Genomic DNA, 230,686 nt, shown 5'->3' on the forward strand with positions numbered 1-230,686 from the left:
ACTCAGAAATACGAAGTCCAGTCTTAAACAAAATAAACATTCCATTATAGTATTTTGAGTAATGGTCATCATTTCGGATAAACTCCAGAAATAACTCTTCCTGTTCTTTTGTAATTGCCTGTCTTGTAACACTGTCATTTACGACAACTGTACATAATTGAAATTCAAAAGGATTCTTGCGCAGTAAATCATCTTCAACTGCCATCTGAAATGCAGGTCTTACAATTCCACGCACACTGTGAATGGAACTGTATCCTCTTCCATCTGCTTGCAGCTTAATAAACCATGCTTTTGCATCCGACAATTTTATTTTATCTATTCTTCTGGTTCCGAATTCTTCTTTTTTTATTATATTGATCACAAAATCATAGTTCGCCTGAGTATTATGACGAACCCCCTTTTTTTGTCCAATATATTTTTGAACCAAATCCAAAACTGTTAAATTTCCTCCGTAAGGTACTATACCATCATGTAAATCTCTTTGGATATTTTTTTCTTTTTCCCTTAGAGCTAAGCATGGTCTGCATCCAGTTGGCAGAGAATCTGTTGGCTCTAATTTCCAACTATACAAAAACTTCTGCTTTCCATAACAATCTGTATATACAAACGCATATCTTCCATCTTTTCTCTGACTTTCTCCGTTTCGTAAAATTCGACCTTTTTTATCTCGTCGTTTTTGGTCACGTTTTGTTTTACCCAAACGTCTTCGCCCCTTTCTACGAAGAAGCCCTAGCACGATATAGGTATTATATCATACCAGGGCTAACATTTCCACTTTAAAGTGCTAAATTGTTCGTATATTTTTTACAAAGACGTAGTCTGATCCAGAAAGGCCTCAAATTTCTTACGGTTAATCAATGACTTACACCCCACCTGGACTGTAAAGCAACATTCTGAATTTAGATGTTCCGAAATAAGCATCCTTATTTTCTTTTCACCTATTCCGAAATATTGCACTGCTTCATCCACCGTAAGCATATATTTTTCCCAAATTGGAATCTTACCTTTTTCAATTTTAATCGCCACTCTTCTCTCCTCCTTTTCTCTTTGGACAAAACATTTTTATCTGCCCATGACAATTTACAATTTTATACACTGTCATCGGCAGATAAAATTACAATACAGGTGGCAGTTCAGTACTCTGCCCACATCGGTTTTGCACCGTCATTAAATATGACCAGATTTTTTCTGGAAGTATCATTATCACAGATATGCTTCGTCGCCCTGTGCAGCTGCTACACATTTTGTCAAATTCTTCTCGCTCCATACCTTTACTTCAATGTTATATTTCAGCATTTCCTCGTATTTACTCCATTAACAGAGCAGATATATCATGGCGGATTTACCTAGTGGCTCTACATATCTTCACGTCCTGTATGTAAAACAATATACAATTTTCAAGGTACAAAAATTCCTGAAGGGGAAAAGGAATCTATATTAAATACTCCCTTTACTGATTACTTTTCCTTACATATGATTTCGTATCAAATCCCAAGGTCTTAGTAATCAGTTTTGCTTCCAGGCGTTGACGCAGAGTTTCATCTACACAGTAATGCACCTGTCCAAATTCGTCAAACATTTTTCTGGTAGCCAAAACTGTTATGTACCCTTCATAATGCTTCAACACTGCCTGGATTGCCTCAGTATCACCAGTTGATGCTGCCTCAATAACATGGAATGGCAGCAAATCAAATGCGCATTTCTGTTTTTTACTTTTTTTCATTTGCAGATTCCTCCATATTTTTTCTCATCAGTTCCAGTGATCGTCTACGATGCTCATTAATTGTGCTGCGTACAAGATTCATTTCTCTGGCAATGTCTGCATCACTCATATCCATAAAATATGATAATAACACAACATTCCTTTTCTTTTCAGTAAGTGTCTGCAGTGCTTCAGCAATCAATGCATCTTTGACTTCTATGTCGTAACCCAGGACCTGAAAACGATGTGTTTCCATTTCATGCTCATCCATTATAAAAAGTCTGCTCAACTCCTTTTCTGATAATTCTGACAACATCACTTCATACTTCTGGCGATATGCCATATGCTTTTCATAATTAATAACTTCACTTTTCAATGCCAGCTTGCACAGAGAATCAAACTGATGTCTGACTGTCTGCTCATCTTGAAAAGAGGATTGCTCCATAAGAGTTCACCTCCTTCCCCGCCGGTAGGCAATAAGCAAAGTTCTTGCTTCCCCTTCACACATATCCCAAACGGATGAGTGCATTTGTCGGGGTGTGGGAAGAAATTTTTAAAAAATTTCTTAATAAATACGAGAAAATTGTTTTTCCTGTATTTTGAGGTATATAAAAAACGTCCTAATGGGTAGTTTTAGCCCATCGGACGCTATTTATATCAAAAGATAATATTTTGCCATCATTTTTTGTGGCATATAATTCACTTTTTGAGGTAAAGAAATTTATTTGCTTTTTTGAACTATTTATCTATTTCATCCGTCACGTAATGACGGATATGATACCAGACAATAAAATTCTTAATCTTTCCTATACCTCCGGATCTGTTTTACGGAAATTCAGAATTTTATATGTCTTTTAAAAAGTGAAATATCACCCCCTTTTTTAGTGAAATATTAGTTCATTTTCTTTCAAGAAAGGGAACTATACACTAAACATGGAGGTGTATCATATGCCAAAACAAACAGATAAAGAACTGGGATTGTTTTTTAAGAACGCCCGACACGAGCAAAAATTGACTTATGAAGAATTAGCTGAAAAAGCAGAAATGTCCAGCCGATATTTAAAGGAAATTGAAAATGGGGGCCGAGTTCCGAGTTTTCATAAAATCAGAAAACTGGTACGCGCTTTAAATGTTCCTCCTGAACCATTGTTTTATCCAAACAATCATACAGATAATCTTGATTATCAACGCCTGCTCATGTACCTGTCAAAATGCAACGATGAGCAAATTACCGCTATCCTTGCCATCGTAGAAGCATACCTGCGCACATACAAAATTCCTACAGACCACGATAAACAAGATCCCTGAAATTCATTTGAATTCTATCTGAATTATTCTGAAGAAGCGGTATGGTTTCCCATACCGCCACTCTTAACGTGCATATTTTTCTATCATTCTCTTAACATTCGTGGATTTCTTTATTGCCCCTATATTAATAAGAAACTCAACTACATCCATCATTCCCTGGTAATAAGCCCGCTGCTCCTCTTCATAATGGAAATGTTCTAACTGATCCAGATATTTATTCCAGAAATTCTGCTCACGCTCTGGGATTTTTTCCAGATGTAGTGGCAGCTTCTTTTGTATTTGTTTCAAATTCTTCTCTGCTTCTTTCCATTCTTCCGGCTGTACTGTATATTCTCTTTCTCCGGAGTCACAGCGCAATTCCTCAAATAAATTCGATACTGCTTCATAAAATTCATTCATCTTCTTTCCACCTCTCATTAGAATTATTTCTCATTACAGGCAGCATTATCATTTTCTTATTTCAAAAATCAAATAAACTTTCCAAAAACTTCATCTTTAGAAGTATAGTAACAATATTTTTCCTTAAAATCAATAATAATACTTCATCTTTAGAAACTTTTGAGGATCAGAATGATTATTTATTGGGATAAAAAAACGAACAGTAAAAACAGAATAGGACAACGGGTAAAAGAATTACGAAAGGCTCATAATCTTACTCAGAAAACACTCGCTGCCAAATTACAACTTGCAGGATATGATTTTAATGATCTGGCAATCCTACGAATTGAACAAGGCACACGTTTCGTTCCCGACTACGAAGTTGTCGCACTGGCCGAAGTATTTAATGTTTCCTGCGAATATCTTCTTGGTCTGACGGACGCTCCTGCAAAATAATTCAATTGTATTGCTGCCCATTCTATGCTAAACTATGGATAGATACTTCTGAACAACATACACTATTTATAAACCGTATGATTGGAGTGATTTCATGGAATTAACAAAAAAAGTCCCTACAACCGATAAAAGCCAGGAAAACAATCATCTTCTCCGCATGTTAGACCGGGGAATTGATGATATGGAAGCTGGTCGTGAATTGCCACTGGAAGATGCTTTTCGCAAAATCACAGAATTAAGGGATGCACGAAGAAATGCAAGAATATAGAATTATTTTAACCTGGGAAGCAATTTACGATGTCACAGACATTGCAGATTATATTGAAGAAGAATTCGGCCAGCAACATGCTGACCGTTTTCAATCTGATTTGAAAGAACAAATGCAGAATTTAAGTCAGTTCAGTACTGCCTTTCCCCGAACTCAAATTCTGTACAGAGGATATTCCATACATAAAAGATCTTTTCCGCCATCTATTATTTTTTATATTATAATGGAAGAAACAAAAGAGATTCATATTCTCCGAGTGCTGCGCCATGAACGAGATTGGGAAAATATCCTATTGCAAAGATCAACTTATACATATCCAGAATAAATACCTGGGAGCCGATCAGAGATTTTTCTGAAAGGCTTCCTTTTTAATTTTAATTACTTCCCACTGTCAATTAAATCATAACTCATATCCAGAAAATCCAGTGTCTTAGCTTCACTGACAGAATCATCCAGAAGAATCGTAATCCAGTGCCGCTTATTCATATGATACCCCGGTAAAAATCCATACGTTTGAATAATCATCCCAACCAGATCAGGATCACATTTTACATCTAGGATATTAATTTTTCCATCTTCTTCTAATCCCAGTGTTTTCTTTTCCACTGCCATAATTATAGCATACCATTTTCCATTTTTATGTCGAAGCACCGCAGAATCAGGATCTTTTTTCCATAAATATTCCGGTTCCGTTCCATATTGCTCTTTCACATATTGAAAAATTTCTTCACGTTCCAAATTTATCCCTCACTTACGATTTCTTGCTCTGATTATACGCTATCAGGATTATATTCTCAACCACTTCTCACAGTTCTATTTATGTTTTATAGCTTTTGCATAGCCTGCTTTGCAGGCTACACCCCAAAAGAAGCAAGCACTGCCAGTGTCATGACACCTGGCTCATTTTACAAAATTTCCCCTTCGGTTTATTTTGTAAAAATGTATCAGGGAGTATCCCTGGCCCTCTCATATTTTATAATTTCTTAATTTGACGCTTCTGCCTACTCCTGTTAAAATAAACTGTAGACACATCTGTCCAAAACATCATACAGCCAAGTAATATAACTGTCATAGCCGAACTGGTTAGACAGTTTTTTTGTACTCTTTTTTATAGAAAAAAACGAATTGGAGGATTTCAATGAGCAAACGTACCAGAATTCATCCCGTACAATTTTATTTGAATGATGACGAACAATACATTTTAGAAGAAAAATATCGTCTTTCCAGGATGAAAAGCAAATCTGCCTTTCTACGGAAAATGATCTTATATGGATTTGTATATGAAGTAGACTACTCTCATATCCGAAAAATGAATACCCTGCTGGGCAATATCAGCAGCAATTTGAATCAGATCACCCATCGTATAAACAGTAGCAATACAGTTTACCAAAAGGACCTGGACGATATAAAGGAGTTAATGGAAAAAATATGGCAGTTACAAAAATCCATGGTATCAAAACAACCGTTGATAAAGCAATAGAATACATCTGCAATCCAGATAAAACTGACCAGAATCTATATATTTCTTCCTTTGCCTGCTCTCCCGAAACAGCCGCTCTTGACTTTAAATACACTTTGGATCATACACATGACTGCAGAGATCCGCACAATACAAATAAGGCATTTCATCTGATTCAGGCATTTTCCCCTGGTGAAGTTTCCTATGAAGAAGCCCATCAAATCGGCAGAGAACTTGCGGATCGCTTGCTGGAGGGAAAATACTCCTATGTTCTGACAACACACACTGATAAAGGTCATGTACATAACCATTTAATTTTCTGTTCTGCAGATAACATCACTTTTTCTCATTACCATGACTGTAAAAAGAATTACTGGAAAATACGAAATCTCAGCGACACTTTATGCCAGGAACATAACCTGTCCACAATTATGCCAAATGGTAAAAAGGGAATGAAATACAATGAATGGGCTGCAAATAAATCTGAATCCAGTAAAAAAACGCAGCTGCGAAAAGATATAAACCAGACAATCCGAATCGTTTCCACTTATTCAGAATTTCTTACATTTATGGAAGCTAAAGGATATGAAATAAAAAACGCAGAATTTGGCGAAAACAGCAGAAAATACATTACCTTTCGTTCTCCCGATATGTCCCGTCCAGTGCGTGGAAGTGCTAAATCTTTAGGAAAAAACTTTACTAAGGAACGTATCAAAGAACGCATTAATAATAAGCTTCACAGAACTACTGTTCCTTCTGTTCGTAATAAGTTAATAGACACCAACACTCCCAATATAGCAGGAAACATTGGACTTCAGAAATGGGCAAATAAGGAAAATTTAAAAATTGTCTCTGCTGAATATAACAAGATGCTCACACATAATCTACATAATTTTTCAGAACTTGAAGACCGCATAGCCTTGTTACATATGCAGCAAAAAGAGGTAAATACCTCTGTTGTTTCTCTCGAGTCTCAGATACGTCATCTTCGAGAAATGCTAAAATATGCCAAACAATATCAGAAAAATAAAATTTACGATGACCATTATAAAAGTTCCAAAGATCCGGATCGTTATTTCCGTAAATATGAATCTCAAATTATTCTTTTCGCTGGTGCTGAACATATTTTACAGGAAAATGGCATGGACCTGAAGCATCTTAATACCAATAAGTTACAGGAGCAACTTTCAGATCTTATTTCCCAAAAAAAATCACTAAATACTCAATATGTTTCTTTTAAGCAAGAAATAAAAGAGTTGGAATTGATACATCAAAATCTGTCCAAATATCTCAAACAGGATGCTCCTGAAATACAAAGATCTTCTCATAACAAACTCCCTTCTTTGTAAAACCATAATAACAGGCAGCGATTTCACTTGCTGCCTAAATTCCCGTTAAACCGATATCCTACACCTCGTACTGTTTGTATATATAATGGTTGTCCAGGATCATCTTCTATTTTTTCTCTGATATTGCAGATATGTCGCATAACCACATTATAATCACCGGAATAAGGTTCATTCCATACCAGATCATAAACCATTTCTTTTCCAAATATTCTACCTGGACTTTTCGCTAAAAGAAGTAAAATATCATATTCATATTTTGAAAGATGAACATCACTATCATTCTTTTTAACAATTTGTTCCTGTAGATATATTTTTAATTCTCCAAACCTTATAATTTCCGGTATGAATTGGTTTTTATGTTCCCAGCTAGTCAATATGTTTTCACTTATGCTTCCATTAGCATCTGTGATTCTCTCAATAATTTCTATCTTTTTCACCTTTATTGCCTCTACATTATTAATTTTATATTCTATATATCATCTGCCATTTGACTTTTTTCTTCTACAAGTAATATAATATATTTATTACATATGTAGGATTTAGCAGGAGGATTTTATTATGTCACTACCCCAGATTTCAGAAGCCGAATTTGAAGTTATGAAAATTGTATGGAAATATGCTCCCATCAATACAAATGAAATTACAGAAAAACTTACTCTAACTACCAGCTGGAGTCCAAAAACAATTCAAACTCTTATCAAGAGACTTGTTTCCAAAAAAGCTCTTTCCTGCGAAAAACAAAGCCGGGTATTTGTCTATACTCCATTAGTCCAAGAAGATGAATATATACGCCAGGAAAGCAATTCTTTTTTAAAGCGATATTATAATGGAAATCTTTCTTCTATGCTGGCTTCTTACCTTGAAGACGATAAGCTCTCTTCAACAGAAATTGATAACTTACGCCATTTATTATCAAAACATCAGAAATAGGAGGTTTTGAATGAGCAACTGGATCATCCACTTTTTAATCAGTAATATCTTCATATGTATTTTTACACTTGTAATAATCGGAACAAAAAAACTTCTGAAAAAATATTTATCTGCGACTACACAGTACCATCTCTGTTTTCTTTTATTTTTATTACTTGCCGTGCCATTTTTTCCTGTACAGATTCATGGCTCACAACTTTTTTCATGGTTACATTTTTTTCAAACTGACTCAGGACTTAACTCTGGTACCGACACGCTATCCGAACTTACCAGTAATACACAAAATATTTTGTTAAACCAGGTGAATGATTTTTCAGTTTCCATCAGTAGTCAATTTTCTGGAGGCTTGAATACCATACTCTTTCTAATATGGATAACGGGTGTTATGATTATGTCAGTCCTCACCCTTCATTCATTAAACTATGTACGTTCCATAAAAAGATCTGCTCTCCCGCTTCAAAATCAGCAGGTAAAAACTATTTATTACAATTGTTTAAAGGAACTTAAAATCTCTCACCCAGTATCAGTCTACAGTACTGCATTTTTAAAATCACCAGTTTTAATCGGAATAATACATCCCAGAATTTACATTCCCATCCATTTAATTTCCGAACTGAATCCTGATGATATGCGTTTTATGCTGCTACACGAATTACAGCATTACCGTCACAAAGATACATTTATTGGCTTCCTCATGGTCATAAGTAATATACTCTACTGGTTTAACCCTTTTGTTTGGTACACTTTAAAAGAAATTCTCTGTGACCGTGAAATAGCCTGTGATTCTGCTGTATTGCAGATGATTTCTGCTGATGAATACCAAGCTTATGGAACTACACTGATTAATTTTGCAGAAAAAATATCCTCTTTTTCCTCTCCACTGGCAGTTGGAATGTCCGGAAATTTCAGGCAGATGAAACGACGTATTCTCAACATCGCCGTTTTTAGGAAAGAAACTCTTTATCAAAAAATGAGAGCATTGATAATTTATCTGGTCATTAGTGCTGTTTTTATTGGATGTACACCCATTTTATCCATTGATGCCTCTACTCAAAACGTATATCATTTTAGTGATACAGACAAAAATATCTCCCTGTTAGATATATCCGAAACATTTGGAACATATGATGGATCATTTGTTTTGTATGACAATAATTTGGATTCCTGGAAAATATACGATCTTGAAGAAGCCACCAAACGTATTCCGCCAGAGTCTACCTACAAAATATACGATGCATTATTAGGGTTGGAATCCGGAATCATCACACCAGAACACTCTTCCATGACATGGAATGGTGATGCCTTTCCTTTTCCATCCTGGGAAGCTGATCAGGATTTAAACTCTGCTATGCAAAATTCCGTTAACTGGTATTTCCAGGCAATTGATTCGCAGCTCGGAATTAACAGAGTCCAGGAATTTTTGAATAAAATAGAATATGGAAACCAAACAACCAGTTCAAATCTGGATTTATACTGGTCCGATTTTTCATTAAAAATCTCGCCTTTAGAGCAAGTAACATTATTAAAAAAATTTAACACAAATGAATTCCATCTAAATTTCCAAAATGTATTTTCTGTTAAAAATGCTATAAAAATTGCCAGTACACCTAATGGTAATTTCTACGGAAAAACTGGAACCGGTCGTGTCAACGGACAGGATATCAACGGCTGGTTTATCGGATATGTAGAAACTTCCGATAACAGCTATTATTTTGCAACCAATATCCAAAGTGATTCTAATGCAACTGGCAAAAAAGCATTTGAAATCACTTCTGATATCTTAAAAAAATTACATATATGGAATTAACAAATATGAAAGGGCTGATAGTTGTTATCAGTTCTTTCTTTTTATTCTATATTGATATTTGGGAACTTCTTTCGTACCATTATTCAGAATTTTATTCCCCATATATTTAAAACTCTTATCATCGTTGAACTTAACAGTCAGCTCACTTGTAATAACGGCATCATTACATATAAATGTATCACATACAGCATCAACAACCAACACACTGTTTCCCTCTCCGCTATCTCTTATTTCAACGACCTCCGGTAAAGATGTTCCAAAATGAGTAGGGCTATAATTTAAACAGCCTAATCGTTCCCAGTCATAAGTTTGATGTTCCGAATCAAATACTGCCCATTTTTTAATTTGATCTGCTGTTATCGGCAAAAACTCCATTATCAGATTTTCAAACTCTTCTGCCGGAATTCCACTTGAGTTACCTGAAAACTCATATCTCTCCCCGTATTTCATTCGATATAAATATTCATATAAACCATTATAATCTAACCCTTCCATATCAGATCTATCCCAATCAGAACATAAAAGATTATTCCCCTGATATCCAAGCAAATACACACACCTCTTTGAAACTTCCCTGCATTCATCACTTAAAGGTTTAATTCTTATCATAGAACTGCCATCAACCGCTTCTGATACTTCCGGATACTTTGGAACGCATAGCGTATAACCAAACCAGCCTTTTTCTGTATATTTCCATTCTTCTATCCTTGTATACGAAACATATACAATAGATGGATTGTCGTTCATACCCCAAACAGCTTTCACAGCCAGCAAATACATATCTGTCCCATCATAATTGAATTTGAGTCTTTCTATCCCACCATCCCTGTTAATCCTATATAAGACGATATCTCCTGTCAGATCCTGTTCTGCCCTGAAAAGAAATTCTTCCATTTTAGAATAATTAGCCATATTTGAATACGGTGCTGATGTAATAACGGGGACATTTTTTTCCTTTAATACTTCCTGCATTTCTTCCATTACTGTCTCAGAAACTACTATATTCGATGAAGTCCCTTTATCCGCCTTTTGATAAATGACTTTCATCTGATTCATAACATTCTTACAATCTTCAATAGCTTCTTCTTTCACGACTTCATCTACTGGCAAATCATATCCTCTTTCTTGTACAGCATAATTCGCAGTTTCCTGTGAAATATATTCTAAATCAGCCCCTTTACATTTTGTATTTCCTATGAAAAAGCATCCCGAAATAAATAAAACGCTCATCATCTTTTTCAGTTTTCTTTTTGTAATCATATCAATTATCTCCATAACATTCCTCCCACTTTTCGTCTGATAATCTTTCCGTATACCAGGTAACCTCTATTTCTGACCTTGATACATAATTGGATACATATTGAAATCTATCTTTATCTAACAGCCGAATGGTTACGCTATGACAAAACGCCTGATCTAATTCTTTTTGTGGCCATACCGCATTTACTTCCAGTGTTATTGTTCCATCTTGATTTTCTATGTAGGAAACAACTTCCGGATATGGAATATATGGTGTGGGAGCAAAATCATATACGATTCCTCTGGTTCGATACCGATATGTCTGTATTTCTGTGTGAAATACCGTTCCTGTCTGCAGTATCTCTGCGCTTATATTAAAATATTTTTGAAATATCGTTTCAAATGATTCTTTTGGGATTTCATAAGTCTTTCCTTCCTTAAATTCATCAGTTTTTTCTTCCATTGAAAGTAAACGATCAAAAACATCATAAAAATTTATTCCATCATAATTTTTTTCACTCCAATTAGAAGTAAACAATTTATTAAGTGTATATCCAAAAGGAAGTATATATTTTCGATTCAACTCCCGACATTTTTTATTTAACGGTGCTACCCGAAAGTCCCGATATCCAGACGGTCCATCATATCCTGCCGGATGATATTCTTCTATAAAGAAATGCCCGTTTTCTGTATATTTCCATGAATTAGCTCTAAACTCATGATAATATGTTTCCTGCCAAGTGTCCTCTTTCCATTTAAAAGAGCTTACTTCAACGTCTATTTTCCCCTGTTTGGTTTTCAGATCATACCGGATAAAATAATCCCCTGCTATAACTTGAAATATAGTAGTTTTTCCATTCTTCTCTTTTTCTGCTTTTTTCAAAAAATCATCTACTTTAATACTTTGAACCATATCCAGCTGATTGTAGGAATCAATTACTGCATATCCATATTTTCCAAAATAATCCATACTTTTTTGTATTGTACTCAGCTCATATAGTGCATTTTCTTTCACAGCATTCTCATATATGTTCCGATAGCCTTCTGCTAGCATTTCACACTCTCTGTAAATTTTTTCTTTCGTATCTTCAATTGTCTTTTTCTGCTCTTTCTTTATGCCACATCCACTACAGACAGCAAGAAAAATAACTCCCACAAATATTTTCCAAATTTTTTTCATATCATTTTCCTCTTACATTTGTAATATTTAAAGGTAAAAATTATTCATTACCAAGATATTCATCCAGTATCGCCTTATCCTTTTCCACCACATAACCGCTTCCTCCAATATCTTTCACATTCTCTACCATACTGATGAGCAAAATAGGATTCTTTGTATCTCTATCTGTAGTAAAAACTGTAAACCAGCCAATTTCTGTTCCAGATGTATCTTCTTTTGTAGCTTTCAGTTCCGCTGTTCCGGTTTTTCCTGCTAATCTAATGTCTTCCCGGCATGCTCCATAACCAGTTCCTTCCGGGTTATTCACTACACCCTCTAACCCCTCCATAACCTCCGAAACAATTTGTGGTGAAAAAGCATCTTTTATCCAGATTTCACTGGAAGTGCTTCCACCATCCGCGTGAAGATATGGCTTTATCATATTTCCATCATTTAGAAAAGCCGTATAAATGCTTGCAAGATGCAAAGGATTTACCAGAATCTGTCCCTGTCCATACCCACTGTCAGCAAGCTGGATTTCTGTTTCTATCTTGTCCATATTAGAATATTGGGACTCTGACATTTTAATATCAAATGGAAGTTCCTGATTAAATCCTATTTGATTTAGAGACTGCATCAGTTGATCCGCACCAATTTTTAATGCTGCTTTTGCAAAATAAATATTATCTGAATAAATAAGCGCATTTTTCAAGATCACAGGTTCATAATCATGAAGTGTAGTCACTGTATAATCTCCCCACGAGGAATCTTTCTGCCACGCCAGACCCTCATTTCCAAAATCGTCATTTGCAGTAAATGCCCCCACTTTTAATCCAATTGCAGCAATTACAGGTTTAAAAGTTGAGCCAGGACACCATGTCTGGCGAAAGCGGTTGTATAAAGGCCTGTCTTCATTTTCATTTAATGCACTCCACTGGCTGTTGTCCATTCCACGTACAAAATCATTATTATCATAAGATGGCGTACTTACCAACGCCAATACTTCCCCTGTATAAGGATTCAAAGCTACAGAACATCCTCTGTCTTCTTTAAATTGTTCATAAAGAGTACTTTGAAGATCACCATCAATCGTAATATGGATATCTTCTCCATCTTTTCTAGGCTCATATGCAATAACACTTTTTTTATTTCCATTTGCATCTACAATACAGATTTCACACCCATCTGTTCCTTTTAGTTCTTTTTCATAAAGCGTTTCCAGTCCAGTCTTTCCAATCACACTGTTTGTACGATACCCTTCCCCTTTATGTTCCTGCAAATCTTCGGCTGTAACCGCCTGTACATACCCTACCAGATGAGAGGCAGCTTCTTTTAGATAATAAGTTCGTACTTTTACATCAGATAACATAATACCTGGAATCTTCAATAATGTGTCCTGCTTTTCTTTTTCTTCCAGAACAGTTTTATCCGGATTCACTGTCAAAAGATCGACCTCTTGTATTTTAGGAATTGTTGCTACTGGTACAAAAGAATCTGCTTTTACCCAACCGGCTTTTAACTTATCCTCAATTTCGTCTGCTCCAATTCCAAGATACTCTGCCAGTTTTTTTATTGTATCTTCTCTGTTCTCCATCCTGCCCGGAACAATTCCTACCGAAGATGCAGTTCCCTCTCCAGCCAACTGACGACCATTTCTGTCTAAAATATCTCCTCTCTTTGCCTCTTCTGACGTTACCTGAACTTTATCCGTTGCAGATAACTCTGGAAAAATCAACTGATCCTGCCAGATTAAATGATATCCTGTCCAATCATGTGAAAATACCGCATCGTTGGTAAATTCTACATTTCCTGCAGCAGTCTGCATATTTGTTGTATAGGAAACTGCCGCATTTCCGTTTTCTTGTCTTTTTACTGTAATATCGGTTATGGACAGATCAGACATCTCAATGCCTTCATATATTTTAGAATTTCGTTCTATAAATTCTTCCTTACTGTTCATGCTGCTTTTTTTCTGATCCAGCATGGCATACATTTGCTCATATTCCCCTTTTTCAATATATTTCATATATTCCATTAGTCTTTTTTCAGGAACATTACAATTCATTATTGTTACAATACCGATTCCACCACCAATCAATATACCGCTAAATAAAACTATTTTTGTAATAATCTTCGTGTGTTTTTTTCTTTTCTTTTTTCTCATATAGTTTTATTTCTCCTTTTTTCATATTTTCTTAAATATTACACTTGTAATATTTAAACGTCAAGCTTTTTCTTAGGTTTATATATGTAGACAAGAGAAAAGATTTGCATAAAAAAGAAAGGGCATCTCAAAGCCTTCTTTGATAAAGAACTTTACGACACTCTGAGGTAATGGTTTCTCCGGATGTTTCCCAAACGCTATAATCACTCTCCAGAAGAACCAAAAACGATTTTTAATTTTCTCTCAGAAAAAAAAGAACTACTCTAAATCTGCTGATCTTTGAAATAACCCTGCTCGTTTCTTATAATCACAAACATATTCAGACAACACATTCTTTGCTGGCAGATTATTATAGCAGAAAACGCAACAAATCCCTTTATTAACTTTTGTTCCATATATTTCCTGTACCAATCCTATTGTTTCATCATCTGAACAAAAGCTCTTCGGAATCTCCCTACAATCCCTGATAATAACGCAAATCTGTTTACTATGTCCTCTCTGTCAGTATACAAGCCAGCTAATCTCTTTATTATAGTATCTAAATACTTCTTCCCAATTCCACTACTCAAAATTTCTTCAGTCACTGTTTCTGCAGATGTGTTTTTATATCAGCCAGAGTTCCCCTGGCTGAATTCTTCCAATATATACCTGTTAACACTTCTCAATGCTGACACTTTTTCCTTCGCTTTACTACACACTGGCTTGAATTCATTCCTCCTCTTCCAGTTTCGATTTATAATCTTCCAAGTCCATAAGAAAAGTCTCATAGCCTTCATCACTCATGCAGAACAGCTTTCTTATGGTATTGCAGACAAGCCCGATCATGTCCGCATCCCCTTTCAGGAATGGAATGATATGGTCGATTGCTTCCATCGTGTCATTTCTGTTCCCTTTATCAAACATTGCGGTTACTAAACATTCGTCTGTATCAAAGTTCATTGCCAGATCCATCATAATTCTACATCCCCCTTCTTATGTGCTTTGGATTTTTCTGCTTCTTTATTTTTCTGTTCCTGTGCTTTTGCCCTTGCCTGAAACTCTTTCAACGACTGCAGTACAGATTTTTTCAATTCCCCTCTTTCGCCCTTTGCCGGCTCTTTCTTTTGTGTCTGGTTCTCTTCCACTGATACGGATTCTTTCTTGACTGGTGCTTCTGAAACTTCCTGTTTCACTTCCACAGTCTGTTCTGCTTCCTGCACTTTTCCATGTTTCTCATTCAGATACTTTTCCATATCGTTAATTGCTTTCTGTACTAATGGGCTTTCCTTATAATGAGGAATCATATCTATCAGTTCCCTGTCTACTCTATCCCAACACATCAGTTCATATTCCCCGGAATAATCCTTATCTCCATCCTGCAGATCAAATCCAATCCCTTTACCTCCATGCAAGCGATCTGCCGGAATACTTTCATAAATTTTAATCGCTTCTTCCAGAGTAAGATTATTATGGTACTCTCCCATGACCGGAAACTCCATGCACTCTGCCACATAAAAAGTAATCGTAGCTTCTGGTTGCTCCTGTTCTGGTTGTCTGGTAAAGATAGAAAAGGTTTCTGCATTTTCCAAACGGGAAAGTAATGACCGGGCAGTTATCACATCACTGTCTATATCCGATTCTTCTGCCACCTCAGTCAGCCAGTCTTTTAAACCTGCTGTCTCCTTGTTCAAAATATCCTCTGTGAGTTTCTCAACCTGTTCTTCCCTATTTTCAACGGTATCTTTATATTCATAAGTATCATATTCATAACTAAAATTATCCAAGTCCACTGCGAGTTTCCTGATTTCCTGCTGATCAAGATAGGCTTCCGATTCCTTTATATACTCTGCCAAAGTAATTCTTTCTTCTAAGATTGGGTTAATGTCTACTTTAATGCCTGCTATTGCCATACCATACGAATTCAATTCGTTAAAAAAACTATCCTCTCGAATATTTCCTCGATAAGAAAGCACCACATCAAGATCAGAATCTGCACGATACAGGTCATCTCTGCTTCTGGAACCATGTACTCTCGCCCCAATCAATGTAACTTCATTTTCCAGTCCCATTTCTTCCAGAACAGCTCTTGCATGAAATAAAACTTCATATTCAATTTCTGCCCTGTCCATCCCATTCAATGCTGTTTCACATCTGCCAAGTTCCGAAGTGAATCGAACATCTCCACTGGCCAGCACTTCTTTAGAATGACTGATTACCTTATCCCGAAACTCCCTGTCATCAACTTTTACACATTCAACATCTTCCAATCCTTCATTTTTCAAGCTGGCATACATTGCTTTCTGAATAGAATCTTCTGGATTTCCACAGGCATCTCCTGAAATTTCATGAAGTTCCTGATCATAAACCAGGTATTTATAGCCATCCTCCGTCGGTTGCACTGTTAAATACATACCAGACATTTTAAATTGTACGGTTATTCCCTCATAACTTTTTAATGCCGCTTCCCTGTCATAACCATCAAAAAAAGCCTTTGGGCAAGTACGTTCAAATTGTATCTTCTCCAGTCTCTCTTCTTCTGCATATTCAATTTCTGCATACATTTCTTCATAATCCATCACGCTTGCATCTTCTATCGAAAGTCCTTCCTCTTCCAAAATATTCTCCATTGCTTCAGTAATAGAAATAGTCGGATCATCATAAACGCCGCCATCCAGTTCCAGATAATCTTTATCATAGAATGTATAATCATAACCATCTTCTACCGTCTGAATTGTAAAATACTGATCTCCAATCTGGTATGCTATCTCTGTATCATGCACTGCCAGACTGTTTCCTATCTCTTTAAAAGTATTGTATATCTGCGGATTCAGCCATCCTTCCACTTCCTGGCAATCATAAATCAATGTATCTATTCCATTCTTACACTGAATAAAATCAAGACTACCTCGCAACGGTGCTGTATTTTCAATTCCAAGAGCTTTCATTTTATGATTAGGCAGAGAGTAATATGCTCCAAGGGCAGCTCCCAAATCCTTATATCTCTCGATCTTCATCCCACCTTTTGCTGCCAGATCTTCGATCACATAATATTGGTCAATATAATGATTTTCTGGCATTTTCAGGTCAATGCCATTATTTTCTCTGACTTTATGTATCTCGAAAAAGCTGAATTTCTGTTCTTCACCCCGCAGATTCTGTCCGGTCAGTGTCGGCTCCCATGTATCTGTACTGATTGGCTGCTGTTCCATGATTTTCATAACTGTTCCGTCTGCTAAGATGACTGTTGCCTGGTCTGGAAGATCTATCAGGTCATACACCGTTGCACCATTTTCTTCCAGATATTCTGAAATAGCTTCCCTGGCTCCTTCATCAAATCCATGCCAGATGTCCTCTGCCACCAGTGTCCCATTTTCCGATACGATAATATCTGCCACGTCCTGACCGTATTCCTCATTTCGCATCTGGAAGAATCGCTCCCCATGATATGTTTTCATATCCATCGCATACCAGGTGCCTGTATGTCCTTCTGCGTCATACCCTCTTGTAGTTTCAGTGATATGCTGATTTTTCACACCAAGCACCTCTTCCAGTTTCCGGGTACGGATTTCTTTTCTTGCCATATCAATAAATCCATTCAGGACTGCAGGATGGCTGCCCACAATATAGTCCCTGTTCAGATCCATTCCCCGACTGATATTTTCCGGAATATCAATGCCATCTGCCCACCGTTTATTGCCATCAGAAAATCTTCCATCATAGGAAAGCTGTTTCAATGTATTTGCCAGAACAAATGCAACTCGTTCTTCCCCGTATTTTTCAAACACGCCTACTGCAGCATCTGGATTTAAACGCATACCGTCGAATCCCTCTGTGATTGCCTGTTCAATTGCATTTTTACAGTCAATGTTCAGTTTTCTGGAATCCAGGTAAGCATCTACATTTCTCTCCTGCATAGCCTTTTCCAAAGTTCCCATATAAACTTCCGGATATGCTTTTACTGGATTGGCATTTAACATTTCAGCTCTCTGTGCTACAAAGTCCGGCAGTTCTGTAAATCCAAAAGAATCTACATAGTATGCGGTTAATCTGCCGCCCCGGTTCATAATGATCACATCACTGACTGACATGGAATGCCCAGTAAAATCGTTTGGTCGTTCTATATTAAAACGCTCAAAGAGATTATCCAGTGTCGTAGCATCCCTCAGTCTTTCACTGTAAACCATCTGATAGTCTTTGCCATCTACGGTAAATCCCATTTCTTTTGCCGCTTCCAGACTTAAAAACTGATACCCTCTTTCTTCCTGTCTACTGTTGATCTGGTAAATTCCATAGCGGTTTCCATCACTTTCTAAAAGAAGTGTTTCTTTGATCTTTGCTTTTTCTTCCGGTGTCATAATCGTTTCCTGACTTCTCCGGTAATTTTCCCATTCAAATTTCGTCACTCCGAATAACCCGTCATGCTGTAAAATATCCAGTTCCAGATTCATAATTCTTTGCGACTGTTCCTGACCACCAACTGCTCCGGTCAGTCCATAAACCGTTACTCCCTCATGGTGCAATTCCACTGCCCGCTCCCTGGTAAGCGGAAGCATACTTTCTGAATAAAATCCGGCTTCATGCAATTCTGATAAACCAATCATCGAATCCGGCAGACTTTCAATCTGTTCCTCCGCTTCTCCAATCAATTTTAGTACCGCTTCTCTGTTTCCATCCAGAATAGATTCTGCAAGATTCTCTGCCAGTTTTTCCATTGCTTCCCTATCATCCAGTTTATAAGCAAAATTCACGATAAGATTTCTCTGGTCATTGCTGAAAATCGTCCGTTCCTGCTCCAGACGATTAATAGTCTGTTCTGCATACTGCATGGCACTCATTTCTTCTGTCTGCTCCACAACATCTGCTTCCTGCTCTGCTCTTTCTATCTGAAGTTCTTTGAGTTTTTCCTCAATCTGTCCGATCATATCAGCAGAAGTCTTACGGATGGTGTCCATAGAAGCACGAAGCTCTTTCATATTTTTACCGGAAGACCAGCTTGCAATATAGGAAAAAGAATACTCCGATGTGTCCAGTCCGAAATGGTTACATACCACATAGGCAACACTTTCTGCTTCTACTTCCCTTGTAAGCTGATCTTTTACGATGCCCTCTGCTTCCATCTGATCACGATCATGCAATACTGCATGTGCGGTTTCATGCACCGCTGTTTTCATGGTTTGTGCCTCACTCATGCCAGGCTGGATAGCAATATATTTATCGACAAGCTGATAAAAGCCTTTCGCCTCCCCATCAATCTCAATAAAACGGATAGGAACCGGGGCAACCATTTTTAATGATTCCATAAAATCATGGTAGATCAAAACATCTCCATCCAGTTCTGATACCTCAAACTCTGGAATCGGTTCTCCTGTGGTCTGGCTGACATCAAATACTGTCGTAACCCGGAATTTTGTAATAACACGCTCTACTACTTCTGTTTCCGGCTGTCCATCTTCCCCGATCACAATCTCGCCTGTTTCCGGATCAGTTTTTTCAATCTCCTGTTTCTCTTTAAACGGAGCCGGGGCAATAATCTGGATGCCTTTTTCCCCTCTTTTTACCTGTCGGTTGAATTTCTTCTGCCATGCCTGATACCCCGCTACCAATGTTGCTTCCGGTTTCTGCATGGTGATCAGCAGTGTGTTATTAAAGCTGTAATTGTGGAACTTTGACATGGTATTCAGATATTCGGTATATCTCTCCGATGTAAAGATTTCCTTTACTCCCTGTTCCAGCCGTTCCGATATTTCTTTTAACTGTTTTTCTATATTATTTGCCATAAACAAACCCTCCATTTTATGTCCCCGCCAGAGAAAACTCTGACGGGAAATCTTTTATAACTCCTGTTCATGTTTTTTCTTTGCAGCTTTCTGTACAGATGGCTGTTCCGCTGTATTCTGCTGTGCCTTCTCCTGCTTTAAGCGTTCCAGAATAGACGGCTTATGGATTCTGTCTGCTGTTTCCGGAAGTTCTTTTTCTTCTATGGCATCCCTGCTGTCTGTGTTGCTTCCTTCTCTGCCAATATCCTCATCTGCCATAATCGTCTCATTACCCTTTTCATCCATGTTCAGCAATGCATTTAACTCGGATAGCCGTTCCATCTTTTCATTCAGCTCTGTTTCTTTCGGAAATGGCTTCTTTACCTCTTCCTGTGCAGTAGCAAGCTGCTGTTGTACGGTTTCTAACTTCTGCTCACTTTCCGTCAGCTTCCTGTCAATGGAAGAAAGCGTGTTATGGATACGCTGCATATTTCCTACAGGGTCTTTTCCGATCTCCAGCTTATAAGAGCATTTTCCTTTGACCGTCAGTTCAAACGCATTGGAGAACATATTGTAGGAAGCAGATAACGTAAACCCATGATATTCCCCAACCTTTCCGCCGGTGCTGACGGTTTTTAAACCTGCACAGGCGGCGATCAACGCTTCGCCTGCTTCTTTCTTATCTTCATAAAGGACATTCCCTACCGTCATGGCAAACGTGTCATTATCCTGTAAATCCACGCTTTTTACTACCTGCGAATCCACCTGCATCCCGGCAATCCGCTCTTTCAATGCACTGATCTGTACCGGGAAATTCTTTGCAATATCGGATTCCAGACGGTAAATCTGACTGGTATGGTTTGCCTTTAAGAGTTTCAGCTTACTCACCTGCACATCCAGATCCATTTTTTCTTTAATGTGCGGATTACCTGTGGCAAGTGCCTTGATCTCTGCATAGGACAGTGCCGTATCATCCACATCTTCACAAGCCCTGACCGGGGATTTACTGGTCATGATCTGGCTGATGAACTTCTGCTTATTCTCCAAAATCTGCCACATATACGCATCAAAAGTGTTCTCCGTCACATACCGGAATATCTTTACTTTGTCATTCTGGTTTCCCTGTCTTAAGATACGTCCTTCCTGCTGTTCCAGATCAGTCGGTCATTTTTTGCGGACAGTTCATACATGCTATCCTTTTCTGTTCTCTGCTCCTGCGTTTGCTCTCGTTTGATTTCTCCCTCCGTATCTTCTTGGCACAAGCAGGACAATACCTTGATGCACCAGAGCCCGGGACATATTCAACGCCGCACACCGTACAATTTTTAGCGGGCATTGCTGCCCACCGTTTTGTAGGTATGATATGTAATTCATCGACAAAGCCGATGAATTTATAGTAAATCTTGATTTCCTGCTTCACTGTTCCGTCTGCCATCTTCTCACGCTCCGAAACAAGTATCTTGTCTATGAGTGCGTTTATAACTGTTGCATCCAGTTCTTTTAAGCCTTGATAATTTCGGATAAGGGCGAGGAAGTCACGGATTCCCCGTGATTTCTCGTAGCTTTCATTAAGAGTTTCCGTCACCTCTTTCAGCCTTGCTTCAATTTCAAGCTGCTCTTTCTGGTATTTCCCCGACATCATCTCAAAATTCCGCTCGGTAATACGCTCCATGACCTTATCCTCGTAGAGAGAGGAAAACAGCCTGTCCAGTTCCGCAAGGCGTTTGTTCAGCTTCTTACGTTCTTTCTCTAATGCTTTCGCCCTGCTCTGGTCTGTTTCCGTGAGCCGCTTTTCTATGGCCCTGACCGCCTTTTCATCATTCACTGCCATATCCGCAAAACAGTTGATGTCGGCAAGAACGGCATTGAATAAATCCCTTGCTTCTATATTGTGGGCACTACACTCGCTTCTTCCGTTTCTTGCATAATTATTACATGAATACTGTACACAGTCGATAATCTCTGGGCGTTTCCTCCTGTGTACGTTCATTGCCCGCAGAGCACATCCGCAGTCCACACACTTGATAACGCCTGCAAAAATATTTACAAATCCTCCCTTGTTCTGTGGAAGCCTACGACTTGTAATAAGCTGTTGGACAATATCAAATTCCTCCTGCGTGACTATTCCCTCATGGGTATTGGGTATCACTTCCCATTCTTCGGGCAGCTTAGAGGGGCGTTTCTTGCTTTTCATATTGGCGGCAATCCGTTTGTAGCCTACAAGATTTCCCGCATATATCGGGCTTCTTAAAATGCTCCTCACGCTGTTCCCACTCCAAATATAGCGTTTGTCCTCGTTCCCCTCAAAATGACGTTCAAAGCCTGTTTCGCCACGCTCCGCCGCATAAGCGGCAGGGCGTAGGATATGCTGTTTATTAAGATGTCTGCAAATTTTGGCAACTCCATTCCCTTTTAATGCAAGGTCGAATATCTCTTTTACAACATGTGCCACTTTATCATCTATCAGCAGATGGTTGTGGTCGGCAGGGTCTTTGATATAGCCATAAGGGGCGGTAGTTCCCATGAATTTCCCCTGTTGAAACCTCGCCCGATATGCCGATTTTATCTTAACAGATATGTCAGCGGCATACATTTCGTTTAAAATGTTGCGGAAAGGCGTGATGTCCATAGCAGATTTATTCAAGGTATCTACGCCGTCATTGACCGCTATATACCTCACGTTATGCTCTGGGAAGAAAACTTCCAGATATAACCCACAATCAAGATAGTTTCTCCCCAGACGGGATAAATCTTTCGTAATCACGCAGTTTATCAGACCGCTTTCAATGTCTTTTATCATATTCTGGAAACTTGGTCTTTGGAAAGCTGACGTTAGATAACGATACTTTTGAAAACACTGGAAAATCAAGGTTTTTCGAGCGACGGACAAGCAGGGTATTGTACTAAAAACTGAATACGACGCAGAAGCGGCGTTTCTTACTCTCTACATGGGAGAACAGGAACGCCGCTTTTTTCATGCCCTTTGTTACGCAGTAGGGGCAGAAAAAGCCTTGCTACAAGCGGTTTTCCGGGCGCGTATCTGGCGCGGAAAGGGATTTATACCTTATCCCCCGAAACCGCGCTTCTACTGCGTAACAAATCCAAAGCAAAGGAGCTATGAACTATGGCAGTTTTCAGAGTGGAACGAAACAAGGGCTATACCGTAATGAGCAACCACCACCTACGCAACAAGGAGCTTTCCCTAAAGGCAAAGGGGCTGTTGTCGCAAATGCTGTCACTCCCCGAAGATTGGGACTACACCTTGAAAGGCTTATCCCTTATCAACCGGGAGAAGATAGACGCTATCCGCGAAGCCATTAAGGAACTTGAACGCGCCGGGTATATCGTCCGTTCAAGGGAGCGCGACGAGAAAGGACGCTTGCGGGGCGCGGACTATGTGATATTCGAGCAGCCGCAGCCGCCTACGCCGGATTTACCTACATTGGAAAATCCAACATTGGATAATCCAATGCAGGAAAAACCAACATTGGAAAAACCTACGTTGGAAAATCCAACGCAATTAAATAAAGATATACAAAGAACTGACTTACCAAAAAAAGAAAAATCAAATACAGATTTATCAAGTACCCATTCCATTCCTATCCTTTCCCCTAACCCCTCTCCTTGCAGAGAAGCGGCTGCGCCGCCGGAACGGAAAGGAACGGAAGCGGCAGCACAGAGCGCAGTTGATATATACCGGGAAATCATCAAGGACAATATCGACTACCACATTCTCAAACAGGACATGAAGTTTGACAGTGACAGGCTGGACGAGATTGTAGACCTCATGCTTGAAACCGTATGCACCGCCAGAAAGCGGGTACGGATTGCGGGGGACGACTACCCGGCAGAGCTTGTGAAGTCAAAGTTTATGAAACTAGACGGCGAGCATATCCGCTTTGTGCTTGACTGTATGCGGGAGAACACAACCAAAATCCGCAACATCAAGCAATATCTGAAAGCCGCCCTTTTCAACGCCCCGTCCACAATCGGCAACTACTACACTTCCCTTGTCGCCCATGACATGGCAAGCGGCGCACTGTCACCGAAAAAGCCGCAGTACGGCGACCCGGACTATTATTCATGCAATGAGGGCGAAAGCCTGTAACCACCCACAACCACAAAAGGAGGATTTTATTATGGCACAGAAAATGACAGGAGCATTGGTATTTGACGAGCGCACCGACCGTTACGACATCCGCTTTGACTTAAACAGCTACTACGGGGGCTTGCATTGCGGCGAGTGCTTTGACGTATTCGTGCGGGGCAAGTGGAAGCCGACCCGGATTGAGTACGGCGACAACTGGTATCTTGTGGGTATCAGAGCCGAGGACTTGAACGGGCTGCGGGTGCGTATCTGACCGCCGCCCCATAAAGAAACGCGAAAGGAGGACGCGACAAATTGCAGGACGAAGTAAACGAAAAGACCATAGCCCTTTACATCAAGACCGGGAAGCTGACCGCGCAGACGCTCCAAAAGGCAATGAAAGCCATACTGTCAAAGGGCAAAAAGCAGCTTGCAAAACCGCCACAGGGCAAGCAGAGCTTAAAGCAGCTTATGAAGCAGAACGCGGGCGTTTCCAACATTGAGATTACCGAGGGCAATATCAAAGCCTTTGAGAGTACGGCGAAAAAGTACGGTATCGACTTTGCGCTGAAAAAGGACGCGACGGAAAGCCCGCCCCGCTATCTGGTTTTCTTCAAGGGGCGGGACGCGGACGTACTGACCGCAGCCTTTAAGGAATTTTCCGCAAAAAAGCTGACACAGGAGAAAAAGCCCTCAATCCGAAAGCTGCTCTCTACCCTCAAAGAAGCTGCACAGGGCAGAAACGCGGAACGGGCAAAGGTCAAGAACAAGGACAGGGAGGTATCGCTATGAAGCCGGAAATCAAGAAGCTGCTTATCCTAAATCTCCCGTATCTGCTCTTTGTCTGGCTCTTTGATAAAGTGGGCGCGGCTGTCCGGCTCTCCCCCGGCGCGGACGCAAGCGCAAAGCTGCTACATCTTGGGGACGGTTTTACCGCCGCCTTTTCCAGTATCGCGCCGAGCTTCCACCCGGCAGACTTAGCTTTAGGCATTGCGGGGGCGGTCATTGTCCGGCTGATTATCTACACCAAAGGCAAGAACGCGAAGAAATACCGCCGCGGGACAGAATACGGTTCGGCGCGTTGGGGCGGGGCTGACGACATAAAGCCGTACACCGACCCGGTATTTGAGAACAATATCCCCTTAACGCAGACGGAACGGCTCACCATGAACAGCCGCCCGAAGCAGCCGAAATACGCAAGAAACAAAAATATCCTTGTAATCGGCGGTTCCGGCAGCGGCAAGACCCGGTTCTTTGTGAAACCGTCGCTCATGCAATGTACGTCAAAGGATTTTCCAACGTCGTATATCGTCACTGACCCGAAAGGAACACTGATTTTGGAAACCGGGAAAATGTTACAGCGGTACAAATACCGTATCAAAGTGCTAAATACGATTAACTTCAAAAAATCCATGAAATACAATCCCTTTGCCTATCTGCGGAGCGAAAAGGACATTTTGAAGTTAGTCAATACCATTATCGCCAACACCAAAGGCGACGGGGAAAAATCCGGCGAGGATTTCTGGGTGAAAGCGGAAAAGCTCTACTACACCGCGCTAATCGGCTACATCTGGTATGAAGCCCCGGAGGACGAGAAGAACTTCACGACGCTGCTTGAGATGATAAATGCGTCGGAAGCCCGCGAGGACGACGAGGATTTCCAGAACCCGGTTGACCTCATGTTTGAACGTCTGGAAGAAAAAGACCCGGAACATTTTGCAGTCAAGCAGTACAAAAAATACAAACTTGCGGCGGGCAAGACCGCAAAAAGCATACTTATCTCATGCGGCGCGAGGTTAGCCCCATTCGACATTAAGGAGCTGCGGGAGCTTATGGAAACCGACGAAATGGAGCTTGACACCATAGGCGACAGAAAGACCGCCCTTTTCGTCATCATCAGCGACACCGACGACACTTTTAACTTTGTCGTTTCAATCCTTTACACACAGCTATTCAACCTCTTGTGCGACAAGGCAGATGATGAATACGGCGGGCGGCTTCCCGTCCATGTTAGGTGCTTACTTGATGAATTTGCGAATATCGGGCAGATACCAAAGTTTGAAAAGCTCATTGCAACGATACGGAGCCGGGAAATATCCGCGTCAATCATCTTGCAGAGCCAGTCACAGCTAAAAGCCATTTACAAAGACAACGCCGATACCATAGTCGGCAACTGCGACACCACGCTTTTCTTGGGCGGCAAGGAGAAAACCACCCTTAAAGAAATATCGGAAATTTTAGGAAAAGAAACGATAGACAGCTTTAACACGTCCGAAACAAGGGGGCGGGAGCTTTCGCATGGGCTGAACTATCAGAAATTGGGAAAGCAGCTTATGACGGAAGATGAAATTGCAGTCATGGACGGAGGGAAATGTATCTTGCAGCTACGCGGGGTGCGCCCGTTCTTTTCGGACAAATTCGACATAACGAAGCACCCGAAATACAAGTACCTGTCCGACGCAGACCCGAAGAACGCCTTTGACATGGAAAAGCACCTTAAACGCCGCCCCGCCATTGTCAAGCCCGACGAGGTTTTTGACTATTACGAGCTTGACGCGGCAGACTTACAGGAGGACGCAGACCATGAGGAAACGTAGCGCAGAGGAAAAACAAAAGCAGCTTGAACGGTTTTTAATGAATGTTGCGGAAGCCGCCGACGCTGCATTATGGGAGTATTGGCGGGAAAAGGAAGCGGAACACCGCCGTTTTGCAACGGAGTATGTCACGCGCCGGGGGCTTATCCCGCAACAGTGACAGCATGGCAGACCGCCGGGGGACAGGGGAAGCTACACTTCCCCTACGCTGCCTTGCGGCAGCTACCCCTTTGTGAACTTGCGGGAAGCGAACACCTTGCTACGCAAGCTATTCACTTCCCGCAAGTCTGAAAAAAACGTCCGGCAGCACAGCGGAACACAGAAAGGAGCGATTGAAGCAATCACATCTATCCATACCGGCTACATGATACGCGCCCCCACTTTCCGGCGCAGTACACAGCGGCAGGAGCCGCACCCCTTACAACTGAATACCGCCGCGCCGCAGAACTTACGCAGCGCGGGGACAGCCGCCTTTACCAGAGGGCGGTTTTTTTGTGCGGCGGCGACCATACGCTGACCGCCTTTTGTCCGCTTGCCGGACAGCCGCAGACGCGGCAGAAAGGATATATTTATGGCATTTTTCAATAGCGCAGTAGACGTTTTGCAGACCCTTGTTGTAGCACTTGGAGCCGGGCTTGGTATCTGGGGCGTAATCAATCTGATGGAGGGCTACGGCAATGACAATCCGGGCGCAAATGCTCATGTACGGTAAAGTATCACAAGAAAATTATGTCGAATTGACAGCCGCCTCCGCTATACCGAATAAGGAAATAAAGAGTCCTCAAATTTTGCGCTACTAAATGAAGACGAGCGGAAGTAATCTCCCGCTCGTCAGTAAACTTAACTATGCCATATCAATCCCGCTTCTTTCCCGCCACCGGCACTAAGAACAGCGCGGGCAACAGCAGGAAAGCGGTACAGACCAGCCCCCAGGGTATGGACACCTGCTGGGCTACCAGCCCCACAATAGGCCCGCCGATGATCTGCCCGAAAGAGTCCAGCTGTCCGCTGGTGGAAAAGACTGTGGCGCGCATTTTCTCATCCACATGGTCGTTCATCCAGGCGGCCAGCACAGGCTCCTTGATGGTGCGCATAAGCCCCGCCAGCAGGAACACCAACAACATGAACCAAAAGCTCCGCCCCACCGCGAAGAGAACCAGGCACAGGATATACCCGGCGCTGGTGGACATGACCACACTGGTTCGGCTGACAGTCCCTTTTTTCTCCATGCGGGCGATGAGCAACTGAGAAGCCAGAATACCTAAGCCGCTGCCGATAAGACTGATAACACCGAACCAAGTGACGCTGTTCAGCGGCCCGATAACGGGTATTACCGTGTCATCCAGAAAATGAGCGGTGGAGAGCCGGTCAAAGCCTTCACTGGCAAGTCCCCCGCATAGTGTGATTGCTAAGAGCGCCAGCAACACAGGTGCGCCTTTCACAAAGCCCAGGTTGAGCTTGAACAGGCAGACAAAGTCTTTAAGCAAGCCCTGCCGTTCCTCAATAGCAGGGGAGAAGTTGGTTTCTGGCATGATGCGAACCAACACCAGCCCCAACAACAAGCACAAACTGCCCCCCAAGATGACAGGCATTTGCAGGTTTATGTTTCCCAGCAGTGTGCCCGGCACCACGCCCAGAACGCCGCCGATTTGCCCCATTTGACTGCCCCGCAGGAACACCTTGTCTATGGGTTTGTCCTTTTCCTCCGAGGCAATCCACGCCTCCAGAGCGCCGGTGATGAAGGTATCACCGCAACCCCAGACAACCTGGGCCAGCAGAACCGGCGCGAACCACGGTAGCGCACCCTCCATCAGAAAGCCCAGGCCGTAGAGGAACATTCCAATCAGCACCGAGCGCCGACGGCTATACAAATCCGACACCACACCGGTGGGTATCTCGAACAGAAAGCAGGCGGTCTCCTGAACCGTCCCTACCAGGACAAGCTGGAAAGCATCCAGCTGCACCACCTCCAGGTGGTACACGATGGAAAGCACTGTGGACATAGAAACCGCCAGGGAAGAGACAAATCGGAACAGCAGGTAGACAGAATATGCCTTTGAATTTTTAGCAAACATGAAGTTACATCCTCCTTTACGAATCAGTGGGTTGTTTTGTGAAACAAGCTTCTCAGCCCTTTCTAACAGTGATTTTAGAAAAGGCCTCCTAAAGTGCCCAAATCCTTTCAAATCTCATTTTATACGACTTATGCAAGCTGTTAGGCTAACTTGTGGAACATATGCCGAACCTTATCTATACGGCTATTCGGGCGGCGGGGTTGGCAAATAAGTTTACCAGTAGCTGGCTGGTATCCTTTTAACTCTGTCAAGCAGACTCCCTGCCCATTTGTGAAATAAGTTAAATCGTTCCTGTATTCTTGAATACATCTAGCAGGGATTTCTCCTTTCAGAATGACCTCGTCATTCTTTATCTGAGTACTTACAATATCTGCACAATACCTTGGAGCATCATGATACGCCCGTGAGAGATATTCCTGCGGTGCATAAATTTCAAAGTGGAGATATGGCTCTAATAGTTCTGTCCCTGCTTTTTTTAAAGCCTGCTCCAATACGATAGGGGAAAGCAGCCGAAAGTCTGCGGGGGTACTTACAGGACTATAATACAATCCATATTCAAAACAGATTTTACAGTCTGTCACTTTCCATCCATACAGCCCCTGCTCGCAGCCATAAAGAACCCCCTCCATAACCGCATTTTGGAACGATTGGTTTAAATATCCAAGTGAAACTCTGCTTTCATACTGCACTCCACTTCCAATAGGGAGCGGCTCTATGGACAACCCGACAGAAGCCCAGAAAGGATTTGGCGGGACTTCTATGTGGATGGTATATTCTGCTTTTCTAAGCGGTCTTTCCATATATATAACAGTAGGCTCTTTTATTTCTGCCTCCACATGATATTTTTCCTCAAGGATGGCACAAATGACTTCCATCTGCACTTTCCCCAAAAAAGAAAGTATAATCTCATGCGTTGTAGTATCCACATAATATTTTAAAAGAGGGTCGCCATCTGAAATTTCTGTAAGTGCCCCAAGCAATATTTCCCGCTGTTCAGATTTCTTTGCTGCAATCGTTGTTTGGAGCATAGGGAGAGGATTTTCAATAAATGTTCTCTGCGGCAACAGCATTTCGTTCCCCAAAATACTGTTTAGCTGCAAAACATCATTTGGTAAAATTACAATATCACCAGAGCAGGCTGTATCGGATGAACATAATTCACCGTTTGTCGGAACACACATCTCTGTGATTTTTATTTTCTCTTTTTCAGATATTTTAATAACATCCCTCAAATGCAATGTTCCGCTATATATACGCACATAAACAAAACGCCGCCTTTTCTCTGAATATTCAATCTTAAAAACCTGCCCGCATAGTTCAGATTGACCTTCAGGCGTTGATGAATAAAACTTACTGGCAATCACTTCTATAAGCTGCCGAATCCCCAGATTGTTTTTAGCGCTTCCGTGATAAACGGGAAATAACGTTCCGTTTTGGAATCTCCTGTTTTCTTCCTGTTCCAGTTCTGACATTTTAAACGGTTTCCCTGACATATATTTCTCTAATAGTTCATCGTTTCCCATAATTACCGCATCCCACTGTTCCATATCGTCATTGTCCGTTACATTTATATGAGGATGCTGCCCAACCTTTTGCTTCACTATAATTTCCGAAGAAAGCTTTGCTTTCATTTCTTGATATACCATTGGCAAATCAATCCCCTCTTGGTCAATTTTATTGATGAAAAAAATTGTCGGAATCTTCATTGTCTGTAGTGCATGAAACAGTATACGGGTCTGTGCCTGTATGCCATCCTTTGCAGAAACTAATAATACTGCTCCGTCTAATACGGATAAAGAACGGTATACTTCCGCCAAAAAATCCATATGGCCTGGCGTATCTATAATGTTGACTTTTACATCCTCCCACTGAAAAGATGTCACTGCTGTCTGGATAGTGATTCCCCTTTGACGCTCCAAATTCATTGTATCTGTCCTTGTTGTGCCTTTATCTACGCTCCCTGGTTCTGCAATTGCACCACTGGTATACAATAAACTCTCCGTTAATGTTGTCTTTCCTGCGTCAACGTGAGCCAGAATGCCTAAGTTAATTATTTTCATGTGATTTTCCTCCTATCAACACCCAAAAAAGGGCATAAAAATACCCAGTGATAAATACTCCTATCACTGGGTAAATAACTCCAATAGCCCCAAAACACTTATATGTTTTCGGGCATATAAAATTACATGATAAAAGTATTCTTAAACTGGGTACAAAAAACTAAGCCCCATATTAAAAGTGAAACGGGACTGCTACTTTTTGTTCCCACTATCAAATTGACAGTTTATTTAAGAATACCTTGCCGCATATTTATTAACTCCTTGTATAATACTGAATCTAATTATATTCCTTAACCCTTTATTTGTCAAGCTGACAAACTAAAGCAGAAAAAGCGGCAGGATTTCCCCCTGCCACTAATCATCTGTTTATGCAAAAATAATTTCCTTTTCCACAATCTCCCTCGCACAAGCCCTTATGTTATTGAGGCATCCTGTCCATTCTAAGGCGTTTTCTGCCTTTAGCTGTTCCGTTATGCCCTGTGCCTGTTTCATACCCTCTATGAGCCTTTCAAAGCGTTCCTGTGCCTGTCTGTTGATGTCGGCAAGGTAGGCGTTTAGCCTGCCGCTTGTAAGAAGATTGGTGTATGTAACTTTACGGTACTGTTTTAGATAATCTAAATGCCGTTGCCCCCAGATGCCTATTGCCTGTTCTTCTTCGGCGGGTACAGTTAAGCACGGTATCAAATAATCCCCTTGCCTTTCGTATTTGCCGCCCAGTTCCTCAAATAATGATTTTGCCATTGTCTGTTACCTCCACATTCTTTTTTATTTTGAATGTCCGCAAAATCCGTCCTACATCAGACGGCTTCCACGGACAGTCAAGGTGATGGAGGGCAATGAGCCTGTCCTGTACGTTGGTACCAGCACCGAGTTTTGGAGTGGAACCCATAAGGATTCTCACCTGCCCGGCCCGTACCTTTGCAAACAAATCTGCTTTCTTTGTCTCCGTGTTGTATTCATGGATAAACGCAATCTCTTCTTTCGGGATTCCCCTGGCAACCAGTTTGTTTCGGACATCATCATATACATTGAAAGTCCCATCCCCTTTTGGAGTAGACAAGTCACAGAAGATCAGCTGTGTTGTCCGATCTGCTTTTCCCTCGTCCCATACCTGAAAAGCATTTTCCACACAGGTATTGACCTTGCTTTTTTCTGCATCCGGAAGGAGTTCATTTAATAGCCTCTGATCCAATGCACATTTTCTTCCGTCATTAGTAATCTTGAGCATGTTGTCCACTGTTGGATTCACAAGACTGGCTCTTACTTCTTCCGCACGTTCCGAAAAGGCACTGACCATTTCCTGCTGTTCTTCACTTGGTTTTAAGACTTCATTGATAAACTCTGCTTCCGGTACAGGAAGATTCAGCATATCCGATGTCTGAATATCCGCAGCTTCCTTAAAAATGGAGATCAGCTCTGGAAGATTAAAAAAACGGGCAAACCGTGTTTTCGCACGATAGCCCGTTCCTTCCGGTGATAATTCGATTGCGGTTACTGTCTCCCCGAACGTTGCAGCCCAAGAATCAAAGTGTCCCATGCCCATACGCATGAGTGTGTCATACTGGAGATAACGCATGATAGTGTAAAGCTCGGTCATACTGTTCGATACGGGAGTACCCGTAGCAAAGGTAATTCCCCTGCCGCCTGTCAGTTCATCCATGTACCGGCATTTCATAAACATATCGGAACTTTTTTGTGCATCCGTCTGTGAAATACCTGCTACATTTCTCATCTTTGTATATAGGAAAAGATTTTTGAATGAATGGCTTTCATCCACAAACAGTCTGTCTACACCTAATTGCTCAAAAGTTACTACATCATCCTTTCTGGTCTGGTCATTGAGTTTTTTCATCCTCGCCTGCAGGCTTTTCTTTGTTTTTTCCAACTGCTTGATGGTATAATTCTGCCCTGCCTGATGTGCTGCTTCTTCAATGGAGAACGTAATATCTGCAATCTGATCTTCCAGCATGGCAATCTGCCGTTCTTTTGAAAGGGGGATTTTCTCAAACTGCGTATGTCCAATGATCACGGCATCATAATCCCCTGTCGCAATACGGGAACAGAACCGTTTTCGGTTTGCCGGCTCAAAGTCTTTCTTCGTTGCCACCAGGATATTTGCTCCCGGATAGAGACGTAGGAAATCACTGCCCCACTGCTCGGTCAGATGGTTTGGCACAACATAAAGATTCTTCTGTGAGAGTCCCAGCCGTTTTGATTCCATACCGGCTGCAATCATCTGGAACGTCTTCCCTGCTCCTACGCAATGAGCCAGAAGGGTATTATTTCCATACAGCACATGAGCCACTGCGTTTTTCTGGTGCGGCATTAGGGTGATCTCCGGGTTCATGCCGACAAACTGAATATGGCTTCCATCATATTCCCGTGGACGGATGCTGTTAAATCGTTCATTATAGATCTTACAGAGATCTTCCCGTCGGTGCAGGTCTTTAAATATCCACTCCTTAAATTCCTCTTTGATCAGTTCCTGCTTCTGCTGTGCCAGCATTGTTTCCTTCCGGTTTAATTCCCGGTGTTCCCCCTCGGCATCCTGTACCGTGTCATAAATCTTGGTATCCCTAAGGTTTAAGGCATCTTCCAAAAGACGGTAGGCATTGGCTCTCTGCGTTCCATATGTGGAAGTAACAAGAGCATTTCCGTAACTGTCCACATTCTTTCCCATAACATTCCATTGTCCGGTCACTTCGGCATACTGGACTTTGACCTTGCTCCCTACATAATATCTTGGTGTATGGAATGTTTCTGCCATGAACCGTGTAATGTAATCCTCAGAGATCCAGGTTGCCCCAAGTCTCGCCTCAATCTCTGATGCATCCAGATCTTTTGGCTGTACCTGCTCCAAATACTGCACGTTCACCTGATATTCCGAGTGATCTTCTGCAAACTGTTTGGCAATCTGAAGTTTCTCCCTCACATTTCCAGAAAGATATTCGTCCGACGGCTCCCATTTTTCACCGATTGGATTCTTAAAGATCACCCCTGCCAGTTCTTCAGTAAGCTCCTCTTCTGTTTTCCCGGAAAGCTGTGCCATATAGGAAAGGTCAACGCCTGCCCTCTCACCAATAGAAACCGCAAGTGCTTCACTGGCAGTATCCACGGAAGTTACCGTTTCTGCCCTACGGATTGTCCTTTTGGTAAAAATATCCGCTTTCCGTTTCAGTTCTCCCTTATCATCCAGAAATTCCAGAGAAGTCAAAAGACAATAACTACTGTCCTGACTAAATGCCCTCTTATTGGCATTGCTGCTGATAAGACCATATTTTGCTGTAAAGGTATCGTATTCTTCATTGAGTTTTCCCTGCAGCTTTATGATCTGTTCATCGCTTCCCTCTTCCATCTGACACTGGATCAGTTCATTCGTAACATCACGGATCTTCACCATCCCTTTGACACGTTCCGCTGTCATTGCCGGAAGCTCCATGCGGTTCATCACAGAATTTTCCCGGTAATAGACTTCCTCATTCACTACGGTAAAACTGAAATTCTTTACATCCGGGTCTGCCGGGATAGAGACAACATCCTCCTCCAGCTCTGTATCCGAAAGTTCCAGTTCCGTAATCGTGCCATGGATATTCCTGATAGCTTCTTTTAACTGTTCTTCTAAGGTAATGCCTTCTTTTGGTTTTACGGTCACTTCCTGCTTTCCGTACTGGGTACTTTCTGTAGTAAAATCACCAAGCACCATTTCCGGATGCTCTGCAAAATAAGCATTGACCGAATAGCCTTCCGGTATTTCCTTTAAATTTAACCATTCCGGTTCCTCAATGGATGCCCTGTCCCTTTTCTGGAAAAACAAAATATCAGAAACAACACTGGTATTGGCATTTCTCTGGAACGCATTATTCGGTAATCGGATGGCTCCAAGCAGTTCTGCCCGATTTGCGATATACTGTCTCACTGCCGGATTCTGCTTATCCATCGTTCCACTGGAAGTTACCACAGCCACTACGCCACCGGGACGCACCAGATCAAGGGATTTTGCAATAAAATAATCATGGATCATAAAATGATGCCGGTCATATCTGCGGTCACTGACCTGATACGCCCCAAATGGAACATTGCCTATCACACAGTCGAAAAAGCTGTCCGGATAACTGGTTTCCTCAAATCCCTGTACGGCAATCTTATTTTTCTGATAAAGCTGTTTTGCAATCCTGCCCGAAACCGGGTCAAGCTCCACACCGTACATATTGGCTTTGCCCATACTCTCCGGGATCAGTCCCATAAAGTTACCGACTCCACACGATGGTTCCAGGATATTTCCCTGTTTCAGTCCCATATTTTCCAGTGCTTCATACATGCTTCGGATCACGGTCGGGGATGTATAAAAAGCATTTAAGGTCGATGCCCTTGCTGCTCTGTATTCTTCTGGTGATAAGGTATTCTTTAATTCCAGATACTCATCTGCCCAGCTGCTGTTACTCTCCTCAAATGCCTGCGGGATACCACCCCAGCCAACATAACGGGATAAAATTTCCTGTTCTTCGGGTGCTGCCAGACGTTCTTCTTTCTCCAAAGTCTGTAACAAATGGATGGCTTCCATATTTGCCTTATACTTTGCCTTCGGACCGCCTGCACCAAGGTCATTATCCTGGATACGGAAGTTGTATGGTTCTATCACAGCTTTTTCCTGTTCCTGACTTTCCAGAATAGATTCTTCGGCAGTAACCTCTTCCTCTTCTATTTCCTCCACATCTGACATATCTACTACGGTCGGTTCTGCCACTGCCTTCGTATCCAAGAAATCAAACATGGTCATCTGGTGTCCGGATGGTTCCGCAAAAGACGGTTCTGCTTCCGGTGTCGGGAATATCGTATAGGTTCCTTCTGCATACTGGTGGAGTTCCGAAAGAAGTTCTGTTTTCTGCTGATAGTTTGTCCCATACGCTTCAAAATCCAATGGCAGAGCTGCCAATGCTGCATCCATCTTCTGTAACAGTTCTTCTGTCTGCTCTGGATTCTCTAATACTGCGACCATTTCTTTTCCTGGTTTTTCCCAGAAGAAGTCATCTGTAAAGGGTCTGTCTATCTCTTCCGGAAGACGGTCATAAAAGCGGAGTACCTTATTCGCCATCTGCTCACGTTCATATTCCGGCATACGAGCATAATCTTCTGCCTGCAGGAACTGGTCATTCTTTATCAGATAAGCTACTCTGTTTGCAACTTTATTCCAGGATAATAAAATTGACGTATATGGATTCCCATAAGCACCTCTTGCAAGAAACAATCCTTTTCCATCATAGTTTGCGTGTGAATCATCGGCACCAGACAGTGCATGACTGCTTCCACCGATCCCATACTGTTCCTTGATAAAACCTGTCCTCGATCTTTCATCTTCATGAAGTAGATAAAAGGAATACGTCCTAAGCCTGCCCTGCGAATACGCTCCACCTCCTGCAAGATAAGCATCAATCTCATCCTGTGTAATGAACATCGGATGTTCTTTCCAGGCAAGCCGTCCCTAGCCTGATAAGGAATCACCTCATCCGCAAACTTTTGAAACTGCTTTGAGATATTTATAGGATTATAATGATGGAAACGCATAATAGAATGATTTTCTTCATAGGCTTCTGCCAGTGCATCCAGTCTTTCATTCAGTTCCGAAAGCCACTGGGGATCCTCCAGCTTTTCTTCCAGATAATCCGTGATCTCCGGATAGATACTGCGAAGATGTGGTAAGTCCTCTTCGTCAAAAACAATCTCCGCTACTCCTTCTGCCATATCCCCTTTCATATAGGCAAGAGCCTGGGCGTGTTCTTTTACTGCATTACTTCTTGCCGCATCCAATACAGACTGCGGTGCATATTCACCCTGGTCTAAAAGCTGATGGATACGTCCGCTGACATCTTCCCATGATAAAAATGCCTTATCTAAGATATGGTCTGTAACCGTATGCCCTACTGCGATCTGCATCCCGGTTTCATCAAACCAGACTGAATATTCATTTCCATCAATCTGAAAACCTTTTCCACCTTTACGGTATTCACGCTTCACAAACTCCGTATATTCCTCCGGTGTCTGTTCACTCATGAAATTATAGATGATCCGGAGCTGGCTGGCTTTCCGGTTTCCTCCTGTCCGTAAGATCTCATCAACAACTTGCTCTGGAATCGGAATTTCTCCGGCATAAAGGGCAGCTGCCCTTTCCTCGATCTGCCGTCTTTGTTCATTTGCGGTGGGATATTCGGGCAAAGATAAAGCAGAGGCGATCTCTTCCTCTGCTTTACTCAATCCATCTTCTCTTGTATCTTCGACTAACTGTATACCAATTCCGTCAAGATGCTCTCTTCCGCTGTTGCCATCAGTGCGTTCATGTGTGCTGTCCATGCCATCGGATCTGCTTCCTTGTCCGGTGCCGGACTCTTCTCCAGTAATTTCTCCATCTGGCTGTCCATTCTCTCCTGTGCTGCTTTCTCGATCTGTTCCAGATGGCTGTTCAGCTTCCCGGTCAGAAACAGGCTCTGATAAAGGCTGTTCTTGTGTTCTTTCAGAAATGTCCTCCGCAGCATCCCATATTTCCCGATCGTCACTTCTTCCTCTTCGACGGTCAGATTCGGAAACAGGTAATCTCCCTTGCGATGATATGTCAGTTCCATAATCGTTTCCTCCTTCATTTTCAATATTTTCTTCTTTTTTCGTTTCTGCATCCTGATCTTTAATTTCGTGCATTAACGTGGTAAAGTTATTATAATTCCTTTCATTGGATTTTTCAACCTCTTTTCTCGCTTCTTCCAGAGAAATTTTATGTACGGTCTTTCCAATATCAATCAGAATACTCTCACTGAGCTGGCTTGCCGCATTTCCAAGGAAGGTGAGAACTGACAGACGGTTATAATCTGTGATATGCATGAAGTCCTCTTCTTCCAGAAGTTCCATCGGGTCAAGCCCGCATCGCCTGGAAAGCAGATAGTAAACACTGTCTGTTGCCAGCTGACGAAAATCACTGCGGATCGTCACCTCATCCAGATCTTCCAGATAAGTACCTTCTACAGCATATTCCAATCCATCCAGGTATTCCTCCAGATTGTCATTGACCATTTCCCTTGCGACCGCCATCAATGCGTCCTGCAAAGTTGCCGCATCCTTTTCTTCCAGAGCATAGACTTCTGCCAGATGGGTGAGGATCTCTTCTCTCTGGTGTTCCTGCATCTTCCAAAGATATGGGCTTCTGCCTCCGGCTACCATGTGGGTATCCGAAATATCAAACACATAACGAAGTTTGGTATTCTGCCAGGTTTCATCAAACAAGGCAATTCCTCTTGCACCACGATTTACCCAGCGTAACATCTTTTCATTCCATAGTTCCAGTGATGCACAGGCTGTTGCGTCTGGACGCTGTGCATGGATCAGAAGCTGGTCTGAAAAAGAATAACGATATAACCTTGATGCTGTGTCCATATAATCCATCCAATCCCCTGGCGAACTGCTCACTGATACGGCATGTTCCTGCACCAAGTTTCGGATGTCCTGTAGTTTAGACATTAAACTTCCCTCCTATCAATAAAAAAACAGCCCACTCTTTTTTAGAATTGGCTGCATAAAATGTACTTTACTTTTCGGAGAGAAAATGCTATATTCTAATTGAAAAGAGTAACCGCCCACAAGGTGGATGCTCCTGGATTAGGTTTTAATTTATTTTGCTCTCAAAGAGAGCTGCCTATCCTGTTGGCAGACAGGGTAGGCTATTTTTTTCGCTTGTTGTCCCTATTATCCAAATAGGCAAGCAAAGCAATCAGAAACGTACCGCCTAAGAACAATAAGCTCAAGACTTCGTATGTATCCATTCGCTCCACCTCCCTTCTTCTGTATCCCTTAACGGAATCTGAAAATCCAGGAGGTTTTTACCAACCCTGTACACGGTTACTCCAGTAATATTCTAACAGGTAACTCTCCGCAAAGCAATTCCTTTTTACTTCATACGGTTTTATATTCTGTTTTTCTCTTATTCTCTGGCCAATGCAGTTTCCATTCCAGATATTCCTCTTCTGTGATTCTTCCATCGCCCAATTTCTGCTTTTTCCCCATCCATTCCTGCAGATAAGACATTGTTTTTTTATCCCTTATTGTGATTCCAACTGTTTCACTTTCTGAATCATTTAGCAGGAACAGATGAAAAAGCCCTCTATTTTCTTCATCCATCCAGAATAAAGTTTCCATTAATTCGTCCATTGTCGCAATTCCAGGACTTAAAAAATTCCGGACATCAACTTCCAATATTTCTGCTATCCGGATAAGCGTTTCCTGTTTTGGCGTGCGCTGTCCGCTTTCATATTGGGCAATTCTCACATCTGCACTATTTTCTCCATACCCTAACCTGCGCCCCAGTTCTTTTTGCGTTAGCTTGCGAAACATACGGATTTTTCTTATTCTTGCTCCTAATTTCAATTTCTTCTCCTTTTCAAAATGGGGCTGTGCAGTAACCACAGCCCCAGAACACTATTTATATTATCATTTGCGTTTTCTCTTAACTGCCACTACAGTTCCCAGACATCCTGCTGATACCGCAAGAGTCAGCACAAAAATAGCAATATTTGTATTATCTCCTGTTTTTGGTGAATTGGATACAGAAGTCGCATCAGAACCATGGGAACCAGGAGTGCTGACTCCCTGGTTTTCTGATGTTTCCGGAGTGTCTTTTTCCGGAGCTTTCTTATTTGTCAGATCCAGAGTATATTCAATCACAGGAGTACGGTCATTGACATATTCAAACTGAATCTTATGCTCGGTTTCATCAAGCTGATAGCCATCCAGTGTTTTTGTTTCTTTCAGGATATATGTGATTGCTTTTTTATACTGCCCATTCTTAAAAGTCGCAATCGGATAATTCTTTGATTCTGCATGGCCGGCACTGTCTGTTACCAGAGTTTCCAGAACTTTACCTTTACTGTCACAAAGGGCAAATTCTACACCTTTCATTGGCTTCTTGGTGTCTTTATCTGTTTTATTTAAGATTACCTTGCCCATTGCCTGTTCATCTTCCATTTTGGCTCCCTGAACATCTCCGGTGTCCTTAACCTCAAATGTCACTTTATTTGCCACAATATAGCCTTTCGGTGCTGTTTCCTCCAATAATGTATAAGTACCGATTGGAAGTTTCTCTACATAATGGGGCTGATCACCAGATGTCCAGCTTTCCATAACTTCCTGGTTTTCATTAAGAATATACAGTTTAGCACCTTTGACCTCGCTGCTTCCATCTGTCATATCAACTTTACTGATCAGAATTTTTGTTGTATCATCCTGCATTTCTACTTTCTGTATATCTGCAGTATTTTCTACTACAAACGTAATGGATTCTGCAGTTGCATAACCATCAGCAGGAATTGTCTCTGTTAATGTATATTTCTTTCCAACTTCCAGTTCCTTAATGATGTGTGGTGTGCTTCCGGAAGTCCACTCATCCACAACGTTTCCCTCTGGATCGGATACTTTCAGTTTTGCACCTGGTAATTCTTCCCCAGTTGTAAGATCTGATTTTGTGATTTCAAAAGTAGTTGGCTCGTCTTCATAAGTGAACTCAAAGGATACTTCTGCAACATCTTCTCTCGCATAAGTAAAGTCAAATTCCTTGATTTCTTCTGTTGTTACAAATCCTGCAGGAGCCTGCACTTCTTTTACATAGTAGCTGCCATTGATTGGAAGATCTGCCGTAAATACAATTCTTCCATCCTGATCCGTAGCTTTCTGCTCGATCATGGTATCTGCTTTCATGATTACTTCGCCTTCTGCATTTAAAATATCATTCTTTGTATAAAGTGCAAATACTCCGCCTTCCAGAACACGATCTGTATTTTTTTCTTTCTTAACTACAGTTACTTTTGCTTTCTGGCGGTTATTCTGCCAGTCCTCATCATAAGTCACAACCGGAGTATTCTGATCACGATAAGTCAGATCAACCTCTCTGATTTCTCCATCCAGAACATATCCATCCGCCGCCTCTTTTTCCTTTACATAATATTTGCCTAAAGGAAGATCTTCTGATCTCGCATATCCAAGAGCATCTGTCGTAATTGTTGCTACCAGTTCGTCCTTTTTATAATAATCACTGCTTTCCCCATCTGCAGCCTTGATATCCTCCGCTGCATAAATTTCAAAAGTAACATCTTTCAAAGAACCTGTAACATAACCAAATGCTGCGTCCATGCCGCCTGCCAGCATATCTTTCCAGGTAACTTCTTTGACAAATTCACCTTTTTTATTGATGATGATTCGTCCAACCGGAACAGCATCCTTCATCTCTACTTTTTGAACTTCTGCGGTATCAGAAACTGTAAATTTCACTTCCTCTGCCTGCAGATAACCATATGGTGCAAACTCTTCCCGAAGTGTGTAGGTTTTTCCCACATGGAGTCTCTTTATTACATGAGCTTTTCCTTTTACAGAAGTCCATTTTTCTACTTCTTTTCCGTCTGAATCCAAAACCGTCAGTGTTGCTCCGTCAAGTTCCACACCTGTTGTAATATCTGATTTCGTAAATTCAGTTGTTGTCGGCGCATTCCTAAAAACAGTTTCCAGTTTTACTGTTTTTACTTCCTGTCCCTGATATTTCGCAGTCACCTCAATCTGCTCATCCGAAGATACAAAACCATCTGGGGCTGCCAGTTCTTTTATATAATAAGTTCCAAATGGCAGATCCTGCTCAAAAACAGCTTTTCCATCTTCACCTGTTACCGCTTTTGTAAGCAGTTCGTCTGCTTTTACCAGTACCTTATCCCCTGCTTTTATATCCTCTTTTGCGTAAAGACCAAACTCTGCTCCAGAAAGCCCTTTCTCATTTTCAGCATCTTTTTTCACAACTGACACTTCTACTTTCTGGCGGTCATTTATAAACTCTGCACTCTGTGAGATCACTGGTGTATTCTGGTCTGCATAGACGAAAGAAATCTTCTGTTCTTCTTCATTTAATACAAATCCCTCCGGTGCAGTCTTTTCTACAACTTTGTATTCTCCTAGAGGCAGATTATCAAGCTCTGCTTTTCCGGATTCATCCGTTGTCAGTTCTGCAACTTTTTCACCCTTTGCATATTTCAGGATTCTTTTTCCTGTATCATCTTTCTGGAAATCTGCTGTATAGATATCCTCTGCAGCATATACTTCATATACTGCACCGGAAAGGTTTTGAACTTCATACCTAAAATCATTCTTATAGGTCGAAAGAACCTCTCCTTTTTTCTGTACAGTGAGTTTTCCTTTCACCGAATGGTCCTCATATACCACTTCAATGACCGCATCACCTGAAACCGGATCCGTCTGATACAGGGTATTGGTATCCACCTGTATTTCGACATAATTTTTGTTAATGGTATAACCGTCCGGTGCTGTTACCTCTTCGATTCTATAATGACCAATTTTTAAATTCTGAGGCAGTATCAGATATCCATCTATATCTGTGAAATATGAGGTATGTGTAACAGTTGTCGGGTATGTAGTTACCTGCTCTACATATTTTTCATGATCCATATCATAAATTTTAAACTCTGTTCCCGGAATTAGAACAGATTTTTTAGTCTCATCATCCTGTTTGATAATTTTCAGTTTTGCAGAAAATTCTTTATCCAAAAGAACTCTCCATGTCTGCGGCTCTGTTGGTTTATTCTCTGTAATCCGGACAATAAAATCATCTACAGGTTTGTAATTATGGGGTGTTGTAGTTTCTCTCACCAGATATGTTCCATATGGAATTGCAATGGATTTTACATAGCCTTTCTCATTTGTAAAAATTTCCGTTGCTCCATTTTCACCGATCACAACTGGCTCTGCAGAGGAAAAATCATAATTTCCATCCTCTTTTACCACCAAAGAAGATACCAGATATGCACTAAATCCAGCTCCGGATAGTAATGCAGCATCTGTGTCTCCATTATTGGCAGCTTTAATAAGTTCAAACGGCTGTTTCTTCACCGTTTCCAGTGAGGTACACTCTTTTTCTACAACCGCTGTCAGATCACCTTCATCACTGCATACAAGATCATATTCATGCTCGTCTGCCAGATATCCTACGGATGGGGTAATTTCCTTGATGTAATACTCTCCAAGATAAAGATTCTCTATCCTTGCTTTTCCTTCTTTATCGGTAGTTAGCGTACCAATCTGGCTTCCGGCTTTATAAATAACGCCTGTCTTTCCATCTGGATGGGTAATGTCGTTTCTTGCATAAAGTCCATACACCGCATTTTCCAGGGAAGCATCTCCCTGTGCCTTATTTTCTTTTGTCTCGGCATCTTTTTTATTCAAAGAGATTGCAGCACTGACCCTGTCATTCACAAAAGTATGACTGAAAGAAATTTTTGCCTGTTCATCATTGGTATAACTGAACTGGAAAGAATAAGTATCTTTCTCATTTCTGACATAACCAGCCGGAGCCTGGACTTCTTTTACATAATAAGAAAATCCCACTGGAAGATCTGCTTTAAATGCTGCTTTTCCATCAGTACCAGTAATTGCAGTCTCAATCAGAGCATCTTTTTTTACCGCTACTTTTCCATCCACAGTTTTCATATCCTGCGCTGCAAACAGAGCAAAATGCCCTCCGGATAGTGTATTTTCAGTATCTTTGTCTTTCTTTATCACCTGCACCACTGCTTTCTGACGGTCATTTGTAAAGGTAGTCTCTGAGAAAGCCGCTTCTGCAGTCTGCCCTGCATAAGAAATGGTTACTTTTTTTGTTTCTTTTGCATTATAAAAATTTTCCGGGGCCTGTGCTTCTGTTACATTATAGCTTCCAAGCGGAAGATTCTTTACCGTTACAGAACCGTTCTCACCTGTGATCAGATTTTTCGCTACTTCTGCGCCTTTTTTGTAAACTGTTTTTCCACCTGCTGTTACAATATCCTCGGCAGCATATACGTTATAAACGGCTCCTTTCTGACGGCGTTTCTCATACTGGAATGAAGTTCCATTTTCATCAGATACAGCTCCTACAAAAACTTCTCCCTCTTTATAAACGGTCAGATTTCCTTTCTGCTCTTTGTCCGTTACAGTCTGTTTGGTCGTACTGCCAACTACTAATTTCACTCCATAAGAGGAAGCCTGGACAACATAACCTTCTGGTGCTGTAATTTCCTTTAAGTAAACTGTATCCTGTGTCTTAGTAAGAGTTACACGTGAAGAACCATTGCTGTCTGTTGGCGGCATTTTAGCAATCAGCTTTGTGCAGGCGTTATCACTATATACCCCATACACGGCTCCAGCTAGATTTTTTCCAGTATCTCCATCTTTCTTTGTAATTTCAATAACTGCTTCTTCCGGCCAGTCAACTGTAATCTGCAGGTCAGAGGAATCTGTATAGTAGCCAAAACCAATGTCCTGTGAACTCTCCAATTTTAAGAGCATTGCATGGAAATCCAAAGGGAAATTAGATGTAATCGCATACTTTCCTTTCAGACTGCCCATATTGGCTGTTGTAGCTACAAGATGGAATTTCTCTCCACCCTTTACAGTGACATTTCCAGATGCCGTTTTTCCTGTGGTTTCATTAACAAGGCTTACTCCGTTCTCCAGATGAATGGTAATGGTAAATGCTTCATTTGCCTTCCAGGTAAAACTTTCTGTTTCCTTTCCCGTTGCATTAACGGAAAGTCCTGGAAGAAGTTTCATTGCTGTCGGATCAGGCATTTTAGCAAGAGCTGCTTTAATCTCTTTCAGCATATTTTTAGCGGTTGTAGAAAGCGCACCTCCAAATCCGGATTCGCCATCATATAAATAGTCAACCAGGTAATGCTGCATGGCTCTTGTCTCAGAACTGCATCCATATTTTTCCATAATGGATTTTACATTATATCCATTGAATGTATGTCCCCATCCTGGACCGCCATATCCATAGAATAAGGCTTTTCTCAAATATTTATCATCTCCGCCTTCATCCAGTTCAACCATATTTTTATATGTTGTCCCACTTGGAGGTGACTGCATGGAGTGCTGCATACAATACGCATTTACTGTATAAGTCTTTCCGCCTGCTTTGTAACGAACATATTTGTAGCTGTCATTTCCACCCTGTCCCATAACTGTATCAAACGGATGAAGCTGGCCATCTGAATAATAGTAATATTTATTTGCTTCAATATTTGTTGCATCATCCCATGGAGTATCGGTTGCAAGTAACATGATACCGTTTTCTGCCTGATCCATGGAAACACTTAGATCAATGTCATCTGCTGGCATTTCAAAACTGAATTTATCCGATTCTTCGTGATAAGTCACCTCAGAATACAATAAATCTTCTGTATTCTCTGTCTGGTTTGCCTGTACTTTTGTTGTTCCTACTGCAATTAAGCTGCCTTGCGGCATATCTCCGGAAAAAACAACGGTTTCTCCTGGCTGATACTGTCCATCTTCATGGTTCAGCTCAATATGAAATTCCTCTCCACGAACAATATTTACCTGATAATTTCCATCTGCATCTTCTGTTTTCTCTGTTCCATCTGTAAAAGAGTCGTCTGTCGCCTCTGGCATTTCTTCCGGATCTGTATCTGTAATTTCTTCAAATGTGCTGTCTGTATCCGGATTATCATCTATGGCAGGTTCTTCTGTTGAAACTTCCTCAGACGGATTTTCCGGGATTGGTGTATCTATTGGCTCTTCCTCAACCGGAATTTCTGTCGGAGTTACTTCTTCATAGATTTTATCCTCTGACGGAATTTCTACATTTACCTCATCCTGCACAGGTTCTTCACTCTCTGCAGTGCCTATGGCTGGTTCCTCGCCTTCTGCTTCATTCTCATCTTCCTGGTTGCTTACAGATTCCTGATTCTCAGATTCAGCAACCTGCACCACCGCTTCCTTTACAATCAGCTTACGATTGATCTGATAAATTGGGTGGCCACTTACTGGCTCTACATAATAAACAGCTTTGTATGTATCTTCGTAATCTGTTGTAAAGTCCTGCTTTTCCTCATTTTTTGCCTCATGGAAAGTGATCTTCACCTTTTTTTCATCTGGTATTTCCAGTCCGGTAAAATCTTTCTCCACTTCAAAAATACTGCCTGTTTCCAGTTCCAGATCTTTTGCTTTTACCACCTCATCTGCATCAAGTTCATTTTTTACCTTTTCGTATAACGGTGGCTCTTCTGGCACTACATCTGCCGCATAGGACAGTATTGGAGATAGAATTGTAGATAACACTGTAAGCATTGCCAAGAATCCCGACAAAAATCTTCTCATATTTTTTTTATTCTTCATTCTTTTTTCCTTTCTTCCGTTCCGGGAAAATCAACTGAAACTTTGGATTTCCGGTTTCTGAAACCTCCATCTTTATAGTTGCTTCATACTTCCTTTTTGTTTTCTCTGATACCAGATCTTTGAAATGCACCTGCTTCTCACTCAGCAGCTTCCTGACAGTTGCTTCATCAAGTATTTTTCCCTGACTCTCAAAAAATCGGTTATTTTTCCATAAAGTAAAACTGCAATCACTTCCTGAACAATAATAATTTCTCTTTCCCACATAAACCTTATTGCCACATCTTGGGCATTTTCCAATTTCTTTCCGACCATCTGAAAATAGTTTCTGGTATTCTTCCACTGGCTGTCCATTATCACTTACCAATTTGGTAACCATTTTTTCAATTTCGAAGAGAAATTCTTCTACATTTTTCTGGCCTCTGGAAATCAGTGTCAGATCATTTTCCCATTCTGCTGTAAGTTTTGGTGATTTGATCATTTCCGGAAGAATCCTGATCAGATTTCTTCCATCTGCAGTCGGTAATATCTGCTTCTTTTTACGCTCAATAAAGCCTTTCTCAATCAGTTTTTCAATAATCGCTGCCCTGGTAGCCGGAGTTCCAAGCCCTTTTCTCTCTGCGTCTTCTATCGTATCCGAACTTCCAGCGTGTTCCATGGCACTAAGGAGCGTATCCTCTGTGAGGATTTGTCAAGGTAGGATGTGGATTATTTCTTTTTGCTGGTACATTCATTCATAATCAGCGTATTCACGCTGTCCGTAAAAGTCCGCTTGGTATTCTGCGGAAAATGCACTCTTACCCGATAAGTGGTATTACCTATCTTTTTCTTGAAATGCTCTGTATTCACTTTCTTGCTTTCTTCCATGTTCTTCTCCCTTCACGCAAAAAGGACAGCTACAAACCATTGCTTGTAAACTGCCCTCTCGCTGTTATAATGACTGTTCATTTTTCTTCCTGCTGTGTATCTGACTGCGTTGATTTTGCTCGGCTTCTCGGGTCATGGCAAGCATTTTATGGTTATGCTCAATAACCTCTGTTGACGCAAGCTCCGTAACCACTCTTGCATAGTCGGGATTGCTCTCCTGCAATTGTTCTTCCAGTTTTGCCTTTTCCGCTGTCCATTTCTTCGGTGTAATCTTCTCATCAGAGGAAAGCATTTTCTTTAATTTTGCACGATAACTGTCGTATTCTCTAAGCTCCGTTTCATGCTCCTTATCATATTTACGCTTGGCAAATCCTTTCAGCGAATTACTCGTCTTATGATACACGATATAAGGCTCATAATCACTGTATGCCACAAGCAACTGCTCCAGTCTTGCTATCTGCTCCGCAAGCTGTTGTCTCTCCGCTGACAGCTTCTCATAGGCTGGCTCTCGCTGTGTCTTAAACTCCTGCAACTGCTCAAAGCTCTCAATCTGATTTGCCACAACAAAACGCTCCATTCTCTCCTGCTCCTGCAATGACTGTCTTTGAGAAATCTTCCTCAAATATTTGCTCTTGATTACTGGCAATTCCAGTCTGCCCTTTTTGCCGACAACTGCTCTAATCATATCAAGGACTTCATTTGCAGTATTGCGTACTGCTTCAACTGGCTTGGAATTAACAAGCTTCTGCAACTGTTCCTCTGCTTTTGCCACAAGCATTTTTGCAGTAAGAATAGCCTTATTCTGCTCCATTATCCTGCGGTTGACATTCCCTCTCTCTGTCTGTATTCCTGCCCTTTCCAGCGCACTGGCTTTCTCTCCCAAATGTATCTGTGGTATGGTATCAAGCCCCTGCTCTGCAAATGACCTATGCTCCCAAAAATTCTCCCTTAATCCGTTTTTATCATTGACCGCATTTATGGTGTCAGCTAAATCCTTGCGCCACTTCCTGGCATTCTCCCTGCTGTTCCATCCAGTCACATCCTGCGTGGTGCATTTATATTGCCCATTCTTTTTTCTTATCTTGTTTCCGTCTGCGTCCAGTGCATAAATCTTCTTCTGCTTATCTCCCCATGAACCATCTTCCAAAATAGGACGCATGGTAAGCATAATATGGCAGTGAAGATTACGCTGGTGCGTATTCGGATTTTCAGAGTCATGGATGGCAAACTGCGCACACATTCCGTCATCCACAAAGTTCCTTTTCACATAATCCCTCATTACCTCTATGGCAAGCTCATAACTCCACTCATTCGGCAGATTGATTTTATATGACCTCGCCAGCTGTGCTTTGGCAGATTTACTCTCCCTCATTTCAACGGAGTTCCATAGCACCGATGGGTCTGAATATTCTGCTGGTGCATTGACCGGAAGCATGACCTCATTATGCACCAAATCCTCGGTATACTTCGGGTAATAGGTTGTTCCGTCATATTCAGAGTACATGGTAGTACGGCTGATATATGCAGATTTGTCAACTGCGGATGAACCACCTCTGCACTTTGCACCTCTTCCGATAATGGCAACTCGGGTACTTAGGTTTTTAACTGCCATAGCCACACCTCACTCTCCTGCATAGGCTGTGGCAGACCGATACTGTGGATTGTGCGGTATCGGCTGACTTTGTGGGCAGTGCAGCTCCGCTCTTTGGAGCTTCACTGAACGCAAAGTATGCAAATGGGTAGGTGCGCCCTCTGCACCGAAGGGAAAACGCAGTGTTCCCTTTTGACTGCCCTCGGCAGGCAACAGCTGTCTGCAAGACCCCTCGGAGAGCGCACATACCATTGCAGATGGTATATCTGTGCGCAACGAGAAAATCTCGTTGACTGGTCTTAGGCATTTTCGCTCTTGCCAGTACCTTCATCCCCTGCCACCTCACTTTCAGCTTTTACAACTGCATTCTCACGCTTTTCAGCACTTTCCTTTTTCACGATTTCAATAATGCGCTGGCACTGCTCCGACTTCATCCCCGAAGCAATAATTCTGTTCAGCTCCTGCTCGTCAAACTGGTAGCACTCTGGAAAGTATTTATGAACAATACCACCCATCATGTACTTGTGCTGATTTTCCTCTTTGCGCTTCTGCTGACTTGCCTTTCTCTTAGCTTCTGCAAGCCTTGCCTTTGCCTGCTCCACAATCTTCTCTGCCTTTAATACCTCTGCTGTTTTTTCATTGTTCTGTAACATAATTTCAATCTCCTTTTTCTTGATTTTTTGTAACAAAAAAGGTGGTCATGGTTTTATAATTTCCATGCCACCTTTAGGTGTTCGATATTAAATTAGTTCTTTGCCATAATAAATCTCATCTATTCGACAAATTGGAATTTGTCAATACCTATTACCATAAAGATATTTATTTGAAATTCTCTTTTGTGTTTCCAAATATTTTGTAACGTTTTCATCATAATCAGGATAATTATAACCAAGTGAATCTGCCACTTTTTTAGATATTTTTTTGAACAAACATAGACACAAATCAAACGATTTCCACATTTCTTCATACGAACTCATTGAATATGTATTTAGTAAGTTATCCCACAATTCTTTTGAAATATGCTTATCTAAAAATTTATAGTTTTTACCCAAACTGAAATTAAATCCTTTTTCAGTACCGACATACCAACTAATCATCCTAAGAAGCTCATGACGTAATACTTCATTCATATGGTCTATTGCAAATAGTATTTCACCACGAAGTAAGCCCTTGGATACATATGTTGCAACATTCCAAAATTCGTTACAACAGTCATCAAACTTTCTTTCTGTTGGACACTTAATGTAATAATCTTCATCTGTGGGAACTATTTCTGTTTTAATCATATTATCTTTATCTAACATGATTTTTACAAGTTTATCGCGAGTAAGATACTCCTCAAGCATTGAAACAGGTAACAAAGTTAAATCAATCTTTACACCATCATCAAAAAGCATTATATAAGAAAATCCTTTTTCTTCTGGAGGAAATAATTCCATATCTTCAGGTTTTTGCATCATAATTCTGTTACCAAAAACACTAAGCCAGTCATCGCTTTTCAAAAATTCTCCCATATCTATAACAAAAAAAGTAATATCATAATCTTGAAGATTGTCTTTTGGTATATTAACATTAGTGCGAGACCCCTCAAGAGTTACAATTCTAATTCTCTCATCTTGAAAAGCAAAATTCAAAACTAAATCGTATATTTCTTTTTCAGTCCTCATTTCATTCACCTCAATAAAATTATATCACAAAAAAAGATTGATTCTAACTGTTCTTATAATTTGATAACCGCATCAAGGCAGAGCGTAAGTGCATATTCGTATGCATTACCGCCCCAGTTTCTTTCGTCGTATTTGTCAACATCTGCAAGACTGTCTGCGGTATAAAGTATCATACCCCAGGTTGCCCCTCTGAAATCAGCACAGGCCGCCAGAGCAGAACATTCCATTTCTACAACTGCACAGCCTTCACTTTTGCGATAAGCCACCTTTTCTTTGGTTTCACGGAAAAATCCATCCGTTGACCAGGTTATAACCTCCTGATATTTCATACTATGCTCAAGAATGGTTTCTTCAATTGCTTTTCTTGCCTTCTCGCTGATTTCCACAAATCGAGAAGGGGGCGCATAGTGATAAGATGTTCCCTCATCACGCAGAGCCTTGTTTGGTACGAGGAATGTACTTTCGGGGAACTTTTCCAGAGCACCGCAACTACCTGCCGAGATTACCTCTCTTACACCATAACCAATCAGCCAATCAAGTATCTGTGTGGCTGCTGCCGCACCAACGGGTGCTTGACAAAGCACAATGTCCTCACCCTTGTATTTGGTGATGTAAATGGGATAATGCTTCGTTGCACTCTCAAAAGTGGATACCTGTTTGGTATCACTTTTACTGGCATATTCATCTATGTAAGCACCAAGAAATGCGAACACACATTTCTTGGGTAAGTTCAAACCAAGATTTTCATGAGTGGGATTAAGAACTGCTGTCTGCTCTGTATCAAACTCCAAAATCGGTATTTCGTTTTTAATAATAGCCATACTATCTCTCCGTCAAATTCAAGTTGATATTTCACTTATTTTAGGAAATTTAATAACTGTTATAGTTGATTATCAAATTCCTCACAAACCCTTGAAAATACTAAGTTTGTAGCAAGTGAACTTTCCCTTACTCTTTCCCTTGTATTATATTCTCTCATTGGTTTTCATGAACCTTAATATGGGAAAAATTAAGGGAAAGAAAAATTCGTACATAGTATAACATATAACAATAACGACATGGTGAACTGAATGAAATGTTTTCGATATTTAACTCTGTAAATGATTATTAAAAAATGGAGATAAGATACAATGAGAACAATTTATGCAGAATACAACATAAACCACGATAGTATTGATGTTTACACAAGTGCCGGATATATGCTTCGCATTAATTGTTGGGAAGCTGAAAAAAATTTAAAAACCACATATGGATCAGAATGTGCGCTTACTTCATTGGCTGTGGATGAGCCTTTGGAATATGCAAGATTATATCTTGATGGCAATTTACAGATGTGGGTGGATGCAGAAGATTCACTTGAATTATAGGCAATTTAAACAAAAGTTTATATCTGATTTTCGATTATCCATATGAACACTTTACTTTCAAGCATTTTGAGAAATATAGAAAAACGCTAATTTTACCACTAATAAATGAGCCTTGATATGACACTAAAAACAATATGGGAGATAGCACAATATCTGTGTATCTCCCGTTTTTCATTTTTGTAATATAATTACTTCACTCTAATTTTTATATTTTCTTATTTTTCAATAATCATAGGACTTATTTCTAAATCTGCCATAGACTGCTTTGTTTGGTATGGCTTTCGGGATATGATTACACACATCATAGTGTGGATAGTAATAGAGCATAAAACATGTAGAGTAAGGTTGCTACAACTCATATTGCCATATATAATAACTAATGACATCGAAAATTAAAGAAATTGATTAGAAATAGATTTTTGTTTGATAATCTTAAATCAGATATTCACAATGGAGGCATATTTATGGCGCAGAGTATTTTAATTGTAGACGATGAAAAAGAAATTGTATCAATGCTGTATTGCTATTTCAGCAAACTTGGATATACGGTATATACTGCAACAGCAGGAAATGCTGCATTAAAAGAAGTAGAAAAAAAACCTGACATTATTTTGTTAGATGTCAATATGCCAGATATAGATGGATTTACTGTTTGCGAAAGGATACGGGATTATGTTTCATGCCCTATAATTTTTTTAACAGCACGCATTGAAGATAGTGATAAAATAAAAGGATTTTCTATTGGCGCAGACGACTATGTAATAAAACCATTTTCTGTTGATGAATTAGAAGCTCGCATTGCAGCACATCTTCGCAGAGAAAAAAGACACAATATATCTTCAAAGGTGCAATTTGATGAAGATATGGTTATAGATTATTCCTCACGTATTGTGTTTTATCATAATAAGGATATGGCTTTTACCAAAAAGGAATTTGATATAATATCTTTCCTTTCGCAAAACAAAGGAATTGTTTTTGACCGGGAAACTATTTATGAAAAAGTTTGGGGATTAGACGGCATTGGTGATAATACAGTTGTTACAGAACATATCAGACGTATTAGGGCAAAATTTTTATCTTTAGGCGATAGACCTTACATTGAAACTGTTTGGGGGTGCGGATATAGATGGAAAAATTAAAGAGAAGCAGATTGTTCAATCGGTTAAATAGCATGAGTATTAGAATGACCTTTGTTCTTTATGCTTTGTTTTCGTTGTTGATTGGAATAATTATTTGTATACTTTTAATTTCAATGGTTGACAGATACAGAATAAATTTAAACTATAAGTATGAAAATCTGTCAACGAGGTATGATATACCGGAAAATGGCTCATTTACCGCCACTTATAGTAATGACCAAACAAAATACACAATATTTGACACGAAAGGAAACGAGATATGCAAGTTCAATGTTGATTATCAAAAAGAACGCCCAGTACACGAATATGTCTATCCGAACCATGTTTCATATATCGAAGTTTTACCTAATTTTACAAACCGGGATAGGCTTATTGACAGTGCTTTAGGTTCATTAAATATTGCAATTATTCCTATCGTATTATCTATTAGTATGATATGTTGTGTAACATTTTTTTATAAAAAAAAATTATCGAAACCTATTAAGCTATTAACTAATGCGTATCATAAAATTGAAGCAAATGACTTAGATTTTACGTTATCATATCCATTAAATGATGAAATGGGGAAACTTTGTCATGCCTTTGAAAAAATGAAAGACTGTTTGTCGAAAAATAATGAAACTATGTTTCGACAATTTGCTGAACAGCGCCGTCTAAATGCTGCTTTTTCGCATGACTTACGCACTCCTTTGACTTTACTAAAGGGTCATGCTACTATGCTGCTTTCCTTTATTCCCAAAGGCTTAGTATCACAACAAGAAATATTAGATGAAATATCAGTAATGTCAAAAAATATTTCACGTCTTGAAAAATATGTAAATGCTATGACGAACTTATACAGGTTAGAGGATATTGATATTCCACGACAACAGATTACATTTCATTCACTTATTGATAATTTTAATAACACAGCAGAAGCACTTTGTTATGACAAACATTTTTCAATTACTACAAGCGGTAATAATATAACCTTGTTTATCAATTTAGATACAGTCATGCAGATTTATGAAAACTTACTCTCTAATAGTATTAGATACGCAAAAAGTGATATTGCTATTAGCGTAGTAATAGAGAATGATAATTTAGTTATATCTGTTTCAGACGATGGTTGCGGGTTTAAAAATATTGATATTGAAAAGGCGACATTACCATTTTATAAATCATCGAAAGATATAGCTACTGAACATTTGGGGTTAGGGCTGAATATTAGTAAGATTTTAAGTGAAAGACATGGCGGAAATATCCAAATTGCTAATAATAAAGCAGGGGGAGCATGTGTTACAGTGAAAATAAATTGCAATGAAAGTTGATTGAAAATAGACATTTTATTGCTATTATAAATTTAAAAGAAAGGAGATAAGGACAAATGAAAAAAATAATATGTATGTTTCTAACCTTATTGTTATTGGTGTGTATTGTTGGGTGTAGTCAAGCAAAGGACAGTGATAATCATGTAGTACAAGATTATTCCGAAGAATATGAGGTTTCTCCTTATGGAAGTGAAGAAGCGCTTGACACTTTGGGCGATTTGAAGATTTCAATGAGTACAGAAAAGGATTTAGACTTAAAGCACCTTTCATTTCTAATAGAAAATACTTCTGATAAAGAATACCAATATTCACCAGATTATTTTGAAATAGAAGCTGAACAATCCGGCACTTGGTATCAACTTAAACAGCTTGATGACCCCTCAAAGAGCAATGAAAAGGATTGCTTTATTAAGCCTAACGAACGATTAACATTAGAAATTGATGTTAAAAGTTTTTATGGAGAATTGCCTGCTGGACACTATCGTTTGATTAAACAATTTGCGTTCTTTGAAAGTGAAAGAGATTGGGATTACGATACATATAATTTATCTTGCGAATTTACGATAAGGTAAAAATTCTCTACTTCATAAGCATGAAAAAAAACCGCTTATGAAGTAGAAAGTTCTCATGCCATTTTAACGGCGGTTTTGAAATAACAATCAAAACCGCCGTTTTCTTTTGTAAAAATGAGAATACGGAGGGTGTGTTAAAGTCGCCCTTTTTCAAGGATACGGTGGTATCAAGGAGGTATTGCCATGTCCTTTTTTATGTACCATGTGGAGCATATTTATGTCTAGGAAGAAATACAGTAAAGCATTCAAACTAAGGCTTTTAAAAAAGCATAATGAAACAGGCATATCCTACTAGAAATTGGAAAAGGATAATATAATAGCAGGGGACGATGTGTGTTTTTATCCCCTGCTTTTATACGTTTTTTATCATATTTTGATTAATATAGCTTGGTATTTAACTGATTTTTCAAATAACATCTAAGTCCAACATATACTCCTTGCGAAAGTACAAAAAGCAATAGAAGATTTACTGACAGTGTTTTTTTGATGGATTCTCCAAAATAAATGATGACAGCAGCACTTGTCAGTATCATCAGTAGAGTAATAAAATCCCAACAGTTTTTCTTATATAATTCTATAACCTTTATTTCTATCAGTATCACCAGTATCCCTGTTCCTGCTACGCATATTCCGACAACCAATATCAGCAATAACCAATATATGATTCCGGCTATAAACGCATTTGGAATTTTGGTACTAATCTGTGCCGCAGAATGTCCGGCAGCAATCGTCCATCCGATAAAAGTTTGTATGAATGACGCTGCATCATGGAAGAATGATTTACAATCGGAAAGGAACACATCTGACTGTACTGCCTGAAAAAGAGTGGTTGTCAGCGAATACCATGCAAGAAGGAACAAGGTTGTTTGGAATATTACCGTTTTTGCTTTATACTGTCCTGCAAGTCGCTCTTTTTGTGTTTCGTATTTCGCTTTTTCATTCTGATAGGCTGTCCGGTCACAGGCTTCACATTTTTCATAGAGCACCGGCTTTTCTACCGGTATCTCTACGATTTTCTGATGTGTCCGGGCATAATCCCGTTGTTGTGTTAAGCATCGTATTTTATCTTGACATTCCCCTATCGTGACGTTTGCGCTTCGCAGCTTCTCTTTCTCGATCTGCAATGCTCTGTCTGCCAGCTTCAAGTCGTTCTTTAATGCTTGAATATTCCCGGCTCTGTTCTCTTTGTTTAATTTCTCGTTCAAGGTCAGAGATTCGCTGAGCTGCGTCTTCAGTTCCACGATAAGCTGGTCTTTCTGTTCCAGTTCTTCTTGTATCTCCTCGGTCAAGAGCAGAAGTTCTTCCAACTGTTCGGCGTTCTTTGATTCTCTGGATTCGTTCATCTATATCACGTCCTTTCCTTATTTGCTGTTCCAGTTCAGCAATTCGGTGTTCTGTTTCAGCAATAAACTGTTTTCGCTGTTCAGATTCTGTGCCAATTTCTGCCATTGCTGATTTTCGTTTTCCAAAAGTTCTATCTTCGTTTTCTGTTCTTCCATCTTGGAAAGCAGTTCCTCGGTATTTGGCAAAATGTTGAGCAGCTCGGATAACTCGCTGTTTAATTTTTGCAATTTCTGATTCTGTTCCTGCATAAGAGAGAGTTGGGTGTCCCGGTTCTGCATTTCCAGAATCATTTCTGTCATTAAGGTCTGCTGTTCTTCGATTTGCCCAATCATGGACTCCATTAAGGGTATAATTTCCCGGCTTTCTTCTAATGTCATTTAATCGCTCCTTCCATAATGATAATGCACCCGATACTTTTCCAAAGGTGTCCAGTATCTTTTGCAATAACGTGTTTTGTTGTTTTATGATTTGATTTTCCGCTACTTTCCACGAACCTTTTATTTCCTGCCCGACAAGAAACTTTTGTTCAATCTTTCTTGCGTCAGCACCTTCATGGATGGTAGGAATCTGGAGTTTTCCCTGTTTTTCATAAGAACGGTGATCGACCTGATTATGCAAAGAAAGATGTTCATTACACACCTTTGCCCACTCACTCCGCCATAGTTCACAATTTTTTGGATTGTTCCATCCAGTAGCATCGGTCAGCACCCGTTTCCATTGCAGGCGGTTTCTTGCACCAATCTTCTGAATTCCGTTTTCGTCTAATACAGGGATACGGATTCCATGACGGTCAGGGTTTTTCTTATCCTGCCACCAGTTCGGATGGGATTCATCAATCACGATATTTCCGTTTTTATCTCTGACAAAATCCCAATCCTTGACTTCTTTCTTTCCCCAAGAATGATCCGGGTTAAAAGGACGCATAGTCAGAAGCAGATGGACATGGGGGTTGCCATCCCCTTTATCGTGGATACTCCAATCAGCGCACATTCCTCTATCCACAAAAGTTTTTTGGATATAGTCAGTTGTATATTGAATTTGTTCCTGTCTGTTCCATTCTTTGGGAAGGGCAAATTCAAATGACCTGCCAAATTGGGCATCCGCATTTTTTTCAATCTTCAATACCTCATTCCATAACCTCTGTTTCTGAAATGTGATTTTAAATTTTTCTAAAGCAGCTTCTTTATCTGCTGACTTTTTGTATCGGACAGATTTCTGAAAGCGTTTTATATTTTCCTCTGGTACTATCTGCCATTCAGGAGGTGCGTTTTCGCACATCATCAGACTGGTGTAGACCACTTCTTTTTTAGAAGTGTAATAACTGATTCGCCCGGTTTCCTTATTTTTCATCACATCCCCATTGAGATATGCGGAAGCGGAGATAACAGATTTCCCTTTACTACGTCCGACTATTTTGACTGTGTAATGAAAAATCGCCATGTCTGGATGCCTCCTTTCTGCACATCCGGCATAGATTTCCGGCAACATTGCTTTCGGTTTTAGGAAAAGCAGCATTGCCGGAACGCCCTCTGCGTAAGAGTGCCCTGCGCATAGCAGCCTGCATGGAATGCGCCCCTCTGGCGAAGAGTGCCTCCTGCGGCATGAGCAGGTCTGGCTGAAAGCCCCGCCGACGGAACGAGCCCGGCAAGCGTGAGCGCAGACCGGTTGCCACTTGTGGCAAACTTATTGGGACGACCTCTGGTTGTCCATAAGTGCGCCCTTCATAAAAAAGCAATGAAGGGAATGAAAACCTCATCCCCTCCGCCATTACACTTCCTCCATATCGGTATTTGTTTCTTTCTGCATTGCCTTTGAGAAAAATTTCCCGTTGGCTTCCTGCTTTTTCAGAAAACCAATCAGCTTTGGGATGTCTTCTTCCTCAATAGGCGAACCAAGAACGGATTCCACCGCACCGCCAACCTGACAGAGCCTATGGGTTCGTTTTTTACTTTCTTCGGCTTTCTTTCGCTTCAGAAGTTCTTTCTTCTGTGCTGCATATCTTTTCGCCTTTTCAAGGCTTTCCTGCTCTTTCTTTTCCATTTCAAGCATTCGTTCTTCATAACTTTTTGTTGATTTTGCCATTATTACATTCTCCTTTCTCTTGCAAACATAAGTTCTTGGTTGCGTATCAGAAGAAGCACATGGTATAATCTTCTTGCGTGTAGGTATATCATGGCTTCGGTCTGATAGAACCTTTGGCGGTTTCTTTGGAAGCCGCCTTTTTAATTTGCCGCAGTTCTTGTTACGGCTTTTACATTTCCTCTATCCCTCAAATCACGACCTTCATTCGCTTCCATAAACATTTCCAGAATATCGGTTTTAATCAGGACTTTGCGACCAACCTTTAATACTGGAAGTTTCTTCCATTCTACAAGCTGTCTTAAGGTGTTTCTGCCGATTCCCGTATAGTCAGCAGCTTCTTCAATGGATAATGCAATTTTTCTTTGCGTCATATAATCACCTCCTTATAAATTGCATTATGCAATTCTTGTGATGTAAGTATATCCTTTTCATATCTTTTTGTCAAGCGTTACGAAATATTAAAAGCAAATATTATATTGCATATTGCAATTTTGGAAAAACAATGCTATAATTCATACATACCGAAAAAGGAGGCAGTCAGCATGAAAGATAAAGAACTACGCAAGCTGATAGGCAGCAGAGTAAAACAGCGCCGTCTGGAATTGAATCTGACACAGCCTTATGTCGCAGAAAAGATGGGGGTTACCGCTTCTACAATCCTGCGTTATGAGAATGGTTCGATTGACAATACGAAAAAAATGGTGCTGGAAGGTCTTTCGGAAGCACTCCATGTATCTGTGGAATGGCTCAAAGGGGAAACAGATGAATATGAAACCGACATTACGGATAAGAGAGAGTTACAGATTCGTGATGCGATGGGAGATATTCTGGAACAGTTACCGCTTGCCCTTACCAAAGAAGAAGATGCTTTTTCAAAAGATTTATTACTGCTGATGTTAAAACAATATGGTCTGTTTTTGGATTCCTTTCAGTTCGCCTGCAAAAACTTCAAGGGGAATGCTGGTCAGACGGATATTGCCAAAACAATAGGGTTTGAATCGAATGATGAATATAATGAGATTATGTTCTTAAGGGAAATCACTCCTACCATCAATGCTTTTAATGAGATGACAGACGTTGTAAGGCTCTATTCCAAGAAACCAAAAACAGCAGAACAAAGGCTTGCAAATCTTTTATCAGAAGTCTTATACGAAGATTCCGAATCGGTATAGTAAGACAACCGGAGTTATGATATACTTACACGCACGAAGCATTTCATCAGTTCCGATTGTCTAATATCGAAAGGAGACATACGATTATGGCAAAAGGATCTGTAAGAAAAAAAGGAAAGAAATGGTACTACCGCTTCTATGTAGAGGACGCAAGCGGCAATCTTGTTCAGAAAGAATGCGTTGGAACAGAAAGCAAAAGTGAAACTGAAAAGCTGCTCCGTCAGGCAATGGATGATTATGAGAAAAAGAAATTTGTTGCCAAAGCGGAAAATCTCACAGTCGGACAACTTCTGGATGTGTGGGCAGAGGAGGAATTAAAAACAGGTACGCTCAGCAATGGTACTGTGGAGAATTACCTCGGAACAATCCGAAATATTAAGAAACATCCGCTGGCAGAACGGAAATTAAAAAATGTAACCTCTGAGCATTTGCAATCTTTCTTTGATTTGCTTTCCTTCGGGGGAGTTCATCCCGATGGAAAAGAGAGAAAGGGTTACAGCAAAGATTACATCCATTCTTTTTCCGCAGTCATGCAGCAGTCTTTCCGCTTTGCAGTATTTCCAAAACAGTATATTACGTTCAATCCCATGCAGTATATTAAACTGCGGTATCAGACGGACGAAGTTGATTTGTTTTCGGATGAGGACATGGACGGAAATATCCAACCAATTTCACGAGAAGATTATGAAAGACTGCTTGCGTATCTTCAAAAAAAGAACCCAGCCGCAATACTTCCAATCCAGATAGCCTATTATGCCGGGCTTCGTATTGGAGAAGCCTGTGGTTTGGCATGGCAGGACGTAAATCTGGAAGAACAATGCCTTACCATAAGACGCAGCATCCGATATGATGGCTCAAAGCGCAAATATATCATCGGACCAACCAAGCGGAAAAAAGTGAGGATTGTTGATTTTGGAGATACGCTGGTAGAGATTTTCCGCAATGCCCGGAAAGAGCAGTTAAAAAATCGAATGCAGTACGGAGAACTTTATCACACGAACTACTACAAAGAGGTCAAAGAGAAAAACAGAGTGTACTACGAATATTACTGCTTAGACAGAACAGAGGAAGTCCCGGCAGATTATAAAGAAATTTCTTTCGTCTGCTTAAGACCGGATGGTTGTCTGGAACTTCCGACTACTTTGGGGACGGTATGCAGAAAGGTGGCAAAAACATTAGAGGGATTTGAAGGCTTTCATTTCCACCAGTTACGTCACACCTATACAAGCAACCTTTTGGCAAATGGAGCTGCTCCAAAAGATGTGCAGGAATTATTAGGACACTCAGATGTAAGTACCACAATGAATGTCTATGCTCACTCCACAAGAGATGCGAAACGAAAATCGGTTCGGCTTCTTGATAAAGTGGTAGGCAATGATTAAAAAAAATTCCCTTATTTCCCTTGTGATTATCTCATAAGGGCAAAAATAAGGGAAACTACATATCATTTCACTAATGGACAGGCAGGAAAGCCTATAAAATGGGGAAAGTTAGAGGAATAATTATATAAATTCCAGTTTGTCTAATTGTTTCCATCTGTTATTCTAGACGCCAAATGTGTCAAATATGTTTCAAACAAATCCAAATTGACACGCTCTTTCAACAAGGAAATTATATCATTGAACACACATTTTTTCAACTATTTACCTCTGCATATTATACTGCTTCATCTGTGTTCTTTTTAGTTCTCTGTATTTATCATCGAGCTTTCTCGGCTTACGATAATTCACGCATGATTTCGGCATGGAATAGGTCTTATCAATATCTGTTTCGCCTACCAGCTTATAAACCTCTGGGAACGCAATAACTAATGCGTCAAGTTTCCTCATAACTGCCTTATCTCGGGTATAAACAACTGCTCTCTGCTCCCCTGCATTGAAATTGATAACTGTCTCCTGCTCATACTTTGATAAACTGCCCATTAAATCACTCCTTTCTCTCAGGTTTGTATTTTTGACGACTCTAGACTCGTACTTTTGACGGGCAAATAATAAAGCCTGCCGTAGGCAGGCGGATAGGATGGGATAGGATAAGATTGAGATGGTATATCTCTTTTTTATCTTTTTATTTTATTCTTTTCTTTGGTTCTTTCTTTTCTGCTTTTCTTTTTCTCTTTTTTCTCTAGGAAGAGGAAGAGAAGGAAGGGGAAGGGAAGGTTGCACTGACAAGACCACAAAAAAGACATCCACTACAAACATGTTCCACTGTCCGTTTTGAATGCCTTTTTATTCTGATTTCGCTCGTTAATTATCGGAGCAAAATCAATCCATATTATTCACTTGATAATTTCCTCGTCTGCCATTTTCACAATCGCAAATTCACGATAATTATTGCCCTACTGCCTTTGCTTTCTCCGCTTCTATTTCTGCCCACGCTTTCCTCGCTTCTTCTCTTTTTCGTGCCATATATTTGCGGTTACTTGCTCGCTTTTTCTCCAGTTTTTCCTGCCTTTTAGCTTCTGCCAGCTTCTCTTCTTCCGTCAGCTCCACAACCACTTCAGGAACTACAAATCTACCGATATAATTCAAATAAATATCTACATCCTGCGTTCTGTTTGCACCACTTCCAACTGCCTTATAAACCATGATTTTATCAACAAATTCATTCAATATGGCTGGTGTCAGTTCCTCGAATGTCGTATGCTTTTTTACAAGTTCCATGAACACATCCACATCCGTTTTCTTAGCACTCATGCCCTCTAATTCAGCATTATCTCTGTCAATATCCTCTTCCAACGCTTCAAGCTCCGACTCATAATCACTTAGCATGGCATTGAAGCGTTTATCGTTCAATTTACCGCTGATATTATCCTCATACAGCTTCTTTATCAGACGATTGACTTCATTCACTCGTTTCTGCTTTTTGGCAAGCCTTTTCTCCAGTCTGACAGATAATTCTCCCTGCTGTTCTTCAGAGATACTGCATACCGTTTCCCTAAACTCTGCTTCATTTTCCACCGCATAATCACAAGTTCTTTTTATGGTTTCCAACACAAGCGTTTCCAACGCCTTTGTGGTAATGGAATGACTGCAACACAATTTTTCATAACGCTGTCTACCTCTTATATTGTTGGAGCAATCGTACCTATCTTCGGGTGCATGATATATCATCTCCCCTGCCTTAAAATAATTTTTTTTCCATATTCCCTGCGCATTTCTGTGATGATACATTTTTGCTCCACAATCTGCACAAAACACTTTACCGGTAAGAGGATTATTCTCCTCAAATACACCTTTTCTTCTTGGAGTATCTAACAGCTTCTGCACTGTTTCCCATGTATGCTTGTCGATAATCGGTTCTTGGGTATCTTCAAAGATAATCCATTCGGATGAGTCTACTTTAGTAGGTCGCTTATCCTTGTACGACTCCTTTTTTGTTCTAAAATTAACAGTACATCCAGTGTATTCCATTCTTGTTAATATGGTCTTAACAGTGCCACCTCTCCACATATACGGATGTTCCATATCAAATGACTTTATATTAACTCCCCTGCCACGAATACCCAAATAATATTCGGGTCTTTCCACCTTATCCTCTGCCAGTTCCCTTGCAATCTGATAGGGTCCTTTCCCATTCAGACACATATTAAATATCCTACGAACAACCTCGGCAGCTTCTTCATCAATTACCCATTTATCGGGGTTTTCTGCACTCTTTTTATATCCATAGCAACAGCGGTTGGTTGTATGTGCTTTCCCACTCATACCTCTTGCCTTTAATACCGTTGTTATCTTCCGACTGGTATCACGCACATACCACTCGTTCATAATGTTCAAGAATGGGGCAAATTCTGCACTCTCCCTGCGCTCGCTGTCAACACCATTGGAAATCGCTATAAAATGCACTCCCTTTTCCCGAAACATGACTTCTGTGTAAAATCCTACTTGCAAATAATCTCTACCGATACGGCTCATGTCCTTGACAATGACTGTTCCCACCTTGCCAGCTTCAATATCCGCAAGCATTCTCTTCCAGTCGGGTCTGTCAAAGTTTGTACCAGTCCATCCATCATCCGTGTAATGCTCGATATTCTCATACCCATGCTGTTCTGCATACTGTGTCAACATCCGCTTCTGATTGACGATACTGTTTGACTCTCCCTGCACCTCATCATCCTTTGAGAGTCGCTCGTATAAAGCTGTGATTTTAAATCTCTTATCCTTGATTTTCATTGCTATCCTGCTCCTTTGCATTTTGAATATTTCCACTGCCTACTCTCAAAGTGTATTACATCCGTATAATGTTTCGGCGGTGCTGTAAAATGTTCACTAAATTTTACAACAACACATTCAAATACCTGTCCTATTTTTATATCTGGAAAATCACTTTCCTCCTCTTCTGGCTTTTCTGCATTTTTCCCATATGATTTAAAGAATCGTTCTTCCACTTCTTTCCATCCATATTGGAGAACATTCTTTCCAGATGCAGTAAACAGTTCTCCATGACAGGAAATTTCAGTCTTAATACTCTCATATATGTATTCCTGTTCCGATGCACATAATAACTTTGATGCAATCAGCATGAGAATTTCCTTTTCTCCACCCGGAAGTGCTTTTAAATCCATGTTTGTAATTTCTACCGTTGGTATAATTGCATGATGATCTGATACCTTTTTACTGTTCAAAAGTCTCTTTATATCTGGTTCTGAATCCTTTATTGACATTTCAGGAAACATACTATTTACTGCCCCGACAACCAGAAGAGCATTTTCTTCCATATCATCTGTAAGATATTGGCTATCCGTCCTTGGATACGTCACCAGTTTCTTCTCATAAAGGCTTTGGGTATAGTCCAAGGTTTGCTGTGCCGTAAATCCAAGAAGACGATTTGCTTCCCTCTGTAATGTGGTCAGATCATATAATTTCGGCGGCTGTACCTTTTTCTTCTCTTTCTTTACTGAAAGAATCTGTGCAGTTTCATCCTTCATATCCTCCATCATCTGAACGGCAGCACTTTTCTCTTTTATCCGGTTGCTTACAGCATCCAATCCATCCATCAGAAGATGAACCAGATAATACTTCTCTTTCTGGAAGTTCTCGATACTCTTTTCCCGTTCCACCAGCATTGCAAGTGTAGGTGTCTGCACCCGACCTACAATCAACCGATGGTGGTACAGCACCGTAAACAGTCTGGTGGCATTAATTCCCACCAGCCAGTCTGCTTCACTTCTCGCCACCGCAGAATAATAAAGATTATCATATTCATGTCCATCTTTCATCTGCTGAAATCCTTCCAGAATTGCTTTTTCCTCCATGGAAGAAATCCACAGTCTTTTAAAGGGAAGTTTACATTCTGCCTGGTTATATACCAGACGGAAAATCAACTCCCCTTCTCTTCCTGCATCTGTTGCACATATAATTTCTGTGACATCTGCTCTGTGAAGCAGTTCCTTTAAAATCTGAAACTGCCCTTTGGTACTTTCTTTAATCTGATATTTCCAATTCTCCGGGATCATGGGAAGTGTCTCATATTTCCATGCTTTCCAGTCATTCCGGTACTGATCTGCACTGGCCAGTTCAATTAAATGCCCAATACACCAGGAAACCAGATACTCTTTTCCTTCCAGGTAGCCATCTTTTACGTTTGTGGCATGAAGCACCTTCGCAATGTTTCTGGCTACGCTGGGTTTTTCCGCAATTACAAGCTGCAATTTTCTATCTCCTTTCTGCACCTGTCGCTGTAATTAAGTGAAACAAAGTTATTCCTCTGATTCTTCGTCTTCTACTTCACCTTCCATTTCATATTCTTCTAATTCTTCATCATCCTCACGAATTGTATCTTCCTCCTCATCGTCGTCCTCGTCCTCTTCATAATCAAAAGAAGTATTTCTTCCTTTCATAAATTTCCAATAATAGTAAGCACCACAAACTCCTGCCAGAACTAGCAGCATTAATAAAATCGTGCCGGAATTATTGCTTTTCTTCTCAGGTTCTTCCTCTTCTTCCGGTATGATTGTAACTTCTGGTTCCGGTGTCTCTGTGATTTTCTCCGTTTCAAGTGGCAGTGCAGATTCTGCAATAGCCTGGTTCTGTGGAAGTGTGACCATGTTGGTATCCGTAAAGTTCAAAAGATCATTTTCGCCTACCTCTGTAAGAAGATAAACATTTTCATCCGTTTTATCCTTATCTACAATCAGATAAAAAACCTTATCACTTTTTGTCTTGATCGTATAAAATTCCTTTCCCCCTTTGTCCTGAACTGTTCCTGTTGTCATGCCGGAAGCATAACTTTCTCCCTGCACCCGTCCGGTATCTGCTTCTGTATCCGTTTCATTTCCTGTGTTTTCTGGTTCTGTTGGTGCAGTAGCAGTCTCGTTCGTTGTCTGATGTTCCGTTACGGTTGCCGTAGCACTGGTGGGCTTACTTGCAGTTCCATCGGCTGGCAAAGAAGCTGCATTCTGCTCCGTTCCGGAAACCTCTGTATTCTCTTTTACTGCATCTGGATTTTCATAATAAGGGTTTCCTACTTTATAGATCTCTGACATATTTCCTGCTTTGTCTTTTGCCTGCAGGGTAAAGTATTCATAGGAAGTATCCGCTTTTTGCAAACGGACATTTAACGTATTATTCGTCAGTTCTGTGAATTCATTTCCATTGACATACAAAGCAGCAATTCCCGATTCCGCATCAACTCCCTGCACGATCAGTATCCCATTCTTCGCAGCCGCAATAATAGTTGGTTTGGTTTTATCAAAACACTCTATGTAACGATTCTGCTCATAAGTATTTCCATTCTGATCGGTAACTCTCACATAAACACTACAATTAGAAGAGATGGATACTTCCATATTTCCGGTTATGTCTGACCATCCTCCATTTTCTGAAAGTCTTGCTTCTACTTTTGCAATAGAAAAAGCACCTGTATTCTTTGTATCTTCCACTTGAATTTTTACGGTTGCCGTATCTGTCTGCCAGCCTTCGGGTTCTGTAAAGGTAATCCCTACTTCCGGTGTTTCCGTCACATCATTTCCTGCATCTTCCTGTGCCTGTTCCACTGGATCTGCATGAATTTCAACTTCTGATCCATCTGAAAAATCAACATCTTCCGGGCTGCTTTCTTCTGATGATTCCACTTCTACATTATCTGCCCATACAGTCAGACTTCCGGGCGAACTATAAAAGAAAGCTCCTGCCGGAAGTCCTGCTAACGTAGCTGCGGTTAAAAATACAGCTGCTCTTTTATGAAATTTCTTCATTTTCTGTCTGCTCCTTTTCTCTGGTTTCCAATATCTTTTTTTGTTCCTCCTTGCTGATATCAATCATCAACTGAAGTTCCTCTGCGGAAACTCCATTGCTTCGGATAATTTTCAGATACTCCATATCCTCTGCCTGTTTCTTCTGTTCTTCCAGATCCCTTGCTTTTTTCTGTAGCTTTTCAATCTTAACGTAGGTTCTTGCAAGTTCTTCTTTTATTCGTTCAATGTTCAAATACGCCCCTCCTTATGGCCTGCCAAAAGCATAAAAATGAGACTGCCAGTATGCAGAATTAATGGACGTATACTGAATTGGATTTCCACAATGGATCATCTGTCCATCTCCGGCATAAATTCCTACGTGGGTAACCGGCTCTCCCGCATCATACGTCCCAGTGAAAAAGATAATATCTCCTGGCCTTGCTTCTTCTGGTGATACAGGCATACAAATGTCATAAATTCCCTGTGCAGTAAGTCTTCCCATATTGCAGACACCCGAATTGGTAAACACATAGCTTACAAAACCAGAACAGTCAAAAGAAGTCTCCGGGCTGGAACCGCCCCATACATACGGCATACCAAGATATTTGTCTGCTTCCGCAAATAATCTCCGCACAGTCTCATCATCATAACTGCCGCCTCCACCATACAGCCCGCTATCTCCGGTACTGATATAAAAAACAGGATTATAATATTCCCCATCTTTGACCAGTTCCAAATATAACTGGCTTCCGGTTGCACTTCCTGTACTTCCCGTTGTACCAATTACAGTATCTGTTGTTACTTCCTGACCATTTGCTACCGAAATGCTCTGCAGATAAGCGTATTTAATCTGCACACCTTTTTTATCCTGCGTAACTACATAATTTCCAAAAGTTCCGCTATATCCTACATCTACAACAAAACCATTCATCGCTGACTTCACTTCTGTTCCCTGTCGTACATTAACCGTCACACCTCTGTGAAGTTGTGTCTGCCCGGTTCCATTGTTTACAGAATACCCATAATAGGTACTGATATAGGCATACCAGTTTAACTCAACCGGAGTTTTATATGTCTGTAAATTTCCTCTGTTGGAATAGACCTCTTCATAAATTTCCTGCTCATCCTCTTCCATTCTGGACAGAATAACACTTCTAAGCGGTTTTGCCTGAACAGAAACATTCAGTACATCTGCAGTTACTGTACGGGTAACTTCCACAGAGTTCTGATTGCCCTCTGCCAGAAAACATTCCCAGGTCTGATGACCATGTGCCTCAGCTACTGCGTGATTATCATAATAAACATCAAACTGGACACCATACTGGGCAAAGTTTCCAGTATCTTCTACGGTGTACTCAATCCCATTCATCACTACTTTCGTCCCCATTGGAAGAAATGGGTTTGCAGCATCAACCGCAAGCGTATGATTAGCCTGTGGCATTGCCCCTGAAGCAGTTGGTCCTCCACTCCACACGCCACAGCAGATAGGACAGTTACAGTATCCACTGGTCACAACATTTCCCAATGACTGCCCTACCTGTATTGTAGATGTTTCCTGCCGGGTTTCACTTTTTTCCTCTACGGTGATTCCGTACTGTAAAGAAAAAATTGTTTCCAGTTCTCCTTTTATCTCATCAAACTTAAAATCCCCATACCTGGCAGTCAGATAACTGATCAATGTATGGGGATCATGGCCGATTTCACCAATGTTATATCTGTATTCATCTTTTCCTGGATACCGGGCTTCCATCTGGTTTATTTTCTGTTGAAGACTGGCTTCCAACTGCGTATAATACAACTCTGCTTTTTCAATTTCGTCCGAATCCGCAATGTAACTGGAAGCGATTACCGTAGAAATTCCATTAGAAAACATAGCCGAACAGGAAGCAAATCCTGTCATTACGGAAAGAAGCAAAATCAATAACAACCCCATTGAGATCAGAGTAGTTACATTTCTTACAAATACTTCCTGTGCCTTTCTTGCAATTTTAGTAGCAAGATTTACTGACCGGATTGAGGTGTCTTTTGTTTCTTTTGCAATCTTCCCAGCCCGGTATGCCATCTGATACTCTCGCTTAATCCTCTGCTTCTGTATTAATTTTCTGATCAGCTTTTTCTGCATCTCTGGATGTTCTTCCAGATATTTCTGATATTGATACCTGGATGCACTCTTCCAGGCTCTTTTCTCTAAACGGTTTTCTTTATGTATCTGACTGCGGTTCTTCCGGATATTTCTACTGCTATGTTCCTGTAATATCCACTCACCTGAACGCACCAGCTTATGTGCTGCATCTACAGCACTGTTTTCCTCTTCGTCTTCGCCTGCTTTCTGATATACTGCATTTTTTAATGCTTTCTTTGGAACAGAAGACAAGGTTTTCTTTTTACCATCCGTTTTCCCTGTTTTTTTGTCGAAATATAAATGGTACTTTACCTTTGCTTTCTGTTCCTCATTTGTTTTCTTGGTATAAACAGAATCTTTCGGAATTTTGTTCTGCCTCTCAGCTTCCTGTTTTCTTGCAGCCTTATCCACTTCCTGATAAGTTTTTATTGTTTTTCGGCTATATTTCTGCTTTCCTTTTTTTCGGTTTGTAGAAACATCATTCTTCTCTGCCTGAAAATGTCCTCCATCTGTTTCAGCCGAAGTTTTCTTTTCTTTCTTCAGACTTCCATCTGTCTCCAGTTTTCCAAACTGCAGTCTCTGCTGTTTCTTTTTCTGTCGCTGATACTGGCTCCTGTGTTTTTCTTTGCGCTCACGTATTTCTACCGCTGAATCCACAGATACACCTGCAGGCTTGTCCCGATATCTGTACCGTCCCTGTGTTTTTCGTTTTCCCGGAGGACTGTTTGCAGCCTCTTCTTTTTTGGCAGGATTTCCCTCCTGAACTTTTTCGGAAAATTGTTTCTTTTCAGCTTTTTTATGAGAGTTTTTCTTCTTTTCAGAAGTAATAAATGCCTGTTCTACATCCTTCTGTTTATAAGGCAACTCCTGATCGCTGTTTGTAACTTTTCTGGTCTCCTTTGTTGCAAGATTTTCCTCAACCAGACCATTTCTGGTCATACGGCTGACTTTCTTCTCTTTCGCCGTATATTTTTGTTTTCCCAATGTACCTCACCTCTGCTTTTTTGTCCGTTAAGTCTGAATCTCATCCGGTTTAGTACTCATCAAAGCATAGGTTCTGGTATCCTGCGGATATCTGTCTGCAAAAGGTATGATTACATTTCCGTAAAAAAGCAGCCCTTCTCCTGCATTACTGTTATTTACAAAAGAAATCTGATGCTTGGAAATATTCAATTTCTCCGCAAGGATCTTCTGATCCCCGCTGTGCTGATTTAACATCAGGATAAAATCACTGTTTCCCACAATACTTTCTACTGCCAGAGAGCCAAGAAAATCTGTTACATTCTGACTGATTCCTGTAATGATTCCACCCCACTTACGAAATCTCTTCCACATTTCAATAGAATAATTAGCAGTCTGTGGCTGGTTCAGCAAAAGGTGAAATTCATCCACATAATAACGGGTTGATTTCCTGCGACTGCGGTTCTGTGATACTCTTGTCCAAACCATATGCTGGACAATCAACATCCCTGCTTTTCGTAGTGTGGTTCCAAGTTCCCGGATATCAAAGCATACCACTCTGTTCTGCGTATCGACATTACTTCGATGGTTAAATACATTCTGCGATCCTGTTACATACAACTGCAGACTGTTGGCAATGTTCTGTGCTGCTGGTTTATCTGGTGCATAAAAGTTCAGACGTTCATAGAAATCCTGCAAAGTCGGCATATTTTCCGGTTTTGGATCATTGTAAAGATATTTTTTATAAATGTCTTTTACACACAGGTCAATCATGGAAACCTCATCACCATTTAATTCTGCATTTTGAGGTTTCTTCATAATGACCTCGCAGAAAGATGTGATAAACTCTGCTTTATCAGCAATAATGGTATCAATATCCTCCACATCGCCATTAATCCTGTATTTCTCCGGATGATAAATAACATCCAGGTTCACTTCCATAGGATTGATGTAATCATTACTTTTTGCACTGATTTTAATAACTTCACCATTTAAGGCATTTACCAGCGGAAAATATTCTCCCTCCGGGTCACAGATAATAATGTCATCGTCTGTAATCAGGAAAACATTGAGAATTTCTCTTTTCGTTGCAAAACTCTTACCGGAACCAGGAGTACCCAAAATCAGGCCGTTAGGTGTTTTCAATCGTTTCCGATCCACCATAATGAGATTGTTTGACAGTGCATTTAAGCCATAGTAAAGAGCTTCACCGCCTTGGAAAAGTTCCTGTGTGGTAAACGGAACAAAGATTGCTGTAGAAGTCGTAGTCATAATTCTCTGTATTCCAGTCTGGTTCATTCCCAGTGGTAGTGATGCCACAAGTCCCTGTTCCTGCTGATATTGAAGTCTCCGTATATTGCAATTATATTTCTGGGCGATTCCTGCAGTCTGATACACAATATTGTCCAGTTTTCTCTTATTGTCCGCTGTATTCATCAGCAAAAAAGTAAGTTCAAAAAGTTTCTCATTCCTGGACTGGATTTCATTGAGCAATCCCTCCACATCCTCTCCGTATGTAGAAATGTCCGTTGGAATAATATCCATATCATATCCGCTTCTGACCGCTTTCTTCTGTTCTTCAATTTTCATTTTCTGAATATTTGACAGCGTACTTTTCAGGCTTTTAATAGCTGCCTTGGGATCAATTGGACGCAGGTGCATATTGATGATAAGATTCTCTTCCAGATCCAGCAGATCTGCCAGCAGTTTATCCGTAAGTTCTGGTGATGTAATCTGTAAATATGACACGCATCCAAAAGTCTGTCCCATCCGAAAATAGCTGTCATTGCGAAAATCAAATCCGGTAGGTGCAATAAAGTCTTTTGTCTGCAGACCTGTTTTTGCAACCATCCCATAATGGAAATGGAAAGATTCTTTTGTGTCCATATTCATCACATCATGCAGAATTTTCAGACGTTCTACCCCATTTAAAGGCTCTGCCATGGCTCCCATCACCTTAAAATTATTCAATACACTGGCTTCAATTCTCTCCAGCCTGGATTTTGCATTTCGCAGATTATCCGCCTTAATGGAAAATGTAATATATTTTGTTTTTACAAGCCCATTATTTCCTTTGGAAAGCTGCATTTTCAACATATCCGAATATTCTTTCCGAATATCATTGAAACAGTCATCCTGCTCTGGAATATCAATATTTTTTGCATACTCATCAAAATTCACCTGTTGATTAAGAAATGTAATTTGTACCTCAACAGAGCTGTCAAATGAATTCAGGAACTCACAATAGTTCTCAAAAATAGCCGCTTTATCATCATTCTGCGCTAACTGGTAATTTATATCGTAGAACTGCACCATCTTTGAATAATAGTTATCATCTGTCCTGCAGATACCATCCTTATATATTTCCTTATATGGAATCGTATCCTGCGCTGTAAAAGGCTTCCTCTTCTTCTGATTCTCCGCTTTTATCATCCGAAGTTCTTTCAGACGCTTTTTTTCTTCTTTCGTAAGTCCGGTTTTCTGTTTCTTATTTTTTTCGGTCTGCTTTTTTAAGGAAATGGAACGGATTTCTCGCTTCCCTGGCTTCTTTTGCCTTTTTCTCAAGCCATGCACCCTCTTTCTCTAATTTATCGTACTCTATAATCCGGTCATATAAGTTTTGGGAACGATAGACCCTGATTCCAGGTCTTAAAAATTTCTGCCGGATAATGTGAAGCAATATTTTCTCTGCTGGAAATCCATCCTTTTCATACATTGCAAAAAAGAAAAATGGCAGCATCACTATGATCATAAGCGTTGCTGCCACATCTGTTCCCAGTCCTGCTTTTGTCAGCAAATAGACCGGAACACCACAAATTCCTGCCAGAGAAAAACATATAATTTGTCTTTTAGTTAAATTCAGTGCTAATTTTGTCTTTATTTTTGAAAAATCTTTCGGCACTGGAACATATGCCATATTCTTGTTTCCTCCTAATGTGCATTGAAGATTGATTTTGCCAGGGAACTGGTCTTAAACAGGCTGAAACATAAAATAACTGTATATGCTGCAACTGACCAGATAGCTGTATGAAGATTATCCGCAACTGTAATAGCATTTACCAGAACTGCATAAATCGCAACACATACCATCATAAAAAATCCCTGGAATCCCAACGCTAATAATGCCTTCACGTAATTATTTCCAATACTTCCCCATTCCCTGTTCGTAAATGTTGAAAACGGAATAGGTGCCACAGAGACATAAAGATATATTTCTATCATTCGTCCATATAAAATGACGGTAATCAGGACTGATATGATTTTTAGACATAAACTGACCAGCATCGTTTCCAGACCAAGCCCCAGTAATTCTCCGATTCCCATATCTTCAATCTGCGTTTCAAGAAGCGTTTTCAATGCTTCTGTAACATCAATAGATGCGGAACCGGTTATCATACCGCCAGCATTGGATACCACATGATTCGCTACATCAAAAATTGCCATCGCAATATCAAAAGTATGAGTAACCAGATATACCGCTACCCACATCTTAAAAATGTATTTGAAAAACATAAACGTATCCGTATCGTGCATATTGTTTTTTTCCATAATCATGGAAATCAGCTCATAACACAGTACAAATGTAATAATCATCCCCGCAATGGGGACAATGACATTATCCGACAGATTTTTTATCATGGAAAAAATGCCACTGTTCCAATTTTGGGGTGTTTTCCCAACCTCTGTAGCAATCGTTTCTACTTTGGTATTTACATCGGTGAACATGGTATCCAGGTTTGATGTGATCCAGCCTGTTAGCAGATCCTTTATGAACTCTGTTATTTTTTCGGTTATTCCACCCATTTATTTATCCAAACAAAGTTGCAAGCTGTGGAATCAGGTTTATTCCAATCAGTACGATGCCACCGCCCGCCATCAACTGTTTTATGTCTTTTATGAGAAAATATTTGCTCGAAATGAGCCTTGAAAAGATTAAAATAGATTAAATTTTGATAGATTTTTCTTATTTATGGGAGCCGGAACCTCTTTCGATGGTTCCAAGCTCCGGTATTGGTTTTAAGTTGAAATGAATTTCCATTGTGACCGTTTCAGGAGTACGGCAGTAATTTTCTGTTCCGTCTTTCTCCTGCGGTTCTGAGATAACGATTTTACTGATCAGCCGGTTCAGAAGATTGGCATCCAGTTCTTTGATGTCCGCATACTCGCTAATATCGTCAATCCACTGCTGGGACTGTGCATCCAGTTTTTCTTCCGTATTCAGCACACTCTCATTCTGGAAAAGTTCCTTTTTGATATCTGTCTGCTCCTTCTGTGTCTTCTCCAGCATCTTATCAAAAACAGATTCTGTAATCTTGTCATTGATAAGGTCATCATACAGTTTTGCAATCAGCCGGTCTAACGTTTCCAGGCGGTCTTTCTGCTTTGATACCAGCTTCTCCAGACTTTCCCTGTGTCCCTGTGTATCTTCCTCGCATAACTCCTTTACCCGGTTTTCCAGTTCTGTTCCGTCTCCGGTAACTGCTTTTGCACATTCCTGGATTCTGGTAAGGACTGCATCATACAGGTCATCAGCGTCCACCCGGTGCTGGGTACAATGTGCTTTCCCCTTATGGATATAAGTGGAACAGGTATAAACTTCATGCTGGTCTTTGGTGTGCGTCTTCTTCAACGTCAACGCACCGCCACACTCTGCACAGCGGAGTAATCCGGCAAACATGCTGTATTCTCCCTGTTCTGTCTGGCGTTTCCTGCCTTTCATCTTTGCCTGTACCAGATCAAATACATCCTGCGGAATGATTGCTTCGTGGGTATCCCTGACTGTGATCCAGTCCTCCGGAGCTTTATCTCCCTGATTGCCAATCTTGAAACGGTAGTACCTTTTCTGGGAAGCCATGTCACCACAGTAAACGGGATTCATCAGCAGGGATTTCAGATAGGATTCATCCCATACATATTTCCCATTTTCCGGGTCTTTCTGATATCCCAGTGGTGGAACAACACCTGTAAACTTTCCCTTGGTTGCCTGCAGGTGATAGGACGCATGGACTTTCTTGGAAATATCTCTGGAATACATCTCGTTCAGCACGTTCTTAAATGGGGCAATCTCATTGTCTCCGGCAAAGGTATCCACATTATCATATAATGCGATATACCTTACTCCATGCTTTGGGAAAAACTCCTCCATCAGAAATCCTGTCTGTACATGGTTTCGTCCCAGTCGGCTCTGGTCTTTGGTAATTACAAGATTCACCAGTCCTTTTTCACAGGCTTTGAGAAGTCTCTGCAAATCAGGTCGGTCTGTGTTCAATCCTGTATAACCATCGTCCTGAAACACATCCACCACCTGCCAGCCCTGTGACTGACAGTAATTCACCAGTATGTCTCTCTGGTTGGAGATGCTGGCACTCTCTCCGGTCAATTCGTCATCTTTGGAAAGTCGGCAGTATACACCAACTCTCCAGGTTGCATTTCTTTCTATATTGTTACTCATATATCTGTTGTTCATCTGATACCTCCGTTACTTTGCACATCCTACGCAGATTTCAGATTACTGAACTCATAATCATTATACTGCTTATCTTTCATTATTGCAAGTTTATCTTTTGTTTTCGTGTCACGTATTTTCTGTGCGATCACCTCTGCAAACACTTCTTTTGCGTCCTGATCACCGTCAAAATATACTCTGATGTTGATAATTTTCTTCTTCACTGCCATTGTAAAACCTCCATTTTTTGCAAAAAAAGAGCAGCTAATCCATTTTTACAGATTAACTGCCCAGACTGTTGGTTACATATATTAAAATTTTTGTATTAACATTTCAGAAATTGGGGATATAATAAAGACAGGGATAAATCCCTGTCAGATGAACTGCATATTTTAATTTTCCCATTGAAAACAAGAGGAATGTGTGGTACATTTGTTATAGGAAAAGCACCCACTCCAAAGTGGATGCCGCCTGAGTTGACTAAATGGTCTTACGACCACCGCCTATCCTGTTGGCAGACAGGATAGGCATTTTTATTTCCTCTTGTTCTTCCGATCAAGAAAGGCAATAATCGCAATTAACAGGCTACCAAAAGCGATCAGTAAACTGAGTACGCCTAAGAATATTGAGATAATCTCATAAGCTGTCATATCACGCACCTCCTTTCTTTCATCTCAGAACCCCGAAAGGCTCCGGTCTGTAAATATCAGGAGGCAGCCACACCCTGTCACAGGTGCTTCCCCGTAACATTGCTGTTACCGGATAATCATACCATTATATCCGCCATATTACAATTCATTTTTGTTCCAGATTCACAGCAATCCTTATTCTGTATGGATACCTGCTATTTCCGTTTGATTGCCTTGCACCGGCAGACGGCAGACGGCAGATAGGGTATCTATAAAGCCTGCCGTTCACTCCAAAATTCTGCCGTCACCCATTCTCCCTTGTTTTTTTAATCGAATGGTATTTTCCTGCTTTTCATTCATCCGATAATCCAGTTCTTCTTTCATCCGGCTTCTGGCTTCTCGCATGGTTCTCTGGGAGATTCCCTGTGCTTTTGCCTTTTCATCCAGTTCCCGGATTGTGACTGCATTTCCGTCTGCAAGCAGTTCATAGATCAGTTTCGTTCCCCGTTGCAGTTTTGTTTCTGTCGGCTTTCCTTCCTTTCCGTCCAGAAGATCATCTGCGGAAATCTCATAAGCTCCCACCCAGCGGAATCCTTCTTCATCTCCAAGTTTAAATGCCATCGTCTCACCTGGAGGTGCAAGAGAACTTTTCTCATGGATCAGTACTCTTGTTGTCGGGTCTTTCTTTACTTTCCCGATAAAAAGCAGGCTTCTCACCGCCGCCATGATATCAATAGAACCAAGTCCCCGGTAAGTACTCTGTGTCCCTGAAGATTTATTCAGATGTCCGATCAGCACAATCGCACAACCGGTCTTTTCAGCGATCATTCCCAGTTTCCGGAATACCGGACGGACTTCATTTGCCCGGTTCATATCCACATCGGCACCGATAAAAGCCTGTACCGGATCAATGATTAAAAGTCTGACCTGATTCTGACGGATTGCTTTTTCAATACGGTCATCGGATAACGTCAATGCTTCCTCTGTATCATCAATGACCATCACCCGACTCAGGTCTGCTCCTGCTTCCACCAGCCTCGGCTTAATCGTATCTCCCATACCGTCTTCTGCAGTCTGATAGATCACATTAAAAGGTTCAATCTCTTCCATGTTCGGGAAAGTCTTACGGTTCGTGCAGGCTGCGGTCAGCATCATGGCAAAATAAGTTTTTCCCTCTCCTGGATTGCCCTGAATAATCGTCAGTTTTCCAAATGGCAGATAGGGAAACCACAGCCATTCTACACTGGTCTGTTCAATGTCTTCATAACACAACATCGGCACCAGTTCTTCCTTCTCCGGTACTTTCATTGTAACTGTTTCAATGATTGATTTCTTCCTGTCTGCATTTTTATCACAGAGGATTTCATTCCAGTCCTTTCGGGACGGTTTCAGACGGATGACACTGTATCCGTCCGGGATTTCTATTGCCAATTTCTCACTGGCTTCATTCCCTGCATGGTCATTATCCAGGCACAGGAAAACCGAAGTAATCTGAGGGCGTTCAGAAAGAAAAGCCATCAGTGCCGCACTGGAAATGCCACCCAGACTCAGGTAGCTCCGCTTTTTCCAGTCTTTGGGAAATAATTGGATAAAAGAAAGCAGATCAATGGCTGCTTCAAACACAAACAACTGATTATCCGTCCCTCTGTGACAGAATCCGTAAGATTTATCAGATTCAGCCACATCTCCCCGGTATTTTGTTTCACCAGTTCCCCTGCAATGGGCATATCTTGGAATACCGTCTGCATCTCTGCCAACAAACACCACATTATGGTGCTTCTTTTCTTCATAAATATCCCCACTGCCGATCCATTCCTCCACCATATTCTTTTCAATCCCTCTGTTTTCTGTCAGATATCTGATGATTCTATCATTATTTTCCTCTTTCTCTGGTAATCGGAAGTCAGGGGACGGGGCGGGGCAGGTACTGTTCCTGCCTTCGCCTTCCTCCCCGGTTAGCATCTTGACAGCTTCCGGAAATGTGGCATTGTAAAATTCCATCACAAAATCCACCGGATAGCCACCCCTCCCCTGACTGTGCCTGTACCACCGGTTTCCGGATACCGTTACACTGTCATGCTTTTTCCAACGGTATTCCTTTCCGCTTTTCCCTAGTTGTTCTCCCTGTGCGCTCAGAAAAGAAACAATATCTGTCTGATTTGCTCTTATAATTTGTTCTTCTGTATACTGCATTTTGCTCATCCTTTCCCGTCTGTCCTGCTGACAGACTGTTATAAACTCATGTCATAGTTTCGCTTTTTCTTCACTGCCTGTTGTTTTGCATCACGCTCTGCACACTCTTTCTTTTTTTCATCCAGTTTTCTCAGAAGAGAGGTCTTCTTTTCTGGATTCTGCTCCGACTGGTTCAACGGCTGTTGCTCTGCTTTCCCGTTTTCTTCAAGAATCTCTTTCGCCTGAACTGTGTAAAATGTCGGGAACTTCACCTGCTTCTCCCTTTTTTCTTCTGAACGCCCGGAAGTATCTGCTTCTGCCATTTCCCGGTCACGTCTGGCAATATCCGCACAGCTCTGTACCTTTTTCACAAAAGTTAGTTCCTCCTGGTACGGCTGATTATCTGCTTTCAGCTCTTCGATCCCCGCCTGAAGTTCTTCTTTCTCCCGTTTCCATCTGGCAGTTGGCACTTTTCCATTTTTATCCAGATGTTGTTTCAGTTCCCGTTCACATTTGCGGTAATAATTGATTTCTTTTTTATGCTGCTGATAATATCTCTCCCGTCTTTTCTGAAAATAGAAATGGTTATACTCATCAATCAATGGCTGATTTGTTTTTATTACCTCTGCCATCTTTTCCAGATTCTCAAGTTCCTTTAACTGTTTCCGCTTTTCAGAAATTTCTTTTTTACTGACAGAAACAACACCGTTCAGTTCCTCAATCCGTTCCTGCAAGTCATCCATCGTTTCTATCTGATGTGTCTGAAGATAACTGATGGATTTTGCAAACTCCTGTAAATTGGAGAGATTCTTACCTCTCTGTTTCATCTCCGCATAAAAATTGGGAAGTGGTGGTCTGCCCTGTGTCTTTTTATCATAATAATCCTGCAGGCTTTCCAGCAGTGTCGGGTTCTGCCTGCGATCCAGCTCTGCTTTCATTTCCTCATAAGCTGTCTTCATCCACTGAATGGATTCTTTCAGAGAAATAAACATCTGGTTAAACTGCCGGATTGCCCGGTTCAATTCTCCGATCACCGTTTTGATTCCCTTTTTCTCCATTGCCCGGACTTCATATCCCTCATGGATGGTCGGGATCAGGTCAATCCCCTGTTCTTTGTAGGAACGGTGGTCGATTCTGGATGCCATGTGGCACTCCCTGAATTTCCCATTTACTTTCTCTGTCCATGCCCGCCGCCATTCTTTTAAAAGCTCCGGATCATTCCATCCGGTAGTAGAAACAGCATTGAACATATCTTTTCCTTTGGCATCCTTCACCCGGTTTCCATCCTCATCAAGAATATATTCCCTTCTCTGCTTATTGCCCCAGATTCCTTCCTCTGTAAAAGGACGGATTGGGACAAGCACATGGAAATGGGGATTATCCGGTTCTTCTTCATTTTCCGCTTTTCCCTCATGGACTGCCAGATCCACGATCATGCCACGTGCCACAAACTGCTCCTGGCAGAACTCTTTTGCCAGTCTGATATTTTCCTCAAGTGTCAATTCATTCTGCAGTGCAATGTCAAACGAATAGGCAAGCTGTGCCTTGTTGTTCCGTTCCACATGCTCCACCTCGTTCCAGAGTGTTTCCCTGTCAGTCAGACGCTCTGGCACATACTCCGGTGTCAGGATTTCTGTAAATATCACACCTGACTTGCTCGTATAATCGTGTATCTTGTTGTAATAACTGTCAAAAATCCTCTGCCCGGAAATATAGGCTGCGGAAGCGACCACCATCTGCCCTTTCCCTCTGGATACATTCCTTACTGAAAAATGATACAGTGCCATTAACTGTCATCTCCCTTCTCTGTCTTTTTTACTGCTTCTGCAATCTGCTGTTGATCTTTGTGTAAGGCGGCTATATGAGCCTGCCGCACAATACTCTTGTTGTAACTGCTGTTCTGCAGTTGATTCATCATGTCCTGGACGTCTTCCTGTTCCAGATCTCTGGACAGCGGAAATACTTTCTCAAACTCTGCCCCTTTGACAATCAGCCGGTGGGAACGTTCCCTGCGTTCTACCAGCTTCTTCCGCTGCTCCAGAATGTTTTTGTGGTGAATTGCTGCCTCCAGTTCCTGTCTGCTCTTTTCCATGTTGGCCTTCAGTTCCTCCAATGACATGGATTCATACTTTGGATTTTTTGCTCTGCTCATTTTCTTGTACTCCTTCTTTTTTCTGTAAACAAAAAGAACCGGCTTATTCATGAATGCCGATTCCTGGGTATAAAAAACTGAGGTCGTTGTCCTGTGATTAGGAAATGCTGACCTCAGCGTTTTTGAAATATTTAATTGTTGCTCCTTGGAATGAAAGTCTTTGTCACCATTGTCGTATAAATTTAAACTCACATCCCATATCAGGATTTCTTTAATTCTTCCATATACAGTTCAGCTATATATGCCGGACCAGTGCACCACAGCTTTGTCTTCTCATCATACAGTGCTTTTCCTGTCTTTGAACACAAAAAATCTGTCAATACCTCGTTTCTGTCCTTGCCTGTCTCTTCTGCGATTTCATCTGTCACCATAGTGATCAGAAGGTCGATTGTATAATTCATTTTTTCCTTTGGAATTGTTACTTCAGCCATATCTTCTCACCTTTCACAAATTTCAGACACTCAATAGCTGCCTCAGTTTTAAAGCAGTATTGATCTTTCAATTTATTCGGCAGCAACTGTCTGATACAGAAATCGTCTGCTACTTTATCACCTGCAGTCCCAAAAGCACCCGCAAGATAAGCGGTAAGAGTAGCGTTTGTTGCATCATCCGCAATCTTTCCTGCAATGATATCATATTTTGCCATTTCACGTTCAACCTCAATAAACATTTTTTTCTTTCGGTGAGCGGCGATACAATGTAACCAGTCCACATCTGCATTTTCAAAAATATGCGTTTCAAGATTTTCTGAAAGTTTGAATTCAAAAGTTGAAATATATCCAAACTTCTGCCCCTCTTCAATTGTTCCGGTTGCGATGGCTTTGGCTATTGAGGTTCTCAGAAAACTTTCTGCCTGTTCCTTTGATGTGGTTAAATAAAATCCCTGTCCAAAATCTTTTCTCTTTGCACATTTGGCAAGATCTGGCTCTTTTACTTCACAATAACTTCCATGATAGAGAACAAATCCATCTTTTAACTCAAGCACTAATCTCTATCCCCTTTCTTTGCAAAAATTCAGTAATATCTTCAAGCACAGCTTCATCGCCTTCACAATGAAAAATCCCATAGCATTTTTCTATATATCCAAGAACATCGGCTTCTTTAAACAAGTGGATAATCTGTTCAACAGGTAAATGCCACTCTTCTGAAGCAAGCCGGATTAGTCTTGTTTGCATAAAAGTAATCTCTGTTTTCTCACTCATTATGAATCCTCCTCATTTTCTTAGTCAGTAAAACCGGAATTGTTGATTACCAAGGCATATTTCCAAATCGACTAATAAAAGTTACTGTTAGTCCGGTTTTATCAATCATTGCAAGTTTTACGATTGCGCCTGTACTGTTTGCTTTCCTCCGTCGACATTCAAATCTGTTGCCGTGGCACCTGGATCAGCGCAGTTCACCTCTTATGTCTTGGAGTCCTTTTGCATACTTCCAAAAGAACCCAGTCCGCTTGAAACATTTACGATAATAGTTTTATTTTTTCTCTCATTGTCATACAATGCACCTACTTCCCCAGAATTTATTTTACCACGTATTCTTCTGTTCGTCTGTCACCTGCATCGTATCTGCATTTACCAGATAAAAATCTACCAATTCGGTCTCGTAATTGCCATCCGGATATACTTTTTCTAACACCAGTTCTTCGCAGGAATTACCATCTGCATCTGTCTTGGAACCATTATCGTACAGACAGTATCTCACATTTACCGTATTACCGTTCTTTGTTTCCTGCGTTTCGCTGACGACAGCATAGACTTCTCCCTTTGCATTCGCCGTGTAACTGAACGCCATATTTTGAAGTGTATTCTGCTCCTGAAGGTAATTATAAACTGCCAGCATTGCATTTTGAATTGTCAGACCATCATGCTGCCCTTCTGTCTCGTAATCTTCTATGGTATTTCCACTCTGAATATCCTCTGAATCTGTTGAATTCTCTGTATCCAAATCCGGTAATTCTGTAGTATCCTCTTCTTGATTATCTTCTTCATCTATTGTATCCGAAGACCACCACAGACCATCCATACTCTGCATAACAAATGGATTATTGGTTCTGTATCTCCGTTCACCACCATAATCTTCCTGCACAGTTATATACGTATATTTGCTGTCACAACCAGTCACCGTTTCTGTTCCATCCATTCCGAACACTACACTCAGACCACTCATTCCAATAATCAAAAGTGCAAATATCGCAGCAGCTCCATAGACAATTATCAATGCCACTTTGTTTTTACCGAATTGTATGGATAATGCCTGGCAATTGTGTCTGTATAAACTCACGATCCCCCAGATCAAAAGAACCGCCAGACTGATTGTAATAACAGTAATCGATATTTCTGCGAAACGATATCTCACTTCATATCCCATATCACGTTTTATACCATACCACAATCCATAGAAGAAGGTACTATACGCAAGAACCAAAGTAATGATACTGATCCGTATCGGATGCTCTTTTTTATCCGGCACTGCCTTCTTCAGTGCCTCTGCCATCTGCGCTGCCGCTCTCTGCTCTATCCACATAGCAAGCTCTGCTTTTGACGGATATGTGCATTTAGTATCCGGAATCCCTGCGTAACACATCTGGCTCTCTTGAATCCCTGTCGCATCTCCTGCTGCCATTGCTGTAACCACTTTCAGGTAATAATACAACTTCAACTGTGCTGGATTGAATTTATCTATACGAATATCTGCCAGCTCCTGTGCAGCCCGTTCATAATTGTTAAGGAGTACACTCATCCGTGCCATAACCAAAAGCATCTGATTCGCTACAGCAGGGTAACGGTGATATTGCTTCTCATATAAATACCGTGCATACTCATGTCGTTCTTCCGGTGTTAACCGATAGGACTTCTTTCTATTCTGTGCCAGCATCGCAATTCGCAGACCATAAGCCAATTCCAAAATTGCAATCAGCTGGCAGATAAATGCACCAAATCCCCAGATATCCGTTGTATACCGCACATAGGTCACCAACACAATGCCTAGCATTGCCGGAATCACGATCAACCATTTTGTCCAACCTGATCTTCTCATAAAAATCTCCTGAATTGTTTTTCTGAATATAGTATATTACCGCACACACCAATCGACCATATACATATTGTGACGATGCTGTTACTTACCATAACAGTTGCTGTTTCTAAGGTCATCTATTTATAGCCTGAGAAATAACTGGTTTCCCATCTCTGTCCAACAATGGAGTCAGTCCACCTGAATACCCACATGCATGATATAAATAATTCACACCAGTTTCCTTATCCACCCATATCTCAGTAGTAGTTAATGCTCCCTGAGAATATATTTTTTCAAATCTCTCTTCTTTCGCCATTTTCAATTTCCTCCCATAATCAATTTTTCGGTTTTATAAAAAATGTTTCTCTGTTACTTTCTCGATTGTATCATGACATACAGTTCCATCTTCGGCAATCGTCGATTTTCTGATAAATCTCGAATGATGCTTTAATACTCCATAAGCATACCAGTCATGGTTGCAAAATACTTTGCAGAACTCTGCATAGCCATGTTCCTTACAGGTATCGAAATACAGACACCTGCTGATTTCATAAGTAAATCCACTATCATCATCCTGCAAAATTTCTGTCTCCCAACATACCTTTTTTTCGCCCTCCAGATCATCTACCAGAGACTGTCTCACAATCTTATAGCCATTCGGCAATAAATCGACATGCTTTTTTCTCTTTTTCCGTTACCATATTTTCTCCCAACTTGCACACTAAGTCATAATTTTCCAAACACTAAAACTTGAATTTCTATTTCTGCTGCCATGCCATTACATAGTCTTTTTCTCCAGTAGCTTCATCCAAACCGCTATACTGAATCTCAAATCCTTCTCTTTGATAAAAGGATATTGCCCGTGTATTTTTTTGATATACATTTAAGATTAATTTGTTTCTTTTTCCCTTTACATAGTTTAGCAAAATTTTACCTATACCTTGAGATTGCATTTCGGCAGAAACAAAAATACCTTCAATGTATTCGTTACTTAACCCTATAAAACCCTGTATTTCCTGTTTATCCTCGTAAACATAGACAGTTGCCTGTAATAGAAGTTCTTTTACTAACTCAAAATTACTTTTCCAATATTGAGCAGAGATAAAATAATGTGTCTTTATATTTGTATCTAACCATATTTCTGCAACTTTATTTATATCCACTTTCCGTAATTCTCTAATCATAACGGTGATGCTCCTCAAACTCCGATTTTCTCAATTTTTCAAACTGGAATTTACGAACTACAATATCTTTTCGAGAAAAAGATGGTTTTTGTGTGCAATTACATCTCCAACTTTTTTAGAAGCACTAGCAATTATTTCAAATCCATTTTTTTGATACAAAGATAGCGCAGGAATATTTTGACTTCCTGTATCCAAACGTAGTGCCCTGCAACTATTTTTTTGTGCTAATTCTGTAGCGAATTTTATTAGTGATGATGCAATTCCTTTACCAGACATACTCGGACGTACCATTAAAAGGTGAATTACCATTACCTCATCTTCAGATAATTTTTCTTTCCAAGGAATAGTTGCATATTCTATTGGTTGAACTTTATCAATAATGATACTTCCAACAATTGTTCCGTTTTCTTCATATACAAACAAAGCACCAGCATAAATAGCCCGTTCTGCATCATCTTTCGTTGGATAAACCCCTTTCTTAAATACAGTAAAGGCTGTATGATTCAGTTCATACTGGAAATGCTCATTGTAAGTATCTTCAATCGAATTAACATCTTTTAGTATTGCTTTTCTAATCATAAAATCTCTCCACAAATTTTGATTTCACACTTTCTTTCCCCTTATATGTCTATATCTGAAATATTCAGTCACAAACTTTATCAGGGATAGGCATCTGTGCCGCAAGGGGATCTTCCCCTTGTACGAAATCTCTGATTTCGCTGTATTTCCCGGTTTGAGATTTCTTGAAATCGGGAACAGCACCGCAGGTCGCACGATACAGGCAGATGGAATTGCCTGTATAGAAGTGCGCTCTTAGCGTTGCTAAGAGATTTATGCCGTATCCGGCGTGTTATCTTTTTTCAATTTCTTTTTTCGACTTCTGAAGCATTCTTCCAGTTTTAATAATTTGACATGTCTGCTCTTGTTACTCATCATCTGTAAATTCCAGCATCTCATCAACGGTGCAGTCCAGCTTCTTGCAGATCTTCTCAATCGTCTCCATTGATACATACTGGTTTTTTCCCATCCTGGCAAGAATATTTCCACTGATCCCGGTGAGGTACTGCATCTCTATCCGCTTCATATTTTTATCTATGAGCATTTTCCATAATCTGTTATAACTTACGCCCATAAGCAACCTCCATATTTTTCATCTGAACATATTTTGATTATATCACGATTTCGTTAGGTTGAATACCTGTAATTTTTGATGTCTTCTGTAAAATGGAAAAGAGGATGCCCCGACAAAGGGCAACCTCTCCAACCATTTACTTCGGTTTAGTCGAATGGAACCTCACCTTCCGGTGCTTCCATAAATCCGTCCTTATCTGTTTTCGGTGTTTCCGATGAATCAGCTCCAACACCATTATCCTTGTTCTGGGCAAATTCATGTTCTTCCACGATCACATCTGTAGTATAAATTGTTTTCCCGTCCTTGTCCTTATAATTGCCAGTGCTGATACGACCGCCAATCACAATCCTCATTCCCTTGTGAAGATATTTCTGTGCAAACTCTGCACTCTTTCCGAATGTGACACAGGAAATAAAATCCGCTTCCTGTTCACCGTCACGTTTATATCTTCTGTTTACCGCCAGTGTATATCTTGCTACTGCCATATCATTATCTTTTCCGGCATATTTGATCTCCGGATTCTTTGTCAGTCTTCCCATTAAAACCACTTTATTCATAATCGTTACTGTCCTTTCCGCAGCTACGCTGCCATTGCATATTCTTCATCATCTGTTTCATCGTCCGGCATAAACATTGCACATGCTTCCGGTGGATTGGTATCATCCGGTGAAAATATTTTCCGGATCATTTCATACATGATCGGATACCGATATGCGATTTCTTCTCTTGCAAGGAATCTGCATACCCTGTAAAGATTCTTTTTCATTTCTTCATCTGTTGTAAGCATGGCAACCAGATGGATTCTCTCCCTTGTATAAATCAGATTCGGGCATCCAAACCAGTTAATCAACTGCATTTCTTTCATTTTCAGTTCTGTCATAAACTGCTCCTTTCCGGGCATTTTGCCCTGTAAACATTGTCATCAGTTTCATTCGTCCGGCGGTCTGGCGTGCGTTTCCCTGTCACCTGCAGCCGTCTCAGACTGCCTCTGCCTGCATCAGCAGGTCACTGACCATAAGGCTTCGGTCAGCCGCCCATCATCGGGAGTGTCATTATAATTTCGCTCGCTCTCAGAAAAAGAAAGGTCATGGCATAACTCCTGTTAGGCTTCCAGGGTGCACTTATCGGTTGTCAAGGTTCATCGAAGGAACATTCCAAAACGTCCTCTGATTACTAGAGTCAAATGACTTCGCAAGATGCAAAAGATTCGTGATATTTTTTTGCATTTTTATCATTTTTTCTTTTACTTTTGTTAGTCCCTTCACATACTCTGTACTGAGACAGGCAAAAGCGGACATCTTTGGGGTAAAATTTTTAAAATAATTGTTCCTCTACCTATAAAGCCTGGGAAGCGGTATTTACCAACCCCCTTTTGCAAGTTTTTTTCGCATAAATGAAATATTCCCTCACTAATAGCAAGTTTCAGAGGGCATTTGGACGGTACTTTTGCAGAAAAAATTATTTTTCCACTAATCACACGTGGGAATTTGAAGAATGTCAGATAATTTTGAAAAAATCCAAAAAAGAAGCACCGACCGTTATAGTCAGTGCTTGTAAGATATTATATTCGTTTTTCTCAGGAAAGATCATCCCAGTTTTTATATGTTCCATTGTACAGACCTGTAAGTTGTTTTATTGTAAGATTTTCCAGTGGATTTTCTTCATTTATCACAATAGCTATAGCATCTTTTCCAATGACTTTTGTTTCCAGAAGCTCTGCTTCATAATCCTTTAATTCTCTGGATGACATTGCGAAATCACACTCTCCACTTATCACCGCCGTAATCCCTCTTGAAGAATCTGTTGCTTTTACTTCTATTTCAGCATTTGGATTTTGTTTCTGATAGTCATCTGCCAGTGCTTTTACCATTGGTTCCATTGAAGTGGATCCTTCAATCAGAATCTTTCCTTCTGACTTGTCAGAAAGGAATGTTGTTGTACTGTCAGCCTGAATACAATATTGTTTCACAATATCCTGTCCTTTACTCTTTACATAAGTCAGGAAATCCTGTTCCACATCTGTCAGTTCTCCATTATAAGCCAGATAATAATCCCTGCAAAGAGGATAACTGTTATTGTCTATTGTTTTCTCAGAAGGAAGAACTCCGTTGATTTGAAGTATTTTTCCATTCGTATCTGTTGCGGAACTATATGCGACATAACCAACTGCGTTTTTATCTTCTTCCACCTTTTTCAGAACTTTCTCTGTAGAATCAACAACTATTCCTGTATCACTCTCAGGCAGTTTCAAAAGATTCTCAAATTCTGCTCTGGTTCCTGACCCTTCTTCTCGTGATACAGCTGTGACAGCTCCCATAGCAGACAGATCCGGCAATGGCTCTTCCTCGGTTCCACATGCTGTTATTCCCGTTGCCAGCATTATCATTATCAGCAGAAGTGCAGATTTTCGGATGTTTTTTTTCTTTACCATTTTATACTGCACCTCTTTCCATCATTGATTTTCCCGTCTCTTCATCAAGGTTTATAAAAGCCACATTATCACAGGCTTCTTCTGCAATGCTGACACAATTATCTGCCATACGGTCAAAATTATACATGATCCCAGAAAAATATCTTGTCATAGACGCATCACAAACCTCATTTTTTACACGGTTTAAATGTGCCTTACTGTATTTTTTCTCTGCTTTATGCATTTTTTTCTTATTTTTAAAAACTGTTTCAGCCACTACAGCATCACCCTTACGGATTGCCTCCATTGCTTTCTTTAAAAGCTGCTGGATAATATCAATGCAGTCTTCCATTTCTGAGGAGGCTTCACTGGTCAGTCTTTTTCCATTGTTATTTACTTTTTCACATATCTGGTCAATATCTTCACATCTGTCTGCAATCCTCTGAATACTATTGTTTACATACAGTAACCCTGCCGTCTGCTCAGACTGTTGTTCTGTAAGGTTTCCGCTTGCGAATAATCTGGTAATATATTCTGTCACACTGTCCTGTAACTGATGTACAATCTCCAGATTTTCTATAAACGAACCATGAGTTTTTGAGTCTCCATCTGCTACAATCGCCGTTTTTAAATCACTTAACAGAGATTCTGCCAGTTCTCCAAGTCGGTTCAGTTCCTTAGATACCAGAACCATAGCAGCCGCCGGCTGTTCAATCACTTTCATATCCAGATATTTGGGTTCAAAAGCTGCTTTCTCTGTTTTGTCATTTCCACGGATGATTGTTGTAACAATTTTTACCATCAGCGGAATCAGTGGCAGCCAGACCAGTGTACAGACGATATTAAACGTTGTATGTGCATTTGCAATCTGTCTTGAAATCACATCAATCTCATTTCCCTTTGGTGAAATAAACTGGACAAATTTTGCAAACCACGGAACCAGGAAAATAAAAACGCAGCTTCCACTGATATTAAAAATACTATGCGCAATTGCTGTACGTTTTGCATTTTTAGATTGTCCAATTGATGCAAGAAGTGCTGTGATCGTTGTACCTATATTATCTCCAAGAAGAATCGGAATCGCACCGGTAAGCCCTATTACACTGCTTACTCCGTCCGGTCCTGCCTGTGATGCAAAATTCTGCAGAACTGCAATCGTAGCTGAACTACTCTGCACAACCAATGTCATGACCGCTCCCAGTACAACACCAAGAACCGGAATGGATGAAACTTTTCCCATCAGATCAACAAAGACCGGACTTCCCGCCAAAGGTTTCATGACTTCACCCATGATTTCAATTCCTTCAAATAAAAGTCCGAATGAAAAAATTACCATACCGATATTTTTAACCTTTTCTTTTTTGCTAACAAAGTTCAGAATAAATCCAACAAAGATAATTGGATAAATATAATTGCTGATTTTAAATGCCATCAGCTGTGCCGTCATAGTGGTTCCTATGTTGGCACCAAAGATAACAGAAATTGCCTGCGGAAGACTCATAAGTCCCGCACTGACAAAACCGATAACCATAACTGTCGTCGCTGAACTGCTCTGCAATACAGCTGTTACAAGTGCTCCGGCAAGTGCTCCCATAATTGGATTTCTTGTAAGAAATCCAAGGATTTTTTTCATTCGTTCTCCTGCGGCTTTCTGAAGTGCATCACTCATGCTGTTCATTCCATAAAGGAACAAGGCAAGGCCACCGATCAGACCAAAAACCACTTTCACATTCTCGTTCATTTCTCTTTCCTCTCCTGTTATTATATAAGATCTACATTTTCCTATACAATTATAGAAGACAGAAATCAAATCTATGTGAGTGCTTGTGTAAAATAGGTGTAAAAATCAATGGAAATCTTTATAATGTTATAATTGACTTATTCATTTTTCACCTGCTGACATATAGTTTTCATTACGATTTATTATTCAGTCTACGTAATACCAACATCGCCTCATTCCTTACATTTTTGAACGTTCTGTCCGGTCTTCCAAGAAAATATCCTTGTCCGTAATGAACACCTAATCTACACAGACACTCCAACTCTGCTTCTGTTTCTATCCCTTCTGCAATCAGAATTGCTCCTGTCTCATTACAGTAATGCAACAGAAATTCCATCATAATTTCCTTTTTCTTATGTTTTTGAATATCTCTGACCAGTTCTATATCAACTTTTAAGTAGTTTGGCGATGTATTTACTACACGGTTCAGACCAGAATATCCAGCTCCAACATCATCCAAAGCTATTTCATATCCCTGATCTGCATAATGCTTCATAATCTGTTGCAGAATCTGATAGTTTTCTATATCCGACCGTTCCGTTATTTCAAATACAATGTCACAGGACGGTACTCCGGCTTTCGCAGCCTTACGGTTTGTAAATCCCTGTATGAACGATTTATCCTGAATGATATTACCATCTACATTAAGAAATAATTTTGCATGTTCTGGTTTATTCGCCGCTGCCTTCAATGCTTTATTTCTGCACAATTTTTCCAATTTCCAAACACAGCCTACCTGTTCAGCAATCACAAACAAATCTGAAATCATAAGAGTCGTATCATGCCTGTCGATACGACTAAGAGCTTCATATCCTGCCACATCTCCAGTCTGTAAATTTACAATCGGCTGAAATACCGGATATATAGCCTTTCTTTCTAATATTTTATAAAATTCATCTGCATTTTTTACTTTCATTATTTCTTCTCTGCCTCTGTGAATACATTTTCTGTAACCCTATCAACCCACTATATGATATCATCACTTTTTCATCCTTCAATCAGATTTAAGTAAAATCATAGTAAATTTTCACCATTGTTCAGCCAGACCAATTCTTATATAACACAAAGCAAATACGTACTACCACCTGTTTTTTATTATGAAAACTATATTAAATGAGGCTCTTACTGTCTATACAATAAAAGCCTCGTTATATATAGTCTATGTTCTGATTATTCAGATCTTACTGTCTTTTTCACACACCAGTCTTTCATAATCCAAAAATCCCCGGATATACATTTCTTTTGCCACAATTCCCTCCATTGCATTTTTCGCTGAAATAATCCTGTCCAGTGTCTGCCACATCTCCTGTCCGCCATCTCTGAGGACCGGTTCCAGTATTTCTATGTAATGATGAATTTCTGCTTCCAGAGTGAACATCTCCGGGTCAGATTCAAGAAATCTTTCCAGCTCCCGCTGGTATTCTTCATAATAACTTTCAATCAGTTCTCTTCTCATATCTAGAATCCCCCTTATACATAAATCAGTTCCTGCTTGATGATCTCAGCAGCCCGGTTGCGGATATTGTTACAGTGGCATAGCCATTCCATAGGATTCTGTCTCTTCAGTTCCTCGGAAACTCCCTCCGCACTTCGCATCTGAGTTTCGATCAATTCAAAGCGTTCCTGTGCCTGTTCATTCAGATCTGCCAAATAACTGTCCAGCCTGGCGGTCAGAAGAAGATATGTATAAGTTCCAGATTTATGTTCTTTCAGATATTCCTTCCGAAGCATTCCCCATAAGCCAATCGGTCTGGTTTCCTCCGGGTAGTAAAGATTCGGTAAATAATAGTCTCCCACTTTTGTGTATTCGATTTTCATGGTGTCTCCTTTCGCTTTGCATGAAATTGTCATGTTATCTGCGTAGGATGTGCATTTTCTCTTTAAAATCTTTTCACATAGAAGACATTAAGTGTTTTATTCCTTGTGACTTTGCTCATGTGAGATAAAGAAGTAAAAGAAGTGTAAAAAATTTTGCCGTTCCCTGTCCGGCTGACTGCCGGACGGGTCGGGCTTTAGTCGGGCAACTCTACCTTGCCGACAAAAGAGTAATAGATTTCGATTTCCTGTCTGCGGAGCTTCCCCCGGCGTTTCCCGTCAAGGGCTTCCGATTCGTGGATTACGATTTTCTCCACAAACTCCCGTAACAGGGTAGGGGTGAGTTCCTCAAAGCTGGTGTACTTGCGTACCACTTTCATAAACTTCTCGGCGTTCGCCGTGGCTTCCAGCGTCTTTGAAAGCTCGCCCTGCAGAACGGCGGCACGTTCTTTCAGTTCCTTTTGCTCGGCTTCGTAGTCTGCCGAAAGCTCCGTGAAACGCTCGTCCGATATGCGCCCCGCCACGCTGTCCTCATACAGCCGCTTGAAGATAGCGGAGAGTTCCGCAATCCGCTTTTCTGCCGCTTCCAGCTCTTTCTTCTTGGCGGCGTTCCGGCGTTTGCTCCCGTCCTCGGTCTGCTCGGTCAACAGCTTCATGAACCGGGCTTCGTGCTTGGCGGCGTAGCTGGTGACTTTCCGTAGGTTCTCGGTCACTCCCTCGGTCAAGAGGTCGGTGCGGATAAAGTGCGCCGTACAGTCACGGGTGCGCTTCTTGTAGCTGCCGCATATGTAGCAGTCCTGCCTCCGCTTGTCCGTCTGATACCTCTGCTGGTACATGACGCTGCCGCAATCGGCACAGAACAGTATGCCGGAGAACAAGCCCACTTCATCATAGCGGTTGGGGCGTTTGCGCTGTTTGCGTAGCTCCTGCACACGCTCCCATGTGTCACGGTCAATGATTGGCTCGTGGTGGTTCTCAAAGATTACCTGCTTTTCTTCGGGATTCTCCTTGCTCTGCTTTACCTTGTAGGACACTTTCTCGGTCTTGAAGTTCACAAGGCAGCCCGTGTATTCACGGTTTTCAAGGATATGCGCCACGGTGTTTGTCGCCCACTTGCACTCATAGCCGGGGTGGTAGCGGCGTGTGCTTCCTGTCCGGCGGTATTCCAGCGTTCCCGGCGTGGGTGTCTGCTGTTCCGTCAAGACACGGGCTATCTTGGTCGGTCCGTTCCCGGCAAGGCATAAGCTGTATATCTGCTTCACTACGGGGGCGGCTTCCCCGTCAATGATGAAATTTTCGTCCTCGTCCATGAGGTAGCCGTAAACAGGCTTGCTTGTGACAGGCTTCCCGCTCATGCCTTTTGACCTCTTGACCGCTCTGATTTTCTTGCTCGTATCCCTCACCAGCCATTCGTTAAAAATGTTACGCAAGGGGGCAAAATCGTTGTCGCCCTGTGCGCTGTCAACGCCGTCATTGATTGCAATGAAACGGACGTTTTTCTGTGGGAAAATCATTTCCGTGTACATTCCCACTTGTAAGTAGTTTCGCCCTAACCGTGACATATCCTTTACGATAACCGTACCCACAAGCCCCGCTTCAATGTCGGCAAGCATGGACTGGAAGCCGGGTCTTTGGAAGTTCGCCCCGGAATAACCGTCGTCCGTGTACCATTTCAGATTGCCGAAGCCGTTCTGTTTGGCGTAGTTTTCAAGGATTCGCTTCTGGTTGCTTATGGAATTGCTCTCGCCTTGCAGCTCGTCCTCGTGGGATAACCTCGGATAAAGGGCGGTGATTTTTTGGGTGGTCTGTCTTAACATGGTTTCCTCCGTTTCCGACAGCCAGCCCACTATTCCGTATGTCTATTATACCATAGGGCGGGGCTGGCTGTACAGTCCTTTTTGCTACTTTATGGCACATAATGTCGAATAAATTTCAGTAAGGAATGTCACTTTACATGGCATGGGCGGCAGTTCCCCCGGCTGCGCTTTCCGCTTCCAGCACTTTCATCATTTTGTCGGCGGCAGTGGCGGTGGTGTCCTGTTTGAAGTAGCCGGAAACCACAAGGACGGTGTTCCCCCGGCGTACCTCGGTCACGCAATCCGGGCGGCGGGCGGTAGTGGCGGTGCTTCTGTTGGGGGTGTCGGTCATAGGCTCTCCTTTCTGTTCAGCAGCGTTTTAAGGCGTTCCATTTTCGCCTGTGCTTTGGCTTTTCTGAAATTTTCCCCGGTAATGCAGACGGGGCAGCACATTTCCGTAAGGCGGTCATAAATCCGGGCGTGGGCGGTGTCCTCCGGGTTCTGTAATTCTTCCAGCGTGAGGTTCGTTGTCACGATTAACGGCTTGCCGCTGCGGTATCGGCTGTCAACCACGTTATAGACTTGCTCTAAACCGTATTCCGTGCCACGCTCCATGCCGAAATCGTCAAGGATAAGCAGAGGGAAGCTGCAAAGACGGGATATGTATTCGTTCCTGTCTTTGTAGTTGGCGGCAAGGTCATTGAGGATAAGGGCAAAATTCGTCATGCACACGGAAATCTCACGCTCCATAAGGGCGTTAGCGATACACCCGGCAAAATAGCTTTTGCCTGTGCCGACACTCCCCCATAAAATCAATCCGTGGTTTTCCGCTTTCATCAGTTCCCAACACTCCACATATTCACGGGCATAGTCCATTTGCGGGCATTTCCCGTTGTCGTTCTCAAACGTCCATTCCCTCATAGCCGGGTCGGTGAAGCCCTTTCTTTTCAGCCGTTCCACTTCCTCCCGGTGTTTCTGTTCTCGGTCTGCGGCTTCCCGTTCCTCCCGCTGTTTCCGCTGGCAGTCACATTCTTTGGGGTGTCGGTCACGTCCGAAAAGTGTCTTTCCCTCTGCAAAATAGGCTTCTTTGGGCTGGCGGCAGCTCCCGCAATACAAAAGCCCGTCCTCGCCCGTGTAATCCTCCGGCTCTGCTTCTGTGGCAAGCCGGAAAATAGCGTTATCGTAATCACACATAAAATCGTTCCTCCTTGTTCATGGTCTTTCACGCCCTGTTTACGGGGCGTTGTGTCTATGCTGTCAAAGGCTCTCGCCCTCTTTGTAGGAATAATCGGGGATTCCCTTTTTTGGCTTCCCCTTTGCCCTGTCATCAGCCGCCCAACGCCGGATAGTGGCGGCATGGTTCTTGTATTTCTTCCCGCTGGAAGCGATATAGCCGGATAGACGGTCTATGTAATATTCCCATTTGCCGGGAAGTTCCTCTTGCAGCTCCGCAAGCTCTTTTTTTGACAGGAATACATTTTCATATCTGCCAAAAGGGGCGGGGGCTGTCTGTCCTGTCTTTATCTCTCCCTCTCTCTTTATCTCTAACTCTATATCTATCTCTTTCTCTATCTCTATCTCTGGTGGACGTTTGTCCGCCACGGCTTCCGGCAATGCCTTTTGCTCCTGCAAAGCCCGCCTTGCCCGGCGTTTGCGCTCCCCCTCGGTAGAGGACTGACCGATTAAGAGTTCAATGTTGCTCATGTATAAAGCTCCGTTCTGCAACGGTTCTACAAGCCCCATTTTCATAAAAATCTGCAAAGCCCTCTCCACTGTGCCGACTTGCTGGCGGGTGATTGTGGCTATCATCTGTGCGGTGTAGGGGATATTCTCGGCAAGCTGGAGCTTTCCCCCGTTTTTCAGCGATTTTAGGTACAGCTTCAAGAGAATGTTTGAGTAGAGCATACCGTCCTGCATACTTTCCAGCAGCACGATAGCGTCCTCGTCAAAATAGCTCTCTTTCAGCTTTAGGTAGTAATATTTGCGGTTGTCTGCCATCCGTTCCTCCTATGGTCTGTTTTGGGCTTCTGTTACGCTTTAGGACGCCGTTTTGAGGGGTAAAGGATATAAATATCGCCTACCCGTTGAGGGCGGTCTGAAAAGCCTTGATTTACGGGGGCTTTCCAGTTCCTAAAGCGTGACATAGTAGCCTTTGTTTCCGCTTGCGCTGTGCGGCTCTGATTCTTTTCATGCGTCCGGCGCAATCCGGGCAGTATTTCCCCCGGTTTGACTTGGGGAGAAAATACCCGCCGCACTCGGTACAGCGTTTCCTGTCTGCCCGATGTAAAAGGGCGGCTTCCAGCTTCCCGTCCAGCGGCAGCACGGCGGCAATGAACCAGCGGCACAAGAGGGAATAGCTGATACTCTGCACACACACGCAAGGCTCGCCGTTATCCAGAGCAATACAATTCCCGTTGTCATAGTTACAGCACTCATGCACAAGCCGACACGCCGCCCGGTACTGGCGGTAGTCCATGTAAGGGCGTTTACCGTTCATTCTCCCGCCCCTTTCCCCGTTCCGGCTCACGGCACAAGATTTGGTCTATGTTGCTCTTTATAGTCTGCAATTCCCGGACGCTCTCTTTCTTCTCCCGGTATTCGTTGTAAAGCGTGTTCTTCTCCCTTGTAAGCTGCTCAATCTCTGCTTGTAATGTCTTGGACGCTGGCAGCTTGGAGATTCCCTGTGCCTTGAAATACCGGGCGGCAGATTCGGAAATGATAAACTCGCTTTCGTGCTGCTCCCGGTAGGCTCTCCGGGCTTTCTCCGTTTTCTGCGCCCGCAGTCCGTCACGGGCTGGCTTGGTCTTGATGTACGCTAATAGCTGTTTCTGCAAGTCCTTTTTCTCCCGCAAGGTGTTTTCCACGGCTTTCAGTTTCCCGGTCACTTCATGCAGCCCGGCACTGGCGGCGGCAAGGGCGGCTTCCAGTTCTTCCGGGGAAGAAAAGCCGGATTCCTCGTAAATGCTCATGGTCGCCGCCATTTGCTTCAGATTGTGCAAAGTCGCCCACTTCTCGTAGCCTTTCCCCTTGCCCTCGGCTCTCTTGGCGGCTATGTCTACCATGCGTTGTACTCCGTCATTCTTCGGGGTGTTTATGGCGGCTTTATTACGCTGTAAGCGGTCTTTTATGCTCCGGGGGGATTCCTGTTTGGGTGTGGGCTTTTCGGCGGCTCTGGCGGCGTTCTGTGCGTTTAGGGTGAGTGCTTCCAGTACGGCGGCACGGTCAAAATCATCACCCAATTTCCGGGCGGTGATTGGCTTCGTCCTGTCCGGCGTGAGATACGATAACCTCCCCCGGCTCTCCTTGACGGTCACGCCCTGTTGTAACAGCTTCCCGGAGAAGTCCTCAAAAGAAGTAGCAGAGGACAGGGCGGTGCGGATCGTGCGCCGCAGCTTCTCCTTGTCCGTTTCAAATTTCGTAAGTTTGGGCGGCTCTCCTTTGGCGGCAAGGGAAGCGTTCTCTTTATCCAGTGCGGCTTGTCCTTTCCGCTTCGCCCAATACTCACGCTCGGTGACACGGTTCTTGCTCCCGTTCAGCAGGTCAATCTGATAGAGGTTTTCCCGGTGGCACATTTCCATGATTTCCGCTTTGAAATATTCCATAGCACTGTCCGTACAGCGGTGCTTGCAGCCCTCCCTTGTGTCCGCTGGTCTTTCCATGTAGGGCAATAGCGGCACTTCGGCAATCCGCAAAGAATTGATTACGATATGCACATGGATATTGCCGCTGTGGTTATGCCCGTCCGGGTGGGTGCATACAAGGGCTTGGTGTCCGGGGAAATGCTCTTTACAAAACTGCTCGCCCAACTGTTGCGCCCGGTCTACGGTCAAGCCGTTGTCCTGTGCGTCACGGGGGTCAAAACTGATAATGTAATGGTGGCTCTTTACGTCCTCCCGTTTTTGGTTTTTGCCGTATTTCAGATTGGAGCGCATACACGCTATGGCGAAATCTTCCCCGCCGCAATTAAGGGAAGATATGCGGTAATCATCACGGGGGAGAAGCCGCCCATTTTTATCAAGCGTAGGCTTCATGGTAAACTCGTCATGCTCAAAGGTTAGGTACTGCTCGGCAGCTCCATAGTCGGCATTTTTAGAGCTGATATGTTTGAATGTTGCCAACGGCTTCACCTACTTTCTGCAAGACTTCAAACTTCAAGGCGGCAAGCTCGGAGAGGGCAGCTCTCACTTCTTGGGAGAGGGCGTTATAAGGTGCGCCGTACTCGTTCAGACAGCGGGCAATCTGATTTAAGTTGCCGCCGATTTTTCCATACTCGGCGGTTAGCTTCCCAACGGCAGAGAGCAATTCATCATTGACCGGGGAAACGGTGATAACCGGGCGTATGCTTGACTTAATGAGGGCTTGCCGGATAAACTCGGCTTGGCTCATTTTACAGAGGGTGACACGCTCGGAAAACTCGGCGTATTCTTCCTCGGTCAAGCGTGTCTTGATTACCCGGTGGCGGTGGGGCGTATTGTATTTTTTCATGGCTGTGAACCTCCTTTCATGGGTGGATTTTTTCAAGCGGCGTAAGCCGCAAAAAGGCGGGCTTGGGGTGGCAACCCCAACAAGATTCCCGCAGGACAAAATGAGCGATTAGCGAAATTTGGTACTGTGGTAGAATCTTGCTCTAAAAAAGTGACGGATTCCGCTGTGTAGGCTTTTGCTGATACTCTCGACGGAGAGGGCGGGGCTTCTGCCAACTTTGCGGCAATATTTTTCCCGTCATTATTACTACGCACTGGAAGAAAAATATGGCAAAGTCCCCCGGAAAATCTTTTCGTGTTTTCGTAACAGTATTTGACAAAAACGGGCGCAAAAAAACAGGAAACCTTTTTCTGATTTCCTGTTTACTGACTGCCTAAAATGGCGGCGGTTATTCGGTTGTCATTCCCCGGAAGCAAACTTGTAGCCTATGCCTAAAACGGTCTTTATGTAGGTGGGGTTTTTGCTGTCCGGCTCTATCTTTTTCCGTAGGTTGTAAATCACGTTGACAACGCTTGAATGGCAGCTATCGCTATCCATGTTCCAAACGGCTTCAAAAATCTGTTCTTGTGTGAGGACATTGCCGGGATTGGAAGCAAGGAATACAAGGGTACTGTATTCAAGGCGGGTAAGGTTTATTTCCTCCCCGTCCCTAAATACCCGGCGTTGGTGCTGCCTTATTTCCAGTCCCGGAAAAAAGAGTGTAGGAAAAACACCAAAAGACATGGTTTCCATTTTAGCTTGATTGGCAGTTATTAACGATATAATTTGTTCATATAAGTTGTTCTGATTATCTGTCCGAATTATTATTAATTTATCCATGTGTTTTCATGACCTATTCTGTCTGCTCTGGTTTTGTATGTTTAGAAGTTGCATATAGCAATGGGCTAACTTCTTTTTCACAAAATAAGCTAAGCCTATGGAGTGCTCTAGTACAGGCAACATATAAGAGATTTTTATCATCATCATCATAGTAGTTTTGATTGTCTGCATCACATATTAAGACAGCATCAAATTCCAACCCCTTTGACATATATACTGGTATAATAAATACACCTTGTAACTCTGCTGCACTTCCATTTTTGATTATTTGTATATCTAGTTTGTGCTTTAATTTGTTAAACAAGCAGATCGAATTATTTTCAGTTTTACAAATTAATCCTATTGACTGTAATCCTTTTTCCTGGCATGATTTTACCTCTTCAACAATCTTGTCAATAAAGACTTCGGAATTATCCGCAATAAATACTTCCGGGCTATCCCCTTTCCGATTAAAACTTTTTATCTGTGGACTTTGTTCTATGAATTTTAAGCTAAAATTTAATATCTCATTCGTGCAACGGAAACTTTTGTCTAACACGATAAGAGAAGATTTTTTCTTATTCAGTATTTTATGAATTTCTTCATAGAAAGATATATCCTCTTTTTTGGCAAGGGTTTGTTTCATATCCCCTAAGATTGTAAATTTAGCATTTGGAAATAATAAGCCGAATATTTCATATTGAAGCGGGTAATAGTCTTGAGCTTCATCAATGACAACCTGCTTGATATTTTTATATTCATTCGTTCCGTATATTTTTAAATATAAATAAAGCATTGCTATTGCGTCATCATAGTATATACAGCCTGCTTCCAGATTTTCTTTCGTATATTCCCGGATTTCCTTTATGCTCTCTGAGGAATTATTATTATGCAATAAACTGAAAAAATAGGATTCATTGCTAAATAATATTTTATACAACTCAAATATATCAATTTTTATAAAATTTTGTATTTCCTGCTTTACTAAATTTTTTTCTGCTTTATGTCCCCGTCCCTTTCCTGTTCCAAATATTAGTTCTAAAATATAATCTTCTAATTGCGCTAACTTTATGCCTAATGGAGTTTCTGTTCTTCCCAATACCTTATCCTGTAAAGTCTGCCTGCTTACAACACATGTTCCCTCATAATAAACATCATCAAATTCTATCCATTGACATGGAATATCATAAATAAATTTGTCTAATATTTCCCCAAAAAGTTTTGACGTTTTAAACTCGATACTGTCTTTATAAAGTTTTTTGTATTGTGAGGGAGCAATTATTTTTTCTAAAAAATCATTCTTGGACTGAATTTTCCTGCCTTTTAACAGCATATTTAGAATATCCTCAAATACAACGGAGATAACATTATCTTCTCCCAATTCGGGCAACACATTAGAAATATATTGCTCAAATATAGCATTAGGGGAAATAATTATAATATTATTTGCGGACAACTTTGTCTGTAATCCTTGATACATAAGATAAGCTGCCCGATGAAGGGCAATGGAAGTTTTACCGCTTCCTGCTACGCCCTGCACCATTAACAGGTCATTTTCCATATCTCTGATAACAGCGTCCTGTTCTTGTTGTATTGTTTCAACTATCGCTTTCATTTTGGCGGTGGTATTCTGTGATAATAGTTGTCTTAAAAATTCATCAACAATCTGCACATCTGTATCAAAAAAATATTTTAACGCTCCATTCTTGATTTCATACTGACGTTTTAATTTGAGTTCACCTGTTACCCGCCCGCATGGAGCGTCATAAAATGCTTCTCCTTTCATAAAGCGGTAAAAAATACTTGCAATCGGTGACCGCCAATCATAAACATACATCTCCTGATAACTGTTTTTCCGTAGAGAGGAACGTCCGATATATATTTTTTCAAATTCTTCCTCATCATCAAATTTAAAATCAATACGGGCAAAATATGGTGATTTTGTCATGTTTTCCAGTAAAAGTATTTTGTGTTCTTCTTCTTCATAATCTACAATTTTATCTATAACAGGGTTCATATATTGACTTAACTCAACAAGTGCCTCAAATCCGTCCGAAGTGTATAGATTTGTAACTCCATGTGCTGCGTTTTCACGAACTTCTTTTTTTACTTCAATAATTTGTGATTTCTTTTTTTCTGCTGCTTCTTTTGCTTGTTTTAATTGTTCCTCGGCTAAAGATATAGTTTGCTTTAATCTTATTTCTTCGTACTCTCTTTCTAACTGATTATTTCCCATAAAAAATACCCTCCTTGATAAAAACAACAGAAAATTTCTCACTGATACATTGCTAGGCTAGTTTAGCACACGTTTGCCTATATAAACAGTCTTGTAATCATGAAATTTGTATGATACTATTATGGTGGGAGAGAGAATACAAAAATATTGTATATGCAATAGTAAAAAGGTCAGTAGCCTTTCCCATTATCCCATATCTTCAGCAGACAGGAATACAAGCCCAGTAAATTCTTCTTACAGAACGTGGGAAAGCTGCACCTTAGCTTTTCCATGTCCTGTGAATAGAGTTATCCATGATTCCATAGCCTGTTATGCACATTTCCATAATGCTTGTCTTTGGTTCTTTTGTTCGGAATAGTGTGGTGCTGGCGGTCTATCTCTTGTTTTCGGTTGCTTGCTTCTTTACCGTACATGAGCATTTGCACCCGGATTGTCCGTTCCATATCCTTCCAGCAGATTGATCACTCCCCAGGCTGCAAGTCCGGCTCCGATCGCACAAACCAATGTTTTTAAGGTCGTAATTGCCGTTGTAAAAAATGCCATAAGTGTACCTTTGGAAAACTTACATTTTCCAGTCCTTTCTTAGATTTTTTCCAGAAAGGGAAGAAAACACTATATAAACCCTGCCTTTTGTGCTACACTAAGCATAGGATTTTCTACTTAGAAAATTCCTCACACGTACAGTCGGTATATTCATTTTCGTCGATGGATACCGACTGTTCCTTTTTTCCAAATTATTCATGATTTCCTCCCATGATCCACTTCCCGACAATTTGTCGAGAAGTTACATCTGATACAGTTCCACTTCATCCTCTGGTTTCAGTATCAGATTAGTACTCAGATATTTTTCAATATCAAAGGTATTCTTTTTGTCATAATCGGACAGATATTTGTAGTTTTTATGTTTGCAAATATCGTATTTATTTGAGAAAAATGGTCTGACACCTCTCACCTGCAGAATACATTTTCCTCCGTCCATAACTGCTATTTCATCCTGGCTCATCAACTCCCTGCCGCAATGTCAAGTGATGAATCCAAATTCTGTTGATGGAAATAGTATCGTATGATAAAATGAGAATGTTTCAAAGAGACAAGTCGTAATTTGGTAGGGCGATAATATATGATTAGAAAAGCAAATTTTAATGATATTGAATTAATTGAGGACACATATAATGAGCATTTCGCACACGAACTTGAATGCGGAGCGTTTACGGTATTCAAAAAAGGCGTATATCCAACCAAGAAAGATGCAGAAAAAGCTGTAAATGATGGGACATTATATGTATATGAAGATAATCACAATATTGCAGGAAGTATCATTATAGATAGAGTTCAACCGAGAGAATATGCTGAAATTGCTTGGGAGAAAGCTCTTAAAAGCGATGAAGTAATGGTTATTCACTTACTGATTGTGCGTCCGAGCATGACCGGGAAAGGGGTTGCATCATCTCTTGTGAAGTACGCTATGGAAGTAGCAAGAAACAATTCATGCAAAGCATTAAGGCTTGATACGGGAGGACAAAATATTCCTGCTATATCGCTCTATAAAAAATTAGGCTTTCAAATCGTAGCAACAGCTTCTATGAAAGTAGGCAACGCAATAGAGCATAGTGGGCATTTATTCCTCGAAAAAGTGTTATAATCACACTTTGGGGGGCGGTATAGAGCAAGGGGGTGATATTATGTTGTGCCACATGAAGATTTATTTAAGCGTAGTTCTCTGTGCAAGGTCTGGTGATTGGACGATGCTTGCGCAGAGATGAATGGAATATAATCGTCCGCATTGGATTTTGCACTTATAGAGAATTTTTATGAAGCGAATCTATAAGGAGATAAATTCAATGAATAGTAATTTTAAGAGATACATCATTTTTTGGCTTAGTCAGGCATTGTCACAGCTTGGCAGCTCTATGACAACCTTTGCATTAATTCTGTGGGCATATACACAAAAAGGAACTGCAATGACAGTTTCGCTTATGACATTTTTTAACTATCTTCCTTACATTATCTTGAGCTTGTTTGTTGGAACTTTCGTTGACAACCATAGCAAGAAGAAGATCATGTTGGTATCGGATAGTATCGCTGCAATTTGTTCTTTGGCAATTCTTTGCTTAAACATCGGAAATGCCTTGCAGATATGGCATATTTATTTGGTAAATATGATCATTGGTCTTATGGGTGCTTTTCAGGATCCGGCATCGGATGTTGCACTCGGAAAAGTGGTGCCGAAAGAGAAGCTGGAGCAGATTAGCGGAATGAATTCCTTTTCCGATAATCTTGTTGCCGTTCTGTCCCCGGTATTTGCAGCCTCTTTATTTGCGTTTGGTGGTTTAAAACTGATCTTGATCATTGACCTGTTGAGTTTCCTGTTTGCTTTTTTGATATTGCTTTTTGTGCTGAAAATTCCTGACGATATCCCGCAGAAGGCTGAAAAGAAATCTGTCTTTATTGGGTGTAAAGAGGGCCTTCAGTATCTTAAGCAACATAATGGGATTTTCCTTGTCATTATTACAATGGCAGTGCTGAACTTCTTTTCCCGATTGACCTATGAGAATATTTTGTCACCGATGATTCTTTCGAGAAGCGCAAACGATAGCGTTACGCTCGGTATCGTAAACGCGGTAATGGGAATCGGAGGAATCATAGGCGGAATCATCGTTTCTTCTGGAAAGATAAAAGCGAACAGTGCAAAGATGATTTACATTTCAGCAATGCTATCCTTTCTGCTGGGAGACATTATGATGGGATTGGGTAGAAACGGAATTGCCTGGTCGCTTGCCGGCTTAGCGGCAAGCTTACCGATCCCGTTTATCAATGCGGGGCAGATGGTAATTTTATATCGAAATATTCCAGAAGATATGAAGGGAAGAATTTTTGCAGTAAGAAACGCCGTTCAGTTCAGCAGTATCCCCTTAGGAATTCTGCTTGGCGGTTTATTGGCAGATTATGTGTTTGAGCCGTTCATGCTTACACAAAACCCGATTACACAGGTTTTACATAAGCTGGTTGGTGAGGGTGCAGGAAGCGGTATGGCTGTAATGTTCTTATGCACCGGAATATTAGGTTCTTTGTTCAGCTTTGCTTTTTATCAGCGGAAGGATATTCGTGATTTATAGCGTTTACAACTTCCAGCTTGACAAACGGGAAAGCACTTCAAAAAGCCCTTCTCTCGGAAATGGGAGAAGGGCTGCTACGTTTATTCTGTTATCTCCGGTATCTCACCGACAAAGTTATAAATGATCTTGACCTGCTGGAATTTCTGGCCGTCTATCTTCTGAACCTCGCCCACCAGAATCTTGCTGATCAGCCGGTTCAGCACCGCTTCGTCCAGCTCCTGAATGGCGGCGTATTTGCGGATTTCACGGATAAATGTCCGCACATCGCTTTCCTGCTCGTCTGTGCGGCGCATCATCAGGGCTAAGTCTTGCAGGCGATTTTGGTTGGCTTCCTGCTCCTGTTCCAGCGCCGATGTCAGCTTCATAAACCGCTGTTCCGTCAGGATGCCCTTGGCCTTATCGGTATAAAGGCTTAGAAACATGCTGTCGATTTCCTGATTTCTCGCTTCCAGCCGTCCGCATTCTTTCTGCGTTTCGGAGGCGTCTGCCATATACCGGCGCTCCATGCGGCTGGAAAGCCGCTTATAGAATGCATCCGCATCTTTCAGCGCCATTGCCGCCAGTTCCTGGATGTCCTTTAGGACAAGGTTATACAAATCCCTTGCCTCGATCTTGTGGCTGGTGCAGGCGTCCTTTCCCAGCCGGTTATAAGTCTGGCAGATATAATACGCCTTGTCAATCGGCTCCCGCTGTTCGCCGGTAAAGCGGTTCTTTCCGGTTCTGCCTACTTTTTCATACCGTACCTGCATGGACTTCCCGCAGGTGGCACAGTAGAGAATGCCGTGGAAGAGATTATAAAAAGGGCAGGAGTTGCCCTCCATGATGGTTGGCCTGCGGTCAATGATCTCCTGCACCTGTGCCCATTCCTCCGGCGGGATAATCGCTTCATGGCAGCCCTCTATGACCTCCCAATCCTCACGGGGGATGATGTCATAGGTGTTGGAACGGATGCCTTTCTGGTGTGTCCGGCAGACCAAATGTGCGCCTTTGTAAAACGGGTTCCGCAGGATATGGCTGATCCTTGCGCTGCCCCACGCATAGTAGTTGATGTCACATTCCGTATTGCCCTTTACCCTCGTGATGGGAACCCTGTCCTCCATCAGCTTCTTTGCAATCCGCATACAACCCCAGCCATCCAGCGCAAGGTCATAGATTTTGCGGATCACCGGCGCAGTCTCCGGGTCAAGGATCAGATGCCCGTTATCGTCCGGGTCACGCATCAGGCCGAGAGGTGTCGGCCCGCCGCCATATTTCCCCTGTCTGGAACGGGTCATGCGCCCCGCCAGAACCTTTTTGGAAATATCCCGGCTATACATGTCATTCAGAATATTTTTGAACGGCGTAATGTCCATTTCCTGACGGGTCAGGCTGTCCACACCGTCCGTCACTGCGATATACCTTACATTGTGCTTTGGGAAAAAGATTTCGATATAGCTGCCTGCTTCAATATAATTTCGTCCCAGCCTGGATAAGTCTTTGGTAATCACGCAGCCCACCTTTCCCGCCTCAATATCAGCGATCATGCGCTGGAAAGAGGGGCGGTTGAAATTGCGACCCGTATAACCGTCATCCACATAGTATTCATACTGGAACATGCCGTTTTTCTCGGCATAGTCTTTGAGCATGAGCTTCTGGTTGCTGATGCTCATGCTCTCATTTTCACGCCCGTCCTCAAGGGAGAGCCTGCAATAAAGGGCAGTTATCTTCTGACTGGATTGATTTTTCCTGTTCATAGTCGTTCTCCTTATCTATGAACAGGGACACGATACCATTATAATACCATGCCCCTGCCGATCTTTCAACGGGTTTTAGCTGGCTTTTTTGCCCAGCCATTCCTCGAACTGCTCACAGGTATGCCGTTCAATGAGCTGTTCAAAGGCTTCCCGCATCGTCTGGCTGCCGGAGAACTCCCGTGTGACGATAAACTGCACCTTTTTCCGGTCTTTCTGTTTCTGCTGCTGATTTTCCTTGTTTTTTACCATAGGCAAATATCCTCCATAAATGAATTTGAGCCTGACAGCGCCTGCGGCAACGAAGTCCGGCAACGAACCCCGAAAAACCTGCAAGCGAATATCCGGCTCCCTGTTTTTCCTTTCCTGATTTTCTTTGATTTCTTTGTTGCTTTCGTTGTCATAGATAAAAATAAATAGAAGAAGATAAGGAAATACCTTGATATTACAGCATTTCCGGCATCCCTATGAGGGATTTTCCCGGCAACGAACCAACAACCTGCCCGGCAACAGGCCGCAGATTTTAAGCGATCCATTCTTTGGGAAGCTCCAACTGGCGGCATTCTTCCTCCGTCAGCTCCACAAATCCGCTTTCGTTGCCGGGGACTTCGTTGCCGGAACCGGCTTCCCGTTCCCAGCCCCTCTGCCTGCCGTACCCGGCAAACATCCTCGGATTGGAAAAAGGCTTCCAGCCGGTCACGGCGGTATTTATAATCTCGTTGATGTTGTGGAGCTGCCAGCGCTTCGGGTCGTCAAACTCATGGTGCAGGGCTTCCCTGTAAAGCTGTTTGGAACAGACCATGCTGCCGGTATACGTCTCCAGAAAGCCGATGCTCTGCCCAGCCTCGGTGTCCTCCGGCATGAAGTCTTTCTGCACAGCCACAAGCTGTTGCTGTATTTCTTTGCTGAATTTCATGGAACACTGGCCGCTCCGGTAGATGGTCATGGCTTCCGCCCATACCTGCAACAGATATGCCCTGGAAGCGTCCTCGTCCTCCAAAATGTGGACTTCCGCTTCCTCCGGATAGACCATGACCGGCAAGAAGCGCCGGTTTCCCGCCCGGTCAAGGGGCAGGAAGTCCAGCGTGTTGGAAGTGCCTCCGAACACGCACTGACGCAGTCGGTCTTTGGGCTGTGCCTGATATGGCGTCCGGTAGGTTTCCTTCTGCCTGCTGATAAAGGAGCGGATTTCCTCAATGCTCTTTGCGCTGTGGGTTGCCAGCATCTCCGGCATTTCCAGTATCCAGTGGCCTTGCAGCTTCGTGAACACCTTATCGTCATCCAGCCGCTTCAGATCGTCGCTGAACCATTCGTCCTCGATTGCCAGCAGCCGGAAAAAGGTAGATTTCCCGGCTCCCTGTCCTCCCACCAGGCAGAGCATTTCCTCATATTTGCAGCCGGGGGAGAATACCCGCCGGATCGCCCCAAACAGGAAATGCCGGAATACTTCCTCGATATAATCGCTGCACTCTGCACCCAGGAAATGGTGCAGGCAGGAGCGGATACGGGGCTGTCCGTCCCATACAAGGCTGTCCAACCGTTCCCTGATCGGGTGGTAACAGTTCTCGTTGGCGGCAATCTCAAGCGCCGCCGCAATCTTTTTTTCGCTGGTGATCCCATAGGTTTCCTCAAAGTACAAGAGCAGATATTTCATATCGGTATCCGTAATGACGCTTGTACTCCTGCGCCAGCCCAGATTCCGGACAATATCAATGCGCTCCGTCAGCAGGTTATAGCGGACAGCGCCCTTTAACAGCGGGTCATGCTGGAATACCGTCTTGCAGTTGCGGATCGTGTTCGCCGTCTGGCCCTTCTGCGTCACATCAAGGCTTTCCCTGACCTCATCGGCAGTCTGTTCCGGTGCGAGCAAGTCCGCTGCGCTCATGGTGGCCTGCCGGGTGGCTGGCGGCAAACTCTGAAATTCGCTGCTCAATCCGTATCACTTCCTTTCCCTGTTCCGCAACTACGGCGGCCTTTTCCTCCATCGTGCCGGACAGAAGGACGTCCAGCAGATAGCCGATATAATCCTGCTTTTGCAGGGCCTCCACAAACAGCGGATGCCACTGTTCATCCTCCCGCTTCGGCGCATACTCGGTTTTCCATTGCCCCAACAGATGATAATAGCCGGACAATACCCGAAAGCAACGCTGTTCCGCCTGCCGGAAACGCAGTTCCTCGCTGATTTTCCGTTTGACCGGCCTCCTGCGGGGCGGGTCATGTCCTTTGGCGGCAAAACTGACAGAGAAATCCTCCGACAGTTTCAGCGCCGCTTCCTTGCTGTTCAATCCGAACAGACGGGCGGTAAAATCAATCACATCCCCGTCCGCCTGGCAGCCGAAGCAGTGGAAACGCTTATCCACCTTCATACTGGGATTTTTGTCATTGTGGAAAGGGCAGACGCACATCCCGTTTCGGTTTACCCGGATTCCGTAATGCTCCGCAGCCTGCCTTGTGGTCACAGACTGCTTCACAGCTTCAAATACATTCGATTTTCTCACCTCCAGACAGAGCAAAAGGCACCCAACTTCCATAGAAGATCAGATGCCTTATAGCTCCATATCCTTCTTTTTTGCCGGGGCAATGCGCCCCTCACGTTCCCAACGCTCCCTGTTGTCCCGGTCTGCACGCACTTTTGCCCTTGCCATCCTGTCCTTGATCGATTCCCTGGCTTTTTCCTTGATCTGCTCCTTTCCGGCCTGCTTCACCTCCGGCTGCATGAGCGTCCTCTGGATTTTTGCCAGAGCGCCCTGCATGGCGTTTTTGATTTTTGTGATGACCCCATCCAGCCGGGCGGCGGCATACTCACGTTCTTTTTTGGGGGCTTTCCGTTCCGGCGAAAGCACCCACTTTTTTGTTTCCTCCACCAGACGGATGTCCTCTTTGCGGGTTTCCTGCCGGACAGCATCGGCCACGACCTCCACCGCCTTGTCATAGGCAGCGTCCGAAACATCATCCAGCAGCGTCTCCACATCCTCGATTTTCAGCGTCAGTTCTTCCAGCTTCTGCTCCTGCGCCGCCAGCCGCTCCTTCTGCTTCATCAGGATGTAGTCCTGCTTCTCCAGATAGTCACGCCCGCCATAAGACGGTTCCTGATCCAGATGCAGCCCATGCCGCTTTGCGATGTCAAACAGGAGCGTCCGGCAAATGGCGTCAAAGGTCTGCTTCCGGTTATTGTTCCTGCTTTTGGGTTTGCCCGGATTGGGAAGCGGGATACCCAGTTCCTCCAGCGCCTTTTCCTGCTGGGGACACAGCTCCCCGTATCGGTTTCCGCAGTCAAAGACATGGCGCTCATGGATATGGGGCGTGGCCTCATCCAGATGGAGCGCCCAGTCGATGATGTGGACATGGGAACCGAAACGGCGTTCAAATTCCTCCTGAAATTCTGTGACAATCTTAAACAGCACTTCCGGTGAAACGGATTGTTCCATCGTGCCGATCTGGTACAGCGTTTCTTCCGGGCAGGTCTTGTTATTTCTCAGCAAGTCCTCTACCGTGCGGTTGCGTTCGGTGTGACGGGTTTTCTCGTTCCGGGCGTTCTGGGCATCCACATGGCCGGAATAATGCTCGGTGTAGTACATCCGCTCAATTTCCTCAAAGCTGTAATCCGGCTGCTCCGGGTTCTCCCGAAAGTCATGGGTGGTAAAGCCCCGGTAGCAGTCCCAATACACATTTTGCCTGGCCCGGTCAGCGTCAATGTGTTCGCTGTTCTCCACATTGAAGCGGCGGTCATTATGCCGGGGATTATAGGTTCCGTTTTTGCCGGAGCGTCCGTTGTGCCTTGTCAGTTTCAATAGGCATTTTCCTCCATTTCAAAGATTTTCATGGGCGGGAGAGAGGCGGCGAAGCCGCATTCCCTGCGAAGGTTTTGCGTCAGGTAATACCCAGTACAAGTTGACGCACACATCAACTTTCCCTGGGCCGAGGTTTTCCACCTCTGGACACCGGAGTAAAGGCTCGCCGCCTCTACACACCGCACAGGCGCTGCCGCCCTGTACCCGGCCAATAGGCGTTGCCCCTTGACCCCAGCAGTGCGCTGCCGCCCCTGCACCCCGGCACAAAGGACTGGTCTCCGCTCCGCTTCGGTCGGCGCTAAGCGGACATCCACCGGATGTCCAGCGCCCCTCTGTACTCCCGCCCGGCAAAATCGGAAACTGCCAGCATGAAGCTGTCTCATTTCCGATTCTGCCGGTTTCCAATTTCCTGCCGAAATTGGAAATCCCGTCATGCCGCCGGTGGAAGATCATCCGGCTCTATAACGGGGATCGCCGCCCGCTTTGAAAGATACTGCGGGCATTCGATCAGCTGCGCCCGGAAGCTCTGCTTGCAGCTATGGCGGCATTTCCGGCACAGTTCGTTATAAGTGACACGGTTGCGGTCATTCAGGAAGAAAGCCAGTTCTTCCTTACGTTTTTTACTCATTCTCGGCATTTGCTGTTCCCTCCGTTTTACTGTCATGTTTCGGTGTCTTTTTTGGGCGTTTTCCCCTCTGTATGCGCCTTGAAAAAGACCGGTAATATTCCAGACAGGGGAAGATACCTTTCCCTCATTTGTCGCTTCCCGGTACGGTTTCAGTTCCCTTTGCCATCCAGTCAAAGAACGCTTTTTTACTGATCTTAATCAGCCTGCCGCTTCTAAACGCCGGAAAGCCGGGCGTGTGTACCAGCTCGTAGGCGCTCACTCTGGAAATTCCCATAATACGCCGGATGTCCGCCACATCCAGCACCAGCGGGAGATCATCGTAGCTTTTCAGTCTCTTGTTTTCACTCATTTCGTTGTTCCTCCTGTTATTAAATTTGATAAAATCTTCTGTTTTGTTTCCTTTCGCCGTTCTGCCTGACAGCCGTTATCCTCATGGCCGCATCCCTGCGGCTGCCCCATTCCTGCGGCGTATCCCATGTATTGGCACGCTCCCCGGCTCGGTATCTTCCCGATTTTCCGGCTCCCGGCGCTGCTTCCCCTCACGGTCATATCCCTGTCAGACGGTCATTCACTTGTCAAGGTACTGCATGTAACGAAATTACCATGTGTCAATCATCATATCGGCTTAGACTTGACAAATCAATACTTCTGCGGTACTCTTTATGTAACGGATTGAACTTGATTATAGAATTACCATAAAAATTGAGAGGGGTGAGCCTATGGAATTTGCATTTAATCGGCATGAACCGGTCTATGACCGGATTTTATTCGTCCTGACACTGGACAGGCAAAAAATGAAAGAGCGTATTTTGATCGGCGAGGAGGCGCAAATCCGTTTCCGCCTGCAAGGGGATATGGATGCGGATTTACTCTGTGACGCCATCCGGCCTCTGGGGACATTTCTTTCCGAATTTGAACATGACCCGGACGGGGAATGGAACCGTTGGGGACTGTCCCCGCTGCGGGAAGCCCTGCACTCGAACCGCTGGAAGCAACCTGCATTGGAACAGGCAGCCGGGGAATTTCTGTCAAAAAAATATCTCACCGGCGACCCGGTGAGAATGTATGCGGCGTTCCGTATCTGGAACGAGTATCTGCGTGCCAGGGAACCAAGGGACAGACCGGCCGCCTGTGACCGCTTTATCAGCAAAGTGAACGGCTTTACGGCCACATTTATGGAAGCCCCGCCGCTGGAATTTGACTCGGATACCGGCAGACCCCAACGGCTGAATATCTCTCATCGGATATGGGGATCGGTGCCAGCCGAAGATACCCGGCTCGACCTTTGGTATCCCGACAATAAAAGAGGGGCTGAATGCGTTGCCGCTTATGTGTCCCTCTATCCTTTGATTATATATTATCTGAACCGGCTTTCCGACTGGGGCCTGTATATCCGAAAATGCAAAACCTGCGGGAAAATCTTCCTTGCCAGGAGCCAGCGCTACGAATTGTGCAGCGAGAAGTGCCGGAAAGCGCAAGCACTCGAAAACAAGCGGGACTTTGATAAACGGGCCAGAGATAACAAATATGACCTCGTTTATAAAAACGAGTGCCAGCACTGGCGCAATATCATCAATAAAGCAAAGAAAAATCCCGGCTTCCCCTCTGACCGGCTGGAAGAAATGCAGGCAGCCTTTGAAGCGTTCAAAAAGGAAGCCCTGCAAAGGAAACGGGCGATTAAGACGGAAAAAGCCAGCCCGAAAGAATTTACGGACTGGCTCGTTGAACAAACAAATATCATTTTGGATTTGGCGGAACACTGACAAGGCGGCCTACTGTCCGTTCCCGCCTACTTCTGTATCCGCCATAAGGGAAGTAGGTTTCCATGACAGAATCCATAATACCATTCTTATAAATTTTCCGTATGTCTGTAATGGTTTCGGGCGGTGTATGCTTCAGGTATTCCAGAAGCTCCGCCCGGTTGTCCATAATCAGGCAGCGCTGGCCTGCCTGCCGTTCAACCCGGTATCTCATGGCGGTCTCCTTATACATAGATCATTTCATGCAGTATGATTTCTTCCGCCCGGTTACGGATAGAATTGACGGCCCGAACCCAGTCCACTTGGGAAGTGCGCTTTAATCCCTCGGTCACGCCCTCCACAGCCATCATCTGCGCTGTGATCGTATCCAGCCGCTCCTGTGCCTGTTCATTCAGATCGGCAAGGTAAGTCCACAGTTTACCGGACAGCGATAAGCTGTTATAATATCCGGGACGGAACTCTTTCAAATAGTTTTGGTGCATCCGCCCCCAGCGTCCAATAGGGCGTCTTTCCTCCGGCAGCGTCAGCATCGGGATATAGTAATCCCCGGCAAGCACGTAGTCAATGCCATTTGCATGGGTATATTTCGGTAATTTCTCCATTTCCGACCTCCTGTATTCGATTTTTCAGAATCCAGTTGATCGTGTCCCTGTTCATGTAAAATTCAAGGCAACTGAACTCTTCACGAACAATTATGGCATATCCTTTCCTGTTTTCTGGTAGTTCATTCCATAAGACCGCTGACTGCCTCTCGTATCCGATGTGTTATAAAGATCTATGGTTTCTTTTCCCAGGATCTCCGCTATTTCCTTTAATGTCGTTTTTTCCTTTCCACCCAGGAATAAGGTCGTATCACAGTTCCCTTCGATGGTATCGGCATTATCCTTATAAATTGCCTTAAGCTGAGACTTTGACTGCAAAATAATAGAAGCTGAGATTTCCCGGCTTCTAATCGTAGCAATCAATTTTTCGAATTTTGGAATTTGTCCGATGTTCGCAAACTCGTCCAGGAGACACCTCACATGAATTGGAAGTCTGCCTCCATATACATCATCAGCTCTGTCACAGAGCAGATTAAAAAGCTGTGTGTACATAATAGAAACAATAAAATTAAAGGTATCATCGGTATCTGAAATAATAACAAACAATGCAGTTTTCCTGTCACCAACCAGATCCAATTCCAGCTCGTCATAACTCATAAGCTCCCGCAGTTCCGCAATATCAAAGGGTGCGAGTCTTGCACCACAACTGATCAGAATAGATTTTGCTGTCTTACCGGCAGCCAGCTTGTATTTTTTGTACTGCCTTACTGCAAAATGGTTCGGGTCTTTCTGCTCCAGTTCATCAAACATCAGATCTACTGGATTCTTGAAATTCTCATCATCTTCCCTGGCTTCTGACACATTGATCATTTCCAACAGAGTATTAAAATTCTTTTCTTCTTCCCTGCCTTCATACCAGATATAACCAATCAGGGCACAATAATAGAGTTTTTCCGCCTTTACCCAAAAATCCTCACCTGATTGCTGCCCTTCACCTTTGGTATTAGCAATAATGGTTGTTACCAGTTTTAGAATATCTTTTTCACTGCGGATATATACAAATGGATTATAGTGCATGGATTTTTTGAAGTTAATTGTATTCAAAACTTTGATTTTATACGGTTCGTATATAACTTTTCCCTCTTTGTCCCGCACGATTTTTCCATTCTCATCCGTCATCGGACTGCCTTTTGCCAGCATACTGCCAACCTCCAGAAGCACAGTTCCCTTTGGATCAGTAATCACATAGGAGCTGTGCATCTGCATAATGTTAGGCTTTACAAAAAATCTGGTTTTTCCAGAACCGGAACCGCCAATTACCAGAATGTTTTTATTCCTGGCGTATTTCGGATTCTTTGGTCTGCTTGACATAGTAAGGCTCTCTGTTTCTGTAAGAATAATATTATTTTCAAATTCAGGATCAGAATATGGTCGTATATCTTTTTCTGTTCCCCATCTGGCAGAACCATACTCCACACCCAGCCGATATTTCCTGGCATTTTTCGTGCGGTAAATAATAACAAATTTTACAACCATGCCTCCTGCAATTCCCCAAAACAGATCCATATGATTCAAACTTGGCCAGAGATTCCGAAACGCCAGTTCAAAATAAGTAATAGTATCCATAAATTTATCCCAGGAAGTTGCTCCGGTGTTTACCCGATACAGCCAGGCAATCTTATTGAAAAAATAAGCAAACATCAGATAGGGGAAATTAGCTAAAAACAGCTTTTTCTGATCTGCCCTCTTCAATTCACTTGCCTTATCCGTGATCAGATTTTTCACATCCGCAAGCATTTTTCCTGGGATACTCTCTGAAGAAAAAACAGCTTTTCCAGATATTTTTCTCTTTTTCGGAGAACCTCTGATATGCTGAACTTTTCCTCTTTTCTTCTTATGCTGCTGTTTTTTCTCCATCATAAACTCTGCCCTCTGTCTTTCTGCTGTTCTCTTGCTCGTTCTCTGTTCTTTCCTTTAGACACAGCATCCTTAAAGTGCATAAGTTTTTTCATAATAGATGGCTTATCCTTTTTGTTCATCTGTACACCCAAATATTTCTTAAATGCCAGATTCATCATTTCTGTATCCTGCCCTTTAAAGAACACATAGTAGGTCGGTGGCTTGGTCGAACTGTCTTTTTTCAAGGCAAAATCTAAACGGTATTTTTTCGCCACACGCTCAAAGGACTTGATATTTCCATCTGTGATTTCAATATTGGATAAACCAGAACCCTGGCTTTTCAGTTCTTTGTATGACTGTTTTCCAACCTTATAAGGATTCTTTCCTTTTTGTTTCTGTCCTGACAGATACTTCCGCAGCATATTTTTTAACACGTCGGCAGTCACTCTTGCAGTTTTAACCGACAATGCGATTGTTTTCTGAGTAACTTCTTCCTGCAATTTGCACGCCTCCTTTCGACTCTGATCCGCAAATTACGGTGGTACTAACAGATGGGGGAGATATATTTTCATTGGAATTTGACTCCTTTCCACTTCCCGACAAATTGTCGAGAAGTCATGGGTTTTAATTTTTCACTGTCTGCTTCAATAAATAAATTGTGCTGAACTGCACATATAACTTTTCTTCTTCCCAATCCATCTGATCCATCAGCAGGCATTGAAATAATACATCTACATCCTGCAATTTATAAATCCTGTTGCACGTTTCTGACAAACCTTTTAATTCCGGAATCTCTTGCATCGCATTTCGTCTGTGCATAAGACATTGCAAGTATAATGCTTCAAGATGTTTCTGGCTGAAAATAAGTGCTGTCGTATCCTGTTCATTGACTGTACATTTACGTTTTTCTAACTCTTCTTGGGAAATGTCCAGAAAACACCGGATATTTTCGACATATACATCACCATCAAATGTTGGATGCTTTTTCTTAATCCATCGTTTTGCCGCTACCTCCATATTCTTTCTGTCTCGATCAGATCTGGCACTACGGAAATTCAGCCTTTTGTCCATTTCTGCATAGATATTACTTTTCACCTGCCGCTCTGCCAAAGCTGCGTATTCTTCATTGCGAAAAAAATAATCTAAAAGTTGGTTCATCTTAGCCTGACTATCTACCAAATGATAACATTCCTCGGAAAACCCCAAACCTGCAAATGCAACTGGCGCACTTCCTTTTTTGATTTCTTTTTCAATTACTCTTAAAATGTCTCTCTGTGATTCCATTTCTCGGTTTCCTCTCTCTTCTTCATTTTTCTGATTCTTTTCACAAATCATCAATAAATTTTCATCTGCTCTTTTCGCTGTCAGTGTCAGTGAATAACAAACAAAGATCAGCAACAGTGATACCAATGCACTTCCAACACCAATCATAAAAACTTTTCCCCCACCAATACATGAAGCAATCCGTCCCATTTAAAAAACGGACTGATTTTTTTCAGCATAGCAATCAAGTCCGCTTCATTTTCTATTTCAATATCCAAAAATTCTATTACACTAATTTCAAGTCCATCCGCAATTTTCTTTAATTGTTCTACTTTCGGCTTTCGTATGCCTATTTCATACTTCCGAATTGTATTCACATTAATTCCTGTTCGTTCTGCAAGCAGCTCCTGCGATAGCCCTCTCTGTTTCCGAAAATAACGAATCTTTTCATTTATCTCCATGTCTTTCATCTGTTGAACTTCTCGACAATTTGTCGGGAAGTTGTTCCCTTTCCCAGTTTTCTTTTCCTTCATATCCATACATAGATATTTCCTCATCCAATAGCCTTGCAACCATAAAGCAACAAGACAGCAAAAACAAAAGCACTATTCCTGCCATAATAATAATTATCAAATCAATCACATCTCATCCTCCTATGTAAGCGGTACAGAAAAAGCAGCCTTGACAGACTGCTTTTTCAATCACCATATTCTATTTTTGTTCTCATGTAAAAAGGCTTCCGAAATTGTGCGAATCCCAAACGCTAATCCATCTATGTAAGCGTCTCTCTGTTCTGTTTGTTTAAGATTTAAAGTATATTCCTTGTAATCCTCAAACATTGCCTGCAGATCCGGACTCATTAGACTTATCATTTCCTTTTCTAATGTTTCACACAGTTCCTTTGTCTCTTCATAACTTTTACTTTGTGTCTCACATTGATTCATTGGATAAATGCTATAATACAATTTTTCCAGTTGCTTTTCGCTCATTTTTGATCACCATTTCTTTCAGTCTTTTTATGATCCATATAATTCCAGAAATGCCGTTTTTTAGCAAAATGCCTGCTACAGCTAATAATCTCCAGGCAAGAACCCCTATTCCAATCAAACTTCCTACCATCAGTTTAAGTACCACCAAACCAAGCATTTCCCCTGTCCCCACATTTCTTGGAACGACCAACAAAAACATTTTCTGGATTCCGAAAGGTATTCCCACAAAAAGCAATAATTTTCTCCAGTCTAATATTTCACCATTCATGCACATAGGGTGAACAATTAAGCAGATAATCATAGCTATTGCACCAGGAATTATCAATTTTGTTATAATTTCTTTTCCTCTCATATGCCACCTCCGTACATATCATGATTTACTTTTGCCTGGTAATAATTGCCTATTGTCGTTATTGAATTCATAAGACAGGTAAGCAAGTACGCTTTTATGTTCTTTACTTCCCTGGTATTCTCATGCAGACAATCAAGTACATACTCTATGTGGCTTTCTTCCAGCAACAATAATCTGCTTTTTACGAACTGATATGGGTATTTCACTCCACTGATCGTAATATTCTCCCGTTCTATGCTGATTGTTTCCACAATTAGTGCCACAATTTCATCCAACTGTTGCTGTTCCCCTAGTCTGCATCGTTGTACAAGACAGTCATATTCAATATTTCTTTTTACAAGTGCAGTATTCATCTGGAATAACTCCATCTCTTCCATCAAATCCATTGACTGCTGTTCGGAAGAATCTGAAAGATTGATAAGATCAGTATTATTCCTGTCCGTATTACTAATATCAGTATAATTATATTTAGTATTAATTGGGTCGATTTTTCCGACCTCTGTAGTTCTGATTTTTCGACCACGATAAGTCGTATTTTCCGACCTCTTGAAGTCGGTTTTTCCGACCCCTTGAAGTCGATTTTTCCGACCACGATAAGTCGATTTTTCCGACTCCGATAAGTCGACTTCTTCGACCTCTCGATTTTGTTGAATACTCTCTTCGGATTCATCATTGTTTTTAACATCTTTTGATGTCCTTAAAATAAAGTTCTTTACATAAATAATATCCGGTTTACCAAATCCTTGTTTGACTCTTTCAATTAATCCGATTCCCTTTTTGGTATCCAGTTCTGCAAGCGTTTTCATTGCTTTATCTCTTCCACAATTCATATACTGAATAACCTGTTCAACAGTAAAAATAATATAAACCTTACCCTCTTCATCAAACCACTGATGTCTGATAGATAAAGCCATTCTGTCCAGCATCAGCCCATAAAGAACCTTTGCATCGCTGGACAGATTACAGAAATATTCATCTGTGAATAATACTTTGGGAATACGGTAAAAAGCAAACTGTTCCGACTCATAATCGTGAAAATAACCAAACTCTATTTTTGTGCTTTCGGATTTTGCCATTTTGCTTTCCCTCCTTCCCTCTTTATTGGCTTTTCTTCCAGTTATCAAGCAGTTCATAGATAACCTGTTCAATCTGTTCTCTGTTATATTCCTTTGGGAAATACTTTCGTATTATCTTTTCAGTTAAAGTAACTTTTCCTGTCTCTGTTTTCTTTTCATTCAGAATAAGCTGTACCGCTAATTCTGTCAGTTTACCTTCACCGCTGTATTGCTTCAGTTTTGTTGCCATTGAACCTGTAACAGAGCTTGCTCCAGACACTATGCAGTCTTTCACCCAAATCTGCTCCGTTTCTGATAAATAGGTTAATGAAACACCTACTGTAAAATTAATCTTTCCTTCATCCAACAATTTCAGCAATTCCGGAATAAGGCAGGTCAAGCGTATGTAACGCTGAACGGTTCTTCCACTGTCACCTGCAGCCTGTCCAACCAGATCTGCACTGTCAACAGAAGCTGCGTTTTCGTCTTTTATGCCCTGATGTTTTACTGCATCCATCTTCATTTTATAAGCATATGCCTTTTCGCTTGGAAGCAAATTTTCTCTCTGTATATTAGAATCCACCATAACGATTACGGCTTCATCATCGGTATAGTTCCGTATAAGTACTGGCATTTTACTTTTTCCAGCCAGTTCGCAACCACGTTTTCTCCTGTGACCAGCAATCAGTTCATATCCTCCCTCTGCGCGAGGACGTACCAATGCAGGATTTAAGATGCCATAATTCTTGATACTTTCTACTGTTTCAGCCATTTTTTCATCATCATTTACATGAAATGGATGATTTCTAAAAGGATGTAACTCATTTAATCGCACTTCAACAATCTGATTAAGAGTATTCTGTTCGGCTTCATTGATTCCAAGCAATTCATCATAAGAAGTAAGCTGAATTTCTTTCTTAGGTTTACGCATGATTCAGCACCTCCTGGACAAGTGCTTGATAACTGTACGCACCTTTTCCTTTTGCATCGTAAGAAAAAATACTGACACCTTCTGATGCAGTTTCAGCAAGAGCTTCTGTTCTTGGAATTGTCTGATCAAAAATTATAATCTCTGCTCCATAAGCATCTCGTACTGCCTGCTTATTTCTCTTTGAATTATTATAATGGCTGCTGTCCATTGTAAACAGAATCCCTTCAATCTGTAAATCAGGATTAAATCTCTGATGAATGCCTTTCACAACTTTCAGTAATTCCATGAGGCCATCTGCCGCATAGTATTGAGGCTGCACCGGAATCAAAACGCTATCAGCTGCACTTAACGCATTAATTGTCATCATTCCCAATGAGGGCATACAATCAATCAGAATATAGTCATAATCATTTTCCAAAAGTTCCAGATATTCTTTTAAGACTTTTTCTCTGTCCTCTACCGTAAATAATGACATGTCCATTCCCGAAAGAAGTTTATTAGATGGAATTACATCTATTCCTTCCTCATGGTGTAAAATTGCTTCCCTGGGATCAAATTCTAATCCCATAATGATATTTTCCATCATTGTTTTCAATGTTACCCTTAAGTTCTTTGGAAAACCAAGTCCCATTGTCAAATGTCCCTGTGGATCAGCATCTATTAGCATTACACGTTTCCCAACCTTAGACAGTCCTACTCCAAGATTAATTGTGGTTGTAGTCTTTGCTACTCCACCTTTTTGATTTGCGATTGCGATTATTTTGCACATGATATAATTCTCCTGTTTTTCTACTATTTTTTATTTACATTACTTTTTTCAATTTCAGCATAAGCTCTATAATATTTGCTCGTCCCCTTATTTGAATAAAGTTCCGATAATTCCATAACTTCAATTTTAGGATGACGCTGCAGGATTTTCTGAAACCATGCAATATCATTCTTTGTTCCCATCAGTCTCACTTTCAGCATTAATCTATTCCTCCAAGCATGGCATGTAACTTTTGATTGTGCACTACATATTCCGGATAACGGATCTGTATTGCCTGCCAAAAATATGGTGCATATGCACAGCAGAAGATATCCTCTACTGTATACTGTCTGCACTCGTTTACCTGTTCCTCTGCATCTTCATAATCCCAAACGCTTGGCGTGCTGTTACAGTACAGATTAAATGCCATCCTTACCACTTTTAAGCTACCGCTTGTCTGCCATCCTTCATGTAAACATTTCGTTTTAACAGACCCCGTTTTAAAATTATAAATTCTGTCAGCATTTTTTCTGGTATCTCCATTAATACCCAGACAATAACACAATGCCTTATGGTACACATCCTGATACCGTACTTCTTGTAATTTTTCATAGTAGAATTTTTCATGTGCATCACTGATAAAAATAATGTTTTCTGCTCCTAACGCTGTACTTTTCATTTTGAACCTCCTTGAAATAAAAAAGGACCTTACCAATTGTTCTACCAATTAATAAGGTCATACTATATGTTACTTTTCTAAATTCGTGCTAGGGATTCCTCTCTTTAGTAAAAACTTAGTAAAACATCCCTACTGGTTCAAAAATATACTGTAAAATCAAGGTTTTTCAGAATTTTGCTAAGGTAGTGCCGTGGCAGATGAAAAGTATTTTTATCATTGTTGCATAACCTCGCATTTCCTTGTTTTTCTTGGTATTTCGGGCTTTGTGAACCCTTGTAAAAAATTGCTTTCTGGCATAATTGGTCTGTTATGGCATGTGTAGTTTGCAAAAGGTGTAAAATAAGGTATAGATTTCACAATTTTATAATCAGTTCCATCTCTATCTGTTATATGTCCAATGATCCAGATACCACTGATGCAGTTCCTCCGTTGTCCTGCAGCACTCTGTAACCTGTTTTCCCTCAGAGATCCACTGACAGGTTTCTCTACGAAATGTATCAATATCCAGAGCATGAAATTTATATATTCCTCCCCGTCTATGCATGACTTCATCATCACACTGGAACTCAAAATAATCATCCCCATCCAAAATGACCTTTCCTGTCAGATTCCATACTCCTGACCACGGAGGATCATCCCCTGGAACACAGATGGACAGCCTTCCATCTTCCTGAATAAGAGGCGCTACCGCAATATTTTTCATTCTTGGTATATACGGTTGTTCAAACCAGTATGCTTTTTTCTGATTCATTTTTCCTCCCCAGCTTAGCCAGCAATTCTATAAATCTGAACTTAGCAAAAATGTATTTACGCTAACAATGTAAATATTATAAATCCTTTTGCATAAAATGTATTAACGCAACTGAACTTTTTTCAACCTTCAAAATAACATGCCTATCTGTAATCCCTCGCCACATCCATATACTCCCGTCTTTCCTCTTCCGTAGAATCTTTTATTGCCAGTGCCCTCATATTTTCACCTACTTCACCATGCCGGAGTTACTTCTATATTCCTCGTTTAGCTCCCGTAGTTCTTTTTCTCCATTGATATATGGCTCATAAAAAGCATCTACGGAGCCTCAGCCCAGGTTATCACATCCGTTGCAGAAATCACATGCTCCGCCGCACTGATTTAATCCTTCCTGTACAATGCGGATTCTCTCTTCTTTTGTTGTATCCTTGATCAATATGCTTTTGTTCTTCATTTCAATGCCTCCTACTGCTCATCGCTGCCCCAAAGGCCGCTTCTTCCTCACATTCTGTCACTGCCAGCTCTGCGCCAAACATTTCCTTAATGATCTCACAGAGCACCGGATTTTTTCTGAGACCATTTCCAGCCCCGGCTATACGATTTACTTTTATCCCCGTTCCCTGGCAGATAATCTGATACATCTGATAAAGTTCTCTGCTCATTCCCTCCAGGACTCCATAGGCAAAATATTCCGGAGTAAAATTATCAGAAAACAGATTCATCACGCTGCCACTTATCTCCGGATCTGTTCTTGTACCGTCAAAGGTTGTCTCTATCTTAAGTCTTCTGTTTTCACTCTGTCTGGCATTTAGCTCTTTTCCTTTCCACGCCAGCTTTTCTATTATTTCATATAAGGGCTCTTCTATCCCTTTTGCTTCTTTCATAAACTTTCTGAAAAACTGTTCCAGAAGGGCATATGCTTTTCCGCCACATAAGGATGCACCTGCGAGCAGATATTTTCCATCCAGAAATGGTCTGGCTTCAATTCCGTCCGTCTCAAAAAACTTTTCCGAAAGAATCGAGATCTGACCACCGGTTCCCATATTTATCAATGCCGTGTTTTCCCAAGTTCCTGCTGCTCCCAGAAAACTTGCCTGATTATCTCCTATTGCTGTTGTCACTGTGCAGTTTTTGTACAGGCCAAGTTCCCGGATTTCCATACAGGTTTCCGGAAGCCAGCTTTTATGAACCCCTTCTTTTTCCAGTATTTCTGTTTCAAAACACATTTTACTACCGTCAAAAAATCCAATTCCCGCCGCATTGCTGACATGCATAAGCGGTGTTTTTCGTCCTGTAAGGTACATTCCGAAGCAATCCATGATCGTACAAAAACTTACTGCTGATTCCGGAACCAGATTGTGCCGCATATTATAAATGTGTGTAACTATTCCATATCCGGACGCTGTTCTGATCTTGTATTTTTCCCGGATTTCTTCTGCTAACGGTAATTTATCTTCACAGAGGTTTCCTCTCGAATCCTGCCATGTGTACAAAGGGCTGACACATTTCCCCTGTTCATCAACATAAACGATCCCATGCATCTGGCCTGTAAGTCCTACTCTTTTGATATCCGGATATTTATTTATAAAACAGTCCAGCAGGGCTTCAGCTTTTTTCAAAATCTGCTGTGCATCCTGTATCCGTTCCCATTCATGTCCGGTCTGAATAAAACAATCATTTTGTATTGTTTTTGTCTCCAGTATTTCCGGTCTTTTCTCTTTTTTATCTTCCAGAACAATCCCGCTGATCGTTGTTGTTCCAATATCAATTCCTGCTATTTTCATAAATTCATGCCCCTTTGCCCCCTATTGCACTTCTACTCATTTAAGTGAGCCTTATCTTTCTCCGGAATTATCATACTCTTTCTCAATCCACGTCATGATCACATCCACCAGATAATCCTGCTGTATCTGGCTCAGCTCCCTGCCAGGCTTTATTTTATGCCATTTATAAATACAGCCACGACAGCAGGTTGCAGTTGCGTGCTGTGCGATAAATACCGGATGCCCTTTCATCGGAGTCTGTTTTCCGTCATTCGGAATAAATGCAGGTGCCTCACGTTTTGCAATAAAATCTGCCGCATGCTGTCTTATCACATCCATTCCTTTTTCATTGATATAGTCTATATCCTTCTGCTTCAGATGAAAACTGCTTCGGAATTTTGAATTTTCCAGATATTCAAAAAGCTGCTTATACCATTCATCCTTTGTCATAACCTGCCACCTTAAATCCATACTCTACCCATCCGTTTTCCCATTCTCCACGGATCAGATAGAGCATATTCTCTCTTACATCCTTAAGTATATATTTATTCTCTGCTTTTTCTGTTTCCACTTCTGCTCCTGCTACAGGATCAGCCTCACCGATAAGTTCTGCAGGAAATGCCGTTACTATGATTTTTTCCGGCGTTGTATCAAATAGCAGTTCCATATCTGTCATTTTTTCTATATTCACATCCGAAATATCTTTCCAGTTTGTAACTGGTGTACTGTCGCCTGCTATCTCCTGTACAGTTCCACCCTTGCCTGTATATTTCCAGCTATATCCACCCTGTGCTGCCGGAAGTGCTTCACTGACTTCTCCATAAGATGTCGTATAACAAATATTAAGATATGGTAACTCGGCCGGATCTTTTCCTGGATATATCTGGTCAAGAAGCTCCTGATACTGATCCGCATCGGAAGTTTTTCCCTCTTTAAGTACCTTGATCTTCGTCACTCCCGGATACTGACCCGGATAAGATTCCAGCATAATCCCATCACCATAAATTGCAACAATATTTCCATTTTTAAGCTCTTCCTTTGAAATCTCTTTTCCATTTTTATCCAGGATCTTATCCGGCATTGTCACTGTAAATATATTTCCAGTGTCCTGATCGACCATCAGACTATTATCTTCTTCATCTGAAATATACATGGCTTTTATCGGCTTTTCTGTCGTATAGCTTCTGTTTACCATAAATACAGCTCCGGCCACCAGAATTACAATAATTATGACCCAGATTCCTTTTTTCTTCATAAATTTTCACCTCTGTCTTTATTCTAATAAAATCTTCTCCAAATATCAATGAAATATGATCTGTAAAATAAAAAGGATCATGTATTTCTACACGATCCTTTAAATTCTTTTTCATTGCTTTTTGTAAAAAATTCTTTTGCGGTTTATGCTCTTTCCATAGCCTCTTTATAATCTTTTGTATCTGTAAAGATTTCATTCTTCCATGGATTCTTTTTCTGCATTTTTGCTCTTTTCAGAATGTAAGCAAAAACAAATACATTCACTGCAAATGATACAACAGAAATAACTCCCTGTGCTGTAGGCTCAGCAACTGTCGGCATGCTGTTTCCCATAGCTGCTGCAATGCCACCCTGACCATATACAGATGTAACCGTTGTAAAACGGCTTGCATCCTGGAACAGCGGGAATACCTGTGCAAACATACACCAGAGTGCCAGTGTATTTGCACGATTCTGGATCCAGCCACCCTTATTCCAGAGTGCTGCTGCAAACGTAGGTGCCAGCAGAAGCGCCAGACCACAATACCAGGAATGTGTCGGCAGATTCAGATATGTATACTGGAAATTCCAGATATCATAGGCCAGAACATATACCCAGATCATATCTGGCCACAGCATGTCTTTTTTGTCTTTTGAGGAATAAATTCCCCACCAGCCTGTCATACAGAAAATATTAAAAAGTCCGGCAAGTCCGTTTAATACGTTCCACCAGCCTCCGTAAAGCCATACACCTTCAGAAGACAGCCACCAGCCTCCGGCCAGAGAACCGGCACGAATCGCAGACTCAAAATCAGAAGCAACTGCGATCAGGATATTGATCGCAACGATGATAAATGGAAACGCCTTAAATCCCTGGGATTTTCCAAGTTTTCCCCAGTGATATTTCAGTATCATAAATCCGATACATCCAGCTGTAGCTGCATACAGTTTCGCATAATGGAACCAGCTGTTCATATGTACATAAGTGTCATTTTTCAGCGCCCACTCAGCGCCTGCTGCTGCCCCTGCATAAATAGCAATAAAATATATAGTCAGTGCTACAGGAAGAACCAGGAAACAGGCAATACCTCCTACTTTGGATCTTCTTGCGATCTCGTTCATTACGACAAGTCCGGCAAACACCAGCAGCCATCCCAGAAGCTGCCATCCGGCTGTCTCTCCATAGATTTGAAAAAACATACTCTCTCTCCTTTTCCCGAAACTGTGAACAGTTCCTTATTCTACTTCTATTTCCTTAATGTTGAATTCGTTTCCCTGTAATAAATACGTATGCTCACTGCCGCAGTAAGGACATATCTTTCCATTTGCTACTGTAGGATATGTCTTTTCACAGTTCTCACAATACGTAATCGCAGGTAACGTTTCCACCACTAATTCAGATTTATCGAACAGAGGACGCTTCTTAGCCGCCCATGTCCAGCAACTCTGCAGATAGGACTCGATCACTGTCGAGACCTCCCCCAGCTCAAGTGTGACTTTGCGAACGTGTGTCACTTTATTTTCTGCAGCCACCTTTTCCAGATGGTCCATAATATGAAAAGTTACTCCAAGCTCGTGCATAATTTTGCTCCTTTATCTGAGAGCTGCTGCACAGCTCTTATTTTTTCTTTTTAAACTTAACTTTGATCGACTGTTTTACCATATTCGGTAAAATGTATTTCAGCTTATCTTCGGATGCGCGCATAACAGAAGCACCCGGAAGCTCTCTGTGCAGATGAATCGCATCAAACACACATCTTGTTGTGCAGACACCACATCCGATACATTTATTCGGGTCTACTACGGAAGCACCGCATGACAGACAACGGGAAGTTTCTTTCTTCACCTGTTCCTCTGTAAGGCTGGAAGACAGATCACGGAAAGTTTTTGCCTGTGCTTTTACATCCGCTTTCATCGGAATCTGACGGCTGGATGTATCGTACTCATCTACTTTGATATTCTCCTTATCCAGTTCAATAAAATCGCGGCGGTTACGGCCAATTGTCAATGTACAGTTTTCATGTACATAGCGGTGGAGGGAAATAGCTCCCTCACGTCCTGCTGCGATCGCATCAATGGCAAATTTCGGTCCGGTATATACGTCACCACCTACAAAAATATCCGGTTCTGATGTCTGGTAAGTAAGTCTGTTTGCAATCGCGCCACCATTCGGGCGAAGCTCTACATGAAGATTATCCAGCATATGTCCCCAGTCGATTGCCTGGCCTACAGAAAAGATCACATGGCGGCACGGAACTGTTATTGTATTATTCTCATCATATTCCGGTGAAAATCTTCCCTTCTCATCAAATACACGAACACATTTTTTGAAGAGAATACCTCTTACATGTCCGTCTTCTTCCAGAACCTCTTTTGGTCCCCAGCCACAATTCAGCTCAATGCCTTCTTCCAGTGCTTCTTCGATCTCTTCATTACTTGCCGGCATTTTTTCTCTTGTTTCCAGACAAAACATGGAAATCTTGGCATCTGTACATCTGCTGCTGATTCTTGCAGCATCAATCGCAACATTTCCTCCACCAACAACTACAACATCACCTTCCAGTGCAAAACTTTCTTTCGCACCGGCTTCTCTTAAGAAGTCTACAGCTGTATAGGCACCGCTGGCATTTTCTCCACTGATTCCAGGCTTTCTTCCCCTCTGACATCCGATTGCCGCGTAAAAGCCTTTGTATCCCTGTTCTCTTAATTCTTCAATCGTGATATCTTTTCCGACTTCAACACCACAGCGGATCTCTACGCCAAGCTGACGGATCACATCAATTTCCGCTGCCAGAAGATCCTTCTCAAGTTTATAAGATGGAATTCCATAGCGAAGCATACCACCAGGCTCTTCATTTTTCTCAAAGATCGTTGGTTTGTATCCGGTCAGTGCAAGATAATATGCACAGGAAAGTCCCGCCGGACCACCTCCGATGATCGCAATTTTTTCCTCAAATCCGCCTTTCAGTGAAGGAATGGTTTTCTTCGGAATATAGCGTGTCTCTGCATTCAGATCTCTCTCTGCGATAAAGCGTTTTACTTCATCGATCGCAACTGCCTCATCAATTGTACCTCTTGTACAGGCATCTTCGCAGCGACGGTTGCAGACATGTCCACAGACAGCCGGCAGCGGATTATCTTTTTTGATCAGTGCGAGAGCCTCATCGTATCGGCCTTCCTTCGCAAGCTGCAGATACCCCTGCACACCAATATGTGCAGGACAGGCTGTTTTGCATGGTGCTGTACCGGTGTCATAGCAGTTGATACGGTTTGTATCCCGGTAATTATGAGACCACATATGTTCTCCCCATGGCTGATCACCTGGAAGTGGCATACGTGGATATGTAATTTCGCAGCCTTCTTTGTCGCACAGCTTCTGTCCAAGTTTAACTGCGCCTGCCGGGCAGCTTTCCACGCATTTGCCGCAGGCTACGCATTTACTTTTCTCTACCTTGGCAATATAGGCAGATCTGGACATGTTTGGTGTGTTGAACAGCTGTGAAGTTCTGAGCGCATAACAGACATTCACGTTACAGTTACAGATTGCAAAAATTTTATCCTTGCCATCAATGTTTGTAATCTGATGCACAAATCCATTTTCCTCTGCCTGTCTGAAAATTTCCAGAGCTTCTTCTTTTGAAATATAGCGTCCGTCTTTCTGGGTCTCCACAACATAGTCTGCCATATCTCCAACCGCAATACACCAGCCTTCCGGATCATCTGCACATCCCTCATTATGAGTCAGACGGGAACGGCGGCAGGAACATGGACTGGCAGCATATTTTCCGTCATATTTTTCCAACCAGTAGGAAATATGTTCCAGGTCAATCGATTCATTCTCCATCTCGATCGCTTTTTCAACAGGAATTACATGCATACCAATGCCGGCGCCACCTTCCGGAACGAACGGTGTGATCTTCTCCAGCGGAAGGCGGGACATATGTTCAAAAAAAATTCCCATTTCCGGATTTGATTCCAGTACACTTGCGTTCATGTTGAAGAATTCTGCACAGCCAGGTACATACATTGGCAGAACATACTGCTTTTCATGTGCCGCATTTTCCCAGTTGTATTCCAGAAGACCTTTGCGTGACATTTCTTCCAGCAGTTCTTCACATTTTTTCTCTTCCAGGCCGGAAATCTTTACGATCTCCGGAAGTGTCTTCGGTTTTCTCACTCCCAGTTTCAGTGCCAGCTCTGCTTCCTCATCTGTAAGCACACCGGCCAGTCCCCAGTATTCCGGATCATTTCTAGTAATTTTTTTCAATCCTAATTTCTGCGGAATACGGTCTGTGATCTTTTTGCCCAGTTTCGCAATAGGCTTGCGAAAAGGTTCATTCTGATCCGGCACAAACTCCGGATATACATAATCCGGATACAGTTCTTTGTCGAGATCCTTTTTCATCTCTCTTTCCTCTCCTCTTTCCTTTATAATTTCCAGTCAGTAACCTGCCTGTGAAGCCAGTTTGTCCACACTTCCATGCCTTCTCCAGTCTTGGCACTGACCGGGAAAATTTCTGCTTTCGGATTTCTCTGATGAATATAATTCTTCACCAGTTCCATATCAAAATCAAAATACGGCAGTACATCAATCTTATTGATCAATACCGCATCACAGATTTCAAACATCAAAGGATATTTCAGTGGCTTGTCATGTCCTTCCGGAACAGACAGGATCATTACATTTTTAGAGGCACCCGTATCAAACTCTGCCGGACATACAAGATTTCCTACGTTTTCCAAAATTGCCAGATCCACATCTTCAATTCCCAGGCCTTCAATTCCCTGTTCTGTCATCTGTGCATCCAGGTGGCACATTCCACCGGTATGCAGCTGGATTGCCTTGACTCCCGTTTCAGCAATCGTCTGTGCATCTACATCTGAATCAATATCCGCCTCCATGACTCCGATGCGTAGCTCATCCTTCAGGACATTTATCGTTCCCTTCAGTGTCGTTGTCTTACCTGAACCAGGAGATGACATCAGATTCAGCAGAAACACACCTTTTTCTTTCAGTTTTTCTCTAAGTTTGTCTGCCTGTCTGTCATTGTCTGCAAACACATTTTCTTTGATTTCCAGAATTCTAACTTCTCCCACCTGCTCTAATTCCTTTCATTAAAATTTCTACCATCTGTTTCTTTGCCTGCTCATATGTCAGTTCATTCTGATACAATACATCTGTTTCCATGAAAGAATATACCGTACCCTTTACCATTGCCATCACAACTGGTATAGATACTTCTCTTATCAGTCCTGCCTCCATACCTTCTTTCAGATATTTCTGTGCCTGATCCCATCCACGGTTTACTGCCCGCATCAGATGCCGATATGGTTTCGGATATTTTTCTGACAGTTCATAGATCCGGCTCAGACCGATATTGTAGTATTTTTCCGGAAGCGCACACAAAAGCTTTTCAAGTTTCTGTATGACATCCAGACTGGTATCCTCTTCCAATTCTTTCCGCATACTGTCTAAATCAGCTGTATAATAGTCAGCCACAGCAACCAGAACCGCCTGTTTGCTTTCAAAGACGGTATATATTGTCTTTTTGCTGATTCCCAGCTGCTTCGCCAGATCATTCATTGTGAATTTCAAACCATTCTTTGAAAATTCTCTGATTGTTGCCTCAATGATTTTTTCTCTCATTTTTCCTCCGCCTGGAAACTCGGAAACTCTTTTCGGTTTTCTGGTTTCCATCATTGTATCATTTTGTTAATATATTTTCAATTTATATTATTAAATATTTTACCACTACACGTATCTCCTATTGAAACCCTTACACTTTCGTGATAGTATATCCCATTAGACATTACCATATATAGAAATTCAAGAAACAAAACAGGAGGAAGTATGAATCAAAAAAGTACATCTGCTCCCGTAGCAGAAAACAAAATGGGCACCATGCCTGTAGGGAAGCTTGTTCTAAACATGTCTCTGCCAATGATGATCTCCATGCTGGTACAGGCATTGTATAACATTGTTGACAGTATCTTTGTGGCCATGCTGTCAGAGAACGCGCTGACTGCCGTTTCCATGGCATTCCCTTTGCAGACACTTCTCATTGCGGTAGGTGCAGGAACCGGAGTCGGTATGAACGCACTGGTTTCCAAATCTCTTGGTGAGAAAAACTTTGAAAAAGCCAACCGTACAGCCGAAAATGCAGCTTTTCTGTACGGCTTAAGTTATCTGGTATTTCTGGTACTCGGACTTACTGTTGTAAGGCCTTTTTATGCAAGTCAGCTCCATGGTTCCGATCCTGAGATCATGAAATTCGGAATCGAATATCTCAGTACCGTTATGATATTTTCCTTTGGTCTTTTCGGACAGTTTTTCTTTGAGCGACTGCTTACATCCACAGGAAAAACCATTTTCAGCATGACTTCCCAGTTATGCGGAGCCATCACAAATATCATTCTTGACCCGATCCTGATCTTCGGTCTTCTTGGCGCACCGAAAATGGGCGTGACCGGTGCAGCTGTTGCTACAGTGATCGGTCAGTGTGTGGCCTGCATCGTTGCCGGGCTCTGCAACCACAGATTCAATCATGAAGTCCGGTTAAATTTCAGAGGTTTCCGTCCGGAGCCACAGATCATCGGACATATTTATGCAGTAGGTATCCCGTCCATTATCATGCAATCCATCAGCTCTGTCATGACCTACTCCATGAATCTGATTCTTGTAAACTTTACAGTTACAGCAACTGCTGTATTTGGTGTGTATTTCAAACTGCAGAGCTTTTTCTTCATGCCTGTATTCGGGCTGAACAACGGAATCACACCGATCATTGCATACAACTACGGTGCCCGCCATCGAAAACGTATGCTCAAAACGGTTAAGGTCAGCATGTTCATTGCATTCTGTTTTACTTTTGTAGGCTTCCTTGCCTTTGAGTTTATCCCGAAAACTCTTCTGGGACTTTTCAGTGCTTCTGATGATATGCTCTCTATCGGTGTTCCTGCACTTCGCATCATTGGAATCCATTATCTGATCGCATGGTTCTGTATCATCGCAGGAACTGTATTCCAGGCACTGGGAAAAGCTGTATTCAGCATGATCGTTTCTATTATGCGTCAGCTCTTTGTACTGATACCTGCTGCCTATATTCTTGCTTCCGTTGGCGGACTCCACGCAGTATGGTGGGCATTCCCGATCGCAGAGGTTATTTCACTGATCGTATCAGTAACTTTCCTGATGATCATAAACAAAAATATCATTCAGAAAATTCCGGAAGCATAAAAGCTTCTCATATTTCTCACCACACAGAAGCAGCCTGTATTTTCCATCTGAACAACGGAAAATACAGGCTGTTTGTTATTATAATGCTATTTTTACAGTTCTTTCAGCATTTCAGCAAGCTCTTTCATATACTTTGGAATCAAAAAGCTCTGCGGGCAGTGGTCTGTACAGGCTTTGCATCCGATACATGCAGAAGGAAGTTTCTCTTCCGGAAGCGCTTTCAGATGTGAAAGTCTCCATGTGCCACCAATTTTTGCCTCATTATAATTCTTAAGAAGGAATGGAATATCCAACCCTTTTGGACAGTTCGGTGTACAGTAACGACATCCTGTACAGGCAACTGCAACGGATTCTCTCTGGATCTTAGCTGCTTTTCGGATCAGCTTCTGATCATCCTCTGATAATATCCGATTCTCTGAAAATGTACGGATATTGTCATCTACCTGACCTTCTTCTGACATTCCGCTTAAGACTACCTGAACCTGATCAAGGCTCATTACCCAACGCATAGCCCAAGATGCAAGTGATGCTTCCGGTTCTGCTGCTTTGAGCTCTTTTGCAGCTTCTTCCGTAAGATTTGCAAGAAGACCTCCATGCACCGGCTCCATAACCATCGCCGGGATATCTGCTTCTTTGAGAATCTCATAAAGCTCCTTTGCATCGCCATAATACCAGTCATAATAGTTCAACTGGATCTGCACGAAATCCCAATCATATAATTTAAGAGCCTTTTTCAGTGTTTCCGCACTTCCATGGAAAGAAAATCCCAGATACCGGATCTGTCCACTTTTCTTTTTTTCATCGAAAAATTCCACACATCCACTTTTCAGCATTTCATCTGCAAAATGATCCTGAATTCCATGAAGCAGATAAAAATCGATCCGGTCCATATTCATGCGCTTCAGCTGTGTATCAAACTGTTTCCGGTAATCCGGTTCTGCCTGGAAATTAAACTTATCCGTAACATAATAGCTGTCTCTTGGATACTCTGCCAGTGCTTTTCCAAGAAATTCCTCAGACTTGCCGCCATGATAAATATAAGCTGTGTCATAATAATTGACCCCCTGCGCCATACATTTATCAATCAGTTTTTTTGCGGCATCATAATCAATACAGGAATCATTTCCTTCCTGCACCGGAAGTCTCATTGCTCCCATTCCCAAACGGGAAAGCTTGATTCCATCTTTAAATTCTTTATACTGCATATGTTCCGCCTCCGTTCGAAGTTGTTTCAATCATTCTGCTGTTTCAAAAATCATTGCATATAATTATACAGAATTATATAAAGTTCAGCTATGACTTGATAAAATCAAATAAATCGACTTCATTTAATCTTATTCTGTTTGTCAAAACACTCATCCACCATAGCAACAATGTCTGCGTCAAGCCATCCTTTTTCTGCCATATCCTTCAAAATGCCGTAAGCTTTTTCATGCGGCATTCCCTGCTTATAAGGCCGGCTTTCTGTCAAAGCCTGATAAATATCCACACACGCCATGATGCGTTCCTGTGTATTCAGCTCAGAGGACTTTTTCCCAAAGGGATAACCTGTACCATCAAGACGTTCATGGTGAAATGCAGCCCAGTCGCGTATTTCTTCAAAATCATCAATTTCAGACAGGATATAATATGTATATGCTGCATGATGTTTCATAACGGCAAATTCTTCATCTGTCAGCCGCCCTGGTTTTTCCATGATTTCATTTCCAATGGCAATCTTTCCGATGTCGTGCAGTGCCTTGATCTCGTCAAAGCTTAACTCCTGTTTTTTCCCTGGTACAGATATTCTGTGCTGTTTTCACCCCAGGTCTTTGAAATTTCTTTAAAAAAATCCTCCACATATTCAGCCGGAGCAGAAAGCCCTATGCGGGACTGAATCTTGTGCTCTCCATCTCTGTTATCCGTGCGCGGTTTTAATAATACAGCATACTGCCCTCTCTCTTCGTAGTTGTAACGGACCATCAGAATATTGGCAGATTTCGAGCTGCCCATCGCCCCGTATCGGAAATAAAATTTTGCCATTTTTATTGTTTCTCCGTTGTTTTTTATTTTATCTTATCTTCTTCATCCCCCACAAAAACCCCTTCCCGCACCGTACATCCACATCCCGGAAGTGATTTCCTTCATTCCATTCCAGCGTGCAGTCGATTTTTTCATTTGTGATGTACCAATCACTGGCCTCCCTGATGCAGTTTCCCACCTGTGCCATCACTGCATTCCGTGTCTTTTCTTCACGGTCTCCAAGACTTAAATAAATATGTCCTGTTCTGATCGGATTTCGCTTCATATAGTCCAGCCATTCCGGAAACCAGACGGAAGGTGACATGGCTGCAATTGCGGAAAATTTCGTAGAAAGTTCTGGCTGGTATGCGCTCCACAGAACAAACAGTCCGGCCAGAGAATATCCGCCCAGAATAACCGGAATATCTGGATTATTTTCTTCCAGATTATATTTTCTTTTCATTTCCGGTATCAGAGTTTTTTCTATAAATAAAAGTGTCTCCCCGGCACCATTTCCGAAACTTTCTTTTCCAAATACAGCCGGTGCGTGCCAGGGTGAAAGATCATGATTCCAGTCCTTTACCAGAAAGGAAACCAGAAGAAAACTTTTTTCTGTATGAGATTCCATAAACTGAACCTGCTGTTCCAGCATCTGCGCGTGGGGCTCATTGACCGGCTGGATCAGCAGATACTTCGGATTCTTTTTCTCATATATGTAGCAGGAAATTCCGTTGATCATACAAATTTCTCTTTCCATAAAATCTGATTTCCTTTCCCTTTTTCGCAGCCAAGCAGGCTTTACCTCTGATTCAGTGCTCTCCACCTCTGAATCCGGAGATCACCTCCAGCATCCGATCCATATCCTGTGGTTTCTCGATAAATCCGTTCATTCCTGCTTCTGTGCTTAAGTCTCTCGCTTCCTGGGATACACAGGCTGTCATGGCTATGATCGGAACGGTTTCTGCATCTGATTTTCCGGATAGACGGATGCCCCTGGCAGCATCGTATCCGTTCATCACAGGCATCATAAGATCCATACGGATCACATCATAGGTTCTCTCAGGTGCATCCGTGAATTTCTTTACAGCCTGCTGCACAGCCGCTCCTGCTTTTTTTCTGTTTTCTTCCAGAATCTGCGGATCCTGACATTTCCGGTTCATTTCTAGAATTCCCATGATTCCGTTTAATGGTGTCCGCATGTCGTGAGACATGTTATTGAGAAAAATCTGTTTGGCGCGTCCTGCCTGATGTGCTTTTTTCAGAGCTTCCTGCTCTTTTTCAAGTGCCTGCTGAAGTTTCTCGCTATGCTCAGTTTCCAGTCTGGTCTGTTTCTTCATTGACATATATCTCGTAACAAAGATTGCCACGATCAGAAGTCCGAATAACACTGCCGCACCATAAACCAACTCTTTGTGACTTCGCAGAAAATCGTCGGTGGTGTAGACAACAATATCTCCCATATATTTGTAAGAGTAATTAATGCCGTATTCTTCTCCCAGCATACTGATTCCCTGGTTTAATACCCAGAGAAGATCACTGTTTCCGAAATTCACACCAAAACAGATCCTGTTTCCTTCGGCCATAGGAAGAAGGGTAAGCTTTTTATCTTCTCCCACAAGCTTTACCGACCGGAGTGCATCCATAACTGTACTGGAAGCCTCGCCCTTTTTTACTTTACGAATACATTCCTCCGTACTGTCGCAGAGAATGATATCTGCCTCCGGAAAATGCTCGATCGTATAATAATACTGCAGCTGATTGTTCTCGTTCACTGCGATTCTGGAATTTTTCTCTTCACTGTATTTTCCTGTGTAGACCAGATCGATCGCAGAATTCATGATAGCCGTGCTCTGCTGAAAACCGTTTTTTTCCGCATAATTTGTCTCTTCGCCCACAGGAAATACCATATCGATCTCATTATTTTTTAATGCTTCGATCATTTTTTCCTGATTGTCGAAGCTCTGGTAAACAATCTCCGGTTTATAATCTCCGGGCAGCACATTAAAGAGCTCTTCCAGGATATCTTTTATGACACCGGTCACTTCACCACTTTTGCCGGTATCGCTGTACGGCAGATAATGATTCAGATAACCGACTGAGATCTTCTTGTGTGCATCCAGCCATTCTTTTTCCTGCTTGGAAAGAAATTTACCAATGGAGGAATCTGCCATATATTTACTCCGAAGCGAATCCAGATAAAGGGAATCCTGGCTGTTTATAATAGACAGAGCCTCATTCAGCTCCACTAAAAGATCCTGGCGTCCTTTGGAAACACACAGATAGTACGGGCATTTGCCTATCATCTCGATCGGAGCAATACCGGAGTAGGAGGATACGATATTGTCCGCGCTGACAAAACCATCAATCTTTCCCTGATTAAAATCCTTTGAGCATTCTTCCAGATTTTTGTAGCTGACAACCTCTATATCTGCCTGTGTTTTCCCCATCCATTCGTCCAGTGCAGCTTTCATTTTTAAGTCATCTGTGATACCGATCTTTTTTCCGCTGTAAGAAGAAATATCTCCGCCTGTTATAGACGTATCCCGGCTGTCCACATAAATATAAAAAGTCTCCTTCAGCATTTCGTACTGCGGATACAGAACCTTATCTTTCCGATCCGTTTCATAGGAAACACCTGCCAGCAGATCAATCTCCCCATTTAAAAGCTTCTCATAAAGCTCCTCCCATGTGCCTGGAACATACTGATATTTCCAGCCTGTATAGGAAGAAACCTTCTGTATATACTCATAAGCATAGCCTTTCCGAAGAGAAGTATCTCCATCACCTTCCTGAAAATTCTCTGCCTGATAATAGCCGATCTTTACTGTCTGCGAAGGATCTTCGGAAGCATTTACTGTTTTCACGAAAAATCCCTCAAAGGCCAGAAGCCCGGTCAGTACAAATAAGCACAGCCACAGAAATCCGGCTCCCTTAAAATCTATTTCTCTGAATCTTTTCTTTTGCACATTCATACGCACATACCCCCTGCGTTTCGATACTCAGCATCCCCTGTTATCTTCATCCGGATCTCGCGGATAAAATCTTCCATATACTTTTGCTGTTCTTTTTTGTAGTACTCCAATTAATCAGGTCTACTCTCTATAATAGTTAGCTTCTTATTATATCATGCGAACCGCAAAAATTAACAAATTTTATCAAAAAAATCTCCCAGTATTTTCTTTTTTTATTGCGTCACAAGAAAGTTTCCTGTATAATCAACGTAATAATTATAATAACGCAAAGTACAAAGGCGTACAGCACACATATCCCGTGTCTGTACGCCTTTGTGTCTGGTAAGAGTTCACTTAAGGAAAAGGAGGAGTTACTATGATAAATGCAATCGGAAATGTAATCAGCCAGATTGACAGTCTGGTATGGGGCTGGTGGATGATCATCCTGCTTCTTGGCACCCACATTTTCATGACCATCCGTACCGGAGTGATCCAGCGAAAGATCGGTACTGCTATCCGTCTCTCCGTTACCAAAGACACCGGCGCGGAAGGTGAGGTCAGCCAGTTCGGTGCTCTGACAACTGCCCTAGCTTCTACCATTGGAACCGGAAACATCATTGGCGTGGGAACTGCCATTGCCCTCGGCGGTCCCGGTGCAGTCCTCTGGTGCTGGCTTACCGGTGTATTCGGAATCGCCACAAAATACAGTGAATCCCTTATCGCTGTAAAATATCGTGTCAAAACCAAAGACGGCCGTATGCAAGGTGGTGCCATGTATGCGCTGGAACGAGGACTTCACATGCGCTGGCTGGGGCTGCTCTTTGCGTTCTTCGGCGGATTTGCCTCCTTTGGAATCGGATGTGCCACACAGGTCAATGCCATTGCCACTGTATGCAATGAAAATCTCCATATCCCGCCTGCAGTCATCGGTGTTGCTGTTGCAGTTCTCACTGCTCTCGTTATCTTTGGCGGCATCAAATCCATCGCAAATGTCTGCGAACGCCTTGTTCCATTTATGGCATTTTTCTATGTGATCGGATGCATCATCATACTTGGTATTAATTTTGATCTTATCATTCCTGCCGTAAAAACCATCTGCAGGCTTGCATTTACCCCGGGAGCCGCTGCAGGCGGTCTTGTGGGACGCGGTATTATGATAGCTATGCAGTATGGAATCGCCAGAGGACTTTTTTCCAATGAATCCGGTATGGGTTCTGCTCCTATCGCTGCTGCCGCCGCTCAGACAAGAAACCCGGTACGTCAGGCACTCGTTTCCAGTACCGGTACTTTCTGGGACACTGTTGTGGTATGTCTGATGACCGGTCTTGTTCTTGTAACCAGCATTATGAAAAATCCTTCTATCGACATGGGAAATATCACCGACGGCGGCGTTCTTACCACCCTTGCTTTTCAACAGATCCCGGTTCTCGGCCCTGTGATCCTGGTTGTCGGAATCATTTCCTTTGCCTATTCCACGGTTCTTGGGTGGGCCTATTACGGTGAACGATGTGTGGAATATTTTTCCGGCAAAAAAGGACTCATTCCTTATCGTATCCTGTACGTTCTGGTAGCTGCCATTGCACCTGTGATCTCCCTGAATCTGGTATGGACCATAGCTGATATCCTGAATGCCCTGATGGCGATTCCCAACCTGATCGCCGTGCTGCTCCTGTCCAATGTGATCGTCAGTGAAACAAAGAAATATATTCATGATCTTGATGCCCGGGACGATACACCGATTGAAATAATCGATAAATAAATTATTCAAAAAAATAACAGCTTCTTTCTCTGCTGCGTTTCATGCAATCAGTAAAAAAGCTGTTATTTTTATTATAAGATACCCTGATTTTTCATCTCTTCCGATACAGCAAGATATTCTTTGCTGTTTTCCAGAATACCAAGTTTTTCTTCCCAGGTAAGGTTGCGTTTGATCCTGGCCGGACTGCCCATAACCAGGGAGCCATCCGGAACTACCGTATTCTTGGTGACAAGGCTTCCTGCTCCTATGATACAGTCATTACCGATCTTCGCTCCGTCAAGGATCACTGCTCCCATTCCGATCAGAGTCCGGTCACCAATGGAACATCCGTGAATCACAGCGTTATGTCCTACTGTGACATTATTTCCGATGTGAACCGGCATACCGTGACTCACATGAACGGTACAGTTCTCCTGAATATTCGTCTCCTCGCCGATCACAACCGGAGCATCATCACCACGGATCACGGCATAATACAGCACACAGCTGTCACGGCCAATCGTCACATCTCCTACGATCACAGACTGCCGGGCGATTCTGGCACCCTCTGCGATCTTTACATCTTTATAGTTCATTTCGATTTTCCTCTAGTTCAGAAGCTCTCTTACCATATCCGGGGTAAAGGTCACTGCTTTTACATGATCTACCTCGATCTGATACAGTGCATTGGCTGCAATATGCTCTGCTGCCTGCTCCAGATCACGGATTCCTGTGGTATCTGCAAATTTCTCGATCACTGCATCCAGCGCTTCGTCTGTCACAATACATTCTTCCGGTTTCAGGCTCATGCGTTTGAGAACCTTCGGAAGCGCAAATCTTGAGAAGATGATCTTCTTTTCTTCCGGTGTATAATCCGGGATATCGATCACTGCAAAACGGGACATCAAAGGAGCGCTGATCTGTGACTTATCATTGGCTGTTGCGATCGGATAAACACCAACAGTCGGAACCATACATTCCATATAGTTGTCAGTAAATCCAAGATTATCCAGAAGAGTCAGAAGTACATCTGCCGGATTTCCGTTGCCTTTGCCTGAGGCTGCCTTATCAAGCTCGTTGATGATAAATACCAGGTTGGATTCTCCTGCCATGGAAAAAGCCTCCATGATGATTCCAGGTTTCGCGTTGGCATAAACACGTGAGCTTCCGGTAAGCTGTTCCGGATCATTGATGGAGCTCATATCCAGTGTGGTCCACGGCATCTTCAGGATTCTCGCAACTGCATAGGCGATCTGGGATTTACCGGTACCTGCCGGTCCCACAAGAAGAAGTCCGTAAGCCGGAAGTGTATGGGTACGATTGATCTGAATAATCGTCTCGATGATTCTCTGTTTTACACGCTCCATTCCATAAAGCTCTTCATCCAGGATACGGCGTGCTTCCTTCGGGTCAATAGATTCAAAGTAATTATGCTTCCACTGAATGTTCATCATAATGGAAAGCGCTCTCTGTGCATGGCGTCTCTCCTCCTGGGAAACCTCGTGGGAGCGGGCCACTGCCAGATTTCGTCTTGCCCAGAGGCGGATATTATCCGGCATGGTTTTTCCTGCACAGGTCATAAAGTCCGTAATACTCTGGATGCTGGTCAGCTTCATATCGTCGCCGTCCTCATCCTCGTCTTCATCCTCATTTACTTCTGCCGGTGCGCTGCTTGCAAAAAGACGGTCGATCATAAACTGGAGAAAACCATCCTCTGCTGAAAGCTTGGTTCCGCCACCGAATGCGATCTCACGGATCTTGTAAACGGCATAGCCCTCTTCTGTATTCTTTCCGGAAAGACGGATATTGATATGATTCTCTCCGAGCCATTTGATCAGGCTTGTAAAACGGGAATCGATCTTCAGGATGTCTGCCGGAAAAACACCGTCCTCTTCCTTAAATTCAAATGCGGTCTGTTTCGCAGGATTGGAAAAATATCCGCAGGAATGATGCTTCCATTCTCTTCTGCTGTTGTCAAGGATCAGTACCGGTTTCTCCGGTGTGGCTTCTGTCTCGTTAGAACGGAATGTTGTATATGTACACTGGCTCTTCGTCTCATTCTTATCTGCCGGTGCTGCGCTGAAATCAAAAACTGGCATATTTTTTACTCCTCTTTCTCTGAAAAATATCTTTATCCAGTTTATCACGGATTGGAGATCTCAACAACTGCTGTTATGATTTTTTATGCATTTTTTTGCATAAAATTTCTGCTATACGTTGTACAGCTTCCTGAACCTCGATAATTTCTTTCTTCGTGATCCCATCTTTGTGAAAACCACCCGTGCAGATAACTCTCCGATCCAGACTAGCGGCAATCTTTTCTGACAGCCACCTGCATATCGCCTCATCTTTATGTCCCGGAAAATTCAGGACAGAGGATGTCGCACTTACTGAACCGTCTCCTGTGAGGGATTTCCTGGGTTCTGTCTGAACCACACAGCCCAGGTGCGGCCGGTCACCGCCCTGCAGGCAGATGAGTACATCTTCCCCAGCAAATCCGGCGCTGACCTCAAACCGGCAACCGGCTGCTTCCGTCTGTTCTGTTACAGTCCATTCCATCTTCGGTACTCCTTTGCCTCTATGCCAAATGGCTCCAGAAGCTTCGCCGCAATGTGATATGTCATGTCGTCGATCGTCTCCGGTTTATGATAAAAGGTCATCATCGGTGGAATGATCCGTACCCCCGGAAGCATGGACAGTTCGTAAAGGTTCCGAAGATGTATCCCGCTTAAAGGCGTTTCCCTGGCGGCCAGCACCAGGGTTCTCTGTTCCTTGATCGTCACATCTGCCGCGCGTAAGATCAGATTGTCCGCATATCCGCTGTGGATTCCGGCAATAGTCTTCATGCTGCAGGGAACTATGAGCATACCTTCTGCCTTAAAAGAGCCGCTGGCCGGTTTTGCCCCGATCTCTTCCGGATTGAATACATGATCAGCCAGTTTCTTCACCTCTTCCGGTGTCCAGGTGGTTTCCTGCTTAAGTGTCAGCTCTGCACTGGGACTCATGATAAGACCGGATTCATACTCCGGATTCTCCCGGATGATCTCCAGACATTTTATGAGGAGGGGCAGACCACTTGCACCTGTCGCCCCCACTACGATTCTTTTTTTCATTTTTTCAGCCATCTTTCCGGATCCAGCTCCATAAAACGTGCTCTGTGAAAACGGTCTTTCAGATCATAAGGTACGGTGCAGTCAAAAATTGTTTTGCATGCAATTCCGTGATCCCGGATGCTCGTAGAAAATGCCGGATCATTGGAAGGATCAAGAGGATGGCATCTTACCCCTGGGATCGTAACTACATCCACATCACCCTGGAATCTCGTATTCATAGCCCAGAGTACATCGTTCATGTCAAAACAGTCCACATCTTCATCAACCAGGAACACATTTTTCAGCTCACTGAACGCAGAAAATGCCAGAAGTGCTGCTTGGCGCTGTCTTCCTTCATCACTTGGTGAAAGCTTCTTAAACTGCAGGACTGCCATATATTTTCCGCCGCCTGCACTGCTGCAGTAAACATTCTGGAGTCTTCCGGGCATTGCTTTTTCCACCATGCCGTAAATGCTGGCTTCTGTAGGGATTCCTGCCATGGATACATGCTCTTCACTTGGTCCGATGCAGGTCTGCATGATCGGATTTTCACGGTGTGTCACTGCTGTTACTTTGATCAGCCAGCACTGGTCACTTGCAGGTCCTGTGTATCCCGGAAATTCCGGCATCGCATATCCGGTGTTGCTGTTCTGGTCTTCTTTTACACGGACTCCCGGAATCACTTCACCTTCAATAACATATTCCGCATTGGCAATGGCTTTTTCTTTTACTGTCACACATTCGCAAAGCTCTACCGGCTCTCCACGCAGCGCACCTGCTACAGACAGCTCATCATATCCAAGTGGTGTTGTCGGTGGCTCAAAACAGGAACCGATCTCAATAGCCGGATCCACACCTATGCTGATAGAGATCGGAAGCTTTTGCTCAAGCTGTTCCGCACGCTCTGCCATGGCTCCGATATGTCTTGCTCCCGGAGTAAAAAAAATCGAGAGCTCGTCTTTTCCCTGAATGCAGAGACGGTGAATAGTTACATCATGCACACCGGTATCCGGATGGGTTGCATAGCACATGCCAAGTGTGATATACGGGCCTGCATCATCCGGCGTATTGGTCGGTGCCGGAACAAGATTATAGAGATCAAAATCCGGATCTGTTGCTTTGTGCACGATCTGCTGGCACGGTGCTGCTCCTTTGAAATCTACAGGTGGAATAGGATTTTCCACACTTTTGCAAAGCATCTTTCCCAGATTTTCCGGCTCAGTGTCCAGCAAAGCTGCCACTCTTTTTCTGCTCGCCAGAAGTCCGATGGCTACTTTTGCTCCCGGATGTCCTTTCACATTATTAAAGATCATGGCCGGTCCTTCTTTTGTCGGACGCTTTACTGTTCCGCCTGCGCCTACATAACGGTAAACACCTGCAAGCTCCGCCATCGGATCTACTTCCACATCTGTATCAATAAACTGATCTGGCATCTCACGCAAAAGTGCCAGTGCGCTTCTTAAGTCTTTTACTTTCTCTGCCATTAAAAAAACCTCCTCTGATTTTCTTATATTTATTTTATCTCCTTTGAGCATAGCGAATCAATTCTTTCTATGGTATAATTGTTTCCATATTGGAATGAATTGTGTTATTCATACTTGAAAGGCAGGTATTTTTCATGACCTTTGAACAGATTGATCTTTTTATCTGTGCAGCTCAGTCTACAACTTTTTTTGATGCTGCGGAAGCTATGCATACTTCCCAGTCTGCCCTTTCCAAACAGATCATGAAACTGGAGAAGGAACTTGAGACCACTTTATGGGATCGGAGCCGACGCCGTGCAGTCCTTACTCCCGCCGGAGAGTTTTTTTATAAGGAGGCTTTAAAAATATCCGGACAGTACCATCGTTCCCTGGAGTCACTGTCCCATTTTAAGGACAGTAAAGAACATGGGCTTCGGATTGGTACACTTCCGTTTCTTTCCCAGTATCATCTTACTTCACAGATCCACCGCTTCTGTGCAGAGCATCCCGAAATTCCTTTTTCTCTGAAAGAGGTAGAGGATCAGGAGCTTCTGTCCGGACTTGAAGATGAACAGTTTGACCTGATCCTTGCAAGAAAAAATATGCTGGATCTGAAACTCTGCCATTTCTGCCTTCTCACAGAGGACCGGATTTCTGCTGTATTTCCCACCTCACATTCCCTTGCAGAAAAAGAATCCGTTTCCCTGAAAGAGCTTTCTGGAGAGACCTTTATTCTGATGCCCCCTCATACTTCCATATACAGGCTTTGTATGCAGAGCTTTCACAAGGAGAACCTTCATCCACAGATCGTCCGGACTGCACGTGCAGAATCTATTGTCAGTGCTGTGGAAGCCGGAGAAGGAATCAGCCTCCTTACAGAAAGCAGCTTTCGTCTGTTCCGTCAGCCATTGCTTACTGCTGTCCCGGTTAAAGGGCTGGAAAAATTGTCGATTGGAATTGCATACAAAAAAAAGAGACCTGTTTCGGTCTCTGCAAAAACTTTTCTTGATTTTATGTCTGGAGCGCAGCAATAGTGCTGCGCCCCGATCCGATCAAAATCCCAGCAGCATTCCCACTGTATGTACAAGAAATGCTACCACCCAGGCTGTTGCACACTGCAAAAATGCAATGCCCACGGCAGCACGCACAGTTCCCATCTCTCTTCGCACGGTTGCGATTGCTGCAACACATGGGGTATACAGAAGTGTAAAGATCAGGAATACGTATGCGGTAAATGGCGTGAACAACGTAGTCAGAAGCGCTGTTTTTCCGCCAAGGAGAACAGTCAGCGTGGACACAACGCTCTCTTTTGCCATAAAGCCTGTGATCAGCGCTGTGGAAACTCTCCAGTCACCAAATCCCAAAGGTGCAAAAATCGGTGCTACAACACTGCCGATCATAGCCAGAAGACTCTGATCTGTGCTGGATACCAGGCGCAGTCCTGCACCGAAATTCTCCAGGAACCATACGATCAGTGTTGCCGCAAAAATAATAGTAAATGCCTTCTGGATAAAGCCTTTCGCTTTTTCCCAGATCAGCTGTCCGACACTCTTGGCAGAAGGCAGACGATAGTTTGGAAGCTCCATAACAAAAGGTACCGGTTCCCCTTTGAACTTCGTTTTTTTCAGAACCAGCGCATACAGGATTCCACAGATGATTCCTGCAAAATACAGGCTGATCATTACAACACCTCTCCACTGCTTCGGGAAAAAGGCGCTGGTAAGGAGTCCATAGATTGGAAGCTTCGCACTGCAGCTCATAAACGGTGTCAGAAGGATCGTCATCTTCCTGTCACGCTCACTTGACAGTGTCCGTGTTGCCATGATTGCCGGTACCGAGCATCCAAAGCCGACCAGCATCGGCACAAAGCTTCGTCCGGAAAGTCCGATCTTACGAAGAAGCTTATCCATCACAAAGGCCACACGAGCCATATATCCGGTGTCTTCCAGGATCGACAGAAAGAAAAACAGGGTAACGATCGTCGGAAGAAATCCGATCACGCTTCCGATACCGCTTAAGATTCCGTCAACAACAAGGGAATGCAGTACCGGGCTGACACCAGCCGCTGTAAGTCCCTTACCGATAAGAGCGATCACCCAGTCTACACCCATCGTCATCCAGTCCGAAAGCCATGCTCCCAGATAATTGAAGGTCATCACAAATACAAATGCCATGATTCCTATAAAGCAAGGGATCGCTGTATATTTACCGGTAAGTATACGGTCAATCGCCACACTACGTTTATGCTCCCGGCTCTCGGCAGGTTTTACTACGGTTTTGTCACAAAGCTTCTCGATAAAATTAAAACGCATATTCGCAAGAGCAGCTTCTCTGTCAAGTCCGCCCTCCTTCTCCATAACGGATACCAGCTCATTGAGAACCTTTTTTTCGCCCTCAGGCAGTGCCAGCCGTTCCTCGATCAGACGATCCTTTTCCACGATCTTAGTGGCTGCAAAACGCACAGGCAGATCGGCTTTCTTCGCATAGGGCTCGATCAGATGAACCGTTGCATGAATACACCTGTGAACCGATCCCACAGGATCCTGCGGTGACTGGTTATCTGTACAGAAATCAATTCTTCCCGGTGCCTCTCTGTGCCGCGCCACGTGCATCGCGTGATCGATCAGTTCATCAATTCCCTCATTCTTCACAGCTGAGATCGGAACCACCGGAATTCCAAGAATTTCCTCCAGCTCATTGATACGCACAGAACCGCCGTTGGCCCGCACCTCATCCATCATGTTCAAAGCCAGAACCATGGGAATTCCAAGCTCCATCAGCTGCATGGTCAGATAAAGATTCCTCTCAATATTGGAAGCATCTACAATATTGATAATTCCCGAAGGCTTCTCATTCAAAAGAAAATCTCTCGTTACAATCTCCTCATTGGAATACGGAGAAAGCGAATAAATCCCGGGAAGATCCGTCACCACAGCCTCCGGATGCCGCCGGATCGTTCCCTGCTTCTTATCCACAGTCACACCCGGGAAATTGCCTACATGCTGATTAGAACCTGTAAGCTGATTGAAAAGCGTCGTCTTACCACAGTTCTGATTACCCGCCAGAGCAAAGCTGACCGGTTCCCCACGGGGAATCGTATCACCGATCTTGTTCCGTCTGTAATCTCCAGCCTTTCCAAGCTCACCCACGCCCGGATGCGCGATCGGCTGATGCCGTTCACTCCCCCGGGGCTCCTCACGGACATTCTCCGTCTCCACGATCTCAATCTTCGCAGCCTCCGCAAGCCTCAACGTCAGTTCATACCCCCTAAGCTCCAGCTGAACCGGATCCCCCATAGGAGCCCTCTTCCGAAGAGCCACCTCCGTCCCAGGCGTAAGTCCCATATCCAGAAGATGATGCCTAAGCTCACCCTCCCCATGGACACTGATAATTCTGCCACACTTACCCGTCTTTAATTCATCCAGTGTCATATCTTCACCTCATCATAAGTACAATCTACATGGTCAATACCCATATACGTATCACCACTGCTATAAATGTATCACACTTCAAGTTATTTGACAATAACCGAATATTTCCGATAAGTTTATTAAATAAAACACTATTTTATATGTTATTCTAATTTAACAATGATATTCTTTCTCATTAAAACACAAATCAATCGAATATTATTTTTCAGCCAATCAAACTCAATCCACTTCCACCACACAGACACACAAATATCTCATAAATTCCAGGGAACAGGCATGCAAAATTCGAACCAAACTCAGAGAACAGGCATGCAAAATCCACTTCAAATCCAGACAACAAGCATACAAAATTCACACAAAATCCAGGGAACAAGCATACAAAATTCACACAAAATCCAGGGAACAGGCATGCAAAGCATGCCGCCTTCCCGTCCCCACACAAAAAAAGACACAGACGACAAAAAAATCATCGTCTGCGTCAACAAATTGCTTCTAGCGTGCCCGGAAAAGGGGAGCGCGAGGGGGAAAAACGGGCTTCGCAACTGTGAGTGCTTTCCCCCTCGCAATGCTTTCCCCCTCGCATCATCACTCCCCAATCAACCAATTATACATCTCTTCATACTGCCTAGCAGAATTACTCCATGAGAAGTCCGCTGCCATAGCACGGTCAACCATCTTATTCCACTCACGCTTCTTATCATAATATACACTCTCTGCATAACGAACCGTTGCAAGCATCTCATGTGCATTATAATTCACAAAGGAAAATCCTGTTCCGGTTCCCTCGAATTCATTATACGGAATAACCGTATCCTTCAAACCACCTGTCTCTCTGACGATCGGAAGTGTTCCGTAACGAAGGCTCATCAGCTGGCTTAAGCCACATGGCTCAAACAGTGACGGCATCAGGAACGCATCAGATGCAGCATAGATTCTGTGAGACATTGCCTCATCATAATAGATCTGTGCGGAAACCTTGCCGTGATATTTCCAGTCAAAGTGGCGGAACATATTCTCGTAACGCTCCTCACCTGTACCGAGAGCAACGATCTGTACAGCATCCTGGCAGAGCTCATCCATAACATATGCGATCAGGTCAAATCCCTTCTGATCTGTCAGTCGTGATACGATACCGATCATCATAGCCTTCGGATCCTGCTCAAGTCCCAGATCCTTCTGCAGCTGGATCTTATTCTTGATCTTCTCCTTACGGAAGTTTCTTGCATTGTAATTTCTGGTGATATTCGGATCTGTCTCTGGGTTGAATTCATTATAATCAATGCCATTTACAATACCACGAAGACTATTAGCCCTGGCATTAAGAAGTCCGTCAAGCTTCTCACCATAGAACGGGGTCTTGATCTCCTCAGCGTAGGTATTACTTACTGTGGTGATCGCATCTGCAAATACCATACCACCTTTCAGGAAGTTGGCATCCTTATATGCTTCCAGCTTATCCGGTGCAAAATAATAATCAGAAAGTCCTGTGATATCCTTAACAGTCTTAACGTCCCATACACCCTGGAATTTCAGGTTATGTATTGTCATGATCGTCTTGATTCCACGGAAGAATTCATTCTGCTGGAATGAATCATGAAGATATACCGGCACAAGACCTGTCTGCCAGTCATGGCAGTGAATGATATCCGGTCTGAATCCGATCACCGGAAGCACCGATAATACAGCCTTGGAAAAGAAAGCGAATTTCTCAAGATCCCACGGTGCACTGTCATACGGTTTCGGACCGCTGAAATAATATTCATTGTCAATAAAGTAAAACTGGATTCCGTCATATTCCATCTGCATGATTCCGACATAACAGTTCTTAAATCCAAGATCCATATAGAAATGAGTCACATACTCCATTTTATCTTTCCATTCCTGTTTCATACAGGCATATTTCGGTAAGATCACGCGGATATCAAAATATTTTTTGTCAAAGCACTTAGGCAGTGAGCCGGCAACATCAGCAAGTCCTCCTGTTTTGATAAAAGGCACAGCCTCTGATGTAGCAAACAGAATTTTTTTCATCTGTATTCCCCTCCCTGGGTACACCCGTTTTTATTTATAATTATACTCCAAAATTCGCTTAATTAAAAGACTGATTTTTATATTCCAGTCTGATTTTATCTGCGATCAGTGCTATAAATTCTGAATTTGTGGGTTTACCCTTGCCGGTGCTTACTGTATATCCGAACAGTGCATCGATGGTATCCATTTTTCCGCGACTCCATGCAACTTCGATAGCATGACGGATCGCACGTTCCACCCTGCTTGGTGTTGTCTGATGGCGTTTCGCGATCGTCGGATACAGAACTTTGGTGATAGAATTCAGCATTTCCATATCATTGACGGACAGAATGATCGCATCCCGCAGGTACTGATAACCTTTAATATGCGCCGGAACACCGATCTCATGAATGATGTTCGTTACGTCTGTTTCCAGATTTGTTTCCGGCCCTGGCTGTCTCTTCTCTGTCATATTCGGTCTTGCGATCTCCCTCACTCTTCTGTCCCCGGTCTTACGGATATGTTTGATACGGTTTATAAGTGTGGTATTGTCAAAAGGTTTCAACACATAGTAGTCTGCTCCAAGACTGAACGCATCCTCTGTGATTCTCTCCTGTCCAACTGCGGATACTACGATAAATACCGGCACTTTTTTGACGTCTGCATCGTGGGAAAACTTCTCCATAACGGAGAGTCCGTCCATCTTCGGCATGATGATGTCGAGAATTACCACATCCGGCTCCTTGTCTTTTATAATGTTACATATTTCTTCTCCGTTATGTGCTTTTCCGACCAGTTCAAGGTCTTTATCCTGTTCGATCATCTGACCCAGCATATCTGCCATTTTCGCGTTATCGTCTGCAATTGCAACATTTAATTTGTCCATGAGGACCCTCCTAACTTCTGCTCTTGGGTTTCCAGACGTACCCCCAATGTCACCTTGTCAGCAGCCGACACCATTCGCTGCCTGCGTTTTTCTTTCCCCCTCCGCCGGTGACAAATTTATTATAGTGTAAATCCTATGGCGAAATCAAGATGAAAGTGTGTATTTTCTCCCACTTTCGTGCGATATTTTTCGACAATTTATTCGGTTTTTATGACGAAATTCACCTATAAACTCATTTTCTACCATCTTTTGAGTCTTTTTGAGATTATCTTCATTCTGCGTATTTCATCATATTCTCGATAAATATCCCATACCCGCCCGTCGCATCCTGAACAAAAACATGCGTCACAGCACCAAAAAGTTTTCCGTTCTGGATCACAGGACTTCCCGACATTCCCTGCACGATCCCGCCTGTTTTTTCCAGAAGCTCTTTATCTGTCACCTGGATTACAAAGCTTTTGTTGGTATCCTCATGATTCATGTCAATTCTTGTGATCTCTGCCGCATATTCTTTTACCTCTCCATCTGTTGAACACAAAATAGACGCCGGACCTGTTTTCAGATCCTGCTTGTAGCCGATAGAGATTTTTTCCAGATTCATGGCTTCCAGCTGGTCTGCCCGAAATGTTCCGAAAATTCCATTTTTACTGTTTTCGGATATGTTGCCAAGAATATTTTCTGAGTCATAGCGAATCAGCCCGGAAATCTCTCCGGGATTTCCTTTTTCGCCTTTTCGTACACCAAGAATCCGGGCATTATAAAGTTTTCCGTCTGCAATGCTTAAAAGCTCTCCGGTGTCCACATCACTGATTCCATGTCCAAGAGCTCCGTATCTTCCGTTTTCATCCACAAAAGTCAGCGTTCCGATTCCCTGTGTGTCATCTCTCACCCAGATTCCCAGCTTGTATTCCCCGTCTTTATCTTTTACCGGAGTCACAGAAAGCGGAATGGTTTCTTTGCCCCGACGCACCTTTAGCGTAACTTCTTTTTCATCAAGCTCTGCCAGCTCATCCAGAAGATCCTGTTTGCACTTTATCTTATCCTGATTGAAGGCTACGATATAATCTCCGGGCTTCACAATATCTCTGGCCGGCGTTTCTTTTTCACCGTTTTCCGAAAGGATCTCGCCGGTGTCAATGATCAGAACACCCTTTGTCTGCATATAGATTCCCACAGCTTCTCCACTTACATACACCTCTTTTGCCGAAGTGTTTTTTACCTTTACATCCTTAAAAGGAATCACACCCAGAACACGACAATGCAGGGTATAGCTGTCTTTTCCGGAAACCGTGATCGCATCATCAAACGTAACAAACGGCTGTTTTAAAAGTTTCGTCACTTCCTGGCTATCCTCATGATCCACCAGTATTTGATCCGGAATCTTACGGTCCAGAAGACGATATCCCATCCATCCCATCAGTGCCAGATCCAGAATCAAAAACATAAGGATCAGACACCGGTATTTTCCTTTTCTGCTCATCTTACGTCACATCCTTTGTAATTAATGATCATCCACTTTGCATAAAAAAAGAGAAGACTTGACCTTCACGGCCGGTCGTCCTCTCTTAGTATGTAACGTATGAATTATTTCAGTCTTGTATTTTTTTGCTGTTGTGCCAATTCTTTCATTTCTCTCGCGTTTTCAAGAACAGCCGGTGTGATCTCGGCTCCTCCCAAAAGTCTTGCAAGCTCCCTCACAACAGCCTCCCCGGAAAGCGGGTGGATCTGTGTGATGGTTTCCGTTCCTTCCACATGTTTTTCAATCTCGAAATGCGTATCTGCCATCGCTGCGATCTGTGGCAGATGTGTGATACATAAGACCTGCCTGTGCTGTCCGATGACTGCCATTTTTTCGGACACCTTCTGTGCGGTACGTCCGCTGATTCCGGTATCGATCTCATCAAAGATCAGAGTATCGATCTGATCCTTATCTGCAAGGATCGCCTTGATCGCGAGCATGATTCTGGAAAGCTCACCTCCGGATACGATCTGCCCCAGCGGTTTCCTGCTCTCGCCTGGATTCGTGGATATCTCATATTCCACCGTATCATACCCATTATCTGTATAATTTTTCCGGCGGTCAAAACGGATAGCAAAATCCACGTCCGCAAAATTCAGCTCTTTTAATCCTTCGATGATCTTTTCATCCAGCTGTTTACTGTATTCTTTCCTGATCTCGGACAGTTCATACGAAGCTTTTTCAAGGATTTTTTCTGAATTGGCAAGTTTTTCTTTCAGAAGCTGGAAATTTTCTTCAAATTTTTGAAGTTTTTCCAGTTTTTTCTGCTGTTCCTTCTGATAAGACAAAATCTCCTCTATTGTCTGACCATATTTCGCCTTCAGGCCATTGATGTGATCCAGTCTCTTCTCTGTCTCAAAAAAAATTTCCTCATCGAAGGTAAGGCTGTCAATGTAAGAGGAAAGTTCTCTACTAAAATCGCCAAGAAGCGAATCGATCTCTGTAAGCGTCTCCATAAGAGGTGCCAGCTCTTTATCATAATCGGAAACCCTGGAAAATTCTTTCAGAGCATTTCCTGTCATATCAGCCGCACCCCTGTCATAGCCTGTCATTTCGTGTACATTCTGTACGGATTCCATGATCTTTCTGGCATTGCTGAGCTTACGGTAACGCTCCTCCAGCGTTTCATCCTCGCCCAAAATGAGAGCTGCTTCTTCGATCTCATTGATCTCAAACTCGAGAAATGCTTTTTCGCGGTTGCGCTGTTCCTCATCCATATCCAGAGCATTCAGCTCATTCAGGCATCCCCTGTATTCTTTATAAGCATTCTTCACTTTTTCTCTTGCCGGAAGAATGCGCTCTTTTCCGTATACATCCAGAATCGCAAGCTGTTTGTCTCCATACAGGAGTGACTGATGCTCATGCTGCCCGTGGATGTCCAGAAGACAGGCTGCTGCCGCCTTCATCTGGCTGACCGTACTTGTCTCTCCGTTGATCTTGTTGATACTTCTGCCGTCCATGATCTTGCGTGACATCAACACCTGTCCGTCCTCCGGATAGATATCGAGTGCAGCAAGGGACTCCCTGGCTTTTGTGTTTTCGACCTGAAATAACAGCTCCACCAGAGCGTAAGAAGCATTCTCACGGATCATGCTTCGGGAAGTTTTTCCGCCCAGGATGAGCTGTATGGATCCTAACAGGATGGATTTTCCGGCACCGGTCTCACCGGTAAGAATATTTAAGCCCGGTCCGAATTCCACCTCTGTTTCCTCTATCAGTGCAAGATTTTTTACATGCAGATGTACTAACATTCGTTTCCTTTCTGTTCAAAATATTCTGTCGTTTTTATTTTCTTCCGGACAAAATCCCACTAAGCTTCTGGACTACGCCCGGTGCCTGCTCGGAGGTCTTTACCACACACATAATGGTATCGTCGCCTGCAATGCAGCCCAGGATCTCCGGCCACTTCATAGCATCCAGCGCCGCTGCTGCCGCCATCGCCATTCCGGGAATGGTTTTTACCACTACGATGTTCTGTCCGATATTCATGGACACCACCGCATCCTTCAGAACTCTGGCATATTTGTCACTTAAAAGATCCGGTGTATGCTCTTCCAGGATCGCATACCGGGATTTTCCGTTGCTGCCTGCAACCTTGGTCATTTTCAGGGCACGGATATCCCTGGAAACCGTTGCCTGTGTTACCCTGAACCCGGCTTCATTAAGCCTGGCCGCAAGCTCCTCCTGTGTATCGATCTCATACTGTCGGATCAGTTCGATTATTTTTTCATGTCTCGCTACTTTCACAATTGAACCTCCTGCATCAGCTGTTGCTCATTTTCTGTCTCAGAACCTCCACAAAGCTCAGATGATTCAGCTTAAGGATCTTCGTTCTGGCTGTGGCCTTGCGGATCACGATCCGGTCACCTGTAACCATGGATATCTGGGTATCTCCGTCAAAAGAAGCCACTGCATTCTCAATGGTATTATGTCTTCCCTCTCCGATCTCCACAGTGACTTCCTCTTCCTCTGAAAGAATAATGCTTCTTGTATTCATGGTATGAGGCGCGATGGGCGTCATGATCATCATACTGGCACTTGGAGATACCACAGGTCCTCCTGCTGACAGGCTGTAGCCTGTGGAACCAGTAGGCGTGGAAATGATGATTCCATCCGCATTATAGGAATTCATATACGCATCATTGACATAATTTTTGAACCGGATCACACGAAGGTGTCCCTCTCGTCCGATGACAATATCATTTAATGCAATATCCTTTCCGATAAGTTCTTCACCACGATAGATTCTGCCCTCCAGCATCATCCGCTCTTCCAACTCATAATCATCCGTAAGCAGACGTTCCAGTGCCGGATATATGGAATTCTTGTCAACCTCTGCCAGAAATCCCAGGGTTCCCAGGTTGATTCCGATAAGAGGAATATCTTTGTGCACCACATCACGGGCAGCCTGAAGAAGTGTTCCGTCACCACCCAGAACAATGATACACTGAGTATCTTCGGGAATTCCGTCCGGGTCTGTATAATGGTATGGACCCTCCATCTTCTCCGTGATCTGCTGTACATGACATCTAGCTCCTCTTTGTTCCAGATACCCAATGATCCTGTTGGAAAATGCCAGAGACGGATCCTTTGCACTGTTTGGAATTATATAAAATCTGTCCATTTTTGCTTCAGTCCTTTCCAAACATCAGTCCAGCTGGCCGTGAGCTTCCTTTACAACGTCCTCTACAGATACCTCAAGACTCATAGGTACTTCTGTTCCTTCCGGATGTTTCTTAAGATGAAGAAGGTATTCTATATTTCCCTCTGGTCCCTTGATCGGGGAGAAAGAAAGATGGCAGGGCTCCATGGCAATGCTCATGGCATAGTCTCTGACCTTCTCAATGACCTCCTGGTGAACTGCCGGATCACGTACAACACCCTTCTTGCCCACCTTCTCTCTGCCAGCCTCAAACTGCGGTTTGATAAGGCAGACGATCTCGCCATCTTCTGTGAGAAGATTTCTCACCGGAAGAAGAACCTTTGTCAGAGAAATAAAGGAAACGTCGATGGAAGAAAAAGCTGCCGGGCCTTCCAGATCCTCCGGTACCACATACCGGATATTGGTCTTTTCCATGCATACGACTCTCGGATCGTTCCGAAGCTTCCAGTCCAGCTGGCCATATCCCACATCAATGGAATACACCTTCACTGCCCCGTTCTGAAGCATGCAGTCTGTAAATCCACCGGTGGACGCACCTACATCCATGCATACCTTATCCTTCAGTGTCACGCCGAAATTTTTCATCGCTTTTTCAAGCTTCAGACCGCCTCTGCTTACATAAGGCAGTGTCTTTCCTCTTACTTCCAGCTTCGCAGTCTCCGGAAACATGGATCCCGCCTTGTCTTCTTTCTGTCCGTTGACATATACTTCTCCGGACATGATATATGCTTTCGCTTTTTCACGTGACGGTGCAAGTCCCTGCTCCACCATCATGATGTCAAGTCTTTTTTTCATGCTATCCTCCAACAGCCCGGCTCTTGATCGCCGGGCTGTAAAACGCCGCTCAGGTTTTTACTTCCTGCAAAGGCCACATTTTTTATTTTCTTTTATCCTCAAGATCTGTCCGGCACTGTTCAACAGCCTCCAGGATTCCCTGCACATTCAGACCGGTTTTTGCCCGCTGGCTTCCCACGGTTCCGTGCTCAATAAAGCGGTCTCCGATTGCCAGTGGCAGTACTCTTACTTCCGGATGACAGGCCTCCATGTAGGCTGATACATGTTCTCCGAATCCACCGCTTTTTACATTCTCCTCCACAGTTACCAGAAGGCTGTGATTTCTGGAAAGCTCATCAAGAAGGCTGGTATCCAGCGGTTTTACAAAACGTGCATTAACAAGAGTCGCCTCTGCCAAGCCCTGATCTTTCAGTTCCTCACAGACTTTCTGACAGACAGAAACCATACTGCCCACGCCAAGAACAGCAATATCGCTTCCCCGGGTGATGACCTCACTTCTGCCCTTCTCTAACGGCTCATTATAGTCTTCCATCTCCGTGCAGACAGCACCCTTCGGATAGCGGATCGCACAGGGGCCGTCAAGCTCCACTGCGTACTTCAGCATATCCGCCAGTTCTTTTCCGTTCTTCGGTGCCATAACTGTCATATTAGGGATCATGGACAAATACGAAAGATCAAAGCATCCATGATGGGTTTCTCCGTCTGCTCCCACAAACCCTGCACGGTCAATGGCAAAGATCACATGCAGATTCTGCATACATACATCATGAACGATCTGATCAAAGCCTCTCTGCAGGAAAGAAGAATAAACGGCAAATACCGGGATCATTCCACCAAGTGCCAGACCTGCCGCAAAGGTTACTGCATGCTCCTCCGCAATTCCTACGTCAAAAAATCTCTCCGGAAATTTCTTCTGGAAACGGCTGAGCCCGGTTCCGTCCGGCATGGCTGCCGTGATCGCAACTACCTTTGGATTCTTTTCCGCTACGGAGCACAGTGCTCTGGAAAAACAGTCTGTATAACAGGGAACTGTTTTTTCGGCAAGAGTCTTACCGCTCTGAATATCAAATGGGCCCGTTCCGTGGAAACGCTCCGGATGCATGGATGCCGGTCCGTAGCCTCTTCCCTTTTCGGTAAGCACATGTACCACTACAGGTCCTTCCACACGCTTGGCCTCATTAAAAAGCTTCATCATCTGACGCATATTGTGACCATCCACAGGACCCAGATAAGTCAGTCCCATGTTCTCAAAGAGCATTCCCGGTATGATCAGCTGCTTGATACTGCTCTTCGTTTTCCGCACAGTATCTACCACAGCTGTTCCCACATGAGGAATCTTTTTCAGGGTCTTTGTAACCCCCAGTTTCATACCTGTGTAAACCTCTGCAGTACGCAGAACACTTAAATATGTGGACATTCCGCCTACATTCTTGGAAATGGACATATTGTTATCATTGATAATAATGATAAAATTCGTCTTCAGCTCTGCCGCATTATTCAACGCTTCATACGCCATTCCACCAGTAAGTGCACCATCTCCGATCACGGAAACTACGTTGTATTTTTCTCCCAGGAGATCTCTTGCACGGACATAGCCAAGTCCTGCGGAAATGGAATTGGAACTGTGTCCTGTATCAAAAGAATCACAGTCGCTCTCATTTCTCTTCGGGAAGCCGCTTAAGCCACCTTCTTTTCGCAGTTCCTTAAAGCCATCCTTTCTTCCTGTAAGGATCTTATGTGTATAAGCCTGATGTCCCACATCCCAGATCAGCTTATCCTGTGGAAAATCAAGCACATTGTGCAAGGCAAGTGTCAGCTCTACCACACCCAGATTGGATGCCAGATGTCCGCCTGTCTCACTTACTGTCTGGATCAAAAAGCTCCTGATTTCCTCGGCAAGGCGTGGAAAATCCTCCAACGAAACTTTATGAATATCATTTGGCTTTTTAATTTTTTCCAGAATCATTCGTATCCTTCCTTTGTTCTTTCTATTTCCTGCGGCTTACAAGGCTTTCCACAAGAAGCTCCAGAAACTCATTCTTCCGTGAAAGCCCCGCAAGAAGCTCTACCGCATGATCAGAAAGTTCTTTTACCTTTCCGGCTGCCGCCGCGCTCCCCATAAGGCTCACATACGTGACCTTATTGTTCTTCTCATCACTGTGGATCGGTTTTCCAAGTTCCTCCTGGGTGCTTGTCACATCCAGAATATCATCCTGGATCTGGAAAGCCAGTCCGATCTCTCCGGCAGCCTGCTCCACAGTCCTGATCTCCGCTTCCGATGCACCTGCCAGAACAGCACCTGTCATCATGGAAGCCTCAATCAGCGCGGAGGTCTTATTCTTATATATATAATCCAGCATTTCCCGCCTCAGAGGCTTGCCATCGTTCTCAACATCCACACTCTGGCCACCCAGCATTCCGTTAATGCCGGTCTTACCTGCCATGATCTGCATGGCTTTTATCACACGTTCCTTATCCTCTGTCAAATCAAAAGCTGTGAGCATGACTTCATACGCACGGTTCAGAAGTGCCACTCCACTTAAAACACCCATGGCTTCACCGTACACCTTATGAGTCGTCAGTCTGCCACGGCGGTAATCATCGTTATCCAGTGCCGGAAGATCGTCATGAATAAGAGAATGTGTATGTATCATCTCCATGGCCGCCATAAAAGGCTCGCAAAGCTCTCCCTCACCTCCAAAAAGGCGGTAAGTCTCCCGGATCAGGATCGGGCGGAGTCTTTTTCCGCCGGCTGTCATGCTGTAATTCATAGCCTCTGCCATTGTTCTGGCAAAGCCTTTCTCCTCCGGAAGATATTTGCGGATCACGCTTTCTGCATCTTCCGTTCTTTTTTTGAGTTCTTCTTTAAAATTCACGAAATGTCCCATCCTCATTCATCTGAAGCATCTTTTTTTCTACTGTGTCAAGCCTTCCGCTCAGATCCTTAAGAAGCTCCATACCCTGTCTGTAGAGACGGAAAGATTCCTCAAGAGGCGTATCCCTGTCTTCCAGCTTCTGTGCCAGCAGATCAAGCTCGCCAAAAGTCTCCTCTATGGATCTCGCTTCTTTTTTTTCTTCTGTCTCTGCCATTATCGTTCTTCCCTTCTGCTGCTGTCCGCAACTGCTTCTATCACTCCGTCTGTCACTGCAATGGAAAGCCGGTCACCTTTTTTTACCTGGGTAATGCTGGTTATAGCATGTCCGTCTGCGCCAGACACAAAAGAATACCCGCCATTCAGTTTACGCAAAGGGGAAAGTCCCTCAAACCGTTGGATCCATACAGCCAGCTCATGGCGCTTCTCTGTAAGCTTACGCTCTATAGCCGCGTTAAGTCTCTCTTCCATATCTGCCGCATAGATACGTTTCTCCCGAAGCATGGACTCCGGATTTAAATACTTAAATTTCAGTTCAAAAGCCCGCAGCCTCTCGGCAAAAAGCTCCACCTTACTGTCCATACCTCGCTGCAGACGTTCCCTGTATATGCGGAAGCTTTCCATAACACTGCGGAAATCATCCACCGCAAGCTCTGTCGCTGCAGACGGCGTAGGTGCCCGCAGATCAGCCACAAAATCCGCAATGGTAAAATCGGTTTCATGACCTACAGCCGAGATCACCGGTGTCCTGCACTCAAAAATAGCCCTGGCCACAATCTCCTCATTGAAAGCCCAGAGGTCTTCAATGGAACCACCGCCACGACCTACAATGATCACATCCACGCCTGCTTCATCCAGCATGCGGATGCCTTTTACAATGCTCTCAGCCGCACCGTCTCCCTGGACAAGTGCCGGATAGAGAATGATCTGCAGATACGGATTCCTTCTTCCTGCAATATTGCGAATATCCTGTATTGCCGCACCGGTAGGTGCTGTCACAACTCCCAGAGTATGAATAAAATGCGGAATCGGCTGCTTGTACTCCCGGGCAAACATACCCATATCCTCAAGTTCCTGCTTCAGTGCCAGATACCTCTCATAAAGTGCTCCTGCACCTTCCAGAGTGATCTCCTTTGCATAAAGCTGATATCGTCCATCTCTTTCATAAACGTCTACCGTTCCGCCTACGACTACCTTATCTCCGTCTTTCATGCGGAAAGCCAGACCCCGGCGCTGACCGGCAAACATCACGCAGCTTAAGGTTCCTGTCTCATCTTTCAGTGAAAAGTAAACATGGCCGCTTGTATGATATTTACAGTTAGACACTTCCCCCTTCACATAAACCTTCCGGAGAAAGTAATCCTGGGTAAACATATTTTTGACGTAGTGATTTACCTGGCCGACAGAATAGACGTTTTTCATTCTTCCGATGCGATTTTTCCGAGGACTCCGTTTACAAAGGAGCCGGAAGCATCACCGCCAAAATTCTTGGCAAGCTCTACAGCCTCATTGATAGCAACTCCTGTAGGCACATCTTCATCGTACTTCATCTCATATACAGCAAGACGAAGCGCGGTAAGATCCACACGGCTCATTCGTTTGGTCTTCCAGCCGTTACTTGCGCCATTTAAAAGTGCATCAATATCCTCCAGATGCTCTTTTACATGTGCATATTTTTTCTTCATATATTCCTGGTCCTGCTCAGAAAGCTCGCCCAGACTCTCAAAGTAAAGAGAAAGCTGTTCTGTCATCTCTTCCTCTGAATTAAACTCTGTCATGAACAGAAGCTTAAATATGTGTTCTCTCTGTTCTCTTCTTCTCATAATTTCCTCCTAAGACGGAAAAAAGGAAAGGGTTACTTTCCTTTTTCGTTCTCCATATCCACGCTGGCAATGTGAATGTTTACATCTGCAACCTCAAGTCCTGTCATATTCTCAATAGCGGCTTTTACCTTCTCCTGAACCTTCTTGCTTGTCTCAAGAATGTTTCTGCCAAACTCGATGTTCAGTGACAGATCTACAGTTACCACACCTTCCAGAATCGTTACCGTAACACCCTTGGACAGGTTCTTCTTGCCAAGCTTGCTTACCAGCTCGTTGGTAATGTTTCCTGCCATGGAAGCAACGCCGTCAACATCAGTTGCAGCAAGTCCTGCGATAATGGCAACGACTTCATCTGCAATGTGAACCTCACCGATTCCGCCCAGATCCTGTATCTTATATGTTGTTCTTTTTTCTGCCATGGAAAACCCTCCTACAGATATAATATTTTGTTCGTAATTTTATACTATTATACCAAAAAATGTATCAGAATAAAAGGGCTTATTTACTGAATTCTGTCAGTACAAGATCCGGGTTCCTGTCTTCTACCATGCCAACGCTCCATGCGTTGATAAAGAGCAGCAGCGGATTTCCTTTAAGGTCTGTAACCTTCTTCATATCAGAGGTTCCCACGATCTTATCTACCTTCACTGCTTCCTTGTTTGCAATCCAGCGGATATGCTCATACGGAAGCGGCTCCAGACGGATCTCCACATTATATTCATTCTCCAGACGGTACTTCAGAACATCAAACTGCAGCACACCTACAACACCTACGATGATCTCCTCCATACCGGTGTTGAATTCCTGGAAAATCTGAATAGCACCTTCCTGTGCGATCTGGTTGATACCTTTTACAAACTGCTTACGCTTCATGGTATCGATCTGGCGCACACGTGCAAAATGCTCCGGTGCAAAGGTCGGAATTCCTTCAAACGCAAATTTCTTTCCTGGTGCACAGATGGTATCTCCGATGGAAAAAATACCTGGGTCAAACACACCGATGATATCTCCTGCATAAGCCTCGTTTACAACATGACGGGATTCTGCCATCATCTGCTGTGGCTGGAGAAGTCTCATCTTCTTGTCGCCCTGTACATGATATACCTCTTTTGTGGCGTCAAACTTGCCGGAACAGATTCTCATAAACGCGATACGGTCTCTGTGGGCTTTGTTCATATTCGCCTGGATCTTAAATACAAAGGCAGAAAAATCATCGCTCATAGGATCTACCGGACCACAGTCAGCAGTTCTCGGAAGCGGAGATGTTGTCATCTTAAGGAAATGCTCAAGGAAAGTCTCCACACCAAAGTTGGTAAGAGCTGAACCGAAAAATACCGGTGTCAGCTGACCTTTACTGACTTCTTCCTGGGAAAACTCTGCGCTCGCACCATCCAGAAGCTCGATTTCTTCCATCAGCTGCTCTTTCTGCTCCGGATCCATCACTTCGTCTGCATGCGGATCATCAATATCGATCTCCTCGATCACACCTTCCTTGGTACCCTTCTGTGTATCAGAGAAAGTAAGGATCTTCTTTGTATTGCGGTCAAAAACTCCACGGAATTTCTTACCGGAACCGATCGGCCAGTTGATCGGGCAGGTAGCAATGCCAAGCTCTTTCTCGATCTCGTCCAGAAGATCGAAGGTATCATTGGCATCCCTGTCCATCTTATTGATAAAGGTAAAGATCGGGATATGTCTCATAACACAGACTTTGAAAAGTTTTCGGGTCTGCGCCTCAACACCCTTGGACCCGTCAATGACCATGACCGCAGAATCTGCTGCCATCAGGGTACGGTAGGTATCCTCGGAGAAATCCTGGTGTCCCGGTGTATCCAGAATGTTGATACAATATCCGTCATAATGGAACTGAAGGACTGAAGAAGTAACGGAAATACCTCTCTCCTTCTCGATCTCCATCCAGTCAGACACTGCATGGCGGGCCGTAGCCTTACCTTTTACGCTTCCGGCCAGGTTGATGGCCCCTCCATACAGCAGGAATTTTTCAGTTAATGTTGTTTTACCGGCATCCGGATGGGAGATAATGGCAAATGTTCTTCTTTTTTCTATTTCTTTCGTATACTTCGACACGTGAGCCTCCTGTATATTCTCTTATATCTGATTTTTATACAACCTTTCCTATTCTAGTATAGACAAGGCTTTGCTGTCAAGGCAATTCAATCGTAAATTCCCTCTGTATCAATTGTGGACGCATCCTCTGCAGCTGCGGAGGTTTCCGTATCCTCTCCAGCTGTGGAATCGCTCTCATCCGCTGTTCCAGTATCCTGTTCTGTCTGTTCTTCCGAACCGGCATCTGCTTCTGTTCCATCGGATGTGTCTGCAGACTCTTCTGCCGTGGTTTTACTCTGACTTAAAGGCGTGATCACAATGCTCTCTGCTGCCACACCTGTTTTCCGCTTTACGATATCCTCGATCTGTGCCCGCTTTGCATCCTCAAGTTCTGTATCCGGAACCACTACATCTGCTGTTTCTCCTGTAAGATTCACGATTACATTTTCAAACCCTTTTGCCTCCAGAAGAAGCTCTGCTGCCGCTTCTTTTTCCGTAAGATCTGTCATGGATACCATGGTATTGATGGCGTTCTGCTTTTCCTCATCGCTGATATCTTTGTTGCTGATGATAGATTGCAGGTCCGCTTTGTTCTGTGAGCGTACCTGTTCCCTGCTCACCTTCGCCTGTGCCGCAAAATCCGATGCTCCCGTAAGTACGGCTTCTCCCGGTGATGCGGTATCCATGATCTCCGTCTGGGAGGTGCCATCTGCCCCGTTCTCATCCAGAAGGGCTGTTTCATCTGTCAGATCATACTCCACATCATCCAGGATACTGCTGCTGTCTGTGCTTGCCTCCTTATCCTTAAAACCCAGATCTACGTCTGCGAAATTCAGATATCCGGCCACTGCGATCAGAATGGCCAGTGAGGTGATGATTACCTGGTTTTTCTTCATGATCTTCTTCACTTCTACTCTCCTCATTTCATTTTCATCACTCTAATTTTATTAGCGTCAATCTGAAATAATGCCATAATTGCCTGCTGAATATTCTGGACAGTCACAGCACTTCCTGCTCCCTGGGCTGCCACCAGTACTCCTGTCACCTCCATCTGGCTGCTCATGGAAAAACCGCTCTCGTTTCCTTCCGTTCCGGTCATAATGATCACTTCCACATTTCCAACTCCTTCCACCCTGGAAAGAAGCTCCTCAAGACGGCATTCCAGCCTGGTTTTCTCAGAACTCTGCACCACCGTGGAGTTACTGTTCTTTTTTGATACCGGAAGTCCCGCCACCAGAAGAAGGATTCCCAGCAGCAGGACGATTCCCCACTCCTTCCAGCCCATTGACAGGATCTTCGATCTGATACTGGTCTTCTTCCAGTCCGCAGCTTCTTTTGAGTCCATCCTTCACCGCCTCCTTCTGCTCCTTTGTTAAATCTCTTTGGAGCTTTATTTTTATGAGCACTGTTTTTGTTTTTTCTGGAGCCGTTTCTTCACTGCTGACTTCTGCATCTGTGATCCCGGCATCATTAAGAACATCCCGTACCTGTTTCACCAGTTCATTTTTGTAAGCTTCTTTCAAAAAAGCCTCCTGAATCCCTTCTGCTTCATTTTTCATCCGCTCCTGTTCTTCTTCCCCGTAATATTTCTGGAATCCATCCAGAAGCTCGCTGCTTTTCCCGAAAAAAGCAAACACAGGAGAAATAATAAGCAATACCAGCAGCAGTCCCAGGAACAGACGGATATACTGCTCGTACCTTTTATCCGGCAGGATATGCAGAATCGCTGTTCCAAGCACATGAAAAAAAGCCAGATTTTTCATCCACTGATAAAGCTCCATCCGCATTTTATCGTCCTCCAGCCATGAGAATCAGAAACGTCAGCATGCACAGCACTTCCGCCGTAAAAAGTATCCGCATCAGAAGTGCACAGCCCTCCCCCATAGTACTGAACGCTTCCACAAGTCTTTTGTCTGAAACTGGCTGTGCCACAGCTGCCAGAAAGCGGTAGATCAGCGATAATAACCCATAACGGATCACAGGTCCCGCACCTGCTGCCACGACCACCAGAAGCAATACAACTCCCAGACTGTTCCGTACAAGAACTGCCGTCGTAAGAACCAGCTCTGTCACTGCGTTCACCGCGTTTCCAACTCCCGGAAGGGCACCGGCTGTTTTTCCTAATGCACTTCTTTTCAGAGAATCCATCACCGGTGCCACCAGCCCCCTTACTACCTGAAGTCCGGCCACCAGACCAAGCAGTGACTTTAAGCCCCAGGAGATCAGCGTCTCAATAAGCTCCGCCATTTTTCCCAGCATTTCCTCCCTGGAAAGATGATTGACAAACTTTAAAAGAATATAAAGGCTGACTCCCGGCAGCAGTATATTTTCCAGGAGCCATTGAAACAGCCACACAAGAAGAATCACTCCCTGATAAAAAACAGCCGCGCTTGATGCCCCGGACGCTGCCGCTACCGCCATGAAATATACCGGTGAAAGCTCCTTCATAAACTCCGTCAGCCACCCCAGAACACCGGACAGAGACTGGCTGAGACCTGAAAAGCTGTTCATAAGAAGGGTAAACACCAGAAGATACACCACATAAAAGCTGATTTCCCCGATCTGCCCATTGTCAAATGCGCCTGCGAATCCGGAAAAGGCAGCTGCAAATAATAACAGCAGCAGCAGTTTTGCGATCAGTCCTTTTTCCCGCTCAAAACCAGAAAAAAGGAGACTGTGCAGAAATTCCTGCACACTCTCCTCTGAGATCACATCCTCCCCTGACAGAAGTCTGTGAAAGGTATCTGTAACAGAAAAGCTGTTCTCACCAAGCATGGCATCTACCATATCCTGAAGGTCTGTAAGCTCCAGCTGACCGGTGAGCTGTTTTTCAGCACTTGTCATCTCTTCCTGCGAAGTCTCTTCTGATGAGGTTTCCGGCACTTTTTCCGAAGCCGCCTTCACACAGACAGAATTACAGAAAACAGGATTCCAAAAGGCTTCCCACAGAAACAGCACTGCCAGAACAGTCAACAGCCATCGGCCAATTCCATTTATTTTCATGTGAGGAACCCCTGTATCGTATCCAGAAGCGCCAGCAGCACCGGCATACTTAGCACCATCACAGACAACCTGCAGAACAGCTCAATCTGCGTCCCTGTGGAGCCATACCCCGCATCCTTACATATTCCAGATGCAAATTGTCCGATATATGTGATCCCAATCATTTTCAGCAGAGTTGTAACGTAGCTTCCGTCAACCGGCAGGCTTTCCCTGAGCTGTTCCAGGGAATCAAAAAGATATCCGATCTTTCCCACAGCAAGTCCCAGAATCACAAGACCGATCCCCAGAGAAATCAGACTGACATACTCCGGTGCGCGGTCTTTCAGAAATATCGCCAGCAGCACACCACTCACTCCAAGAACTGAGATCCGCAAGATATCCAAAGTCATCCTCCTCCCTACAGAACAAAAAGCCGCTGAATATTTTCGAAAAGCTCATAAATGTACGGTACGATCCAGAACAACACGACCAGAAGACCGGAAAGACTTACCAGAAAAGCCTGCTCCTCTCTCCCGCTGTGTTTCAAAATCTGAGAGAGAACAGAGACCAGAATTCCTACTGCTCCGATCTTAAATATAATACTGACCTCCAAAAAATCCCTCCCTTTTCACACAAGGAGCACCGCCATCAACAGCCCTCCAAGGACACCTAAGCTCCGGTACAGCTTCTTTTTTCCCCGGGCTTCTTCTTTCAGCTGTGCAATCTCTTCTTCCATAGCTTTTTCATATAACGACAGCTGTCTCCCCTGCATCTCCAGATTCAGATATCCCAGATATTCCCCGACAGAAAAAAAAGCGTCCTTTTCCCGTTGGGTAAGGCAGCTTTTTTTCAGGGATGCTTCCGCACATTCCCTGCATATCTGTGAGAGTTTTTCTCCATTTCCCGCTTTCATCCTGTCCGCGGCATTTACAAGAAATTCTCTGTATTTTCCATTCATTCTTCCGGCCACTCCGTAAAAAGCATCCGGAAGCGATGCATTTCCTCCCGTGATCTCTCCTTTCAGGCAGATCACTATCTGAAGCAGCATCTCAAGTGTATGTATTCTCTCCGAAAGCCTCATGCTCTGGGAAAATCCCATACCGGCTCCTGCAGTTACTACAAGAATAAAGCCTACAATTCTGTACATAGACATTTCCCATTTCCGTCATAGATTCCTTCTACGATTCCGGCGCGGTCATGTCTGCCCAGAAAAATATATCTCTGAAATACTTTTGCTTCCCAGAGCTTCCGGAAAAAAGGCTGGCTCAAAGTCTCTTCCACGGAATCACCGTGAGCCGTTGCGATCAGACGGCAGCCACAGTGGATTACCGACTCCACAGCCTTAAAATCCTCTTCTTTTCCAAGCTCGTCCACAGCCACCACGACCGGAGACATGGAACGGATCAGCATCTGCATTCCCTCAGCTTTCGGGCAACCGTCCAGAATATCTGTCCGCATTCCCAGATCATTCTGCGGTATCCCCTGGTAGCAGCCGGCAAGCTCACTGCGCTCGTCCACAACTCCCACTGTGACACCGGAAATATTCCCCCAGCCATTACTCATCTGCCGGATAATGTCTCGAAGAAGCGTTGTTTTTCCGCATCTTGGTGGCGAAACGATCAGGGTATGCATGATCTGTTCTCTCGTCTGTATATAAGGCATCACAGCCTCCGCGCAGCCCTTGATCTCATGGGCCAGACGCACATTGATGCAGGAAATGTATTTCATCCCCCGGATCCGGTTTCCGTCCAGGATCACCTTTCCGGTAACTCCCACACGATGTCCTCCCTGTACGCTCAGAAAGCCCTGGCGTATCTCATCTTCATAGGCATACAGAGAATAACCGCTGACATACTCCAGAGTCTCTTTCAGATCCTCCCGTGTCACCAGGTAAGGCTCCGTGTCTTTCTGTCTTAAGAAGCACTCGCCTCCGTCATAGGTAAGGAACAGAGGTCTTCCTACCCGGAGACGTATCTCATACAGTTTATCATAATCAAGATCCGCATCTATCAGAAGCTGGCGGACATTGCTGGCAAACAGGTTCTGAATCTGGTTTGCGTCCATTTTTTCACCTCTTACACTTAAATATATTGCGGATGTCCCTGATTTAGTACCCTCTGTATCACAGCATTTCCTGTTTCTCTGTTATTCTGTCAGGAAAAACAGGCTCTCACTTTCTCCCTCATCATAGGTTTCCATCTTGGGGAGACTCAGCTTCAGTACCCTGTCCACAATATTTACAGAAGACGCACGGTATGCATAGGCACAGGATTCAAACATCACATAGAGATTATCACCCTCTACCACGATCTGTTCCAGCCGTTCCGGAAACCGGTAAGTCCTGGCAGAATTCTCATTTACATACAAACGCTTATCTGACTGCTCGTAAACCACCAGCCTTGATGGCAGGATTCCAAAGGAATGGGAGATCAGAAGCTTGTCATTATAAAAAGCCATTCCCTGAGCCTGTTCTGATATGGTCGAGTAATCCAGGGGAACTGCCATCTCAAAATTCATGCCCAGCTCTTCATCCATGGTATTGATCAGATTTCCGTCTGCGTCAACTCCGTATCGTGCAATTACACTTTCGTTATATTTTTCAAAGCAGCCTACATACAGACATCCTTCATAAAAAGTCATAAAGGAATCCCTTACGATTCCATAAAGGCTGACCGTCTGGAATGTATCCACCGGCATATGGCTCTCGTCATAATCGTAGGCTTCTATTGTATCCATTTTTATACTGACTGCCTGTGCGATCCCATTAATATTGGAAGAGTACCACAGAACCTTATGTTTCGAATCGTAGGCAAGTCCTCCCACATGAGGCTGTCCAGGCAGTATCACTTCTTTTAAAAAATTATGTGTTTCCTTGTCGATCACGTAAATGACCGAGTTATGCTTCTGTGTACTGCAGTATGCACTGACCAGCACATAATCCTCGGTAACTGCCAGTCCCTGCGGCGTCATGGACGTACACATAGCCGGTGTTGCACCCTTCGCCGTAAGCAGCGTTCTGGTGTTTTTCAGTCCCGGGATCGCATAGGTTCCGTATTCTTTCTCCTTTTCGCGCCCGTCAAAGGCATAATAAGAAAAAGCTTCCTTCTGGGAAAGCATCTGTATCTGTCCCCACAGTGTATACACAGCAGAAGCTCTGTTTGTTACCACAGCCTTCGTCGGCAGCTCTGTCCTGGCTCTGTAGACAAACGCATATAAAAAATAACACATAGCCAGCACAAAAACAACTGCCAGTATCTTCAAAATAAAAAGCCGGAAGCTGCGTTTCATCTCTTTGTTCATTTTTTAAGTTTCTCTATTCGTTATTTCAGTATGATATCTTCATATTCAAAACGCAGTTCCAGACTGTCTCTGGACCACACTGCGCCACTGTATCCCGGCTCCATCTCCAACATCATATAATTTCCCCTATCCATAGGAATAGTCCTAAGATCTCTGGAAAGTCCCTCCCCGGTCCATTTAATATATGCCTCCCGAAGAACCCACTGGGCAAAAAAAGCTTTCTCCACATCGTCTGCTTCCAGAATCTCTCTTACCATATCTGTCGGCACAAGCCTTTCAAGAATACGCTCATAGTTCACTTTTTTATGAATCTGTATATCGATTCCCACCTCTTCACCTGCAAACAGACACATTACATATTTCCCTGAGTGAGTAATGTTATAATGTATCTTCGGAAGCAGGGTAAAAAACGGTTTCCCATGTTCCCCCTTGGAGCGTGGTTCAAACGCAAGCTTCCTGCCGAACTCTCTCTCTAGCCCAATCCCCAGAAGCTTTTCCCCGATCATATGCTCCATATTCTTGTTGTCGTATTCGTCTCTGATTTTCGTGTAATATATGATCCCATTCATAATCCGGCCTCCTCAAGAAAACGGGATGGTTCCCGTTCTTTATCATACTGTTGTCTCACATAGCACAGGCAGAGTTTTTTTCTTGCCCGTGTCATCCCAACGTAGAAAAGTCTCCGTTCTTCCTCGAGATGCGCCTCCAGAACAGCTTTCCGGTAAGGCATACTGCCTTCATTAACATTCATGATGTAGACTCTGTCATACTCCAGGCCTTTTACTGCATGAAGAGTGGATATCACAGCACCTTCTCTTTTTATGTCCTGCTTCTTCGCCTGTTCTTCAAGCTTCCTGGTATATTCATCCATGTAAGCCAGCCACTCCTCCAGTGTTTTCATCCCTCTGGCACTTTCGTGAATCCTGTCAAGTGTTTCGCGGAGCTCCTCTGGCTTTATTTTACGATACCTCGCGTATTCCTGCAAGTATTCTTCGTATCCCATTCCATTTCGAATGAAATTGATGGCCGCATAGGGAGCCATGGTTCTGAGGATTCTGAGATGCGTTTCCATAGTCGTGATCCGGTCACACATCCAGTCCTTGTCCTTATAATACTCACCCAGCTTCTTAAAATCTACCGTCTTTTCAGCGAGGGCATCTCTGGATATGTAACGGTTCGGCCGGTTCATGATCTCCAGAAAAGTGCTTCTGCTCCGGTCTCCCTGCGCCATTTTGAGATAGGCAATCATATTTCTGCAGATCCAGTGTCGGAACAGGTTGGGCAGTTTTTCCTTCATGGTAAAAGGAACTCCGTACTCCATCAGAGCAACTACCAGTCCCTCTGCCTCCTGATTCGTGCGGAAAAGAAAAGCTGTGTCCTCGATACTTTCGCCGTTTTCCATACGATTTTTCAGAGTTCCTGCTACTGCCATATATTCATCTCTTGGATTTCGAAATTCCAGAACCTTCACCGGCTCTCCCATCTCATTGGGAGTAGAGAGTTTTTTCACATAACGGTTTTCGTTATTATCGATCACCTTTATTGCGGTGTTTAAAATATTTCCACTGCAACGGTAATTAATGTTCAGAAGCACAGTTTCCGCATTCTTAAAATCTTCCGGAAAATTCAGCATGATCTCCGGACGGGCTCCACGGAAATGATAGATCGACTGGTCATCATCCCCCACCACAAACAGATTATTCTCCGGCGCAGCCAGCATTTTTACAATATCGTACTGAAGCTGATTGATGTCCTGAAACTCATCTACCAGAATGTAGCGAAATTTTTTCTGCCAGGCTGCCAGAATATCCTTTCTCTTCCGGAGCAGCTCATAGCAGCTTAAAAGCATATCATCAAAATCAAGCTTTCTTCTTTCGTTGAGGACTCTTCTATATCCCCGAAAGATCTGGCGGAACACTTCATCCGGGCAGCAGGAGGAATAATAATGCTCCAGGGCGATCCTTCCACCTTTTACAACGCTGATCTCCTTTGCCACATCCTCCACAAAATCCCCTTCCTGGGGCTGTTCCGCAGCACAGCTTACGACCAGTTCCCTGAGAATCGCATATTTCTCTTCTTCCGAGAGAATATTTCCTCCATCCAGACCATAAGCCTGTTTCAGGATTCCATAAAATACTCCGTGAAAGGTTCCAAAAGTTACACCGGTTCTCTGAACACCGGTAAATTTCAGAAACCGTTCTTTCATTTCTACTGCTGCAGCTCTGGAAAAAGTCACAACAAGAACAGAGGAAGCCGGTATCTTCCCCTCCTGTATCATATGTGCTGTTCTCTCTACAATGACGGAGGTTTTCCCCGAACCGGGGCCTGCCAGAACCATCATAGGCCCTGACAGGTGGGCGATCGCCCTTTTTTGAGATGGATTTCGTTTCATGTCTGAATTATTTTTCAAGCTTTTCGATTGCTGCATGAACACGTTTCAGTGTCTCTTCCTTGCCGATAATCTCCATGATCTCTGTAGCACCGGCCGGTGTCATCTGCTTGCCGGACACAGCGGTTCTAAGCGGCCACATTACATATCCGTTCTTATAGCCATGCTCTTTCACAAACACACTTAAAGAAGCATACAGTGGATCATTGGTGTAATCCTCCTGTGCCTCAAGCACCGGAAGTACTTCCTTCAGTACTGCAAGAGAAGTCTCCTCTGTTGTTTTCATTTTTTTGTGGCAGTACATTGCACTGTCATACTCCGGAACTGCCTCAAAGAAATCTACGAGAGCCGGAATCTCCGGAAATACCTCGATTCTTGTCTGAACCATTCCTGCGATTTTTTTAAGATTGAAGTCTTTTGTGAGGGCTTCCTTCAGATACGGAAGTGCTCTCTCATAGAAAGCTTCCGGATCCATCTTCTTGATGTACTCACCGTTCATCCATTTCAGTTTGGCAATATCAAAAACTGCCGGTGATTTATTGATATGATGATAATCAAATGCCTCCACAAGCTCCGGAAGCGTAAAGATCTCACGGTTATCTGCCGGGCTCCATCCAAGGAGTGCAACATAATTGATCACTGCCTCGGAAACAAATCCCTGATCGATCAGATCCTCATAGGAGGAATGTCCACATCTCTTGGAAAGCTTCTGATGTGTCTCGTCTGTGATCAGCGGACAGTGAACATAAACCGGAATATCCCATCCAAATGCCTCATAAATACGGTTGTATTTCGGTGCGGAGGAAAGATACTCGTTTCCTCTTACTACATGCGTGATTCCCATAAGATGGTCATCAATAACATTTGCAAAATTATAAGTCGGATATCCGTCGGATTTAATCAGGATCAGATCCTCCATCTCCTCATTATTGACTGTGATATCTCCGTAGATCACATCATGGAATGTAGTAGTTCCCTCTGTTGGCATATTGAAACGGATAACATGCGGCTCTCCTGCATCCAGACGGCGCTGAACCTCTTCCTTGGAAAGATTCAGACATCTCTTATCGTAGATAGAAATCTCCTTGCCTGCAACAGTACGCTTCATGCTCTCCAGCTCTTCCTTTCCACAGAAACAGTAATATGCATCCCCCTGCTCGATCAGCTGTTTCGCATATTTCAGATACATACCGGACGCCTGACGCTCACTCTGTACATAAGGACCGACGCCTCCGTCCTTGTCCGGACCCTCATCATGAAGAAGTCCTGTCTTCTCAAGAGTACGGTAGATGATATCTACAGCTCCCTCAACGTAACGTTCCTGGTCTGTATCTTCAATACGGAGGATGAAATCTCCGCCTTCATGTTTCGCGATCAAATAAGCGTAAAGAGCTGTTCTTAAGTTACCCACATGCATTCTTCCTGTAGGGCTCGGTGCAAATCTTGTTCTGATCTTTGTCATTTCTTTTCTCCTCGTTTTTGTTGATTCTCATTATAGATGCTATTATATACCTAAATCCTTCAAAATGTCCATAGAAAATCCCTAATAGCCATAATGCAAAAAAGATCCCCTGAGACATCACCGTCCCAGAGGATCCCGTATCATTCCTCTTATGCTTCAATTCCTTTATTCTTAAGGTACTCGATCACATCTCCGACAGTATTCAGATCTGTAAGCTCCTCTGCCGGAATCTCAACATTGTACTCATCCTCAAGAGCCATAACCAGCTCAAACAGATCGAGGGAGTCAGCTCCAAGATCATCTTTAAAAGATGTCTCCGGTGTAATTGTAGATGCCTCACAGTTTAACTGCTCTGCAAGCAGTTCTTTCATTCTTTCTAACATATCGTATTTTCTCCTTTAATCATCATTACAGAACGAATCTGTTTCCTCTTTTTGAGCAAAGTATATAGTCTGCAAAAACAGTTGTCAAGAGGATTTTCCCAAAAAATGGCTATATAGCAAAAATATTTTGATTTTAAAACTATTTTACTCTTGAAATTTTATCTGACGGGCCACACTGAGGGCAATTGCCATCTCCAGCATCAGGAACACAATAGATGTTCCCCCGTAACTGATAAAGGGCAAAGTAACACCTGTGTTGGGCATCAGATTCAGTACAACAGCAATGTTTAAAATCACCTGCAGGGCAATATGTATAAAGATTCCCGTAACGATCAGTGAGCCAAACAGATCCGGTGCATTCTGTGCAATAAAAAACAGTCTGTACAGAAGATATCCAAATAAGATCAGAACAAAAATCCCTCCGAAGATTCCAAGTTCCTCACAGATGATAGAAAAGATCATATCATTCTGTGCCTCCGGCACGCTTCCAAGCTTCTGGATACTGTTTCCAAGTCCTCTGCCGAAAAGCCCTCCGGAACCGATGGCATACAGTGCCTGCAGAGTCTGATATCCGCCCTCATCGGAATACTTCTCCGGCTGGAGCCATACCAAAATTCGCGTGATACGGAAACTGCTGCTGTCCTTTGTTGTCGTTGTTGCAGCAATAAAAAGCACAGCTACTACAATCAAAGCTACTCCTACCACTACCATGATAATAAACGGACGCATATCCGGATGTGCCACAAAGATCATTCCTACTGTGATTCCAAGGATGATCATGGCTGTACTTAAGTTATCGGTAAGCACATAAGCCGCCAGTGCAAGGCCTGCCCCAGGAAGTCCCAGGATCATGCAGCTCTTTAAGGTTTTGACCTTACGGCCCATTTTTCCGATCATGTAGGCCATCATGATGATCACTGCGATCTTGGCTACTTCTGCCGGCTGAAAGTTAATTGGGCCGATGTAGAGCCATCTGGTCGCACCATGGGAAGAATGTCCCAAAGGGGTACGTACCAGCCCCATAAGAATCAGAGACGCCACATACATAGCTGTCGTAAACGGCAGAAGAATATGATAATCTACTATTTTTGAAAGAACCAGTGCACCAATCAGACAGGCTGCACTGATCAATGCCTGTTTTTTGAAATAAAACATATCGTTGCCGTAATTTATCTCTGCCATATAGGAACTGGTACTGTAAAGCATGACTAGGCCAAAACATACCAGCAATACAATGACAGCAACAAGATTATAATCGTAATAATCGGACCTTGATTTCTGCTTCTGTTTCTTAAGCAGAGATTTTTTCATTTTATCACCATCGCTTTCTCTTTCTGCGAAAAAGTTGTGAAAGTAAAAAAAATTCCCGGAAAGCCGCATAAATGCTGTCTTTCCGGGACGTTCCATAAATGGACCTGAGGGGAATCGAACCCCTGTCCGAAAGCCTATCCCTTAAGGCATCTCCCATCACAGTCGCTGTTTTAACATTCCCTCGGCAGCACGCCCACCGACAGGCTTACCACTTCAGTAGCTTCATGATACATCTACCGGGGCAAAGCTTACCCGGCAAGGTTTCTCACATGGTCGACGCCAGGTTCCCGACGTGTGAGTGCAACGGGGCTGACGAGCAGCTTAGGCTGCTAACGCTAACTTTTCGTCTGCGTTTATATTTAGGTTCCCGGTTGGTACGCAGTCCAGGAGTCTGCGGATGGCTTCCCTAACTTCAAAGCCCCCGTCGAAACCAGTACAAGCCCTGAAAATAAGACTTCCTGCAACCGAATTTTCATTGGTCGCTTCTGGTGGACAGACGAACTTTAACAAGTCAGTTATTTTTTGACTGGATTTAATTATACCAGAATGATTTTTTGTGTCAAGGAATTTTGCAAAAAATCTGATAGGTACAGCCCTTTTCTGTTTCCAGAATATATCGTCCTTTTTCATCTTTTCGTGCCGTTATCAGTTCATCATCCCGGAAAAATTTCAGCCCCTGCGAACAGCGCAGAACTGCTTTCCCGCCATGCTTTGAAAGAATACGCCCTTTCACAAGCTTTCCGTTCTTCCATTCCAAATCCAGTTCAAATCCTCCCTCTGCACAAAGCCCTGTAACACTTCCCTCACTCCAGTTTACAGGTAGCGCAGGCAGCAGAAATATCTCATCCAGATGGCTTTGTAATAGCATCTATGCTATTCCACATGTGCCGCCAAAATTTCCGTCAATCTGGAATACCCACGGAATTCCGGATATCCTCTCCAGCGGCGGATGCAGATCAAAAAGATTCGGTGCTGTCAGCTTGTCAAGAAGATAATAGATATATTTTTCAGCTTTATCTCCTTCCTGCAGTCTTGCATAAAGATTGAGCAGCCATGCACAGCTCCAGCCTGTATGTCCTCCACCGGCTTCCATACGTCTCTCCAGCGATCTTTCACACGCTTTTACAAGCTCCGGTGTTTCATACTCATTGATCTGATTTGACGGAAACAATGGATACAGGTGTGAAAAGTGCCGGTGTCCAGGTTCCCATTCCTCATAATCTTCCCTCCATTCCAGAAGCTGTCCATATTTTCCGATCCTGTAAGAAGGAAGCTTCCGGGAAATCTCCCGTACCCACTCTTCCAGATCTCCTTTTTTTCCAAGAATGCGGTTACCTTCCAAATAGGCATAAAAAATATCTCTTAAAATTCCCGTATCCATCGTGCATCCTGCACATGCACTTCCCACGGTTCCATCCGCCTGATAATACGTATTTTCCGGTGAAACAGAAGGACACACGATCAATTCTCCCTGATCCTCGATCATAAAATCCTTAAAAAACAGCACACACTCTTCCAGCACAGGCATCATACATTTAAGAAACTCTGTATCCATTGTGTAGCGATAATGTTTCCAGATGTGTGTGGCGATCCATGCGCCGCCCATCACCCAGTAGGACGCTGCAATCGCCAGATCCTGAGGAGCTGTATCTGCCCAGATATCCGTGTTATGGTGTGCCACAAATCCCCTGCATCCATACATCTTCTGTGCCGTCTTTTTCCCATTTTCTACCATACGCTCCAGCAGATCAAAAAGGGGTTCATGACACATGGAAAGATTACAGATCTCTGCAGGCCAGTAATTCATCTCCGTATTGATATTGATGGTATATTTGGAATCCCAGATCGGTTCCAGCTTTTCGCACCAAATTCCCTGCAGATTCGCCGGAAGCCCGCCCGGGCGGCTGCTTGCCATAAGCAGATATCTTCCATATTCGTAATACAAAGCAGCAAACCCCGGATCTTTTTTTCCTTGGTGAATTCTCTGCAGACGCTGATCTGTAGTCAGCTGCTCCAGCTTCGGATCGCAGGAAAGCTTCAGAACAGATCGGTCAAAAATCTCACTGTGCGATTTTTCATGATCCACCAGTATCTTGTCAAAATCCTTAGCACTATAAGCAGACAGCTGTTTTTTCAGATATTGTGCCGGATCTGAGATTTTCTTTTTCCGATACGGAAATGTAGTCACACCGTTTATGTAAAAGATCACCCTGGAAGCATTTCGTATCACCAGATGCTCTCCGATCGTCTCAACCTTTCCATTCTCAACAACAGCACGCGCCTGAATACAGAATTCACTTCCACCTTTTCCAAGATCGCCGTCAATGTAGATACTGTCCTCCCCTGCTTTTTCCGCGCAGTTATAGAATCGTCCTCGTGTGATATGAACAGACATACAAAGGCCATCTTCCCGGTCTGTCTGAAATTCCGCAACCAGCAGATCCTCCTTCTCAGATATCAGAGCGCGCATCCGATATTTCGCTCCATTATGCAAAAAGCTGGTCTCTGCCACACCTTTTTCCAGATCCAGCTGTCTTCGGTAAGACTGTATCTCTCCCTCTTCATGGTCAATTCGGTAATTCACATCACACATGGTCTGATACGGTCGTTCACTCTGCGGAGTTCCGGACAACGCCAAAAGCTCCAATTGCTGCGCTTCCTGGATTTTCCCCTCCAACACCAGTTCCCGGATCTTTGGAAAATATTTTTTCGCATCTGAATTGATACGGTCAAGTGGACCTCCATAAACCATGCTCTCTTCATTCATCTGAATATGTCCGCAAAAAGGTGCTCCGGATATCATTGCTCCTAATCTTCCATTTCCAAGAGGCAATGCTTCGATCCAGTTTTCTGCCGGTTTTTCATACCATAAACTCTCCATTTTTTCTCCCCAACATTTTTTATTTTATGATAGCACAGATCCTGTACATTCCATATGGAAAAAAGATGTCTCTGATATGGATTTTTTTGAGATTTTGGCATAAAAAAGGACCCACCTGTATGGTGGATCCCATTCTTCCTAGTTTTATCTCTAGTGGATATTCAATTATACCCTGGAGAGATACTCTCCGGTTCTTGTATCGATCTTCAGCTTGTCTCCCTGGTTTACGAACAGCGGAACCTGAACCTGTGCACCTGTCTCAACAGTTGCCGGTTTGGTAGCACCCTGTGCTGTATTTCCAGCGAATCCTGGCTCTGTCTCAATAACCTCAAGCTCAACAAAAAGAGGTGGCTCGATAGCGAATACCTCGCCGTTATGAGAGCAAACCTTAACCATCTCGTTATCCTTAACGAATTTCAGAGAATCGCCAACCTGCTCCTCTGTAAGGCCAACCTGGTCATATGTCTCTGTGTTCATGAAGTAGTATAAACCACCATCCTGATACAGATACTGCATATCTACACGCTCAATACGTGCTGCCGGGAACTTCTCTGTAGGACGGAAAGATTTCTCCACTACAGATCCTGTGATGATGTTTTTGTATTTTGTTCTTACAAAGGCTGCGCCTTTTCCTGGTTTTACATGCTGGAATTCAACGATCTGACATACGTTTCCATCAATTTCAAGTGTGATACCATTTTTGAAATCACCTGCTGAAATCATAAATATTTCCTCCTTAAATATATGCGCTTCTTTTCGCTATGAATTATTCTATAATACCTTTTGTCATTTTTCAACTGTTTTTTTGCTTATGACTCTAATTTTTCTTCAATTTCAGCAATAAGCTCATCAAAAGGCTTCACTCCTGTAACCACCTTGATGTCTGCAAACTTCTCATAAACAGGATCTCTCTGCTTGAGCAGCTTCTTGATCTTGTCCTCTTTGTTTTCAGCACCTTCCAGTGTTGGATTGTTGCTTCCTTCCAGTCGTTTGATCAGTGTTGCCGCTGATCCTTTCAGATAGATGATGGTTCCCATATTCTGGAGATACTTCTGGTTCTGCTCCTGAAGAGGCAGTCCCGCACTTACGGAGATCACCTTACGCTCACTGTCTGTAGACAGCTCTTTCACTGCCATTGTCTCAAGTGCACGGTAAAATGGTTCTCCGAAACGTTCAAATACCTCCTTTACCGACATGTTCATTTTTTTCACGATCAGTCTGTCCACGTCAATAAACGGAAGCCCTAGGTCCTTCGCCAGCCGCTTTCCTACTCGTGTCTTTCCTGAACCCATAAAGCCGATAATTACAATATGGTTCATGAATTCTTCCCCTCCTCTTTTCGGTAAAAATGTAATACTATTTTTTCCAGATAGCGCTTCAGCACGATCTGGATCTCTTCTTTTGGATGAATCGGTTTCACAAGGATCGTCCGGATCCCGGCCCGTTTCGCTCCATAAATATCCGTAAACAGCTGATCTCCTACAAAAATCGTTCTGTCCAGATCTGTTCCGATCACCTGACAGGCCTTTCTGTAGTTCTTCACAGCCGGTTTATGGGCATTTTCTATAAATTCTCCCTCCACAGCACGGGCAAACGACTCCACGCGTGGCTTCTGATTATTGGATACAAAGCAATAATGAAAGCCTATCTCACGGAGTCTCTTAAATAATGCCTTCGCCCGCTCATCCGCTGGTGCTCCATGGGGTACTATGGTATTGTCGATATCAAAAAGAAGCCCCCGGTATCCTTCTCTGTAAAGCTTCTCATAATCGATCACATATGCAGAATCCAGATATTCATCCGGAAAAAAACTTCTGAACATCTATTCCACCTCAGTTTTCTTTCTCCAGGTAATCATAAAGCTCACCCAGATGATCTTTCATTACTTCATAGCCATGATTATAAAAGCCTTTCAGGGCTTCCACATTCTGTTCCGTACGGGACACCGTCTCAATCTCCGGACGGATCACAAAGATATGACCTTCCTTTTCCCATTTTTCGATCAGATCCAGTGTTTTATTATAAACCTGGTAGCGATTGAGCAACGTGTTGAGAAGATTCGGATATTTCTTGAAAGCAGCCACATAGACCGCTTTGCTCTTTCCTGGTTTCTTTTTGCGGTAACCCTGGTTTCTGGTGAGGATTACCACGTTTTTACGGTGTCCTTTTTTCATGGCATGGATCAATGGTATGGAATCCGCTGACCCGCCATCCAGGCATGGATTGCCGTCTATCATCACCATCGGACTCATTCCCGGAATACTGCTGGATGCTCTGCAGATATCCATAAGCCGCTTTCTGTCCTGATTCTCAGAAAGATATTCCGCCTCTCCGGTAAGACAGTTCGTTACGACCATCTCACATTCAATATCTGAACGAAAATACTCTTCAAAATCAAACGGAAAGATCTCATTTGGATACCTGTCAAAGATCATATCCATATCAAACAGGCTTCGGTTATCCACCACGTTCTTAAGGCTGATATAACGGTATTCCTTATTCTCGACGATCATGCAGCGTCTGGTCCGCCCGATCTGACCGGAAACATAGTCCATAGCATTACAGGCACCAGCAGACACTCCCACTACATATGGAAGCTTCACCTTCTGTTCCATAAGATAATCCAGTACTCCTGCAGTAAAAACACCACGGTTTCCGCCGCCTTCCAGTACCAGTGCTGTCTCGTTGTTTTCTGTCATTGTCTTTTACCTTTCTTACCGATCTGCAAGAGGAATGTATTCTGCCTCCGGAAGTACATTCTTGTAAGCCGGACGGATGATCTTGTCTACATTGATCAGCTCCTCCATACGGTGGGCGCTCCAGCCGACAATACGTGCAATCGCAAACATCGGCGTATACAGCTCCAGCGGCAGATCCAGCATGCTGTAAACAAAGCCGCTGTAAAAGTCCACATTGGCACTGACACCCTTGTAGATCTTGCGCTCTTCTGCGATAACCTGTGGTGCAAGACGCTCCACTGCTTCATACAGCTGATAATCCTTCATCCTGCCCTTCTCTCTGGCAAGCTGCTCTACATAGCCTTTAAATACTTCCGCACGTGGGTCGGAAACAGAATAGATCGCATGTCCCATACCATAGATAAGGCCCCTTTTGTCAAAAGCTTCCTTGTGCAAAAGCTTCCTGAGGTATGTACGCACCTCATCCTCATCACTGTAGTCATGCACATGTTTTCGCATATCATTGAACATCTTCACTACCTTGATATTGGCACCACCATGCTTCGGTCCTTTCAGGGAACCAAGTGCTGCTGCGATCGCTGAATACGTATCTGTTCCGGAGGAAGAAACTACGTGAGTGGTAAAGGTAGAGTTGTTACCACCGCCATGCTCCATATGAAGGATCAGGGCAATATCAAGGATCTCCGCTTCCAGAGCCGTATACTTCTTATCCGGTCTTAAAAGGCGCAGGATATTCTCTGCTGTGGAAAGCTCTCTCTTAGGCTGATGGATATAAAGGCTTTTGCCCTTCTCATAATGGTTGTAGGCCTGATAAGCATAAACAGATAACAGTGGGAAAACACTGATAAGATTAATGCACTGACGAAGCACATTATCAAGCTGGATATTGTCCGGATCCTTATCATAAGAATAAAGTGTAAGGACACTTCTGGACAAAGCATTCATAATATCCCTGGACGGTGCTTTCATAATGACATCTCTCACAAAATTTCTCGGCAATGTCCTCTGATCGGCCAGAATACCGGAAAACTCATTCAGTTCTTCCTGGTTTGGCAGCTTGCCGAAAAGAAGCAGATAAGTCACTTCTTCGAAACCGAACCGTCTGTCATTGATAAATCCCCTGGTCAGATCCTTGATATCATATCCTCTGTAGGAAAGCTTGCCCGCACAGGGAACTTCCTTTCCGTCTACGATCTTCGTAGCCTGTACATTGGAGATCTGGGTCAGTCCCGCAAGAACGCCCTTTCCATTAAGGTCACGCAGGCCTCGTTTGACATCATATTTACCATAAAGGGATAAATCCAGTTTATCATTCTCCAGACAGATCTGGGTCAGTTTCTCAATCTCAGGTGTCACTTTCATGTTAAATCTGCTCATTAATAAATTCCCCTTTCGCTTTCTGTTTATTGCTGTTCGATAGCGGTCCCTCCTCATTCCCCTCTCAAGCAATTCTTATGCTGCTGTTCACTCCATGGACATGAATGGCAGCATTTCTGGTCTTATTCCACATATCCCGGCATAACCGGCCGGGATATTTCATAAATGATTATAACATTTTTTTCGCTATTGGTCTATGATGAAAATTCTATTGATGATCACCTCTGCTTATATGTAGCAAAGAACTCTTTCATCTTTTTCATGGCTTTATCCAGCTGGCGGATATCCGGCAGATATACAATACGGAAATGATCCGGCTGATGCCAGTTGAATCCTTTTCCCGGAACGATAAGAACCTGTTTATCATGCAGGAAATCCAGTGCAAACTGTTCATCATTGAAGATATTGAATTTTTCTGTATCGATCTTCGGGAAGATATAGAATGCCGCACGTGGCTTCACTGCTGAAATTCCCGGAATATCATTAAGAGCCTTATAAATAAAATCTCTCTGCTCATACACACGTCCGCCCGGCTGGATATATTCATTGACGCTCTGATATCCACCCAGTGCAGTCTGTACGATAGACTGTGCCGGAACATTGGAACACAGACGCATGGAAGAAAGCATGTTGATTCCCTCAATATAACCTTTTGCCTTATTCTTTGCACCACTTAAGATCATCCAGCCGATACGGAATCCCGCAATCATATGGGACTTGGACAGTCCGGAAAAAGTAACACAGAATACATCCGGTGCAAGAGATGCAATAGATGTATGTTTATATCCATCCATAACAAGACGGTCATAGATCTCATCAGAAAAGATGATCAGTTCATGTTCTCTTGCAATATCTGCGATCTGCTCCAGGATCTCCTTCGGATATACTGCACCTGTAGGATTATTCGGGTTAATGATAACGATCGCCTTGGTCCTTGGTGTGATCTTGCTCTTGATATCCTCAATATCCGGATACCAGTCAGACTGTTCATCACAGATATAATGAACTACATTTCCGCCTGCCAGTGTTGCAGTAGCTGTCCACAACGGATAATCGGGCGCCGGGATCAGGATCTCATCCCCGTTATCAAGCAGTGCCTGCATACAAAGGTTGATCAGCTCACTGACACCATTTCCTGTATAAATATCATTAATGGTAACTCCCGGGATCCCGCGAAGCTGTGCATACTGCATGATCGCCTTCCTTGCGGAAAAAATACCCTTGGAATCAGAATATCCCTGGGACGTACGTACATTGCTCAGCATATCAAGAATGACTTCCTGCGGTGCAGAAAATCCAAAAGGATACGGATTACCTATATTAAGCTTCAGGATCTCCATTCCGTCCTCTTCCATTCTGGCCGCCTCATCTACAACCGGTCCTCGCACGTCATACAGTACGTTGTCAAGCTTTGATGATTTCCCGAATGTTCTCATAAAAACCACTCCTTTACCTATTTTCACTATTATTTTAACTTTTTGTGTTCATAGTCAAAAAATATTTATTTCTATATCTTCTCACATTTGCTCCCTCAACGCAAGAAATAAAAATTTAAAAAATTTTATTTTAGCACTTCCCTTTTTTAGCATGTTAATGTATAATAGCACTCGAATTTAGTTTTCAACGCAATTTAATATGTGATGAGGAGGAAACAACAATGTCTTACACAGAAGAAGTTTATGAAAGAGTTGTAGCACAGAATCCTGGCGAGCCAGAATTCCATCAGGCAGTTAAGGAAGTTCTCGATTCCCTTAAAGTCGTAATTGACAAAAATGAGGAAGAGTATCGTAAACTTTCCATCCTTGAGCGTCTTGTAGAGCCAGAGAGGATTATCTCCTTCAAAGTACCGTGGATCGATGATAACGGAACTGTACAGGTTAACAAGGGATATCGTGTTCAGTTCAACAGTGCGATCGGACCATACAAGGGCGGCTTAAGATTCCATCCTTCTGTAAATCAGGGTATCCTGAAATTCCTTGGTTTTGAGCAGACCTTTAAAAACTCTCTTACAGGCCTTCCGATCGGCGGCGGAAAAGGTGGTTCCAACTTCGATCCTAAAGGTAAATCTGACAGAGAGGTTATGGCATTCTGCCAGAGCTTTATGACAGAGCTTTGCAAATATATCGGTGCAGACACAGATGTACCGGCTGGTGATATCGGTGTTGGCGGACGTGAGATCGGATATCTCTTCGGACAGTACAAGAGAATCCGCGGACTCTATGAGGGTGTACTCACAGGTAAAGGTCTCTCCTTCGGCGGTTCTCTGATCCGTACAGAGGCTACCGGTTACGGTGTTGTATACATGCTCAACGAGATTGCTAAGGCTCACAATGATTCCGTAGAAGGAAAAACAATCGTTGTAACAGGTTCCGGTAACGTAGCTATCTACGCTGTTGAAAAAGCTACACAGCTTGGTGCCAAAGTTGTTGCAATGAACGACTCAAACGGATATATCTATGATCCGAACGGAATCAACCTTGACGTAGTAAAAGACATTAAAGAAGTTAAACGTGGACGTATCAAAGAGTACGCTGACCGTGTTGAGGGTGCTACTTACACAGAGGGACTTGGCATCTGGAACATCAAGTGTGATATCTATCTTCCATGCGCTACGCAGAACGAGCTTGGCCTTGACGGAGCTAAAACACTTGTTGCAAACGGCTGCAAGTATGTAGTTGAGGGTGCTAACATGCCTACTACTCTTGATGCAACAACATACCTTCAGGAGAACGGCGTTCTCTTCATGCCTGGCAAAGCCGCAAACGCTGGCGGTGTTGCTACATCCGCACTTGAGATGAGCCAGAACTCCATGAGACTTTCCTGGACAAGAGAAGAAGTTGATGAGAAACTTCACAACATCATGATCGACATCTTCCACAAAGCTGATGACGCTGCTAAACGTTACGGCATGGAAGACAACTATGTTGTAGGTGCTAACATCGCCGGCTTCGAAAAAGTTGTCGATGCTATGAAAGCTCAGGGCATTGTTTAATTTCAAGTTTCCTGACTCTTTAACGTGAGATCATATAACCGGACCGCAGAGGTTTTTCCCTGCGATCCGGTTTTTTATTTCTTTGAAACATTGCAGAACAATTTTCCATAACAAAAAAACCAGCCGTCGCAAAGGACAGCCAGTTCTCTTTCTTCTATATATTATTCACGATCATCTTGCAGCTTCTCTGCAAATATAAATGTCTGAGAGCAACATCAGTTTATCAGTTTCTTCAGTTCATCCATAAAAGTGCTGACATCTTTAAATTCCCTGTAAACCGATGCAAAGCGCACATAAGCTACTGCATCCAGATCTTTCAGATGTTCCATGACGATCTCTCCGATCTTGGTACTGCTGATCTCACGATCCTCTGAGCGGAAGATATCTCCCTCTATGGAATCGATCATCTCCTCTACTCGCTCAATGGGAATGGGGCGTTTATAGCACGCACGCAGAACACCATCCTGAATCTTGGATCTCTTATAGCTCTCACGATTCTGATCCTTCTTGATCACAGTCAGCGGAATCGTCTCCACTTTCTCATAGGTTGTAAATCTCTTCCCGCAGGCATCGCAGAGACGGCGGCGGCGGATAGAATTGGTATCCTCCACAGGTCTGGAATCCACAACTCTTGTATTATCCTGGTTACAGAACGGACATCTCACAAAACTCTCCCCTTTCCGGATCAATATTTATTTTTATTATAAAATATTTGCATATAATGTGTCAATAATTGGACTTGCATAAATTTTACAGATTTTCCATAAAATCATATCAGGTGATGAATTTATGCGTATCTGCGAACTGAAACAGAAAGAAGTGATCAATATCCACACCTGCAGAAGCCTTGGCTGTCCCATAGATGTGGAATTCTGCTGCGAAACATCCCGTCTGAAAGCTCTGGTCATGCCTGAGCCCGGAAAATTCTGCTGGTGTTTTTCCAAAGGAGGCGAATGTATCATTCCCTGGGACTGTATCCGTCAGATCGGAGAAGATATCATTCTTGTAGATTTCCGGAGCGAAAAACATCTCCCCGGAGAATAAAAATCCACCATTTGTCAAGGTCTATTATTTTTATTATTTTCACCGGAAAAGTATATTTCATCCGCCCTCTGAGAATCATCTTAATGTACCGACAAGACAAGGAGGATTCTAAGATGGCACTGAATAAAGTGGAAATATGCGGAGTAAATACCTCAACTCTTCCTGTTCTGAATCAGGAGGAAAAAGAGGAACTCTTCAAAAAAATCAAAGCTGGCGATGAGAAAGCCAGAGAATTGTACATCAAAGGTAATCTGCGGCTTGTTTTAAGCGTGATCCGGCGTTTCCAGAACAGCAACGAAAACCCAGATGACCTTTTTCAGATCGGCTGTATCGGCCTGATCAAAGCAATCGACAATTTCGACACTACCCTTCAGGTAAAATTTTCAACCTATGCTGTTCCCATGATTATCGGCGAGATCCGTCGCTATCTCCGGGATAACAACAGCATACGAGTCAGCCGTTCTCTGCGGGATATCGCCTACAAAACCATTTACACTAGGGAAAATTATATGCGACAGCACTTAAAGGAACCAACCATCGCCGAGATCGCAGATGAAATCGGCATTGACAAAGAGATGATCGTCTATGCAATGGATGCGATCCAGAGTCCTGTCAGCCTTTTTGAGCCTGTATATTCCGAAGGCGGGGATACTCTTTATGTAATGGATCAGATCAGTGACCGAAAAAACAAAGAAGAAAACTGGGTCGAAGGTATTTCCCTGAGAGATGCCATGAACCGTCTTGGACAGCGGGAACGCCATATCATTGAACTCCGCTTCTACGAAGGAAAAACCCAGATGGAGGTTGCCGATGAGATCGGTATTTCCCAGGCCCAGGTCAGCCGCCTGGAAAAAAATGCTCTTCGAAGCATGCGGAATTACCTGCGTAATTAACTCCTGTTTCCCGTTTTTCTTACAGCTTTGGTTTTTACAGCTTTCGTTTGCCGGAAAAATATTACGGCAGACTGCATGATTCCGCAGCTTTCCATTCGTTTATGGCACGGATATCATTTTACAGTCTGCCGTCATACATATGATTATATTATTTCAGTGCTTTTTCAATCTCATCAATCACGATCCGAAGTGCTTTCAGTCTTGCATATTTCTTATCTACAGATTCCAGGATATGCCACGGTGCATAGGTTGTGCTCGTCTTCTGAAGCATCTCATCCACTGCTCCCTCATACTGATCCCATTTCTCACGGTTTCTCCAGTCCTCGTCTGTGATCTTCCAGCGCTTCTCCGGATTGTTCTGCCTGTCATTGAATCTGGCAAGCTGTGTATCCTTGTCTATCTGCACCCAAAATTTCACGATCACAGCTCCCCAGTCAGAAAGCTCCTTCTCAAATTCATTGATCTCATTGTAAGCACGTCTCCAGTCATTCTCACTGCAGAATCCTTCCAGGCGTTCCACCATAACTCTTCCATACCAGGTTCTGTCAAAAATAGCGATATGTCCATCCTTGGGAAGTCTTGTCCAGAATCGCCACAGATAATGTCTTGCCTTCTCATGAGGTTCCGGGCTTGCAATCGGATGCACCTCAAAGCCACGGGGATCCAGTGCTTCGGCAATACGTTTGATGTTGCCGCCTTTTCCTGCTGCATCCCATCCTTCATAGGTAATGATCACAGGTACTCTCTTCCTGTACAGACGGTTGTGAAGACTTCCAAGCTTCGCCTGGAGTTCCTTGAGTTCTGTTTTATACTGCTCATCATCCACTTCTTTTCCGTCCAGTGGAATCTCATCAAGTTTTGGCATCTCCACCATCGGAAAAACATTCTGCAGGATTGGAACCGAATGCTTGCTGTTCTCCATGGCAATCTCAATATTGCTGATCATCGTCTCCAGCACCTGAAGCTCTGCCCATTTCCGGTCGCTGGCATCTATGATATACCACGGTGCCGAAGATGTATTGGTATCACGCATATACTGATCAAAAACCTTCCGGCATTTCTTATAATGATCGTTCTGCCAGAGATCATAGTCATTGATCCTCCAGCAGGTATCCTTGCTCTCCAGAAGAACGCCCATACGTTTCTCCTGTTCCTTACGGTCGATCTGCATAAAGAATTTCAGAAGGACATAGCCATTATCTGTGAGCTGCCGCTCAAATCTCCGGATACTGTCGATACGCTTTACGTAAATCTCGCCTTTCAGATTTTTGTCCATTCGGTCACGGCAGGTCTGGTCCATCCATCCGGAATCCAGAAATGTGAACTTGCCTGCCTCCGGAATTTCCTTAAAATACCGGTAAAGAAATGGTCTTCGCAAATCTTCTTCTGTAGGCGCAGACATAGTCGCAACTTTGAAAAAACGGGGATCAATGTTCTTGATCACCTTACTTATGGTGCTGCCTTTTCCGGAGGCACCCCAGCCTTCAAACAGCACGATCACCGGAATCTTATGCTCCTTCAGTGCCATCTGAAGTTCATACAGTTTCGTCCTTGCAGTAACAAGCCGTTCCTTGATATCTTCTTTTTCCGGAATCAGTTCCGGGTTCCAGTTTTTTAACATCTGCATCGTCCTTCCTGAATTTTTTGAATATTCATATTATATCACATTTATAGATATTTTACGATAAACTTTACATAAATTTTACAGACAGATAATCTCTTTGGAATCTTCAGATTTTCTTTATAAATCCTGGTAAAATAATCAAAAAATATTTCACCCTCTTGACAATTCTTCTTCCGCTACATACAATATATGCGCTGATCGTTATATTTTTAACCGGCAAACTGCAAAGCAGTTATCTGGTACAAAGTTACATAGCTCTGCACCGGATGAATTTTAAAATTTGTTTCAAGGAGCATATCATGAAACTTACAGAAGAACTTCTTAAAAAAATGGAAGAAAAAAAAGAGCTGTATGCAGACGGCATCATCATGCCGGACGGAGATTACCGCCTTATTACTGACGGACATCTGAAAACTCTTATGGCTCTTTTACCATATACAGAACATGAGATCTGGAAAATGATCCCGGAGGATGATTCCGCTCTCTTCTGGCTTGTGGAAAAAACAGGCTGTGTACTGACAGATGTGAATTCTACTATCGGAATGGAAATGACCCCTGCACAGGAAAAAACCTACAAGGCTCTTTCCGGCAGAGGCATCGTTTCATCTGAATATTATGATCTTACCAGACAACGTGAGAAATTCAGAGAACAGCATTAAGATTCTCAGTCATCATACCCTTCCAGGAATGAATGTTTTACGCCATCCTTCTTATATGCGATTACCGTATGAAGATTGACATTCTCCACACTTCGGAAAATGTTGCTCTCAATATGTGGGTTTACTTTTTTAAGCTCTGCGATCAGATTCTTGATCTCCATACGTTTGGAAACACTGGTCCCGTCTGTACGGCAGGTGGTACATGTATCTGTAAATTTGCATGCACACTGGATAAAATGAAGATCATTGTAATCTCTCCAGTGCTTGATATCTGCCTCGCGGATCAGATACATCGGGCGGATCAGCTGCATTCCCTCAAAGTTTGTACTGTGAAGCTTCGGCATCATGGTCTGTACCTGTGCACCGTAAAGCATTCCCATAAGGATCGTCTCGATCACATCATCGTAATGATGTCCCAGTGCGATCTTATTGCAGCCCAGCTCTTTTGCTTTGCTGTAGAGATAGCCTCTTCGCATTCTCGCACAGAGATAGCACGGAGATTTTTCAACATTGTAAACTGCGTCAAAGATCTCTGTCTCAAAAACCGTGATCGGAATTCCAAGGATCTTTGCATTGTGCTCGATCAGTGCACGGTTGGCTTCGTTATATCCCGGATCCATCACGAGAAATACCAGCTCAAACGGAAATTTGTTGTGACGCTTCAGTTCCTGGAACAGCTTGGCCATCAGCATGGAATCTTTACCGCCGGAAATACAGACTGCGATCTTATCTCCAGGCTTCACCAGCTCATAATCATTGATTCCTCTGGCAAATCTGGAAAACAGCTGTTTATGGAATTTCTTGCGGATACTGAGTTCAATATCCCTCTGGCGCTGTTCCTGTGCCTCATTTTTTTCCTCCGCACTGTCCTCTTTATTGGACATTTCCTTCTGCATCTGCTGCAGGATCCAGCCTGTATAGCCGCCCTTAAGGCTCAGTGCAGGAATTCCCTGCTCGCTTAACATCTGTGCTGCTTCCTTGCTGAAAAGTCCTCTGGTACAATAGAGAACCGGAATCCTGTCCCCTTTCAGCTCATCGATCCGTCCCTCAAGCTCCTGCTCCGGAATGGATACTGCTCCCGGGATCATTCCATATTCAACTGTTACTTTATCACGGGTATCTACCAGAAGATATTTTTCCCGTTCTTTCTCCACCTGGTCAAAAGAAATCTCCAGTGTTTCTTCTATCATGCTGTTTTTATTCCTTTCCTTACAGCGCCTCTTTGATCATACCATCACAGGCGATCGTCACAACCTGCCACGGAATTATCTTCCCGCTTTTTTGCATGGCGCGGACCACTGCGTTCTCAATGCCTCCGCAACAGGGAACTTCCATGCGTACAACACGGATACTGCGAATCGAATTGTTCCGTATGATCTCCGTAAGCTTGTCAGCATAATCTCCCTCATCCAGCTTTGGGCATCCGATCAGCGTCACATGGCCTTTCATAAATTTCTCATGAAAACCTGCATAGGCATAGGCTGTACAATCTGCTGCGATCAGAAGCTGTGCATTTTCAAAATATGGTGCATTCACAGGAACAAGGTTAATCTGTACCGGCCACTGGGCAAGACAGCTCTCAGATGCTGTTCCGGCAGCCGGATTCTCCCGGTTCTCTCTTTTGGGAACCGGCTGTTCCTGTTTCAGGCTTCTTGCCATGCTTCCGGGACACACGTGAGGCGTTCCCTTGGCTGCAAAATCCCTTGTATTTTTAAGCTTCATCCTTTTTTCCACGGCGTCTGCATCATAATCTGCTGCTTCACGTTCTATGATACGGATCGCATCTGTCGGGCAGGCGGGAAGACAGTCTCCCAGTCCGTCACAGTAGTCATCCCGGATCAGCTTTGCCTTGCCGTCAATCATGGCAATCGCGCCCTCATGGCAGGCTGCTGCACAGGCACCACAACCGTTACATTTCTCTTCATTAATATGAACGATCTTTCTTATCATCATTTATCTCTCCCTGAACTTTATATTTTCTGTAGCTGTTTTCTTATTTACAGCCATATCATACAAAGTTCTGTAGAATATTTCGGTAACATATGTTACACCTCAGAGATAATATTCCAGTTTTTCCTGATCTTTCACGAGAATCTGACGTCTGCCAAACTCTATGATCCCTTCTTCCTGCATTTTTCCAAGCTCTCTGGAAAGAGATGGCCTTGTAATATTCAGATAATCTGCCATCGCTTCTCTGGAGAGCTTCATACGAATCTCTCCGTTGCTGTCCTGACATTCCACAAGAAACCGGACGATCCTCTCCCGCAGACTGCCGCTTCCCAGGATTCGAAGCTTCTGGTTCATATTGTAAGCCTTCTCCGCAAAAACCTCAAGAAGATTTTCTCTCAGTTTTCTGCCAAGGTCATCCCCTTCCTGCTCTGTAAAAATCCGGCTGTCCATGACCAGCACCTTCGTCTTCTCTGCCGCTTCCACATACATATCATAAAAAGCCTTTTCCATAAAAGCATAAACTTCTCCGAATAATACGCCAGGTTCCTCCAGCTGAGTCAGAAGAATCCTTTTTCCGGAAAAGGTTTCTTTTGCAATGAACACACTTCCTTCAAGAAGCATATAGACTGCATCCGGCCGGTCCATCTCCTGAAAGATTCTTTCTCCTCTGGAAAAAATCTTTATCGTTCCCTTCTGCTTCAGAAGGCTTTTGATTTCTTTTTCACCAAGCCTTCTGCACAGCCTGCTGCCTTTCAAAACTTTCAACAGTTTTTTCTTTTCTTTGTCTTCCATTTTTTCACCTCGTCTTATACTGGTTTTTATCATATTTCTATATTATCTGTCAACTTTCCCTGCCGCAGCCTGTACTTTTTTCTGAAAATACGTTATAATATTTTTTGTTGTGACTATTTGACAGATATTCTTCTGTCAGACATCAGAGCATTATCTCTTTTTTACAAATATATGATTACCAAGGAGGACACCGGAAATGCAAACACAGAATCAGACTCTTCTTTCTGAGAGCACACTGACATCCCGGCCAACTGATATCATTGCGGGATTTCCTGTACGTCCCGGTTTTTTTGAATTAAATGGAGCAACTCCTCTTTCCAACGGAGTAAACTTTACTGCACATACCCGCCACGGCAGATCCTGCGAGCTTCTTCTTTTTCATTCCGGTGAGGAAGAACCTTTCGCAGTTCTTCCTTTCCCCAATGCCTGTCGTATCGGTGATGTCTATTCCATGATCGTCATGGGACTGGATATTGAGGATCTGGAATACGGCTACCGCATTGACGGACCATATGAGCCGGAAAAAGGCCATATTTTTGACAAGACCAAGGTTCTTCTCGATCCTTACGCCAAGGCCGTTGCCGGTCAGCGTGAATGGGGTCAGAAAAAGGTGGGCAGCTATCACGCCCGCGTGGTACGTGATACTTTTGACTGGGAAGATATGCCTCAGTCTACCCGCAAGATCAGCGATCTTATCATCTACGAGCTTCATGTCCGTGGTTTTACACAGGATCCATCCTCTGGTGTTATCCATCCCGGAACCTTTGCCGGACTTCGTGAAAAGATTCCTTACCTTAAGGAACTTGGCATCAATGCCGTAGAACTGATGCCAATCTTTGAGTTCGATGAGAACATGAACGCCCGAACTGTAAACGGCAAATGCCTCCTGGAATACTGGGGGTACAACTCCGTTAATTTCTTTTCCCCAAATACCAGCTATGCCTCCAAAACCGAGCATAACTGTGAGGGAACGGAACTTAAGGAACTGATCCGTGAACTTCACGAAAACGGAATCGAGGTCATTCTTGACGTTGTGTTCAACCATACAGCCGAAGGTAACGAACTGGGAAAAACCTTCTGCTTCAAGGGCTTTGACAACAAGGTCTATTATATGCTTACCCCGGAAGGAAATTATTATAACTTCAGTGGCTGCGGAAACACACTGAACTGTAACCATCCGATCGTCAGACAGATGATCCTGGAATGCCTTCGCTACTGGACTATCAATTACCGTGTGGACGGTTTCCGTTTCGACCTGGCAAGTATCCTGGGAAGACATGAGGACGGTTCTCCGCTTAACAATCCACCGCTTCTGGAGCTTCTGGCCTACGATCCGGTTCTTCGAAACGTCAAGCTGATCGCCGAAGCCTGGGATGCCGGTGGATTATACCAGGTAGGTTCTTTCCCGGCCAGCCGCCGCTGGGCTGAGTGGAACGGCCGTTACCGTGACTGTCTCCGTTCCTTCCTGAAAGGCGATTTCTGGAATGCCTGGGACGCTGCCTGGAGTATTTCCGGATCCGGTGATCTCTACGGTGGTTTTTATTCTGATCATAGCGACAACTACGCAGGCTACAATTCCTGTGTCAATTTCCTTACCTGCCATGACGGCTTCACCATGTACGACCTTTATTCCTACAATGAGAAGCATAACGAGGCAAACGGCTGGAACAATACCGACGGCTCCAATGATAACCGCAGCTGGAACTGTGGTGAAGAAGGAGATTCCACTAATCCGGAGGTTCTTTCTCTCCGTTTCCGTATGATCCGAAATGCCTGTGCAGTACTGATGTCCAGCCGCGGAACTCCGATGTTTCTTGCAGGTGATGAATTCGGAAATACCAAACACGGCAACAATAATACTTACTGTCAGGATAACGAAACTTCCTGGATCAACTGGAATCTTCTGGAGAAAAATCACGATCTTTTTGAATTTTTCAAATTTATGATCAAATTCCGTAAGAATCATCCGGTTATCTCCCGTAAGCTTCCGAATGCAGTCTGTGGCATGGAAAATATTCATACCCACAATATTGATGCAAAGGATGTGACCATTCCACGAGACGCCCACACTTTCGCCGTAAGCTTTGCAGGCTACGACAAGACCAAAGGCGCCGATGATCTGATCTACATTGCCATCAACGCTTACTGGGAAGATGTAACGATCACACTTCCGGAACTTGCACGTCCTGGTGCATGGTATCTCTGCGTGAATACCTTCGGCGACGGAGACGGCCGCTATTTCTACGAAGAAGGCCAGGAGCCACGCATTGAGCACGATTTCTGCATGCGTCCCAGATCTGTGGCTATCTTTACAGGACGTAATTATTAACAGAAACAACAGAAATGGAGTATTTTAAATGGAATTAAAAAACAGAACCCTGTCTAATTTTGCAGAGCTTGTAGCGACAGGTGAATGCAAAAAATTTCGTGGGCGGCTGAAAACAGGCATTGACCTTGGTACTGCCAACACGGTTCTTGCTGTTGTTGACCGCAACAACCGTCCCATCGCCGGAATTTCCGCCCCGTCCCACGCTATTCAGGACGGCGTTATCGTCAATTATTACGAATCCGTCCAACTTGTGACCAGACTGAAAGCTGAACTGGAAGAAAAGCTCGGCACAGAATTGCTCTACGGAGCTGCTGCTATCCCTCCCGGAGTTTCCGAGGGCAGTGTAAAAAGCATCGGCTATGTTATGGAAGGTGCAGGCTTTGAAGTCACCAATATTGTAGATGAACCAACGGCTGCTGCCTCTGTTCTTAAGATCACAGATGGCGCTGTTGTCGATGTAGGTGGCGGAACAACAGGTATCAGTATCCTGAAAGACGGAAAAGTGATCTATACCGACGACGAGGCTACCGGCGGAAGCCACATGACCATGACCGTTGCCGGACATTATAAGATTCCTTACGAAGAAGCCGAGGTTCTCAAAACCACTCCGGAAAAAGAGGACGAGATTTTTCCGGTGATCAAGGCTACAATCGAAAAAATGGCTGTCATCACAGAGAAATTTCTGAACGGTTACCAGGTTCCTGCTGTTTATGTAGTCGGCGGTTCCTGTATGTTCAAAGAATTTACCACTGTTTTCGAAAAGAAGTTAAAACTTCCTGTATACAGACCGGTACATTCTCTTCTTGTCACGCCGCTTGGCATCGCATATAACTGCGAACTCCCGAAAGTCTGAAATAAAAAAACAGCTGCTGTCAGATCATCTTACCTATCCCGATGATCCGCAGCAGTTGTTTTTTATTTCACGATCTTATTTGCCAGATATTTTTTCATGGTGTCTGTAACCTTTTTTCCATCCAGTGGTTTGATCAGGTGTTCATTCATTCCTGCTTTCAGACTCTTCTCGATATCCTCCTCAAATGCATTGGCTGTCATCGCAAGGATCGGGATATTCGCTTTCTCCTGATCTTCCAGACTGCGGATCCTCTTTGTTGCACCGTAGCCGTCCAGCTTCGGCATCTGAATATCCATAAGGATCAGATCATAAAAAGTGGTTCCTTTTCCAAGCTCACTCTCTGCCTCAATGGTTCCTCCCATCAGATCCACAAGACGTTTGACGATTGGCATTCCAAGTCCGGTGCCTTCGATCTTATTCTCCGTGACCGTATGCTCACGGGAAAATATTTCACATTCCAGTTCTCTTGTGATTACGGAAATCTTTCCACCTTTATTTGTATATTTATATGCATTGGAAATAATGTTAAGGAATATCTCACTAACCTTAACCCTATCTCCGTAATAATACTCTGTTTCAATATCAATATCTGCTGTAAAAGCAATTCCTTTTTGTTCCATCAGTTCTGCATACACGGAAATAACCTGTTCCATCAGATCTTTTGTGTTACAGATTTCTTCCTTAAGAACAACTTTTCCGCTTTCAATACGAGCCATTTCCAGAACATTATTTACCAGGGATAGCAGAAAGCCACTGGATTTTTTATCTTATCCAGATAATCCCTGCATTTCGCCCGATCAGCGGAATTAGCGCTTTCCGCCCGCAAAAGCGCTGTTTCCAGTTCCTGATGGCTCTCCTGTAATTTCCGGTTCAGCTCCTTTGCCTGCCTTGCCGCCTGTTTTGCCTTCGCCTCTGCTTCTCTTGCTTTTCTGAGAAAACTTAATACTACAAGAAGAATCACAATAAATATTGTGGCAAATACAGTCGCAGCCACTGCAAGATTATCTTTTATGAAATCTACAATTGTAACCTTATCCGCTGCATTATCATACATGGACAGGGCACCGGTAAGACTGGAGGATGACATCGCCTTCAATGTCTTATTGAGGATTGAAAGCAGCATGGCATTTCCTCTGGTGACTGCAAAGGCTGCATTACATGGCTGCATCAGTACCACGCTGTAAAGCTTGTTTTCGTTGGCGTATTTTATTCCCTGATCTTCCACTTGGGATAGTAGATTCATAGTCCAGCCTGTATAACCAGCCACTGACTGCTCGTATTCATAACCATATCCGCTTCTCTCACCATTCGCTCCGGCAATATGATAAGAATCCTCATACCATCCTACCCGAATCGTTTCTCCGTCAGTAACAGTTTTCTCCGATGCAAAAATCGAAACCGGAAGCAGCGATATCAGCAAAAAAATACATAATAAGAAGCATCCACCTCTTCGGAAAATCTGCCTGTTTTTCTTCATGCCTTCCTCTCCAAAATGTTATGCTATCATTCTATCATATCTGACGAATTTTATCGATTATCATTTCATTTTCGGTCTGGTTCTGCGATTGCAGAGAAGGGTCACGACTTCTACTGAATCCGTAACCGGGAACATATCTACAGGCTGCATTTTTTTTACCTGGTAATCTCTTCTGGTAAGATACTCAAGATCTCTGGCCAGCGTTTCCGGATTGCAGGACACATAGACGATCTTTTCCGGAGAAAGATTTAGAAGGGAGTGAAGGAATTTCCGGTCACTTCCTGCACGCGGAGGATCCATAAGAACAACATCCACCTTTTCTCCCTCTGCTGCCATTCCTTCCATAAACCAGCCTGCATCCCCCGGTACAAACCGTACATTCCGGATATGGTTCTCTCTGGCGTTCATTCTGGCATCACGGATCGCATCGCGGTTCAACTCCACACCGATTACATCTCTTGCTTTTTTGGAGGCAATGATCCCGATGGTTCCCGTTCCGCAATAGGCATCAATCACGCGCTCATGTCCTGTCATTGCTGCAAATTCCATAGCTTTTCCATAAAGCTTTTCTGTCTGTACCGGATTTACCTGATAGAAAGATGACGGAGAAATACGGAATGTCAGTCCCATAAGACGGTCTTTGATGAATCCAGGTCCGTAAAGAACAATATTCCGTTCTCCAAGAACCATGCTCGTCTGTCTGTCATTGATATTAAGAACCACTGTCGTGATCTCCGGATGTTCCTTACGCAGTGCCTTCACAAAATTATTCTTGGACGGAAAGATCGGTGAAACTGTAACCAGCACCACCATGATCTCTCCTGTGGAAAAGCCTCTCCTCACAAGTACATGGCGGAGAAGTCCATACCCGGTATCTTCGTCATAAGTCTTGATCTTAAAAGATTTCAGCATTCCCCGAATCGTGCGGATGATCTCCTGGCTCTTTTTATCCTCGATCATACAGTCATCTACGGAAACAATACGATGGCTTTTTTCCTCATAAATACCGGAAATAACATTTCCCTTTCTGTCACGCCCGAAAGCCGCATGAACCTTGTTTCTGTAATAGTACGGATCCTCCATACCGATGATCGGTTCAACCTTGCCGAATTTTTTCAGAAGTCCTTCTGTGTATCTCTGTTTTTTGCGAAGCTGTTCTTCATACGGCACACCCTGATAGCGGCAACCGCCACATTTCTTCGCTACTGAACAGATATTTTCTTTCTGCTCCATAATTGTACTCTCTCCTTTTTTCAGTTCCTGGACTGCATGACCTGATGGTATGCTTCTTTATATGATATTCCTGTTTTTTCGCAGAGCCTTTTTACACTCTCATATTCCGGGTAAAAATATTCTTCTCCTTCAAAAGTACAGACTTTTACCTCTGCTTCTCCCAAAGGCGTGGCAACCGTTCTTTTTTCTCTTTTCAGAATGGTGCGCTCCATTTCCTGACGACGGATCCCGATAGTCGTAGTTTCCTTAAAGATGATCCGTTCCATTTCCGTAATCTGTTCTTTCTTACAGATCACTGTGAGAAGCCAGGCCGGACGGTTTTTCTTCATAAATACAGGCATATAATTTACTTCTCTGGCACCTGCCCCGTAAAGACATTCCATTACATAACCAAGTGTCTCTCCTGTACAATCATCAATATTGGATTCCAGCTTGATAATCGTATTTGTCTCTTTATCCGATTCCCGGATCAGCATTGCACGAAGGATTCCCGGACACTCATACTGACGCTTGCCGGCTCCGATGCCGATTTTCTCCACTGTAAAATCCTCCGGAAGCTCCTCCCCGGTACAAAACGCAGCTGCTATGGCAGCCCCGGTAGGTGTAACCAGTTCCCCCTGCACCTCTGTGATATGCAGTTTCAGGTGATAGGTACTTACAATATTACTTACTGCCGGAACAGGAACCGGCAGGATTCCATGCTGACAGCGAATCGTTCCACTTCCCTCGCAAAGCTTCGGAATGATCACTTCCTCAACGTCCAGATCATCCATACACACCGCAACAGAAAGAATATCCACAATAGAATCCACTGCTCCTATCTCATGAAAATGCACCTGATCTGCCGGTACATTATGCGCCTTCGCCTCTGCCTGGGCGAGAATTGTAAATATTCTTCTTGCATAATCTTTTGCACGAAGTGTCATATCTGCGTGATCGATGATCTCCATAATCTCATTCAGCCCACGATGTTCATGATGGTGATGTCCATGATCTCCATGAGAATGCTGATGCGTTTCATTTTCATGCACATGCCCGTGAAGATACTCCATATCATGATCATGATTCTCATGATCCTTATCCAGTAGTACATCAAAATCGCAGGCATCAATTCCGGATTTTACCACACGGCTGATACGGATATCAAAGCCTTTTACAGGAAGACTCTCCAGAGTTTTTATAAGCTTCTCTCTGTCAGCCCCCAGATCAAGAAGTGCCGCAACCGTCATATCACCGCTGATTCCTGATGTGCACTCCAGATATAATTTATTTTTCATTTATTTTCCCTCCGCAAGCCGGTTGATCTGTGTTGCCAGATATCCGGCCCCGTATCCGTTATCAATATTTACCACTGCAATTCCGTTGGCACAGGAATTGATCATTGTCAGAAGTGCAGAAAGCCCATGGAAGCTGGCTCCATAACCCACAGATGTGGGTACTGCGATCACCGGACGTTTCACAAGGCCACCCATAACACTGGCCAGTGCACCTTCCATTCCTGCCACTGCGACTACACAGTTGGCCTTCTGGATCGTATCCAGCCTGGAAAAAAGTCTGTGCATGCCGCTGACACCCACATCATAGATCCGCTCTACATGAGTTCCAAAATACTCTGCCGTCTGTGCAGCTTCTTCTGCCACGGAAATATCCGCAGTTCCGGCTGTACAGACAGCAACTTTTCCGATATGTTCTTTTTCTTTCTCAATCTTCAGGATTCCGGAAACCGGATCATAAACAACCTGCGGAAGAACTTTTTTTATCAGTTCATACTGATGTTCAGAAGCTCTTGTTCCGAACACTTCCCCATCCTCTTCATAAAGTTTCTGATAAATATTTATAAGATGTTCGTCTGCTTTTCTGGCACAGTAAACTACCTCAGCAAAGCCTGTCCTCTCTTTTCTCGTTGTGTCCAGCTTCGCATAATCCATTTCTTCATAGCCTTCTTTTTTCAGAAGATTCTCTGCATGCTCCACAGAAAGCTGTCCAGCCTTTACTTCTTCAAGGATCTGCTGTAAAGTCATTTTTTACCTCCCCTGTTTTCCCTTTACTATAATAACACAATAGCCAGACATTTGCATTCTTTCCTGCAAATTGTCTGGCTATCCGCCTGACCGAATCTTATATCTGTCCGGATATTTTTACTCAATCATTTTCTCATACTGTTCTGAAATCTCATCAATATCACCATATGCAATCAGTCTGCCTTTTTCCAGGATCATTGCCTTATTGCAGAGACGCTGTACCTGCTGAAGGGAATGTGATACGAAAAGAACAGTAACTCCTTTATCGAACATGCTGAGGACTTTTTTCTCACTCTTCTTTCTGAACTTGGCATCTCCTACGGAAAGTACCTCATCCAGGATCAGAATATCCGGTGATACCAGTGTGGCAATGGAAAATCCAAGTCTCGCTTTCATACCGGAAGAATAATTTTTAATCGGCACGTCAATAAAATCTTTCAATTCTGAAAATTCAACGATTTCATCAAATTTCTTTTCAATAAATTTTCTGGAATATCCAAGCATGGCACCATAGAGGTAAATATTCTCACGTCCGGTATACTGAGAATCAAAACCTGCTCCAAGTTCAAGAAGAGGTACCAGTCTTCCGTTCTTAATAACTTTTCCTTCTGTTGGTTTAAAAACTCCTGCGATTACTTTAAGCAGAGTACTTTTTCCGGCTCCATTCAAGCCAAGAATACCAACCCGGTCTCCTTTCTGAACCTCAAAATTCACATTCTGAAGTGCCCAGAACTCATTATATTTAATTTCTTTTTTTATAAATTTAATCAGATAGTCTTTCAGGTTATCAACCTTTTCCTTACTGAGATTAAATTTCATGCTTACATTGTCTACTACAACTGCCGGTTTGTCCATTTTTCTCTCCTGTAAATGCACGATTATATATAAAGTATAAATTCATCCTGCTTTTTCTTAAAGCAGATCAGACCAACTACAATCGCCGCTACACCGAAGCCAAGTGCATATTCGAAATAATGCATATTCATCATTTCTCCAAAGATTGCAGAACGGAAAATGCTGATCGTACAGTACAGCGGATTATATTTCAGTATCCATGAAAATCCACTCTTCAAAAGTCTGGACGGATAATAGAAAATCGCACAGGTATACATAATGATCATCAATGCTACTGACCACAGATACTCCATATCCCTGAAAAATACTCCGATCGTTGCCAGTATCATTCCACAGCCATATGCCTGCAATAAAAGCAGGATCAGGGCAATCGGAATCTGCACCAGATAAATCGTCGGTTCTACTCCCAGTACAACACTTACAACCGCTAGCACAATCAGTGAAATCAGAAAGATCACATAATTAAAAAGCACACTTGACAACGGATAAATATACTTCGGTACATATACTTTCTTGATCATTCCCGCATTGGCCCTGACCGATTTCAGTGCAGCCGTCGTTGCACTTGAAAAATAGCTGTAAAGAAGACGTCCCGTAAGAATATATACCGGAAATGTCTTATCTTTATTTCCGAACAGAGTGCCAAATACAATGGTAAGTACGATCATGGTAAGAAGAGGCTCCAGAAGGGACCAGATAATACCAAGATAAGAACGTCTGTACTTCAGTTTGATTCCCTTTTTTACAAGCTCTCCAAGAAGAAACCTGTAACGCATAAAAGTATTTACGTATTCTTTCATAGCATCTCCAATATTTGTTTTTTTATTTTTCACATGGCTGTAAAACATAATATACCATTTTTAAGAATCTGGCAATATTATTTTTTTCCAAAAAAAGCCGGAACCGGTACAGAATTTCTTCCATACCAGCCCCGGTGTACTCCTGGCTCTTTTATATGAAACAATTTTTCAGAAAATCTTTTTATCTTTTAATATTGAAGGCCTGAAATCCTGGATATACCGCTGCCTCTCCAAGTTCTTCTTCAATACGCAGAAGCTGATTGTATTTCGCAACACGCTCACTTCTGGACGGAGCTCCGGTCTTGATCTGGCAGGTATTCAGAGCTACTGCAAGATCCGCGATCGTTGTATCCTCTGTCTCTCCGGAGCGGTGAGAAGAAATTGCTGTATAGCCGGCCTTATGTGCCATCTTGATCGCTTCCAGGGTCTCAGATACAGAACCGATCTGATTCAGCTTGATCAGAATGGAATTTCCGCAGCCAAGGCTGATTCCTTTCTCAAGACGCTCTGTATTGGTAACAAACAGATCATCACCCACAAGCTGTACCTTTCCGCCAAGCTCCTTTGTCATGATCTGCCAGCCTTCCCAGTCTTCCTCATCAAGACCATCCTCGATAGAGTAGATCGGATATTTCTCGATCAGGTTTTTCCAGTGCTCAACAAGCTCGGCAGATGTAAATTTCTTTCCGCATTTCGGAAGAATATACTCACCCTTCTGGCTTCCCTTCCACTCGCTGGATGCGGCATCCATGGCAAGCACGAAGTCTTTTCCAGGCTCGTAGCCTGCTTTTTTTACAGCCTCAATGATATATTCGATGGCTTCCTCGTCACTTCCAAGGTCCGGAGCAAAACCGCCCTCGTCACCAACGCTTGTCGCAAGACCTTTCTCCTTCAGAAGTGCTGCAAGTGCATGGAACACCTCTGTGCACCAGCGAAGCCCCTCTTTAAAGCTCGGTGCACCGGCTGGCATGATCATAAATTCCTGCACATCTACTGTATTTGCAGCATGCGCACCACCGTTTAAAATATTCATCATCGGAACCGGAAGTCTGTTTCCATTCACACCACCAAGAAATCTGTAAAGCGGAATATCAAGTGAGATCGCAGCTGCACGTGCACACGCAATGGATACTGCAAGGATCGCATTCGCACCAAGTTTTGACTTATCCTTTGTTCCATCTGCCTTGATCATGGCCGCATCCACTGCATAAATATCAGATGCATCCATTCCTGTCAGTGCATCATTGATCACTGTATTGATATTCTCAACTGCCTTGGAAACACCTTTTCCGCCAAAACGGCTCTTATCCTGATCTCTCAGCTCAAGTGCCTCAAATTCTCCTGTAGATGCTCCGCTTGGTGCCGCTCCTCTTCCGATGGTTCCGTCTGCAAGATAAACCTCTGCCTCTACGGTCGGATTTCCTCTTGAATCAATGATCTCCCTTCCAATAACTTTCTCGATCTCTAAATATTCCATCTTAATGTATATCCTCCTGTCTGATATCAATCTCTCTGTCTGCGAATTCTGTCCGGACCGTCTGCCTGCTTCCGGAAATACCTGTTCTGAATTTCCGGAAACACGACAGATCAGGGGAAACGGCCCTTCACATTTATTCACGCAATAGTTAGAACCTGCTAACTATTTTATAGTTTATCAGAACTAACTGTTACCGTCAAGATATGCAAATACTCATTTTTTCTCATTTATATCCTGCTTCATTCTGAAATATTTTCTGAATATTATAAGAAATTATCCAAATTTTACGTATTGACAAGCCTGTATTCTCTATGGTAATATGACCGACGGAATTGAATATGGTCTATGGCAAAATCCTGTCATATTGGAAACGCACATTCTCCTGAATGATTAACGAACAACACATGCTCTATTATTTATCATTATCATTTAATAAGGAGGATTTTTTTATGCCAAAAAACAAGTTCCAGGAAGTTATTTTTACTATCATCATGGTATTTTTCATGGTTTATGCCATGATCTGCTACAATATTTCACTGAATGTCGGTGGACTTAACAACAGCGTGTTCCTCTCCGCTTTTCATGAGCTGGTGATCATGGGACCGATCGCTTTTGTCCTTGATTTCTTCATCGTATCCAAGCTTGCATTCGCATGCGCAAACCGTATGGTGGATTTCCGCAGCTGTCATCCGTTCAGCATGATCCTTGCCATCTCTGTTGCTTCTGTTGCTTTTATGTGCCCGCTTATGAGCCTTGCAGCAACCATTCTCTTTAAGAATGCAGGAAGCCAGTTCATTTCTGTATGGCTTCAGACAACAGCGTTCAACTTCCCGATGGCATTTTTCTGGCAGCTGATCTACGCAGGCCCGATCGTACGTTTCATTTTCAGACACATCTTCCCTGAAAAAGAAAACGCAAAAGAAGCTGCACCGAATATGTAATTTTATACAATATAAAAAACACGCTACTGTCATTTTTATTCACGGCAGTAACGTGTTTTTTTGTTACACGATTATATCAGGGCAGTCAGTCAATGATATCATTCTGGAAACGGGACAGATGCTCATAAGGCAGGATCATCCTTCCACGAAAAAGCCCGCATCCATCGTTAATCAGACTGTTATTCACAGCCCCGAACATATTGACGTCCAGCTTCGAAAGCTCCAGTCCCAGAAGTCTCATTCCTCTTTCATAGGCCTCATCAAAATAAATACATTCTCCCTCCGGGATCGCATCTCGCCTTTTTCGCTCACTTTCCTGTTTTTTCTCATAGCTTAAATGGTTGGCCGAACCGATCTCTGCCACATCATCCATATCCTTTGTACGCAGCTGTACCTCCATATAGCTTCTGGAGCTGTTGTCATAAAAGGTGATATGAAGCGACTGATAATCTTCCTCGCTGTTATGACAGATATAATCTCTGTAATACGGACGAACCTCCTCACTCAACAGGGGCGAGGTACTTTCCTGCACGCCTCTGGCCGGCTCTGCCGTAAACCCCCGTTCCTCAAGAAAACCAGGCAGCACATTGGCGATCTCATAAAGATGACGGAGTTCTTCCTCCCTGATGTCCTCCCCTTCTTTCAGATGGCATCTTGGCATAGCGATCACGATCCTGTATGCAATAAAATCACGGAAGCAGCTTAACCGCTCTTTAATCTGGGATACGGATGGATATCTGCCATGTTCTTTATAATAATCATATATAAATTCTACCACATAACCGTTAAATTTCTCCTCCGCACGGATCAGGGATTTGATCCTTCCTTTAAAGGTAAACGCAAGATAAGGATACTCTCCTGCCATATACTTATAAAATTCCCGTATCTTCTGGGACTGTGCTGTGAGGAAATCATTGTGCTCCAGAAGCTCCTGAATCTGGATCAGAAAATTACAGTGTACCAGGTCGATCTCATTGTGCTTCTCCTTCGCTTCTCTCCGCAAATCCGTGATATATTTTTTCAGTATCCGCAGGATCGTATCTCCGGAATACAGATAGTCGTTTAATGTTATCATTCATATCACTCCCCTGAGTTTATCTATGATCTGTATATTACTTTCTGATTTAATCATATCCAGGCATGTCTTTTCCGTCAAAAAATATTGCAAAAACATTCATAAATTCTGCATAAAAAGAGGCCGAAACCGCCATAATCATGAATCGGACTGTCTGTGTGGCCAAGAAACATGTTTGCAACTGCAACAAAGCTCTCGACCTCTGTAGTCCCCATAAGCTTTCCGACAGCTTTTCCGATCCATTTTACGATAAATCCGATCACACCCAGATAATACAGCACACTGACAAGGGCAGATACAAAAATAATATTTCCAAGACTCTTGATAATGAAAATGCTCATATCACCTGTAAAAAGGTCACCAAACACAAAAGACAGTCCTTCATTTCCACAGTTGATAACTGCAGTCAGTCCATTGGACAGTACCAGCAGAATTCCCACTACATTTAATAAAAGTTTCATACCTTTTCTCCTGTTTCACGTTCCTCTTATTTCAATTCGTCCAGAAGGGACCCTCCAATTGTTCCTTCCGGCATCTGTACCCCAAAATTATCTGCGATCGTTGCACCGATCACTGCGAAAGTATCGGAATCTGCCAGTTTTCCATACCCCTCCATGGATGGAGAATAAGCAAAAAACGGTACCTTTTCTCTTGTGTGATCCGTTCCTGTATGTGTCGGATCGTTTCCATGATCTGCAGTGATGATCAGAAGATCATCCTCTTTAAGCTCTCCGAGAAGCTCCCCAAGCTTCACATCGAATTTCTCAAGTTCTTTTGCATATCCCTCTACATTACGGCGATGTCCCCAAAGTGCATCGAAATCCACAAGGTTTACAAAGCAAAGTCCCTCGAAATCTCTTTTTGCAATATCAATAGTCTGCTCCATTCCATGAACAGAGCTCTTGGATTTGTTGGATTCTGTCAGACCCTCTCCGTCAAAAATATCAAAGATCTTTCCTACTGAGATCACATCATATCCTGCATCCTTCAGTGCATTGAGAGCTGTCCTTCCATACGGCTTCAGTGCATAGTCATGACGGTTGCTGGTACGTTTGAACTCGCCTTTTTTCTTTCCAACATAAGGTCTTGCGATAACACGGCCAACCTTCCACTCATCCTTCATGGTGATATCACGTGCGATCTCGCAGCAGCGGTACAGCTCATCCAGTCCGAATGTCTCCTCGTTTCCGCAGATCTGCAGTACGGAATCCGCAGATGTGTAAACGATCATATGACCGGTTGCGATCTCTTCCTCAGCCAGCTCATCCAGGATCTCTGTTCCACTGGCACTCTTGTTTCCGATCACCTTATGTCCGGTTCTCTTCTCAAGCTCCTCGATCAGATCTGCCGGGAAGCCTGTCTCTGTAAAGGTCTTAAACGGTTTGGTGATGTGAAGTCCCATCATCTCCCAGTGACCGGTCATAGTATCCTTGCCTGTGCTGGCCTCTCTTAAAAAGCTGTAATAGCCCATCGGTCTTTCTACTGCTGTAACCTGTTTCAGCGGATGAAGGTTTGCAATTCCAAGCTTCTGAAGATTCGGAATCGTAAATTCATTTACATTCTGGGAAATATGTCCCATTGTGTCTGTACCTTCATCGCCATACTGTGCTGCATCCGGCATTGCTCCTGCGCCGAATGAATCAATTACGATCGTAAATATTCTCTTGTATTTTTTCATAACTCATTCCCCTTTCCTCTATTCTTCCAGATATCTGCTCATTTCCAGAAACTGTTCATGGGATACGGTGATCTTTCCGTTTTCCACAGTGATCAGTTCTTCCTTTTCCAGTGCTGCGATACTTCTCTGGACACTTCTTACATTAAATCCGACCCTGTCAGACAGTTCTGCCTGCGTCCGGTTCAGCCGGAATATACCATCAGCCTTTTCTTTTTTACAGGTATAGGACTTTACAAGATACTTCATCAGGCGTTCCTTGCAGCTCATGAACATGTATTTACGGTCGTTTGCTTTTTCAGATGTCAGGATAGACATCACATTTTTTACCCGCAGAAGAAGTGCATTCTCATCATGCTGTATCCACTGCCAGTAAAGAACCGCCGGAATCGCCAGTATTTCGCAGTCCTCCGCCGCACAGATTGAAACACTGTATTCCGGATTTTCAGCAAAAACCTCAAAATCCCCTACAATGTACATCTGTGCAAAATCCATAAAATAATACACCCTGCCCAGTTTCTGATAATCCAGGCCCACGATCTCACCATTCAAAATGATATAGATCGTATCACACGGTTCTCCCGAACGTATGATAAACTGGTCTTTTTTTATCTTTCTGTATGACATGGCCCGGATAATAGCATCGGGTACGTATTTAAATAATCGTTCCAGGTAGTCGCGCTTGCTGACGTTAAGTTTACTGATTTCCTCCAAAAAAAGTTCTTTTGATTCCATCCTTATCCCTCAGAAATCCGTTTCCGTTTACAAATTTCGCGATCACATTTCTGTCATCCGCAAGATAGATCATCCGTTCCAGTCGCTCTTTTACACCAAGCTCCTGTGGATGACGCAAATTCGAATCATCAAGTACTACTGCGTCAAATTCATAGCCTTTTTCAAAAGCTCCCACCTTGCCGAAGAATTCTCCGCCACCTCTTGTAGCCAGATAAAATACCTCTTCCACTTTCAAAGGCGCCAGCTCCTGATCAGCAAGTCTCCAGCGAAGCTTGGAGCACTGGATCGCCATGGCCATTGCCTTGAACATGGACAGGGATGAACCGGCTGCCACGTCACTTCCAAGACCGATCTTCATTCCAAGCTCCAGATATTTTCTCACCGGTGCCACGCCGGAAGACAGATTGGTGTTGGATTCCGGACAATGTGCAATGAACACCTGATTCTTCTTCATCAGCTGAATCTCTTCCTCTGTGCTGTGAACACAGTGTGCCATGATCGTAGGACAGCCATTTCCAAACATTCCATATTTGTCATAAGCCTCCCCGTAAAAAGCAGTATCCGGGCAAAGCTCCTGTACCCACTGGATCTCACCAAAGTTCTCGGAAAGATGTGACTGCATCGGCAGATCATATTTCTTCTGCAGTGCAGAAAGTTTTTCCATCAGCTCATCAGAGCAGGTTGGTATAAATCTCGGTGTCAGGATCGGTTTTATATTCTCGAATTTTTCAGCCTCCTGAATCCATTTTTCTGTATCTTCAGCAGCTTTTTCCGGGCTGACTTCACAGAGATAATCCGGGCTGTTTCGGTCCATGTTTACTTTTCCCACAAATCCCTTGATTCCGGCATTTTCCAGTTTTTCCATAAGAAGAAGTGTTGCTTCATTATGAATGGTTCCGAACACACATGCTCTTGTTGTGGCACTTTTCTGCATATCCTCTGCAAAAATGTCGTAAGCTTTTTCTGCATAGGCAAGATCCTGATATTTCGCCTCCTCCACAAATGTGTGAGTGTTCAGCCAGTCCAGAAGCTCCAGATCCATTCCAAGTCCCCGGAAGGAATACTGCGGTGCATGCACATGCAGATCTGCAAATCCGGGAATGATCAGTTTATCTGTATAATCATAACAGGGAAATGTCTGATAGCATTCCGGAAGCTCCTCAAATACGCCAACGCAGATTCCGTTTTCGCAGACTGTATAGCCGTTTTCCACAATACAAAGTTCTCTGTTCTCATTGCTGTAGCAGATATTTCCCTTCATTACAAACCGTTTCATCTCGTCCTGTTTCCTTTCTGATGTCTCATTCACGGATTACATATTTACAACAACTTTTGCAACAAGCTCCTTGAAGGATTTTGCCACGCGGTCTGCTGTCTCCTGTACTTCTTTATGATCCAGTGCTTCTTTGGAGATTCCTGCTGCCATGTTTGTAATACAGGAAATTCCGCAGACTTCCATACCCATGTGACGCGCTGCCATAGCCTCACATGCTGTACTCATTCCAACTGCATCTCCACCCCAGCGCTGTGCAAGTCTTACCTCTGCCGGTGTCTCATAGTTCGGGCCTGTGAACTGTACGTAAACACCTTCCTGAAGCTTGATGTCACACTCTCCTGCACATTTGCGGATCACATCCTGAAGACGTTTGCTGTATACCTCACTCATATCCGGGAATCTTGTTCCCAGCTCATCAATGTTCGGTCCGATCAGCGGGCTTGGAACGCCTGTTGTGATATGGTCTGTGATCAGCATGAAATCTCCTGGTTTATAGGAAGGATTCGCTCCACCTGCCGCATTGGTAAGAAGAATCTTCTTTGCGCCAAGCATTCCCATAAGGCGGGTCGGAAGAACAACATCTGACATTGCATATCCTTCATAATAGTGAACACGTCCCTGCATGATAACAACCGGTGTTTTCTCCACATAACCAAATACGAAACGTCCCTTGTGACCTTTTACTGTAGATACCGGGAATCCCTCGATGTCTGTGTAATCAATAGTCTGCTCGATCTGGATCCCATCTGCAAAATTTCCAAGTCCGGAGCCAAGGATCAGTGCAACTTCCGGTTTGAAATCAACTTTCTTTCTTACGCTTTCTAGGCATGTCATTAATTTTTTGTACATAATTCTTACTTCCTTTCTTTTTATTATTTTATATTTTTGTGTCTTTATCACAATGTCTCCTGACTTAATGCTCTCTGATTATACGAAATCACTGTTTTTAAAAAAACGACATTTGTCGCGATTGTGCAAAAAAGTTTCAGAATCATTATTTTTCACAATAAGCTGTTTTTGACTTTGTATATTATGCACAACTCCTTTTGCGAAAATATCCTCGTTTTCATGATACCATGATGCCCGTTTTTTTACAATCCGATCCTGACATATCACGAATGTACCACAGAACAGAAACAGACCCTGCTTCTCAATACTTGAAAAACAGGGTCTGTTTCTGGATTTATCACGTTTATTTCAGAACTTCCGTTGACCTGGCAGCTGATCAGAAATGAATAGATTCACTCCAGTCGTCTGCGTCAAAAGCAATATTGCTTCGGATATCATCTTCATCTGAGATACTTCCGTTCTTGGCTGCTGCTGCAAGCTCATCTGCCCCAACATCATCTTCACTTGAGAATGGTGTCTGTACAAAATTGCTTCCTAGAATCTTCAGTGGTGCCCACCAGTTCGTTGTCTTAAGCTGCTCCGGAGCTACATCTCTTCTTCTCTGTTTGATGAAATATCCCTCATCCTCCAGTGTCGCACTGAGAACAGCCATGTCCTGGTAAAAATCATCTCCCACATACTCAAATGTCATCAGGATAAACTCTTCCAGCTCATAGAAAAACTGATTGCGGATTCCATGATGCCACATAAATTTACGTGTCTTCTCTGACGGATTCAGCTGCTTCGCAAGAAATGCCTCTCTCTCCTCCGGTACAACATAGATAACCTCTTCTACTCGTCTCATAATACTTCTACCTCCAAACATTATATGTTTTTGCTCACGTCCCCTTGATGCACTCAATATAACATTTTTCGGCTGCTATGACCATGCACTTTTTTGCTCAAAATGTTCAAAAAATTCACCTGTTATCCGATGTTCTCCTGAGTCCTGAAATGGTTTTTAGCTGAAGACATATTCCATCTCATTCCACTTTTCATTTCCCAGCACAGAAGCGGAAATTCCCACATATTGGAACCCCATTCTTTCGTACATTCCAACCTTAGTATCCACGCAGGTGAGGACTGCTTTTTTTCGTCCTCTTTCCTTTTCCCTGGCAAGGTATCGGGTCATCAGCTCTCTGGCAAGCCCCTGTCCACGGTGTTCCGGAAGTACCTCCAGTCCCAGCAGCATATTATTCTCACCAGCTGGTGTGCTTAAGTCCGCATTCGTAAAAAATCTGTCCTGAAAAGTCTCTTCATCTGTTGCAAAGCCGGTGAGATATCCTGCCAGCCTTCCTGTTTCCCGATCTTCCGCTACCAGAAACAGCTCCGGAATTTTTTTCACCCGGTCTATAATATCCTCTCTGCTGATCGCCTCTGCCGGCGGAAAACAGATCTGCTCGATCTCTGCTGCCTGTTCGGCCTCCTCCTCACGTATAGAACGAAATGTATATTTTTCTGATAGATTCATAATTCCTCTCCTTTGTTTTTTCCTCATCCTTATGTAATCTACCATATTATCTTCCCAGAGAGAAGCCCTTTCTTTGTATCTGACCTGCTTCCGTTGTCTTCCTAGCTCTGGTACGCACCCTTCCAGTTCTCAAAAATCTCCGAAGAGTTTTTCAAAAAATCATAGGATATGTGAATTTCACTTTCCTCAAAAGTTCTGTCGCTTTCCAGAATCGGCCATGGATTACAGCCACCCGCAGTTTCCCCGATCTGATCCATGGTAAATGAATTTCCGCAGTTCTGGCAAACCAGCTTATCTCCTTCCTGTTTGTAATAGCCGTTTCCGGAATCATAACAGATCTGGCATGTATTGAATGCAGTACGGATTGTTCCATCCGCATCTTTTAATGCAACCACTTCCATCTCTGTGCCATCTACATTTACCGGATAAAATGCAGCTTTTTCTGTCACATAAATTTTCCCCGTTTTCAAAAATATATTCCATATCAAAATCCTGCAGGAGCATCTTATAATTGCATCCGTTAATGCTGCCTTCCGGTGCCTGGATCTCCCACTTCACAGGTTCTCCTGCCTTCACTGTAATATCCGGGTACTGACCCGATTTCAGTGTACTGGAAACATACTGCACTCCATCTTTTTCTGTTGCAGTATCAGTCCTGTCATTGTTCTGCATACCATCTGCCGTTGCCTTTCCCGCTGATCTGCTTCCAAGACCTGACAGTGCACTTCCCTGTACCATCATAGACAGCCCCATAACCACTACCAGAACTGCACCAATCTTTAAGATCTGCCTTGTAAATTTTTTCCCAAGTGCGAAAAAAAAACGAACCAAACCCAAGCATCAGCGGAACCGTTCCAAGGCTGAAACACAGCATGGCAAAAGCTCCGCTTAAGACATTTCCCGAAGTCCCGGAAATATTCCCAGCATATTCACTCCCATAATTATCATGATGATTCCTGCCAGAAGCTTCAGGATTCCCTGCAATACAGAAGATGTCTGTATGTCAGCTCCAATTCCTGCCAGGCCACCCACAGCTCCAAGAAAAAACAGGGTAAGGCTATAGACATGCAACTATACCGTTCCCTGTTTTTATTCCTTGCAACTGGCTGCCATTTTACAGGCCCTTTAGCTTTGCGTCACAGCTTTTCAACTGCTTTTGACCATATATTTATTTTTTTCTTTCTTATTATTGCATACTCAGCCACAGAGGACTGTCAACCATTCTGGTCAACATTTATCAGTGCTCACTCTGAATCTGGTAACAGCTGTTTTCTTATATCTGATACCAGCGGATCTCATTAGCCTCCAGATGCAGTTCAAAGTTGCTGCCATCCCCCATGTAAACAGTGGTATCCTGCGGTTCGTATGTATTATTTACCACACAGTATTTTCCGTTCTTTACATACGCGTGAACTTCTACATTATAATTGGAAGAAAACCAGCGACAAAGCTCTTCTTCTGCGGATGATGACCACAGAACCGCACGATACAGAACACGGCTGTTCCGGAAACTGTACGGAAGTCCGCTGATATAAACGCCACGGCCTTTTCCGAAGGTCTTCACTGCCATCTGTACCTCCTGATTCTTATGGATCAGAATCTCCGTCTGTGGCAGCGCAAAGATATTCTTTTTGCCTTCGCCGAAATCTACGGTTCCGTCTGTATCTGCAAGGATAAAATGATCTCTGTGCTCATCCCAGTTGTACTTATCTGTATTAAGGTTAAATCCCCTCTCTTCCTCTACGCCCAGAATATCATCCAGCTGGAAGAATTTTCCCTGCCACTGATGAGCTCCCGGTTCTCCAACGCCGATAAAACCGCCACCATTATAGACAAATTTTCGCACAGCAGTAAGGACAGCCGGATCTGCCCAGTTTTCTCCACCGGACTGTGCTGTATCAGCATCGCCTACATTAATGACTACATCAAAATTCTTCAGGAACTCTTCATTCTCGCGAATGTCATCAAAGCTGATAAAGGAAACATCAAAAGGTGCACCGCTCAGTGCCTCTATAATCCCGAAATAGGAATAATTCTGCTTATAATAAATGGCATGATGTACCATATGATTACCCCAGGAACGCATTTTTCCCCAGCAGTTCAAAACCGCCACTCGTTTTACGCAGTACGGTGTTGTTCCCTGAATGTTGTCATACAGCACGCGGAACTCCTGGCACACCTCCTTGATATACTGCACAAAATCCGGAAATTCCAGGGCAAGCTTCAGATATCCGCCATAGCCGATCCGCTGGATCGGGCTTCGAAGGATTGCTCTTCTGGCAGTCACCCAGTTCACCTTTGCCTCTTTTACCGGATCGCCGCCTTCATGGAATGTATCCGGGAAAAAGTACGGCAGAAATCTTCCCTCTGTGTACTTTACATTTTTGATATCACTGAACAGACGCAGGGTTGCACCATTTCCCACGCTTCCGACCACTGCATCCAGCCCGATGGTGGCAAACTCATCCATAAAAGGCTCCATGCCGATCCAGTGATCTCCCAGAAACATCATGGCTTCTTTTCCATACTCATGAACAATATCCACCATTTCCTTCGCAAGGCTGGCTACCTCTCTTCTCTGGAATGCCTGAAAATCTTTAAATTCCTTTGACGGAATGCGGTACGTATTGTTCATATAGCCCTGGTCAATGATAAATTCCGGACGGAAAGGATAGCCTGCTTCTTTTTCAAACTGCTCCAGTATATAAGGGCTGACAGACGCGGAATATCCGAACCAGTCCACATATTTTTCACGCGCCAGCTCATCAAAAACCAGCGTAAACTGGTGGAAAAAGGTTGTAAAACGTACCACATCTACGTAATCATGTGTGTCAAGAAACCTGCGAAGTCGTTCCAGGGAATGCGCTCTTGTCTCAGGCTGACGTACATCAAACGTGATCTGCGGCTCCACATCCTTCCAGTCATTAACTACCGCATTGTACATATGCACAGGATCCCACATAATATACGCCAGAAAACTTACTGTATATTCATGAAACAGCTTCGCCGGCCGTATCACAACATTTCCTGTTTCTTCCTCATAGGACCATTCTTCTGTGCTGACTGTTTCACCGGTGGTACGATCAATAACCTCCCACCATCTCCGGATATCATCCCGCGTATTCACTGCAAGCATGTCCGGATACAGATGATCCATCAGATGAATTTCCAAAGTATCCGAAACTGCCGTATGAAATGATGTCATAATATACATCTGCTGGATTTCTTCCGGATGCGCCTTTGCCCAGGCATTATCCTTTCTTGTTGTGTAATATGTAGCATATATCTTTGCACCCGTCTCTCTCAATTCTGCCGGAAACTCAGTTCCGTCACAGTCACGGATCGCATCTGCTCCCCATTCTTCCAGTATATCCAAAGTCTGTGGAATCACATCCAGATCTGTGGGGATGGTTACTCTTCCTCTGTTCTTTTTCATTTCTACCTCCATTTAAACGAACATTTATTTTATCTATTCCGGCTTGTATCTGTTCACGATCTCCTGCATAATATCCCACTTCTTCTCCATATCGGAAAGTAGCTTAAATTGTGTACGGCATCGATCCAGGTTCTGTCCCTCCCAGTCTGTTTTGAAATAGTGATCTCCCTCCAGATAATCCGTCAGAAAGCGGATCCCGCATTCATAGGTCATAACCTTCGCACCCATAGGCAGCAGTTCTATTTCTTTTGGAGTCAGCTTATCGCCGCAACTCTCCAGAAAACCTTTTACATAGATCTCATACAATCCCATATCACAGGAAACCTTGCTGAGATCCTTTTCGTCTTCCAGCGCTGTGCTGGCACCAAAACGGATCGCATCTCCAAAATCATCCATAGCCAGTCCCGGCATGACTGTATCCAGGTCCACCACGCAGATACCTTTTCCTGTGAAAATATCAATCATTACATTATTAAGCTTCGTATCATTATGTGTCACTCTTAAAGGAATCTCACCCTTCTGTAAAAATTCTCCGAAAATCCCCGCCAGTTCCTCATGCTGCATGGCAAAATCAATCTCGTCCTGAACCTTTTCCGCCCGCCGGAAGCTGTCACATTCCACCGCTTTCTTCAATGTCTGAAACCGTTTTTTCGTATCATGAAATCCTTTGATAGTCTCATGCAGCGTCTCCGCCGGGTAATCCGCCAGCATTTCCTGAAACCTTCCAAAAGCAACTGCACTTTCGTAAAAATCCTCCGGTTTTTCCACAAGATCATAGCTTACTGCATCCGTGATAAAAATATAGGCTCTCCAGCATTCGCCATCCGCATCCTGCAGGTAGTTTTTTCCCTCTTTTGTGGGAATCAGGTTCAGAACCTCCCGTTCCGGATCTCCGTCATTCTCTATGATCTTCTTTTTCAGATGCTCCGTCACTCCGCTGATATTTTCCATCAGTTCGTCCGGATTCTGAAATATTTCCAGATTGATCTTCTGCAGGATCACCTTTATGGAACCCATGTTTCCGATCCTATAACGCAAAAGCCAGGTTCCGTTAATATGGCCACTTCCGCAGGGACTCCAGGAAACGAGCTCTCCTGTAAAATCAAACTGCCCTGCGATCTTCCTGATCTTCTCTTCTGATATACAACTCATTTTATCTTCTCTTTGCTGTGTTTATTTTTTCCGTTTCAGAACTCTTGTCTGCAATGGTGCCATATTCTCACTTTCTATTCCATAAAGAACTTCAAAATCTTCCGGCACAGAAACTGTTCTTGTTTCCCTTGCAAAATTCTGAACAAATAGGTACTCGATATCCTCTGTTTCTCTTGTTGTCACAGAAACTCCTTCTGGCACAAATGCAAGCGGCACCTGAATCTTTGCCTCATCAGCCACACGTCCAAGGAAATCCTCATAAAAAGCAGCTTCCATATCTGCCGCAACATAATAAATATGACCTTTTCCGTAATTTCTGTGTGTCAGGACCGGATAGCCCTGGTAAAAATCTTCACCGTAGCGCATCAGCACCTCTGCATCGGAAACCTTCGCAAGCTCACAGAGATTTTTGCAGGTGTAGGTTCCTGTAATACCAAGATGATTTCCGGTTTCCGGAATGCCATGATTCTCTTCCCAGTCATAAAGTGCATCGATCTCCTCTGTCCGGATACCTGCTGCTTCTGTGAGACCATGAGGCGTTCCTTCAAGATAACATTTGTCTGTATCATCCACAAGCCCGGACCAGTAAGAAAGCACCAATGTGCCGCCATTTTGGGCAAACGTACGAAGTTTTTCGGCATAGCCGTGATGGAACATATAGGCCATAGGTGCTGTCACCAGCTTATAATCCCACAATTCATGTTCCATTGAAATGATATCCGTGTTGCAGCCTTTTCTTCTGAGGGCACGGTACTGTTTCTGAACATTTTCCTGATAGTGCATATCTTCATTTCGTGGTCCCTGTGCATCCTTTAACGCCCAGTCATTCTCCCTGTCATAGAGAACCGCCGCCTGTGACCAGATCTCGCTTCCTAAGGTTTCCCGGATCTGCTCCAGTGCCTCGCCGACCTCTGTCACTTCACGGAAAACACGGGTATCGTCCCCGCCATAATGGTCTATCACTGCACCATGGAATTTCTCCGATGCGCCCTGGCTCTGACGAAGCTGGAAATACAGTACACTGTCTGATCCATGCGCCACAGCCTGAAGGGAAGCCGCCAGATGCATTCCCGGTTTTTTCAGTTTGTTGATCGGCTTCCAGTTCGTGGCAGACGGACAGGACTCCATAAGCAAAAACGGTGCTTTTTTTATGCTCCGCATAAGATCATGCTGCATTCCTGCATCAATTGCAGTTGCATACTCTTCTTTTTTGTGCCATCCCGGATAGTTATCCCAGGATACGATATCCAGGATATCCCGGAATTTTTTGTAATCAAGTCCGTCGTAGTCGTACATCAGATTGGCTGTCACCGGAAGCATGGAGCCACCGGCACGGATCGCTGCTGTTTCATGCTTAATAAAATCAGCAGTCCGGTCCGTAACAAAACGCTTCCAGTCCAGAGTCAGTGCATGAAGTGCATTTTCCCCCTTTGGAGACGGGCTCTCGATCTGGTCAAAGCTGTTGTAGGTATGGCTCCAGAAAGTCGTACACCAGCTGGAATTTAAATTCTCGATCGTCTTATATTTCTCTTTCAGCCACCTGCGGAATTCTGCCTGGCATAGCGGGCAGTGACACTCTCCTCCAAATTCATTGGAAATATGCCACATAAGCACTGCCGGATGTTTTCCGAAACGCTCGGAAAGTCTCTTATCGATCTCAAAAACCTTTTCGCGGTATACCGGAGATGTATAGCAGTGATTATGTCTTCCGCCAAAAAATCTTCTCGTCCGATCTGCATCCATACGAAGAACCTCTTCGTATTTATCTGCCATCCATTTCGGCCTGGCACCGGACGGAGTTGCAAGGATCGTGTGAATTCCTTCTTTATAAAGATTGTTGATGATCTCCTCCAGCCAGTCGAAATTATACTTTCCCTCCTCCGGCTCAAGCACCGCCCAGGAAAAAACCCCTACAGATACTGTATTGATATGTGCTTTCTTAAAATATTCGATATCTTTTTTCAGAATGTCCGGTCTGTCCAGCCACTGCTCGGGATTATAATCACCGCCATGCAGAAAATGGTCATATCTGATCTGCTTTGCCATTTTTTCTATCTCCTTATGATTTATAGCCTTTCTATACTTATTTCAACTTCGTAAAAAAGGATGCTGAATGATCCATTTGAAGCATATTATACAATACACCTGCATGTTTCGATAGCATCCTTTTTTTAATTAAAGTTTATTTGTTACTGTTCACTTTGTGAACAGTAACACTTATTTAACCGCACCGGTAATACCTTCTGCGAACTGTTTCTGTAATACAAAGAATACAATCATCGTCGGAATGGAACAGAACAGTACGCCGCACATCAGCATACCATAATCTGTCACATAACCGGTGATCAGATTGGCAATGAGCATTGGCATGGTCATCGCATCATTATCTGTCATGATTACCTTCGGCCACAGATAGGAGTTCCAGGCATTCATGAATGTGATAACTGCTGCTGCCGCGTAGGTAGACTTCATGGTCGGGATAAACATCTGGAAAAAGATCCTTACCTCGCTCAGACCGTCAATACGTGCAGCCTCAATGATATCGACCGGAAATGATCTCGCGTTCTGACGGAACATCATGATCATGAACGGTGTGGAAATGATCGGAAGGATAAAACCAACCGCTGTATTCAGAAGCCCTGCTTTGGAGAACATCTTAAATAACGGTACCATTGTGGCAACCTGCGGAACCATCATTGCAAGAAGCAGAATGGAGAACAGTCTGTCCTTCCATCTGTCATGGTATACCTCGAATCCATAACCTGCGATAGAGCAGATCAGAAGACAGATAACCGTAGTCAGAAGTGCATAGAACAGAGAATTTCCAAGTGCTCTCCACAGCGGCTGCTGTGCAGTCAGATTCTTGAAGTTCTGCATGAAATATGTGCCTGGAAGAAGCTTACCGCGGGATACATCTGTGGATGTATTGGTTGCAGCGGAGATCATCCAGTACAACGGGAATACAGAGATAAATGATACGATGATCAGAAAAATATATGTAGGGATCAATCTTCTCTGAATCGCAGATTTGTTCTTTTTCTCAGTCACGTGTATCACCTACTTTCAAGTTAATAAATGCCAGAATCGCTACCATGATAAATATGATAAATGACATTGCTGCCGCATATCCGAAGTTCGGCACATTGATAAAGCATGTGTTGTAAACATAGTGGGACATTGTGATCGTGCTGTTTGCCGGGCCACCCTTTGTCAGGTTGACAGACTCATCAAACAGCTGTAATGTTCCATTGATAGACATAATAAATGTCATAATGATCGTCGGTTTCAGAAGCGGCACTGTGATCTTCCAGAAGGTCTTCCAGCCGTTGGCTCCGTCGATCTTGGCCGCCTCGTATACAGAATATTCAATATTCTGAAGACCTGCCAGATAGAATACCATGTTATAACCTGTCCATCTCCAGATCAGCGCTATGATGATAACGATCTTCGCACTTGTGGAGTTACCCAGGAAGTTATAGCCTGTTGACAGAATTCCAAGCTTGATCAGAAGACTGTTGATCAGACCATCTGTTGCAAACATGGAACGGAAGATCAGGGAATAAGATACAAGAGATGTCGCACATGGAAGGAATACGCATGTACGGAAAAATCCTTTGAATTTCAGATCTTTGTTATTCAGAAGCTGTGCAAGCAGGATCGCAAGGACCAGCATGATCGGCACCTGGATAATAAGATACAGAAATGTATTGACAATGGACTGCTGGAATACCTTATCCATCATAATACGTTTATAGTTACTGAAGATCGGATCCGCAAACCTCATGTTTGCTCCGGCACCTGTCTGTAAAGAAATGATAAATGCGCGGATCATCGGATAGAAACTCATGATAGCGATCATGATCGTAGCCGGTGCCAGAAATATCCAGCCGGCTACTCTCTGTTTCGCCAGCAGAGTCATACCTTTTTTATTGGAATTCACAGGAACTCCCCCTTTCAAGCTTTAAGTCCTTTACATAAGACAAGGGACTGCATGCAGTCCCCTGCTCTGTATTTACTTATTCATTTCAAGATAAACTTTAAAATTACTCTGTCATCTTAAATGCCAGTGTATCCTGTGCTTCCTGAAGTGCAGATTCCTTGTCTGCTCCGTTTACGATATTAACAACAGCTGTGTTGATGCACTCTCTTGCCTCATAGTGGTACGGAGTCTTTGTGAATTCCGGAATATGGGAAGAATACTCTACAATTGTTGAGAAGATCGGCTGGTTGTTAAAGAACTCGTTTGGCTCATTGTAAACATCAGACTCACCAGCTGGCAGGTAGCAGGAAATCGCTCCTGTCTCCGGAAGGATCGCATCATAGAAATCTGTGCTGGAACCAAATGTGCTGGCAAGGAAGTCCTCTGCAAGCTCTACATTCTTGCAGTTGGATGTGATGTACCAGGAAGATCCGCCGTTGTTTGCATAGTTTACTGCACTGTCAACGCCGTCTACTTTCGGCATTGTTGTGATCTGCCACAGACCCTTCTGATCCTCTGTTCCCATCAGTGTAGCTGTGATCCAGTTACCATTAACAATACCGGCAGCCTCACCGCTTGTAATTGTGGAGATATACTCATCCCAGTTATTTACAAGCTTAACAACGTCGTTCTTTACAAGATCTACATAAAGATCTACACATTTCTCAGCTACATCATTACCTACGATATAAGCCTCTCCGTCATCATTTACGAAATTTGCTCCACAGGATTGGATCATCATCATCAGAGTATCGCCGCCTGTTGCCTCACTTGTGAGAAGATATTTGCCGGTTTTCTCATGGATGTCCTTACCGATCTCCATGAATTTGCTCCATGTGATATCTGTCAGATCATCAATTGTATAGCCTGCCTCATCCAGGATATCTGTACGGTAGCATGCGATAACAGCACCATTATCAAACGGCACACCGTAATGTGTATCATCTACCATGGAATAGGACTGTTTCAGTTTTCCGAAATCATCCCAGTTGATATCCATATCTTTCAGATCTGTGAAAGCGTCCGGATAGCTCTTCAGATATTTCTGATAGCTGTTGTCCTGCATCAGTACGATATCAGGAAGTGTGCTGTAATCACCTGCGTTAGCTGCTGTGGTAAGCTTGGTCTGGCAGTCATCAGAGGATGTCTCGATAACGTCAACCTTGAATCCCTCGTGATCCTTTGCATACTGCTCTCCTGCAATATTCATGGATTTGATATTAAAGTTCTGGTCCCATGCCCATACTGTCAGAGTATTATCATCGTCACCCTTTGCAGCGTAAACTGCTGTTGTTGTTGCTGCAAAAGACATTGCCATGATACCTGTCATTAAAACTGCGAGTAATTTTTTCTTCATTTACTTATCCTCCTTTTAAGCTCTTTCCGTTTGCTTGTAAAAGGATTATAGCATTCATATACCCCCTATAGTTTGCATAACCGTTCATATAATGTGCATTTTCAACCATTTTATGTGTTTTGCACTATTTTTGAAGCTTATCAGGCCATTTTTTATACATTTTTCGTGTTTCCCTGTTTTCCTTCGTCAATCTGTCAAAGAAAAGCCTTCTGTTTTGACATTTTATTAACATTTATTCGTCAAAAGAGAAGGGTTTTGTCTCTATTTCATAAACTTTCATTCTGTTTTTTATGTAATTTTCACAAAGTTTTTAATGTTTTATGCAAAATAAACCTTTTCCGGAAACTGTGTCTTCATTGTATGCAGCATTTCCTCGGTAAGATCAAGAAGAAGTTTGATCTTATGACCATCCTCCTTAATGATCATCGTATAATACGGCACATCCTCCTCATAGGAAGTATAATCATATTTTTTCAACTTCTCTGTTCCGGTGTTTTTCTTGTATTTTGCTACTTTTTCATGCCAGTGTGGTGCCGTCACTTCCATGTTCTCAAGCTTCAGCACATGTGCTGTCTTACGATATTTTTTCCCGTAAATGACGTCAATGGTCAGTTCACCATTCTCCATCGTATATTCATAATCTCTCTGGCTGAAAACATCATACACAAAATACAAAAGAGCCAGAAGAAATCCGGCCAGCATAAATGCCTGCGAGATCACAATACCAAGCAGCACAAAAAACACCGCAAAAATGATCATGATCTTTCGCAGAAACCCTGACATATGTTTCGGTTTTCGGGAGACCTGCTCCACGATTCTGTAGTCGTACATTTTTTCCTCTTTCTACCAGCCTTCTTCTGAATGAATATCAAATTTCAGAAGCTGCTGCTCATAATTTTCCGGACGTTTCCTCCATTCCAGAGGTGTCATTCCTGTGATCTGCCTGAAATTCCGGTTAAATGTGGAGTTGGTCGTAAATCCGCATTTATGCGCGATATCCGCAATGGGCTGATCGGTTTTTTTCAGGTATTCGCAGGCAGCCTGAATCCTTATCGTATTGATGTACTCCAACGGACTCATCTTCATATATGAGGTAAACATCCTGCGAAGATGTGTTTCGCTGATATGACAGAATTCAGCCAGCTCATCAATTCGCAGATCCTCCATATAATGATCGGAAATATAATCCTGGCATCTTGATATTACATCCGTGACTTTTCCCTTGTCCTCACTGTACTTCTCTTCACCGGAAATTCGGTTGATCCTTGCTGTCTCCACGAGAAGCGATGCCAGAATCCCCTTCGCCTCTTCCAGATAAAATTCCTCTCCGTAACGCATAATGTCCATGATTTTCAGAATCTTATCCGCCATGGATTTGTGCTCCGCTTCTTTCAGAAAAAGTGCTCTGGAATTGATACGCTGAACTATTTTTTCTTTTTTTACAGAATTGCTGATGAACTGATCCAGGAATCCCTCCACATCGACAAAAAGATATTCCCATCTGCTTATAGTTCCCAGATCGCTGATCGTTGTATGAGGATAGTTCGGCGGAATCAACGTAAATTCCCTGTCATGAAAACGCACCTCGTCTTCTCCAAGTACCAGCATTCCCTGACCTTCATAGCAGAAACCAATCTCAAGATAATTATGAAAATGCAGGTAATCTACATCATTTCCATAATTCTGTACCCACTTCTGTCCAAGCAGTGGAAGAATCGGACTCCCCTCCGGCATCTTGTAATACCGAAGCTCCATTTTGGGTTTTCTTTTTTTTGCCAAAAATATTCCTCCCGTGTTTCTCTGTCTTCGATTCTTCCTGTTATCTTACATCCACGGAAGGAAAAAAGCAACCTGTCTCTTATTTCTTCTCGTCCAGAAGGATAACTCCCTGTGCCGGATTCTTATCGATTGCTCCGACGACCGGATGCGGAACATACATTTCCTCCAGGTATGCGACATCTTCTGCTGACAATCTGACCTTCAATGCCTCTGCCGCATCATCCAGATATCTCGTCTTCGTAGCTCCGACGATCGGTGCTGTGACGCCTTTTGCCCACTGCCATGCAAGAGCGATCTGAGACATTTGGCAATTGTGTTTCTCAGAGAGCTCCTGTACACGCTTTACGATCTGCATATCCTGCTGCTCCATACGGTCATATTTTCCGACTGCAACCCGGTCAGTCTTTCCTCTTAAAGAGTCGGATCCCCACTGTGGTCTTGCCAGATGACCTGCTGCAAGCGGACTGTACGGCATTCTGGAAACATCCATCTGATTGCAGATTGGGATCAGTTCCCGCTCATCCTCACGATAAAGCAGATTATAATGATCTTCCATTGTGGAAAACTGTGTCCAGCCATGATCTCTGGCTGCAAGCTGCATATTATAGAACTGATAGCCATACATCGCTGATGCTCCCAGTGCGCGTACCTTTCCAGCCTTCACCAGATCATGCAATGCTTCCATGGTCTCCTCGATCGATGTCTCATAATCAAATCTGTGAATAATGTACAGATCCAGATAGTCTGTTCCAAGACGTTTCAGACTTCCGTCAATCTCCCGCATGATCGCTTTTCTAGAAAGACGCCCCTCATTAAAATAAACCTTGGAAGCGACCACGACCTTATCTCTGGCTATATTTTTTTTCAGTGCACGCCCCAGATATTCCTCGCTGGTTCCGGCAGAATATCCATTCGCTGTATCAAAAAAATTGATTCCCAGCTCCAGTGCATGACGGATCACATGCTCGCTTTCATTCTCATCCAGAGTCCAGTCATGCATGGTTCCGGCCTTGCCGAAGCTCATACAGCCTACACATATTTTTGATACTTCTATATCTGTGTTTCCAAGCTTTGCGTATTTCATAACGAATCCTCCTGTTTCAGATACAGGCTTACCTGTATATTATATATTTTTATGCTTATTGTAAAGGATTCTTTTTTGTATGTAAAATACTTCATTTTTATGGATTTTCATGCTTTTAAGGCATGGATTGTCTGTCTTTTATATATATTCTCTTCAGCACATTTTTGTCTGCACGCCTGGAGGCTCTGATCCGTTTCGTTGCCTCGATTCCGTTCATGACTGGCATCTGCATATCCATAAACACAGCAAAATATTCATTAATTTCCGACTGTTCGAATTTTTCAACAGCAATTTTTCCATTCTCAGCTAGTTCAACACTGAGTCCGATACTCTGCAGCAATTCCATCGCAATTTCAGCGTTCAGAGCATTATCCTCCACAAGAAGAACCTTTTTGCCCTTAAACTCCTCACTTACCTGATCCTGTTCCTCTTTTGGACTCATGACCAGCTCTCGTTCTCTTATGGATGGTTCATCAAAAGGAATCTCTACGATAAACGTGGAGCCCTTTCCCAGTTCACTTTCCACCTGCAGCGTTCCCCGCATCAGCTCTGTAAAACCTTTGACAACTGACATTCCAAGGCCGGTACCTTCGGTTGCTGAGATCTGGCTGTCCTCTGCTCTGCTGTAATCCTCACAGATATGCTGGAGATACTCCGGTGTCATGCCGATTCCGTTATCTGTACAGGTGAAGCGGTAACGGTTATCCGGAAGTGCCTCCAGTGTCACTTCGATCTTTCCACCGATATCTGCTGAAAATGCCAGTCTCTGCTCTTTCTTTTCTGCCAGCGGCAGCAGAATCTCCATGCTGTCCTTCATACATTCTTCAGGATTAAACGGCTTATGGATCAGTTCAATATGACCATGCTCCAGCTGATTTACATCCAGAATGGAATTGATCATCGTCAGAGGATAGTTACCTTCTGTTGTGATATTTTCCAGCGCATCATCCAGTTCTGAATTTATTCTCATCTTGATCCCCAGAGTCGATCCTGAAACGATATCAACGCTGAATCTGTTCTGTGTATCATCTCTGGCAAGCTTCTGCGCCGTGTAGCTCATCAGCAGTGCACCATCAATTTTTTCATTCATGATTCCCTGCACGCATTGCTCTGTCCCTGTCATGAGAACAGTCTCTGCATTTGGCCACACAGAAGAAATGATCTCCTTCATTGCGATCGTATCTTCCAGCACTCCGATCCTGTTCATTTTTCCGGAAGATCCTCTTCTGTGCAGAACAGACACGGTGGTAGTCAGATAAGGCTCTGTTATCTGTTTCAATAAAACTTTTTATTTCTCTAGTAGATATGGGGATTACTCCCCATACCCCTATTTAAAACCGTACGTGCGCCATTAACGCATACGGCTTTTCGCTCTATATTTCATACTCTATCTATAAAACAAACTTACTTTGATACTTGGTTCGAGTAACGGAAATGTCCTAAGTAAACCATTAAAGAAAGTACCCAGCGTGTAACTTCTTTTCTGACTTCTCCGATTGAGCCATTTAAACAATAACCATTTTGTTTGCGTCAGAAAGTTCTTCACTTCCTTTGTATTGTCGGTCACTCCATAATACTGGTAGTGTCCCCGCAGTTTCGCATTGACTGTTTTGAATATCTGCTCTAATGGCATTGTTCTGTGAATCTTTATCCATTCTTTCATTGCCTTGATTTTGCTACGGAACTTCTTCTTACTGGTCTTCACCCTACAACGGAAAAACTGCTTCTTTCCGTCCATTCCGCAATAAAACGTGAAACCAAGGAAGTCAAAAGTATCTGGTTTTCTTTCTCCTCTTGCTTTTCGGTTTTGCCTGGCAAACCTCCCAAATTCCAAAATCTTCGTCTTTTCCTCTGCCAGTTCCAGTCCATATTTCCTAAAGCGCTCTTCCAACCTCTGCCTGAATACCTGCGCTTCATATTGGTTCTGGAAACAACAGACAAAGTCATCACAATAGCGGATCAGATAACATTCGCCTTTACACTGTCTCCTTACGATTACATCAAACCAGTTATCCAGTACATAATGCAGATAGATGTTTGCAAGTACTGGACTTGCTCCGTTTCCTTGTGACGTTCCGCGTTCGCTGTTAAGCAATTTACCATTTTCCATGATTCCTGCTTTCAGAAACTTCTCGATTATCTCAAGAAATCTTCTATCTGCTATGTCATGTGACAGCATCTTCATCAGCCATTCATGGTCTACATTATCAAAGAATCCTCTGATATCTGCTTCCACTACATAGTTCGTCTTCCTATACTGCACCATCTCTATGATTTCTCTTACTGCCTGATGGCAGTTTCTGTTTGGGCGGGAACCAAAGCTTTCATTATAAAATTTCGGTTCATAAATCTGCTCCAGTATCTGTGCAATCGCATTTTCCACCAGCTTATCCTCATAACACGAGATTCCCAGTGGTCTCATTTTACCTTTTGTTTCTTTTGGGATATAGACTCGCCTTATTGGATTCGGTCGATAACTTCCACTTTTCATTCGTTTTACAAGATTCGCGAGGTTTTCCTCAAGATTCTGTTCATAATCTCCTTTTGTCACCTTATCAATTCCGTACGCTTTTCTTTTATCCATTGTTTTATGGATTGCTCTTAGCGTATCTTCATTGATATAGGATGCAAGATTTTGAACCTTTCTGTCAGTTCTGTTTGCTTTTGCGATATTGTACTGTATTCCAAGTAACTCGTTTACCATGTTCATCAGCTCTCTTTCGTCTGCATAGTCTCTTATCACTTGAAGCTATAAAGTGCACAGCCCTTTTCTCCATCTGTTTTCACAAACTTCTTCGATACTATGGCTGTGTCGGACTTCCTGCCACTCATTTGGATTCCTAACGCATTTCTTTGTTTTGGTTTCCATACCTCTTTTGAGGGAATGACAGGATCTCAGCTGTTCCGATAGCATACTTATCAGCAACCTCGCCAAGCTCTCAGACTGGGGGATGCCACCATAACCTCACCATAGCGGTTATAGCAGTGTTGTCTGCTGTGAAAAAGAACACATCGACCATTTCCCACCTCATACTAATTTCCCAGCTCAATCACTTCACTTCCGTTTTGGCTCTGTTGCTCCCTGTCCTACGCTTAAACCTGGTGTTACCACTTCGGCTCCAAGGACTCGGTACAGGCGGTTGGTTAGACCTTACCTGATAGGCTTTTCCTACTGTATTGTTATCAGCTTACCAAAGCTTGCAGAATTTCTTCCGCTCGCTAGGGGAAATCAGCTATGCTGATTTCGCAGCTCGCACATATAAAACAGTATAACATAAAATAAAAGTGACATGGTGGACTGATTGAAATGCTTCTTAATTTTTGCTACTAATGATTGATTAAATGATAAGGAGATGGGATACGATGAGAACAATATTTGCAGAATACAATCCACAACGAAACAGCATTGACATTTATACAAATGTTGGCTATATGCTTCGCATTGACTGCTGGGAAGCCGAAAAGGATTTAAAAACCACACCCGGATCAGACTGTGCATTGACTTCACTTGCAGTCGATGAACCACTTGAATATGCGAGATTATATCTTGAGGGCAATTTACAGATGTGGGTAGATACAGAAGATTCATTAGAGTTATAAAATGCAAGCAGCCTGTATGCTTCATTACACACAGGCTGCTTAATCAAATTTATTATAATTGATGAAAAATCGGTTGCATTTTGTCAAAAGTACAAAACTTTTTGAAACCAAGTGTTTTTAATTCCTGTTATGATACTGAGGATATCCCAGCAATACTTGCTATCCCTGATACCTTATTCTTTCTACCAGCGTTTCCTTTTTCAGATTACTGCTTAAAACGCAGGAAAGCACAATCTGCAAAAGGCTGACCAGCAAAATCATAGCAAGAATTGGTGTAATTGGAACATGATAGACATTCATTCCAAATATCCCATTATGCTTTGCATAGGCAAAGAGCACGTAGCCAAGTGGCAGACCAACGACAAGGGCTACACATATGGTGCCAACCGTAAAAATCAGTCCCTGTAACTGCAGACATAAATTTAATTGTTTATTTGTCATACCCACAGCCTGTAATACACCATATTCCTGCTTTTTTGTCGTAATACTCATGATCATGGTGTTTGCCATATTCATAAAACCGATGAATCCTACAACCGCCATAAACAGATAACAGCCAAGCTTCATCGTGCGAGCTGAGAATTCTGCAGATTGTAACTGCGCATGATAAGTATCCATTTTTATATGCGAAGTATTAGAAATCAATGTATTCAGATTTTGCTCCACAGATGCCACATCTTTTTTGTCACAGTCCACCCACAGATAGCCATAGGCTGTTCCTCTCGGATTCATGGAACGGTATACGCCTTCCGGAATGACAAGGTAAGTGTCCGCACTTACAAAGGATCCTGCAATCTTTCCCTGATAGGTATAGGTTCCACTTCCATTCTCAAAGTCAAATGCAATGGATTCACCCGGAGCATATCCATCTTGTTCCATCCACATCGACCAACCAAAGAAAATTTCACCATTCTTTACCGCCTGATCATAGTCCATAGAGCCAATATCCCCGTCCTGGCGCATAAAATCAAAATCCTTTTTACTCACAACAGCAGCCGGAAATCTTGTTCCGTTCAGATTTACAGAGACAATCTCTCTCGTCATGACATCTGTCACTCCCGGAATGCTTTTGATTTCTTCAATCAGCGAATCATTCAATGGATCATCCGTCAGAATCGTATCCAGATTATTCTCCGGATATCTTTCATCATACTCAGCAGAATAGTCAAGCTGCAGTTCAAATTGTCCATGATTAACGGAAAGACGTGCTTCATGCTCCGTGTCAATATTTCCCACATAATTAGAAATAATCACAAACAATGCGCAGGAAAGCCCCAGTGTGAGGATGGTACCAATGGTTCTTTTTTGGTTACCCATTACATTTGCCATTGCCATAGAAAACACGGTGACATTTTTTCTGCCATTTCGTTTTCCTTTTTTGTGTGTTTCTGCATTTTCTAAATACCGTGTTGCTTCGATAGGTGAAATCCGTGAAACAATTTTCATTGGTTTACGCAGTGCCAAAGCAACGGTAAGAAATGATACGAAAATACATAGAAGCATAACAGGCAGGGAAAACAGTGACACCTGCTGATTTTGGACTCCCATAGAGTCAGTTCCGGTTGATACAAGATTCCCCTGTTCTACCAGCCAGTTAAAACCGCATTTTGCAATCAGAAAGCCCAGAAGCAATCCAACCGGTATTGAAAAAATTGTCAAAAAAATGCCCTCTCTGAAGATCAGTTGTTTCATCTGCTTTTTTGTTGCTCCCAGAGCCTTGATTTTTCCATACTCCTGTATCTTGTTGGCAATACCGACCTGAAAAATATTATAAATGACCACAACAGAGAAAAGTACAATTGCAAGAATCAAAACCCCGCATACCGCAATCGTTTCATAACTCGGCTGCAAGACCCATTGCAAATAGAGATCATTGACTATAACGTTTTTTTCTTCGATCCCACAAGCTGCTGCAATCTGCTTTATAACCGAATCAATATTATTCATAGATACATTTGCAGAATCATTTAAAGTAAAATAAATATTATACTGTCTGTCATTCTCTGCGACGTGCTCATCATAAAACTCCTGTGACCCGAAAGCAACATAAGATGCCTCGATGGTATACTCATCCCGATCATATAGGATTCCGCTGACAACAAATTCTTCCGGCTTATATTCTGACTGCATCCCTGCGCGGTAATCCAGTGTAACCGTATCTCCGATCTTTACATCACCATACCCCATTGCACGAAAAAATGCTCTTCCTGCGGCAATTTCCTGCATTTTTTCCGGATACTTTCCTTCCTTCAACTCATATTCTTTATTATAAGGAAGCATTTTTCTTGCAGTCTCATCCATGCAGACAAACCCACCTTTTTCATTGCCTTTTATGATACCTTCGGTGCACATAGTGCCTGTAGCATCTATTTCCGCACGGCGGTTTACTTCTTTTAACTGCGATCCGTCTGCGGAAACAAACAGACCATAATTGCTTCCATATGATCCTGCCGCCTGACTTTTCTGTAAATGAATTACCCCATTTCCCACAGTACTGATGATAACAAGCAGCATCGTGGTCAGACAGATTGCCATCATGATCAGTATACTTCTTGTCCTGTTCCTTTTGTCATTGCTATATGCAATCCTGCTTATTGTCTTCATCTGAAATCCACCACCTGTCCGTCCTCAATCACCAGAATACGGTCAGCGACCTGTGCAATTTCGTCATCATGGGTAATCATTACAATTGTCTGTCCATATTTTTTTGCTGTCATCTTAAGCAGAGCGATTACCTCATCACTGGTCTTAGAATCAAGATTTCCTGTCGGCTCATCTGCAAATATAATTTCCGGACGATTCACCAGTGCTCTTGCAATTGCTACTCTCTGCTGCTGTCCTCCGGATAACTGATTTGGCAGATTATAAATCCGGTTTTCAATCCCCAGAGTTGCAATAATATCATTTACATACGCTTCATCCACTTTTCTTCCATCCAGCCCCAGTGGCAGTACAATATTTTCCCAGACATTAACAGATGAAACCAGATTAAATGCCTGAAAAACAAATCCGATTTTTCTTCTGCGGAAAACAGCAAGGGCATCTTCCTTCATCCTGTATAAATCTTTCCCTGCTAAAGTAACACTGCCTTTTGTCGGGGTGTCTAGCCCTCCAAGCATATGAAGTAATGTACTTTTACCGGAACCTGACTTTCCAACAATTGCGACAAATTCTCCCTGCTCAATCTGAATGTCCACCTGATTGACCGCTTTGACCTGATTCTCACCTGCGCCATAAAACTTACAAAGCTGCTTGGTTTCTAATATCACACTCATGTGTTGCCTCCTTTTCAATTCTGTAAAGCGTACCTTTTCAGCACGCTTTCTTTGCCTGTTTATATATTTGGTCATTTTTCAACCTACATCCAAATTGTATCAGGACAATCTTTCATTTCACTTTCAAAAAACGAGCAGAAATCTTACAGAATTGTAAGATTTCTGCTCACTTAAAATTTAACCAACATATGGTAATTGAATCACAAACGTGCTTCCTTTTTTCTTTTTGCCGGAGGTTACCGTAATCGTACCTGCGTGTTTTTCAATAATTTCTCTCGATAGAAAAAGTCCGATTCCTGTACCACTCTTTTCCATGACCTCCTTGGAACTTCCTCTGTAAAATCGTTGAAAAATTTTGTGATACTCATTCTGCGGAATACCAATTCCCTGATCCTCAATTTCCATTCTTACAAGATCGTTTCTTTTTTGTAACCGGATAAATATTTTTGAACCACACGGACTGTACTTGACCGCATTATCCAGAACGTTGATAAAAGCTTCACCAAGCCACCTTTTATCCTGCATAATCGTGCATGTTTCCAGCTCTTTTTCATAGTCAAAAACGAATTCAATTTCTTTCTCATCCGCTTTAGGATAAGTGCGGTTCACAGCAGATATGACAGTATCCATAAGCGGAAGTTTTTTCTTATTAATCTGAATCAGTCCAGTTTCCATCTTGGATATTTCAAGAAGCGACTGCAATAATGTCTCCAGTCCATCCAGAGCACTCCGACAACGGATACGAAACTCCTCCTGTTCTGTGGCACTTAAGTCGTTCTGCATCAGCACACTAAAACATGTATCCAAAGCTGCAACCGGTGTCTTTAGCTGGTGAGAAATATCAGAAACCATTTCTTTCGTGTTCTCCTTTTCTGCCCTTGCTTCTTCCTTTATCAACTGAATATGATGTCCGATTGCTTCAAGCTGGTCATTCAATTTTTCCAGTTCTGCATGATTTTCCGTTTTCAGTAAATCATCAAATTTATTTTCACGGAATCTGATCAGAATTTCTTCCAACTGGTCTAAAATTTTCTGATGACACGCATCTTCTTTTTTCTTCCAATAAAGTAAAAAAGTCAAAAGAAGCACGCATATCACAGTGCTTACAGCACCGGTCACCATAACCTGATGCCGGAATTGCGAATAAAATGCATTCCCTTTATTCCCCCAGTATCCATATTGCTCCAATAATCGCCTTCCCTGTTCGTTAGTTTCAATATCCTTATCCTTAAGCAATTCCGAAACAGCATCCAGCCCGGAAAATTCTTCCTTTGCAGCAATCTCTGTCATAAGATTCATTTTATATTTATAATCTTCATAAAACACATACGTGGTAAAGCAATTTAATATTGCAAACAATAATATGACAGGTAATACCAAGGAGAGCACTACTGTAATCTTCTTGCAATATCTCTTTGTCACCGCCTTACCTCCTGATTCCATATATACCCAAGACCTCTGATATTCTTTATATAGACCGGTGCAGCCGGATTGTCTTCGATTTTCTCACGGAGTCTTCTGATATTGACAGCGATTGTATTTTCATCCACAAAATCCCCTTCCAGATCAAACACATTTTCCAATATTTGTGTTTTTGAAAGAATCTGTTTCGGATTCTGAAGAAAAAAAGTCAGCATTTTCAACTCCGTTTTTGTCAGACTGATTTCACGACTCTTTATCAGGACTTTCATTTCTCCTGCGATAAATACGATATCTCCCGAAATCATCTTTCCGGCTTCCGTTTTCTCCTGTCTGCGGCGGAAATGTGCTTCTATTTTCAAAAGAAGTACCGAAAGACTAAACGGCTTTGTAATATAATCATCTGCCCCTGCTTCATATCCCATCACCTGATCCATCTCCTGATCTAGTGCTGTAAGACAAATAATGTATGTATTATAATTGTATCTCATCCACCTTACAAATTCCAGTCCATTCCCATCCGGAAGATTCACATCACAAATGGTAACATCCACATTATTATCACTTGCAATTCTTTTCGCTTTTTTCACTGATTCTGCTGAAAAAACCTCATATCCGGATTTTTTCAGTGAGAATGTAATTCCACGATTTAAATTTTCATCATCTTCAACCACGAGTATACCTGGCATAGCATATGCACCTCTCTTTATTAACTATATATATTTAATATCAGAGTACTGCTTCTTCAATTCTCTCATCGTTTGTATCTCCAAAAGATAAAACAATGGAACTATCGTCAGCACTGTTATCCTCTGAAAGGAGTCGTCAAATATGCTTTTGCTTTTTCAATGCCGGAAGTGTGGCAAGTTCTTCTGTCGGAGTAAGCATTATACAGCGTCTGTTTCCAATATATGCTGTGTGAAAATCATAACTCCCTGCAATATAAACAGGCAAAGAATCCTGATGATTCCCTGCTTCATATTTTATAAAAATTCCGAATACGCTTGTAAGGATATTTCTTATTCCCCTTTTAACTTAATTTCTTTCATTTTAACATACTTCCATATAATGTACAAATTGATTTCATAATTGTATGCCAT

General features: G+C 43.0%; 221 protein-coding genes, 1 other RNA gene, 7 pseudogenes and 1 riboswitch (2 of these 230 running past the window's edge). Of the genes and pseudogenes, 34 read left to right on the plus strand and 195 right to left on the minus strand.

Annotated elements, in window-relative coordinates:
- From WMO28_RS00830 to WMO28_RS00845, 4 genes are all read right to left on the minus strand, one after another.
- Positions 1-700, minus strand: the 5' portion of a protein-coding gene (locus tag WMO28_RS00830) for a site-specific integrase (RefSeq protein ID WP_044960653.1). The gene continues 515 nt to the left of window position 1, outside the view; only the first 700 of its 1,215 coding nucleotides appear in the window; its start codon is at positions 698-700; its stop codon lies off the left edge, out of view.
- A 104-nt stretch (positions 701-804) separates the two neighbouring features.
- The gene (locus WMO28_RS00835) at positions 805-1,026 is read right to left on the minus strand and encodes an excisionase (protein WP_021650362.1); all 222 of its coding nucleotides are present in this window, start codon (positions 1,024-1,026) and stop codon (positions 805-807) included.
- A gap of 424 nt (positions 1,027-1,450) precedes the next feature.
- Complete coding sequence (locus tag WMO28_RS00840; RefSeq protein ID WP_015541278.1) at positions 1,451-1,723, minus strand: helix-turn-helix domain-containing protein; 273 nt, start codon at positions 1,721-1,723, stop codon at positions 1,451-1,453.
- Positions 1,710-2,147: an RNA polymerase sigma factor gene (locus tag WMO28_RS00845; RefSeq protein ID WP_005426505.1), complete on the minus strand. Its 438-nt coding sequence runs from the start codon at positions 2,145-2,147 to the stop codon at positions 1,710-1,712. Before WMO28_RS00845 ends, WMO28_RS00840 begins: the two co-directional genes overlap by 14 nt.
- Before the next feature lie 503 nt (positions 2,148-2,650).
- Here WMO28_RS00845 and WMO28_RS00850 point away from each other — a divergent pair.
- Entirely contained in the window at positions 2,651-3,010 is a 360-nt protein-coding gene (locus tag WMO28_RS00850) for a helix-turn-helix domain-containing protein (protein ID WP_015524620.1), read from the plus strand.
- Positions 3,011-3,073: 63 nt separating this feature from the next.
- Here the strand turns inward: WMO28_RS00850 and WMO28_RS00855 are convergent, their stop codons facing one another.
- Positions 3,074-3,409, minus strand: coding sequence for a hypothetical protein (locus WMO28_RS00855; protein WP_005426510.1), 336 nt, complete (start codon positions 3,407-3,409; stop codon positions 3,074-3,076).
- Between the two features lie 171 nt (positions 3,410-3,580).
- Between WMO28_RS00855 and WMO28_RS00860 the strand changes: the two genes are divergently transcribed.
- The 3 genes from WMO28_RS00860 (at position 3,581) to WMO28_RS00870 (ending at position 4,437) form a co-directional block, all read left to right on the plus strand.
- Positions 3,581-3,844: a helix-turn-helix domain-containing protein gene (locus WMO28_RS00860; protein ID WP_015541275.1), complete on the plus strand. Its 264-nt coding sequence runs from the start codon at positions 3,581-3,583 to the stop codon at positions 3,842-3,844.
- Positions 3,845-3,938: 94 nt separating this feature from the next.
- Entirely contained in the window at positions 3,939-4,112 is a 174-nt protein-coding gene (locus tag WMO28_RS00865; RefSeq protein WP_015541274.1) for a hypothetical protein, read from the plus strand.
- Positions 4,099-4,437: a type II toxin-antitoxin system RelE/ParE family toxin gene (locus tag WMO28_RS00870; RefSeq protein WP_015541273.1), complete on the plus strand. Its 339-nt coding sequence runs from the start codon at positions 4,099-4,101 to the stop codon at positions 4,435-4,437. Before WMO28_RS00865 ends, WMO28_RS00870 begins: the two co-directional genes overlap by 14 nt.
- Before the next feature lie 53 nt (positions 4,438-4,490).
- Here the strand turns inward: WMO28_RS00870 and WMO28_RS00875 are convergent, their stop codons facing one another.
- Positions 4,491-4,850: an MmcQ/YjbR family DNA-binding protein gene (locus WMO28_RS00875; protein WP_055059020.1), complete on the minus strand. Its 360-nt coding sequence runs from the start codon at positions 4,848-4,850 to the stop codon at positions 4,491-4,493.
- A 400-nt stretch (positions 4,851-5,250) separates the two neighbouring features.
- Between WMO28_RS00875 and WMO28_RS00880 the strand changes: the two genes are divergently transcribed.
- Both WMO28_RS00880 and WMO28_RS00885 read left to right on the plus strand, forming a co-directional pair.
- On the plus strand, positions 5,251-5,592 hold the full coding sequence (locus WMO28_RS00880) for a plasmid mobilization protein (RefSeq protein WP_008703806.1): 342 nt from the start codon (positions 5,251-5,253) through the stop codon (positions 5,590-5,592).
- Complete coding sequence (locus WMO28_RS00885; RefSeq protein ID WP_020994028.1) at positions 5,541-6,920, plus strand: relaxase/mobilization nuclease domain-containing protein; 1,380 nt, start codon at positions 5,541-5,543, stop codon at positions 6,918-6,920. Before WMO28_RS00880 ends, WMO28_RS00885 begins: the two co-directional genes overlap by 52 nt.
- Positions 6,921-6,943: 23 nt before the next feature.
- On the opposite strand, the gene WMO28_RS00890 is transcribed toward WMO28_RS00885, so the two are convergent.
- Complete coding sequence (locus tag WMO28_RS00890) at positions 6,944-7,357, minus strand: winged helix-turn-helix domain-containing protein (protein ID WP_025580539.1); 414 nt, start codon at positions 7,355-7,357, stop codon at positions 6,944-6,946.
- Between the two features lie 118 nt (positions 7,358-7,475).
- Between WMO28_RS00890 and WMO28_RS00895 the strand changes: the two genes are divergently transcribed.
- Entirely contained in the window at positions 7,476-7,850 is a 375-nt protein-coding gene (locus tag WMO28_RS00895) for a BlaI/MecI/CopY family transcriptional regulator (RefSeq protein WP_026077000.1), read from the plus strand.
- A 10-nt stretch (positions 7,851-7,860) separates the two neighbouring features.
- A complete protein-coding gene (locus tag WMO28_RS00900; protein WP_015541271.1) occupies positions 7,861-9,657 on the plus strand; it encodes a BlaR1 family beta-lactam sensor/signal transducer in 1,797 nt (598 codons plus the stop codon).
- Between the two features lie 27 nt (positions 9,658-9,684).
- On the opposite strand, the gene WMO28_RS00905 is transcribed toward WMO28_RS00900, so the two are convergent.
- The 7 genes and pseudogenes from WMO28_RS00905 to WMO28_RS00935 form a co-directional block, all read right to left on the minus strand.
- Complete coding sequence (locus tag WMO28_RS00905) at positions 9,685-10,932, minus strand: DUF6070 family protein (RefSeq protein ID WP_059085548.1); 1,248 nt, start codon at positions 10,930-10,932, stop codon at positions 9,685-9,687.
- Complete coding sequence (locus WMO28_RS00910) at positions 10,919-12,076, minus strand: DUF6070 family protein (RefSeq protein WP_015541269.1); 1,158 nt, start codon at positions 12,074-12,076, stop codon at positions 10,919-10,921. Before WMO28_RS00910 ends, WMO28_RS00905 begins: the two co-directional genes overlap by 14 nt.
- 40 nt (positions 12,077-12,116) lie before the next feature.
- Complete coding sequence (locus tag WMO28_RS00915; RefSeq protein WP_059085547.1) at positions 12,117-14,219, minus strand: penicillin-binding transpeptidase domain-containing protein; 2,103 nt, start codon at positions 14,217-14,219, stop codon at positions 12,117-12,119.
- A 708-nt stretch (positions 14,220-14,927) separates the two neighbouring features.
- Positions 14,928-15,173 carry a transposon-transfer assisting family protein gene (locus tag WMO28_RS00920; RefSeq protein WP_015541267.1) on the minus strand — a complete coding sequence of 82 codons (246 nt, stop codon included), beginning with the start codon at positions 15,171-15,173 and terminating at the stop codon, positions 14,928-14,930.
- Positions 15,170-19,975 (minus strand): DUF3849 domain-containing protein, encoded by a 4,806-nt coding sequence (locus WMO28_RS00925; RefSeq protein WP_015541266.1) that lies wholly within the window; start codon positions 19,973-19,975, stop codon positions 15,170-15,172. The genes WMO28_RS00920 and WMO28_RS00925 overlap by 4 nt, the downstream gene beginning before the upstream one ends.
- A gap of 54 nt (positions 19,976-20,029) precedes the next feature.
- A complete protein-coding gene (locus tag WMO28_RS00930; RefSeq protein ID WP_349055804.1) occupies positions 20,030-21,040 on the minus strand; it encodes a helicase in 1,011 nt (336 codons plus the stop codon).
- A gap of 41 nt (positions 21,041-21,081) precedes the next feature.
- A pseudogene (locus WMO28_RS00935) lies at positions 21,082-22,793 on the minus strand (recombinase family protein); the annotation flags it as partial.
- A 285-nt stretch (positions 22,794-23,078) separates the two neighbouring features.
- Here WMO28_RS00935 and WMO28_RS00940 point away from each other — a divergent pair.
- The 6 genes from WMO28_RS00940 (at position 23,079) to WMO28_RS00965 (ending at position 27,347) form a co-directional block, all read left to right on the plus strand.
- On the plus strand, positions 23,079-24,062 hold the full coding sequence (locus tag WMO28_RS00940; protein ID WP_007037034.1) for a DUF6017 domain-containing protein: 984 nt from the start codon (positions 23,079-23,081) through the stop codon (positions 24,060-24,062).
- 31 nt (positions 24,063-24,093) lie between these two features.
- Positions 24,094-24,315 (plus strand): DUF5348 domain-containing protein, encoded by a 222-nt coding sequence (locus WMO28_RS00945; RefSeq protein WP_002569164.1) that lies wholly within the window; start codon positions 24,094-24,096, stop codon positions 24,313-24,315.
- Between the two features lie 41 nt (positions 24,316-24,356).
- Entirely contained in the window at positions 24,357-24,833 is a 477-nt protein-coding gene (locus WMO28_RS00950) for a PcfB family protein (RefSeq protein WP_007037035.1), read from the plus strand.
- Positions 24,830-26,638, plus strand: coding sequence for a VirD4-like conjugal transfer protein, CD1115 family (locus WMO28_RS00955; protein ID WP_007037036.1), 1,809 nt, complete (start codon positions 24,830-24,832; stop codon positions 26,636-26,638). The genes WMO28_RS00950 and WMO28_RS00955 overlap by 4 nt, the downstream gene beginning before the upstream one ends.
- Positions 26,625-26,795, plus strand: coding sequence for a hypothetical protein (locus WMO28_RS00960; protein ID WP_002569167.1), 171 nt, complete (start codon positions 26,625-26,627; stop codon positions 26,793-26,795). Before WMO28_RS00955 ends, WMO28_RS00960 begins: the two co-directional genes overlap by 14 nt.
- A 411-nt stretch (positions 26,796-27,206) precedes the next feature.
- Positions 27,207-27,347, plus strand: a complete 141-nt coding sequence (locus tag WMO28_RS00965) for a Maff2 family mobile element protein (RefSeq protein WP_002586628.1) — start codon at positions 27,207-27,209, stop codon at positions 27,345-27,347.
- A gap of 142 nt (positions 27,348-27,489) precedes the next feature.
- On the opposite strand, the gene tet(40) is transcribed toward WMO28_RS00965, so the two are convergent.
- The 14 genes and pseudogenes from tet(40) to WMO28_RS01035 form a co-directional block, all read right to left on the minus strand.
- A complete protein-coding gene (gene tet(40), locus WMO28_RS00970; protein WP_055199992.1) occupies positions 27,490-28,710 on the minus strand; it encodes a tetracycline efflux MFS transporter Tet(40) in 1,221 nt (406 codons plus the stop codon).
- Between the two features lie 140 nt (positions 28,711-28,850).
- A complete protein-coding gene (gene tet(O) / locus WMO28_RS00975; RefSeq protein WP_008399617.1) occupies positions 28,851-30,770 on the minus strand; it encodes a tetracycline resistance ribosomal protection protein Tet(O) in 1,920 nt (639 codons plus the stop codon).
- Positions 30,771-31,136: 366 nt separating this feature from the next.
- On the minus strand, positions 31,137-31,511 hold the full coding sequence (locus WMO28_RS00980) for a TnpV protein (RefSeq protein WP_001129922.1): 375 nt from the start codon (positions 31,509-31,511) through the stop codon (positions 31,137-31,139).
- Positions 31,492-35,445 (minus strand): annotated as a pseudogene (locus tag WMO28_RS00985) (helicase-like domain-containing protein); the annotation flags it as partial. The gene WMO28_RS00980 and the pseudogene WMO28_RS00985, both read right to left, overlap by 20 nt.
- Positions 35,446-35,936: 491 nt before the next feature.
- Positions 35,937-38,270, minus strand: coding sequence for a hypothetical protein (locus WMO28_RS17140; RefSeq protein WP_435375566.1), 2,334 nt, complete (start codon positions 38,268-38,270; stop codon positions 35,937-35,939).
- A gap of 200 nt (positions 38,271-38,470) precedes the next feature.
- A complete protein-coding gene (locus WMO28_RS00995) occupies positions 38,471-38,572 on the minus strand; it encodes a putative holin-like toxin (protein WP_015524590.1) in 102 nt (33 codons plus the stop codon).
- Between the two features lie 130 nt (positions 38,573-38,702).
- Positions 38,703-39,173: a helix-turn-helix domain-containing protein gene (locus tag WMO28_RS01000; protein WP_173722373.1), complete on the minus strand. Its 471-nt coding sequence runs from the start codon at positions 39,171-39,173 to the stop codon at positions 38,703-38,705.
- Positions 39,174-39,236: 63 nt separating this feature from the next.
- The gene (locus WMO28_RS01005) at positions 39,237-45,968 is read right to left on the minus strand and encodes a SpaA isopeptide-forming pilin-related protein (protein WP_173722372.1); all 6,732 of its coding nucleotides are present in this window, start codon (positions 45,966-45,968) and stop codon (positions 39,237-39,239) included.
- A complete protein-coding gene (locus tag WMO28_RS01010) occupies positions 45,958-46,653 on the minus strand; it encodes a DNA topoisomerase (protein ID WP_286188095.1) in 696 nt (231 codons plus the stop codon). The genes WMO28_RS01005 and WMO28_RS01010 overlap by 11 nt, the downstream gene beginning before the upstream one ends.
- A gap of 20 nt (positions 46,654-46,673) precedes the next feature.
- Positions 46,674-46,832 carry a transposon-encoded TnpW family protein gene (locus WMO28_RS01015; RefSeq protein WP_080630487.1) on the minus strand — a complete coding sequence of 53 codons (159 nt, stop codon included), beginning with the start codon at positions 46,830-46,832 and terminating at the stop codon, positions 46,674-46,676.
- Between the two features lie 64 nt (positions 46,833-46,896).
- On the minus strand, positions 46,897-48,444 hold the full coding sequence (locus tag WMO28_RS01020) for a MobA/MobL family protein (protein WP_002582176.1): 1,548 nt from the start codon (positions 48,442-48,444) through the stop codon (positions 46,897-46,899).
- 278 nt (positions 48,445-48,722) lie between these two features.
- Positions 48,723-49,076 (minus strand): hypothetical protein, encoded by a 354-nt coding sequence (locus WMO28_RS01025; RefSeq protein WP_002582177.1) that lies wholly within the window; start codon positions 49,074-49,076, stop codon positions 48,723-48,725.
- A 141-nt stretch (positions 49,077-49,217) separates the two neighbouring features.
- Positions 49,218-50,090 (minus strand): aminoglycoside 6-adenylyltransferase, encoded by an 873-nt coding sequence (gene ant(6), locus WMO28_RS01030; RefSeq protein WP_002582178.1) that lies wholly within the window; start codon positions 50,088-50,090, stop codon positions 49,218-49,220.
- A gap of 53 nt (positions 50,091-50,143) precedes the next feature.
- Positions 50,144-50,911 carry a nucleoside phosphorylase gene (locus WMO28_RS01035; RefSeq protein WP_002582179.1) on the minus strand — a complete coding sequence of 256 codons (768 nt, stop codon included), beginning with the start codon at positions 50,909-50,911 and terminating at the stop codon, positions 50,144-50,146.
- Between the two features lie 309 nt (positions 50,912-51,220).
- On the opposite strand from WMO28_RS01035, the gene WMO28_RS01040 reads away from it, so the two are divergent.
- From WMO28_RS01040 to WMO28_RS01055, 4 genes are all read left to right on the plus strand, one after another.
- On the plus strand, positions 51,221-51,457 hold the full coding sequence (locus WMO28_RS01040; protein ID WP_008400163.1) for a DUF6061 family protein: 237 nt from the start codon (positions 51,221-51,223) through the stop codon (positions 51,455-51,457).
- 464 nt (positions 51,458-51,921) lie between these two features.
- A complete protein-coding gene (locus WMO28_RS01045; protein ID WP_044944580.1) occupies positions 51,922-52,596 on the plus strand; it encodes a response regulator transcription factor in 675 nt (224 codons plus the stop codon).
- The gene (locus tag WMO28_RS01050; RefSeq protein ID WP_055156874.1) at positions 52,584-53,906 is read left to right on the plus strand and encodes a HAMP domain-containing sensor histidine kinase; all 1,323 of its coding nucleotides are present in this window, start codon (positions 52,584-52,586) and stop codon (positions 53,904-53,906) included. The genes WMO28_RS01045 and WMO28_RS01050 overlap by 13 nt, the downstream gene beginning before the upstream one ends.
- A gap of 56 nt (positions 53,907-53,962) precedes the next feature.
- The gene (locus WMO28_RS01055; protein WP_008400157.1) at positions 53,963-54,478 is read left to right on the plus strand and encodes an immunoglobulin-like domain-containing protein; all 516 of its coding nucleotides are present in this window, start codon (positions 53,963-53,965) and stop codon (positions 54,476-54,478) included.
- 377 nt (positions 54,479-54,855) lie between these two features.
- On the opposite strand, the gene WMO28_RS01060 is transcribed toward WMO28_RS01055, so the two are convergent.
- The 4 genes from WMO28_RS01060 to WMO28_RS01080 form a co-directional block, all read right to left on the minus strand.
- On the minus strand, positions 54,856-55,602 hold the full coding sequence (locus tag WMO28_RS01060) for a DUF6040 family protein (protein WP_055156872.1): 747 nt from the start codon (positions 55,600-55,602) through the stop codon (positions 54,856-54,858).
- The gene (locus WMO28_RS01065; RefSeq protein WP_173694417.1) at positions 55,541-57,262 is read right to left on the minus strand and encodes a MobA/MobL family protein; all 1,722 of its coding nucleotides are present in this window, start codon (positions 57,260-57,262) and stop codon (positions 55,541-55,543) included. The genes WMO28_RS01060 and WMO28_RS01065 overlap by 62 nt, the downstream gene beginning before the upstream one ends.
- A gap of 327 nt (positions 57,263-57,589) precedes the next feature.
- Positions 57,590-57,904 carry a hypothetical protein gene (locus WMO28_RS01075; protein ID WP_005337289.1) on the minus strand — a complete coding sequence of 105 codons (315 nt, stop codon included), beginning with the start codon at positions 57,902-57,904 and terminating at the stop codon, positions 57,590-57,592.
- A gap of 140 nt (positions 57,905-58,044) precedes the next feature.
- Positions 58,045-58,275, minus strand: a complete 231-nt coding sequence (locus tag WMO28_RS01080; protein WP_004843519.1) for a helix-turn-helix domain-containing protein — start codon at positions 58,273-58,275, stop codon at positions 58,045-58,047.
- 171 nt (positions 58,276-58,446) lie between these two features.
- Between WMO28_RS01080 and WMO28_RS01085 the strand changes: the two genes are divergently transcribed.
- The gene (locus tag WMO28_RS01085; protein ID WP_173694419.1) at positions 58,447-59,076 is read left to right on the plus strand and encodes a helix-turn-helix domain-containing protein; all 630 of its coding nucleotides are present in this window, start codon (positions 58,447-58,449) and stop codon (positions 59,074-59,076) included.
- An 86-nt stretch (positions 59,077-59,162) separates the two neighbouring features.
- Complete coding sequence (locus WMO28_RS01090; RefSeq protein ID WP_008400148.1) at positions 59,163-60,458, plus strand: tyrosine-type recombinase/integrase; 1,296 nt, start codon at positions 59,163-59,165, stop codon at positions 60,456-60,458.
- Between the two features lie 261 nt (positions 60,459-60,719).
- Here WMO28_RS01090 and WMO28_RS01095 read toward each other — a convergent pair whose 3' ends face one another.
- The 43 genes and pseudogenes from WMO28_RS01095 to WMO28_RS01305 form a co-directional block, all read right to left on the minus strand.
- Positions 60,720-60,998 carry a hypothetical protein gene (locus WMO28_RS01095; RefSeq protein ID WP_002582180.1) on the minus strand — a complete coding sequence of 93 codons (279 nt, stop codon included), beginning with the start codon at positions 60,996-60,998 and terminating at the stop codon, positions 60,720-60,722.
- Between the two features lie 405 nt (positions 60,999-61,403).
- Positions 61,404-63,248 carry a recombinase family protein gene (locus WMO28_RS01100; RefSeq protein ID WP_002582181.1) on the minus strand — a complete coding sequence of 615 codons (1,845 nt, stop codon included), beginning with the start codon at positions 63,246-63,248 and terminating at the stop codon, positions 61,404-61,406.
- A gap of 2 nt (positions 63,249-63,250) precedes the next feature.
- Positions 63,251-64,726, minus strand: a complete 1,476-nt coding sequence (locus WMO28_RS01105; protein ID WP_349055806.1) for a DNA topoisomerase — start codon at positions 64,724-64,726, stop codon at positions 63,251-63,253.
- A 48-nt stretch (positions 64,727-64,774) separates the two neighbouring features.
- Positions 64,775-66,271 carry a CD1107 family mobile element protein gene (locus WMO28_RS01110; protein ID WP_349055807.1) on the minus strand — a complete coding sequence of 499 codons (1,497 nt, stop codon included), beginning with the start codon at positions 66,269-66,271 and terminating at the stop codon, positions 64,775-64,777.
- On the minus strand, positions 66,255-66,503 hold the full coding sequence (locus tag WMO28_RS01115) for a DUF4315 family protein (protein WP_021652602.1): 249 nt from the start codon (positions 66,501-66,503) through the stop codon (positions 66,255-66,257). Before WMO28_RS01115 ends, WMO28_RS01110 begins: the two co-directional genes overlap by 17 nt.
- 12 nt (positions 66,504-66,515) lie before the next feature.
- Positions 66,516-69,356 carry a CD1108 family mobile element protein gene (locus tag WMO28_RS01120; RefSeq protein ID WP_227190865.1) on the minus strand — a complete coding sequence of 947 codons (2,841 nt, stop codon included), beginning with the start codon at positions 69,354-69,356 and terminating at the stop codon, positions 66,516-66,518.
- A 27-nt stretch (positions 69,357-69,383) separates the two neighbouring features.
- On the minus strand, positions 69,384-71,765 hold the full coding sequence (locus tag WMO28_RS01125; RefSeq protein WP_117640066.1) for a VirB4-like conjugal transfer ATPase, CD1110 family: 2,382 nt from the start codon (positions 71,763-71,765) through the stop codon (positions 69,384-69,386).
- A 55-nt stretch (positions 71,766-71,820) separates the two neighbouring features.
- Positions 71,821-72,249 carry a PrgI family protein gene (locus tag WMO28_RS01130; RefSeq protein WP_005426563.1) on the minus strand — a complete coding sequence of 143 codons (429 nt, stop codon included), beginning with the start codon at positions 72,247-72,249 and terminating at the stop codon, positions 71,821-71,823.
- A 14-nt stretch (positions 72,250-72,263) separates the two neighbouring features.
- Positions 72,264-73,136, minus strand: coding sequence for a VirB6/TrbL-like conjugal transfer protein, CD1112 family (locus WMO28_RS01135; protein WP_005426566.1), 873 nt, complete (start codon positions 73,134-73,136; stop codon positions 72,264-72,266).
- 4 nt (positions 73,137-73,140) lie between these two features.
- Positions 73,141-73,272 (minus strand): Maff2 family mobile element protein, encoded by a 132-nt coding sequence (locus WMO28_RS01140; RefSeq protein WP_373153066.1) that lies wholly within the window; start codon positions 73,270-73,272, stop codon positions 73,141-73,143.
- A 24-nt stretch (positions 73,273-73,296) separates the two neighbouring features.
- On the minus strand, positions 73,297-74,799 hold the full coding sequence (locus WMO28_RS01145; protein ID WP_349055808.1) for a recombinase family protein: 1,503 nt from the start codon (positions 74,797-74,799) through the stop codon (positions 73,297-73,299).
- A 26-nt stretch (positions 74,800-74,825) separates the two neighbouring features.
- Entirely contained in the window at positions 74,826-75,008 is a 183-nt protein-coding gene (locus WMO28_RS01150; protein ID WP_015521925.1) for a hypothetical protein, read from the minus strand.
- A gap of 303 nt (positions 75,009-75,311) precedes the next feature.
- Positions 75,312-75,428, minus strand: a complete 117-nt coding sequence (locus tag WMO28_RS01155) for a putative holin-like toxin (protein ID WP_015543458.1) — start codon at positions 75,426-75,428, stop codon at positions 75,312-75,314.
- Positions 75,429-75,692: 264 nt separating this feature from the next.
- A complete protein-coding gene (locus WMO28_RS01160; protein WP_173772485.1) occupies positions 75,693-77,600 on the minus strand; it encodes an AAA family ATPase in 1,908 nt (635 codons plus the stop codon).
- 38 nt (positions 77,601-77,638) lie between these two features.
- Positions 77,639-79,366, minus strand: coding sequence for a MobQ family relaxase (gene mobQ / locus WMO28_RS01165; protein WP_003864580.1), 1,728 nt, complete (start codon positions 79,364-79,366; stop codon positions 77,639-77,641).
- Positions 79,366-79,731: a DUF3847 domain-containing protein gene (locus tag WMO28_RS01170; RefSeq protein WP_015543456.1), complete on the minus strand. Its 366-nt coding sequence runs from the start codon at positions 79,729-79,731 to the stop codon at positions 79,366-79,368. Before WMO28_RS01170 ends, mobQ begins: the two co-directional genes overlap by 1 nt.
- A 200-nt stretch (positions 79,732-79,931) precedes the next feature.
- Complete coding sequence (locus tag WMO28_RS01175; protein ID WP_003864582.1) at positions 79,932-80,162, minus strand: hypothetical protein; 231 nt, start codon at positions 80,160-80,162, stop codon at positions 79,932-79,934.
- Positions 80,150-80,716 (minus strand): DUF3990 domain-containing protein, encoded by a 567-nt coding sequence (locus WMO28_RS01180; RefSeq protein WP_020944841.1) that lies wholly within the window; start codon positions 80,714-80,716, stop codon positions 80,150-80,152. The genes WMO28_RS01175 and WMO28_RS01180 overlap by 13 nt, the downstream gene beginning before the upstream one ends.
- Positions 80,709-80,933, minus strand: a complete 225-nt coding sequence (locus WMO28_RS01185) for a DUF3791 domain-containing protein (RefSeq protein WP_003864584.1) — start codon at positions 80,931-80,933, stop codon at positions 80,709-80,711. Before WMO28_RS01185 ends, WMO28_RS01180 begins: the two co-directional genes overlap by 8 nt.
- Before the next feature lie 322 nt (positions 80,934-81,255).
- On the minus strand, positions 81,256-82,767 hold the full coding sequence (locus WMO28_RS01190) for a hypothetical protein (RefSeq protein ID WP_003864585.1): 1,512 nt from the start codon (positions 82,765-82,767) through the stop codon (positions 81,256-81,258).
- Between the two features lie 112 nt (positions 82,768-82,879).
- Positions 82,880-83,062 carry a DUF6440 family protein gene (locus WMO28_RS01195; RefSeq protein WP_003864586.1) on the minus strand — a complete coding sequence of 61 codons (183 nt, stop codon included), beginning with the start codon at positions 83,060-83,062 and terminating at the stop codon, positions 82,880-82,882.
- Between the two features lie 33 nt (positions 83,063-83,095).
- Positions 83,096-83,410, minus strand: coding sequence for an L-2-amino-thiazoline-4-carboxylic acid hydrolase (locus WMO28_RS01200; RefSeq protein WP_040466130.1), 315 nt, complete (start codon positions 83,408-83,410; stop codon positions 83,096-83,098).
- A gap of 94 nt (positions 83,411-83,504) precedes the next feature.
- Positions 83,505-83,930 (minus strand): N-acetyltransferase, encoded by a 426-nt coding sequence (locus WMO28_RS01205; protein ID WP_003864588.1) that lies wholly within the window; start codon positions 83,928-83,930, stop codon positions 83,505-83,507.
- A 57-nt stretch (positions 83,931-83,987) separates the two neighbouring features.
- Positions 83,988-84,509 carry a GNAT family N-acetyltransferase gene (locus WMO28_RS01210; RefSeq protein ID WP_003864592.1) on the minus strand — a complete coding sequence of 174 codons (522 nt, stop codon included), beginning with the start codon at positions 84,507-84,509 and terminating at the stop codon, positions 83,988-83,990.
- A 346-nt stretch (positions 84,510-84,855) separates the two neighbouring features.
- Positions 84,856-85,062 carry a helix-turn-helix domain-containing protein gene (locus tag WMO28_RS01215; protein ID WP_003864593.1) on the minus strand — a complete coding sequence of 69 codons (207 nt, stop codon included), beginning with the start codon at positions 85,060-85,062 and terminating at the stop codon, positions 84,856-84,858.
- A 146-nt stretch (positions 85,063-85,208) separates the two neighbouring features.
- Positions 85,209-85,619 carry a single-stranded DNA-binding protein gene (locus WMO28_RS01220; protein WP_003864594.1) on the minus strand — a complete coding sequence of 137 codons (411 nt, stop codon included), beginning with the start codon at positions 85,617-85,619 and terminating at the stop codon, positions 85,209-85,211.
- Between the two features lie 23 nt (positions 85,620-85,642).
- Positions 85,643-85,942 (minus strand): hypothetical protein, encoded by a 300-nt coding sequence (locus WMO28_RS01225; protein WP_015543455.1) that lies wholly within the window; start codon positions 85,940-85,942, stop codon positions 85,643-85,645.
- A 696-nt stretch (positions 85,943-86,638) separates the two neighbouring features.
- Positions 86,639-87,493, minus strand: coding sequence for a substrate-binding domain-containing protein (locus WMO28_RS01230; RefSeq protein WP_015543454.1), 855 nt, complete (start codon positions 87,491-87,493; stop codon positions 86,639-86,641).
- A 1-nt stretch (position 87,494) separates the two neighbouring features.
- Positions 87,495-89,213 (minus strand): Na/Pi cotransporter family protein, encoded by a 1,719-nt coding sequence (locus WMO28_RS01235; protein ID WP_020944839.1) that lies wholly within the window; start codon positions 89,211-89,213, stop codon positions 87,495-87,497.
- A gap of 172 nt (positions 89,214-89,385) precedes the next feature.
- Positions 89,386-90,168, minus strand: coding sequence for an EAL domain-containing protein (locus WMO28_RS01240; RefSeq protein ID WP_003864600.1), 783 nt, complete (start codon positions 90,166-90,168; stop codon positions 89,386-89,388).
- Positions 90,169-90,426: 258 nt separating this feature from the next.
- A complete protein-coding gene (locus WMO28_RS01245; protein ID WP_003864601.1) occupies positions 90,427-90,708 on the minus strand; it encodes a hypothetical protein in 282 nt (93 codons plus the stop codon).
- A 14-nt stretch (positions 90,709-90,722) separates the two neighbouring features.
- Positions 90,723-91,103: a TnpV protein gene (locus WMO28_RS01250; RefSeq protein ID WP_003864602.1), complete on the minus strand. Its 381-nt coding sequence runs from the start codon at positions 91,101-91,103 to the stop codon at positions 90,723-90,725.
- Positions 91,104-91,264: 161 nt separating this feature from the next.
- Positions 91,265-92,884 (minus strand): recombinase family protein, encoded by a 1,620-nt coding sequence (locus WMO28_RS01255; protein WP_278654572.1) that lies wholly within the window; start codon positions 92,882-92,884, stop codon positions 91,265-91,267.
- Positions 92,885-93,017: 133 nt separating this feature from the next.
- Entirely contained in the window at positions 93,018-93,215 is a 198-nt protein-coding gene (locus WMO28_RS01260; protein WP_117649083.1) for a transposon-encoded TnpW family protein, read from the minus strand.
- Positions 93,212-94,057 (minus strand): ATP-binding protein, encoded by an 846-nt coding sequence (locus WMO28_RS01265; RefSeq protein ID WP_278654573.1) that lies wholly within the window; start codon positions 94,055-94,057, stop codon positions 93,212-93,214. The genes WMO28_RS01260 and WMO28_RS01265 overlap by 4 nt, the downstream gene beginning before the upstream one ends.
- A 63-nt stretch (positions 94,058-94,120) precedes the next feature.
- Entirely contained in the window at positions 94,121-94,861 is a 741-nt protein-coding gene (locus WMO28_RS01270) for a phage replisome organizer N-terminal domain-containing protein (RefSeq protein WP_278654574.1), read from the minus strand.
- Between the two features lie 112 nt (positions 94,862-94,973).
- Complete coding sequence (locus tag WMO28_RS01275) at positions 94,974-95,360, minus strand: cysteine-rich VLP domain-containing protein (protein WP_278654575.1); 387 nt, start codon at positions 95,358-95,360, stop codon at positions 94,974-94,976.
- The gene (locus tag WMO28_RS01280) at positions 95,350-96,981 is read right to left on the minus strand and encodes a relaxase/mobilization nuclease domain-containing protein (RefSeq protein WP_278654576.1); all 1,632 of its coding nucleotides are present in this window, start codon (positions 96,979-96,981) and stop codon (positions 95,350-95,352) included. Before WMO28_RS01280 ends, WMO28_RS01275 begins: the two co-directional genes overlap by 11 nt.
- The gene (locus tag WMO28_RS01285; RefSeq protein WP_278654577.1) at positions 96,953-97,348 is read right to left on the minus strand and encodes a plasmid mobilization protein; all 396 of its coding nucleotides are present in this window, start codon (positions 97,346-97,348) and stop codon (positions 96,953-96,955) included. Before WMO28_RS01285 ends, WMO28_RS01280 begins: the two co-directional genes overlap by 29 nt.
- A gap of 399 nt (positions 97,349-97,747) precedes the next feature.
- On the minus strand, positions 97,748-98,080 hold the full coding sequence (locus WMO28_RS01290; protein ID WP_227616378.1) for a winged helix-turn-helix domain-containing protein: 333 nt from the start codon (positions 98,078-98,080) through the stop codon (positions 97,748-97,750).
- 100 nt (positions 98,081-98,180) lie between these two features.
- A complete protein-coding gene (locus WMO28_RS01295) occupies positions 98,181-100,382 on the minus strand; it encodes a HelD family protein (RefSeq protein WP_144094980.1) in 2,202 nt (733 codons plus the stop codon).
- Between the two features lie 402 nt (positions 100,383-100,784).
- On the minus strand, positions 100,785-100,925 hold the full coding sequence (locus WMO28_RS01300) for a Maff2 family mobile element protein (RefSeq protein WP_092070311.1): 141 nt from the start codon (positions 100,923-100,925) through the stop codon (positions 100,785-100,787).
- Between the two features lie 241 nt (positions 100,926-101,166).
- Positions 101,167-101,397: pseudogene (locus WMO28_RS01305) on the minus strand (VirD4-like conjugal transfer protein, CD1115 family); the annotation flags it as partial.
- 105 nt (positions 101,398-101,502) lie between these two features.
- Here WMO28_RS01305 and WMO28_RS01310 point away from each other — a divergent pair.
- Both WMO28_RS01310 and WMO28_RS01315 read left to right on the plus strand, forming a co-directional pair.
- Positions 101,503-102,024 (plus strand): GNAT family N-acetyltransferase, encoded by a 522-nt coding sequence (locus WMO28_RS01310; RefSeq protein WP_337791297.1) that lies wholly within the window; start codon positions 101,503-101,505, stop codon positions 102,022-102,024.
- Between the two features lie 199 nt (positions 102,025-102,223).
- Positions 102,224-103,498 (plus strand): MFS transporter, encoded by a 1,275-nt coding sequence (locus WMO28_RS01315; protein ID WP_337791296.1) that lies wholly within the window; start codon positions 102,224-102,226, stop codon positions 103,496-103,498.
- Positions 103,499-103,578: 80 nt separating this feature from the next.
- On the opposite strand, the gene WMO28_RS01320 is transcribed toward WMO28_RS01315, so the two are convergent.
- The 8 genes from WMO28_RS01320 to WMO28_RS01355 form a co-directional block, all read right to left on the minus strand.
- Entirely contained in the window at positions 103,579-105,231 is a 1,653-nt protein-coding gene (locus tag WMO28_RS01320) for a recombinase family protein (RefSeq protein ID WP_349055809.1), read from the minus strand.
- A 75-nt stretch (positions 105,232-105,306) separates the two neighbouring features.
- Positions 105,307-105,480: a hypothetical protein gene (locus tag WMO28_RS01325; protein WP_276891467.1), complete on the minus strand. Its 174-nt coding sequence runs from the start codon at positions 105,478-105,480 to the stop codon at positions 105,307-105,309.
- A gap of 271 nt (positions 105,481-105,751) precedes the next feature.
- Positions 105,752-107,113, minus strand: coding sequence for a virulence-associated E family protein (locus WMO28_RS01330; RefSeq protein ID WP_349055810.1), 1,362 nt, complete (start codon positions 107,111-107,113; stop codon positions 105,752-105,754).
- The gene (locus WMO28_RS01335; protein ID WP_349055811.1) at positions 107,070-107,759 is read right to left on the minus strand and encodes a CHC2 zinc finger domain-containing protein; all 690 of its coding nucleotides are present in this window, start codon (positions 107,757-107,759) and stop codon (positions 107,070-107,072) included. The genes WMO28_RS01330 and WMO28_RS01335 overlap by 44 nt, the downstream gene beginning before the upstream one ends.
- 15 nt (positions 107,760-107,774) lie before the next feature.
- Positions 107,775-109,019: a plasmid recombination protein gene (locus tag WMO28_RS01340; protein WP_349055812.1), complete on the minus strand. Its 1,245-nt coding sequence runs from the start codon at positions 109,017-109,019 to the stop codon at positions 107,775-107,777.
- A gap of 430 nt (positions 109,020-109,449) precedes the next feature.
- A complete protein-coding gene (locus WMO28_RS01345; RefSeq protein WP_349055813.1) occupies positions 109,450-109,656 on the minus strand; it encodes a hypothetical protein in 207 nt (68 codons plus the stop codon).
- Between the two features lie 115 nt (positions 109,657-109,771).
- On the minus strand, positions 109,772-109,996 hold the full coding sequence (locus WMO28_RS01350; RefSeq protein WP_349055814.1) for a helix-turn-helix domain-containing protein: 225 nt from the start codon (positions 109,994-109,996) through the stop codon (positions 109,772-109,774).
- A complete protein-coding gene (locus WMO28_RS01355) occupies positions 109,993-110,124 on the minus strand; it encodes a hypothetical protein (protein ID WP_349055815.1) in 132 nt (43 codons plus the stop codon). Before WMO28_RS01355 ends, WMO28_RS01350 begins: the two co-directional genes overlap by 4 nt.
- 242 nt (positions 110,125-110,366) lie before the next feature.
- On the opposite strand from WMO28_RS01355, the gene WMO28_RS01360 reads away from it, so the two are divergent.
- Positions 110,367-111,410, plus strand: a complete 1,044-nt coding sequence (locus WMO28_RS01360; protein WP_349055816.1) for a hypothetical protein — start codon at positions 110,367-110,369, stop codon at positions 111,408-111,410.
- Here the strand turns inward: WMO28_RS01360 and WMO28_RS01365 are convergent.
- From WMO28_RS01365 to WMO28_RS01480, 24 genes and pseudogenes are all read right to left on the minus strand, one after another.
- Positions 111,385-111,621: a hypothetical protein gene (locus WMO28_RS01365; protein ID WP_349055817.1), complete on the minus strand. Its 237-nt coding sequence runs from the start codon at positions 111,619-111,621 to the stop codon at positions 111,385-111,387. The two genes, WMO28_RS01360 and WMO28_RS01365, sit on opposite strands and share 26 nt — an antisense overlap.
- Positions 111,622-111,631: 10 nt before the next feature.
- Positions 111,632-112,009, minus strand: a complete 378-nt coding sequence (locus tag WMO28_RS01370; RefSeq protein WP_349055818.1) for a TnpV protein — start codon at positions 112,007-112,009, stop codon at positions 111,632-111,634.
- 96 nt (positions 112,010-112,105) lie between these two features.
- Positions 112,106-113,575, minus strand: a pseudogene (locus tag WMO28_RS01375) (VirD4-like conjugal transfer protein, CD1115 family); the annotation flags it as partial.
- Positions 113,576-113,865: 290 nt separating this feature from the next.
- Positions 113,866-114,348, minus strand: a complete 483-nt coding sequence (locus WMO28_RS01380; protein WP_117457903.1) for a PcfB family protein — start codon at positions 114,346-114,348, stop codon at positions 113,866-113,868.
- Between the two features lie 124 nt (positions 114,349-114,472).
- Positions 114,473-115,279 carry a hypothetical protein gene (locus tag WMO28_RS01385; protein WP_118511741.1) on the minus strand — a complete coding sequence of 269 codons (807 nt, stop codon included), beginning with the start codon at positions 115,277-115,279 and terminating at the stop codon, positions 114,473-114,475.
- Positions 115,276-115,581 (minus strand): helix-turn-helix domain-containing protein, encoded by a 306-nt coding sequence (locus WMO28_RS01390; RefSeq protein ID WP_227094345.1) that lies wholly within the window; start codon positions 115,579-115,581, stop codon positions 115,276-115,278. The genes WMO28_RS01385 and WMO28_RS01390 overlap by 4 nt, the downstream gene beginning before the upstream one ends.
- A complete protein-coding gene (locus WMO28_RS01395; protein ID WP_005426607.1) occupies positions 115,559-115,753 on the minus strand; it encodes a hypothetical protein in 195 nt (64 codons plus the stop codon). The genes WMO28_RS01390 and WMO28_RS01395 overlap by 23 nt, the downstream gene beginning before the upstream one ends.
- Before the next feature lie 59 nt (positions 115,754-115,812).
- Positions 115,813-116,100 carry a DUF6809 family protein gene (locus WMO28_RS01400; protein ID WP_015541255.1) on the minus strand — a complete coding sequence of 96 codons (288 nt, stop codon included), beginning with the start codon at positions 116,098-116,100 and terminating at the stop codon, positions 115,813-115,815.
- Positions 116,066-116,452 carry a DUF6050 family protein gene (locus WMO28_RS01405; protein ID WP_005426609.1) on the minus strand — a complete coding sequence of 129 codons (387 nt, stop codon included), beginning with the start codon at positions 116,450-116,452 and terminating at the stop codon, positions 116,066-116,068. Before WMO28_RS01405 ends, WMO28_RS01400 begins: the two co-directional genes overlap by 35 nt.
- Entirely contained in the window at positions 116,449-117,528 is a 1,080-nt protein-coding gene (locus tag WMO28_RS01410; RefSeq protein ID WP_244094401.1) for a replication initiator protein A, read from the minus strand. The genes WMO28_RS01405 and WMO28_RS01410 overlap by 4 nt, the downstream gene beginning before the upstream one ends.
- 22 nt (positions 117,529-117,550) lie before the next feature.
- On the minus strand, positions 117,551-118,438 hold the full coding sequence (locus tag WMO28_RS01415) for a ParB/RepB/Spo0J family partition protein (RefSeq protein WP_173761961.1): 888 nt from the start codon (positions 118,436-118,438) through the stop codon (positions 117,551-117,553).
- Entirely contained in the window at positions 118,431-119,207 is a 777-nt protein-coding gene (locus WMO28_RS01420; RefSeq protein ID WP_005426615.1) for a ParA family protein, read from the minus strand. Before WMO28_RS01420 ends, WMO28_RS01415 begins: the two co-directional genes overlap by 8 nt.
- Before the next feature lie 23 nt (positions 119,208-119,230).
- Positions 119,231-119,407: a hypothetical protein gene (locus tag WMO28_RS01425; protein ID WP_005426617.1), complete on the minus strand. Its 177-nt coding sequence runs from the start codon at positions 119,405-119,407 to the stop codon at positions 119,231-119,233.
- Positions 119,407-119,865, minus strand: a complete 459-nt coding sequence (locus WMO28_RS01430; protein WP_173761960.1) for a DUF6075 family protein — start codon at positions 119,863-119,865, stop codon at positions 119,407-119,409. The genes WMO28_RS01425 and WMO28_RS01430 overlap by 1 nt, the downstream gene beginning before the upstream one ends.
- A gap of 379 nt (positions 119,866-120,244) precedes the next feature.
- Positions 120,245-120,616 (minus strand): hypothetical protein, encoded by a 372-nt coding sequence (locus WMO28_RS01435; RefSeq protein ID WP_349055819.1) that lies wholly within the window; start codon positions 120,614-120,616, stop codon positions 120,245-120,247.
- Between the two features lie 229 nt (positions 120,617-120,845).
- Positions 120,846-121,070, minus strand: a pseudogene (locus tag WMO28_RS01440) (hypothetical protein).
- A 1-nt stretch (position 121,071) separates the two neighbouring features.
- Positions 121,072-122,400 (minus strand): sedoheptulokinase, encoded by a 1,329-nt coding sequence (locus WMO28_RS01445; protein WP_349055820.1) that lies wholly within the window; start codon positions 122,398-122,400, stop codon positions 121,072-121,074.
- A 51-nt stretch (positions 122,401-122,451) separates the two neighbouring features.
- A complete protein-coding gene (locus tag WMO28_RS01450; RefSeq protein WP_349055821.1) occupies positions 122,452-122,829 on the minus strand; it encodes a DUF4186 domain-containing protein in 378 nt (125 codons plus the stop codon).
- Positions 122,816-123,634 (minus strand): hypothetical protein, encoded by an 819-nt coding sequence (locus WMO28_RS01455; protein ID WP_349055822.1) that lies wholly within the window; start codon positions 123,632-123,634, stop codon positions 122,816-122,818. Before WMO28_RS01455 ends, WMO28_RS01450 begins: the two co-directional genes overlap by 14 nt.
- 143 nt (positions 123,635-123,777) lie before the next feature.
- Entirely contained in the window at positions 123,778-124,812 is a 1,035-nt protein-coding gene (locus tag WMO28_RS01460; RefSeq protein WP_349055823.1) for a DUF5692 family protein, read from the minus strand.
- 36 nt (positions 124,813-124,848) lie between these two features.
- Positions 124,849-125,193 (minus strand): hydrogenase/urease maturation nickel metallochaperone HypA, encoded by a 345-nt coding sequence (locus tag WMO28_RS01465; RefSeq protein WP_178643085.1) that lies wholly within the window; start codon positions 125,191-125,193, stop codon positions 124,849-124,851.
- A gap of 37 nt (positions 125,194-125,230) precedes the next feature.
- The gene (locus tag WMO28_RS01470) at positions 125,231-128,017 is read right to left on the minus strand and encodes an FAD-dependent oxidoreductase (RefSeq protein ID WP_349055824.1); all 2,787 of its coding nucleotides are present in this window, start codon (positions 128,015-128,017) and stop codon (positions 125,231-125,233) included.
- Between the two features lie 23 nt (positions 128,018-128,040).
- A complete protein-coding gene (gene hypB, locus WMO28_RS01475) occupies positions 128,041-128,709 on the minus strand; it encodes a hydrogenase nickel incorporation protein HypB (RefSeq protein WP_349055826.1) in 669 nt (222 codons plus the stop codon).
- Complete coding sequence (locus tag WMO28_RS01480; protein ID WP_349055827.1) at positions 128,696-129,259, minus strand: TetR/AcrR family transcriptional regulator; 564 nt, start codon at positions 129,257-129,259, stop codon at positions 128,696-128,698. The genes hypB and WMO28_RS01480 overlap by 14 nt, the downstream gene beginning before the upstream one ends.
- Before the next feature lie 204 nt (positions 129,260-129,463).
- Between WMO28_RS01480 and WMO28_RS01485 the strand changes: the two genes are divergently transcribed.
- Positions 129,464-130,849 (plus strand): MATE family efflux transporter, encoded by a 1,386-nt coding sequence (locus WMO28_RS01485; RefSeq protein WP_349055828.1) that lies wholly within the window; start codon positions 129,464-129,466, stop codon positions 130,847-130,849.
- A 92-nt stretch (positions 130,850-130,941) separates the two neighbouring features.
- On the opposite strand, the gene WMO28_RS01490 is transcribed toward WMO28_RS01485, so the two are convergent.
- The 5 genes and pseudogenes from WMO28_RS01490 to WMO28_RS01510 form a co-directional block, all read right to left on the minus strand.
- Positions 130,942-132,054 (minus strand): aldo/keto reductase, encoded by a 1,113-nt coding sequence (locus WMO28_RS01490; RefSeq protein WP_349055830.1) that lies wholly within the window; start codon positions 132,052-132,054, stop codon positions 130,942-130,944.
- Between the two features lie 119 nt (positions 132,055-132,173).
- A pseudogene (locus WMO28_RS01495) lies at positions 132,174-132,587 on the minus strand (HD-GYP domain-containing protein); the annotation flags it as partial.
- A 17-nt stretch (positions 132,588-132,604) separates the two neighbouring features.
- On the minus strand, positions 132,605-132,871 hold the full coding sequence (locus WMO28_RS01500; protein ID WP_349055831.1) for a hypothetical protein: 267 nt from the start codon (positions 132,869-132,871) through the stop codon (positions 132,605-132,607).
- A 28-nt stretch (positions 132,872-132,899) separates the two neighbouring features.
- On the minus strand, positions 132,900-133,607 hold the full coding sequence (locus tag WMO28_RS01505; protein ID WP_178645183.1) for an alpha/beta hydrolase-fold protein: 708 nt from the start codon (positions 133,605-133,607) through the stop codon (positions 132,900-132,902).
- 52 nt (positions 133,608-133,659) lie between these two features.
- Positions 133,660-135,822, minus strand: a complete 2,163-nt coding sequence (locus tag WMO28_RS01510) for an ATP-binding response regulator (RefSeq protein ID WP_349055832.1) — start codon at positions 135,820-135,822, stop codon at positions 133,660-133,662.
- 355 nt (positions 135,823-136,177) lie between these two features.
- Here WMO28_RS01510 and WMO28_RS01515 point away from each other — a divergent pair, with 355 nt between their 5' ends.
- On the plus strand, positions 136,178-137,560 hold the full coding sequence (locus WMO28_RS01515; RefSeq protein ID WP_349055833.1) for an alanine/glycine:cation symporter family protein: 1,383 nt from the start codon (positions 136,178-136,180) through the stop codon (positions 137,558-137,560).
- Between the two features lie 71 nt (positions 137,561-137,631).
- On the opposite strand, the gene WMO28_RS01520 is transcribed toward WMO28_RS01515, so the two are convergent.
- The 5 genes from WMO28_RS01520 to WMO28_RS01540 form a co-directional block, all read right to left on the minus strand.
- Positions 137,632-138,135, minus strand: a complete 504-nt coding sequence (locus tag WMO28_RS01520; protein ID WP_349055834.1) for a gamma carbonic anhydrase family protein — start codon at positions 138,133-138,135, stop codon at positions 137,632-137,634.
- A 12-nt stretch (positions 138,136-138,147) separates the two neighbouring features.
- Positions 138,148-139,638 (minus strand): AAA family ATPase, encoded by a 1,491-nt coding sequence (locus WMO28_RS01525; RefSeq protein WP_178645187.1) that lies wholly within the window; start codon positions 139,636-139,638, stop codon positions 138,148-138,150.
- Positions 139,639-139,711: 73 nt separating this feature from the next.
- Positions 139,712-140,098 carry a prenylated flavin chaperone LpdD gene (gene lpdD / locus WMO28_RS01530; RefSeq protein WP_349055835.1) on the minus strand — a complete coding sequence of 129 codons (387 nt, stop codon included), beginning with the start codon at positions 140,096-140,098 and terminating at the stop codon, positions 139,712-139,714.
- Positions 140,083-140,652, minus strand: a complete 570-nt coding sequence (locus WMO28_RS01535; protein WP_349055836.1) for a UbiX family flavin prenyltransferase — start codon at positions 140,650-140,652, stop codon at positions 140,083-140,085. Before WMO28_RS01535 ends, lpdD begins: the two co-directional genes overlap by 16 nt.
- Complete coding sequence (locus tag WMO28_RS01540) at positions 140,649-142,115, minus strand: UbiD family decarboxylase (protein ID WP_349055838.1); 1,467 nt, start codon at positions 142,113-142,115, stop codon at positions 140,649-140,651. The genes WMO28_RS01535 and WMO28_RS01540 overlap by 4 nt, the downstream gene beginning before the upstream one ends.
- A 134-nt stretch (positions 142,116-142,249) precedes the next feature.
- On the opposite strand from WMO28_RS01540, the gene WMO28_RS01545 reads away from it, so the two are divergent.
- Entirely contained in the window at positions 142,250-143,128 is an 879-nt protein-coding gene (locus WMO28_RS01545; protein WP_349055839.1) for a LysR family transcriptional regulator, read from the plus strand.
- A gap of 18 nt (positions 143,129-143,146) precedes the next feature.
- Here the strand turns inward: WMO28_RS01545 and feoB are convergent, their stop codons facing one another.
- The 38 genes from feoB to WMO28_RS01735 form a co-directional block, all read right to left on the minus strand.
- Positions 143,147-145,525: a ferrous iron transport protein B gene (feoB, locus tag WMO28_RS01550; protein ID WP_178645192.1), complete on the minus strand. Its 2,379-nt coding sequence runs from the start codon at positions 145,523-145,525 to the stop codon at positions 143,147-143,149.
- 585 nt (positions 145,526-146,110) lie between these two features.
- Entirely contained in the window at positions 146,111-147,556 is a 1,446-nt protein-coding gene (gene glgA / locus WMO28_RS01555) for a glycogen synthase GlgA (protein ID WP_349055841.1), read from the minus strand.
- A gap of 58 nt (positions 147,557-147,614) precedes the next feature.
- The gene (gene spo0A, locus WMO28_RS01560) at positions 147,615-148,421 is read right to left on the minus strand and encodes a sporulation transcription factor Spo0A (RefSeq protein ID WP_178642960.1); all 807 of its coding nucleotides are present in this window, start codon (positions 148,419-148,421) and stop codon (positions 147,615-147,617) included.
- 271 nt (positions 148,422-148,692) lie between these two features.
- A complete protein-coding gene (gene spoIVB / locus WMO28_RS01565; protein WP_349055843.1) occupies positions 148,693-149,901 on the minus strand; it encodes a SpoIVB peptidase in 1,209 nt (402 codons plus the stop codon).
- A gap of 104 nt (positions 149,902-150,005) precedes the next feature.
- Positions 150,006-151,691: a DNA repair protein RecN gene (gene recN / locus WMO28_RS01570; RefSeq protein WP_349055844.1), complete on the minus strand. Its 1,686-nt coding sequence runs from the start codon at positions 151,689-151,691 to the stop codon at positions 150,006-150,008.
- Between the two features lie 34 nt (positions 151,692-151,725).
- Positions 151,726-152,187, minus strand: a complete 462-nt coding sequence (argR, locus tag WMO28_RS01575; protein ID WP_178642965.1) for an arginine repressor — start codon at positions 152,185-152,187, stop codon at positions 151,726-151,728.
- Positions 152,188-152,203: 16 nt separating this feature from the next.
- Entirely contained in the window at positions 152,204-153,064 is an 861-nt protein-coding gene (locus WMO28_RS01580; protein WP_349055845.1) for an NAD(+)/NADH kinase, read from the minus strand.
- Positions 153,065-153,088: 24 nt separating this feature from the next.
- On the minus strand, positions 153,089-153,898 hold the full coding sequence (locus tag WMO28_RS01585) for a TlyA family rRNA (cytidine-2'-O)-methyltransferase (protein WP_178642969.1): 810 nt from the start codon (positions 153,896-153,898) through the stop codon (positions 153,089-153,091).
- An 82-nt stretch (positions 153,899-153,980) separates the two neighbouring features.
- Complete coding sequence (gene dxs / locus WMO28_RS01590) at positions 153,981-155,864, minus strand: 1-deoxy-D-xylulose-5-phosphate synthase (RefSeq protein ID WP_349055846.1); 1,884 nt, start codon at positions 155,862-155,864, stop codon at positions 153,981-153,983.
- Between the two features lie 22 nt (positions 155,865-155,886).
- Positions 155,887-156,774, minus strand: coding sequence for a farnesyl diphosphate synthase (locus WMO28_RS01595; protein ID WP_178642973.1), 888 nt, complete (start codon positions 156,772-156,774; stop codon positions 155,887-155,889).
- A complete protein-coding gene (gene xseB / locus WMO28_RS01600) occupies positions 156,764-156,988 on the minus strand; it encodes an exodeoxyribonuclease VII small subunit (RefSeq protein WP_178642976.1) in 225 nt (74 codons plus the stop codon). Before xseB ends, WMO28_RS01595 begins: the two co-directional genes overlap by 11 nt.
- Complete coding sequence (xseA, locus tag WMO28_RS01605) at positions 156,988-158,193, minus strand: exodeoxyribonuclease VII large subunit (RefSeq protein ID WP_349055847.1); 1,206 nt, start codon at positions 158,191-158,193, stop codon at positions 156,988-156,990. The genes xseB and xseA overlap by 1 nt, the downstream gene beginning before the upstream one ends.
- On the minus strand, positions 158,190-158,594 hold the full coding sequence (gene nusB, locus WMO28_RS01610) for a transcription antitermination factor NusB (protein WP_178643630.1): 405 nt from the start codon (positions 158,592-158,594) through the stop codon (positions 158,190-158,192). Before nusB ends, xseA begins: the two co-directional genes overlap by 4 nt.
- A gap of 32 nt (positions 158,595-158,626) precedes the next feature.
- A complete protein-coding gene (locus tag WMO28_RS01615; protein WP_349055849.1) occupies positions 158,627-159,013 on the minus strand; it encodes an Asp23/Gls24 family envelope stress response protein in 387 nt (128 codons plus the stop codon).
- A gap of 79 nt (positions 159,014-159,092) precedes the next feature.
- Positions 159,093-160,682 carry a peptide chain release factor 3 gene (locus WMO28_RS01620; protein WP_178641426.1) on the minus strand — a complete coding sequence of 530 codons (1,590 nt, stop codon included), beginning with the start codon at positions 160,680-160,682 and terminating at the stop codon, positions 159,093-159,095.
- An 86-nt stretch (positions 160,683-160,768) separates the two neighbouring features.
- On the minus strand, positions 160,769-161,569 hold the full coding sequence (locus tag WMO28_RS01625; protein ID WP_349055851.1) for a SpoIIIAH-like family protein: 801 nt from the start codon (positions 161,567-161,569) through the stop codon (positions 160,769-160,771).
- Between the two features lie 11 nt (positions 161,570-161,580).
- Positions 161,581-161,946 carry a SpoIIIAG-related protein gene (locus tag WMO28_RS01630; RefSeq protein ID WP_349055853.1) on the minus strand — a complete coding sequence of 122 codons (366 nt, stop codon included), beginning with the start codon at positions 161,944-161,946 and terminating at the stop codon, positions 161,581-161,583.
- The gene (locus WMO28_RS01635) at positions 161,861-162,448 is read right to left on the minus strand and encodes a stage III sporulation protein AF (RefSeq protein ID WP_349055854.1); all 588 of its coding nucleotides are present in this window, start codon (positions 162,446-162,448) and stop codon (positions 161,861-161,863) included. The genes WMO28_RS01630 and WMO28_RS01635 overlap by 86 nt, the downstream gene beginning before the upstream one ends.
- A 1-nt stretch (position 162,449) precedes the next feature.
- Entirely contained in the window at positions 162,450-163,664 is a 1,215-nt protein-coding gene (locus tag WMO28_RS01640; RefSeq protein ID WP_349055855.1) for a stage III sporulation protein AE, read from the minus strand.
- A complete protein-coding gene (locus tag WMO28_RS01645) occupies positions 163,661-164,047 on the minus strand; it encodes a SpoIIIAC/SpoIIIAD family protein (protein ID WP_178643548.1) in 387 nt (128 codons plus the stop codon). The genes WMO28_RS01640 and WMO28_RS01645 overlap by 4 nt, the downstream gene beginning before the upstream one ends.
- A gap of 14 nt (positions 164,048-164,061) precedes the next feature.
- The gene (gene spoIIIAC, locus WMO28_RS01650; RefSeq protein WP_178643550.1) at positions 164,062-164,256 is read right to left on the minus strand and encodes a stage III sporulation protein AC; all 195 of its coding nucleotides are present in this window, start codon (positions 164,254-164,256) and stop codon (positions 164,062-164,064) included.
- A gap of 15 nt (positions 164,257-164,271) precedes the next feature.
- Positions 164,272-164,790, minus strand: coding sequence for a stage III sporulation protein AB (locus tag WMO28_RS01655; RefSeq protein ID WP_349055856.1), 519 nt, complete (start codon positions 164,788-164,790; stop codon positions 164,272-164,274).
- Positions 164,775-165,707, minus strand: a complete 933-nt coding sequence (spoIIIAA, locus tag WMO28_RS01660; RefSeq protein ID WP_178642872.1) for a stage III sporulation protein AA — start codon at positions 165,705-165,707, stop codon at positions 164,775-164,777. Before spoIIIAA ends, WMO28_RS01655 begins: the two co-directional genes overlap by 16 nt.
- An 81-nt stretch (positions 165,708-165,788) precedes the next feature.
- A complete protein-coding gene (locus tag WMO28_RS01665) occupies positions 165,789-166,943 on the minus strand; it encodes a YncE family protein (RefSeq protein WP_349055858.1) in 1,155 nt (384 codons plus the stop codon).
- 20 nt (positions 166,944-166,963) lie between these two features.
- Positions 166,964-167,512 carry a 4'-phosphopantetheinyl transferase superfamily protein gene (locus WMO28_RS01670; protein WP_178642868.1) on the minus strand — a complete coding sequence of 183 codons (549 nt, stop codon included), beginning with the start codon at positions 167,510-167,512 and terminating at the stop codon, positions 166,964-166,966.
- Positions 167,509-169,371: an ATP-dependent helicase gene (locus WMO28_RS01675; RefSeq protein WP_353963831.1), complete on the minus strand. Its 1,863-nt coding sequence runs from the start codon at positions 169,369-169,371 to the stop codon at positions 167,509-167,511. The genes WMO28_RS01670 and WMO28_RS01675 overlap by 4 nt, the downstream gene beginning before the upstream one ends.
- Complete coding sequence (gene gltX / locus WMO28_RS01680) at positions 169,343-170,794, minus strand: glutamate--tRNA ligase (RefSeq protein ID WP_178645092.1); 1,452 nt, start codon at positions 170,792-170,794, stop codon at positions 169,343-169,345. The genes WMO28_RS01675 and gltX overlap by 29 nt, the downstream gene beginning before the upstream one ends.
- A 149-nt stretch (positions 170,795-170,943) precedes the next feature.
- On the minus strand, positions 170,944-171,177 hold the full coding sequence (gene acpP, locus WMO28_RS01685) for an acyl carrier protein (protein WP_178645093.1): 234 nt from the start codon (positions 171,175-171,177) through the stop codon (positions 170,944-170,946).
- A gap of 144 nt (positions 171,178-171,321) precedes the next feature.
- The gene (locus WMO28_RS01690; protein WP_178645094.1) at positions 171,322-172,488 is read right to left on the minus strand and encodes an FtsW/RodA/SpoVE family cell cycle protein; all 1,167 of its coding nucleotides are present in this window, start codon (positions 172,486-172,488) and stop codon (positions 171,322-171,324) included.
- Positions 172,489-172,584: 96 nt separating this feature from the next.
- Positions 172,585-172,931: a transfer-messenger RNA gene (ssrA, locus tag WMO28_RS01695) on the minus strand.
- A gap of 116 nt (positions 172,932-173,047) precedes the next feature.
- Positions 173,048-173,356, minus strand: coding sequence for a glycoside hydrolase family 95-like protein (locus tag WMO28_RS01700; RefSeq protein WP_349055860.1), 309 nt, complete (start codon positions 173,354-173,356; stop codon positions 173,048-173,050).
- The gene (locus tag WMO28_RS01705; protein WP_349055861.1) at positions 173,357-175,369 is read right to left on the minus strand and encodes a glycoside hydrolase family 95 protein; all 2,013 of its coding nucleotides are present in this window, start codon (positions 175,367-175,369) and stop codon (positions 173,357-173,359) included.
- A gap of 165 nt (positions 175,370-175,534) precedes the next feature.
- Positions 175,535-176,092: an elongation factor P gene (gene efp, locus WMO28_RS01710; RefSeq protein ID WP_015524430.1), complete on the minus strand. Its 558-nt coding sequence runs from the start codon at positions 176,090-176,092 to the stop codon at positions 175,535-175,537.
- Between the two features lie 86 nt (positions 176,093-176,178).
- Positions 176,179-176,688: a shikimate kinase gene (locus WMO28_RS01715; RefSeq protein ID WP_178643386.1), complete on the minus strand. Its 510-nt coding sequence runs from the start codon at positions 176,686-176,688 to the stop codon at positions 176,179-176,181.
- The gene (locus WMO28_RS01720; protein ID WP_178643383.1) at positions 176,685-177,191 is read right to left on the minus strand and encodes a YqeG family HAD IIIA-type phosphatase; all 507 of its coding nucleotides are present in this window, start codon (positions 177,189-177,191) and stop codon (positions 176,685-176,687) included. Before WMO28_RS01720 ends, WMO28_RS01715 begins: the two co-directional genes overlap by 4 nt.
- A gap of 10 nt (positions 177,192-177,201) precedes the next feature.
- Entirely contained in the window at positions 177,202-178,068 is an 867-nt protein-coding gene (locus tag WMO28_RS01725) for a patatin-like phospholipase family protein (protein ID WP_178643381.1), read from the minus strand.
- A 15-nt stretch (positions 178,069-178,083) separates the two neighbouring features.
- Positions 178,084-179,445, minus strand: a complete 1,362-nt coding sequence (locus WMO28_RS01730) for a citrate/2-methylcitrate synthase (RefSeq protein ID WP_349055862.1) — start codon at positions 179,443-179,445, stop codon at positions 178,084-178,086.
- Positions 179,446-179,663: 218 nt separating this feature from the next.
- Complete coding sequence (locus WMO28_RS01735; RefSeq protein ID WP_173738424.1) at positions 179,664-180,881, minus strand: aminotransferase class I/II-fold pyridoxal phosphate-dependent enzyme; 1,218 nt, start codon at positions 180,879-180,881, stop codon at positions 179,664-179,666.
- Between the two features lie 221 nt (positions 180,882-181,102).
- On the opposite strand from WMO28_RS01735, the gene gdhA reads away from it, so the two are divergent.
- Positions 181,103-182,437 (plus strand): NADP-specific glutamate dehydrogenase, encoded by a 1,335-nt coding sequence (gdhA, locus tag WMO28_RS01740; RefSeq protein WP_118063057.1) that lies wholly within the window; start codon positions 181,103-181,105, stop codon positions 182,435-182,437.
- Between the two features lie 215 nt (positions 182,438-182,652).
- Here the strand turns inward: gdhA and nrdR are convergent, their stop codons facing one another.
- Positions 182,653-183,102: a transcriptional regulator NrdR gene (gene nrdR / locus WMO28_RS01745; protein WP_021976805.1), complete on the minus strand. Its 450-nt coding sequence runs from the start codon at positions 183,100-183,102 to the stop codon at positions 182,653-182,655.
- Positions 183,103-183,226: 124 nt separating this feature from the next.
- On the opposite strand from nrdR, the gene WMO28_RS01750 reads away from it, so the two are divergent.
- Both WMO28_RS01750 and sigG read left to right on the plus strand, forming a co-directional pair.
- Complete coding sequence (locus WMO28_RS01750; RefSeq protein ID WP_178645087.1) at positions 183,227-183,481, plus strand: YlmC/YmxH family sporulation protein; 255 nt, start codon at positions 183,227-183,229, stop codon at positions 183,479-183,481.
- Between the two features lie 113 nt (positions 183,482-183,594).
- Positions 183,595-184,374: an RNA polymerase sporulation sigma factor SigG gene (sigG, locus tag WMO28_RS01755; RefSeq protein WP_178645086.1), complete on the plus strand. Its 780-nt coding sequence runs from the start codon at positions 183,595-183,597 to the stop codon at positions 184,372-184,374.
- A gap of 148 nt (positions 184,375-184,522) precedes the next feature.
- On the opposite strand, the gene pap is transcribed toward sigG, so the two are convergent.
- Positions 184,523-185,995, minus strand: coding sequence for a polyphosphate:AMP phosphotransferase (gene pap / locus WMO28_RS01760; RefSeq protein WP_178645085.1), 1,473 nt, complete (start codon positions 185,993-185,995; stop codon positions 184,523-184,525).
- Positions 185,996-186,297: 302 nt separating this feature from the next.
- Between pap and WMO28_RS01765 the strand changes: the two genes are divergently transcribed.
- A complete protein-coding gene (locus WMO28_RS01765; protein ID WP_178645084.1) occupies positions 186,298-186,657 on the plus strand; it encodes a hypothetical protein in 360 nt (119 codons plus the stop codon).
- Positions 186,658-186,662: 5 nt separating this feature from the next.
- Here WMO28_RS01765 and WMO28_RS01770 read toward each other — a convergent pair whose 3' ends face one another.
- From WMO28_RS01770 to WMO28_RS01780, 3 genes are all read right to left on the minus strand, one after another.
- Positions 186,663-187,847 carry a PP-loop family protein gene (locus tag WMO28_RS01770; RefSeq protein ID WP_349055863.1) on the minus strand — a complete coding sequence of 395 codons (1,185 nt, stop codon included), beginning with the start codon at positions 187,845-187,847 and terminating at the stop codon, positions 186,663-186,665.
- Positions 187,848-187,866: 19 nt separating this feature from the next.
- A complete protein-coding gene (locus WMO28_RS01775) occupies positions 187,867-188,607 on the minus strand; it encodes an ATP-binding protein (RefSeq protein ID WP_349055907.1) in 741 nt (246 codons plus the stop codon).
- A gap of 102 nt (positions 188,608-188,709) precedes the next feature.
- Positions 188,710-189,399 carry a Crp/Fnr family transcriptional regulator gene (locus tag WMO28_RS01780; RefSeq protein ID WP_349055864.1) on the minus strand — a complete coding sequence of 230 codons (690 nt, stop codon included), beginning with the start codon at positions 189,397-189,399 and terminating at the stop codon, positions 188,710-188,712.
- A gap of 196 nt (positions 189,400-189,595) precedes the next feature.
- Between WMO28_RS01780 and WMO28_RS01785 the strand changes: the two genes are divergently transcribed.
- Both WMO28_RS01785 and eutJ read left to right on the plus strand, forming a co-directional pair.
- The gene (locus tag WMO28_RS01785; RefSeq protein WP_349055865.1) at positions 189,596-191,728 is read left to right on the plus strand and encodes a glycogen debranching protein; all 2,133 of its coding nucleotides are present in this window, start codon (positions 189,596-189,598) and stop codon (positions 191,726-191,728) included.
- Positions 191,729-191,756: 28 nt separating this feature from the next.
- Positions 191,757-192,581: an ethanolamine utilization protein EutJ gene (gene eutJ / locus WMO28_RS01790; RefSeq protein WP_349055866.1), complete on the plus strand. Its 825-nt coding sequence runs from the start codon at positions 191,757-191,759 to the stop codon at positions 192,579-192,581.
- Between the two features lie 62 nt (positions 192,582-192,643).
- On the opposite strand, the gene WMO28_RS01795 is transcribed toward eutJ, so the two are convergent.
- The 8 genes from WMO28_RS01795 to eno all read right to left on the minus strand — a co-directional run bounded on the left by WMO28_RS01795 (position 192,644) and on the right by eno (position 200,444).
- Positions 192,644-193,297: a hybrid sensor histidine kinase/response regulator gene (locus tag WMO28_RS01795; protein WP_349055867.1), complete on the minus strand. Its 654-nt coding sequence runs from the start codon at positions 193,295-193,297 to the stop codon at positions 192,644-192,646.
- 14 nt (positions 193,298-193,311) lie between these two features.
- Positions 193,312-194,058, minus strand: a complete 747-nt coding sequence (locus tag WMO28_RS01800; protein WP_178643187.1) for a type 2 periplasmic-binding domain-containing protein — start codon at positions 194,056-194,058, stop codon at positions 193,312-193,314.
- Between the two features lie 60 nt (positions 194,059-194,118).
- On the minus strand, positions 194,119-195,291 hold the full coding sequence (rlmD, locus tag WMO28_RS01805; RefSeq protein ID WP_349055868.1) for a 23S rRNA (uracil(1939)-C(5))-methyltransferase RlmD: 1,173 nt from the start codon (positions 195,289-195,291) through the stop codon (positions 194,119-194,121).
- A 20-nt stretch (positions 195,292-195,311) separates the two neighbouring features.
- Complete coding sequence (larC, locus tag WMO28_RS01810; protein ID WP_349055869.1) at positions 195,312-196,568, minus strand: nickel pincer cofactor biosynthesis protein LarC; 1,257 nt, start codon at positions 196,566-196,568, stop codon at positions 195,312-195,314.
- Positions 196,569-197,312 carry a nickel pincer cofactor biosynthesis protein LarB gene (larB, locus tag WMO28_RS01815; protein ID WP_349055870.1) on the minus strand — a complete coding sequence of 248 codons (744 nt, stop codon included), beginning with the start codon at positions 197,310-197,312 and terminating at the stop codon, positions 196,569-196,571.
- A gap of 117 nt (positions 197,313-197,429) precedes the next feature.
- Entirely contained in the window at positions 197,430-198,167 is a 738-nt protein-coding gene (locus WMO28_RS01820) for an ABC transporter ATP-binding protein (RefSeq protein ID WP_349055871.1), read from the minus strand.
- Positions 198,168-198,190: 23 nt separating this feature from the next.
- Positions 198,191-198,967 (minus strand): ABC transporter permease, encoded by a 777-nt coding sequence (locus tag WMO28_RS01825; RefSeq protein WP_349055872.1) that lies wholly within the window; start codon positions 198,965-198,967, stop codon positions 198,191-198,193.
- A gap of 181 nt (positions 198,968-199,148) precedes the next feature.
- Positions 199,149-200,444, minus strand: a complete 1,296-nt coding sequence (gene eno / locus WMO28_RS01830) for a phosphopyruvate hydratase (RefSeq protein ID WP_349055873.1) — start codon at positions 200,442-200,444, stop codon at positions 199,149-199,151.
- 449 nt (positions 200,445-200,893) lie between these two features.
- On the opposite strand from eno, the gene WMO28_RS01835 reads away from it, so the two are divergent.
- Positions 200,894-201,385, plus strand: a complete 492-nt coding sequence (locus WMO28_RS01835) for a DUF2798 domain-containing protein (RefSeq protein WP_349055875.1) — start codon at positions 200,894-200,896, stop codon at positions 201,383-201,385.
- A gap of 85 nt (positions 201,386-201,470) precedes the next feature.
- On the opposite strand, the gene WMO28_RS01840 is transcribed toward WMO28_RS01835, so the two are convergent.
- The 22 genes from WMO28_RS01840 to ltrA form a co-directional block, all read right to left on the minus strand.
- Positions 201,471-202,460, minus strand: a complete 990-nt coding sequence (locus tag WMO28_RS01840; protein ID WP_349055876.1) for a RelA/SpoT-related domain-containing protein — start codon at positions 202,458-202,460, stop codon at positions 201,471-201,473.
- 77 nt (positions 202,461-202,537) lie between these two features.
- On the minus strand, positions 202,538-202,921 hold the full coding sequence (locus WMO28_RS01845; RefSeq protein ID WP_349055877.1) for a nucleoside recognition domain-containing protein: 384 nt from the start codon (positions 202,919-202,921) through the stop codon (positions 202,538-202,540).
- Positions 202,922-202,947: 26 nt separating this feature from the next.
- Entirely contained in the window at positions 202,948-204,138 is a 1,191-nt protein-coding gene (locus WMO28_RS01850) for a phosphopentomutase (RefSeq protein WP_349055878.1), read from the minus strand.
- A gap of 18 nt (positions 204,139-204,156) precedes the next feature.
- The gene (locus WMO28_RS01855; protein ID WP_349055880.1) at positions 204,157-204,870 is read right to left on the minus strand and encodes a Crp/Fnr family transcriptional regulator; all 714 of its coding nucleotides are present in this window, start codon (positions 204,868-204,870) and stop codon (positions 204,157-204,159) included.
- The gene (locus tag WMO28_RS01860) at positions 204,833-206,146 is read right to left on the minus strand and encodes an amidohydrolase family protein (protein WP_349055881.1); all 1,314 of its coding nucleotides are present in this window, start codon (positions 206,144-206,146) and stop codon (positions 204,833-204,835) included. The genes WMO28_RS01855 and WMO28_RS01860 overlap by 38 nt, the downstream gene beginning before the upstream one ends.
- Positions 206,147-206,182: 36 nt before the next feature.
- Positions 206,183-206,995: a purine-nucleoside phosphorylase gene (locus tag WMO28_RS01865; protein WP_349055882.1), complete on the minus strand. Its 813-nt coding sequence runs from the start codon at positions 206,993-206,995 to the stop codon at positions 206,183-206,185.
- Positions 206,996-207,371: 376 nt separating this feature from the next.
- On the minus strand, positions 207,372-207,839 hold the full coding sequence (locus WMO28_RS01870; RefSeq protein ID WP_178641846.1) for a hypothetical protein: 468 nt from the start codon (positions 207,837-207,839) through the stop codon (positions 207,372-207,374).
- A 156-nt stretch (positions 207,840-207,995) separates the two neighbouring features.
- Positions 207,996-208,505, minus strand: coding sequence for a GNAT family N-acetyltransferase (locus WMO28_RS01875; protein ID WP_349055884.1), 510 nt, complete (start codon positions 208,503-208,505; stop codon positions 207,996-207,998).
- Between the two features lie 101 nt (positions 208,506-208,606).
- Positions 208,607-208,900, minus strand: coding sequence for a Fe-S-containing protein (locus WMO28_RS01880; protein ID WP_349055885.1), 294 nt, complete (start codon positions 208,898-208,900; stop codon positions 208,607-208,609).
- On the minus strand, positions 208,833-209,336 hold the full coding sequence (locus tag WMO28_RS01885) for a hypothetical protein (protein WP_349055886.1): 504 nt from the start codon (positions 209,334-209,336) through the stop codon (positions 208,833-208,835). The genes WMO28_RS01880 and WMO28_RS01885 overlap by 68 nt, the downstream gene beginning before the upstream one ends.
- 57 nt (positions 209,337-209,393) lie before the next feature.
- On the minus strand, positions 209,394-209,576 hold the full coding sequence (locus WMO28_RS01890) for a hypothetical protein (RefSeq protein WP_349055887.1): 183 nt from the start codon (positions 209,574-209,576) through the stop codon (positions 209,394-209,396).
- Between the two features lie 23 nt (positions 209,577-209,599).
- A riboswitch (cyclic di-GMP riboswitch) is annotated at positions 209,600-209,676 on the minus strand.
- Between the two features lie 102 nt (positions 209,677-209,778).
- A complete protein-coding gene (gene gnpA / locus WMO28_RS01895) occupies positions 209,779-211,941 on the minus strand; it encodes a 1,3-beta-galactosyl-N-acetylhexosamine phosphorylase (RefSeq protein ID WP_178641852.1) in 2,163 nt (720 codons plus the stop codon).
- 33 nt (positions 211,942-211,974) lie between these two features.
- Positions 211,975-213,093, minus strand: coding sequence for a phosphotransferase enzyme family protein (locus WMO28_RS01900; protein WP_349055888.1), 1,119 nt, complete (start codon positions 213,091-213,093; stop codon positions 211,975-211,977).
- Positions 213,094-213,114: 21 nt separating this feature from the next.
- Complete coding sequence (locus WMO28_RS01905; protein WP_349055889.1) at positions 213,115-215,139, minus strand: beta-galactosidase; 2,025 nt, start codon at positions 215,137-215,139, stop codon at positions 213,115-213,117.
- 171 nt (positions 215,140-215,310) lie between these two features.
- Positions 215,311-216,141, minus strand: coding sequence for a carbohydrate ABC transporter permease (locus WMO28_RS01910; protein ID WP_349055890.1), 831 nt, complete (start codon positions 216,139-216,141; stop codon positions 215,311-215,313).
- Positions 216,134-217,033, minus strand: a complete 900-nt coding sequence (locus WMO28_RS01915; protein ID WP_349055891.1) for a carbohydrate ABC transporter permease — start codon at positions 217,031-217,033, stop codon at positions 216,134-216,136. The genes WMO28_RS01910 and WMO28_RS01915 overlap by 8 nt, the downstream gene beginning before the upstream one ends.
- A gap of 103 nt (positions 217,034-217,136) precedes the next feature.
- Positions 217,137-218,429, minus strand: a complete 1,293-nt coding sequence (locus tag WMO28_RS01920) for an ABC transporter substrate-binding protein (RefSeq protein WP_349055892.1) — start codon at positions 218,427-218,429, stop codon at positions 217,137-217,139.
- A 318-nt stretch (positions 218,430-218,747) separates the two neighbouring features.
- Positions 218,748-219,260, minus strand: a complete 513-nt coding sequence (locus WMO28_RS01925) for a DUF6106 family protein (protein WP_349055893.1) — start codon at positions 219,258-219,260, stop codon at positions 218,748-218,750.
- A gap of 12 nt (positions 219,261-219,272) precedes the next feature.
- Positions 219,273-220,208, minus strand: coding sequence for a helix-turn-helix domain-containing protein (locus tag WMO28_RS01930; protein ID WP_349055894.1), 936 nt, complete (start codon positions 220,206-220,208; stop codon positions 219,273-219,275).
- 79 nt (positions 220,209-220,287) lie between these two features.
- A complete protein-coding gene (locus tag WMO28_RS01935; RefSeq protein ID WP_178643867.1) occupies positions 220,288-221,292 on the minus strand; it encodes an aldo/keto reductase in 1,005 nt (334 codons plus the stop codon).
- Positions 221,293-221,407: 115 nt separating this feature from the next.
- Positions 221,408-222,499 carry an ATP-binding response regulator gene (locus tag WMO28_RS01940; RefSeq protein ID WP_349055895.1) on the minus strand — a complete coding sequence of 364 codons (1,092 nt, stop codon included), beginning with the start codon at positions 222,497-222,499 and terminating at the stop codon, positions 221,408-221,410.
- Positions 222,500-222,679: 180 nt separating this feature from the next.
- Positions 222,680-223,996, minus strand: a complete 1,317-nt coding sequence (gene ltrA, locus WMO28_RS01945; protein WP_349055896.1) for a group II intron reverse transcriptase/maturase — start codon at positions 223,994-223,996, stop codon at positions 222,680-222,682.
- Positions 223,997-224,655: 659 nt separating this feature from the next.
- Between ltrA and WMO28_RS01950 the strand changes: the two genes are divergently transcribed.
- Complete coding sequence (locus WMO28_RS01950; RefSeq protein ID WP_117824044.1) at positions 224,656-224,892, plus strand: DUF6061 family protein; 237 nt, start codon at positions 224,656-224,658, stop codon at positions 224,890-224,892.
- 159 nt (positions 224,893-225,051) lie between these two features.
- Here WMO28_RS01950 and WMO28_RS01955 read toward each other — a convergent pair whose 3' ends face one another.
- The 5 genes and pseudogenes from WMO28_RS01955 to WMO28_RS01975 form a co-directional block, all read right to left on the minus strand.
- Positions 225,052-227,496: an ABC transporter permease gene (locus WMO28_RS01955; protein WP_349055897.1), complete on the minus strand. Its 2,445-nt coding sequence runs from the start codon at positions 227,494-227,496 to the stop codon at positions 225,052-225,054.
- Positions 227,493-228,167, minus strand: a complete 675-nt coding sequence (locus WMO28_RS01960; protein ID WP_006426335.1) for an ABC transporter ATP-binding protein — start codon at positions 228,165-228,167, stop codon at positions 227,493-227,495. The genes WMO28_RS01955 and WMO28_RS01960 overlap by 4 nt, the downstream gene beginning before the upstream one ends.
- Positions 228,168-228,344: 177 nt before the next feature.
- Entirely contained in the window at positions 228,345-229,610 is a 1,266-nt protein-coding gene (locus WMO28_RS01965; protein WP_349055899.1) for a sensor histidine kinase, read from the minus strand.
- Positions 229,586-230,275 carry a response regulator transcription factor gene (locus WMO28_RS01970; protein WP_349055900.1) on the minus strand — a complete coding sequence of 230 codons (690 nt, stop codon included), beginning with the start codon at positions 230,273-230,275 and terminating at the stop codon, positions 229,586-229,588. The genes WMO28_RS01965 and WMO28_RS01970 overlap by 25 nt, the downstream gene beginning before the upstream one ends.
- 356 nt (positions 230,276-230,631) lie before the next feature.
- Positions 230,632-230,686: pseudogene (locus tag WMO28_RS01975) on the minus strand (nucleotidyl transferase AbiEii/AbiGii toxin family protein) (it continues 794 nt past the right edge of the window).

Source organism: Blautia aquisgranensis (assembly GCF_040096615.1).
GTDB classification, from domain to species: domain Bacteria; phylum Bacillota; class Clostridia; order Lachnospirales; family Lachnospiraceae; genus Blautia_A; species Blautia_A aquisgranensis.

Excerpts from the sequence above, each read along its gene's own strand:
- WMO28_RS01085 (WP_173694419.1), top strand. The coding sequence starts at position 58,447 with ATGAAAGATAAAGAACTACGCAAGCTGATAGGCAGCAGAGTAAAACAG.
- WMO28_RS01325 (WP_276891467.1), bottom strand. The coding sequence starts at position 105,480 with ATGGTAAAAAACAAGGAAAATCAGCAGCAGAAACAGAAAGACCGGAAA.
- WMO28_RS01055 (WP_008400157.1), top strand. The coding sequence starts at position 53,963 with ATGAAAAAAATAATATGTATGTTTCTAACCTTATTGTTATTGGTGTGT.
- WMO28_RS01860 (WP_349055881.1), bottom strand. The coding sequence starts at position 206,146 with ATGAAACGGTTTGTAATGAAGGGAAATATCTGCTACAGCAATGAGAAC.
- xseB (WP_178642976.1), bottom strand. The coding sequence starts at position 156,988 with ATGGCAGAGACAGAAGAAAAAAAAGAAGCGAGATCCATAGAGGAGACT.
- WMO28_RS00845 (WP_005426505.1), bottom strand. The coding sequence starts at position 2,147 with ATGGAGCAATCCTCTTTTCAAGATGAGCAGACAGTCAGACATCAGTTT.
- WMO28_RS01410 (WP_244094401.1), bottom strand. The coding sequence starts at position 117,528 with ATGGCAAAATCCGAAAGCACAAAAATAGAGTTTGGTTATTTTCACGAT.
- WMO28_RS01090 (WP_008400148.1), top strand. The coding sequence starts at position 59,163 with ATGGCAAAAGGATCTGTAAGAAAAAAAGGAAAGAAATGGTACTACCGC.
- WMO28_RS01080 (WP_004843519.1), bottom strand. The coding sequence starts at position 58,275 with ATGACGCAAAGAAAAATTGCATTATCCATTGAAGAAGCTGCTGACTAT.
- WMO28_RS01505 (WP_178645183.1), bottom strand. The coding sequence starts at position 133,607 with ATGGAAAGAGAAATTTGTATGATCAACGGAATTTCCTGCTACATATAT.
- WMO28_RS00995 (WP_015524590.1), bottom strand. The coding sequence starts at position 38,572 with ATGGATACATACGAAGTCTTGAGCTTATTGTTCTTAGGCGGTACGTTT.
- WMO28_RS01870 (WP_178641846.1), bottom strand. The coding sequence starts at position 207,839 with ATGAGACGAGTAGAAGAGGTTATCTATGTTGTACCGGAGGAGAGAGAG.
- dxs (WP_349055846.1), bottom strand. The coding sequence starts at position 155,864 with ATGATTCTGGAAAAAATTAAAAAGCCAAATGATATTCATAAAGTTTCG.
- WMO28_RS01430 (WP_173761960.1), bottom strand. The coding sequence starts at position 119,865 with ATGAAAAGTACAGCGTTAGGAGCAGAAAACATTATTTTTATCAGTGAT.
- WMO28_RS00910 (WP_015541269.1), bottom strand. The coding sequence starts at position 12,076 with ATGAAAAAAATTTGGAAAATATTTGTGGGAGTTATTTTTCTTGCTGTC.
- WMO28_RS01390 (WP_227094345.1), bottom strand. The coding sequence starts at position 115,581 with ATGAAAGACATGGAGATAAATGAAAAGATTCGTTATTTTCGGAAACAG.
- gnpA (WP_178641852.1), bottom strand. The coding sequence starts at position 211,941 with ATGAAAAAGAACAGAGGAAGAGTAACCATCCCCACAGATCTGGATGTG.
- WMO28_RS01215 (WP_003864593.1), bottom strand. The coding sequence starts at position 85,062 with ATGGGCGTAAGTTATAACAGATTATGGAAAATGCTCATAGATAAAAAT.
- WMO28_RS01135 (WP_005426566.1), bottom strand. The coding sequence starts at position 73,136 with ATGGGTGGAATAACCGAAAAAATAACAGAGTTCATAAAGGATCTGCTA.
- WMO28_RS01050 (WP_055156874.1), top strand. The coding sequence starts at position 52,584 with ATGGAAAAATTAAAGAGAAGCAGATTGTTCAATCGGTTAAATAGCATG.
- WMO28_RS01260 (WP_117649083.1), bottom strand. The coding sequence starts at position 93,215 with ATGACCGACACCCCCAACAGAAGCACCGCCACTACCGCCCGCCGCCCG.
- WMO28_RS01015 (WP_080630487.1), bottom strand. The coding sequence starts at position 46,832 with ATGGAAGAAAGCAAGAAAGTGAATACAGAGCATTTCAAGAAAAAGATA.
- acpP (WP_178645093.1), bottom strand. The coding sequence starts at position 171,177 with ATGTTAGAAAGAATGAAAGAACTGCTTGCAGAGCAGTTAAACTGTGAG.
- WMO28_RS01875 (WP_349055884.1), bottom strand. The coding sequence starts at position 208,505 with ATGAATCTATCAGAAAAATATACATTTCGTTCTATACGTGAGGAGGAG.
- WMO28_RS01845 (WP_349055877.1), bottom strand. The coding sequence starts at position 202,921 with ATGAAACTTTTATTAAATGTAGTGGGAATTCTGCTGGTACTGTCCAAT.
- WMO28_RS01485 (WP_349055828.1), top strand. The coding sequence starts at position 129,464 with ATGAATCAAAAAAGTACATCTGCTCCCGTAGCAGAAAACAAAATGGGC.
- rlmD (WP_349055868.1), bottom strand. The coding sequence starts at position 195,291 with ATGGAGCAGAAAGAAAATATCTGTTCAGTAGCGAAGAAATGTGGCGGT.
- WMO28_RS01950 (WP_117824044.1), top strand. The coding sequence starts at position 224,656 with ATGAGAACAATATTTGCAGAATACAATCCACAACGAAACAGCATTGAC.
- WMO28_RS01765 (WP_178645084.1), top strand. The coding sequence starts at position 186,298 with ATGAAACTTACAGAAGAACTTCTTAAAAAAATGGAAGAAAAAAAAGAG.
- WMO28_RS01935 (WP_178643867.1), bottom strand. The coding sequence starts at position 221,292 with ATGAAATACGCAAAGCTTGGAAACACAGATATAGAAGTATCAAAAATA.
- WMO28_RS01865 (WP_349055882.1), bottom strand. The coding sequence starts at position 206,995 with ATGTACAAAAAATTAATGACATGCCTAGAAAGCGTAAGAAAGAAAGTT.
- WMO28_RS00945 (WP_002569164.1), top strand. The coding sequence starts at position 24,094 with ATGGCACAGAAAATGACAGGAGCATTGGTATTTGACGAGCGCACCGAC.
- WMO28_RS00925 (WP_015541266.1), bottom strand. The coding sequence starts at position 19,975 with ATGGCAAATAATATAGAAAAACAGTTAAAAGAAATATCGGAACGGCTG.
- nusB (WP_178643630.1), bottom strand. The coding sequence starts at position 158,594 with ATGAGAAGAAGAGAACAGAGAGAACACATATTTAAGCTTCTGTTCATG.
- WMO28_RS01970 (WP_349055900.1), bottom strand. The coding sequence starts at position 230,275 with ATGCCAGGTATACTCGTGGTTGAAGATGATGAAAATTTAAATCGTGGA.
- gdhA (WP_118063057.1), top strand. The coding sequence starts at position 181,103 with ATGTCTTACACAGAAGAAGTTTATGAAAGAGTTGTAGCACAGAATCCT.
- WMO28_RS01690 (WP_178645094.1), bottom strand. The coding sequence starts at position 172,488 with ATGAAAAAATCTCTGCTTAAGAAACAGAAGCAGAAATCAAGGTCCGAT.
- WMO28_RS01270 (WP_278654574.1), bottom strand. The coding sequence starts at position 94,861 with ATGGCAGACAACCGCAAATATTACTACCTAAAGCTGAAAGAGAGCTAT.
- feoB (WP_178645192.1), bottom strand. The coding sequence starts at position 145,525 with ATGACACTGGATGAATTAAAGACGGGTAAGTGTGGCAGAATTATCAGT.
- WMO28_RS01900 (WP_349055888.1), bottom strand. The coding sequence starts at position 213,093 with ATGAGTTGTATATCAGAAGAGAAGATCAGGAAGATCGCAGGGCAGTTT.
- WMO28_RS01905 (WP_349055889.1), bottom strand. The coding sequence starts at position 215,139 with ATGGCAAAGCAGATCAGATATGACCATTTTCTGCATGGCGGTGATTAT.
- xseA (WP_349055847.1), bottom strand. The coding sequence starts at position 158,193 with ATGAAAAACGTCTATTCTGTCGGCCAGGTAAATCACTACGTCAAAAAT.
- WMO28_RS01725 (WP_178643381.1), bottom strand. The coding sequence starts at position 178,068 with ATGACAGAAAACAACGAGACAGCACTGGTACTGGAAGGCGGCGGAAAC.
- WMO28_RS01255 (WP_278654572.1), bottom strand. The coding sequence starts at position 92,884 with ATGTTAAGACAGACCACCCAAAAAATCACCGCCCTTTATCCGAGGTTA.
- WMO28_RS01220 (WP_003864594.1), bottom strand. The coding sequence starts at position 85,619 with ATGAATAAAGTGGTTTTAATGGGAAGACTGACAAAGAATCCGGAGATC.
- gltX (WP_178645092.1), bottom strand. The coding sequence starts at position 170,794 with ATGACAAAGATCAGAACAAGATTTGCACCGAGCCCTACAGGAAGAATG.
- WMO28_RS00870 (WP_015541273.1), top strand. The coding sequence starts at position 4,099 with ATGCAAGAATATAGAATTATTTTAACCTGGGAAGCAATTTACGATGTC.
- WMO28_RS01500 (WP_349055831.1), bottom strand. The coding sequence starts at position 132,871 with ATGGCAAAATTTTATTTCCGATACGGGGCGATGGGCAGCTCGAAATCT.
- efp (WP_015524430.1), bottom strand. The coding sequence starts at position 176,092 with ATGATTTCAGCAGGTGATTTCAAAAATGGTATCACACTTGAAATTGAT.
- WMO28_RS01290 (WP_227616378.1), bottom strand. The coding sequence starts at position 98,080 with ATGGAAACCATGTCTTTTGGTGTTTTTCCTACACTCTTTTTTCCGGGA.
- spoIIIAA (WP_178642872.1), bottom strand. The coding sequence starts at position 165,707 with ATGGACGCAAACCAGATTCAGAACCTGTTTGCCAGCAATGTCCGCCAG.
- WMO28_RS00865 (WP_015541274.1), top strand. The coding sequence starts at position 3,939 with ATGGAATTAACAAAAAAAGTCCCTACAACCGATAAAAGCCAGGAAAAC.
- WMO28_RS01205 (WP_003864588.1), bottom strand. The coding sequence starts at position 83,930 with ATGATTAGAGAATTACGGAAAGTGGATATAAATAAAGTTGCAGAAATA.
- WMO28_RS01240 (WP_003864600.1), bottom strand. The coding sequence starts at position 90,168 with ATGAAAGTAAAAAATGCAGATGAATTTTATAAAATATTAGAAAGAAAG.
- WMO28_RS01005 (WP_173722372.1), bottom strand. The coding sequence starts at position 45,968 with ATGAAGAATAAAAAAAATATGAGAAGATTTTTGTCGGGATTCTTGGCA.
- WMO28_RS01465 (WP_178643085.1), bottom strand. The coding sequence starts at position 125,193 with ATGCACGAGCTTGGAGTAACTTTTCATATTATGGACCATCTGGAAAAG.
- WMO28_RS01285 (WP_278654577.1), bottom strand. The coding sequence starts at position 97,348 with ATGAAAAAATACAATACGCCCCACCGCCACCGGGTAATCAAGACACGC.
- WMO28_RS00960 (WP_002569167.1), top strand. The coding sequence starts at position 26,625 with ATGAGGAAACGTAGCGCAGAGGAAAAACAAAAGCAGCTTGAACGGTTT.
- WMO28_RS01630 (WP_349055853.1), bottom strand. The coding sequence starts at position 161,946 with ATGGGCTGGAAGGAGTGGGGAATCGTCCTGCTGCTGGGAATCCTTCTT.
- WMO28_RS01040 (WP_008400163.1), top strand. The coding sequence starts at position 51,221 with ATGAGAACAATTTATGCAGAATACAACATAAACCACGATAGTATTGAT.
- WMO28_RS00885 (WP_020994028.1), top strand. The coding sequence starts at position 5,541 with ATGGCAGTTACAAAAATCCATGGTATCAAAACAACCGTTGATAAAGCA.
- WMO28_RS01345 (WP_349055813.1), bottom strand. The coding sequence starts at position 109,656 with ATGCCGAGAATGAGTAAAAAACGTAAGGAAGAACTGGCTTTCTTCCTG.
- WMO28_RS01540 (WP_349055838.1), bottom strand. The coding sequence starts at position 142,115 with ATGGCAGAGAAAGTAAAAGACTTAAGAAGCGCACTGGCACTTTTGCGT.
- WMO28_RS01920 (WP_349055892.1), bottom strand. The coding sequence starts at position 218,429 with ATGAAGAAAAAATTACTCGCAGTTTTAATGACAGGTATCATGGCAATG.
- WMO28_RS01955 (WP_349055897.1), bottom strand. The coding sequence starts at position 227,496 with ATGAAGACAATAAGCAGGATTGCATATAGCAATGACAAAAGGAACAGG.
- WMO28_RS01750 (WP_178645087.1), top strand. The coding sequence starts at position 183,227 with ATGCGTATCTGCGAACTGAAACAGAAAGAAGTGATCAATATCCACACC.
- WMO28_RS00980 (WP_001129922.1), bottom strand. The coding sequence starts at position 31,511 with ATGGCAAAATCATTATTTGAGGAACTGGGCGGCAAATACGAAAGGCAA.
- recN (WP_349055844.1), bottom strand. The coding sequence starts at position 151,691 with ATGTTAGTACATCTGCATGTAAAAAATCTTGCACTGATAGAGGAAACA.
- WMO28_RS00905 (WP_059085548.1), bottom strand. The coding sequence starts at position 10,932 with ATGGAGATAATTGATATGATTACAAAAAGAAAACTGAAAAAGATGATG.
- WMO28_RS01735 (WP_173738424.1), bottom strand. The coding sequence starts at position 180,881 with ATGAGAACATTCGGGAAATCATCAAAGCTTGACAACGTACTGTATGAC.
- ltrA (WP_349055896.1), bottom strand. The coding sequence starts at position 223,996 with ATGGTAAACGAGTTACTTGGAATACAGTACAATATCGCAAAAGCAAAC.
- WMO28_RS00920 (WP_015541267.1), bottom strand. The coding sequence starts at position 15,173 with ATGATGGATCTGGCAATGAACTTTGATACAGACGAATGTTTAGTAACC.
- WMO28_RS01195 (WP_003864586.1), bottom strand. The coding sequence starts at position 83,062 with ATGGCGAAAGAAGAGAGATTTGAAAAAATATATTCTCAGGGAGCATTA.
- WMO28_RS00880 (WP_008703806.1), top strand. The coding sequence starts at position 5,251 with ATGAGCAAACGTACCAGAATTCATCCCGTACAATTTTATTTGAATGAT.
- WMO28_RS01770 (WP_349055863.1), bottom strand. The coding sequence starts at position 187,847 with ATGATAGAAGAAACACTGGAGATTTCTTTTGACCAGGTGGAGAAAGAA.
- WMO28_RS01300 (WP_092070311.1), bottom strand. The coding sequence starts at position 100,925 with ATGGCATTTTTTACAACGGCAATTACGACCTTAAAAACATTGGTTTGT.
- larC (WP_349055869.1), bottom strand. The coding sequence starts at position 196,568 with ATGAAAAATAAATTATATCTGGAGTGCACATCAGGAATCAGCGGTGAT.
- WMO28_RS01670 (WP_178642868.1), bottom strand. The coding sequence starts at position 167,512 with ATGAATGGGATCATATATTACACGAAAATCAGAGACGAATACGACAAC.
- WMO28_RS01535 (WP_349055836.1), bottom strand. The coding sequence starts at position 140,652 with ATGAAAAAAAGAATCGTAGTGGGGGCGACAGGTGCAAGTGGTCTGCCC.
- WMO28_RS01160 (WP_173772485.1), bottom strand. The coding sequence starts at position 77,600 with ATGCAGTATACAGAAGAACAAATTATAAGAGCAAATCAGACAGATATT.
- WMO28_RS00965 (WP_002586628.1), top strand. The coding sequence starts at position 27,207 with ATGGCATTTTTCAATAGCGCAGTAGACGTTTTGCAGACCCTTGTTGTA.
- WMO28_RS01960 (WP_006426335.1), bottom strand. The coding sequence starts at position 228,167 with ATGAGTGTGATATTAGAAACCAAGCAGCTTTGTAAGTTTTATGGCGCA.
- WMO28_RS01820 (WP_349055871.1), bottom strand. The coding sequence starts at position 198,167 with ATGGACAAACCGGCAGTTGTAGTAGACAATGTAAGCATGAAATTTAAT.
- WMO28_RS01225 (WP_015543455.1), bottom strand. The coding sequence starts at position 85,942 with ATGACAGAACTGAAAATGAAAGAAATGCAGTTGATTAACTGGTTTGGA.
- WMO28_RS01335 (WP_349055811.1), bottom strand. The coding sequence starts at position 107,759 with ATGGAAGTTGGGTGCCTTTTGCTCTGTCTGGAGGTGAGAAAATCGAAT.
- WMO28_RS01585 (WP_178642969.1), bottom strand. The coding sequence starts at position 153,898 with ATGAAAAAAAGACTTGACATCATGATGGTGGAGCAGGGACTTGCACCG.
- WMO28_RS01175 (WP_003864582.1), bottom strand. The coding sequence starts at position 80,162 with ATGGCTGAAGTAACAATTCCAAAGGAAAAAATGAATTATACAATCGAC.
- sigG (WP_178645086.1), top strand. The coding sequence starts at position 183,595 with ATGGCACTGAATAAAGTGGAAATATGCGGAGTAAATACCTCAACTCTT.
- WMO28_RS01350 (WP_349055814.1), bottom strand. The coding sequence starts at position 109,996 with ATGAGTGAAAACAAGAGACTGAAAAGCTACGATGATCTCCCGCTGGTG.
- WMO28_RS01965 (WP_349055899.1), bottom strand. The coding sequence starts at position 229,610 with ATGGAATCAGGAGGTAAGGCGGTGACAAAGAGATATTGCAAGAAGATT.
- WMO28_RS01450 (WP_349055821.1), bottom strand. The coding sequence starts at position 122,829 with ATGACAAAGGATGAATGGTATAAGCAGCTTTTTGAATATCTGGAAAAT.
- WMO28_RS01415 (WP_173761961.1), bottom strand. The coding sequence starts at position 118,438 with ATGCGTAAACCTAAGAAAGAAATTCAGCTTACTTCTTATGATGAATTG.
- WMO28_RS00855 (WP_005426510.1), bottom strand. The coding sequence starts at position 3,409 with ATGAATGAATTTTATGAAGCAGTATCGAATTTATTTGAGGAATTGCGC.
- WMO28_RS01385 (WP_118511741.1), bottom strand. The coding sequence starts at position 115,279 with ATGATTGGTGTTGGAAGTGCATTGGTATCACTGTTGCTGATCTTTGTT.
- WMO28_RS01170 (WP_015543456.1), bottom strand. The coding sequence starts at position 79,731 with ATGAGCAGAGCAAAAAATCCAAAGTATGAATCCATGTCATTGGAGGAA.
- WMO28_RS01545 (WP_349055839.1), top strand. The coding sequence starts at position 142,250 with ATGACCTTTGAACAGATTGATCTTTTTATCTGTGCAGCTCAGTCTACA.
- WMO28_RS01320 (WP_349055809.1), bottom strand. The coding sequence starts at position 105,231 with ATGAACAGGAAAAATCAATCCAGTCAGAAGATAACTGCCCTTTATTGC.
- WMO28_RS01665 (WP_349055858.1), bottom strand. The coding sequence starts at position 166,943 with ATGAACAAAGAGATGAAACGCAGCTTCCGGCTTTTTATTTTGAAGATA.
- WMO28_RS01370 (WP_349055818.1), bottom strand. The coding sequence starts at position 112,009 with ATGGAGAAATTACCGAAATATACCCATGCAAATGGCATTGACTACGTG.
- WMO28_RS01520 (WP_349055834.1), bottom strand. The coding sequence starts at position 138,135 with ATGAACTATAAAGATGTAAAGATCGCAGAGGGTGCCAGAATCGCCCGG.
- larB (WP_349055870.1), bottom strand. The coding sequence starts at position 197,312 with ATGACTTTACAGCAGATCCTTGAAGAAGTAAAGGCTGGACAGCTTTCT.
- WMO28_RS01730 (WP_349055862.1), bottom strand. The coding sequence starts at position 179,445 with ATGAGCAGATTTAACATGAAAGTGACACCTGAGATTGAGAAACTGACC.
- WMO28_RS01490 (WP_349055830.1), bottom strand. The coding sequence starts at position 132,054 with ATGCAGTATAAAGAATTTAAAGATGGAATCAAGCTTTCCCGTTTGGGA.
- WMO28_RS01405 (WP_005426609.1), bottom strand. The coding sequence starts at position 116,452 with ATGAGAGGAAAAGAAATTATAACAAAATTGATAATTCCTGGTGCAATA.
- WMO28_RS01640 (WP_349055855.1), bottom strand. The coding sequence starts at position 163,664 with ATGAAAATAAATGGAATTGGCCGATGGCTGTTGACTGTTCTGGCAGTG.
- WMO28_RS01355 (WP_349055815.1), bottom strand. The coding sequence starts at position 110,124 with ATGGGATACGCCGCAGGAATGGGGCAGCCGCAGGGATGCGGCCATGAG.
- WMO28_RS01095 (WP_002582180.1), bottom strand. The coding sequence starts at position 60,998 with ATGGGCAGTTTATCAAAGTATGAGCAGGAGACAGTTATCAATTTCAAT.
- pap (WP_178645085.1), bottom strand. The coding sequence starts at position 185,995 with ATGTTAAAAAACTGGAACCCGGAACTGATTCCGGAAAAAGAAGATATC.
- eutJ (WP_349055866.1), top strand. The coding sequence starts at position 191,757 with ATGGAATTAAAAAACAGAACCCTGTCTAATTTTGCAGAGCTTGTAGCG.
- WMO28_RS01025 (WP_002582177.1), bottom strand. The coding sequence starts at position 49,076 with ATGTTACAGAACAATGAAAAAACAGCAGAGGTATTAAAGGCAGAGAAG.
- WMO28_RS01855 (WP_349055880.1), bottom strand. The coding sequence starts at position 204,870 with ATGGAATCAAAAGAACTTTTTTTGGAGGAAATCAGTAAACTTAACGTC.
- WMO28_RS01035 (WP_002582179.1), bottom strand. The coding sequence starts at position 50,911 with ATGGCTATTATTAAAAACGAAATACCGATTTTGGAGTTTGATACAGAG.
- WMO28_RS01655 (WP_349055856.1), bottom strand. The coding sequence starts at position 164,790 with ATGTACAGAATTGTAGGCTTTATTCTTGTAGTAACTGCAGGAGCCGGT.
- WMO28_RS01785 (WP_349055865.1), top strand. The coding sequence starts at position 189,596 with ATGCAAACACAGAATCAGACTCTTCTTTCTGAGAGCACACTGACATCC.
- spoIVB (WP_349055843.1), bottom strand. The coding sequence starts at position 149,901 with ATGAGCAGAAAAGGAAAATACCGGTGTCTGATCCTTATGTTTTTGATT.
- WMO28_RS01850 (WP_349055878.1), bottom strand. The coding sequence starts at position 204,138 with ATGAAAAAATACAAGAGAATATTTACGATCGTAATTGATTCATTCGGC.
- WMO28_RS00900 (WP_015541271.1), top strand. The coding sequence starts at position 7,861 with ATGAGCAACTGGATCATCCACTTTTTAATCAGTAATATCTTCATATGT.
- WMO28_RS01265 (WP_278654573.1), bottom strand. The coding sequence starts at position 94,057 with ATGTGTGATTACGATAACGCTATTTTCCGGCTTGCCACAGAAGCAGAG.
- WMO28_RS01480 (WP_349055827.1), bottom strand. The coding sequence starts at position 129,259 with ATGAGAGAAAAAATCATTGAGGCAACAATCAGAGAATTTTCAAAGAAT.
- WMO28_RS01425 (WP_005426617.1), bottom strand. The coding sequence starts at position 119,407 with ATGCTGAAAGTGAGACTGATGGGAACAAAGAATGATATTGCATGGTTT.
- WMO28_RS00955 (WP_007037036.1), top strand. The coding sequence starts at position 24,830 with ATGAAGCCGGAAATCAAGAAGCTGCTTATCCTAAATCTCCCGTATCTG.
- WMO28_RS01315 (WP_337791296.1), top strand. The coding sequence starts at position 102,224 with ATGAATAGTAATTTTAAGAGATACATCATTTTTTGGCTTAGTCAGGCA.
- WMO28_RS01230 (WP_015543454.1), bottom strand. The coding sequence starts at position 87,493 with ATGGTAAAGAAAAAAAACATCCGAAAATCTGCACTTCTGCTGATAATG.
- WMO28_RS01110 (WP_349055807.1), bottom strand. The coding sequence starts at position 66,271 with ATGAAGAAATTTCATAAAAGAGCAGCTGTATTTTTAACCGCAGCTACG.
- WMO28_RS01460 (WP_349055823.1), bottom strand. The coding sequence starts at position 124,812 with ATGTTTTTTCAAATCTATGGAGAGACAGCCGGATGGCAGCTTCTGGGA.
- WMO28_RS01185 (WP_003864584.1), bottom strand. The coding sequence starts at position 80,933 with ATGAGTGAGAAAACAGAGATTACTTTTATGCAAACAAGACTAATCCGG.
- WMO28_RS01020 (WP_002582176.1), bottom strand. The coding sequence starts at position 48,444 with ATGGCAGTTAAAAACCTAAGTACCCGAGTTGCCATTATCGGAAGAGGT.
- WMO28_RS01065 (WP_173694417.1), bottom strand. The coding sequence starts at position 57,262 with ATGGCGATTTTTCATTACACAGTCAAAATAGTCGGACGTAGTAAAGGG.
- WMO28_RS01075 (WP_005337289.1), bottom strand. The coding sequence starts at position 57,904 with ATGGCAAAATCAACAAAAAGTTATGAAGAACGAATGCTTGAAATGGAA.
- WMO28_RS01940 (WP_349055895.1), bottom strand. The coding sequence starts at position 222,499 with ATGAACAGGATCGGAGTGCTGGAAGATACGATCGCAATGAAGGAGATC.
- WMO28_RS01190 (WP_003864585.1), bottom strand. The coding sequence starts at position 82,767 with ATGAGAAGATCAGGTTGGACAAAATGGTTGATCGTGATTCCGGCAATG.
- WMO28_RS17140 (WP_435375566.1), bottom strand. The coding sequence starts at position 38,270 with ATGTCTAAACTACAGGACATCCGAAACTTGGTGCAGGAACATGCCGTA.
- WMO28_RS01360 (WP_349055816.1), top strand. The coding sequence starts at position 110,367 with ATGGAATTTGCATTTAATCGGCATGAACCGGTCTATGACCGGATTTTA.
- spo0A (WP_178642960.1), bottom strand. The coding sequence starts at position 148,421 with ATGGACAAATTAAATGTTGCAATTGCAGACGATAACGCGAAAATGGCA.
- WMO28_RS01720 (WP_178643383.1), bottom strand. The coding sequence starts at position 177,191 with ATGTTCAGAAGTTTTTTTCCGGATGAATATCTGGATTCTGCATATGTG.
- WMO28_RS01780 (WP_349055864.1), bottom strand. The coding sequence starts at position 189,399 with ATGGAAGACAAAGAAAAGAAAAAACTGTTGAAAGTTTTGAAAGGCAGC.
- WMO28_RS01420 (WP_005426615.1), bottom strand. The coding sequence starts at position 119,207 with ATGTGCAAAATAATCGCAATCGCAAATCAAAAAGGTGGAGTAGCAAAG.
- WMO28_RS01800 (WP_178643187.1), bottom strand. The coding sequence starts at position 194,058 with ATGAAGAAAAACAGGCAGATTTTCCGAAGAGGTGGATGCTTCTTATTA.
- WMO28_RS01925 (WP_349055893.1), bottom strand. The coding sequence starts at position 219,260 with ATGTACGACTACAGAATCGTGGAGCAGGTCTCCCGAAAACCGAAACAT.
- WMO28_RS01150 (WP_015521925.1), bottom strand. The coding sequence starts at position 75,008 with ATGGCAGTGAAGAAGAAAATTATCAACATCAGAGTATATTTTGACGGT.
- WMO28_RS01250 (WP_003864602.1), bottom strand. The coding sequence starts at position 91,103 with ATGACAATTTCATGCAAAGCGAAAGGAGACACCATGAAAATCGAATAC.
- WMO28_RS01580 (WP_349055845.1), bottom strand. The coding sequence starts at position 153,064 with ATGGACAGATTTTATATAATTCCAAACAGTGCAAAGGATCCGTCTCTG.
- WMO28_RS01435 (WP_349055819.1), bottom strand. The coding sequence starts at position 120,616 with ATGAATCAGAAAAAAGCATACTGGTTTGAACAACCGTATATACCAAGA.
- WMO28_RS01775 (WP_349055907.1), bottom strand. The coding sequence starts at position 188,607 with ATGATAAGAAAGATCGTTCATATTAATGAAGAGAAATGTAACGGTTGT.
- WMO28_RS01275 (WP_278654575.1), bottom strand. The coding sequence starts at position 95,360 with ATGAACGGTAAACGCCCTTACATGGACTACCGCCAGTACCGGGCGGCG.
- WMO28_RS01295 (WP_144094980.1), bottom strand. The coding sequence starts at position 100,382 with ATGGGAAATAATCAGTTAGAAAGAGAGTACGAAGAAATAAGATTAAAG.
- WMO28_RS01145 (WP_349055808.1), bottom strand. The coding sequence starts at position 74,799 with ATGAACAACAGATATATGAGTAACAATATAGAAAGAAATGCAACCTGG.
- mobQ (WP_003864580.1), bottom strand. The coding sequence starts at position 79,366 with ATGGCACTGTATCATTTTTCAGTAAGGAATGTATCCAGAGGGAAAGGG.
- WMO28_RS01470 (WP_349055824.1), bottom strand. The coding sequence starts at position 128,017 with ATGAAAAAGGATCTCGACAAAGAACTGTATCCGGATTATGTATATCCG.
- WMO28_RS01245 (WP_003864601.1), bottom strand. The coding sequence starts at position 90,708 with ATGAGAAGAGAACTGATTGAAAGTTATTATGAAGAATACCAGCGGGAG.
- WMO28_RS01155 (WP_015543458.1), bottom strand. The coding sequence starts at position 75,428 with ATGACAGCTTATGAGATTATCTCAATATTCTTAGGCGTACTCAGTTTA.
- WMO28_RS01130 (WP_005426563.1), bottom strand. The coding sequence starts at position 72,249 with ATGGCATATGTTCCAGTGCCGAAAGATTTTTCAAAAATAAAGACAAAA.
- WMO28_RS00840 (WP_015541278.1), bottom strand. The coding sequence starts at position 1,723 with ATGAAAAAAAGTAAAAAACAGAAATGCGCATTTGATTTGCTGCCATTC.
- WMO28_RS01100 (WP_002582181.1), bottom strand. The coding sequence starts at position 63,248 with ATGAAAATCAAGGATAAGAGATTTAAAATCACAGCTTTATACGAGCGA.
- WMO28_RS01635 (WP_349055854.1), bottom strand. The coding sequence starts at position 162,448 with ATGCGGATGGAGCTTTATCAGTGGATGAAAAATCTGGCTTTTTTTCAT.
- WMO28_RS01715 (WP_178643386.1), bottom strand. The coding sequence starts at position 176,688 with ATGAACCATATTGTAATTATCGGCTTTATGGGTTCAGGAAAGACACGA.
- WMO28_RS01235 (WP_020944839.1), bottom strand. The coding sequence starts at position 89,213 with ATGAACGAGAATGTGAAAGTGGTTTTTGGTCTGATCGGTGGCCTTGCC.
- WMO28_RS01705 (WP_349055861.1), bottom strand. The coding sequence starts at position 175,369 with ATGGAGAGTTTATGGTATGAAAAACCGGCAGAAAACTGGATCGAAGCA.
- WMO28_RS01210 (WP_003864592.1), bottom strand. The coding sequence starts at position 84,509 with ATGATTAGAAAAGCAATACTAAAAGATGTTAATTCGATTGAAGATACT.
- WMO28_RS01365 (WP_349055817.1), bottom strand. The coding sequence starts at position 111,621 with ATGAGATACCGGGTTGAACGGCAGGCAGGCCAGCGCTGCCTGATTATG.
- WMO28_RS01675 (WP_353963831.1), bottom strand. The coding sequence starts at position 169,371 with ATGCAGCAATCGAAAAGCTTGAAAAATAATTCAGACATGAAACGAAAT.
- WMO28_RS00850 (WP_015524620.1), top strand. The coding sequence starts at position 2,651 with ATGCCAAAACAAACAGATAAAGAACTGGGATTGTTTTTTAAGAACGCC.
- WMO28_RS01825 (WP_349055872.1), bottom strand. The coding sequence starts at position 198,967 with ATGAAAGAATACGTAAATACTTTTATGCGTTACAGGTTTCTTCTTGGA.
- WMO28_RS01330 (WP_349055810.1), bottom strand. The coding sequence starts at position 107,113 with ATGAGCGCAGCGGACTTGCTCGCACCGGAACAGACTGCCGATGAGGTC.
- WMO28_RS01310 (WP_337791297.1), top strand. The coding sequence starts at position 101,503 with ATGATTAGAAAAGCAAATTTTAATGATATTGAATTAATTGAGGACACA.
- WMO28_RS01455 (WP_349055822.1), bottom strand. The coding sequence starts at position 123,634 with ATGAAGAAAAAAGGAATCTGGGTCATAATTATTGTAATTCTGGTGGCC.
- WMO28_RS00860 (WP_015541275.1), top strand. The coding sequence starts at position 3,581 with ATGATTATTTATTGGGATAAAAAAACGAACAGTAAAAACAGAATAGGA.
- WMO28_RS01510 (WP_349055832.1), bottom strand. The coding sequence starts at position 135,822 with ATGAATGTGCAAAAGAAAAGATTCAGAGAAATAGATTTTAAGGGAGCC.
- eno (WP_349055873.1), bottom strand. The coding sequence starts at position 200,444 with ATGGAATATTTAGAGATCGAGAAAGTTATTGGAAGGGAGATCATTGAT.
- WMO28_RS01840 (WP_349055876.1), bottom strand. The coding sequence starts at position 202,460 with ATGATAACATTAAACGACTATCTGTATTCCGGAGATACGATCCTGCGG.
- lpdD (WP_349055835.1), bottom strand. The coding sequence starts at position 140,098 with ATGGAATGGACTGTAACAGAACAGACGGAAGCAGCCGGTTGCCGGTTT.
- WMO28_RS01400 (WP_015541255.1), bottom strand. The coding sequence starts at position 116,100 with ATGAGCGAAAAGCAACTGGAAAAATTGTATTATAGCATTTATCCAATG.
- WMO28_RS01045 (WP_044944580.1), top strand. The coding sequence starts at position 51,922 with ATGGCGCAGAGTATTTTAATTGTAGACGATGAAAAAGAAATTGTATCA.
- WMO28_RS01615 (WP_349055849.1), bottom strand. The coding sequence starts at position 159,013 with ATGGCAGAAAAAAGAACAACATATAAGATACAGGATCTGGGCGGAATC.
- WMO28_RS01515 (WP_349055833.1), top strand. The coding sequence starts at position 136,178 with ATGATAAATGCAATCGGAAATGTAATCAGCCAGATTGACAGTCTGGTA.
- WMO28_RS01445 (WP_349055820.1), bottom strand. The coding sequence starts at position 122,400 with ATGAAAATAGCAGGAATTGATATTGGAACAACAACGATCAGCGGGATT.
- WMO28_RS00940 (WP_007037034.1), top strand. The coding sequence starts at position 23,079 with ATGGCAGTTTTCAGAGTGGAACGAAACAAGGGCTATACCGTAATGAGC.
- WMO28_RS01525 (WP_178645187.1), bottom strand. The coding sequence starts at position 139,638 with ATGCCAGTTTTTGATTTCAGCGCAGCACCGGCAGATAAGAATGAGACG.
- WMO28_RS01125 (WP_117640066.1), bottom strand. The coding sequence starts at position 71,765 with ATGATAAAAGCGGAGAATCAGAAGAAGAGGAAGCCTTTTACAGCGCAG.
- WMO28_RS01835 (WP_349055875.1), top strand. The coding sequence starts at position 200,894 with ATGCCAAAAAACAAGTTCCAGGAAGTTATTTTTACTATCATCATGGTA.
- WMO28_RS01700 (WP_349055860.1), bottom strand. The coding sequence starts at position 173,356 with ATGCTATTACAAAGCCATCTGGATGAGATATTTCTGCTGCCTGCGCTA.
- glgA (WP_349055841.1), bottom strand. The coding sequence starts at position 147,556 with ATGAAAAAAATTCTGTTTGCTACATCAGAGGCTGTGCCTTTTATCAAA.
- WMO28_RS01795 (WP_349055867.1), bottom strand. The coding sequence starts at position 193,297 with ATGGCTCGTATTGAAAGCGGAAAAGTTGTTCTTAAGGAAGAAATCTGT.
- WMO28_RS00915 (WP_059085547.1), bottom strand. The coding sequence starts at position 14,219 with ATGAGAAAAAAGAAAAGAAAAAAACACACGAAGATTATTACAAAAATA.